The sequence below is a fragment of the Sphingomonas radiodurans genome (assembly GCF_020866845.1).
In the GTDB taxonomy this organism is placed as follows: domain Bacteria; phylum Pseudomonadota; class Alphaproteobacteria; order Sphingomonadales; family Sphingomonadaceae; genus Sphingomonas; species Sphingomonas radiodurans.
Window position 1 is genome coordinate 57,672 of the sequence record NZ_CP086594.1, and the last position, 230,686, is coordinate 288,357.

The 230,686-nt window shown below is 66.1% G+C and carries 193 protein-coding genes, 5 tRNA genes, 1 other RNA gene, 5 pseudogenes and 2 riboswitches (1 of these 206 running past the window's edge); of the genes and pseudogenes, 98 read left to right on the forward strand and 106 right to left on the reverse strand.

The genetic code is table 11. The annotated features are described in order from the left end of the window. Window positions 1-21 precede the first annotated feature (21 nt). Both LLW23_RS00290 and LLW23_RS00295 read right to left on the reverse strand, forming a co-directional pair. Entirely contained in the window at window positions 22-396 is a 375-nt protein-coding gene (locus tag LLW23_RS00290; RefSeq protein ID WP_333473783.1) for a type II toxin-antitoxin system VapC family toxin, read from the reverse strand. Further along, entirely contained in the window at window positions 380-658 is a 279-nt protein-coding gene (locus LLW23_RS00295; protein WP_228946820.1) for a hypothetical protein, read from the reverse strand. The genes LLW23_RS00290 and LLW23_RS00295 overlap by 17 nt, the downstream gene beginning before the upstream one ends. Window positions 659-752: 94 nt before the next feature. Between LLW23_RS00295 and argJ the strand changes: the two genes are divergently transcribed. Continuing rightward, window positions 753-1,979: a bifunctional glutamate N-acetyltransferase/amino-acid acetyltransferase ArgJ gene (argJ, locus tag LLW23_RS00300; protein ID WP_228946821.1), complete on the forward strand. Its 1,227-nt coding sequence runs from the start codon at window positions 753-755 to the stop codon at window positions 1,977-1,979. A gap of 131 nt (window positions 1,980-2,110) precedes the next feature. Here the strand turns inward: argJ and trxA are convergent, their stop codons facing one another. From trxA to LLW23_RS00365, 13 genes are all read right to left on the reverse strand, one after another. Then, window positions 2,111-2,434 carry a thioredoxin TrxA gene (gene trxA / locus LLW23_RS00305; protein ID WP_228946822.1) on the reverse strand — a complete coding sequence of 108 codons (324 nt, stop codon included), beginning with the start codon at window positions 2,432-2,434 and terminating at the stop codon, window positions 2,111-2,113. A 48-nt stretch (window positions 2,435-2,482) separates the two neighbouring features. Next, the gene (gene addA, locus LLW23_RS00310) at window positions 2,483-5,920 is read right to left on the reverse strand and encodes a double-strand break repair helicase AddA (protein ID WP_228946823.1); all 3,438 of its coding nucleotides are present in this window, start codon (window positions 5,918-5,920) and stop codon (window positions 2,483-2,485) included. Window positions 5,921-6,144: 224 nt separating this feature from the next. Further along, a complete protein-coding gene (gene addB / locus LLW23_RS00315) occupies window positions 6,145-9,090 on the reverse strand; it encodes a double-strand break repair protein AddB (RefSeq protein WP_228946824.1) in 2,946 nt (981 codons plus the stop codon). Next, the gene (locus LLW23_RS00320; protein WP_228946825.1) at window positions 9,083-9,835 is read right to left on the reverse strand and encodes a nucleotidyltransferase family protein; all 753 of its coding nucleotides are present in this window, start codon (window positions 9,833-9,835) and stop codon (window positions 9,083-9,085) included. Before LLW23_RS00320 ends, addB begins: the two co-directional genes overlap by 8 nt. Continuing rightward, entirely contained in the window at window positions 9,832-10,803 is a 972-nt protein-coding gene (locus tag LLW23_RS00325; protein WP_228948639.1) for an aminoglycoside phosphotransferase family protein, read from the reverse strand. The genes LLW23_RS00320 and LLW23_RS00325 overlap by 4 nt, the downstream gene beginning before the upstream one ends. Beyond that, window positions 10,800-11,243, reverse strand: a complete 444-nt coding sequence (tsaE, locus tag LLW23_RS00330) for a tRNA (adenosine(37)-N6)-threonylcarbamoyltransferase complex ATPase subunit type 1 TsaE (RefSeq protein ID WP_408642054.1) — start codon at window positions 11,241-11,243, stop codon at window positions 10,800-10,802. The genes LLW23_RS00325 and tsaE overlap by 4 nt, the downstream gene beginning before the upstream one ends. 8 nt (window positions 11,244-11,251) lie before the next feature. Beyond that, entirely contained in the window at window positions 11,252-13,594 is a 2,343-nt protein-coding gene (locus tag LLW23_RS00335; RefSeq protein ID WP_408642000.1) for a sensor histidine kinase, read from the reverse strand. A 63-nt stretch (window positions 13,595-13,657) separates the two neighbouring features. After that, window positions 13,658-14,626, reverse strand: coding sequence for an endolytic transglycosylase MltG (gene mltG, locus LLW23_RS00340; protein WP_228946827.1), 969 nt, complete (start codon window positions 14,624-14,626; stop codon window positions 13,658-13,660). Between the two features lie 17 nt (window positions 14,627-14,643). Then, complete coding sequence (fabF, locus tag LLW23_RS00345) at window positions 14,644-15,900, reverse strand: beta-ketoacyl-ACP synthase II (protein ID WP_228946828.1); 1,257 nt, start codon at window positions 15,898-15,900, stop codon at window positions 14,644-14,646. Window positions 15,901-16,073: 173 nt separating this feature from the next. After that, a complete protein-coding gene (locus LLW23_RS00350) occupies window positions 16,074-16,310 on the reverse strand; it encodes an acyl carrier protein (protein WP_228946829.1) in 237 nt (78 codons plus the stop codon). A gap of 85 nt (window positions 16,311-16,395) precedes the next feature. Beyond that, complete coding sequence (gene fabG / locus LLW23_RS00355; protein WP_228946830.1) at window positions 16,396-17,136, reverse strand: 3-oxoacyl-[acyl-carrier-protein] reductase; 741 nt, start codon at window positions 17,134-17,136, stop codon at window positions 16,396-16,398. A 43-nt stretch (window positions 17,137-17,179) separates the two neighbouring features. Then, window positions 17,180-18,115: an ACP S-malonyltransferase gene (fabD, locus tag LLW23_RS00360; protein ID WP_228946831.1), complete on the reverse strand. Its 936-nt coding sequence runs from the start codon at window positions 18,113-18,115 to the stop codon at window positions 17,180-17,182. 81 nt (window positions 18,116-18,196) lie between these two features. Beyond that, window positions 18,197-19,690: a glycosyltransferase family 39 protein gene (locus LLW23_RS00365; RefSeq protein ID WP_228946832.1), complete on the reverse strand. Its 1,494-nt coding sequence runs from the start codon at window positions 19,688-19,690 to the stop codon at window positions 18,197-18,199. A 195-nt stretch (window positions 19,691-19,885) separates the two neighbouring features. Between LLW23_RS00365 and LLW23_RS00370 the strand changes: the two genes are divergently transcribed. The 4 genes from LLW23_RS00370 (at window position 19,886) to rplI (ending at window position 21,601) form a co-directional block, all read left to right on the forward strand. Continuing rightward, entirely contained in the window at window positions 19,886-20,266 is a 381-nt protein-coding gene (locus LLW23_RS00370) for an RcnB family protein (protein WP_228946833.1), read from the forward strand. Between the two features lie 142 nt (window positions 20,267-20,408). Continuing rightward, a complete protein-coding gene (gene rpsF, locus LLW23_RS00375) occupies window positions 20,409-20,777 on the forward strand; it encodes a 30S ribosomal protein S6 (RefSeq protein ID WP_228946834.1) in 369 nt (122 codons plus the stop codon). Continuing rightward, a complete protein-coding gene (gene rpsR / locus LLW23_RS00380; protein WP_007403456.1) occupies window positions 20,777-21,001 on the forward strand; it encodes a 30S ribosomal protein S18 in 225 nt (74 codons plus the stop codon). The genes rpsF and rpsR overlap by 1 nt, the downstream gene beginning before the upstream one ends. Window positions 21,002-21,013: 12 nt before the next feature. Further along, on the forward strand, window positions 21,014-21,601 hold the full coding sequence (gene rplI, locus LLW23_RS00385) for a 50S ribosomal protein L9 (protein WP_228946835.1): 588 nt from the start codon (window positions 21,014-21,016) through the stop codon (window positions 21,599-21,601). 280 nt (window positions 21,602-21,881) lie between these two features. Here rplI and LLW23_RS00390 read toward each other — a convergent pair whose 3' ends face one another. Both LLW23_RS00390 and mutL read right to left on the reverse strand, forming a co-directional pair. After that, the gene (locus LLW23_RS00390; protein WP_228946836.1) at window positions 21,882-22,367 is read right to left on the reverse strand and encodes a hypothetical protein; all 486 of its coding nucleotides are present in this window, start codon (window positions 22,365-22,367) and stop codon (window positions 21,882-21,884) included. A gap of 109 nt (window positions 22,368-22,476) precedes the next feature. After that, window positions 22,477-24,300 (reverse strand): DNA mismatch repair endonuclease MutL, encoded by a 1,824-nt coding sequence (gene mutL / locus LLW23_RS00395; RefSeq protein WP_228948641.1) that lies wholly within the window; start codon window positions 24,298-24,300, stop codon window positions 22,477-22,479. 142 nt (window positions 24,301-24,442) lie between these two features. Here mutL and LLW23_RS00400 point away from each other — a divergent pair, with 142 nt between their 5' ends. The 7 genes from LLW23_RS00400 to LLW23_RS00430 all read left to right on the forward strand — a co-directional run bounded on the left by LLW23_RS00400 (window position 24,443) and on the right by LLW23_RS00430 (window position 31,468). Next, entirely contained in the window at window positions 24,443-25,483 is a 1,041-nt protein-coding gene (locus tag LLW23_RS00400) for a rod shape-determining protein (protein WP_228946837.1), read from the forward strand. A 74-nt stretch (window positions 25,484-25,557) separates the two neighbouring features. Next, window positions 25,558-26,400, forward strand: a complete 843-nt coding sequence (mreC, locus tag LLW23_RS00405; protein ID WP_333473784.1) for a rod shape-determining protein MreC — start codon at window positions 25,558-25,560, stop codon at window positions 26,398-26,400. Further along, the gene (gene mreD, locus LLW23_RS00410) at window positions 26,397-26,906 is read left to right on the forward strand and encodes a rod shape-determining protein MreD (RefSeq protein WP_228946839.1); all 510 of its coding nucleotides are present in this window, start codon (window positions 26,397-26,399) and stop codon (window positions 26,904-26,906) included. The genes mreC and mreD overlap by 4 nt, the downstream gene beginning before the upstream one ends. Next, on the forward strand, window positions 26,903-28,996 hold the full coding sequence (gene mrdA, locus LLW23_RS00415; protein WP_228946840.1) for a penicillin-binding protein 2: 2,094 nt from the start codon (window positions 26,903-26,905) through the stop codon (window positions 28,994-28,996). The genes mreD and mrdA overlap by 4 nt, the downstream gene beginning before the upstream one ends. Then, window positions 28,993-30,105 (forward strand): rod shape-determining protein RodA, encoded by a 1,113-nt coding sequence (gene rodA / locus LLW23_RS00420; protein WP_228946841.1) that lies wholly within the window; start codon window positions 28,993-28,995, stop codon window positions 30,103-30,105. The genes mrdA and rodA overlap by 4 nt, the downstream gene beginning before the upstream one ends. 84 nt (window positions 30,106-30,189) lie before the next feature. Further along, window positions 30,190-30,265 (forward strand) — tRNA-Lys (locus LLW23_RS00425). A gap of 138 nt (window positions 30,266-30,403) precedes the next feature. After that, window positions 30,404-31,468 (forward strand): hypothetical protein, encoded by a 1,065-nt coding sequence (locus tag LLW23_RS00430; RefSeq protein WP_228946842.1) that lies wholly within the window; start codon window positions 30,404-30,406, stop codon window positions 31,466-31,468. A gap of 142 nt (window positions 31,469-31,610) precedes the next feature. Here the strand turns inward: LLW23_RS00430 and LLW23_RS00435 are convergent, their stop codons facing one another. From LLW23_RS00435 to LLW23_RS00445, 3 genes are all read right to left on the reverse strand, one after another. Continuing rightward, a complete protein-coding gene (locus tag LLW23_RS00435) occupies window positions 31,611-32,078 on the reverse strand; it encodes a hypothetical protein (protein ID WP_228946843.1) in 468 nt (155 codons plus the stop codon). A gap of 200 nt (window positions 32,079-32,278) precedes the next feature. Then, complete coding sequence (locus tag LLW23_RS00440) at window positions 32,279-33,598, reverse strand: Eco57I restriction-modification methylase domain-containing protein (protein ID WP_228946844.1); 1,320 nt, start codon at window positions 33,596-33,598, stop codon at window positions 32,279-32,281. Between the two features lie 8 nt (window positions 33,599-33,606). Continuing rightward, on the reverse strand, window positions 33,607-34,509 hold the full coding sequence (locus LLW23_RS00445; protein WP_228946845.1) for a hypothetical protein: 903 nt from the start codon (window positions 34,507-34,509) through the stop codon (window positions 33,607-33,609). 159 nt (window positions 34,510-34,668) lie between these two features. On the opposite strand from LLW23_RS00445, the gene LLW23_RS00450 reads away from it, so the two are divergent. Then, on the forward strand, window positions 34,669-34,962 hold the full coding sequence (locus LLW23_RS00450; RefSeq protein ID WP_228946846.1) for a hypothetical protein: 294 nt from the start codon (window positions 34,669-34,671) through the stop codon (window positions 34,960-34,962). 159 nt (window positions 34,963-35,121) lie between these two features. On the opposite strand, the gene lepA is transcribed toward LLW23_RS00450, so the two are convergent. After that, complete coding sequence (gene lepA, locus LLW23_RS00455; RefSeq protein WP_228946847.1) at window positions 35,122-36,918, reverse strand: translation elongation factor 4; 1,797 nt, start codon at window positions 36,916-36,918, stop codon at window positions 35,122-35,124. Window positions 36,919-37,077: 159 nt separating this feature from the next. Between lepA and LLW23_RS00460 the strand changes: the two genes are divergently transcribed. After that, complete coding sequence (locus LLW23_RS00460) at window positions 37,078-37,857, forward strand: CsgG/HfaB family protein (RefSeq protein WP_228946848.1); 780 nt, start codon at window positions 37,078-37,080, stop codon at window positions 37,855-37,857. A 19-nt stretch (window positions 37,858-37,876) separates the two neighbouring features. Here the strand turns inward: LLW23_RS00460 and LLW23_RS00465 are convergent, their stop codons facing one another. Next, window positions 37,877-38,410: an AAA family ATPase gene (locus tag LLW23_RS00465; protein WP_228946849.1), complete on the reverse strand. Its 534-nt coding sequence runs from the start codon at window positions 38,408-38,410 to the stop codon at window positions 37,877-37,879. Beyond that, window positions 38,407-38,982, reverse strand: a complete 576-nt coding sequence (gene pnuC, locus LLW23_RS00470; protein WP_228946850.1) for a nicotinamide riboside transporter PnuC — start codon at window positions 38,980-38,982, stop codon at window positions 38,407-38,409. Before pnuC ends, LLW23_RS00465 begins: the two co-directional genes overlap by 4 nt. A 194-nt stretch (window positions 38,983-39,176) precedes the next feature. Between pnuC and LLW23_RS00475 the strand changes: the two genes are divergently transcribed. Then, window positions 39,177-39,253, forward strand: a tRNA-Pro gene (locus LLW23_RS00475). A 174-nt stretch (window positions 39,254-39,427) separates the two neighbouring features. Here the strand turns inward: LLW23_RS00475 and LLW23_RS00480 are convergent. The 3 genes and pseudogenes from LLW23_RS00480 to LLW23_RS00490 all read right to left on the reverse strand — a co-directional run. Continuing rightward, a pseudogene (locus tag LLW23_RS00480) lies at window positions 39,428-39,748 on the reverse strand (integrase core domain-containing protein); the annotation flags it as partial. 38 nt (window positions 39,749-39,786) lie between these two features. Then, a protein-coding gene (locus tag LLW23_RS00485; RefSeq protein WP_408641937.1) for an IS3 family transposase occupies window positions 39,787-40,904 on the reverse strand; the annotation gives its coding sequence in 2 pieces (ribosomal slippage) (window positions 39,787-40,649 and window positions 40,649-40,904; 1,119 coding nt in all). A 225-nt stretch (window positions 40,905-41,129) separates the two neighbouring features. Then, a pseudogene (locus tag LLW23_RS00490) lies at window positions 41,130-41,696 on the reverse strand (IS3 family transposase); the annotation flags it as partial. Between the two features lie 186 nt (window positions 41,697-41,882). On the opposite strand from LLW23_RS00490, the gene LLW23_RS00495 reads away from it, so the two are divergent. Together LLW23_RS00495 and LLW23_RS00500 are read left to right on the forward strand one after the other, a co-directional pair. After that, the gene (locus LLW23_RS00495) at window positions 41,883-42,608 is read left to right on the forward strand and encodes a class I SAM-dependent methyltransferase (protein ID WP_228946851.1); all 726 of its coding nucleotides are present in this window, start codon (window positions 41,883-41,885) and stop codon (window positions 42,606-42,608) included. A gap of 539 nt (window positions 42,609-43,147) precedes the next feature. Then, entirely contained in the window at window positions 43,148-44,584 is a 1,437-nt protein-coding gene (locus tag LLW23_RS00500) for a sugar transferase (protein WP_228946852.1), read from the forward strand. A 268-nt stretch (window positions 44,585-44,852) separates the two neighbouring features. Here LLW23_RS00500 and LLW23_RS00505 read toward each other — a convergent pair. Together LLW23_RS00505 and LLW23_RS00510 are read right to left on the reverse strand one after the other, a co-directional pair. Further along, a protein-coding gene (locus tag LLW23_RS00505) for an IS3 family transposase (protein ID WP_408641937.1) occupies window positions 44,853-45,970 on the reverse strand; the annotation gives its coding sequence in 2 pieces (ribosomal slippage) (window positions 44,853-45,715 and window positions 45,715-45,970; 1,119 coding nt in all). A gap of 78 nt (window positions 45,971-46,048) precedes the next feature. Continuing rightward, a pseudogene (locus LLW23_RS00510) lies at window positions 46,049-46,914 on the reverse strand (IS3 family transposase); the annotation flags it as partial. Window positions 46,915-47,070: 156 nt separating this feature from the next. Between LLW23_RS00510 and LLW23_RS00515 the strand changes: the two are divergent. The 4 genes and pseudogenes from LLW23_RS00515 to mtgA form a co-directional block, all read left to right on the forward strand. Further along, window positions 47,071-47,637 (forward strand): annotated as a pseudogene (locus tag LLW23_RS00515) (IS3 family transposase); the annotation flags it as partial. Between the two features lie 348 nt (window positions 47,638-47,985). Continuing rightward, a pseudogene (locus LLW23_RS00520) lies at window positions 47,986-48,599 on the forward strand (IS5 family transposase); the annotation flags it as partial. Window positions 48,600-49,067: 468 nt separating this feature from the next. Then, window positions 49,068-49,280 carry a hypothetical protein gene (locus tag LLW23_RS00525; RefSeq protein ID WP_228946853.1) on the forward strand — a complete coding sequence of 71 codons (213 nt, stop codon included), beginning with the start codon at window positions 49,068-49,070 and terminating at the stop codon, window positions 49,278-49,280. Between the two features lie 140 nt (window positions 49,281-49,420). Then, window positions 49,421-50,092, forward strand: coding sequence for a monofunctional biosynthetic peptidoglycan transglycosylase (mtgA, locus tag LLW23_RS00530; protein ID WP_228948642.1), 672 nt, complete (start codon window positions 49,421-49,423; stop codon window positions 50,090-50,092). Window positions 50,093-50,116: 24 nt separating this feature from the next. Here the strand turns inward: mtgA and LLW23_RS00535 are convergent, their stop codons facing one another. From LLW23_RS00535 to LLW23_RS00560, 6 genes are all read right to left on the reverse strand, one after another. After that, a complete protein-coding gene (locus LLW23_RS00535) occupies window positions 50,117-50,389 on the reverse strand; it encodes a YbaB/EbfC family nucleoid-associated protein (RefSeq protein ID WP_408642055.1) in 273 nt (90 codons plus the stop codon). A gap of 59 nt (window positions 50,390-50,448) precedes the next feature. Beyond that, window positions 50,449-52,092 carry a DNA polymerase III subunit gamma/tau gene (locus LLW23_RS00540; RefSeq protein ID WP_228946855.1) on the reverse strand — a complete coding sequence of 548 codons (1,644 nt, stop codon included), beginning with the start codon at window positions 52,090-52,092 and terminating at the stop codon, window positions 50,449-50,451. Between the two features lie 224 nt (window positions 52,093-52,316). Continuing rightward, an RNA gene (gene ffs / locus LLW23_RS00545) (signal recognition particle sRNA small type) lies at window positions 52,317-52,410 on the reverse strand. Between the two features lie 50 nt (window positions 52,411-52,460). Continuing rightward, window positions 52,461-52,763, reverse strand: a complete 303-nt coding sequence (locus tag LLW23_RS00550; RefSeq protein ID WP_228946856.1) for a 2Fe-2S iron-sulfur cluster-binding protein — start codon at window positions 52,761-52,763, stop codon at window positions 52,461-52,463. After that, window positions 52,760-53,845, reverse strand: coding sequence for a cysteine desulfurase family protein (locus LLW23_RS00555; protein ID WP_228946857.1), 1,086 nt, complete (start codon window positions 53,843-53,845; stop codon window positions 52,760-52,762). Before LLW23_RS00555 ends, LLW23_RS00550 begins: the two co-directional genes overlap by 4 nt. Beyond that, window positions 53,842-55,026 carry a cysteine desulfurase family protein gene (locus tag LLW23_RS00560; RefSeq protein WP_228946858.1) on the reverse strand — a complete coding sequence of 395 codons (1,185 nt, stop codon included), beginning with the start codon at window positions 55,024-55,026 and terminating at the stop codon, window positions 53,842-53,844. Before LLW23_RS00560 ends, LLW23_RS00555 begins: the two co-directional genes overlap by 4 nt. 74 nt (window positions 55,027-55,100) lie before the next feature. Here LLW23_RS00560 and LLW23_RS00565 point away from each other — a divergent pair, with 74 nt between their 5' ends. Together LLW23_RS00565 and LLW23_RS00570 are read left to right on the forward strand one after the other, a co-directional pair. Further along, complete coding sequence (locus LLW23_RS00565) at window positions 55,101-55,757, forward strand: alpha/beta hydrolase (protein ID WP_228946859.1); 657 nt, start codon at window positions 55,101-55,103, stop codon at window positions 55,755-55,757. Then, complete coding sequence (locus LLW23_RS00570; protein ID WP_228946860.1) at window positions 55,754-56,236, forward strand: hypothetical protein; 483 nt, start codon at window positions 55,754-55,756, stop codon at window positions 56,234-56,236. The genes LLW23_RS00565 and LLW23_RS00570 overlap by 4 nt, the downstream gene beginning before the upstream one ends. A 3-nt stretch (window positions 56,237-56,239) precedes the next feature. Here LLW23_RS00570 and LLW23_RS00575 read toward each other — a convergent pair whose 3' ends face one another. Both LLW23_RS00575 and LLW23_RS00580 read right to left on the reverse strand, forming a co-directional pair. After that, window positions 56,240-56,419, reverse strand: a complete 180-nt coding sequence (locus LLW23_RS00575) for a hypothetical protein (protein ID WP_228946861.1) — start codon at window positions 56,417-56,419, stop codon at window positions 56,240-56,242. Between the two features lie 12 nt (window positions 56,420-56,431). After that, window positions 56,432-57,397: a threonine ammonia-lyase gene (locus LLW23_RS00580; protein ID WP_228946862.1), complete on the reverse strand. Its 966-nt coding sequence runs from the start codon at window positions 57,395-57,397 to the stop codon at window positions 56,432-56,434. 164 nt (window positions 57,398-57,561) lie between these two features. On the opposite strand from LLW23_RS00580, the gene LLW23_RS00585 reads away from it, so the two are divergent. The 3 genes from LLW23_RS00585 (at window position 57,562) to LLW23_RS00595 (ending at window position 60,491) form a co-directional block, all read left to right on the forward strand. Further along, window positions 57,562-58,794 (forward strand): type III PLP-dependent enzyme, encoded by a 1,233-nt coding sequence (locus LLW23_RS00585; RefSeq protein ID WP_228946863.1) that lies wholly within the window; start codon window positions 57,562-57,564, stop codon window positions 58,792-58,794. Between the two features lie 106 nt (window positions 58,795-58,900). Continuing rightward, on the forward strand, window positions 58,901-59,980 hold the full coding sequence (locus tag LLW23_RS00590; RefSeq protein ID WP_228946864.1) for a 1,9-bis(guanidino)-5-aza-nonane synthase: 1,080 nt from the start codon (window positions 58,901-58,903) through the stop codon (window positions 59,978-59,980). 82 nt (window positions 59,981-60,062) lie between these two features. Continuing rightward, window positions 60,063-60,491, forward strand: a complete 429-nt coding sequence (locus tag LLW23_RS00595; protein WP_228946865.1) for an MAPEG family protein — start codon at window positions 60,063-60,065, stop codon at window positions 60,489-60,491. 29 nt (window positions 60,492-60,520) lie between these two features. Here LLW23_RS00595 and LLW23_RS00600 read toward each other — a convergent pair whose 3' ends face one another. The 8 genes from LLW23_RS00600 to LLW23_RS00635 form a co-directional block, all read right to left on the reverse strand. Further along, window positions 60,521-61,657 (reverse strand): calcium:proton antiporter, encoded by a 1,137-nt coding sequence (locus LLW23_RS00600; protein ID WP_228946866.1) that lies wholly within the window; start codon window positions 61,655-61,657, stop codon window positions 60,521-60,523. Window positions 61,658-61,772: 115 nt separating this feature from the next. After that, the gene (gene clpX, locus LLW23_RS00605; RefSeq protein WP_228946867.1) at window positions 61,773-63,041 is read right to left on the reverse strand and encodes an ATP-dependent Clp protease ATP-binding subunit ClpX; all 1,269 of its coding nucleotides are present in this window, start codon (window positions 63,039-63,041) and stop codon (window positions 61,773-61,775) included. A 79-nt stretch (window positions 63,042-63,120) separates the two neighbouring features. After that, the gene (locus LLW23_RS00610; protein ID WP_270049246.1) at window positions 63,121-63,810 is read right to left on the reverse strand and encodes an ATP-dependent Clp protease proteolytic subunit; all 690 of its coding nucleotides are present in this window, start codon (window positions 63,808-63,810) and stop codon (window positions 63,121-63,123) included. Between the two features lie 91 nt (window positions 63,811-63,901). Next, window positions 63,902-64,696, reverse strand: a complete 795-nt coding sequence (locus LLW23_RS00615; protein WP_228946868.1) for a MipA/OmpV family protein — start codon at window positions 64,694-64,696, stop codon at window positions 63,902-63,904. 41 nt (window positions 64,697-64,737) lie between these two features. Further along, a complete protein-coding gene (locus LLW23_RS00620) occupies window positions 64,738-65,709 on the reverse strand; it encodes a glycosyltransferase (protein WP_228946869.1) in 972 nt (323 codons plus the stop codon). 74 nt (window positions 65,710-65,783) lie between these two features. Then, on the reverse strand, window positions 65,784-67,469 hold the full coding sequence (gene tig / locus LLW23_RS00625) for a trigger factor (protein ID WP_228946870.1): 1,686 nt from the start codon (window positions 67,467-67,469) through the stop codon (window positions 65,784-65,786). 60 nt (window positions 67,470-67,529) lie between these two features. Further along, window positions 67,530-67,614, reverse strand: a tRNA-Leu gene (locus LLW23_RS00630). Between the two features lie 511 nt (window positions 67,615-68,125). Then, the gene (locus LLW23_RS00635; protein ID WP_228946871.1) at window positions 68,126-68,584 is read right to left on the reverse strand and encodes a response regulator; all 459 of its coding nucleotides are present in this window, start codon (window positions 68,582-68,584) and stop codon (window positions 68,126-68,128) included. A 108-nt stretch (window positions 68,585-68,692) separates the two neighbouring features. Between LLW23_RS00635 and LLW23_RS17640 the strand changes: the two genes are divergently transcribed. Next, window positions 68,693-70,021: a pseudouridine synthase gene (locus tag LLW23_RS17640; protein WP_408642001.1), complete on the forward strand. Its 1,329-nt coding sequence runs from the start codon at window positions 68,693-68,695 to the stop codon at window positions 70,019-70,021. Next, window positions 70,021-70,566: a 16S rRNA (guanine(966)-N(2))-methyltransferase RsmD gene (gene rsmD / locus LLW23_RS00645; RefSeq protein ID WP_228946872.1), complete on the forward strand. Its 546-nt coding sequence runs from the start codon at window positions 70,021-70,023 to the stop codon at window positions 70,564-70,566. Before LLW23_RS17640 ends, rsmD begins: the two co-directional genes overlap by 1 nt. 2 nt (window positions 70,567-70,568) lie before the next feature. Here rsmD and LLW23_RS00650 read toward each other — a convergent pair whose 3' ends face one another. After that, on the reverse strand, window positions 70,569-71,885 hold the full coding sequence (locus LLW23_RS00650) for an MFS transporter (protein ID WP_228946873.1): 1,317 nt from the start codon (window positions 71,883-71,885) through the stop codon (window positions 70,569-70,571). A gap of 442 nt (window positions 71,886-72,327) precedes the next feature. Here LLW23_RS00650 and LLW23_RS00655 point away from each other — a divergent pair, with 442 nt between their 5' ends. Further along, a complete protein-coding gene (locus LLW23_RS00655) occupies window positions 72,328-73,209 on the forward strand; it encodes a DUF6454 family protein (protein ID WP_228946874.1) in 882 nt (293 codons plus the stop codon). 39 nt (window positions 73,210-73,248) lie between these two features. Here LLW23_RS00655 and LLW23_RS00660 read toward each other — a convergent pair whose 3' ends face one another. Next, window positions 73,249-73,515 (reverse strand): hypothetical protein, encoded by a 267-nt coding sequence (locus LLW23_RS00660; protein WP_228946875.1) that lies wholly within the window; start codon window positions 73,513-73,515, stop codon window positions 73,249-73,251. A 49-nt stretch (window positions 73,516-73,564) separates the two neighbouring features. Beyond that, window positions 73,565-73,966, reverse strand: coding sequence for a GFA family protein (locus LLW23_RS00665; RefSeq protein ID WP_228946876.1), 402 nt, complete (start codon window positions 73,964-73,966; stop codon window positions 73,565-73,567). Between the two features lie 73 nt (window positions 73,967-74,039). On the opposite strand from LLW23_RS00665, the gene LLW23_RS00670 reads away from it, so the two are divergent. Next, window positions 74,040-76,343 (forward strand): ATP-dependent helicase, encoded by a 2,304-nt coding sequence (locus LLW23_RS00670; RefSeq protein ID WP_228946877.1) that lies wholly within the window; start codon window positions 74,040-74,042, stop codon window positions 76,341-76,343. Between the two features lie 43 nt (window positions 76,344-76,386). Further along, the gene (locus LLW23_RS00675; protein ID WP_228946878.1) at window positions 76,387-77,544 is read left to right on the forward strand and encodes an aspartyl/asparaginyl beta-hydroxylase domain-containing protein; all 1,158 of its coding nucleotides are present in this window, start codon (window positions 76,387-76,389) and stop codon (window positions 77,542-77,544) included. Here LLW23_RS00675 and LLW23_RS00680 read toward each other — a convergent pair. Next, complete coding sequence (locus LLW23_RS00680; RefSeq protein ID WP_228946879.1) at window positions 77,535-77,954, reverse strand: DoxX family protein; 420 nt, start codon at window positions 77,952-77,954, stop codon at window positions 77,535-77,537. The two genes, LLW23_RS00675 and LLW23_RS00680, sit on opposite strands and share 10 nt — an antisense overlap. An 88-nt stretch (window positions 77,955-78,042) precedes the next feature. On the opposite strand from LLW23_RS00680, the gene LLW23_RS00685 reads away from it, so the two are divergent. After that, window positions 78,043-78,609: a glycine zipper 2TM domain-containing protein gene (locus tag LLW23_RS00685; RefSeq protein ID WP_228946880.1), complete on the forward strand. Its 567-nt coding sequence runs from the start codon at window positions 78,043-78,045 to the stop codon at window positions 78,607-78,609. Continuing rightward, window positions 78,606-79,010, forward strand: a complete 405-nt coding sequence (locus LLW23_RS00690; RefSeq protein WP_228946881.1) for a cupin domain-containing protein — start codon at window positions 78,606-78,608, stop codon at window positions 79,008-79,010. The genes LLW23_RS00685 and LLW23_RS00690 overlap by 4 nt, the downstream gene beginning before the upstream one ends. Here the strand turns inward: LLW23_RS00690 and LLW23_RS00695 are convergent. Further along, entirely contained in the window at window positions 79,007-79,360 is a 354-nt protein-coding gene (locus tag LLW23_RS00695) for a hypothetical protein (protein WP_228948419.1), read from the reverse strand. The two genes, LLW23_RS00690 and LLW23_RS00695, sit on opposite strands and share 4 nt — an antisense overlap. Before the next feature lie 133 nt (window positions 79,361-79,493). On the opposite strand from LLW23_RS00695, the gene LLW23_RS00700 reads away from it, so the two are divergent. Further along, a complete protein-coding gene (locus tag LLW23_RS00700; protein WP_228946882.1) occupies window positions 79,494-80,624 on the forward strand; it encodes a 2OG-Fe(II) oxygenase in 1,131 nt (376 codons plus the stop codon). Window positions 80,625-80,627: 3 nt separating this feature from the next. Here the strand turns inward: LLW23_RS00700 and LLW23_RS00705 are convergent, their stop codons facing one another. Continuing rightward, complete coding sequence (locus LLW23_RS00705; RefSeq protein ID WP_228946883.1) at window positions 80,628-82,730, reverse strand: prolyl oligopeptidase family serine peptidase; 2,103 nt, start codon at window positions 82,728-82,730, stop codon at window positions 80,628-80,630. Window positions 82,731-82,931: 201 nt separating this feature from the next. Here LLW23_RS00705 and LLW23_RS00710 point away from each other — a divergent pair, with 201 nt between their 5' ends. Both LLW23_RS00710 and LLW23_RS00715 read left to right on the forward strand, forming a co-directional pair. Continuing rightward, the gene (locus LLW23_RS00710) at window positions 82,932-84,326 is read left to right on the forward strand and encodes an MFS transporter (RefSeq protein WP_228946884.1); all 1,395 of its coding nucleotides are present in this window, start codon (window positions 82,932-82,934) and stop codon (window positions 84,324-84,326) included. Between the two features lie 59 nt (window positions 84,327-84,385). Then, window positions 84,386-85,210, forward strand: coding sequence for an alpha/beta fold hydrolase (locus LLW23_RS00715; RefSeq protein ID WP_228946885.1), 825 nt, complete (start codon window positions 84,386-84,388; stop codon window positions 85,208-85,210). A gap of 39 nt (window positions 85,211-85,249) precedes the next feature. Here the strand turns inward: LLW23_RS00715 and LLW23_RS00720 are convergent, their stop codons facing one another. After that, window positions 85,250-86,575, reverse strand: coding sequence for a M23 family metallopeptidase (locus LLW23_RS00720; protein ID WP_228946886.1), 1,326 nt, complete (start codon window positions 86,573-86,575; stop codon window positions 85,250-85,252). A 125-nt stretch (window positions 86,576-86,700) separates the two neighbouring features. Here LLW23_RS00720 and LLW23_RS00725 point away from each other — a divergent pair, with 125 nt between their 5' ends. Together LLW23_RS00725 and LLW23_RS00730 are read left to right on the forward strand one after the other, a co-directional pair. After that, on the forward strand, window positions 86,701-87,459 hold the full coding sequence (locus tag LLW23_RS00725) for a PP2C family protein-serine/threonine phosphatase (protein WP_228946887.1): 759 nt from the start codon (window positions 86,701-86,703) through the stop codon (window positions 87,457-87,459). Continuing rightward, complete coding sequence (locus LLW23_RS00730; protein ID WP_228946888.1) at window positions 87,456-89,438, forward strand: serine/threonine-protein kinase; 1,983 nt, start codon at window positions 87,456-87,458, stop codon at window positions 89,436-89,438. The genes LLW23_RS00725 and LLW23_RS00730 overlap by 4 nt, the downstream gene beginning before the upstream one ends. Window positions 89,439-89,473: 35 nt before the next feature. On the opposite strand, the gene LLW23_RS00735 is transcribed toward LLW23_RS00730, so the two are convergent. Continuing rightward, window positions 89,474-90,298 (reverse strand): FHA domain-containing protein, encoded by an 825-nt coding sequence (locus tag LLW23_RS00735; protein WP_228946889.1) that lies wholly within the window; start codon window positions 90,296-90,298, stop codon window positions 89,474-89,476. Window positions 90,299-90,399: 101 nt separating this feature from the next. Between LLW23_RS00735 and LLW23_RS00740 the strand changes: the two genes are divergently transcribed. After that, window positions 90,400-91,812 (forward strand): class I SAM-dependent methyltransferase, encoded by a 1,413-nt coding sequence (locus LLW23_RS00740; RefSeq protein WP_228946890.1) that lies wholly within the window; start codon window positions 90,400-90,402, stop codon window positions 91,810-91,812. A gap of 46 nt (window positions 91,813-91,858) precedes the next feature. Next, on the forward strand, window positions 91,859-92,479 hold the full coding sequence (locus LLW23_RS00745; protein WP_228946891.1) for a hypothetical protein: 621 nt from the start codon (window positions 91,859-91,861) through the stop codon (window positions 92,477-92,479). A gap of 50 nt (window positions 92,480-92,529) precedes the next feature. Here the strand turns inward: LLW23_RS00745 and LLW23_RS00750 are convergent, their stop codons facing one another. The 17 genes from LLW23_RS00750 to LLW23_RS00830 form a co-directional block, all read right to left on the reverse strand. Then, window positions 92,530-95,202: a TonB-dependent receptor plug domain-containing protein gene (locus tag LLW23_RS00750; protein WP_228946892.1), complete on the reverse strand. Its 2,673-nt coding sequence runs from the start codon at window positions 95,200-95,202 to the stop codon at window positions 92,530-92,532. A gap of 18 nt (window positions 95,203-95,220) precedes the next feature. Beyond that, window positions 95,221-95,742, reverse strand: a complete 522-nt coding sequence (locus tag LLW23_RS00755) for a GNAT family N-acetyltransferase (protein ID WP_228946893.1) — start codon at window positions 95,740-95,742, stop codon at window positions 95,221-95,223. A gap of 275 nt (window positions 95,743-96,017) precedes the next feature. Continuing rightward, entirely contained in the window at window positions 96,018-99,443 is a 3,426-nt protein-coding gene (gene tssM / locus LLW23_RS00760; protein ID WP_228946894.1) for a type VI secretion system membrane subunit TssM, read from the reverse strand. 13 nt (window positions 99,444-99,456) lie between these two features. Next, window positions 99,457-100,872, reverse strand: coding sequence for a type IVB secretion system protein IcmH/DotU (icmH, locus tag LLW23_RS00765; RefSeq protein ID WP_228946895.1), 1,416 nt, complete (start codon window positions 100,870-100,872; stop codon window positions 99,457-99,459). Then, complete coding sequence (gene tssK / locus LLW23_RS00770) at window positions 100,869-102,212, reverse strand: type VI secretion system baseplate subunit TssK (protein ID WP_228946896.1); 1,344 nt, start codon at window positions 102,210-102,212, stop codon at window positions 100,869-100,871. The genes icmH and tssK overlap by 4 nt, the downstream gene beginning before the upstream one ends. 31 nt (window positions 102,213-102,243) lie before the next feature. After that, window positions 102,244-103,839, reverse strand: coding sequence for a type VI secretion system-associated FHA domain protein TagH (gene tagH, locus LLW23_RS00775; protein ID WP_228946897.1), 1,596 nt, complete (start codon window positions 103,837-103,839; stop codon window positions 102,244-102,246). Between the two features lie 16 nt (window positions 103,840-103,855). Continuing rightward, window positions 103,856-104,464, reverse strand: a complete 609-nt coding sequence (locus LLW23_RS00780; RefSeq protein WP_228946898.1) for a DUF6931 family protein — start codon at window positions 104,462-104,464, stop codon at window positions 103,856-103,858. 10 nt (window positions 104,465-104,474) lie between these two features. Continuing rightward, the gene (locus LLW23_RS00785) at window positions 104,475-106,361 is read right to left on the reverse strand and encodes a type VI secretion system Vgr family protein (RefSeq protein WP_228946899.1); all 1,887 of its coding nucleotides are present in this window, start codon (window positions 106,359-106,361) and stop codon (window positions 104,475-104,477) included. A 55-nt stretch (window positions 106,362-106,416) separates the two neighbouring features. After that, window positions 106,417-106,887, reverse strand: a complete 471-nt coding sequence (locus LLW23_RS00790) for an Hcp family type VI secretion system effector (protein ID WP_228946900.1) — start codon at window positions 106,885-106,887, stop codon at window positions 106,417-106,419. Window positions 106,888-106,973: 86 nt separating this feature from the next. Next, complete coding sequence (gene tssH, locus LLW23_RS00795) at window positions 106,974-109,703, reverse strand: type VI secretion system ATPase TssH (protein WP_228946901.1); 2,730 nt, start codon at window positions 109,701-109,703, stop codon at window positions 106,974-106,976. 151 nt (window positions 109,704-109,854) lie between these two features. Then, window positions 109,855-110,943 (reverse strand): type VI secretion system baseplate subunit TssG, encoded by a 1,089-nt coding sequence (gene tssG, locus LLW23_RS00800; protein WP_228946902.1) that lies wholly within the window; start codon window positions 110,941-110,943, stop codon window positions 109,855-109,857. Next, entirely contained in the window at window positions 110,940-112,754 is a 1,815-nt protein-coding gene (gene tssF, locus LLW23_RS00805) for a type VI secretion system baseplate subunit TssF (protein ID WP_228946903.1), read from the reverse strand. Before tssF ends, tssG begins: the two co-directional genes overlap by 4 nt. After that, on the reverse strand, window positions 112,751-113,224 hold the full coding sequence (gene tssE, locus LLW23_RS00810) for a type VI secretion system baseplate subunit TssE (protein ID WP_228946904.1): 474 nt from the start codon (window positions 113,222-113,224) through the stop codon (window positions 112,751-112,753). Before tssE ends, tssF begins: the two co-directional genes overlap by 4 nt. Further along, a complete protein-coding gene (gene tssC, locus LLW23_RS00815; protein WP_228946905.1) occupies window positions 113,224-114,678 on the reverse strand; it encodes a type VI secretion system contractile sheath large subunit in 1,455 nt (484 codons plus the stop codon). The genes tssE and tssC (LLW23_RS00815) overlap by 1 nt, the downstream gene beginning before the upstream one ends. A gap of 28 nt (window positions 114,679-114,706) precedes the next feature. Beyond that, window positions 114,707-116,203 carry a type VI secretion system contractile sheath large subunit gene (gene tssC / locus LLW23_RS00820; protein WP_228946906.1) on the reverse strand — a complete coding sequence of 499 codons (1,497 nt, stop codon included), beginning with the start codon at window positions 116,201-116,203 and terminating at the stop codon, window positions 114,707-114,709. A gap of 4 nt (window positions 116,204-116,207) precedes the next feature. Further along, window positions 116,208-116,720, reverse strand: coding sequence for a type VI secretion system contractile sheath small subunit (tssB, locus tag LLW23_RS00825; protein WP_228946907.1), 513 nt, complete (start codon window positions 116,718-116,720; stop codon window positions 116,208-116,210). A gap of 64 nt (window positions 116,721-116,784) precedes the next feature. Beyond that, window positions 116,785-117,960: a type VI secretion system protein TssA gene (locus tag LLW23_RS00830; protein ID WP_228946908.1), complete on the reverse strand. Its 1,176-nt coding sequence runs from the start codon at window positions 117,958-117,960 to the stop codon at window positions 116,785-116,787. A gap of 127 nt (window positions 117,961-118,087) precedes the next feature. Between LLW23_RS00830 and LLW23_RS00835 the strand changes: the two genes are divergently transcribed. Further along, a complete protein-coding gene (locus LLW23_RS00835) occupies window positions 118,088-118,381 on the forward strand; it encodes a PAAR domain-containing protein (RefSeq protein WP_228946909.1) in 294 nt (97 codons plus the stop codon). Between the two features lie 7 nt (window positions 118,382-118,388). On the opposite strand, the gene LLW23_RS00840 is transcribed toward LLW23_RS00835, so the two are convergent. The 5 genes from LLW23_RS00840 to LLW23_RS00860 form a co-directional block, all read right to left on the reverse strand. Continuing rightward, on the reverse strand, window positions 118,389-119,021 hold the full coding sequence (locus tag LLW23_RS00840; protein WP_228946910.1) for a hypothetical protein: 633 nt from the start codon (window positions 119,019-119,021) through the stop codon (window positions 118,389-118,391). A gap of 31 nt (window positions 119,022-119,052) precedes the next feature. Further along, window positions 119,053-122,184 carry a CHAT domain-containing protein gene (locus tag LLW23_RS00845; RefSeq protein WP_228946911.1) on the reverse strand — a complete coding sequence of 1,044 codons (3,132 nt, stop codon included), beginning with the start codon at window positions 122,182-122,184 and terminating at the stop codon, window positions 119,053-119,055. Beyond that, window positions 122,181-136,142 (reverse strand): filamentous hemagglutinin N-terminal domain-containing protein, encoded by a 13,962-nt coding sequence (locus LLW23_RS00850; protein WP_228946912.1) that lies wholly within the window; start codon window positions 136,140-136,142, stop codon window positions 122,181-122,183. The genes LLW23_RS00845 and LLW23_RS00850 overlap by 4 nt, the downstream gene beginning before the upstream one ends. Further along, window positions 136,142-137,932 carry a ShlB/FhaC/HecB family hemolysin secretion/activation protein gene (locus LLW23_RS00855; RefSeq protein ID WP_228946913.1) on the reverse strand — a complete coding sequence of 597 codons (1,791 nt, stop codon included), beginning with the start codon at window positions 137,930-137,932 and terminating at the stop codon, window positions 136,142-136,144. The genes LLW23_RS00850 and LLW23_RS00855 overlap by 1 nt, the downstream gene beginning before the upstream one ends. Window positions 137,933-138,318: 386 nt before the next feature. Then, the gene (locus LLW23_RS00860; RefSeq protein WP_228946914.1) at window positions 138,319-138,543 is read right to left on the reverse strand and encodes a hypothetical protein; all 225 of its coding nucleotides are present in this window, start codon (window positions 138,541-138,543) and stop codon (window positions 138,319-138,321) included. A 26-nt stretch (window positions 138,544-138,569) separates the two neighbouring features. Here LLW23_RS00860 and LLW23_RS00865 point away from each other — a divergent pair, with 26 nt between their 5' ends. The 3 genes from LLW23_RS00865 (at window position 138,570) to rpsI (ending at window position 142,166) form a co-directional block, all read left to right on the forward strand. Then, window positions 138,570-140,999, forward strand: a complete 2,430-nt coding sequence (locus tag LLW23_RS00865) for a TonB-dependent receptor (protein WP_228946915.1) — start codon at window positions 138,570-138,572, stop codon at window positions 140,997-140,999. A 133-nt stretch (window positions 141,000-141,132) separates the two neighbouring features. Then, window positions 141,133-141,612 carry a 50S ribosomal protein L13 gene (gene rplM, locus LLW23_RS00870; RefSeq protein WP_228946916.1) on the forward strand — a complete coding sequence of 160 codons (480 nt, stop codon included), beginning with the start codon at window positions 141,133-141,135 and terminating at the stop codon, window positions 141,610-141,612. Further along, on the forward strand, window positions 141,612-142,166 hold the full coding sequence (gene rpsI / locus LLW23_RS00875; RefSeq protein ID WP_228946917.1) for a 30S ribosomal protein S9: 555 nt from the start codon (window positions 141,612-141,614) through the stop codon (window positions 142,164-142,166). The genes rplM and rpsI overlap by 1 nt, the downstream gene beginning before the upstream one ends. A 158-nt stretch (window positions 142,167-142,324) precedes the next feature. Here rpsI and LLW23_RS00880 read toward each other — a convergent pair whose 3' ends face one another. Then, the gene (locus LLW23_RS00880) at window positions 142,325-143,305 is read right to left on the reverse strand and encodes a calcium-binding protein (protein WP_228946918.1); all 981 of its coding nucleotides are present in this window, start codon (window positions 143,303-143,305) and stop codon (window positions 142,325-142,327) included. A gap of 208 nt (window positions 143,306-143,513) precedes the next feature. Here LLW23_RS00880 and LLW23_RS00885 point away from each other — a divergent pair, with 208 nt between their 5' ends. Then, entirely contained in the window at window positions 143,514-144,152 is a 639-nt protein-coding gene (locus LLW23_RS00885) for a retropepsin-like aspartic protease family protein (protein WP_333473785.1), read from the forward strand. On the opposite strand, the gene LLW23_RS00890 is transcribed toward LLW23_RS00885, so the two are convergent. Genes LLW23_RS00890 through modA form a run of 3 tightly spaced genes read right to left on the reverse strand, consistent with a single transcriptional unit; the run spans window position 144,139 to window position 146,169 of the window. Then, window positions 144,139-144,741, reverse strand: a complete 603-nt coding sequence (locus tag LLW23_RS00890; protein ID WP_228946919.1) for an ATP-binding cassette domain-containing protein — start codon at window positions 144,739-144,741, stop codon at window positions 144,139-144,141. The two genes, LLW23_RS00885 and LLW23_RS00890, sit on opposite strands and share 14 nt — an antisense overlap. Further along, complete coding sequence (gene modB, locus LLW23_RS00895; RefSeq protein WP_228946920.1) at window positions 144,731-145,417, reverse strand: molybdate ABC transporter permease subunit; 687 nt, start codon at window positions 145,415-145,417, stop codon at window positions 144,731-144,733. The genes LLW23_RS00890 and modB overlap by 11 nt, the downstream gene beginning before the upstream one ends. Continuing rightward, the gene (modA, locus tag LLW23_RS00900) at window positions 145,414-146,169 is read right to left on the reverse strand and encodes a molybdate ABC transporter substrate-binding protein (protein WP_228946921.1); all 756 of its coding nucleotides are present in this window, start codon (window positions 146,167-146,169) and stop codon (window positions 145,414-145,416) included. Before modA ends, modB begins: the two co-directional genes overlap by 4 nt. A gap of 160 nt (window positions 146,170-146,329) precedes the next feature. Between modA and LLW23_RS00905 the strand changes: the two genes are divergently transcribed. From LLW23_RS00905 to LLW23_RS00915, 3 genes are all read left to right on the forward strand, one after another. Continuing rightward, window positions 146,330-147,295, forward strand: a complete 966-nt coding sequence (locus LLW23_RS00905) for an acyl-CoA dehydrogenase family protein (RefSeq protein ID WP_228946922.1) — start codon at window positions 146,330-146,332, stop codon at window positions 147,293-147,295. Next, window positions 147,292-148,443 carry an acyl-CoA dehydrogenase family protein gene (locus LLW23_RS00910; RefSeq protein ID WP_228946923.1) on the forward strand — a complete coding sequence of 384 codons (1,152 nt, stop codon included), beginning with the start codon at window positions 147,292-147,294 and terminating at the stop codon, window positions 148,441-148,443. Before LLW23_RS00905 ends, LLW23_RS00910 begins: the two co-directional genes overlap by 4 nt. Window positions 148,444-148,530: 87 nt before the next feature. Next, entirely contained in the window at window positions 148,531-149,328 is a 798-nt protein-coding gene (locus tag LLW23_RS00915) for a crotonase/enoyl-CoA hydratase family protein (RefSeq protein WP_228946924.1), read from the forward strand. 21 nt (window positions 149,329-149,349) lie between these two features. Here LLW23_RS00915 and LLW23_RS00920 read toward each other — a convergent pair whose 3' ends face one another. Then, window positions 149,350-149,967, reverse strand: coding sequence for a DUF924 family protein (locus tag LLW23_RS00920; RefSeq protein ID WP_228946925.1), 618 nt, complete (start codon window positions 149,965-149,967; stop codon window positions 149,350-149,352). Here LLW23_RS00920 and LLW23_RS00925 point away from each other — a divergent pair. The 3 genes from LLW23_RS00925 (at window position 149,939) to LLW23_RS00935 (ending at window position 152,714) form a co-directional block, all read left to right on the forward strand. Beyond that, window positions 149,939-151,114 carry a MiaB/RimO family radical SAM methylthiotransferase gene (locus LLW23_RS00925; protein ID WP_228946926.1) on the forward strand — a complete coding sequence of 392 codons (1,176 nt, stop codon included), beginning with the start codon at window positions 149,939-149,941 and terminating at the stop codon, window positions 151,112-151,114. The two genes, LLW23_RS00920 and LLW23_RS00925, sit on opposite strands and share 29 nt — an antisense overlap. Next, entirely contained in the window at window positions 151,111-152,043 is a 933-nt protein-coding gene (gene ftsY / locus LLW23_RS00930) for a signal recognition particle-docking protein FtsY (RefSeq protein WP_228946927.1), read from the forward strand. The genes LLW23_RS00925 and ftsY overlap by 4 nt, the downstream gene beginning before the upstream one ends. Window positions 152,044-152,111: 68 nt before the next feature. Then, window positions 152,112-152,714, forward strand: coding sequence for a septation protein A (locus tag LLW23_RS00935; RefSeq protein WP_228946928.1), 603 nt, complete (start codon window positions 152,112-152,114; stop codon window positions 152,712-152,714). Between the two features lie 162 nt (window positions 152,715-152,876). Here the strand turns inward: LLW23_RS00935 and LLW23_RS00940 are convergent, their stop codons facing one another. Continuing rightward, window positions 152,877-153,491, reverse strand: coding sequence for a PadR family transcriptional regulator (locus tag LLW23_RS00940; RefSeq protein ID WP_228946929.1), 615 nt, complete (start codon window positions 153,489-153,491; stop codon window positions 152,877-152,879). Window positions 153,492-153,587: 96 nt separating this feature from the next. Here LLW23_RS00940 and LLW23_RS00945 point away from each other — a divergent pair, with 96 nt between their 5' ends. From LLW23_RS00945 to LLW23_RS00965, 5 genes are all read left to right on the forward strand, one after another. Further along, window positions 153,588-154,907 carry a replication-associated recombination protein A gene (locus LLW23_RS00945; protein WP_228946930.1) on the forward strand — a complete coding sequence of 440 codons (1,320 nt, stop codon included), beginning with the start codon at window positions 153,588-153,590 and terminating at the stop codon, window positions 154,905-154,907. Beyond that, a complete protein-coding gene (locus tag LLW23_RS00950; RefSeq protein ID WP_228946931.1) occupies window positions 154,837-156,243 on the forward strand; it encodes a serine hydrolase domain-containing protein in 1,407 nt (468 codons plus the stop codon). The genes LLW23_RS00945 and LLW23_RS00950 overlap by 71 nt, the downstream gene beginning before the upstream one ends. After that, window positions 156,240-156,587 (forward strand): MmcQ/YjbR family DNA-binding protein, encoded by a 348-nt coding sequence (locus LLW23_RS00955; RefSeq protein ID WP_228946932.1) that lies wholly within the window; start codon window positions 156,240-156,242, stop codon window positions 156,585-156,587. The genes LLW23_RS00950 and LLW23_RS00955 overlap by 4 nt, the downstream gene beginning before the upstream one ends. After that, window positions 156,577-157,431 (forward strand): hypothetical protein, encoded by an 855-nt coding sequence (locus LLW23_RS00960; protein WP_228948421.1) that lies wholly within the window; start codon window positions 156,577-156,579, stop codon window positions 157,429-157,431. The genes LLW23_RS00955 and LLW23_RS00960 overlap by 11 nt, the downstream gene beginning before the upstream one ends. Window positions 157,432-157,448: 17 nt before the next feature. Beyond that, window positions 157,449-157,524: transfer RNA gene (locus LLW23_RS00965), tRNA-Thr, on the forward strand. A 13-nt stretch (window positions 157,525-157,537) separates the two neighbouring features. Here LLW23_RS00965 and LLW23_RS00970 read toward each other — a convergent pair. Further along, window positions 157,538-157,774: a hypothetical protein gene (locus LLW23_RS00970; protein ID WP_228946933.1), complete on the reverse strand. Its 237-nt coding sequence runs from the start codon at window positions 157,772-157,774 to the stop codon at window positions 157,538-157,540. 36 nt (window positions 157,775-157,810) lie between these two features. Then, window positions 157,811-158,005, reverse strand: coding sequence for a hypothetical protein (locus tag LLW23_RS00975; RefSeq protein WP_228946934.1), 195 nt, complete (start codon window positions 158,003-158,005; stop codon window positions 157,811-157,813). A gap of 130 nt (window positions 158,006-158,135) precedes the next feature. On the opposite strand from LLW23_RS00975, the gene LLW23_RS00980 reads away from it, so the two are divergent. The 11 genes from LLW23_RS00980 (at window position 158,136) to LLW23_RS01030 (ending at window position 168,309) form a co-directional block, all read left to right on the forward strand. Further along, complete coding sequence (locus LLW23_RS00980; protein ID WP_228946935.1) at window positions 158,136-158,831, forward strand: endonuclease/exonuclease/phosphatase family protein; 696 nt, start codon at window positions 158,136-158,138, stop codon at window positions 158,829-158,831. Next, window positions 158,831-161,095, forward strand: coding sequence for a patatin-like protein (locus tag LLW23_RS00985; protein WP_228948422.1), 2,265 nt, complete (start codon window positions 158,831-158,833; stop codon window positions 161,093-161,095). Before LLW23_RS00980 ends, LLW23_RS00985 begins: the two co-directional genes overlap by 1 nt. A 56-nt stretch (window positions 161,096-161,151) precedes the next feature. Continuing rightward, window positions 161,152-161,487, forward strand: coding sequence for a hypothetical protein (locus tag LLW23_RS00990; RefSeq protein WP_228946936.1), 336 nt, complete (start codon window positions 161,152-161,154; stop codon window positions 161,485-161,487). After that, window positions 161,487-162,161, forward strand: a complete 675-nt coding sequence (gene pyrF / locus LLW23_RS00995; RefSeq protein ID WP_228946937.1) for an orotidine-5'-phosphate decarboxylase — start codon at window positions 161,487-161,489, stop codon at window positions 162,159-162,161. The genes LLW23_RS00990 and pyrF overlap by 1 nt, the downstream gene beginning before the upstream one ends. A 194-nt stretch (window positions 162,162-162,355) precedes the next feature. Beyond that, window positions 162,356-162,991 carry a phosphoribosylanthranilate isomerase gene (locus LLW23_RS01000; RefSeq protein ID WP_228946938.1) on the forward strand — a complete coding sequence of 212 codons (636 nt, stop codon included), beginning with the start codon at window positions 162,356-162,358 and terminating at the stop codon, window positions 162,989-162,991. Then, entirely contained in the window at window positions 162,988-164,217 is a 1,230-nt protein-coding gene (gene trpB / locus LLW23_RS01005) for a tryptophan synthase subunit beta (RefSeq protein ID WP_228946939.1), read from the forward strand. The genes LLW23_RS01000 and trpB overlap by 4 nt, the downstream gene beginning before the upstream one ends. Window positions 164,218-164,304: 87 nt before the next feature. Beyond that, entirely contained in the window at window positions 164,305-164,658 is a 354-nt protein-coding gene (locus tag LLW23_RS01010; protein ID WP_228946940.1) for an endonuclease domain-containing protein, read from the forward strand. After that, the gene (gene trpA, locus LLW23_RS01015; protein ID WP_228946941.1) at window positions 164,655-165,446 is read left to right on the forward strand and encodes a tryptophan synthase subunit alpha; all 792 of its coding nucleotides are present in this window, start codon (window positions 164,655-164,657) and stop codon (window positions 165,444-165,446) included. Before LLW23_RS01010 ends, trpA begins: the two co-directional genes overlap by 4 nt. Next, window positions 165,443-166,303: an acetyl-CoA carboxylase, carboxyltransferase subunit beta gene (gene accD / locus LLW23_RS01020; protein ID WP_228946942.1), complete on the forward strand. Its 861-nt coding sequence runs from the start codon at window positions 165,443-165,445 to the stop codon at window positions 166,301-166,303. Before trpA ends, accD begins: the two co-directional genes overlap by 4 nt. Before the next feature lie 164 nt (window positions 166,304-166,467). Next, window positions 166,468-167,808: a bifunctional folylpolyglutamate synthase/dihydrofolate synthase gene (locus LLW23_RS01025; RefSeq protein WP_228946943.1), complete on the forward strand. Its 1,341-nt coding sequence runs from the start codon at window positions 166,468-166,470 to the stop codon at window positions 167,806-167,808. Between the two features lie 69 nt (window positions 167,809-167,877). Further along, window positions 167,878-168,309, forward strand: a complete 432-nt coding sequence (locus LLW23_RS01030; protein ID WP_228946944.1) for a DUF6628 family protein — start codon at window positions 167,878-167,880, stop codon at window positions 168,307-168,309. Here the strand turns inward: LLW23_RS01030 and LLW23_RS01035 are convergent. The 5 genes from LLW23_RS01035 to LLW23_RS01055 form a co-directional block, all read right to left on the reverse strand. After that, window positions 168,299-169,648, reverse strand: a complete 1,350-nt coding sequence (locus LLW23_RS01035) for an AmpG family muropeptide MFS transporter (protein ID WP_228946945.1) — start codon at window positions 169,646-169,648, stop codon at window positions 168,299-168,301. The genes LLW23_RS01030 and LLW23_RS01035 overlap by 11 nt on opposite strands. A gap of 99 nt (window positions 169,649-169,747) precedes the next feature. Beyond that, window positions 169,748-169,824, reverse strand: a tRNA-Asp gene (locus tag LLW23_RS01040). 24 nt (window positions 169,825-169,848) lie between these two features. After that, window positions 169,849-171,096, reverse strand: coding sequence for an AI-2E family transporter (locus LLW23_RS01045; protein WP_228946946.1), 1,248 nt, complete (start codon window positions 171,094-171,096; stop codon window positions 169,849-169,851). Between the two features lie 48 nt (window positions 171,097-171,144). Next, the gene (locus LLW23_RS01050) at window positions 171,145-171,837 is read right to left on the reverse strand and encodes a Crp/Fnr family transcriptional regulator (protein WP_333473786.1); all 693 of its coding nucleotides are present in this window, start codon (window positions 171,835-171,837) and stop codon (window positions 171,145-171,147) included. Between the two features lie 73 nt (window positions 171,838-171,910). Beyond that, the gene (locus LLW23_RS01055; protein ID WP_228946948.1) at window positions 171,911-173,674 is read right to left on the reverse strand and encodes a class I adenylate-forming enzyme family protein; all 1,764 of its coding nucleotides are present in this window, start codon (window positions 173,672-173,674) and stop codon (window positions 171,911-171,913) included. 98 nt (window positions 173,675-173,772) lie between these two features. On the opposite strand from LLW23_RS01055, the gene LLW23_RS01060 reads away from it, so the two are divergent. From LLW23_RS01060 to LLW23_RS01085, 6 genes are all read left to right on the forward strand, one after another. Next, window positions 173,773-174,996 carry a serine hydrolase domain-containing protein gene (locus LLW23_RS01060; RefSeq protein WP_228946949.1) on the forward strand — a complete coding sequence of 408 codons (1,224 nt, stop codon included), beginning with the start codon at window positions 173,773-173,775 and terminating at the stop codon, window positions 174,994-174,996. A gap of 125 nt (window positions 174,997-175,121) precedes the next feature. Then, window positions 175,122-177,152 (forward strand): 3-hydroxyacyl-CoA dehydrogenase NAD-binding domain-containing protein, encoded by a 2,031-nt coding sequence (locus tag LLW23_RS01065; RefSeq protein WP_228946950.1) that lies wholly within the window; start codon window positions 175,122-175,124, stop codon window positions 177,150-177,152. A 49-nt stretch (window positions 177,153-177,201) separates the two neighbouring features. Then, window positions 177,202-178,386 (forward strand): acyl-CoA dehydrogenase family protein, encoded by a 1,185-nt coding sequence (locus LLW23_RS01070; RefSeq protein ID WP_228946951.1) that lies wholly within the window; start codon window positions 177,202-177,204, stop codon window positions 178,384-178,386. Between the two features lie 51 nt (window positions 178,387-178,437). Next, on the forward strand, window positions 178,438-179,565 hold the full coding sequence (locus tag LLW23_RS01075; RefSeq protein WP_228946952.1) for an acyl-CoA dehydrogenase family protein: 1,128 nt from the start codon (window positions 178,438-178,440) through the stop codon (window positions 179,563-179,565). A gap of 174 nt (window positions 179,566-179,739) precedes the next feature. After that, window positions 179,740-180,642 carry an acyl-CoA thioesterase gene (locus LLW23_RS01080; RefSeq protein ID WP_228946953.1) on the forward strand — a complete coding sequence of 301 codons (903 nt, stop codon included), beginning with the start codon at window positions 179,740-179,742 and terminating at the stop codon, window positions 180,640-180,642. A 115-nt stretch (window positions 180,643-180,757) separates the two neighbouring features. Continuing rightward, complete coding sequence (locus LLW23_RS01085; protein WP_228946954.1) at window positions 180,758-182,587, forward strand: DUF885 domain-containing protein; 1,830 nt, start codon at window positions 180,758-180,760, stop codon at window positions 182,585-182,587. 11 nt (window positions 182,588-182,598) lie between these two features. On the opposite strand, the gene queE is transcribed toward LLW23_RS01085, so the two are convergent. The 6 genes from queE to LLW23_RS01115 all read right to left on the reverse strand — a co-directional run bounded on the left by queE (window position 182,599) and on the right by LLW23_RS01115 (window position 187,908). Then, the gene (queE, locus tag LLW23_RS01090; protein WP_228948423.1) at window positions 182,599-183,231 is read right to left on the reverse strand and encodes a 7-carboxy-7-deazaguanine synthase; all 633 of its coding nucleotides are present in this window, start codon (window positions 183,229-183,231) and stop codon (window positions 182,599-182,601) included. A 1-nt stretch (window position 183,232) separates the two neighbouring features. Then, window positions 183,233-183,931, reverse strand: coding sequence for a 7-cyano-7-deazaguanine synthase QueC (gene queC, locus LLW23_RS01095; protein ID WP_228946955.1), 699 nt, complete (start codon window positions 183,929-183,931; stop codon window positions 183,233-183,235). A gap of 671 nt (window positions 183,932-184,602) precedes the next feature. Beyond that, window positions 184,603-185,511, reverse strand: coding sequence for an Hsp33 family molecular chaperone HslO (gene hslO, locus LLW23_RS01100; RefSeq protein WP_228946956.1), 909 nt, complete (start codon window positions 185,509-185,511; stop codon window positions 184,603-184,605). 46 nt (window positions 185,512-185,557) lie between these two features. After that, entirely contained in the window at window positions 185,558-186,475 is a 918-nt protein-coding gene (gene argF, locus LLW23_RS01105; RefSeq protein ID WP_228948424.1) for an ornithine carbamoyltransferase, read from the reverse strand. Further along, the gene (locus LLW23_RS01110; RefSeq protein ID WP_228946957.1) at window positions 186,475-186,696 is read right to left on the reverse strand and encodes a hypothetical protein; all 222 of its coding nucleotides are present in this window, start codon (window positions 186,694-186,696) and stop codon (window positions 186,475-186,477) included. The genes argF and LLW23_RS01110 overlap by 1 nt, the downstream gene beginning before the upstream one ends. A gap of 21 nt (window positions 186,697-186,717) precedes the next feature. After that, window positions 186,718-187,908, reverse strand: a complete 1,191-nt coding sequence (locus tag LLW23_RS01115) for an aspartate aminotransferase family protein (RefSeq protein ID WP_228946958.1) — start codon at window positions 187,906-187,908, stop codon at window positions 186,718-186,720. 187 nt (window positions 187,909-188,095) lie between these two features. On the opposite strand from LLW23_RS01115, the gene LLW23_RS01120 reads away from it, so the two are divergent. Then, window positions 188,096-188,926 carry a TIGR00266 family protein gene (locus LLW23_RS01120; RefSeq protein ID WP_228946959.1) on the forward strand — a complete coding sequence of 277 codons (831 nt, stop codon included), beginning with the start codon at window positions 188,096-188,098 and terminating at the stop codon, window positions 188,924-188,926. Between the two features lie 34 nt (window positions 188,927-188,960). On the opposite strand, the gene LLW23_RS01125 is transcribed toward LLW23_RS01120, so the two are convergent. Together LLW23_RS01125 and LLW23_RS01130 are read right to left on the reverse strand one after the other, a co-directional pair. After that, entirely contained in the window at window positions 188,961-189,392 is a 432-nt protein-coding gene (locus LLW23_RS01125) for a hotdog fold thioesterase (protein WP_228946960.1), read from the reverse strand. Beyond that, a complete protein-coding gene (locus LLW23_RS01130; protein WP_228946961.1) occupies window positions 189,392-190,927 on the reverse strand; it encodes an aminoacyl--tRNA ligase-related protein in 1,536 nt (511 codons plus the stop codon). The genes LLW23_RS01125 and LLW23_RS01130 overlap by 1 nt, the downstream gene beginning before the upstream one ends. Window positions 190,928-190,975: 48 nt before the next feature. Between LLW23_RS01130 and LLW23_RS01135 the strand changes: the two genes are divergently transcribed. Then, window positions 190,976-191,875: a DMT family transporter gene (locus LLW23_RS01135; RefSeq protein WP_228946962.1), complete on the forward strand. Its 900-nt coding sequence runs from the start codon at window positions 190,976-190,978 to the stop codon at window positions 191,873-191,875. Further along, complete coding sequence (locus LLW23_RS01140; protein ID WP_228946963.1) at window positions 191,875-193,635, forward strand: DUF885 domain-containing protein; 1,761 nt, start codon at window positions 191,875-191,877, stop codon at window positions 193,633-193,635. Before LLW23_RS01135 ends, LLW23_RS01140 begins: the two co-directional genes overlap by 1 nt. A 21-nt stretch (window positions 193,636-193,656) precedes the next feature. On the opposite strand, the gene gcvPB is transcribed toward LLW23_RS01140, so the two are convergent. The 5 genes from gcvPB to LLW23_RS01165 form a co-directional block, all read right to left on the reverse strand. Beyond that, window positions 193,657-195,231 carry an aminomethyl-transferring glycine dehydrogenase subunit GcvPB gene (gene gcvPB, locus LLW23_RS01145; RefSeq protein ID WP_228946964.1) on the reverse strand — a complete coding sequence of 525 codons (1,575 nt, stop codon included), beginning with the start codon at window positions 195,229-195,231 and terminating at the stop codon, window positions 193,657-193,659. A 324-nt stretch (window positions 195,232-195,555) separates the two neighbouring features. Then, entirely contained in the window at window positions 195,556-196,914 is a 1,359-nt protein-coding gene (gcvPA, locus tag LLW23_RS01150; protein WP_228946965.1) for an aminomethyl-transferring glycine dehydrogenase subunit GcvPA, read from the reverse strand. 119 nt (window positions 196,915-197,033) lie between these two features. Then, window positions 197,034-197,405, reverse strand: coding sequence for a glycine cleavage system protein GcvH (gene gcvH / locus LLW23_RS01155; protein ID WP_228946966.1), 372 nt, complete (start codon window positions 197,403-197,405; stop codon window positions 197,034-197,036). Window position 197,406: 1 nt separating this feature from the next. Further along, window positions 197,407-198,549: a glycine cleavage system aminomethyltransferase GcvT gene (gene gcvT, locus LLW23_RS01160; protein WP_228946967.1), complete on the reverse strand. Its 1,143-nt coding sequence runs from the start codon at window positions 198,547-198,549 to the stop codon at window positions 197,407-197,409. Window positions 198,550-198,604: 55 nt separating this feature from the next. Further along, a riboswitch (glycine riboswitch) is annotated at window positions 198,605-198,710 on the reverse strand. 1 nt (window position 198,711) lies between these two features. After that, window positions 198,712-198,814, reverse strand: a riboswitch (glycine riboswitch). Window positions 198,815-198,877: 63 nt separating this feature from the next. Next, window positions 198,878-199,567, reverse strand: a complete 690-nt coding sequence (locus LLW23_RS01165) for a hypothetical protein (protein ID WP_228946968.1) — start codon at window positions 199,565-199,567, stop codon at window positions 198,878-198,880. A 43-nt stretch (window positions 199,568-199,610) separates the two neighbouring features. Between LLW23_RS01165 and ispH the strand changes: the two genes are divergently transcribed. The 4 genes from ispH (at window position 199,611) to LLW23_RS01185 (ending at window position 203,048) form a co-directional block, all read left to right on the forward strand. Then, entirely contained in the window at window positions 199,611-200,561 is a 951-nt protein-coding gene (gene ispH / locus LLW23_RS01170) for a 4-hydroxy-3-methylbut-2-enyl diphosphate reductase (RefSeq protein ID WP_228946969.1), read from the forward strand. Between the two features lie 28 nt (window positions 200,562-200,589). Next, complete coding sequence (gene thrB / locus LLW23_RS01175; RefSeq protein ID WP_228946970.1) at window positions 200,590-201,543, forward strand: homoserine kinase; 954 nt, start codon at window positions 200,590-200,592, stop codon at window positions 201,541-201,543. Next, the gene (gene rnhA / locus LLW23_RS01180; RefSeq protein ID WP_228946971.1) at window positions 201,540-202,004 is read left to right on the forward strand and encodes a ribonuclease HI; all 465 of its coding nucleotides are present in this window, start codon (window positions 201,540-201,542) and stop codon (window positions 202,002-202,004) included. The genes thrB and rnhA overlap by 4 nt, the downstream gene beginning before the upstream one ends. Window positions 202,005-202,208: 204 nt before the next feature. Beyond that, window positions 202,209-203,048, forward strand: a complete 840-nt coding sequence (locus LLW23_RS01185; protein WP_228946972.1) for a hypothetical protein — start codon at window positions 202,209-202,211, stop codon at window positions 203,046-203,048. A 130-nt stretch (window positions 203,049-203,178) separates the two neighbouring features. On the opposite strand, the gene LLW23_RS01190 is transcribed toward LLW23_RS01185, so the two are convergent. Beyond that, a complete protein-coding gene (locus LLW23_RS01190; protein ID WP_228946973.1) occupies window positions 203,179-204,249 on the reverse strand; it encodes an NAD(P)/FAD-dependent oxidoreductase in 1,071 nt (356 codons plus the stop codon). Next, entirely contained in the window at window positions 204,246-205,181 is a 936-nt protein-coding gene (locus tag LLW23_RS01195; protein WP_228946974.1) for an alpha/beta fold hydrolase, read from the reverse strand. Before LLW23_RS01195 ends, LLW23_RS01190 begins: the two co-directional genes overlap by 4 nt. 53 nt (window positions 205,182-205,234) lie before the next feature. Between LLW23_RS01195 and LLW23_RS01200 the strand changes: the two genes are divergently transcribed. The 8 genes from LLW23_RS01200 to LLW23_RS01235 all read left to right on the forward strand — a co-directional run bounded on the left by LLW23_RS01200 (window position 205,235) and on the right by LLW23_RS01235 (window position 212,891). After that, window positions 205,235-205,708 carry an A24 family peptidase gene (locus LLW23_RS01200; protein WP_228946975.1) on the forward strand — a complete coding sequence of 158 codons (474 nt, stop codon included), beginning with the start codon at window positions 205,235-205,237 and terminating at the stop codon, window positions 205,706-205,708. A gap of 55 nt (window positions 205,709-205,763) precedes the next feature. After that, entirely contained in the window at window positions 205,764-206,807 is a 1,044-nt protein-coding gene (gene cpaB, locus LLW23_RS01205) for a Flp pilus assembly protein CpaB (RefSeq protein WP_228946976.1), read from the forward strand. 1 nt (window position 206,808) lies between these two features. Then, a complete protein-coding gene (locus LLW23_RS01210; RefSeq protein ID WP_228946977.1) occupies window positions 206,809-208,464 on the forward strand; it encodes a type II and III secretion system protein family protein in 1,656 nt (551 codons plus the stop codon). A 17-nt stretch (window positions 208,465-208,481) separates the two neighbouring features. After that, entirely contained in the window at window positions 208,482-209,117 is a 636-nt protein-coding gene (locus LLW23_RS01215; RefSeq protein ID WP_228946978.1) for a CpaD family pilus assembly lipoprotein, read from the forward strand. A 1-nt stretch (window position 209,118) separates the two neighbouring features. Then, window positions 209,119-210,405, forward strand: a complete 1,287-nt coding sequence (locus LLW23_RS01220) for an AAA family ATPase (RefSeq protein ID WP_228946979.1) — start codon at window positions 209,119-209,121, stop codon at window positions 210,403-210,405. Window positions 210,406-210,456: 51 nt separating this feature from the next. Beyond that, a complete protein-coding gene (locus LLW23_RS01225; RefSeq protein WP_228946980.1) occupies window positions 210,457-211,431 on the forward strand; it encodes a type II secretion system F family protein in 975 nt (324 codons plus the stop codon). 4 nt (window positions 211,432-211,435) lie between these two features. Beyond that, complete coding sequence (locus LLW23_RS01230; RefSeq protein WP_228946981.1) at window positions 211,436-212,437, forward strand: type II secretion system F family protein; 1,002 nt, start codon at window positions 211,436-211,438, stop codon at window positions 212,435-212,437. A gap of 82 nt (window positions 212,438-212,519) precedes the next feature. After that, window positions 212,520-212,891: a hypothetical protein gene (locus tag LLW23_RS01235; protein WP_228946982.1), complete on the forward strand. Its 372-nt coding sequence runs from the start codon at window positions 212,520-212,522 to the stop codon at window positions 212,889-212,891. A 140-nt stretch (window positions 212,892-213,031) separates the two neighbouring features. Here LLW23_RS01235 and ppdK read toward each other — a convergent pair whose 3' ends face one another. The 3 genes from ppdK to LLW23_RS01250 all read right to left on the reverse strand — a co-directional run bounded on the left by ppdK (window position 213,032) and on the right by LLW23_RS01250 (window position 219,073). Continuing rightward, the gene (gene ppdK, locus LLW23_RS01240; protein ID WP_228946983.1) at window positions 213,032-215,725 is read right to left on the reverse strand and encodes a pyruvate, phosphate dikinase; all 2,694 of its coding nucleotides are present in this window, start codon (window positions 215,723-215,725) and stop codon (window positions 213,032-213,034) included. A 103-nt stretch (window positions 215,726-215,828) separates the two neighbouring features. Beyond that, window positions 215,829-218,207 (reverse strand): glycine--tRNA ligase subunit beta, encoded by a 2,379-nt coding sequence (gene glyS / locus LLW23_RS01245; RefSeq protein ID WP_228946984.1) that lies wholly within the window; start codon window positions 218,205-218,207, stop codon window positions 215,829-215,831. Further along, entirely contained in the window at window positions 218,204-219,073 is an 870-nt protein-coding gene (locus LLW23_RS01250) for a glycine--tRNA ligase subunit alpha (RefSeq protein ID WP_333473787.1), read from the reverse strand. Before LLW23_RS01250 ends, glyS begins: the two co-directional genes overlap by 4 nt. A gap of 164 nt (window positions 219,074-219,237) precedes the next feature. Here LLW23_RS01250 and LLW23_RS01255 point away from each other — a divergent pair, with 164 nt between their 5' ends. The 10 genes from LLW23_RS01255 to lptG all read left to right on the forward strand — a co-directional run bounded on the left by LLW23_RS01255 (window position 219,238) and on the right by lptG (window position 229,963). Then, complete coding sequence (locus LLW23_RS01255) at window positions 219,238-220,113, forward strand: TraB/GumN family protein (RefSeq protein ID WP_228946986.1); 876 nt, start codon at window positions 219,238-219,240, stop codon at window positions 220,111-220,113. Between the two features lie 266 nt (window positions 220,114-220,379). After that, the gene (locus LLW23_RS01260; RefSeq protein WP_228946987.1) at window positions 220,380-221,081 is read left to right on the forward strand and encodes a 50S ribosomal protein L25/general stress protein Ctc; all 702 of its coding nucleotides are present in this window, start codon (window positions 220,380-220,382) and stop codon (window positions 221,079-221,081) included. Window positions 221,082-221,313: 232 nt separating this feature from the next. Beyond that, complete coding sequence (pth, locus tag LLW23_RS01265; RefSeq protein ID WP_228946988.1) at window positions 221,314-221,883, forward strand: aminoacyl-tRNA hydrolase; 570 nt, start codon at window positions 221,314-221,316, stop codon at window positions 221,881-221,883. Between the two features lie 61 nt (window positions 221,884-221,944). Continuing rightward, entirely contained in the window at window positions 221,945-223,045 is a 1,101-nt protein-coding gene (gene proB / locus LLW23_RS01270) for a glutamate 5-kinase (RefSeq protein WP_228946989.1), read from the forward strand. Next, window positions 223,042-223,923, forward strand: a complete 882-nt coding sequence (locus LLW23_RS01275) for an NAD-dependent epimerase/dehydratase family protein (RefSeq protein ID WP_228946990.1) — start codon at window positions 223,042-223,044, stop codon at window positions 223,921-223,923. Before proB ends, LLW23_RS01275 begins: the two co-directional genes overlap by 4 nt. A 56-nt stretch (window positions 223,924-223,979) precedes the next feature. Beyond that, window positions 223,980-224,222, forward strand: coding sequence for an acyl carrier protein (locus LLW23_RS01280; protein ID WP_228946991.1), 243 nt, complete (start codon window positions 223,980-223,982; stop codon window positions 224,220-224,222). A 96-nt stretch (window positions 224,223-224,318) separates the two neighbouring features. Beyond that, window positions 224,319-225,581, forward strand: coding sequence for a serine palmitoyltransferase (spt, locus tag LLW23_RS01285; RefSeq protein WP_228946992.1), 1,263 nt, complete (start codon window positions 224,319-224,321; stop codon window positions 225,579-225,581). Window positions 225,582-225,713: 132 nt separating this feature from the next. Then, window positions 225,714-227,576, forward strand: coding sequence for an ATP-binding protein (locus LLW23_RS01290; protein WP_228948425.1), 1,863 nt, complete (start codon window positions 225,714-225,716; stop codon window positions 227,574-227,576). A gap of 102 nt (window positions 227,577-227,678) precedes the next feature. Next, window positions 227,679-228,875, forward strand: coding sequence for an LPS export ABC transporter permease LptF (gene lptF / locus LLW23_RS01295; protein ID WP_228946993.1), 1,197 nt, complete (start codon window positions 227,679-227,681; stop codon window positions 228,873-228,875). After that, window positions 228,872-229,963, forward strand: a complete 1,092-nt coding sequence (gene lptG, locus LLW23_RS01300) for an LPS export ABC transporter permease LptG (protein ID WP_228946994.1) — start codon at window positions 228,872-228,874, stop codon at window positions 229,961-229,963. Before lptF ends, lptG begins: the two co-directional genes overlap by 4 nt. A 13-nt stretch (window positions 229,964-229,976) precedes the next feature. On the opposite strand, the gene LLW23_RS01305 is transcribed toward lptG, so the two are convergent. After that, a protein-coding gene (locus tag LLW23_RS01305; RefSeq protein WP_228948426.1) for an SDR family NAD(P)-dependent oxidoreductase crosses the window boundary here: on the reverse strand, window positions 229,977-230,686 show its 3' portion. 88 nt of this gene lie beyond the right edge of the window; only the last 710 of its 798 coding nucleotides appear in the window; its start codon lies beyond the right edge, outside the window — the gene reads right to left on this strand; its stop codon occupies window positions 229,977-229,979.

The window sequence follows — 230,686 nt, forward strand, 5'->3', positions numbered from 1 at the left end:
GGCGCGGCCAACCCAAAAGCGTCACCAGATGATGCGGACGGGGTAGTGACTCATTGCGGCATCGGCCGTGACGATCGGCAGATCGGCATGAACGGCATGCGCGATCAGCATGCGGTCGACGGGATCACGGTGGATCGGCGGCAACGCATCGATCGTCGTCCATAGCTCGGCCGGCGTTGCGAGCACCGTTGCTTCCAGTTGCGACAGCACGGCCTCAAACGGCAAATCGACGCCGAAGCGACCGCGCCTGTTGAGATCGACGAATTCAAATGCGGTGACGGCGCTGATGAAAACGTCCTCATCAACGTCAACCAAAACGGACCGCGCAGCGCTGCTTAGGCGCGGGCTATCCGTGATCGCCCAAACTAGGGCCTGCGTATCAACCAATATCGCCAAACTTCCGCCTGTCGCGTTCTTCCCAAAAATCGTACATTTTCAGCGAACCGACGTCGATGTCGCGATCACCGACCAGATGCTTGAACATCCCGATCGCGGCGCGTCGCTTGGCCGCGCGCCGCTCGCGTTCGGCGTCATTGGCGGGAGTTGTACCGACAAGGCGTACCCTCGTTCCCGTCGAAGAATCGAGCATGACTTCCTCACCACGGACCGCTGCTGCCATCGCCGCCAACAGGTGCGTGTCGGATTCGTCGATCTTCACATGGATCGCCATGGACGAAAGATGATGCAACCGCGGCTCAGCGTCAACCACGCCCCTACGTGACATTCCGCCCGGCCCGCGGCATGCCGCCGCCATGTCGCACGCCGTCTCCCCCCTCGCCCTCCCGTTCCCACACCTTCCGCAGATCGACGGCGTCACGCCGCGCGTCGCGCGCGCGCAGTACAAGCTGTGGGACCGCTGCGACCTCACCTTCATCACGCTCGATCCCGGCACCACCGTCGCCGGCGTGCTGACGCAATCGAAATGCCCCTCCCCTGAAGTCGAATGGTGTCGCAAGGCGCTTGTCCTGGGCGAGGCACGCGCGCTCGTCGTGAACGCCGGCAATTCCAACGCCTTCACCGGCAATCGTGGCCGTGCCGCCGTCGAGGCGATTGCCGCCCGCGCGGCGCAGCATCTCGGCTGCCAGCCGTCCGACGTGTTCGTTGCATCGACCGGCGTGATCGGCGTGCCGCTGCCGATCGACAAGGCCGAGGGCGGGCTTGACGCTGCCTTCACCGCGGCGCCCTGCGATTGGCACTCGGTCGCCGAAGCGATCGGCACGACAGACACCTATTCCAAGGGCGCAATCACCACCGCGATCATCGACGGCCGCACCGTCACGCTCGCTGGCGTCATCAAGGGCTCAGGCATGATCGCGCCCGACATGGCGACGATGCTCGGCTTCATCTTCACCGACGCCGCGGTTGCCGCGCCCTTCCTTCAGGCAGCGCTAACCGCCGCCAATGCGCCCAGCTTCTCGTGCATCACCGTCGATGGCGACACCTCGACCAGCGACACCGTGCTCGCCTTCGCGACGGGCAAGGCCGGCAACGCCCCGCTCACCGACGAAGACAGCCCCGGCGCCGACGCGTTCCAGGCCGCCCTTGCCGACCTTTGCCGCCAGCTCGCGCTGCTCGTCGTGCGCGACGGCGAAGGCGCCTCCAAGCTGATCGAAATCACCGTCGAGGGCGCCGACAGCGATCGCTCCGCGCATCGCATCGCAATGTCGATCGCCAACTCGCCGCTCGTAAAGACCGCCATCGCCGGCGAGGACGCAAACTGGGGCCGCGTCGTCATGGCAGTCGGCAAGGCCGGCGAGCCCGCCGACCGCGACAAACTCGCCATCCGCTTCGGCACGACCCAGGTCGCGCGCGAGGGGCTAGCGGTTGAGGGCTATGACGAAGCGCCGGTGACCGCGCACCTGAAGGGCAACGAGATCGAAATCGGCGTCGATCTAGCGCTCGGCGACGGCCATGCGACCGTCTGGACGTGCGACCTGACGCACGGTTACATCTCGATCAACGCTGACTATCGGAGTTAGACGCCGCCTCGGCAGCTCAACCAATATCCGTCATGCCGGGCTCGTCCCGGCATCCACCGTGCCGAAAGCTCGCCGACCGGAGGACGTGCCGAGGCGTGGATGCGGGGACTAGCCCGGCATGACAAGCAATCTTACGCCAGCTCGCCTTCGAGCCAAGCCTTGATCCGCCCCTTGGGCTCAGCGCCAACTTTGGTCGCCGCGGGGTTGCCGCCCTTGAACAGGATCATCGTCGGGATCCCGCGCACGCCATAGCGGCCCGGTGCGTCGGGGTTTTCGTCGATGTTGATCTTGGCGATCGTCACTTGCTCGCCCAGCTCGTCCGAAATCTCTTCGAGGCTCGGCCCGATCATCTTGCACGGGCCGCACCACTCAGCCCAGAAATCGACCAGCACCGGCTTGTCGGACTGGATGACGTCAGCGTGAAAGCTGTCGTCGGTGATCTTCTTGGTGGCCATCGTGATATTCTCCTTCGTCAGCCAATCTAGGTCGGCAGCCTGTTCCGCTCAACGGCTCGGTGCCAAGCTTTGCTCCCGAGCGGCGAAGCCCGGCTTGTGCGCCGCCAGTAAGGCCGGCGGCAACGCGATCAGCACAGGCCCCGCGGTATAGAGCAACGCCGCCTCGATCGGCCGATCGGGAAAGATCACCGCCAGCGCCGCCGCATAGGCCGCCATTTGCCGCACGTGATACTCGGGCACGTCGTCGATCCCCGCCGACGCCTGCCGCCCAGTCTTGAAGTCGACCAGCTGAACGCGCTCGGCCGTCACCAGCAACCGATCGACCGTACCCGCGATCACCAGCCCGCCCTCGATCACCGCACTGATCGGCGCCTCACCGAGCGATCCAGCGCCGAACAGCTCGGCAAAGCGCGGATCGGCCAGGATGTCGCAAACCGTCTGCGTCAGCACCCGCCGCTCGCCCCCATCGCTAACCTGCCCAACCTTCGCCAGCCAGCGATCCGCCGCCGCAGCCCGCTCGGCCGGCGCAATCCCAGGCAAGCGCTCGAAAAGCCCATGGATCAACCGGCCACGCTCGGCCGCGGCGCGCATCGCCGGCGTCGGTGGCGGATCAGCCACCGCATCGTCGCCGATCGACGAGGGCGCCAGCGGCCGTGGCGGCCGCGCCTCGGGCGGCGCCGGCCGCCGCACCCACTCGGGCACCGCCACCGCCGGGACGGCAGGCGCGACTTTCGCGCGCGTCCGCTCCACCGCCGCGGGCAGCGGATCGCCGCGGAACACCCGCGCCCCCTCCCCCGCTACGCCCAGCGAATCCAGCGCGCGCGCCGCCGCCGCGTGCCAACTCGCCTCGGGCGCACCATTGCGATAGCGCGGCCCAAGCGACCCCGCGATCACCAGCCGCTCCTCCGCCCGCGTCGCCGCGACGTAGAACAGCCGCCAATGCTCCTGCTTCTCGCGCTTGGCCGCGGCAGTCACGACGTCCTCGATCGGCCCGGCCCGCTCCGCCGCGCGCGGTGCGAACACCGGGATCGGCGCGGCATGGCCATCGGGCGTCCACATCAGCGTGGCGCTGCGCGTCGCATCGGGGTCGGCCGTGGCGTCAGCCAGGATCACGACCGGCGCCTGTAACCCCTTCGCGCCATGCGCCGTCATCACGCGCACCGCATTGTGCGCACCCTCCGCCTCGCGCTTCACCTCCACTTCGCCGCGATCGAACCAGTCGAGGAAGCGCTGCAGCGATGGCGTCGCGGTCGTCTCGAAATCGAGCGCCGCGCTCAGCAGCTCCTCGATCGGATCGCGCGCCTCTTCGCCTAGCCGCGACAGCAGCTTGCGCCGCCCATCCAGCGCCCCCGACAGCAACTCCTCCAGGAACCGATAAGGCGTCGTGAAATCCGCCCGCGCCAGCATCGCATCGAGCGGCCCGAGCAGGTCGCGATGCGCCTCCGACAGATGCCGCCACAAGCTCACCCGCCGCGGCACCGCGCGCGCCAGCAGCTCGTCCTGCGTCCAGCCGATCAGCGGCGAGACGAGCAGACTGGCGAGGCTCAGATCATCGTCCGGCTGCAACACGAAGCGGATCGCCGCGAGCAGGTCCTGCACGGCCAGCGGCGCATTCAGCCGCAGCCGGTCGACTCCCGCCACCGGCACGCCCTCGGCATACAGCCGCGCAACGAGCAATTGCGCGATCTCGCCACGCCGCTTGACGAGGATCATGATGTCCTCGGGGCGGATCGGACGCCCCTTGCTCTCCAGCATCGTGCCCGCGTCGAGCCACTGCCGCACTTGCCGCGCGATCCGCGTCGCATTCGCGCGCACCGCATCGTCGATCCACTCTTCCGCGCCGCCATCGTCCTCGGCCGCCCCCGCCGCGATCGGCGGCCACAACTCGACGAACCCAGCACCCGCCACTTCGCTCGCATGCGCCGGCGTCTCGCCATCGAGCCCCAGCGCGTCCGGGCCGAGCCCCAAGATTGCCGCATCGACGAACTGCAGCACCGGCCGCGTCGAGCGGAACGACGAAACGAGCGACAATTGCTCGAACGGCAGTCCGCGCTCGTGATCGGGCATCCGGTCGTCGCCCTGCACGTCGGCCGCCTTGCGCGCGAAGTGCATCTCGGCAGCGCGGAAGTTGATCGGATCGGTGCCCTGGAAGCCGAAGATCGCCTGCTTGTGGTCGCCGACGGTGAACAGCGTGCGCACCGACGGCGCGTAGACCCCGCGCCCGACGAAATACTCGTCGACCAGCGCGCGCACGATCCGCCACTGCGCCACATTGGTGTCCTGCGCCTCGTCGATCAGCACATGCTCGGTCGTCTGGTCGAGCTTGAAGCGCACCCACTCGCCGATCCCCGGAATCTCCAGCAAATCGACCGTCGCTGCGATCAGATCGTCGAAATCGACCAGCCCGCCCCGTCGCTTCGCCGCGGCATAGGCGCGCGCATAATCACGCCCCACCGTCAGCGCATCGGCTAGCAGATCGGCATAGGCCGCGCGATCGCGCAACGAGAGCAGCTCGGCACAATGATCGCCGATCGCCCCCGCGAGCAGCTCGTAATCCGGCTCGGCCGCAATCAGCTTGGCTGAAGCCTTCCGCGGCTCGCCCCTGCCCGTGTGGAACACACTTCGCAGCACATGAAGCGCCGCCGCCCGCGCCGCGCGCTCGAGCGCCACCCACCCGCTGACCGCCTCGGCATGCTTGATTCCGGTGGCCGTGCCCCACCCCCGGTTCGCCGCCACGACCCGCTCGACGGCATCGAGATCGACCGCATCGCACCCCTCAGCGATGATCGCCTCGATATCGCCCGATGGCAGCCCAAGCTCGCCGCGCAGCCACGGCTGGATCCCGCTCGGCAGCGCCTCCAGCGCCCGGCCCGCCCGCGCGCACTGATGCAGGAACCCCTCCGCCGCGGTTTCGCCCAGCCGCACGCTCAGCCGACCGATCGCCTCGACCGGCCCCGCCCGCCCCTCGCGCTCGGCCGTCACCAGCAGCTCGGCCAGCGTCGCGCGCGCCAGCACCGCCTCCTCGCGCGGCTCGATCGGCCGGAACCCCGGCACGAGGTTCGCCTCCGCCGGAAACGCCGCGAGCAGCCCCTGGCAAAATCCATGGATCGTCTGGATCCGCAGCCCCCCGCCCGGCGCGTCGAGCACCTTGGCAAACAGCGTCCGCGCGCGATCCTGCTGCACCGGATCACCCGGCTCGCCCAGCGCCCGCAGATCTTCGAACAGCGCGCCGGGCTTCATCCGCACCCACGCCGCCAACCGCTGGCTCACCCGCGCCGCCATCTCCGCCGCACCCGCCTTGGTGAAGGTCAGGCACAAGATCGCCGACGGCTCGACCCCGCGCAGCAACAGCCGAAACACCCGCGCGGACAGCACTTGCGTCTTCCCCGTCCCCGCCGAGGCCGATAGCCAAACATGCGCATCGGGCGCACTCGCCCGCCGCTGCTCGCCGCGCAAAGGCGGGAGAGGGCGTAAAGCATCACTCATCCGAGCATATCCCCCTCCCGCTCGCGGGAGGGGTTAGGGGAGGGCATGTCCAAAAGCACCGCACCCAAGAAGGCAGCCCCTCCCCCAGCCCCTCCCGCAAGCGGGACGGGAGCAAGAAGCCGAAATCCCCTCCTCCGTTCGTCCCGAGCAACGTCGAGGGACATTGCCCCGAGACCACCGCCCGCGGCCATGCCTCGACTTCGCTCGGCACGAACGGACACAGCCTACTCACGCCCATACCATTCATCCCGCCGCATCAGCTGGTCATACTCGGCATACGGCGCATATTCGGGATTGAGCTTCGCAGTGAACGCATCGTCCCCGGTCAGCCACCGCGCCGCCGCCTCCGCGAACACCGCACGCGCCTGCCCGACGAACTCGCTGGTCAGGATCCGATCGTTCTTCCCCAGCGGATCGACCGGCGACGTGACATTCCCAAACGCATCGCGGTTCTTGGCCAGCGACCAATATTCAAAGCCCCCCGCCGTCCCCGAAATCCCAATGAACCCGCCCGCCTCGGCAATCGCGCCCAACAGCCCCAGCTGCATCGCAAACCCCGCCCGCACCGCCGAGGCCGACGGCGCCTTGCCGGTCTTGTAGTCGACGATCCCAAGCGTCCCATCCGCGAGTCGATCGATCCGGTCATACCGTCCCGAAAGGTTTACTCCGGCGATCTCCGCCCCACCCTTGCCCTCGGCATTAAGCACCACGCGGCCGTCGGCGATCTCTGCCGCCATCGTCTCGGCGATCCACTCGACCCCGGCCAGCAACCGCGGCTGCCATAGTGCGCGCAGCAGCGGGTGAGTCCCCGGATCCGCCAACATGGCCAGCGCGCGCGGCCGGAGCGCATCGACTCGGCAGTCATCATGCCGCGACCATTCTTCGAGGATGCGATGCACCTCGGTCCCGCGCCAGGCCGCGCTCGGATCGGCATCCACCGGATCGAGCGCCGCCAGCCGCAGGATGCGCTGTGCGTAGAACGCGAACGGATCCGCCTTCAGCCGATCGACTTGCGTCACCGATATCTCACGTGGTCGCAGCGCTGCCGACGGGCGCGGCGCAGGCCGCGCAGCCGGCTGCGGCGTGCCACCATTGTCGATCAGCCGCGCCCAACCCTGCAACTCGTCATCGCGCGCGCGATCGAACTCGTCCCCCGCCATCGCCGCCAGCCGCAGCCAAAGCCGCGACGGGATCGCCGGCGAGCGCGCATCGCGCCTTGCTCGCGTGATCAGCACCGCGGGCGCGCCAAGCCCTTGCCCGAAATCATGCGCCGCCACCCCGATGGCACGCTCCAGCCCCGGCAGCCCGAGCGCGGCTCGGATACGCGGCGCCAGCCACGGGTCGGGCGCCGGGCTCGCCGGCCACACGCCTTCGTTCAGCCCGCCCAGAATCATCAGATCGGCGGATTGCAGCCGCGCCTCGATCAATCCGTAGATCGCCAGCCGCGGATGCCCGCCCTGCAGCGGCCGGATCGCCACTTCGTCCATCAGCAGCCGCAACAGCGGCCCCAAATCGCGCGGCACGACGTCGCGTGGTCCCGCCGGCGCCTCCGCCTCCAGCTCGCCCAGCAAATCCGCCGCCGCGCGCCCCGCCGGCCCGCGCCACGCATCGTCCCCCGCGAGCGCACTGGCCGCATCGCGCAGCCCAGCGACCAGCACCGATAACGGTCGCACTCCGTCAACAAACACCGCCCGCAACGGATCGAGCAGATCGCGCATCTCACGCCACCACTCGCCCGCCTTCTCGCCGAGACTTGCCTCGATCCCATCGAGCCCCAGCCCCGGCCGCGGCCCGCGCAGCAGGCGGTCGAGCCGCCGCACCGCCTCCAGCCACCGGCCGCGCGCCTCCCCGGCGCGTACCAGCGGATGCTTCAGCAGCGTCAGCAGCGCGAGTGGCGCGAAATCCTCCGCCGCCGCCTCGACGATGGCGATCAGCAGCGTCCCCGGCGGCGTGATCGACAGCGGCCGCCCAGCCGTATCGTCGACCTCGATCCCCCAGCGCGCGCAATGCGCAGACACGCGCCGTGCCAGCGCGCGATCGGGCGTCACCAGCGCCGCCGTGCGATCCGGCACCTCGATCGCCTGCCGCAGCGCGATTGCGATCGCCTGCGCTTCCTCCGCCGGTGTCGCGAGCTCGGCGACGCGCACCCCGACCAGCTGGCGCTGCTGTGGCCGAAGCTCGGTCCAGCGCGCGGTGAAATCCGCCGGCGCCAGCGCCGTCGCGATCGCCCGCCCGCGCGCCGCCGACGCATCGTGATCGCTGCCGTCGGGCCAGATCGCCGCATCCTCGCGCGCCAGCCCCATCCGCGCCAGCAATTGCTTGAGGTGGAATTGCGGATGCACCTCGATCGATCGCGGCGTCCGCCCCGTCACTGGATCGGCGCTGTGCGGCCCCAGCGCATCCCATTCCGCGTCCGGCATCGCCCGATCGAGCCCCGCAAGCACGACCAGACCATTGGGCAACTCGGCCACCCGCGCCAGCATCGCCGCCACGGATGGGGCCGCATCGGTGATGCCCGCCGCACAGACGAACCCACCCGGCGGCGCGTCCCACCAGCGGTCGGCAAGCCGCCGCAACAACATGCTCCGCCGTGTCGCGACATCGATCCGCCCCAGCCGCGCCAGCTCGCCCGGCCAGCGATCGATCACCACCTGGAACAGCGCCACGGCCGACCGCCAATGCTCGGTCAGTTCGCCCAAATCCAGGTCCGCCAGCGCCCTCGATTCGACCTCCTCGACGATCAACTGGTCCAGCGTTCGCGCCAGCTCCCCCGCCAGCCGCACCGCCTCCGCCGCATCGAGCGTTGGCCGCGCCTCCTGCACCAGCCGCGCCAGGATCATCCGTCGTGCAAGCGGCGTTACGGCCGGCGGCGGCGGATCGGGTGCATCGGCCGGGTCGAGCGCCACGCCGATCGCCTCGCCCAGATCGTCAGCCCCGATCGCCACCAGCCGCGGCAGCACCAGCGCGCCGCCGCTTGCACGCACGAACGCGCTCGTCACCGCCAGCTTCGCGCGATTGTTCGGCAGCAGCACCAGCCCGCGCGCAAGCCCCAACGGTTCCCCGCCAAAGCGACGGATCAGCCCAGCGACGAGCGCATCGGCGAATGCTCGATGCGCCGGGATGGTGAAGAGCCCCAGACTCCTCGATCCAGCCCCGCGCCGCTCAGCCATCGATGCTCAGGGCCTCCGCGCGCGCCACAGCCGCCGGCGTGCCCACGTCGACCCACAATCCCTGATGCGCCAGGCCATAAGCGCGGCCTGCGGCAATCGCGCGCTCCCAGAATACCATCGTCGAGAACGGCCCCTCCGGCGCGTCGATGAGGATCGCCGGGTTCAGGATCTGCACCCCGATGTACACGAACGGCGCCAGCCGCCCGCGCTGCCGCCGCCCGGTGATCCGGCCATCCGCCGCGATATGGAAATCGCCCTGCCCGCCGTGGCAATGCGCGCGCGCCAGCGGCACCACCAGCAGCAACACGTCCATCAGCGCCGGATCCCACCGCGCCGCCAGCAGCGACAAGGCATCCACCGGCCCGTCGAGCCAGTAATTGTCGCTGTTGACCACGTAGATCGGGTCGTCGCCAAGCAACGCCTTCGCCTTGATCAGCCCCCCGCCCGTTTCGAGCAGCGCCCCGCGCTCGTCCGACACGACGATCTCAATCCCCTCGACCGAGGCGAGATGCGCCTCCAGCGTGTCGGCCAGATAATGGACGTTGACCACCGCACGCTTCACCCCCGCCGCGCGCAGATGATCGAACGTATGGTCGAGCAGCGTCTTGCCGCCGACCGGGATCAGCGGCTTGGGCCGCGTCGCCGTCAGCGGCCGCATTCGCTTGCCGAGCCCGGCGGCCATCACCATCGCCGTCGTCGGCACCGCAGCGGTCGGCACCGGCCGGATCGCACGCACCCGAGTCATCGCGCGCTCAGAACCAGCGGATCGCCGCGCAGTTCGGCGGGCACGTTGGCGTCGAACCATGCCGCGACCGGTGCCAGCACCGGCGCGGCCAGATCACGCTCCAGATAGCGCCACACCCGCGGGCACAGCGAGGGATAGCGCGGCTTGCCGTCACGCTGCCAAAGCCGCGTGAAGATCCCCAGGACCTTGGCGTTCCGCTGCGCGCCGAGCACATGATAAGCCCGCATGAATGCCGCGCCTTCGCCGGTAGCGCCGCGATATCGATCGAGCATCGCCTGCTCCAGCGCCGGATCGACATCGCGCCGCGCATCCTGCAGCAGCGAGACGAGATCATACGCCGGATGCCCCGCCAGCGCGTCTTGGAAGTCGAGCAGCCCAAGCGAACGATCGGCACCCACCAGCATCAGATTTTCAGCGTGGTAGTCGCGCAGCACCGTCACCGCCCGCTCCGCCTTGGCCTGCCCGAACACCGCGTCCCACGCCACGACATAGCCAGCCGCATCCACCGACAGCCCCAGCGCAGGGCAATACCATTCGACGAACAGCCCCGCCTCGCGCTGCAACTCAGCACGATCATAGGCCCGCCAGTCACCCGCCGGATGCGCGCGCAAAGCGATCAGCACGTCGACCGCATCGGCATACAGCGCCGGCGCCACGCTCGGATCGTCGTCGATCGCCTCGCGCATCCGGGCGTCGCCGAAATCCTCGATCAGCACGAGGCCCTGCGCGGCGTCGAGCGCATGGATCGCCGGCGCCGCAAAGCCTCGCTCCGCCAGCCACCGCGCGACCGAAACGAACGGCCCCGTGTCCTCGTGCGGCGGCGGTGCATCCATCAGGATTGCATGCCTTTCCCCGGCTATCACACGGAAATAGCGACGAAACGAGGCATCCCCCGCAAGCGGCAGCACCGCCGCCTCGCCCCATCCGTGCGCGACCAGGAAGGCGCGCGCGCCGGCGGGCGGAGTCATGTCAACGGCCATCGCCGCTCCCATGCCGCCGGCACCTGCCAAGTCAAGCGCCGCGCGCCGTCCGGTTCGGTCGCCAGCGTCAGTCGCAGCGCCTCGGGCCACGCCTGCGCCCCCGCCCGATCGGGCCATTCCACCACCAGAGCCGAATCATAAAGCGCCTCGTCGAGGCCCAGCTCACCAAGCTCCGCCACATCTTCGACGCGATACAGGTCGACATGCACCACCGGCAGCCGCACTTCGGGCGGCGCATAAGGCTGAACGATCGCAAAGCTCGGGCTCGGCGCCTCACCCACCAGTCCCAGTGCCGCCAGCAGCCCACGCGCGATGCTCGTCTTGCCAGCGCCGAGCGGCCCCTCCAGCGTGATCACGTCACCCACCCGCAGCACGGCGGCGAGCGCAGCCCCAACCGCCTCGGTCGCCGCCGGATCGGCCAGCCGCATGCCCTCAGTCATCGCCGTGGCACCTCCGCGGTCACCAGCGAACCCATGCCCAGCTCGCTCACCAGCGACACCGTGCCACCATGCGCCTCGACAAATTGCCGCGCGAGCGGCAGGCCCAGATCGAGCGCGCGTTCGCCGCGCCCTGTCGCCGATGGCTGCGCAAAGCGATCGAACGCCCGCGCCGCCGCCGCCGCGTCCATCCCCTCGCCATCGTCCGACACGACGATCCGCGCCCGCTGCGCATTGCCGTCGGTGTGGAGCAGCACGCGCCCGCCGCGCTGCGTCGCGCCGATCGCATGGCGCAGCAGATGCTCGATCACCTCGCGCAATCGCTGCGGATCCCCCGCCACCCGTCCCGTCGTCCGCGCGATCTCCACCGCCAGATCGATCCCGCGTTCGCCCGCCACTGGCCGCAGCGCATCGGCCGCCGCGCGCGCGGTCTGCGCCAGATCGACATCGGCGCGCGTCAGCGGCGCATCGGTCTCGCCCTGCGTCAGGTCGAGCACGTCATCGATCAGCAGCCCGAGTCGCCCGACCGAATCGAGGATCGCCTCGACATAAGTGTCTGCCTGCTTGGGCAGTTTGCCGGCATAGCCACCGTGCAGCATCTCCGCGAACCCGCTGATCGAGGTCAGCGGCGTGCGCAATTCGTAGCTCATGTTCGCGACGAATGCGGTCTTCATCTTGTCCGCCGCCTCCAGCGCCTCGGCGCGATCGCGCAGGGCCTGTTCGGCGCGGCGGCTGTCGGTGATGTCGAGCATCGTGAACAGCGCATTCCCGTCCGGCAGCGGCACCGCGGCGAATTCGAAATGCCGCCCGTCCGCCAGCGCCACCCGCCCGCCGCGCTGCTGCCGATCGGTGGTGGCCGATCGCACGAGGTCGGTCACCAGCTTGCCGCGATTCGGATTGCGCAGCTTGGGCGCGATCTTCTCCGCCACCGCATCGACGCGCGGATGCCCGCTGAGGAATTCCTCCTCCAGCTCCCACAATGCGCGAAAGCGGTTGTTCCACAATTGCAGCCGTCCGTCCGCGGCGAACACGCCCAGCGCCTCGAACAGATTGTCGAACGTCGCGGTGCGCACCCGCAGCAACGTGTCGCGCGCCGAGGCGAGCTGCACTTGCTCGGTGCGATCCTCGAAGATCAGTAGCAGGCTGCCGTCGGGCAGCAATTGCGGAACGACGCGGATGTAGACGCCGCCCGGCAGATGCCACGTCTCCTCGGTCGCTGCATCGGTGCGCACGAACCAGTCGCGCCGCTCCATCTTCCAACCGGGGAAATCGCGCACCTCGGGCAGCCGATTGGCCTCGCGCATCCGTTCGAGCACGCGATCGAATTCGGGCCGGTCGGACAGCCATTCACTGCGCATCGCAAACATCCGCCGGAACGGCTGGTTGCAGAACACGAGCGCGCGATCGCGACCGAATTGCGCGACGCCCGCTGACAGCCGGTCGAGCATCGCGCGCTGCGCCTCGGCGAACCGCTGCTCGCGCGCCTGCGCTTCCTCCAGTTCCTCGACGTCGATCGCGAACCCGGCGACGCCGCCGCCGGTAAGCGGCACGTCGTGCAATTGCATCGACCGTCGCGCGCCGCCGATCGTCGCCGGCAACACGCGGATCTCGGGCCGCCCCGAATCGCGCGCCGCCGCGGCGCCAGCGAGCGGGCCACCCTGCCCCGATCCCTCGATCAGCTCGAGCCCGCGTGCGACCACGTCCGCCGCATCCGCGCCTTCGACCGCGCGAACATAGGCCGTGTTCGCCATCGCCAGCCGCAGGTCCGGCCCGCGATACCACATCGGCAGCGGCGCTGCCTCGATCAGCCCGGTCAGCGCGTCGAAGGCGGCGCGCACCCGCCCTTCCTCCGTCGCCAGCCGCTCGACCTCGGCCTGCGCCTCGCTCGCGTCATGCACCCACAGCACCACGTCGCCGCTGCTCAGCCCCAACGCGGCGCGCTCGCCGCGCAGCGTCAGCATCCGCTTCGCATCGCGCGGGCGCACTTGCCGCACGAAGGGCCGGCCCGATCGCTGCACCGCGAGAATGTCGGCGATCACCGCGCGCGCGTCGGCCGGGTCGAGCCCGCCGCCAGCGCCGCTCAGCCCGTCGAGATCGGTGATCGGCTGCGCGAGCCCCAGCAGGTCGGCGACCCGCGGCGGCATCGCGACCCGCCGGTCGGCGCGGATCAGCACCGCCTGCATCGGCGCCCCCGCCAGCAGCGCCTCCGCCACCCGTCGTCCTTCGCGCTCGCGCGCCGCCTCGCCCATCGCGCGCAAGCCCCGGTGCAGCGCGACGCTCGCCGCCGCGATCAGCAGCAGCAGAATAGCGCCGGCGGCAATCAACAGGGGCGTGCTCAGCAAGGCGCGAAATATCCGGTGGACGTGCTCGCCGGTTCTACCCGCCCGGCCTGCGAATGAAACAGTTTACATCTCGCCGCGCTGGCGCCGGATCGCATACCATTTGCTCACATTGGCATTATGCTGGTCGAGCGTGTCGGCAAACACATGCCCGCCCGTCCCGTCCGCGACGAAATACAGGGCCGAGCTTTGTGCCGGATCGAGCACCGCATCGATCGAGGCCCGCCCGGGATTGGCGATCGGCCCGATCGGAAGCCCGGGGCTGGCATAGGTATTATAGCCATTCTTCGCCTGCAGTTCGGATCGCAGAATGCGCCGCCCCAGCGGTTTGCCCTTGGTAATCGGGTAGATCACCGTCGGGTCGGCCTGCAGCGGCATCCCGCGCTTCAGCCGATTGGTGTACACCGCCGCCACGGTCCGTCGTTCCGAAGGCTTGCCGGTTTCCTTCTCGACGATCGAGGCAAGCACGATCGCTTGCGCCGGCGTCGTCACCGCGATGCCCGGCTTGCGCTTCTTCCACGCCGCGGCGAGATAATCCGTCATCGCCTTTTGCATCCGCGCCACCACCGCCGCGCGCGTATCGCCCAACTGGTAGGCATAGCTGTCGGGCAGTACCGATCCCTCGCGCGGCACCTCGATCGTGCCAGTCAGCCCCTCGGCCCGCATCAGCGCCGCATGTACCAGCACCGACGGATATCCCTCGGGCACTGGCACCAGCCGCTGGCGCACCTTGCCGTCCTCAAGCAGCGTCAGGATGTCGGCCGCGCTTGCGCCCGCCGGAATCGCATATTCCCCGGCCTTGATCGGCCGGCCGCTGCCGAACACCCGCGCATAGCCGCGGAACCGCGTCGCCGAGCGGATCGCGCCTTGCGCCTCCAGCACGCTTGCCGCCCGCCCGAGGCTCGCGCCGTCGGGCACCACCACCGTCAGCGGCTTGGCCGCCGGCCCGGCACCCGACCAGTCACGCGATACCCAGAACAGCCCGGCGATGATCGCCAGGCCGATCAGCAGTCCCAGGCACCCAAGCTTGCGCATTCAGGATCCCCGGCGCGTCAAACCGGCCGCATCACCAGCGAGGCATTCGTCCCGCCGAAGCCGAAGCTGTTGTTCAGCACCGCGCGCACCGTCCGCTTCTTCGCCACGTGCGGCACCAGGTCGACACCTTCGGTTCCCTCGTCGGGATTGTCGAGGTTCAGCGTTGGCGGCACGATCTGATCGCGCAGCGCGAGAATGCAAAAGATCGCTTCCACCGCGCCCGCGCCACCCAGCAGATGGCCGATCGCCGATTTGGTCGAGCTCATCGATACGTTGCCGATCGCGTCGCCGAACAGCCGCTTGACTGCGGCCAGTTCGATCGTGTCGGCCATCGTCGAGGTGCCGTGCGCATTGATATAATCGATGTCCGCCGGCGTCATGCCCGCCTTCCGCAGCGCCATTTCCATCGAGCGATATGCCCCGGACCCGTCCGGATGCGGCGCCGTGACGTGATAGGCGTCGCCGGACAGGCCGTAGCCGACGACTTCCGCGTAAATCTTCGCGCCGCGCGCCTTCGCATGCTCATATTCCTCGAGCACGACAACACCGGCGCCCTCACCCATCACGAAGCCGTCGCGGTCCTTGTCGTATGGCCGGCTGGCCTGTTCGGGTCGGTCGTTGAAGCTGGTGTTCAGCGCCCGCGCCTGCGCGAACCCGGCGATGCCGATCGGGCACACGGTCGCTTCCGCGCCACCCGCCAGCATGATGTCGGCGTCGTCGTCGCGGATCATCCGCGCCGCGTCACCGATCGAATGTGCACCGGTCGAGCACGCCGTCACTACGGCATGGTTCGGCCCCATCAGCCCGAACTTGATGCTGACTTGACCCGAAATCAGGTTGATCAGCCGTCCGTGTACGAAGTGCGGCGACACCCGCCCGGGGCCCTTCGCCGCCAGCACAAGGCTCTCGCTCTCGATGCCCGGCAGGCCACCGATCCCCGAGCCGATCGAACACCCGGCGCGCAACCGTGTCGCCTCGTCCATTTCGGTCAGCCCGGCATCTTCCAGCGCCTGGCCGGCGGCGTCGATGCCATACACAATGAACGGATCGACCTGCCGTTGCACCTTGTGGTCGACCCGCTTGTTCGGATCGAAACCATAAGGGTGATCGGCAGGCTTCACTTCGCACGCGATGCGGCACTTCTGGTCCGATGCATCGAAGCGCGTGATCGGCCCGGCGCCCGATTTCGCGGCGATGATGTTGGCCCAGGCGGTCTCGACATCCGCGCCGAGCGGGGTGACGAGGCCGAGGCCGGTGACGACGACGCGGCGCATTGCGCTACTCCCTGAACAACCTCTTAGGGGGGAACAACCACTTAGGGGCAGATTGAAACAAATAATACGATCGCAAAAAGCGAAACGGCTTCCCGCCCTCTAGTCAGGGACGGGAAGCCGCTCAAATTCGGTCCCGGGCCGGCGCGCGGTGAAACCGCGCTGCCGCCCAGCGATCAGGCCTTGTGCTCGTCGATATAGGTGATCGCGTCGCGCACGGTCGTGATCTTTTCGGCGGCATCGTCTGGGATCTCGACGCCGAATTCCTCTTCGAATGCCATCACCAGCTCGACGATGTCGAGGCTGTCCGCACCCAGATCGTCGATGAAGCTGGCATCCTCGGTCACCTTGTCGGCTTCGACGCCGAGATGCTCGACGACGATCTTCTTCACGCGGTCAGCGGTCTCGCTCATAAACATGCCCTCTTTCGATCGGGGGGTTGGTAATCCTGAACGCAGGTAGAACGCGGTTCGTTTCGTGACAAGTCCGGTATGCGCCTCACACCATCGCCATGCCGCCGTTCACATGCAGCGTCTGCCCAGTGACATAGCCGGCCTCGCGCGATGCGAGATACACCACCGCCGCGCCGATATCCTCGCCGCTGCCCAGGTCACCCGCCGGAATGCGCGCCAGCAGCGCGGTCTTCTGCGCCACGGGCAACACGTCGGTCATTGCCGATCGGATGAAGCCCGGCGCGACGCAATTGACGGTGATGTTGCGGCTCGCGAGCTCCTGCGCCAGCGCCTTCGACATGCCGACCAGCCCGGCCTTCGACGCGGCATAGTTCGCCTGCCCCGGATTGCCCGTCTGCCCGACGACCGACGTGATCGAGATCACCCGGCCGAACCGCTGCTTCATCATCGGTCGCGCCGCCGCGCGCACCAGCCGGAACGCCGCCTCGAGATTGACGGTGATGACGTCCGACCATTCGTCGTCCTTCATCCGCATCGCCAGATTGTCGCGCGTGATCCCGGCATTGTTGACGAGGATGTCGAGCCGACCGCCCAGCGCGGCCACTGCTTCCGGAACGAGGCCGTCAACCGACTGCGGGTCCGACAAATCGGATGTCACTCCGATATGGTTTGCCCCCAAGGTCTCCCGAAACGCCTCCAGTTTCGCCGCGTTCGATCCCGACACCACCAGCCGTGCGCCGCGCGCCGCCAGCGCCTTCGCAATCGCCGATCCGATCCCACCGGAAGCCCCAGTCACCAACGCCGTCATGCCTGTGAGGTCGAACATTCTCGTCTCCGTTTAGGTCTTCGCGTCTCCACGCAACATCGAATTACAGGTGCTTCAGCAACTGCTCCACGTCATCCATCGACACGACGCTCACGGCATCGGCATCGGGGGAAATACGCTTCACCATCGGCCCCAGCACCTTGCACCCGAACTCGACATATCGATCCACACCAACCGCCGTCATTGCCAGCACCGACTCACGCCAGCGCACCATTTCAGTCACTTGCTCCACCAGCAGCCGCCGGATCGCATCCGGATCGCTCACCGGTTCGGCCGTGACATTGGCGTAGAGCGGCACCAGCGGCGCCGCGATCCGCGCCGTCGCCAGCGCCTCTTCCATCGCATCGGCGGCAGGCTGCATCAGCGGGCAATGGAACGGTGCCGACACCGGCAGCTTGATACCGCGTTTCGCGCCATGCTCCTTGGCCAACGCGATCGCCCGGTCGATGGCGCCGGTCGCGCCCGAGATCACCACCTGCGTCGGATCATTGTCGTTCGCGACGGTACAAACCTCGCCCTGCGCCGCCGCTGCGGCAATCGCCTGCGCCTTTTCGAGATCGGCACCCAGCAACGCCGCCATCGCGCCCCCCCCCACCGGCACCGCCGCCTGCATCGCCTGCCCGCGAAGTCTCAGCAGCCGCGCCGTCGTCGCGAGGTCAATGGCCCCCGCCGCACACAACGCAGTATATTCACCGAGGCTATGCCCGGCGACGAAGTCCGCCTTTTCTGCCAGCCGCACCCCACCCTCGCGCTCCAGCACGCGCAGCGTCGCGATGGCATTGGCCATGATCGCCGGCTGCGCATTCTCGGTCAGCAACAGCTCGTCGCGCGGGCCATCGGTCATCATGCGAAACAGATTCTGCCCGAGCGCCTCGTCGACCTCCTGGAACACTTCGCGCGCGACCGGGCTGGCGGCGGCGAGCATTTGCCCCATGCCGACACCCTGGCTGCCCTGCCCCGGAAAAATAAACGCTCGCACTTGCCACTCCTGAAACCGAAGAGGCGCGCGGTAGGCGCGTCGGGGCGGCAGGGTCAACCGGCGGCGTTTGCTTGATCGGTCTTACCCGGGCGGCGTGCGGACCAGCACCATGGCCGGGCTCGGCGCGAACATTCGCCGCGCGATCGGCGCCGGCACCAGCGGCTCCAGGCCCACTGCCCGCAAGATGCCACCCAGTCGAGTCGGCGGCGACAGATAGCGTGCCACTACCTCCCCTCGCGGCGCAGCATCAGCCGCGGCAACCACCAGCCCGCCCGGCGCTGCTGGCTCTGCGCGCAGATTACGCTGCCCGATAAACGCCATCGGCAGGTCCGCGCGACGCACGTCGCTCGCCTCGCCCGCCACCGTCTCGCCGGGATGCGCCTGCGCGGCGGCGACCAGCGCCTCCATCGCCCAGCGCGGGTGCGCGTTGCCGACGCTCATCAACAGCAGGTTGCTGCCCACCACCACCGTCAGAATCGCCGCGCGCAGCCGCCAGTTCAGGTGATCGAGCCACACCGCCAGCACCACCACCGCCGCGAGCGCCGCCGCCATGAAATAGCGCGGATTGAGCACCAGCTTCGAATACAGCCCCGACACCAGCACGAAGCTCGCCACCGCCATCCACGCCAGCAACGTCAGCGGGCCACGCCGTACCGCCCCCACCATCTGCCACGCCCCGCCAGCAACCGCCGCGCCTGCGAGCCAGAACAGCAAGCCGAAATCGTCGTTGATCAACAGCACCAGCACCGGATCGATCGGCGGCCACAGCAGGAAATTGCCCTCGCGGTTGGCGGCGCGATCGATATGCTCGTCGTGGTTGAACGCGATCGTGTAGCGGCGCAGCGGATCGCCGGTCAGCGCATATTGAAACAGCGCTTCGCCCAACAGCACCGCCGCCGCGCCGAAAGCGCAGGCCAGCAGCACCCGCCGCGAGAATGGCCGCCCCAGCAAGAACAACGGCCCCAGCGCGGCGAGCGCCAGCACGCTCGTCTCGCGGCACAGGATCGCCACCCCGAACAGCGCGCCGCCCAGCGCCGCTGACAGCAGCCCGCCGCGATCGTCGTCCGCCCGCCCGAGGAGCAACGCCCCCGCCAGCAGCGCCGCCGCCTCGGTCAGGTCCACGCTCACCGTGGTCGAATGGCTGACGACCACCGGCAGCGTCGCCGTCAGCAGCGCTGCGATCCACCCGGCCCGCGGGCTGGCGACGCTCGCCGCGAAGCGCCCCGTCACGACCACCAGCACGACGTAGAACAGCACCGCCGTCACGCCGAACGCGGTGTAGTTCTGCCCGACGGTCGCCAGCACGCCCGCAAAAGTCAGTGTCAGAGGGAAGCGCGTCGACCAGTGATCGCTGCCGGCGAACGGCGGATCGGTCAGCCACCGCAACGCCCCGGCATGATAAAGCGAGTCGTCCGACGCGATGAAGCCGACCCACCCCAGATACAGCGCCGCCACCATCGCCGCGGTGACGATCGCCAACCATCGCCCCTGCCGCACCGCCCGCTCGCCGGTGTCGGGCACTTGCTGGCGGATCGTCTTGCCCTGCCGCAGCCCGGGATGATGCATCGTCGTCATGCCGCGCGGAATACCAGCGCCGGATGTAGAAATGCTTGCTTCCTGAACGCTGGTTCATGCCCACCCGGGCTTTGCGACAATTCGCGACCAATTGAGCCTGTTGATGCCACCTGCGGGATACATCCGGGGCCCAGATAGGTTCTCGACGCCGCGGTTTACCGGCGCCGCAGATTAAGAGTTCAAAAGGAGCGCACCATGTTTAAGAAACTGATCCAGGCGACGATCGCAGCCTCGATGGCCGCCACGCCGATGATCGCCGCCAGCGCAGAAGCGCAGTCGCAGCGTCGCGAAGTCACCACCACGGTGCAGCAGCGCCCGAACGGCACCGTCGTCCGCAAGACCACCGTCAATCGCCAGGTCGTCAACCGCAACAACAACAACCGCGGATGGCGCAAGGGTCAGCGGTTCGATCGTCGCCAGGCCACCAACTATCGCGTCGTCGATTATCGCCAGTTCCGTCAGCGCCGCCTGTACGCCCCGGCACGCGGGCAGCAGTGGGTCCGTTCGGGCAATGATGCGATCCTGATCGGTGGAAACAACCAGATCCTGAACATCATCGCCAACGCACTGCGCTAAGACTTGCATTTCCGGGGCTGGCGCGTATGGCAGCCCCCAGCACGGGCGGGGAGCATCGTCTCCCCGCCTTTTGCTGTTTGCACGACAGCCGGAGGGGCATGGCATGGGGCCATGTCAGCGATCGGCCAAGGAAGGAAAGTACATGGCTCTTTACGAGCACGTGTTCCTTGCGCGCCAGGATTTGGCACAGGCGCAAGTGGATGCGATGGCAGAAGCCGTCACCAAGATCGTGACCGATCACCAGGGCAAGGTCATTAAGACCGAGAGTTGGGGCCTGCGTAGCATGGCCTATCGCGTCTCGAAGAACCGCAAGGCACATTACGTCATGCTCGAATTCGACGCTCCCGGTAACACCGTTGCCGAGATCGAGCGCCAGCATTCGATCAGCGAAGACGTGATCCGCTACATGACCGTCAAGGTCGACGAGCATGAAGCCGGCCCGTCGGTGATGATGCGCAAGCAAGAGCGGGATCGCGAGCGCGGTCGTCGTCGCGAAGAGGAGAACGCATAATGGCCCGTCCCTTCTTCCGCCGCCGCAAGAGCTGCCCCTTCTCGGCTAAGGACGCTCCCCGGATCGATTACAAGGACGTACGTCTGCTGCAGGGCTTCGTGTCCGAGCGTGGCAAGATCGTCCCTTCGCGCATCACCTCGGTAAGCGCAAAGAAGCAGCGCGAGCTCGCCCAGGCGATCAAGCGCGCGCGTCACCTGGGGCTGCTGCCCTACGTCGTTAAGTAAGGAGAAAAGCAGATGGACGTCATCCTGCTTGAGCGCGTCGATAAACTCGGCGGCATTGGCGACGTAGTTAAGGTGAAGGACGGGTTCGCCCGCAACTTCCTGCTGCCGAACAAGAAGGCGATGCGCGCCAACGAGGCGAACCGTCGCGTGTTCGAATCGAACCGCGCGCGGATCGAGGCCGACAACGCAAACCGTCGCGCCGAAGCCGAGACGGAGGCCAAGACCTTCAAGGACGCTTCGGTCACGATCATCCGCCAGGCCTCGAACGCTGGTCAGCTGTACGGCTCGGTCGCGGTTCGCGATCTGGTCGATGCGCTGAACGAGGCGGGCCACAAGGTGCCCAAATCGGCGATCGTGCTCGATCGTCCGCTGAAGGCGATCGGCCTGTACGAGGTGAAGGTCTCGCTGCATCCGGAAGTGCCGGTGATGGTCCGCGTGAACATCGCCCGCTCGCCGGAAGAGGCCGAGATGCAGGCGCAGGGCGTCGATGTCATGGCGCAGGTCTTCGAAGAAGGCCGTGACCAGGGCGGCTTCCTCGAGGCTTTCGACCCTAACGCAGAGCCCGGCGCCACCGCCGAGGTTCAGGACGAGCCAGCGTAGGGCTGACCGCCTTTCCGCTTAACGCCAAACGAAAGGCCCGCCCCGAGCTTGCTTGGGGCGGGCCTTTTGCTGTCCTGATAAGCGACCGGCATACACCGGTCGGAAGCGCGACGTCAGGGGACGGCGACGCATGCCCCCACGACCGCCGCCAAGGGGATCAAAGCAAATACGAGCGGGAGGATCTGTTTCATTTCCGAGGTACCTAGATGAAGCTGCCCGGCCTAAATGCGCGCACTCGATAAAGGTTGCTCAAAGGTGAACGAAGTTCTGGGCGACCCTTTTAAACCCGGCATTTCCGCGCAACTTGGAGACCGCGGAGAAACCCGCGTCGTGCGATTCCGGCATCGATCGCCAGGTTCATCCGCCGCTCAGCCGCACTCGCGCCGCTCACCTCGCGAATGATGCCGCGGAACGGCATGAGCGAATTGATCACTGCGGCACCGCCCAGCTTGGCGATATTACGCTTGTTCGTCGTCGGAGAGGTCGAGAAATCCGGGCCAATCTCTGCCGTCAGTGCAGCAATCGACGATGCGATCTGCGCGCAGTTGGCAGCACCCACCGGCGTGTAGGGGGCTTCGCTTGTCTTGACGAGCAGTGGCGGAATTTCCTTTTTCGTGATCCCGACGTCACGGGCTGGTTGCGTGACGATCTCCTCGGTCGATTGCGCCATAGCGCCAGCCGGTAAAATGAGCGCAAAGGCACCTAACATCGCAATAGGTGCAGCCCCGAAGCCGCGAGTGACATTGTCTAAAGATTTAACGGTCATGCTGTTTCACCTTGCTTACGGGCCGTAGCCTCTAAATTCCTGATGTCGGCGAACGTCTCTGCCGCATCGGCGTTGCGAGCTCAAAGTAGAAGCTTCAACCCCACTACGCTCACCTTCTGCCGAACAGCTTCTCCACATCGCTCAGCGCCAGCTTCACCCACGTCGGCCGCCCATGATTGCACTGGCCCGAGCGCGGCGTCGCTTCCATTTCGCGTAGCAGCGCGTTCATCTCGGCAACCGACAGCACCCGTCCAGCCCGCACCGATCCGTGGCACGCCATCGTCCCTGCCACTGCGTCCAGCCGTTCGCGCAAGCTCAGCGCCTCGTCGAACGCCGCCAGCTCGTCCGCGAGATCGCGCACCAACCCCGACGGATCACCGTCCCCCAGCAGTGCCGGCGTCGCGCGCACCAGCATTGCGCGCGGGCCGAAGCGCTCCAGTTCCAGCCCAAGCTCCGCCAATTCCTCGTGCCGCGCGTCGAGCCGGTCGCACGCCGGCTCCTCCATCTCAACGACTTCGGGGATCAGCAGCGCCTGTGCCGCCACCCGCCCGCCCGCCAGCGCCGCGCGCATCCGTTCGAGCACGAGCCGCTCGTGCGCCGCATGCTGATCGACGATGACGAGGCCGTCCTCCGCCTCGGCGACGATATAAGTCTTAGCTACCTGCCCCCGCGCCACCCCGAGCGGATGGGCGCCGGTCTCAGGCGGCGGCGCCCAGGCTGGCTCGCCGCGTGCCTGTGGCGGCGGAGCGAAAAAGGTCGGGCGGCGGTCGTGGAAGGCGTGGTGAACACCCCCTACACCCCCGTCCGTCACCCCAGCGAAAGCTGGGGTCTCGTTCAACGACCGATTCGCCGGCGGGAAACCGCGCCAACTATCGCCATGCAGACGGTCAACAGCCGGTTCGGCGGTGAACATCGCCAACGCCTCCGCCGGCGCTCGATGCGCCACGCGGTGCCCCGCCGCATCGAGCGCGCGCCGCAACCCCGAGACGATCAGCCCCCGGACCAGCGCCGGGTCGCGGAAGCGCACCTCGGTTTTCGCCGGATGCACGTTCACGTCCACCTGATCGCTCGGCACGTCGAGGAACAGCGCCACCACCGCGTGGCGATCGCGCGGCATCATCTCGGCATAGGCGCCGCGGATCGCGCCGATCAGCAGCCGGTCCTTCACCGGCCGCCCGTTCACGAACAGATATTGATGGTCCGCGACCCCGCGGTGGAACGTCGGCAGCCCTGCCACGCCGCCAAGCACGAACCCCTCCCGTTCGAGGTCGATCGCGACCGAATTATCCTTCAGCGCACGATCGGTCAGCGCGGCCACCCGCGCCGGCCGGTCCTCCGCCTGCAACGCCGCCAGCACGCGCCGCCCGTCATGCTCCATCGTGAACACAATCTCGGGCCGCGCCATCGCCAGCCGCCGCACCACGTCGAGGCAGGCAGCATATTCACTCCGCCCCGATCGCAGGAACTTGCGCCGCGCCGGCACCCGCTCGAACAGCGCCTCGACCAGCACGCGCGTTCCCGGCGGCAGCGCGGCCGGCCCGTCGCCGACGATGGCGCCATTGTCGATCACGCGCGACCAGCCGTCCGCCCCGCGCACCCGGCTTTCCAGCGTCAGCCGTGCGACGCTCGCGATCGACGGCAGCGCCTCGCCGCGAAAGCCCATCGTCGCCACGTGATCTATATCATCAGTCGGCAGCTTCGAGGTCGCGTGCCGCTCCAGCGCCAGTGCCATGTCGGTCGGCGCCATTCCGCAGCCATCATCGATTACTTCTATCCGGCCGATCCCGCCGTCGTTCAGCCGGATCGTGATCCGTTCGGCACCCGCGTCGATCGCATTCTCGACCAGTTCCTTCAACGCGCTGGCTGGTCTTTCGACCACTTCACCGGCAGCGATCCGGTTGACGAGATGTTCGGGCAGGCGGCGTATTGACACGATCACGGCCCTAGCCCACTCGACGCCATCCCGCGACCCCGAGATAGCAGCAACTAGCGCCAAAGAAGCGACTTGCGGCCGTGGCCGCGGGATGGTTTGGCGCAGCCAGCGCAGTCGACTCGGGTACGGAATCTTGGTGAACATGGCCTTTTCGCGTTTCTTCAAGTTCATGTCGCACGACATGGCGATCGACCTCGGGACGGCGAACACGCTGGTCTATCTGCGCGGTCGCGGCATCGTCCTCAACGAGCCGTCGGTCGTCGCGGTCGAGACGATCAACGGCGTCCGCCGCGTGAAGGCGGTCGGTGAAGACGCCAAGCTCATGATGGGCAAGACGCCCGGCTCGATCGAGGCGATCCGACCGTTGCGCGATGGCGTCATCGCCGACATCGACGTCGCCGAGGAGATGATCAAGCACTTCATCCGTAAGGTCCACGGACAGCGCAAGTTCATGCGCTGGCCCGAGATCGTGATCTGCGTGCCGTCGGGCTCGACCAAGGTGGAGCGCCGCGCGATTCGCGACGCCGCCTCGAACGCCGGCGCCAGCCAGGTCTGGCTGATCGAGGAGCCGATGGCGGCCGCGATCGGCGCCGACATGCCAGTCACCGAGCCGATCGGCAGCATGGTCGTCGACATCGGTGGCGGCACCACCGAGGTCGCGGTTCTGTCGCTGCGCGGCCTCGCCTACACCACCAGCGTGCGCACCGGCGGCGACAAGATGGACGAGGCGATCGTCAGCTACGTTCGCCGCAACCACAATTTGCTGATCGGTGAAGCGACGGCCGAGCGGATCAAGCAGGAAGTCGGCATCGCCAAGCCACCGGCCGACGGCATCGGCCTCACGATTTTCATCAAGGGCCGCGATCTCGTCAACGGCGTGCCCAAGGAGATCCAGATCAACCAGGGCCAGATCGCCGAGGCGCTCTCCGAGCCGGTCGCGACGATCGTCGAAGGCGTGCGCGTCGCGCTCGAGAATACCGCGCCCGAGCTTGCCGCCGACATCGTCGATCAGGGCATCGTGCTCACTGGCGGCGGCGCGCTGCTCAAGGGCCTCGACGAAGTGCTGCGCGACGAGACCGGGCTGCCGGTGACCGTCGCCGATGATCCGCTGACCTGCGTCGCGCTAGGCACCGGACGCGCGCTTGAGGATCCACTGTACCGCGGCGTGCTGCAGAGCGGCTGATCGAGGAATAGAATATGGCGCCGCCGCGGGATCGGCGCCCGGGGTTTTCGCGACGGGCGCAATATTCGCTCTTTTTGAGCTATATCCTGGCCATCGCGGGCGCGGTGATCGGTGTGGTGCTACTTGTCCTGTCGCAATTCAATCCGCCCGCCTTCGCCGCATTCCGCTCTGCCACCACCGAGCTCACATCCCCATTTTCGTCCGGCGCATCGGCGGTGCTGCGTGGTCTTGCGGCAGTCCCGCAAACCGTCTCGACCTATTTTCGCGTCCACGGCGAGAATGCGGAGCTTCGCGACGAACGCGCACGGACGCGCGCAGCGCTGCTCCAGGCGCAGGTCATCGTGCGGGACAATCGCCGGCTCCGCGGGCTGTTGAAGTTGCGCGATGTGACGCCTGATGTGGTGACGACCGCGCGCATCGTCAGCTCGAGCGGATCGAGCACGCGCCGCTTTGGCGTCCTCAACGCGGGCCGTTGGCAGGGCGTGCGACCCGGCATGCCGGTGCGCGGCCCGGACGGCCTCATCGGGCGCGTGATCGAGACCGGCCCTAACAGTGCCCGCGTCCTGCTCGCGATCGATCCGCAAAGCGTGATCCCGGTCAGGCGCATCCATGATGGCCTCCCCGCGCTTGCCGCCGGACGCGGTGACGGCTTGCTCGACATTCGCTCCGTCGGCACGGCGAACGCACGGCTGCGTCCCGGCGACCGCTTCGTCACCTCGGGCACGGGCGGCATCTTCACCCCCGGCGTGCTCGTCGCGCGGGTCACCGGGTCGGGCAGCGACAGTGCCCCCGCGGAACCGTTCGGCCACCCCGACACGTTCGATTTCGCGATCGTCAGCGCCCCCTTCCTGCCCCCGCCGCCGCCTGCGCCTCCCCCGGCCGCCCCCGCCACGCCCCCGCCGGCTCCCCAGCCATGATCCCTCCGCGTAAGCCATTCCAGACGCCGCTGCCCCCGGCCCGAGCACGCGCACTGCCCTGGCTGACGGTGATGGCCGGGTCGCTCATCACGATCGTGCCCGTCGCCGCGACACTGCCGCTGATGCCGCCATTCGGGCTGTTGATGCTGCTCGCGTGGCGGCTGCTCGCCCCGCTCGCGCTGCGCCCCTGGGCGCCTGCGCTGCTGGGCCTGTTCGACGATTGCCTCAGCGGGCAACCGCTCGGCAGCGCGATGCTGCTGTGGACGCTCGCCGCCTTCCTCGTCGACCTGTTCGATCAGCGCACGCTCTTCCGCTCGTTCACGGAGGATTGGCTGATCGCCGCCGGCGCGATTGCGTTCTGCCTGATTGCCGGCCGCTTGCTCGCCAGTCCGCTGGGCGCGCATGTCGATCTCGTGCTAGTGCCTCAGATTATCGTGACTATCCTCCTGTTTCCGTTCGCCGCGTGGGTCATTGCGTGGGTCGATCGTCGGCGCGCCGTCGAATGATCCGCCCGACACGCATCGCGACCGAGGCGCAGCAGGGATACACTTTCTCGCGCCGTGCGTGGCTGCTAGGCGCCGCGCAGCTTGGTGTCGGCGGCGTGCTCGTCGGGCGCATGGCGTGGCTCTCGATCGCCGAGAACGAGCGCTACAACCTCCTGAGCGAGAGCAACCGCGTCAACATGACGCTGATCCCGCCGCGCCGCGGCTGGCTCGTCGACCGTCACGGCCACCCGATCGCCGACAATCGCACCGACTTTCGCGTCGACCTGATCCCCGATCGCATCGTCGACGAGGAAAGGACGCTCGCTGCGCTGCGTCAGCTGCTCGCGCTGACCGACGAGGATCTCCTGCGCATCCGCGCCGATCTGAAGCGCGCTGCCGGGTTTCAGCCGGTGAAGGTCGCCGAGAACGTCGGCTGGGAACGCTTCGCCGCCGTCCAGGTACGCCAGCCCGAGCTCCCAGGCGTCGCTCCGACCCGCGGCTTCGCGCGCAACTATCCCGCCGGCGCTGCAGTCGCCCATCTGACCGGCTATGTCGGTGGCGCCACAGCCGAACAATTTGACGTGAAGCGCGATCCGCTGCTCCTCACGCCCGGCTTCAAACTCGGCAAGGATGGGCTTGAAAAGACGCTGGAAACCGAGCTGCGCGGCAGCCCCGGCGCGAAACGCGTCGAGGTCACTGCGCGCGGCAAGCTCGTCGCCGAGCTCGCCACCCGCCCCGATCAGCCCGGCGCCACCCAGCGGCTGACGATCGACGCTGGGCTCCAGGAGTATGCCGCGCGCCGGCTCGGCACCAACTCGGGCTCGGCTGTCGTCTTCGACTGCGATACCGGCGAGATGCTCTGCATGGTCTCGATGCCGGCCTATGATCCCAACAGCTTTTCGGATGGGATCAGCCATCTCGAATGGAAGATGCTGTCGGCCGACGATCACGTGCCGCTGATGAACAAGGTCACGCAGGGCCTTTATCCCCCCGGCTCCACCGTGAAGCCAATGAATGGCCTTGCGCTGCTGGAGGCTGGGGTCGATCCGGACGCGCGCGTCTTCTGCGGCGGCGCGATGCGCGTGGGCAGCGGCACGTTCCACTGCCACAAGCGTCGCGGTCACGGGTCGCTCGATCTGCGCAGCGCCATCGCGCTCAGTTGCGACATCTATTTCTACGAAATGGTCCGTCGCCTCGGCTACGATCGCGTCGCCCCGGTCGCACGCGCCGTCGGCCTCGGCGAGAAATATGATTTGCCCTTCTCCACCCAGCGCTACGGCACCGTGCCCGACAGCGCGTGGAAGCAGCGCAAGTACAACACCAAGTGGACCGTCGCGGATTCGCTCAACGCCTCGATCGGTCAGGGCTATGTCCTCGCCAACCCGCTCCAGCTCGCGGTGATGGCGATGCGGATCGGCTCGGGTAGAATGCTCAAGCCGAGCCTGCTGGCCGATCGGATCGATCGCAACGCACCCCCACTGCCGTTCAGTGCCGAGAACCTCCAGATCGTGCGCGAGGGCATGTGGAAAGTCGTTAACGGCGGCGGCACCGGCGGCGCCTCGCGCCTCGCTATTCCCGGCGTCGAGCTCGCCGCCAAGACGGGCACCGCTCAGGTCCGCCGCATCACCATGGCGGAACGCCGCTCGGGCGTGCTCGGCAATGCGCAATTGCCGTTCAAGCTACGCGATCACGCGCTGTTCGTCTGCTTCGCTCCGGCGGACAAGCCACGCTATGCTGCCGCGATCGTGCTCGAACATAACGGCCACACCGTCCGCAACCTCGATACCCCGCTGATCGGCCGCGACATCATGACGTACCTGTTCGACAAGCCCCGCGCGATGAAGTCGCTCGAGGAGGTCGAGCCCAGTTGGGGCGGCGACATCCGCACGCGCATGGCCGCGCAGGAAGCCGCCTTCCGCGCTGCCGCCACCGCCCCGCCCCCTGCGCAAGCCGCCGCCACCGAAACCGACGCCCCCGCGCCGACCAGCGCTCCCGCCGTCGAACGGGCCACCGACGCCTCGAACGCGACGCAGGAGGCGACCGTCAGCGACATCGCCAACGGTGCTGGCCCGGCGAGCGTCGGCACCACCGAGCCGCCTTTCCCGCAATGAGCCGCCCCTCGATCGTCCCCGCCCCACTCGCGCAGCTGCCCTGGCGGATGCTGCTGCTGGTGATCGCCATCGCCGGGTTCGGCGTCGTCGTCCTGTACTCCGCCGCGGGCGGCAACCTGCGCCCCTGGGCCTTGTCGCAGGGCATTCGCTTCTGCGTCCTCTTGGTGGGCGCGTTGGCACTATCGCGCGTGCCCCAGGAGGTGTGGCGACAGTTCGCGCTGCCCGCCTATGTCGTCATCCTCGTGCTGTTGATCGCGGTCGAGCTGCTCGGCGCGGTGCGCGGCGGCGCGCAACGGTGGCTCGATCTCGGCTTCATCCGGCTTCAGCCGTCCGAGCTGATGAAGCCGATGATCGTCCTCGCCTGCGCCCGCTTCTACGACATGCTGCCGCCCAACGAGACGCGGCGCTTCGGCGCGATCTGGCCGGCCGCGCTCCTGATCGGCTTGCCGGCGGGGCTGGTGATGCTCCAGCCCGATCTCGGCACCGCGCTGATGATCACCGCGGGCGGCATCACCGTGATGTTCCTGGCGGGGATTCCGCTGCGGCTCTTCGTCGGCGGCGCGCTGGCCCTTGCGATCGCGACGCCGCTCGCGGTCAATTTCCTGCTCCACGATTATCAGCGCAACCGCGTGCTGATCTTCATGGATCCCGAAAGCGATCCGCTCGGCACCGGCTACCATATCAGCCAGTCGAAGATCGCGATCGGCTCCGGCGGCATGACCGGCAAGGGGTTCCTCAACGGCACCCAGAGCCACCTCGATTATTTGCCCGAGGGCCACACCGATTTCGTCTTCGCCACCATGGCGGAGGAATGGGGCTTGCTCGGCGGCATCTTCATCATCGGCGCCTATCTCATGGTGATCCGTTGGGGGATCGACGTCGGCATGCGCGCGCGCACCCGCTTCGCCAAGCTCAGCGCCGCCGGGCTCGCGACGACGATCTTCTTCTACCTCGCGATCAACCTGATGATGGTGATGGGCCTCGCCCCCGTGGTTGGCATTCCACTCCCGCTCGTCAGCTTCGGCGGCTCGGCGCAGATGACCGTGTTCCTGTGCCTGGGCATCCTGATGTCGATCGACCGCAACAATCGCGGCGAGCAAAGATGGTGACCTGACGAAAAAGTGTTTGCATCCCGCGCCCACGATGCTAACCGCCCGCTTCCCGATCGCGGGCAGCCGCCCGATCCGATCAATGGACGCATAGCTCAGTTGGTAGAGCAGCTGACTCTTAATCAGCGGGTCCTTGGTTCGAGCCCAAGTGCGTCCACCATTTTCCAATGGCTTAGTATAAATCGCTACCCCGGCCCGACGCCGGGGGAAGCAACCCCGCGTGTCGCGCGACGCCGACTGACGCCCCCCGCCTCCAAAGGCTGTCCTACAACCCCCGTTCCGCGATATCCCCGCGGCCATGCAACAGTGGATCTCAGCCGAGCATCCGTCCCCCGCCCTCCCCGCTCCCGCGGGCGACCCCGCCCCCGCGGACCCGCTCGCCTTCGCCCCGCTGACCTTCAAACCAGTCCCCCGCAAATATCGCTTCGACGGCTGGACGGCGGAGCGCCAGCGCGCCTTCATCGCCGCGCTTGCCGAGCTCGGCTCGGTCAAGGCCGCCTGCCAGCGCATCAACCTCGCCACGACCGGCGCCTATCACTTGCGGAGGCAGCCCGGCGCAGACGGCTTCCGCGCCGCCTGGGAAGCCGCGCTCGCCAGCGGCGTGCAGCGCCTCGCCGACATCGCCATCGACCGCGCGATCGAGGGCACCCCCGTCCCCGTCTTCTACCACGGCGAGCAGGTCGGCGAGCGCCGCCGCTACAATGATCGCCTGCTCATGTTCATCATGAAGCACCACATGCCCGGCCGCTACGGCACCGCGGCGCTCCCCGGCGGCACCAAGCATCCCGAAACGATCGCGCGCGAAGCCGCCGCCGGCTGCCCCGCCTGCAAGGAGCGCGCCGCGGCCGATGCGCGCAAGGCCGCGGCGCACGCCGAAGCCGCCAAGCAGTCCAGGCTCGAATTCGCCGCCGAGATCCTGCGCACCTACACGTTGAAGGTCGCCGCCGAGCGCCGCGACCGCATCGCCGGCAACATCGTCGGCGCCGATTTCTACCTGCGCCAGCTGAGCTTCTGGGAATTGATTCTCGAAGGCTGCGGCAACCGCGCCGACCTCATCAAGCTCTACACCACCCGCGAAGGCCTGCAGCCCGGCGACGAGGTGTGGGTGCGCGCCGGCCCGCTCAGCCAGACGCTCGACGACATCCGCCGCGAGGCCTGGGCCGCCGCCGGCGAACCACCCCGCCCCCCGCTCGACCTGCGCGAGCGATACCAGTGGAGCGGCATTACCGGCGGCTCCACGGTCCGCGAGCGCGAACGCGCGCGCGTGGAAGCGCAGCGCCAGATCGCGGCGGCGCAGGCCGTGTGGGAGGCGTGTCGGAGCGATGAGACTTGGGCGCGGTTCAAGGCCGATTCAGAGAGCTAGGCGAAGCTTGGCGACTGGCGCGGAAGCGACGCCCGGCCGACGACCGCCCGGCGGCGCCGGGCGTGTCGCTCGACACCAGCTGCGTCTGTTCACTGGCTTAACACCTGCGCGAACAACTCACTGTCAGGAAGCTCAAGCTGCGTCACAGCGGAAGCAATGCGTCGACGAGACGCTCGATCGTTTCCGCCACGCCGTCTGCTTCCAGCATTTGCCGGATCAAGCGTCGCTTCGTGGTGAAGTGCGCGTCTTCGGGCAGTTCGACACGCCTTGCTACTTCAGCGGCGTGCAGCGCCGCTGTTGCGAGGTCTGCATGCACCGCATCGCTCGCGTCAAACTCGGGAATCGGCAGCGTCCACACGAGATTATCGAAATCGCGCGGATCACGCTGTCCCACCGGCTGAAGATCACGGACGCGATCGAGCACAATCCGTGTATTGATGACAGCAGCGAGATAAGCGGCTTCTTCAACCGAACGGGCAGCACACCAGTACAGCTTCGTGTCGACGATAACGTCGTCGTCCTCGATCCAACAAGCACTCAACCGTGTCCCGGCCTTCGTGTAAAGAACACGAACTGGCGCTCGACTGCCTTGCGCGCGGAGCGTGCCCATTGCACCGACGCGCTCAGCAAGTGACATTCGAGCATTGCCCTCGATATCCTTGTTGCTGTGCTCATTCCACTTCGCTTCAGCATCAGTCAGCCAAGCGGCTAGCCCACGGTATCCCCGAGCATTGGCGCTGGCCGCGCTGAGAATCGCGCCATCCTCAAGAGGAATTACCCCGTTCGTCAGCCCGAGGACGCAGTAGGGCGCTATGGACTCGCCAACGCGATCCGGCGTACGAACGCACGTTCAACCGGGCCCTCGGGTGGTTCCACCGTGGTCCACGGCCGCTTGTCCAGGCTTCCGACACGACCACGCACGCGCGGCGCATCGCGGCGGCTTTGCAGGCGGCCCGAGACGACGTGCTCAACCAGGAAGAAGCGGCGTGGGCTGAGGCTTGCGCCCTGTCGAAACCGCCTCCGATACGGCGATGCGGAAATCAGCGTTCGCGGACGCGGCCATGCGGCCCGTACGTGATCAAGCGCCCCCGCCGCTTCGGCCTCAGTGGCGTCGCGTCGGGGAAGCACACCCACCCAACGATCGAAGTTCGTTGGCGGCGGTCCAGTGCGGTCACGCTCGCCGAACAGCACGCACGTGCTCGTGGTGCTGCTTCCCGACTGTGCACCGAAGATCGGCCAAACGCGTTCGAGCCCCCAGCCGCCAGTGATTGCCACGCGCACGCGCTGCATGCTTCCGTCGCGCAAAGCAGCGAAAACCGGCGCGTTGAGTGCAGCGTAGGGCACGACGAGCGCTAACGTACCGCCTTCTCGCAGATAGCGTTCAGCCCCGCGTGCCCAGAACAGCGCAAACATATCCTGGTGCGTCGCAAGGCTGCCGCCGACCCAAAGGTTATAGCTCTGCAGCGCCTCCCGCAGCCGGTCTTTCATCTCCGCGCTTAGATGGCGGTAGACGATCCATGGCGGGTTGCCGATCAGCACATCGGCGCGGTTATCGGGATGCGACAGCCAGACCGGACGCAGCAGATTGCGCAGGATGAAGGTCCAGATGTGGTTGCGGCCGTCGAGAAATAGCTGCTTCAATTGCGCGAAGGTCCGGCCAAGCATCGCGGCGTCTTCCGCAGTCGCGCCGGCGCGAGCGATTGCATCTCGGATCGCCTCTGGCTCAGCGAGCGTGTCGAGACCACGATTGAGTTCGTCGAGCGCCCGTTCGAACAAAAGCTGGTCGCTCGCCAGCCCGGCCGGGATGCGCAACGGCGGATCGTTCGGCGGTACGTCCACTAGCACTTCGGCCGATGCGCCCAGCGGGCGCAGACTCCATTGCATCGAATCGCCCATGTAGACGGGCACGCTCAGCGTCGGCGGCCGATCCTGCACCAGATCGCCAAGTGCCAGCAGCCAGGTGACGCGCGCGAGCGCGACGGCGACTGGGTGTACATCAATCCCAAACACGCGATCCGCGCAAGTTGCGACGATTTCGGCCGGTGGCAGCCCGGCCGCACGCCCGGCGGCGATCAGCCGACGTATCGCATGGAACAGGAAAGTGCCCGAACCGCACGACGGATCGAGCACGCGCTGCGCTAGCGGATGCGGGACCGCTGCCGAGACGACGCGCGCCGCCAGCCAATCGGGCGTGTATACTCGCCGAGATCATGACGCTCGTCGGGATCTATCAGGCTCTCGTAAAGACTCTTGAGCACGTCGACTTCAACGTCGCGAAGGCGAAAGCGCACGGTCTCATTTGCCAGCGAATGCACAAGCGCCGCGCCGCCCTCGGCCAGTAGCGGCCAGTCGAAGAAATCGGCTTCGACAGCCCCAACGATCCCTTCATTCGTCAGCAACCGACCGGACAGCATCTCCGACGGATCGTCGATCGCCAGATCGAGCACGCGCGCCGCGATCGCTTTCACAAGGATGGTTAGATAGGTGTGCTGCAGGAAGAGAGCGTCGCTACCGACATCGTCGCCATAAACTTGGCGCAGCAATCCCTCCCAAAGATCGCGCTTCAGTCGAACTTCGGGATGGTCGCTGACTTCGGCCCATAGGCGTCGAAGTTCCGCATGCGCGCGGCCGAAGGCAAGGCTGTGCCGTCCAAAGGTGAGCGCCACCGCGATTGGCGTCGGCATCACCTCGGGAACTGGCGCGAGCAGCGGTTCAAGCCAACTCAACAGCCGTTCGGGATGCTCGGCCTCGACGTCGTAGCGGCCGATCGGCGCGAGCGTGCCGCGATCGAGCGTATAGGCCAGCAAGGTCGCGCCATCGGTGGCAAGACCGACAGTGGTTCGGCCGGCCCCGCTTCGACGGGCGGCGTCGGCTAGATAATCTGGCATGCGCGCGATGACATCGCGTTCCTCGCGGCGCAGGTCGCTCTTTAGCTCAATTACGGTGGCGCCCCACGCCACATCAATGCGACCGCTGTTATCGACGAGATAGCGCTCGTGTTCCAACTCACTGAATGCCGCGCCAAAGCCTTCGCGCAGCAACTCTGTAATCAGACCGCGCAGCGCCTCATGCCGTGGTCGCGACACCATCGAGCGGACGATTTCGCGCAGGCGGTCCCCGCGCCATCCGTTTGTCACTTTTCCCCCTCGCTCGGTGGCTCAACCGTTGCTGCCACATGCTCAACGGCATAGGCTGCCAACATGCAGTACACGCAAGAAGACCTGTTCGCGCAAGACGATGCCGAACGCAACAAGCTGTCGGAATCGCGGCGTTTAGCGATACGGTCGCGCCTCATGGCGACATTGGCGATGCTCGAAGCGACCGCTACCTTTCCATGGGACGATCCACTTGATGCAGTGCATGAGGAGAACCGGTTCCAACGCGAAACCGAGATGTTAGGTGAAGAGGGAGAGGCTCTATGGGCGCTCTTCGATAAACAGATGGACCGACTATACGCCACGCAAAACGTTTCGGACGCAAGAGCTGCAGAGTAGACTTAAGTGACGGCATGAAGCCACCACGCCGCGGCAAAGCCGCGTCGTCGATCGACACGCCCGGTGAATCCGGGCGGTCGTCGGCCGGGCCCGGCGCTGATCCGCGTCTAGCTCGGCGATTGCTGGCGCAATCCCCTCCCTAATCGCGGGCGCTCGGCCTCAGCCTTCATCCCCCATCCGCAACGCCGCGATAAACGCCTCCTGCGGAATGCTCACCGAGCCATATTCGCGCATCCGCTTCTTGCCTTCCTTCTGCTTCTCCAGCAGCTTCTTCTTGCGGCTCGCGTCGCCGCCATAGCATTTCGCGGTCACGTCCTTGCGCATCGCCGCGATCGTCTCGCGCGCGATCACCTTGCCGCCGATCGCCGCCTGGATCGGGATCTTGAACAGGTGGCGCGGGATCAGGTCCTTCAGCCGTTCGCACATGCCGCGCCCGCGGCTCTCCGCGGTGCCGCGGTGGACGATCATGCTCAGCGCGTCGACCGGCTCGTTGTTCACCAGGATGCTCATCTTCACCAGGTCGCCGTCGCGATAGCCGATCTGGTGATAGTCGAAGCTGGCATAGCCGCGGCTGATGCTCTTCAGCCGGTCGTAGAAATCGAACACCACTTCGTTCAGCGGCAGCTCGTACGTCGCCTGCGCGCGCCCGCCGACATACGTCAGGTTCTTCTGGATGCCGCGGCGGTCCTGGCACAGCTTCAGGATGCTGCCGAGATATTCGTCGGGCACGTAGATCGTCGCCTCGATCCACGGCTCGGCGATCATCTCGATCTTGTTGGGATCGGGCATGTCGGCCGGGTTGTGCAGCTCCAGCTGCCCGGCGCCGTGCGCAAGCGCGATCTCATAGACGACGCTCGGCGCGGTGGTGATCAGGTCGAGGTCGTATTCGCGCGTCAGCCGCTCCTGGATGATCTCGAGGTGCAGCAGCCCCAGGAAGCCGCAGCGGAAGCCGAAGCCCAATGCGGCGCTCGTCTCCATCTCGAAGCTGAACGATGCGTCGTTCAGCCGCAGCCGGCTGATCGATTCGCGCAATTTCTCAAAGTCGTTGGCGTCGACCGGGAAGAGGCCGCAGAAAACCACCGGCTGCACTTCCTTGAACCCGGGCAGCGCCTGCAGCGCGGGGCGCTTGGTGTCGGTCAGCGTGTCACCGACGCGCGCCTGCGCCACGTCCTTGATCTGTGCGGTGATGAAGCCGATCTCGCCCGGGCCGAGGTCCGCCAGCTGCTCGATCTTGGGGCGGAAACAGCCCACGCGATCCACCAGGTGCCGCGTGCCGGCCTGCATGAAGGTCACTTCCTGGCCCTTCTTCAGCATCCCGTCGATCACGCGCACCAGGATTACGACGCCGAGGTACGGATCGTACCACGAATCGACCAGCATCGCCTTCAGCGGCGCGTCGCGGTCGCCCTCGGGCGGCGGGATTCGCTCGACGATCGCGTCGAGGATCTCCTCGATCCCGATCCCCGCCTTGGCGCTGGCGAGCACCGCGCCGCTCGCGTCGAGGCCGATCACGTCCTCGATTTCCTTGCGCACCTTCTCGGGTTCGGCCGCGGGCAGGTCGATCTTGTTGATGACGGGCACGATTTCATGGTCGTGCTCGATCGATTGGTAGACGTTGGCGAGCGTCTGCGCCTCCACCCCCTGCGCCGCGTCCACGACGAGCAGCGCGCCCTCGCATGCGGCGAGGCTGCGGCTGACTTCATAGGCGAAGTCGACGTGCCCTGGCGTGTCCATCAGGTTCAGGACATGGCCTTTCCAATCCAGGCGCACCGTCTGCGCCTTGATGGTGATCCCGCGCTCCTTCTCGATGTCCATGTTATCAAGCACTTGGGCGGACATCTCGCGGGCGGTGAGCCCGCCTGTCTGTTGGATCAGCCGGTCGGCAAGCGTCGACTTGCCATGGTCGATATGCGCGATGATCGAGAAGTTACGGATCTTGGAAAGCTCAGTCGCCACGAAGTTCTGCCGGATTGAAGGGATCGCCGCGGGCGTTAGCACCTCCACGGGCGGATGCCAAAGCCGCGTCTGGCGGCGGCATCGCAACGATGCTACGGGCAGCCGTCGCAACGACGCCTGACGGTCGCAAACGCCGCGGGCGAAATCACGGGGGATTTCATGCGTACACCATTCATCGCCGCCACCTTTGCCGTCTTGCTGGCGTCGACGCCCGCACTCGCGCAGAACAAGGGCTCGTCCGCGCATCAGGCGCAGCAAAAGGGCGAAGCGCAGATCCCGGTCTGCACGAAGCGCCTTGGCTCGCTCGCGATCGTCGAACCCGACAATCAGTGGTGGCGCGAATTCAACCTCGGCAGCCCGGAAAATATCATCAAGATCTTCGTCCAGAAGTCCGGCTGCTTCACCATGGTCAATCGCGGCCGCGCGATGATGAACCGCAACATGGAACGCGCGATGGCCGATGCGGGCGAGCTGCAGGGCGGCTCGAACCTCGGCAGGGGACAGGTGAAGGCAGCGGATTACTTCCTCCAGCCCGACATCGTCACCGCGAACCGCAATTCGGGCGGCGGCGGCATCGGCGGTGTGCTCGGTGGAGTGGGTGGGTTGTTCGGCGGCGCCGGCCGCGCACTCGGCGCGATCGCCGGCGGCATCAACGTCAAGAAGGGCGAGGCGAAGACCACGCTCAGCCTCGTCAACGCTCGGACCACCGAGGAAGAGGCGCTGACGGAAGGCTATGCCCGCAAGTCGGATGTCAGCTTTGGCGCGGGTGGCGGGTTATTCTCGGGCGGCACCTTCGGCGGTGCGGCCGGCGGCGGTTATCAGGATACCGCGATCGGCCAGATCATCGTGCTGAGTTACCTCGACGCTTACATCAAGCTCGTCGGGCAACTCGGCGGACTTCCTGCGAACGCCGCCGCGGCGGCACCGCGCGCGCAGTAACTCGCTGGCGGAGCGGGTATCAGGCCGCTCCGCCGCCCGCCATGTGGCGCTTAATAGCGTCGAGTGCGACGAGATCTCTCCTCACGCCCTGCCCGCTCACCAACTCCCACCGCAGCCCGCGGCGATCAAGCGCACGCCGCGACAGGTCGAAAAACTTCTGCCGAGTCGCGGGCGAACCGAACATCCGCGTTCCGTCTGCCTCCCAGGGTAGGTCGATATCGAACAACAGGTAGAGATCCGCGGTGTTGGTCCAGTGATCAAACCACGGATCGCGTCGCCCGAACATCATGTCGGCCCACACCGCGCTCATCAACGGGTCGGTATCGAGGATTACCGGGAGCCGCCCCGCCGCAACTGCTGCACGCGTCTTCAGATCGTGGGCATGGCCGATCATAACCAGACCCGCCATGGTGAGATCGGTACCATAGCGCTCGCAATACGTGCGGCCGAACTCCTCAACGCAATCAGAATTAAACTGCCGCGCTAGCCGTAGCGCCATTGTCGACTTACCCGTGGATTCCGGGCCATGAAGACAGATCGTGCGGAGCGTCATCTCGCATCACCGCGCTCGTTGCGAAAGGCTGCGCGCCAGCTCACCAGGCCGGCAATCGCAAGCGCCAGGTAAATCAAGTAAAGTCCCGCGAAAAGTTGTAGGCCTTTGGCCAGGTAAAGCGGGATGGACGCAAGGTCCACCGCGATCCACAACCACCAACTTTCCAGCGCACGACGCGCCATCAGCAGTTGTGCTGTTACGCTGACCGCGGCGATCGAGGCGTCCCACCGTGGGTAAGATGCGTCGGTGAGGCGGTTCATCGCCACCGCTAGGACTATGCCACCAAACAACGTCGAAACGGCCCAAGCCAAGCGACTCGCGTTCGTCATTGTCACGACCTTCGCAGCGTTTAACGCACCACGGACCTGTCGCCATTGCTGCCAGCCGTAGAGATTGGCAATTGCGAAGAACATCTGCAACGCTGCGTCGCTGTACAGCCCTGTTTCGAACACAACGATGCCGAGCAGTGAAACGGACGCGATCCCAACCGGAAACGTCCAGATACTGCGGAGCGCCGCGAGCGCGACGCAGGCGATCCCCATCAAGGTAGCAAGCCATTCGAGCAACGACATAGCCGGGGCTGCTAAGCACGCTTGTCTTGACTCGCCAAGCCGCTAACAAGCGTACATCGCGTCACCTTGAAAACGATGCAGCGAGAGCGATCCAAGCTACGAAAGCCGAGCGATAAATCGCCTCTTGCTGCCACAACTTTCGCTGATATAAGCCGCGCCCTGCCGACTGCCCTTGGGCCGGACGGCATCTTGGTCGGGGGATAGCTCAGCCTGGTAGAGCGCTGCGTTCGGGACGCAGAGGCCGGAGGTTCGAATCCTCTTTCCCCGACCAACATCATATCTTCTAGGGCTAGTGGCTGAGTAGGGTCTCTTCACCTTTAGACGAAACGCCAAGTGACCTGCTCCCCGTTTTCAGGCCGCTGATAAGTTAGCTTCGGTGTCCTCATGCCCCTGGCGGGGGCGGTTGGTTGAGCTGCTACCTGTTCTTGGACCACTTCGCTGGCTGTCATCCAGCTTCTGCCGGCAGCGGCGGGCCATGTGCCGCTGACCGGTTCACTAGCGATATCGGCGGTTTGTTGCCGATGGCGCTATGCGGTCGCACCTCATTGTAGTCTCTGCGCCAAGTCTCGCATTTTCGGACGGCATCGTCGAGGCTCATGAACCAGTGCTGGTTCAGGCATTCCGCCCGGAATTTGCCGTTGAAGGACTCGATGAACGCATTGTCGGTCGGCTTGCCGGGCCGACTGAAGTCGAGCGTGACGCCGCGCGTATACGCCCACAGGTCGAGGTCACGCGAGATGAACTCGCTGCCTTGATCGACACGGATCTGAGCTGCTACCCGTTCTTGGACCACTTCGCTGGCTGTCATCCAGCTTCTGCCGGCAGCGGCGGGCCATGTGCCGCTGACCGGTTCACTAGCGATATCGGCGGTTTGTTGCCGATGGCGCTATGCGGTCGCACCTCATTGTAGTCTCTGCGCCAAGTCTCGCATTTTCGGACGGCATCGTCGAGGCTCATGAACCAGTGCTGGTTCAGGCATTCCGCCCGGAATTTGCCGTTGAAGGACTCGATGAACGCATTGTCGGTCGGCTTGCCGGGCCGACTGAAGTCGAGCGTGACGCCGCGCGTATACGCCCACAGGTCGAGGTCACGCGAGATGAACTCGCTGCCTTGATCGACACGGATCGACGCTGGGAAGCCCACCTCGCTGCATACCCGTTCGAGCACTTCCACCACGTCGGGAGCCCGGAAGCCGAACCGCGGAACAACCGCCGGCGAGAACCGGCTGAAGGTGTCGACCACGGTCAAGATGCGCAGCTTCGATCCCGTGGCGAGTTGGTCATGGACGAAGTCCATGGCCCACACTTCATTCGAACAAGACGCCGCGCAGCGGCCTTCTCTCAGCTTCGCCTTCACCCGGCGCTTCGGTGGCTTATGCCGCAGCTGTAGCCCCATCTCTTTGTAAAGCCGATAGATCCGCTTCGCGTTCACGTCCCAGCCCTCCCGCCGGAGCAGCACATGGATGCGGCGATAACCATAACGCACCCGCGTCTCGGCGATCTCCCTCATCCGCTTCTTCAGATCGGCCTGATCGGCGCGGCGCCCACGATAGTGGTAGCTCGATCGTTCCGCCCGAAGCACGCCGCACGCCCGCCTGATGCTGACTTGCCAGGTGCTTCGAACATCGTCGACGAGCTGCCGACGCCGGTCAGGCCTCAGAGCTTTCGCGAGACGACATCCTGCAACATCGCCTTGTCGAGGCTGAGATCAGCGACCAGCCGCTTCAGCTTGGCATTTTCCTCTTCAAGCTGGCGCAACCGCCGCATCTCGGACGGCATCAACCCCGCATACTTCTTGCGCCAGGCATAGAACGTCGCCTCGCTGATCCCGGTCTTCCGACACACCTCGCCGACGGTCGTGCCGTCTTCGGCCTGCTTCAACACGAAGGCGATCTGCGCCTCCGAAAACTTCGACCTTTTCATCACTCGCTCCGCTTCTCTGGCCCTCCGATCATAACTGGAATTTTCCAGCTCAAAACGGTCCAGGAAACGAGCAGCAGGTCACTCATGCCCCTGGCGGGGGCGGTTGGTGAACTCGGCGGGTGCCATGCCGCCAAGGCTGCTGTGCGGGCGCACGGTGTTGTAGAGAGGTTGCTCGGTTTGTCTGGACAGGTTCACGGCTTGGATAAGTGGACTGCCGCTGGTTGATCATGCCGCTGCGAGAAGCGGCTGGTTGAAGTATATCTGGTCGGGCGTGCGGCCGCCAAGCGCGGAGTGCGGCCTAACGGCATTGTAGAACCCGATGTAGCGGCTGATGCCGGCGCGGGCCTCGGGAACCGAGGCATAGGCGTTGAGGTACACCTCCTCATATTTCACCGAGCGCCAGAGGCGCTCCACGAACACGTTGTCGCGCCAGCACCCCTTACCGTCCATGCTGATCGCGATCTTCTCGCGGTGGAGGACGGCGGTGAAGGCGGCACTCGTGAACTGCGAGCCCTGATCGCTGTTGAAGATGGCGGGCTTGCCGTAGCGGGTCAGCGCCTCCTCCAGCGCCTCGATGCAGAACCCGACATCGAGCGAGATCGACACCCGCCACGCCAGCACGCGCCGGCTGAACCAGTCGACGATGGCGACGAGGTAGACGAAGCCACGCGCCATCGGCACATACGTAATGTCCGTCGCCCAGACCTGGTTCGGCCGGATCACCGCGAGCTTGCGCAGCAGGTACGGATAGATCTTGTGCCCCGGTGCCGGCGTCGAAGTGTTCGGCCGGCGCGCCTTTCACGGCAGCCAACGCCACCTTGGCCTTGAATGCCGGGCTGTGGTTCCAGCGGGGTCGTTTGCTCATCTTGCCTCCTTCTCGCGGCCAGCACGGCCGCTGTCAGATCGGCAATCCACTTATCCCCGATGTTCAGATCCCCCGAGCCACCTCTCAACAGCCATGCCGCGACTTTTGCCAAGATGATGATCGAAGGCACGGCGGGCAATTCCGCAACTCGAAAGCCAGTGATCGCCGTCTTTGGAGCCGGGGAAATCGGCTACGGCTCCGAAGAACTATATGAGTCTTCAGAGATCGAAGTCATGTCCTTCGATATATACGCTTCACCAAACATCTCGTTCGTTGCTGACGCGCATGCGATCCCCTTGCAGGACGCGTCAGTCGATGCGGTCTGGATTCAAGGCATCCTCGAACTGGTAGTAGATCCGCGCAGGGTCGTGGGGGAGGCTGTCCGGATCCTGAAGCCGGGCGGATTGATGTTCACTGACACAGCTTTCATGTGGCCGGTGTGTGAGCAGGCATATGACTTCAATCGCTGGTCGCCGAGCGGTCTCCGCTGGCTGTTCCGCGATTTCGACGTGCTTTCGGCTGGACAATCGACTGGGCCCGGGACGATGGCCGTGCTTTCGATCCGTTACTTGATGCAGTCTCTGCTTCGCAGCACCAAATTGGGACAGATCGCAGCCTTCCCCTTCGTGTGGCTTAGGCTACTCGACTCAGTATGTGACGATCGTCGCGCGCTGGACGCGTCTGTCGGCATGTTCATTTTCGGGCGAAAGCGATCGCAGCCAATCGGCATTGATGAATTGCTCGCCTATTATGAACAGCAGCCTAACCTGAAACGGGACGTCAAAAAACTTTCGCGCGACCGCAATAAACGCGAAGCGCTACTCGCCTTACCGCGGTGACAATTCAAATAACCATCGTAGTAAGTGCAATCACCGCCCACAGAATTGCTGCGAGGCCAAACCAAAGCCCAATACGACTAGTCTCGATTGCCCGTTCTGGCGCCAGTTCGGCCTTAACCCCGTCAGACGAAACATCATTATTGTGCAGCGCAAAACGCACAACTCGTTGGCGACGATCCATGACCACTTTACAGCCTCTCCAGGATTTTTGCGATGATCTTCGTTTTACATGTGTCAAATTGACGAATTAATAACAGTGCGATTACCGAGCAAAATTGCATCGAGATTAAGTGACGCTTGAGGAGGAATGCGTGGCACCCTTACGCTGTAGCAACCACTCCAAGCCGTCGTCCGCACAGTGAAAATCTTCTTTGATAGACGCAGCGAAACAGTCATTGTTCCGCGGCATGAGAAAGAATGCCGCAATTGCAACGCTTCGTCGCGCCTGGCCATTTAGGCAATTGCACCTTGACCCCTAATCTGTGCTAAGCAATGCACACTATCAGGGCTAATCGCGGTGGGAGTTAAGCCTCAATGGCATGACCCAACTCGCCCGCAGAGATGAAACAGGGGGGCATGCGTCAACCATGTCCGAAATTCTATTGTCGCAAGAATGGTTAAGGCCCGTTGAGGCGGGTACTACCGCCATAGAAGATAAGCGTACCTTGCGGCTGCGCTTCTATTTTGTCTTGTTCATATGTGACGTCTTGTCGCTAACGACGGGGTTCGCTGTCGGGCGTGGGATCGTTGAAGCACGTGGATATCCTGTCGAGAGCTTCTCTTTACTCGCGGCGATCGTGCCAATTTATCTGCTGCTCGCGACAAGAACCTTCAATGCCAACACATTGGAGCGATGGCGCAGCGCGACATGGATCGCTTGCGCCAATTTGCTCACTGCTTTTTTTGTTACAATATTTGTAGCTTTCCTGCTCAAGGAGATCAGTCCGATCTCGCGCTTGAGTGCCGTGATCACGTTCCTGTGCTCGGCCGCCTTGCTGCTTTTGTGCCGCAGCATGATTGGTGTGTGGAGTGACCGTGTTTTTTGTGGCTCGGCACTTAGCCGCATGCTCATTCTCGACGGGGTGAACATCCCTCTACCCGAAGGCCTGAAAATTGTCTCGAGTGAGCCAGTCGAAACATCGCAGAGCTCGATCCATCCGTTGGCGCTGGACCGGCTCGCACGACAGCTCAAGGGTATCGACGAGGTGTTCATCGCGTGCCCGCCAGACCGACGGAGTGATTGGTCCTCGGTGCTGAAGGGAAGTAGCGTCAAAGCTGAGATCTTGATCCCCGAGCTCGATATGATTGGGGTAATTGGCAACAAGCATTTCGCCGGGATCGCGACTGTACTTGTGTCGGCGGGTGGCCTGCAACTTCGCGACCGAATCGTGAAGCGGATCTTGGATCTTACTCTCGTCGTGCCCGCGGTGCTGTTTCTCGTCCCACTGTTTGTTCTGGTCGCCGTTCTGATCAAGCTAGATAGCAACGGACCGGTTTTCTTCGTTCAAAACCGCGTCGGCGAGGGCAATCATATGTTCTCGATGTTCAAATTCCGCAGCATGCGGGCCTCGTTATCCGATAGCGACGGCAATGTCTCGACGGCGCGAGACGACGCACGGGTCACGAGGATCGGCAAGTTCATTCGATCGACGAGCATCGATGAGTTGCCGCAGCTTTTCAACATTCTGCGTGGCGACATGAGCTTCGTCGGACCGCGCCCCCATGCCATCGGCTCGCTCGCGGGCGATCAGTTATTCTGGGAAGTCGACCGGCGCTATCACCACCGCCATGTCTGCAAGCCGGGCCTTACGGGGTTGGCGCAGGTCCGCGGATTTCGAGGGGCAACGCACCGCCGGGAAGATCTGGTCAACCGACTCGATGCGGATCTCGAATACGTCAACGGCTGGAGCCTGATGCGGGACATGATGATCCTGCTTGCGACGTTGAAAGTCGTGGTCCACCGCAACGCTTTTTGATCGCGTTAAACTTCGTAATCGGCATATCTAGCTAGGGGCGCGGGATCAATCACCATGCTCACGAACATCGTGGCGGGTATAACGAGCAGTACCCATGCCCCCGAGGGTGGCGCAAGTGGCTCACGGCCCTCGCTCTTCGCCAGCAGCATGAAGGTGCTGACCTGCTCCCCGTTTTCAGGCCGCTGATAAGTTAGCTTCGGTGTCCTCATGCCCCTGGCGGGGGCGGTTGGTTGAGCTGCTACCCGTTCTTGGACCACTTCGCTGGCTGTCATCCAGCTTCTGCCGGCAGCGGCGGGCCATGTGCCGCTGACCGGTTCACTAGCGATATCGGCGGTTTGTTGCCGATGGCGCTATGCGGTCGCACCTCATTGTAGTCTCTGCGCCAAGTCTCGCATTTTCGGACGGCATCGTCGAGGCTCATGAACCAGTGCTGGTTCAGGCATTCCGCCCGGAATTTGCCGTTGAAGGACTCGATGAACGCATTGTCGGTCGGCTTGCCGGGCCGACTGAAGTCGAGCGTGACGCCGCGCGTATACGCCCACAGGTCGAGGTCACGCGAGATGAACTCGCTGCCTTGATCGACACGGATCGACGCTGGGAAGCCCACCTCGCTGCATACCCGTTCGAGCACTTCCACCACGTCGGGAGCCCGGAAGCCGAACCGCGGAACAACCGCCGGCGAGAACCGGCTGAAGGTGTCGACCACGGTCAAGATGCGCAGCTTCGATCCCGTGGCGAGTTGGTCATGGACGAAGTCCATGGCCCACACTTCATTCGAACAAGACGCCGCGCAGCGGCCTTCTCTCAGCTTCGCCTTCACCCGGCGCTTCGGTGGCTTATGCCGCAGCTGTAGCCCCATCTCTTTGTAAAGCCGATAGATCCGCTTCGCGTTCACGTCCCAGCCCTCCCGCCGGAGCAGCACATGGATGCGGCGATAACCATAACGCACCCGCGTCTCGGCGATCTCCCTCATCCGCTTCTTCAGATCGGCCTGATCGGCGCGGCGCCCACGATAGTGGTAGCTCGATCGTTCCGCCCGAAGCACGCCGCACGCCCGCCTGATGCTGACTTGCCAGGTGCTTCGAACATCGTCGACGAGCTGCCGACGCCGGTCAGGCCTCAGAGCTTTCGCGAGACGACATCCTGCAACATCGCCTTGTCGAGGCTGAGATCAGCGACCAGCCGCTTCAGCTTGGCATTTTCCTCTTCAAGCTGGCGCAACCGCCGCATCTCGGACGGCATCAACCCCGCATACTTCTTGCGCCAGGCATAGAACGTCGCCTCGCTGATCCCGGTCTTCCGACACACCTCGCCGACGGTCGTGCCGTCTTCGGCCTGCTTCAACACGAAGGCGATCTGCGCCTCCGAAAACTTCGACCTTTTCATCACTCGCTCCGCTTCTCTGGCCCTCCGATCATAACTGGAATTTTCCAGCTCAAAACGGTCCAGGAAACGAGCAGCAGGTCACTCATGCCCCTGGCGGGGGCGGTTGGTGAACTCGGCGGGTGCCATGCCGCCAAGGCTGCTGTGCGGGCGCACGGTGTTGTAGTCCGTCCGCCATGCCTCGATGATCCGCCTCGCCGCAGCCAGCAAGGGGAACAGGTGCTCGTTCAAACACTCGTCGCGCAAGCGACCATTGAACGATTCCACAAAGCCGTTCTGCTGCGGCTTACCGGGCGCGATGTAGTGCCACTCGACGCCAGTGTCCTGGCACCAGGCGAGTACAGCGTGACTGGTCAGTTCGGTGCCGTTATCGCTGACCACCATGCACGGCAGCCCGCGACGCTCGGCGATAGCGCTAAGCTCACGGATGACGCGCCGGCCCGACAGCGAGGTGTCGACGATACATGCCAGGCATTCCCGGCTGTAATCGTCGATGACGTTCAACATGCGAAAGCGCCGGCCGCAGGCCAATGCATCCGACACGAAGTCGAGCGGGTTCGGTTCCTGCGGGATCGCCATTGGTGCCCGCGTGCCGAGCGCCCGCTTGCGGCCGCCACGTTTGCGCACCGCCAGCCGCTCCTCGCGGTACAGCCGGTAGATCTTCTTCAGATTCATGCCCTTGCCTTCAAGCATGAGCAGGATCGCCAGCCGACGATAGCCGAACCGCCGACGCTCGTTCGCGATCTCGCGCAACCGCTCGCGGACAGCATCATCCTTTCCGCGAAGCGGCTCATATTGCCACGCCGACCGATTGACCCCGACCAGCCTGCAGGCGCGACGCTCGGAGAAGCCGTGGTCGGCCATCAGCTTCTCCACCGCAGCGTAGCGCTCCGCAGACCGGATCAGCTTTTTCCCAGCAGATCCTTCAGTGCCGACACGTCCAGCAGAGGTGGCTCGGGGGATCTGAACATCGGGGATAAGTGGATTGCCGATCTGACAGCGGCCGTGCTGGCCGCGAGAAGGAGGCAAGATGAGCAAACGACCCCGCTGGAACCACAGCCCGGCATTCAAGGCCAAGGTGGCGTTGGCTGCCGTGAAAGGCGCGCCGGCCGAACACCTCGACGCCGGCACCGGGGCACAAGATCTATCCGTACCTGCTGCGCAAGCTCGCGGTGATCCGGCCGAACCAGGTCTGGGCGACGGACATTACGTATGTGCCGATGGCGCGTGGCTTCGTCTACCTCGTCGCCATCGTCGACTGGTTCAGCCGGCGCGTGCTGGCGTGGCGGGTGTCGATCTCGCTCGATGTCGGGTTCTGCATCGAGGCGCTGGAGGAGGCGCTGACCCGCTACGGCAAGCCCGCCATCTTCAACAGCGATCAGGGCTCGCAGTTCACGAGTGCCGCCTTCACCGCCGTCCTCCACCGCGAGAAGATCGCGATCAGCATGGACGGTAAGGGGTGCTGGCGCGACAACGTGTTCGTGGAGCGCCTCTGGCGCTCGGTGAAATATGAGGAGGTGTACCTCAACGCCTATGCCTCGGTTCCCGAGGCCCGCGCCGGCATCAGCCGCTACATCGGGTTCTACAATGCCGTTAGGCCGCACTCCGCGCTTGGCGGCCGCACGCCCGACCAGATATACTTCAACCAGCCGCTTCTCGCAGCGGCATGATCAACCAGCGGCAGTCCACTTATCCAAGCCGTGAACCTGTCCAGACAAACCGAGCAACCTCTGAAAGACTTCTGGCGCTGCGGGGTAGTTTCGGCGAACATTGTGTCGATCATTCGGCTTGGATCGCTTGACGATCTCCCGATCACTTGGCTACCGGGGACCTCGGGCATACGCTATCTGGCCGATCCGTTCGGGCTTTGGCGCAACGACAAGTTGCATGTCTTCGCCGAACAGTTCGATTATAAGTACGGCGTCGGGCGAATTAACGTCATGGTTCTTAACCGCAGCATGAAAATCGTCAAACAACGTACCGTAGTGCGAGATGTTCAGATCCCCCGAGCCACCTCTGCTCCCAGTGCCTACGGCCCTCATAAGACGCTGTACAACCGATGGAAGCGGTGGGGTGAGCGAGGTGTGTTCGTCCGCATGATGGAGGGGCTGGCGGCGGCCGACGCCGAGCCGAAGACGGTCATGATCGACGCGACGTACCTCAAGGCGCACCGCACGGCATCGAGCCTGCGGGTAAAAGGGGGGACCTCGGCCGACTGATCGGCCGCACCAAAGGCGGTATGAACACGAAGCTCCACGCCATTGCCGATGCGGACGGCCGCCCGTTGAGCTTCTTCATGACCGCAGGCCAAGTCAGCGACTACACCGGCGCGGCAGCGCTGCTCGACGATTTGCCAAGAAGAGCCCAGTGGCTACTCGGCGACCGTGGCTACGACGCTGACTGGTTCAGGGACGCCCTGCAAGCGAAGGGCAACCAGCCCTGCATCCCAGGCCGGAGCTCTCGCAACGAGCCGGTCAGATACGACAAACGCCGCTACCGGCGTCGCAGCCGCATCGAGATCATGTTCGGGCGGCTCAAGGACTGGAGGCGAGTCGCCACTCGCTATGACCGCTGCCCCACCGCGTTCTTCTCTGCCGTCGCCCTCGCAGCCACCGTTATATTCTGGCTGTGATCAACAAGTCCTGACCCTAAGCACAATTCCGTCATAGCGGCGTTTTATCTCCGCCGCCCGGGCGCCAACCATATCGTTGCCCGTCGGAACCGACCGTGCGTTTTGGCTGTAGCTCAGCAGCTTCAGCGACGCTTCCAGATGAACGAGATTGTCGACGTTGCGTGACGTGGCACTTTCCCTCACACAACTGATCAGGTGTTTCCGCGACGCCAAAGGTACCGCTCAAACGATTGCCGACAGGCTGGAACAGCAGCCGCATCGGCCGCGCAGGGCCGTAGCGCCGCGCGTGCGCGACGACGCTCCTGCTTCGACCCTTGGCCCGCGACGCCGACCGACTCATTCAATTCCTTGTCCCCCACGTGTGCCGATCATGTTGCTATCGCGCCGGTATAGTCGTGCACGGCCTCGGCGACTTGAATAGGCAAAAGTGCGAAGATAGGTTGCCGTAATCTGTAGACAGGAAAATTGATGGCCGAAGAGAACGTCAAACCGAAGGCAGCACCGTCTGCGCTAACGCTGGAAGTGCGGCAGAAGGCCAAAGAAGCCGCCGCGGCCGACGGTAAAGATTGGGCGAAGCTCTCGAAGGAAGATCGGCTAGAGATCAAGAAGGTCATTCGCGCAGGCATCGAGAAAGAAGACAAGCGCAAGGCGCGCAAGGCTGAAAAGTCCGACGCGGACTAAGAATGATAATGTGCGACGTCATGACGTCGCACATGCCTGCCACACGCCGATAAACACTTCCGGGTCGATCATGACGAGTGGCAGTGACGAGAACAGTTCAACCTTTAAGAAACAAGCAGCGGGGCTCGCGTTTGGTGATAATGCGCGTGCTGCGATTTCTGATCAAGCTGGCGATCTGGTTCGTCGTTCTGTCGTTGATGTGGGTGGTCGTGCTTCGCTTTTTCCCCCCGCCGTTCACCTTCACCATGGCTGGTGATTTGTTGTCCGGCCACTCCGTAACCAAGGACTGGAAGTCGCTGGACAGCATCGATCCCGACATGCCACGCGCTACGATCGCAGGCGAGGACGCCGGATTCTGCGCGCACAATGGCTTTGACTTTAAGGCGATGGCCGGGGCGGCCATGCGAAATGCTCAGGGCGGCCGCATCCGCGGCGGCTCTACGATCAGCCAGCAGACAGCCAAAAACGTCTTCCTGTTCCAAGGTGGCGGCTATGTCCGCAAGGCGTTCGAGGCATGGTTCACGGTGCTGATCGAAGCTGTGTGGGGCAAGCGCCGGATCATGGAAGTTTATCTCAACGTGGCCGAGACCGGCATCGGCACCTATGGCGCCGAAGCTGCAGCGATCCGATACTTCAATCATTCCGCCGATCGGCTGACGCCGAACGAGGCCGGCCGGATTGCTGCCGTCCTGCCGCTGCCGAAGAAGCGAGAAGCGGTAACGCCGCGCGGTTTCGTGCGGCGCCACGGTAATGCGATTGCACGCCAGGTCGGCGTGGTACGGCGCGACGGGCTGGACGCCTGCATTCGCTGACCGCACCGCGCCACGGTGCCGAGATCAGAACGGCAGCTTGAAGCCCGGTGGCAGCGGAAGGCTGCTCGTCATCTTCGACATTTCCTGCGCCGAGGCGGCATCAGCCTTCGTCCGCGCATCGTTGAACGCCGCCGCGATCAGATCCTCGAGCATCTGCTTTTCCGCCGGCACGATCAGCGAATCGTCAAGCTCGACCGACAGGATGCGGCCCTTCGCGGTGGCCTTGATCTTCACCAGGCCGCCGCCGGACACGCCTTCGATCTCGATCTTGTCGAGCGTCGCCTGCGCCTCGTCCATCTGCTTCTGGACATTCTCCGCCGCGCTTTGCGCCGCGGCGAGAAGTTCGTTGATGTCTTTCACGCGTTGTTCCTCTTGTTGGGCCAGTCGATGAGCTCGGCTTCTGGAAAGGCCTCGAGCGCTGCCCTAACCAATGGCGACGCGAGCACCTTTTGTCGCTCGTTCTCCGCCACAATGTCGGCGGTTTCCTTCAATGTCGGTTCGCCGGGCGCGTCGAGCAATGACAGCTTCCACGCTGTGTCAGTGATAGAACGCAACGCAGCCGCGGTTTCCGCGAGCGTATCGGCCGCGATCGGCCGCGAGCCGCTGAACACGATCTCGGGCGGCGCATACCGGACGATGCGCGCACCATGGCCGAGCCGCACCGCGAGCAAATGATGTCCCTGCTGCTCCATCTTTGCGACCAGATCGGCGAACGTTGCGGGCAGCGCCGCCTGCTCACGTTCGACCGGTGCCGGCTCTTGGACCGGGCTAGCAATCGCGCGCGGCGTAGCGGGCTCCGCTCCGGCCGTTTGGCGCATGAGCTGGCCCGGATCGGGCATGCTGCGGGCGTGGACGATGCGCAGCAGCGCCATTTCCGCAGTCTCGATCGGCAACGCGGCGCGCGCGACCTCCTCGTGGCCCTTCAGCAATAGTTGCCACAAGCGATGCAGCAGCGGGAACGACAGCGATTCCGCCCAGCGACGGTAAGCGTCACGCTCCTCGGCGGGTTGCGCGGGATCGTCGGCGGTGCCGACCTTCACCAGCGTGACGCCATGCACCGCCTCCAGCAGCGCGCGCAGCACGCCTTGCGGATCAACCCCGAAATCATATTGCCGGCGCAGCGCGGCCAGTGCGCCAGGCGCATCGCCGGCCATCAGCAACCCAAGCAAATCCCGGATCGCGCCGCGATCGGACAGACCGAGCATATCCCGCACCGCCGCCGCCGCCACACCGCCGCCCTCGAGATCGGCATGCGCGATCGCTTGGTCGAGGATCGACAGCCCGTCGCGTGCAGAACCTTCGGCCGCGCGCGCGATCAGCGCCAGCGCTTCAGGCTCTGCGACCACGCCCTCCTGCGTGCTGACCGAAGCGAAATGCGCCGCGAGCTTGTCCGCAGGAATGCGCCGCAGGTCAAACCGCTGGCAGCGCGACAGCACCGTCACCGGCACCTTGTTCACCTCGGTAGTGGCGAACAGGAATTTCACGTGCCCCGGCGGCTCCTCCAGCGTCTTCAGCAAACCGTTGAAGGCCGCCTTCGACAGCATGTGGACCTCGTCGATGATGTACACTTTGTAGCGCGCGGACACCGCGGCGTAGCGCGATGCCTCGATGATCTCGCGGATGTCGTCGATGCCGGTGTGGCTCGCGGCATCCATCTCGATCACGTCGATGTGGCGGCCCTCGGCGATCGCGCGGCACGGCTCGCACACGCTGCACGGATCGATCGTCGGGTCACCGCTGCCGTCAGGACCGATGCAGTTGAGCGCCTTGGCGATCAGCCGCGCCGTCGATGTTTTTCCGACCCCGCGCACCCCGGTGAGCAGAAACGCATGCGCGATGCGATCGCGCTTGATCGCATTCTCCAGCGTGCGGACCATCGCCTCCTGCCCGATCAGCGCCTGGAACGTCTGCGGGCGATATTTGCGCGCGAGTACGCGATACGCCTCGCCGGTGCGCTTCGGCTGGACCGGCTCGTCGAGGCCGAGGAAGCTGTCGGTCACCTAGCGCCCGCGAATGTTGAGGAAGTTGAGGGTCTCGCGCACTTCCTCACCATACGGGGTTGATGGCCGCGAGTCAGTGGGAAGTTTCGCGGGGCGGGGCATGCGAAGAGCGTGACAGGATTTGGGCATGTAGGACAGCGGGGCGGTGGAGCGCGCCGCGGCGAAGCCGCCTCGTCAGACGGCGCGCTGCGCCGCTGGCCGCGCTCACCTGCTTGGCAGGCTCGCGGTGGGAGCCGGGACGACCCGTGGCGAAATCGTTGTGGCTGCTTCCTTCCGGACCTGACCAAGTTGGCGACGACCACGTCCGCCCGACTCCCGCGTGCCCTATGGCGGAGCGATCGGCTGCGATCAAGATGGTGTCGCTGCGCTCAACCGGGGATGCGCACGGTGATGCTGTCCGACCCGTCGTCGAGGACGATCTGGCACGACAGCCGGCTCGTTCGTGTTGCGCCATAAGCGAGATCGAGCATTTCTTCCTCCTCCCCTGATGCGGGCACGAGGCGCGCGAAATCCTCGGCTGCGACGATCACGTGGCACGTCGCGCAGGCCATAGCGCCTTCGCAGGTTCCTTCGAGCGGCATGCCGATGCGCTGCCCAACATCAAGCAACCGCTCGCCCGGCGATGCCTCGGTCTCGACGAAGCCGTAAGAAGTTTCGAAGCGGACCCTCATGCGGCGATCCGCTGCGAATCGGCCGCCGCGATCAACGTGGTGAGCGCCTCACCCAGCTCGGCTTCCGTGGTGTAGCGGCCAAAACCCAGCCGGATGGAGGCCCGCGCCTCCGCATCGGACAGCCCGATCGCCTTCAGCACGTGGCTCGGCCGGCCCGAGCCGCTGGCGCACGCCGATCCCGCCGAAAAGGCGATGTCGCGACAGTCGCTCATCAGTCGGTTTACATCGAGCCGCTCCCGCCGGACATTAACGTTGCCGTGATACCGATGCTCGGACGACCCGTTGATCGTCCAGCCCACCAGCCGCTCGCTCGCCATCTGCCACAGCCTCTCGACATGCGCCGCATCGGCGTCGTGCCGCTCTGCCATCAATCGCGCCGCGATGCCGAAGCCGACGCACAGCGCAGGGCTGAGCGTGCCCGACCGGCCGCCTTCCTGGTCGCCGCCATGCAGCAGCGGATCGAGCGCGACACCGTCGCGGATCCAGAGCGCGCCAATCCCCTTCGGCCCATGGATCTTGTGCGCTGAGATCGCGATCAGATCGCATTCAGGCGGAATGGCGATGCGACCATAGCCCTGCACCGCATCGCACAGGACGAGGATGCCGCGCTGGCGCGCCATGCGGGTCAACTCGGCGAGCGGTTGCAGGACTCCGATTTCGTTGTTGACCGCCATCGCCGCGAACAACCCCGCACCTTGCCGCAGCACGCGGCGAGCGACCCACAGGTCAATCCGGCCATCGGGCCGCACCGGAAGGACGGTCACTTCGCGACCCGCCGAACCTTCTGACTTCACGGTATCGAGGACGGCGGCGTGCTCGCTGGCGATCGTCACCACCGCGCCAGCCGAGCCCTTCACGGCCCAGTTGAGCGCTTCGGTCGCGCCGCTGGTGAACACCACCCGGCCGCCCGACGGCAGCAGCGCCGCAACCTGCGCGCGCGCCACCTCGACCGCGGCCTTGGCGGCACGACCGATGCGGCTGGGCGAGTGCGGGTTCGCATAATGGTCGCGCAGCCACGGCACCATTGCCTCGAATGCCTCCGGCGCGAGCGGCGTGGTGGCCTGATAATCGAGGTAGATCATGCCGCCAGCATTCGTGCAGACCGGGCGATCGCGCGCCATGCCGCGATGAAGCGATCGACATCGGCCGCGCTTGTCGTCCGCCCGAAGCTGACGCGAATCACCTCGCGCGTCGCCGCCTCGCTCCAGCCCATCGCGCGCAACACGTGGCTTGGCTTCAGGCTGCCGCTCGCGCAGGCGCTGCCGGCCGATACGGCGATCCCGGCGAGATCGAGGCGAATCAGCTGCGCGTTCGCGGCGAGGCCAGGGAGCCGGTAACTGCCGATTGCCGGGTGGCGAGGCGCGCCCTTGCCCACGATGATGCCGCCCGACCGCTCGATCGCATCGTCAAGCCGCGCGCGCAGCGCAGTATGATCCGGCTCCGGCTCGGCCAATGCGGCGGCGTAGCCGAGCGCGGCGGGCAGGTTCTCGGTCCCGGCCCGGTAACCGCGCTCCTGCCCGCCGGTGGGCGTCAGGGTCGCGAGATCGCGGACGAGCAGCGCGCCGATACCTGGCGGGCCGCCGCGCTTGTGCGCCGACAAGGCGACGAAATCGGCATGATCGGCGAGGTCAGTCGAGGGTGGCATTTGCGCGGCGTCGACCAGCAGCAGCGCGCCGGCGGCGTGGATTACGTCGGCGATTGCTTCGATCGGCTGACGCACGCCGGTCTCGCTGTTGCACCATTGGACACAGACGACCGGACGCCCGCCATTCGATTGCCCCCGTCCGACGTTCGTGCCGAGCGAAGTCGAGGCGTCCGCAACCAGCGATGTGCCTGAGGCTTGTCCCTCGACTTCGCTTGTGACGAACGGAGGGGAGGTGAGGGTTTCACGCAGACGCTCTAGGCTAATCGCCCCATCTCCATGGACCGGCACCATATCCGCCGCTTCCCCCGCAGCGCGCATCACCGCATCGTGCTCGACCGCCGAGATGACCCGCCGCCCGGCCACGGCGCGGCCGAGCGCGATCCCAAGCGACTCGCTCGCGCCGCTCGTGAACAGCACTTCGTGTCGCCAGCCATAGGCACCACCAGTCGCCGCCCGTGCGTTTTCCAGGGCGGCGCGCGCGGCGCGGCCCTCGGCGTGCGGCGAGGAGGGATTTGCCCAGTTTGCCATGCCACGCGCCACCGCATCGCGGGCCGCGGCGGTCATCGGTGTCGTCGCGGCGTGATCGAGATAGAGGCGGTCGGGCAAAACTCGTTCCATATTCGGCAAGCTTTCCTATATAGCGCCGCATTCCGCGCGCCACACCCGGCGTCGCCCAGCCGACAAGAGTATTGATGCCCGAAGTGATCTTTCCCGGCCCCGAGGGCCGTCTCGAAGGGCGTTTCGCCCCAGGTCCCAAGCCACGTGCACCGGTCGCGATGATCCTTCATCCGCATCCGACCGCTGGTGGCACGATGAACAATCACATCGTGCAGGCGCTCTACAAGACCTTCCAGCGCCGCGGTTTCGCGACCCTGCGCTTCAACTTCCGCGGCGTCGGCAAGAGCCAGGGCACGTTCGACAATGGCGTCGGCGAACTATCCGACGCGGCGAGCGCGCTCGACTGGGTGCAGAGCTTCCACCCCGAGGCACAGACGACGTGGATCGCCGGGTTCAGTTTCGGCGCGTGGATCGGTATGCAGCTGCTGATGCGTCGTCCTGAGATCCGCGGCTTCATCTCGGTGGCGCCACCGGCGAATCTCTACGATTTCACCTTCCTGGCGCCCTGCCCTTCGTCGGGCATCATCATCCAGGGTGCCGAGGATGAAGTCGCGACGCCGCCTGCGACGCAGAAGCTGGTCGACAAGCTGCGCACCCAAAAGCACATCACGATCCACCACGATACGATCCCGCGCGCAAACCACTTCTTCGAGCACGAGATGCCCGATCTGATGAAGTCGGTGGATAACTACCTCGATATGCGGCTGGATCCGAACTCGCCGATCCGGTGATCTCATCATCACCCGCCAGCGTCCTGACCTGTGCCAGCGTACTTTACGCTGATCGGTCAAACATCTGGCGGGCGATCACCAATCTCGAGTGCATCAACGACGAGTTGCGGCCGATCGCCACGATGCGCGGGCAGCCTGGGCTGGATCGACTCGATAGCGAGGCTTTCGTGCCGAGGCGTCCGCTTGGTCGCTTCACGCTAATGCTGGCGGCGATCGTTCCGGTCGGCCGCATCGACTTGACCCTGGCATCGCTCGATATCGGCGAGGGGTTCGTTGAATGTTCGCCGGTCACTGGCTTGCGCTCGTGGCGTCATGAACGGTCGATATCGATTCATCCGCGTGGCACGTCGCTGCTCGACCGGTTAACCTTCGAGCCGCGCGTTGCACCGGTCGCAACACGCCTATTGATCGCCCGGCTGTTTCGCCACCGCCACCGCCGGCTGCGCCGCCGCTGGGGCGGCACGGCGATCGATGGCTAAGCGCTAGATCGTCCAGATCAGCACGTTGCCGACCAAAACCACCGCCATCACGATCATCAGCCAGCCCTTCTTTGCGTTGCGGCGCGATTTGATCATCCAGCCGCCGCCCAGCGCACTGGCGAAAGCAGCGATCATGGCAATTGCGGGTGCGGCGGCAGCGAGGCCAGTGAAGACGGGGTTCATTGGCGCTGGCTCCTAGCGCGCGGCAAGCGCGCGCGCATAGCCGTCTATGTCCACGTTGCCCCCCGACAGCACCACCAGCATCCCCGCTACAGGCGTGATCTTCCCCGTCAGCACGGCGGCAAGCCCCACCGCCCCGCCCGGCTCGACCACCAACCGCAGCTTCTCCGCTGCCCAACGCTGCGCTGCGGCGATCTCCTGCTCGCCCACGGCGATGCCTGTGGCGTCGCGCCGCGAGAGGATGTCGAACGTCAGCGATGAAACCTGTTTGGTCATCAGCGCGTCGCACGCGGTCGGCGGCGGCGTGTCGCCAACTGGGAGGATCCAGCTCGCCTCAAGGCTTCGACGCATGTCATCCCACCCTTCGGGCTCGACAACGGTGATTGCGGCGTTGGGCAGCGCCAGCACGATCCCCGCCGCCAAGCCACCGCCGCCGCACGGCACCACCACCATCGTCGGCGCGCCGAGCCCCGCCGCCTCCATCTGCGCGCCCGCCTCAATCCCGGCCGACCCCTGCCCCTCGATGATCCACGCATCGTCGAAGCTCGGGACGAGCGTGGCGCCGCGTGCTTCGGCGAGCCGCGCGGCGATCTGTTCGCGCGATTCGGTCGCGCGATCATAGCTGACCACCTCAGCGCCCAGCGCCAGAGTTCCTTCCACCTTTGCGCGCGGCGCATCCGCCGGCATCACGATCGTCGCCGCCATGCCGAGCCGCTTCGCCGCCCAGGCGACCCCCTGCGCATGATTGCCGCTCGAAAAGGCGACCACGCCACGTGCTCGCGCCTCGACGTCCAGCGCGGTCAGCCGATGCCAAGCGCCACGAATCTTGAACGCGCCAACCGGTTGCAGCGACTCAGCCTTAAAGGCGACCGGCACCCCCCTGATTTCCTGAACAAAGATCGGTGTAGGCGGAAGGATCGCGGCGATCTTCGCCGCTGCATCACGCACGCCGGCGCGGGTAGGCTGTCGCACAATTGTCACAAATCGTCCTCGCTGCGAGTATGGATCCACGAAAGCGCTTTACATGCGCGGCTATCAACCCTAATTCGCGCCTCCGCTGCCCCATGGGACTTCCACCGCAAGGCAGTGTTTTTAAACAACAGAAGACCGGGGGGCTTGCCCTTTGGCACTGGAGGTCCCTTGATTTGTACCAGGATCATCGCGCGCTGGGGCTAGCGCCCCTATCGACCGTCGCTCCAACCTTTGTTTCGGGCGCCCTCGACATCGCACAAGCCAAGCCGGTTCAGCCGGTTACTCTTGTTCGTCCGCATGCCGCGGCACGTGCCGCCCGGTTCTTCGTCGAGAAGTTCCCGGGACGCTCAATGTATGCCGTGAAAGCCAATCCCTCGCCGGAGCTGATCCGGATCCTGTGGGATAACGGCATCACCCATTACGACGTCGCCTCGATCGCCGAGGTGCGGCTGGTCGCGCGTACGCTGCCCGACGCCACCTTGTGCTTCATGCACCCGGTGAAGGCCGAGGAAGCGATCGCCGAGGCGTATTTCACGCATGGCGTGCGTACGTTCAGCCTCGATTCGCTCGAAGAGCTCGAGAAGATCATGCTCGCCACGCGTAACGCCGCGGACTTGACGCTGTGCGTCCGGCTGCGCGTGTCGTCCGAGCACTCGAAGCTCAGCCTCGCGTCGAAGTTCGGCGTGGCGCCGCACGAGGCCAAGCCGTTGCTGTTCGCAGCGCGGCAGGCCGCGGACGCGCTTGGCATCTGCTTCCACGTCGGCAGCCAGGCAATGACGCCCGAAGCCTATGCGGATGCGATGGAGCGCGTGCGTGCGGCGATTGTCGACGCAGCAGTGACGGTCGACGTCATCGACGTCGGTGGTGGGTTCCCCTCCTCCTATCCGGGGATGGAGCCGCCGCCACTAGAGCGTTTCTTCGAGACGATCCATCGCGCGTTCGAAAGCCTGCCGATCAGCTACTCCGCTGAGCTGTGGGCCGAGCCGGGTCGTGCGCTGTGCGCCGAATATGCCTCGCTGATCGTGCGCGTGGAGAAGCGCCGCGGCAACGAGCTGTATATAAACGATGGCGCTTACGGTGCGCTGTTCGATGCGGCACACATCGGCTGGCGCTTTCCGGTTAACCTGCTGCGCGAGCCGCAGTCGACGGTGCGCGATCATCCGTTCTCGTTCTACGGCCCGACCTGCGACGATCTCGATCACATGGCAGGTCCGTTCCTGCTGCCGGCAGACGTCGTTGCTGGCGACTATTTCGAGATCGGCATGCTCGGTGCCTATGGCTCGGCGATGCGCACCGCGTTCAATGGCTTCGGGTCGGACGAGACGGTGATCGTCGAAGACGAACCGATGGCGTCGCTCTACGTCGACGTGGAAGACGAAGTCGCGTCGAACGTCGTCAAGCTGTAACGTCGTACCTACATCATTGACGCGGCGGCGCTCGGTCGGGCGCTGCCGCGCCACGGGTTAGCGCGTCCCCCACGAACGACGCGCGCATATTATGCGAGAGCAACCCATGACCGACACCCTCACCAAGACGGCGGCGGCAAACGCCCCGATCAACGATACGCGCAAGGCGGAGCTGCTCTCGAAGCAGGTCAAGCACATCGACATCACGTCGTTCGACGCTCGCCCGATCGTCGACGCGATGAGTGACATGAGCTTCACCAGCCGTGATCTCGGCCGCGCAACCAAGATCTACAATGACATGCTGGCCGACAAGGATTGCACGGTCGTGCTGGTGATCGCTGGCTCGACCTCGGCTGGTGGCTGCATGGACCTATATGCCGAACTCGTCCGCTCGAACATGGTCGATTGCATAGTCGCTACCGGCGCGACGATCGTGGACATGGATTTCTTCGAGGGGCTTGGGCACAAGCACTATCAAGCGCTTGAAATCCCTGATGATGACACGCTGCGTTCGCTCTACATCGATCGCATCTACGATACGTACATCGACGAAGAAGCGCTCCAGAATGTCGATCACACGATCTTCGAGATCGCCGAGTCGCTTGAGCCCAAGGCTTATTCTTCGCGTGCGTTCATTCGTGAGATGGGCAAGTATCTCGTCGAGCATGGCAAGAAGGACAACAGCCTCGTCAAGCTCGCCTATGAGCATGACGTGCCGATCTTCTGCCCGGCGTTCGTCGACAGCTCGGCCGGCTTCGGGCTTGTCAAGCATCAGGTCGATCGTGCCAAGGCGGGCAAGCCGTACCTGCTTCTGGACGCGATCGCAGACTTCCGCGAGCTCACGCAGATCAAGATCGAGGCAGTAACGACGGGCCTGTTGATGATTGGTGGCGGCGTGCCGAAGAACTTTATCCAGGACACGGTCGTCTGCGCCGAGATCCTTGGCCACGACGATGTCGCTGTGCACAAATATGCGGTGCAGATCACCGTGGCCGACGTGCGTGACGGCGCATGCTCGTCCTCGACGCTGCAGGAAGCCGCGAGCTGGGGCAAGGTGAACACCGGGATCGAACAGATGGTGTTCGCGGAAGCCGGCTCGGTGATGCCGCTGCTCGCGAGCGACGCTTACCACCGCGGCCACTGGAAGGACCGCGCCAAGCGCAGCTGGGCGAAGCTGTTCGATTGATCGTTTAACGACATCACCCCGGCGTCTGCCGGGGTGATGTTGTGTCTGGATCGTAGAACCAGGCTGGCTTAGATCTGCCGCGATGAACGACCTTGCCATTCTCCAGCCAGTCATCGTCCTGATCGGCTGGACGTTGGTCATGCTCGGCTGGATGTTCGCAACCCGCCTGCCGGCGCTGAGCAAGGCAGGCATCCGCATGAGTGGTCTTGTCGGCACGAAGGCGTCCGACGCCGATCGATCGCTCCCTGCGCAGGCGCAGTGGAAAGCGCATAACTACAATCATCTGCTCGAACAGCCGACGATCTTCTACGCTGTATGCGGCGTGCTGGCGCTGGCCGATGCCGGTCGTGGCGCTGCGGTGGTGCTGGCCTGGGGCTATGTCATCCTGCGGATCGCGCACAGCCTGGTGCAGGCCACGGTCAACCGGGTCCAGCCGCGCTTCGTGTTGTTCGTCTTGTCGAGCGCCTGCCTGCTCGCGCTGACGGCGATCGCGGCGATCACGGTCTTCTGACTGCCCTATTACCGTCGCAGAGGGTGAGATCACGGCACCACGGTGGTGAACAGATAAGCAGCGAAAATCACCAGATGCACGGCGCCGCCCAGGATCGTCGTGCGACCGGTGCCGAGCGACAATGTGATCGTGAACATCGTCAGCACCAACAGCGTGATGCTCTTAGGCCCAATGCCGAGCGCCAGTGGCAGGTCGAGGATGAGCGACACGATCGCCACCGAGGGAATCGTCAGCCCGATCGTCGCAAGTGCCGATCCCAGTGCGAGATTAAGGCTGGTCTGCAAGCGATTGCGCTTGGCAGCACGGTAGGCTGCAAGGCTCTCGGGTGCGAGCACTAGCGCGGCGATCACCACGCCCACGACGGCCAGCGGCAACCCGGCATCGAGAACCGCGCCCTCAACCGCGGCCGATAGTCCCTTCGCGAGCAGCACGACACCCACCAGCGCCAGGAGGAGGAAGCCAAGCGCCGCAGTCGTTGCCGTAAAGCTCGGCAGATCAGCGTGCGCGTCCTCAGGCAGATCCTCGGACGGCAGGAAGTAATCGCGGTGTCGCACGGTCTGCACGAGCACGAACATCAGGTACAAGAACAGCGAGATGACCGCGACGAACACCAGTTGCGACGGCGAATAGACCGGCCCCGCGGCGCTGGTGACGTAGTTCGGTAGCACCAGCGACAGCACGACGAGTGCGGTGAGCACCGCCAGCGCCGCGCTGACCCCGCTCAACGTGAAGCTCTGCTCGCCATGCCGCAACCCGCCAGCCATCAAGCACAAGCCGACGATGCCGTTGAGAATGATCATGATGGCCGCGAAGACGGTATCGCGCGCTAGCGCCGACGCGTCGCCTGCATCCGACAGCATCAAGCTGACGATGAGCGACACTTCGATCACCGTCACCGCAATGGCGAGCACCAACGTGCCGAACGGTTCGCCGACGCGGTGCGCGATCACCTCTGCGTGATGCACCGCCGCGAGGACGGCGCCGATCAGCACGAAGGCTGCGGCAGCGGTTCCGATCGTCGGTACGGCGTAGAGCGAAACTGCGACCGCTAGGATTGCAAGCAGCGGGAACAGCATCGTCCACCACGGAAGCCCGATGCGGTGTAGCAAAGCCCGCCGGGCCTCGGGCGGCACGGTTGCATCGGCTTTCACTAGCTTGTCCGTCATCGGATCTCCCGGGGTCGATTGACGAATGTCACAACGACGGGATCGATCCCAACGGAAACGAGCGCCGATCGCTCGGCGCCCGCTCATTATTCCGCGCATTCACGAAAAAGCCCGATCAGGCAGCTCCCGCGCCCGCCTTTTTCTTCTCTGCGTATACGCGGATCGGTTCCTTGCGGCCCTCGACCACGTCGCTGTCGATCATGATCTCATCAACGGAATCCATCCCAGGTAGCTCAAACATCGTGTCGAGCAGGATTGCCTCGAGGATCGACCGCAGCCCGCGCGCGCCGGTCTTGCGGTCGATCGCCTTGCGAGCAACCTTTACCAACGCGTCGTCGGTAAAGCCGAGCTTCACCTGCTCCATGTCGAACAGCTTCTGATACTGCTTCACCAGCGCGTTCTTCGGCTCGCTGAGGATCTTCACGAGCGCGGGGATGTCGAGATCCTCAAGTGTCGCGATTACCGGCAAGCGGCCGACGAACTCGGGGATCAGGCCGAACTTGAGCAGATCTTCAGGTTCGGTCTGGCGCAACATCTCACCAGTACGGCGCTCCTCCGGCGCGGCGACATACGCGCCGAAGCCGATCGACTTGCCCTGCAAGCGATCGCCAATGATCTTCTCGAGGCCAGAGAAGGCGCCGCCGCAGATGAACAGGATGTTCGTCGTGTCGACCTGCAGGAATTCCTGCTGCGGATGCTTGCGCCCACCCTGCGGCGGGACGGAGGCCGTGGTGCCCTCCATCAGCTTCAACAGTGCTTGCTGCACGCCCTCGCCCGACACGTCACGCGTAATAGACGGGTTCTCGGCCTTGCGGCTGATCTTATCGATTTCGTCGATGTAAACAATGCCACGCTGCGCGCGCTCGACGTTATAGTCAGACGCCTGGAGCAGCTTAAGGATGATGTTCTCGACGTCCTCGCCGACGTAACCCGCCTCGGTCAGCGTCGTCGCATCGGCCATCGTGAACGGCACATCGAGAATGCGGGCGAGCGTTTGCGCGAGCAGCGTCTTGCCGCAGCCGGTCGGCCCGACGAGCAGGATGTTCGACTTCGCCAGCTCAACATCGGCACCCTTCGCGCCGTGGTTCAAGCGCTTGTAGTGATTGTGCACCGCGACCGACAGGACGCGCTTCGCTTTCTTCTGGCCGATGACGTAATCATCCAGCACGTCGCAGATTTCCTGCGGCGTGGGCACGCCACCATCCTTCTTCGACACCAGCGCGGACTTGGTTTCCTCGCGAATGATGTCGTTGCACAGCTCGACGCACTCATCGCAGATGAACACGGTCGGCCCGGCGATGAGCTTGCGAACTTCGTGCTGCGACTTGCCGCAGAACGAGCAATAAAGTGTGCTCTTCGAGTCACCGCCGCTGAGCTTAGTCATTCAATTCCATCCTTTGCCGGCCGAGCATGGTAACCCGGCCGGTCACGATCCGGCAATGCCGGAAAAAGGCTAACGATTGTCAGGCCGCCGCCGACATATCGTCGGCGGGTGCCGGCCGCTTGTCGAACACCTCGTCGATCAGGCCGAACTCGCGCGCTTCGTCAGCGCTCATGAACTTGTCGCGGTCCATGGCGTTTTCAATCACCTCGATCGGTTTCCCGGTATATTTCGCGTACAGCTCGTTCATCCGGGCACGAATCCGCAAAATCTCGCGCGCCTGAATCTCGATGTCGCTGGCCATGCCTTGCGCACCGCCCGACGGCTGATGGATCATGATCCGCGAATTAGTGAGCGCGACGCGCATCCCGGGATCGCCCGCCGCGAGCAGGAAGCTGCCCATCGAGGCGGCCTGGCCGATGCAGACGGTGCCGACACGCGGCCGGATGTAATGCATCGTATCATGGATCGCCATGCCCGCCGTGACGACCCCGCCCGGCGAGTTGATGTACATGAAGATGTCCTTCTTCGGATTTTCCGATTCGAGGAACAGCAGCTGCGCCGTGATCAGGCTCGCCATGCCGTCCTCGACGCCGCCCGTCACGAAGACGATGCGCTCGCGCAGCAGGCGGCTGAAGATGTCGAACGAGCGCTCGCCGCGATTCGACTGCTCGATCACGATCGGGACAAGGCCAGCCTGCGTCTGCTGCATGCCGACGCCGGCGCGCGCGAGAGCGCCCGTGAAATCGCCGGTCTCGAACGGATTATGCATGGAAACTCTCTCTTATGCCCTGAAGAACGTCTATGTCGCGCGCGCTGGCGGGTAGTTCAAGCCCCGCCGCGGCTGGTCCCGCCAGCCCTGATCAGTCGGGTTGCCGCGAAAAGGTATAGGTGAGCGCGAGGCCGCCGGACCATTGATCACGCGACCCGGCGCGCCGCACGATCGGCGACTCGGCCGCGTCGTCGATCAGTCGATCGTACTTGCCATAGGCCAGGACGCCCCAGCGCGGCGTGATCTGCCTGAGATAGCTGGCATTTGCACCGACAGCATGAACGCCGCCCGATGGCTCGAAGGCAGGCAAGCCAGATGCTGCGACCGAGGCGACCGGCACGCCGAAGTACGCGCGCTGATAGCGTCCGCTCGACGCAGTGACGCGTGGGCCGATCGCAAACAGCCAGTCGTCACGATCGCGCGCGATGTAATCGACACTCGCAACGCCGACCAAGCCGCGGTGGCCTCCGATGCCTTGCCGCACTTCCAGCCGGGCACGCAGCGGCGCGGCGAGACTGTACTGAACGAACGCTCCGGCCTCGACGGTGAAGCCGACGCTGCGCACGCCGGGAACGTCTCGCGTGCGGCGCGCGCCCTCGAAGCCGATCGCCGGCCCGGCCGAAAATCCCTGCGCCCGCAGCAGCGAAAGGCCTGCGCTCTCGTCGGCCGCCTCAAACTCGAACGGGGTGTCGCCGCGTGCAAGCGCAAGGTCGAAGAACGGTCGCACGACATGACCGTCCGCACCCGGATAACGCGGGACGAGCTGCGGACCAACGCCGATGCGAATGCGACGGGGCTCGGGCTGCTCCTGCGCGGCGGCGCCGGTCGACCAGAGTGCGCCGAGCAGCGCAAAAGCCGCAGTCCAACGAATGTTTTGGATAGCCATTTCCGAACCGTAGGGCGGCACACGACCGCTGGCCAGCGATCTCACGCCGCGCCCGGTGCGCGATGGCCTAAATAGGCAAGCCGCCGCACCTCGCGTCGGCCGCGCACCACCGTATCGAGGATCAATCCAGCGAACCCGCACAACGCCGCCAAGATGGTGAGGCCCGTGACCAGAATAGCGGTCGGGAACCGGGGTACCAGTCCGGTTTGCGCGTACGTTATCGCCAGCGGGATCGCGAGGACCACCGCCAGGACGAGAAGCGCCGCGCCGAATGCGCCGAAAAACCAGAGCGGCCGCTCGATTCGGTAAAGCGTGGCGATCGTGCCGAGGATGCGCCAGCCGTCACGATAAGTGCTGAGCTTCGATTCCGAACCTTCCGGCCGGGCGAAGTATGGCGTTTCGATCTCGGCGACTGGCATCTTGAGTTCTAGCGCATGGACGGAAATCTCCGTCTCGATCTCGAATCCGACCGACAGCACAGGGAAGCTCTTCACAAACCGTCGTGAAAACGCGCGATAACCACTTAAGATGTCGCTGAAACTTCGGCCGAACAGCTTCGCAAGCATCCCCGTCAGGAGCGCGTTCCCGAACCGATGCCCACGCCGATACGCCGCCGCTGCCTCGCCAATGCGGCAGCCGACGACCATGTCGAGCTGCTCGTCGAGCATCCGCTGTACCAGTGCGGGCGCGGATGCGGCGTCATAGGTCGCATCGCCGTCCGCCATGACATAGACGTCCGCATCGACATCGGCGAACATCCGCCGCACGACCGCGCCCTTGCCCTGGATCCGTTCGGTGCGGACGATCGCCCCTGCCGCACGCGCCACCTCGACGGTGCGGTCGCCCGAATTGTTGTCGAAAACGTAGATCCGGGCATCCGGCAGCGCAGCGCGAAAGCCCGCGATGGTCTGCGCGATCGCCGCTTCCTCGTTGTAGCACGGCAGCAGGACGGCGATCGTTGGTGCAGGCAAGTCCAAATTCCCTCCGTCACCCCGGCTTGAGCCGGGGTCCATCCATCCGCAAGCTCTTAGCCGAAGGTTCTTGCGGAAGGGTGGATGCCGGGGCCGGCCCGTCGTGACGAAAGAGTTTACGCGTCCGGCTTAGTCGCAGCCTTCTTGGCGCGCGGCTTGGCCGGCGTCGTTTCAGTTGCGGCGTTGTCGTCCTGCGCGACCGGCTTTGCAGCCTTCTTCGCCGCGGGCTTCTTCGCGGGAGCCTCGTCGGTGCTCTCGGCTTCGTCCGCAGTTGCGGTATCGGCCGCAGCCGTCTCGACGATCTTCGGCTTGCGCGACGTTGCCTTCTTCGCGGGCTTTACCTCGGCCTCGTCGGCGCCTGCCTCGACGGCCGCGTCCTCGACGGGAGCATCCTCGGCACCCTGCTCGGCGGCCTTCTGCTTTGGCTTGTGGTTGTCGTGGTCGTGGTGATGCGTGCCGGTCGCGAAACCGTCCTCGCTCTCGATTGCAGCTTCCAGCTCCTCACGCGTCGTCTCGCGCTCGGTAACTTCAGCCTTCTCGAACAGGAAATCGACGACCTTGTCCTCGTACAGCGGCGCACGCAGCTGGGCAGCGGCCATCGGCTCTTGCTGGATATACTGGATAAAGCGCTGCTGCTCTTCGCCGCGGTACTGCTGCGCCGCCTGCGCGATCAGCCGGTTCATTTCCTGCTGCGACACTTCGACGCCATTCGCTTGGCCGATTTCGCTCAGCAGCAGGCCGAGACGGACGCGACGCTCGGCGATCTTGCGATAATCGTCGCGCTCCTTCTCCATTTCCTCCATTGCGGCGGCGGGATCGGGCTCGTGGCTCGCCTCATGCTCGAGCTGGTGCCAGATCTGCTGGAACTCAGCCTCGACCATCGATGGCGGCACTTCGAAATCGTGATCGGCGGCGAGCTGATCGAGTAGCTTGCGCTTCATGTACGTGCGCGTAAGGCCGCCAAGTTCCTGCTCGACCTGCCCGCGGACGAGACCGCGCAGCTGTTCGAGGCTCTCGAGCCCAAGGTTCTTGGCCAGTTCTTCGTCGATCGTCGCTTCGCCGGCGGTCTTCACCGACTTGACGACGAGATCGAAGGTCGCGTCCTTCCCAGCGAGTTCCTTCGCCTGGTAATCCTCCGGGAAGGTCACGGTGATCTGGCGCTCATCGCCAGTCTTCACGCCGACCGTCTGGTCCTCGAAGCCCGGGATCAGCCGACCCGCGCCGAGCTCGACCGCCATGTCGCTCCCAGTGCCGCCCTCGAACGCAACGCCATCCATCGTCTTGCCGACGAAATCGACGGTGACGAGATCGCCCATCTGCGCGGCATAGCCTTCCTCGGCGTCCTCCCAGCGCTTCGACTGGTCGGCGAACTTCTGCAGCTGTTCGTCGATCACCGCGTCGTCAGCGGGGACGGTTAGCTTCTCGAGCTTCAGACCGTCGATCGCGGGTGCGGGCACCTGCGGCAGGATCTCCAGCTCGACCGTGAGCTCGGCGTCCTTACCTGGCTCGTAGCCTTCAGCCAGCGCCACCGACGGCTGCACTGCGGGGCGCAGCTGCTGCTCGGCGATCAGCGACTGAATGCCTTCCTGAATAGACGTGTTGAGTGCGTCCTGCAGCAGCGATGCGCCGTGCATCTTGCGCACGAGGTTCGCCGGCACCTTCCCTGGGCGGAACCCGGGCATCTTCACCTGCGGCGCGACACGCTTCAATTCCGCATCGACGCGACCCTCGATATCCTTGGCGGGAATGGTCAGCGTGTAGGCGCGCTTCAGGCCCTCGTTCAACGTCTCGACAGTCTGCATCTTCGTGCCTTCAACAGAATTTCGTGGATGGTGCCTGTCCGCGAACACGCCGCGGATGACTGGTGCGGGCGAAGGGACTCGAACCCCCACATCTTGCGATACTTGGACCTAAACCAAGCGCGTCTACCAGTTCCGCCACGCCCGCATGAGGCACCGCCGGTCGCGGGCCTCTATACCGCGCGCGGGCACTCGGCAAGCGGCGCGAGCAACCGACCGGCGCGATAGGCGTTTATCCCCCGAGAGGAACATACAAATGGCTACGATTCCCCCGACCGAAGTGCCTGCACAGCCGACCCAGCCGGCGCAGCCAGAGACACCCCCGCCCGAGGTTACGCCCCCCACGCCCGACTTCGACCAGCCGGCACCCAGTATGCCGAGCGAAGACCCCGCGCCCATCCAGCCAAGCGCCTGAGATGTCCGATCCCCGCGGCGGTAACGCACCCCCCGACAATATCGACGCCGATCAGCCCGATACCTCGCCAGACAGTCCGCCGAAGGTGCAAGACGACGTGTCCAAGGCGTAAAATAATGACGTGTTTGATGACAGCGGCGTCAATGAAACCAGCGCAATGGACGGGCCCCATGATGGCACTGGGTTCGTCTCGCCAGACGGTATAGACGACGAATCGATTGAACCCCGCGTCAGCTGAGTTGCTTCATGCGGCGGTCGGCCTGACCCCTGGAGAGGCCACCGCCGCAAATAGCCGAAACCCATTCGGCAACCGTCGCGTTCGCCGACCATCCAACGCTGCTTCAATGGCGGTGATTGCAGCAAGCAGATCGCGCTGCGCATATGGTTTGGAAAGCCATCCTGCCGCATATTCTTCCGCCTGACCGACCAGATTGCCCGTCACGAACATCACTGGAATATCGCGACCGTTGGCGGCGCGTGCGACGTCGATCCCACTGCCGTCGGCAAGCTCCAGATCAACTAGAACGAGGTGGATCTCAACGTCAGTAGCAATCACGGCAAGCGCATCGGCGACCCGATCGACGGTCGCGACGATCTCGTAATTCTGCTCGATCAGCAGATGTTCGGTGTCGAACGCGACGAGCGGCTCATCCTCGACCACGAGGAGCCGAACGATCGTTCGCTTCTTCCGTCCGAATATCATCGCCCACCCCACCGCAATCGTTACGCGCTAGAAATCGATAACGCTGCTCAGGCCCGTCGGTCGCAAATATTTTCGCCGCCACCGCACAACGGATGTATCAGCCACGCCATGCCGAGTTCTTCCCGCGCCGGACCGCCGTCGCCCCCGCCCTTTCCTACCCCGTCGACCGACCCGACCCATCGGATCGCCAAGCTGCTCGCCCGCGCCGGGATCGCGTCGCGTCGCGAGATCGAGCGGATGATCGTTGAGGGGCGCGTGGCGCTCAACAGCGCACCGATCGATACGCCGGCGACGCTGCTTACCTCGCTCGACGGCGTGACCGTCGATGGCGCGCCCGTCGCCGCAGCGGAGGCGGCGCGGCTGTTCCTGTTCCACAAGCCGGCGGGACTGCTGACCACCGAGCGCGATCCGGCGGGGCGCCCGACGATCTACGACCGGTTGCCCAAAGGCCTGCCGCGGCTGATGCCTGTTGGGCGGCTTGATCTCGCCACCGAAGGCCTGTTGCTGATGACCACCGACGGTGGGCTCAAGCGCCAGCTCGAACTGCCCGCGACCGGCGTAGAGCGCGCCTATCGCGCCCGCGCCTATGGCCGGGTAAGCCAGCCGCAGCTCGAGGAGTTGATCGAGGGGGTCGAGATCGAGGGCGTCCGCTATGGATCGATCGACGCGAACATCGAACGTCGCACGGGCACCAATGTCTGGATCGAGATGATCCTGAAGGAAGGCAAGAACCGAGAGGTGCGGCGCGTGCTTGAACATCTCGGGTTGCAGGTAAGCCGATTGATCCGAACACGTTACGGTCCATTCCTGCTCGGCGACCTAAAGCCTGGACAGATCGGCGAAGTGCGGCGACATGACGTCGACAGCTTCCGCGCCGATCCCACGCGGCGCGAACTGCCGCAGCCGGCGAGGCGCCGTGCGATTGAGCCAGTGGCCCCACCGATCGACGCGATCCAGAAGCCGATCGCGGCTCCGAAGCGACCCGACCGCTCGGGACGTCCCGAGCGGATCGAGCCGGCCCAGCGGCCAAACCGTACGGAGCGAACAGAGCGGCCGTCTCGACCCGCTCGTGCGGCGGCGAAGAACGAGCCGCGACGCCGCGCCGATGGCTCGGTCGCGACCCGCGCCAGCACGGGCCGCACCGATCGGTCGCGCACGTTCCGCGAGACCCGCAGCGATGCGGAACCTGCCGCTCGATCCGACCGCACTGCCAAGCCGCGCGCGGCCGCGCCCCGCTCGGACACGCCACGCTCGGCGGCACCGCGCTCCTCGCCGGCCCCCCGTACGGCCGATGCGCGGCCGTCAGGCCCGCGTTCAGCCGGCCCGCGTTCAACCGCGCCGCGTGCCGGCGGGTCTGGCCCTGGAGCCCCGCGACCAACCGGGCCCCGGTCCGGGCCGGGCAAGCCACGGCCCAACCGGCCGAGGAGTGATCGCTGATGCGCGTCATCGCTGGCCAATGGCGCGGCCGCCCGCTCGTCGCCCCCAAGGGTGAGGCGACTCGGCCAACCGCCGACCGCACGCGCGAGGCGCTTTTCTCGATGCTTGCCAGCCGCGTCGGCAGCTTCGACGGACTGGCCGTCGCAGATCTGTTCGCCGGATCCGGCGCGCTCGGAATCGAGGCGCTGTCGCGCGGCGCGGCGACATGTTTGTTCGTCGAACACGATCGCCCCGCGCTCGACGCGTTGCGCGCGAATGTCGCGACGCTTGGCGCCACGGGGGCCGAGGTCCGCGCCGCCAGCGTCCTCGCGCTCGGCCCGGCCCGCGCGCCACTGGACGTGATCCTGATGGACCCGCCTTACGGCACCGGCGCGGGTGCGGTGGCGCTCGACAAGCTGGCGCGACTCGGCTGGGTGTCGCCAGCGACGTGGATCAGCATCGAAACGGCGAAAAACGAGGATATCGAGGTCGACGGTTTCGAGGTGGAAACTGTGCGCGTCCACGGAAAGGCGAAGCTGACGATCCTGCGGCAAGCCGCGCCTTAAGGCTACCGTACCAGCGCAGGCGCCGATGCCTGGGGCCGCACAGCAAGCAGCGCGACGAGGCTCAACGCCGCCGCAGCGCTGCCATAAAGCCCGACCGCGCCTAGCCCGAACTTGCCCGCGAGCGCCTGCGCCACCAGTGGCGTCAGTCCGCCGCCGAGCACACCAGCGACATTGAATGCCATCGATGCGCCCGTGTAGCGCACGCGCGGCGGGAACAGCCCCGGCAGCCACGCGCCAAGCGGGCCGTACACAAAGCCCATCAGCAGCAGCGCCAGCGACAGATAGGCGAACACGAGCGTGAGCGATCCCGACCCGAGCATCGGTGCGAGCAGGAACCCGACCAGCACGACCCCGACGCATCCGCCTGCCAGCACGCGCCGCTCGTCATACCGCCGATCGGCGAGCCACGCCGAGGCATAAATGCCAGCGGCCATGAATAGGATAGCGCCGAGCTGGACGAGCAGCATCGACTGCATCGGATAACCGAGCGTCTTTGTGCCGTAGCCTAGCGTGAAGGCGGTCGCGATATAGTAGAGTGCGAAGCAGGCGATCGCGCCGATCGTGCCGGCCAAAGTCGCGGCCGCATGATGACGCATCAGCTCCGCCAGCGGCACCGCCGGGGGTGGCGCTTCCTCGAGTGAGGCGGCGAATTCGGGGGTTTCGGTGAGCTTCAGCCGGATCCACAGGCCCAAGCCCACCAGCAGCGCGCTGACGAGGAACGGGATGCGCCAGCCCCAGTCACGAAACTGATCGGGCGTCAGCCAAAGCCCAAGCAGCAGGAACAGCCCGTTCGCGGCAATGAACCCCGCCGGCGCGCCCATCTGTGGCGCGCAACCGAACCGCGCGCGCCACCCCGGCGGCGCGTTCTCCACCGCCAGCAGCGCCGCCCCGCCCCACTCTCCGCCGAGCCCGAAGCCCTGGCCGAAGCGCAGCAGGCACAGGATCGCGGGCGCCCACCAGCCCGCGTCGGCATAGGTCGGCAGGAACGCGATCAGCGTCGTCGACACACCCATCGTCAGCAGGCTGGCGACCAACGTCGATTTGCGTCCGATTCGATCGCCGAAATGCCCGAAGAATGCCGCTCCCACCGGCCGCGCGAAGAAGGCGACGGCAAGCGTTGCGAAGCTTGCCATCTGCTGCATCCCAGGTTCAGCGACAGGGAAGAAGATCTGGCCGAACACGAGGCTTGCAGCGGTCGCATAAATATAGAAATCGTAGAATTCGACCGTGGTGCCGACGAAGCTCGCCAGCAGCACGCGACGGTGCGAAGCGGGGTGCGCGGCGGGACTTGAGGCGGCGTGAGAGGCGGTCGCGATCATCCGCTTCCCTTCTTCCCGCGTTGCCGCCGCGTCAACGTTGCCGGGCTGCAACAACATTACCCGTGACCGACATGATGCAGCAACACGGCCCGCCTAGAGCTTAGATGTCGGCGCCGTCCCCCCTGTCTGCGCCGACGATCGGGCGGCTTACCCTGCCCGATGCTCCCTGAACTGCGGGGCGGCTTGCACACGCGGGCCGCCCCGATTTTTCATGGTAGAGCCTAGTTGTCGTCCCACCGGGTGGCGATGATCCTGATGCTTCGACAATATGAAACATGTTCGGTGAATGTCTGCGGTGCAGCTCTACGTGATCATGCCCTGTTCTTAACTGTCACGGATCTGACCTTCTTCGCGCAAATACTAAACAAAACTACAGTCTTGCTGACACAAAACCTTGCCATGCGAGCGCCCGTACCAGCGTTCTTCAAGAAGGACACGGCAGATGATCCGAAAGATCGCGCGGCCACGGCTGACCGCCCTCCTACTGGGTATCGCGAGCCTGTCGGTTGCCGCTTCCCCAGTTCCATTCGCAGGCGCGATTGAGGACGCAGATCTTCGGGGGGTCCTGCCACTCGAGGGTGAACTGTTCCACGTCCAAGGGCTAGAACTCGATCGCGAGCGCATCTGGGTGACATCGGTCGATCGCGCTAATCGCAAGGGCTATCTGCATGAATTCGATCGTACCACCGGCAGGATCATGCGCCGCTTGGACCTTACCGACGGCGTGCGCTATCATCCGGGTGGCATCTCCATGTCCGATCGCTCGATCTGGGTTCCGGTCGCAGAGCTCAAACCGAACAGTTCTGCGATGCTCGTCGAGATCGATGCGGACACGCTCCAGATCCGCCGGAAGATTTCGGTGGCAGACCATCTCGGGTGTATCGCTGCGCTGGGTAGCCAACTCGTGGCGGGCAGTTGGGACAGCAAATTGCTCTACGTCTTCGATGTGAGCGACAAGGTCGCGGTGCGGGTCGTGCCGAATCCGTCCAGGACACGCTATCAGGATATGAAGTTCGTCGATGGTCACCTCGTCGCCGGGGGATCGTTGACGTGGTGGAGCGGCGCCGTCGACTGGATCGAATGGCCATCGATGAAGATCCGGCGAACGTCGCGGACCGGAGCGATCGGTCCGATCAGGCCCTTCGGCCGCGGTGGTCCCTACACCGGGGAGGGCATGGCGATGAAGGGACGCGACCTGTATGTTGTTCCCGAAGACGGTCCGAGCCGCCTCTTCCACTTTAGGCTAAACGACCAAGCTCATAAGCCCATCGACAGCTTCACCCTTGCGTCAGTACCGCCCCCATCAGCGGGACGACCGCATTGAGCGCCTTCATCGGTCGGATCATCACCTTGAAATCGACGATCAGCCCCGCCGCATCCCACCGATGATATCGACGCCGTTCACCGCGATCCCGCCGTCGAGCGTGCATTCGAACTCCAGCACTGCGGATTGCGCCGCACGCCACTCACCGACGTAACGAAAATCTCGCGTGCCAGGCACGTCGGCGGCCGCGATTAGATATTTGATCGTCAGCGCTTTGCCGACTTGCGGCGTGTGGACCGCGGGGGAGCGGAACACGCACTCCGCCGCGATCAATGCGTCGAGCGCCGCTACGCTAGGCGCCGCCATATAGGCATGCCAGCCGGCAATCGAGTCGCCGCTGTTGTAACGGGTTCCATCAATCCATCCCGGGATAGGTGTTGAACTCGGGCAGGTCGGCCATCCCGCCAGTCCACGACAGCCGATCCTTAACCATGATCTGCGCGCCAGGCGGCAGGCTCTCGGGATGATCGAGCGTGCCGGAATGAATGTCGACGATCCCCGGCAGGAACTGGGGACTGCGATAAAACAGCCCCGTGCCGCATTTGCCGCAGAACTCGCGCGTGCCCTGTTCCGACGACTGATAGGTGACCGGCGACCCGCTCACCGTCACCTGATCGTCCTTCCAAGCGATCCAGCCGACCACAGGCGCGCCCGACCACCGGCGGCAATCCTCGCAATGGCACAATGCGTGATGCTCCGGCGGCCCCTCCGCCGACCAACCGATCGCGCCGCAATGACAATGCCCCTTCGTGGTCATCGACTCTCTCCTCACCGTTTCGTATTTGTTCTCATGGATTGCGCCGCCGCGCAACCCTGACTACCTGACCCGAGTGACCGATAGCCAGCTTGCCGATCCGCCGTACTTGAGGGGCCTCAATCCGCCGCAGCGCGAGGCGGTGCTGACGACCGACGGTCCCGTGCTTGTCCTCGCCGGCGCCGGAACCGGCAAGACCGCCGCGCTCACCGCACGGCTCGCGCATCTGCTGTACACCCGCAAGGCGTATCCCAGCGAGATCCTGTCGGTCACCTTCACAAACAAGGCCGCGCGCGAGATGCGCGAACGCGTCGGGCGTTTGGTCGGCGATGCGGTGGAAGGAATGCCGTGGCTCGGCACGTTCCACGCAATCGGCGCCAAGATGCTCCGTCGCCATGCCGAGCTGGTCGGGCTGCAAAGCAACTTCACGATTCTCGATACCGACGATCAGTTGCGCCTGCTCAAGCAGCTGATCGCCGCCGCCGACATCGACGAGAAGCGCTTCCCTGCGCGCAGCCTCGCGGGGCTGATTGATGAGTGGAAGAACAAGGGGCTGATCCCGCGCGAGATCGATGCCGGCGAAAGCGAACGCTACGCCAATGGCCGCGGCGGCGAGTTGTACGAACAATACCAGGCTCGCCTGCGTGCAGTGAACGCATGTGATTTCGGTGACTTGCTGCTTCATGTTCTCACGATCCTGAAGACCGATCGCGACGTGCTGGCGCAGTATCAGCAGCGCTTCCGCTACGTGATGGTCGACGAATATCAGGACACCAATTCGGTCCAGTACCTTTGGCTGCGATTGATCGCGCAGGAGCGGCGCAACTTGTGCTGCGTCGGTGACGACGATCAGTCGATCTATTCGTGGCGCGGCGCGCAGGTCGAGAATATCCTTAAGTTCGAGAAGGATTTCCCCGGCGCCAAGGTGATCCGGCTCGAACAGAATTACCGCTCGACCCCGCACATCCTGGGCGCGGCCGGCGGCGTGATCGCGCAGAACACCGGCCGGCTCGGAAAGACGCTGTGGACCGAGCTCGACGCCGGCGAGAAGGTCCGTGTGATCGGCGTGTGGGATGGGCCCGAGGAGGCCCGCCGCGTCGGCGACGAGATCGAGGCCACCCAGCGCAACGGCAAGAGTCTCGACGACGTCGCAATCCTCGTGCGTGCGCAGCACCAGACGCGCGAGTTCGAGGACCGCTTCATCGCGATCGGCATGCCGTATCGCATCGTCGGCGGTTTCCGCTTCTACGAGCGCCAGGAAATCCGCGACGCGCTCGCGTATCTGCGCGTCGTCAACCAGCCCGCCGACGATCTCGCCTTCGAACGCATCGTCAACACGCCCAAGCGAGGGCTCGGCGACAAGGCGGTTGCCAAGGTTCACCAGCTTGCGCGCGCGGAAGGACTGCCGCTGATGGCCGCCGCCGTGCGCATCCTCGACACCGACGAGCTGACGCCGCAGGCGCGCCGCGCGCTCGGCAACCTCGTCGGTGACATCGCGCGCTGGCGGCAGATGGCGAGCGAGTTGCCACACCCCGAGCTTGCCCGGCAATTGCTCGACGAGAGCGGCTATACTGCCATGTGGCAGGCCGAGAAATCGGTCGAGGCGGCTGGCCGGCTCGAGAACCTCAGCGAACTTGTCCGCGCGATGGAGGAATATGAAAGCCTCGGCGCATTCCTCGAACACGTCAGCCTCGTGATGGACAATGAGGGGACACGCGAGGATCCCAAGGTCACGATCATGACGATCCACGCCGCCAAGGGGCTGGAGTACGACACGGTGTTCCTGGTCGGGTGGGAGGAAGGGTTGTTCCCCTCGCAGCGTGCGCTCGACGAAGGCGGCACGCGCAGCCTCGAGGAAGAACGCCGCCTCGCGTACGTCGCGATCACGCGCGCGCGGCGGCTTGCGGTGATCATCCATGCCGCCAATCGTCGCATCTACGGCCAGTGGACATCGTCGATCCCGTCGCGCTTCGTCGGCGAACTGCCCGCGGCGCATATCGACGCCGAGACGACCATGTCCGGCGGCGAGAGCCTGTGGCGTGCCAATTGGTCCGAGCGCGCCGATCCGTTCGCCGATGTCGCGCGTGGGACCGGGCGTGGGCCTGGCTGGCAACGCGCGGCCGGCACGCTCGATGCGAAGCCGGGCGGCGAATGGCAGTCGCGTACCTTCACGCGCGAGCCAACCCGCATCGTCGAAAGCCGCTCGCCCTCGGTCGGCCTCGGCGCCAAAGGGCGCGATGATCTGTCGGTTGGGATGCGCGTGTTCCACCAGAAGTTCGGCTATGGTGCGATCGAGGAGATCGAGGGCAACAAGCTCGACATCGAGTTCGAAAAGGCCGGCCGCAAGCGCGTGATGGACAGTTTCGTCACGCTGCCGTGACAGCTGGCTTTGCGCCTGATCTCGTCGCCCGTAAGGGTTTGGCATGACCCTTTCGCATGCCGAATCCGATCAGCTTGTCCGGAACGGGCTCGACTTGCTCCGTCGCGGTGATGGCGCCTCCGCCCGACTGGTCTTCGAGCGATTGCTGGCGGAAGCGCCAGATGCGCCGCGGCCGTGGTTTCCGCTCGCCCAAGCGTGCCGGCTGACGCGGGACTCCGAAGGTGAAGCTAACGCGCTGACTGCGCTGCTGCGCGAGGAACCGCGCCACCTCGCAGGGCTCCTGTTCATGGCGGAGCGCAAACGGCTCGACGGCGACGATCGCGCCGCGACCAGCTTCTATACCGCCGCGCTGAACCAGGCGGCGGCAGCGGGCGAGGTGCCGGCATCGCTGCATCCGCTGCTGCACCAGGCCGAGGCATTCAAACAGCAGGCGGCGACGCGCTTTGCCGACCATCTGGGCAGCGCGGTCGGACCATCGACCTCGCCGCGCGTCGCCGAGTCGCTCGATCTGCTCCTCGGCCGCACGCAACTGTACCTCCAGCAGCCATCGATGTTCTATTTCGCGGGCTTGCCGCAGCGCGCCTTCTTTGCGCGCGAAGAGTTCGACTGGGTGGCCGAGATCGAAGCCGCCACCCCGGCAATCCGGGCCGAGCTGGAAGCCGCCGACGCCCAGCAGAGCGGCTTTACCCCCTATGTCGCGGGCAGTTCCGATCGCCCGATGCCCAACAATCCGTTGCTCGACGATCCCGCATGGAGCGCGCTGTATCTCTGGCGCGGCGGCCAGATCGTCGCCGAGAACGCCACGCGGTTCCCAGCCACGCTCGCCGCATTGGCCGCGCTGCCGATCCCGCGCATCGCCGGCCGCTCGCCGATGGCGCTATTTTCGCGCCTCACGCCGGGTACGCACATCCAGCCCCACCACGGCCTGCTCAACACGCGGCTGATCTGTCATTTGCCGATCATCGCACCCGACGGCTGCGCACTGCGCGTCGGTGCCGAAACGCGGTCTTGGCGCGAAGGCGAGCTGATGATCTTCGACGACTCGTTCGAACACGAGGCGTGGAACCGCGGCACCGCCGTGCGCACCGTTCTGCTATTCGAAATCTGGCGGCCAGAGATCGGTTACCACGAACGCGCCGATCTCACCCGCTTGTTCGAGGCGATCGACGCCTATGGCCCGGCACTGGTCGATCAGGGCTGACGCGGCGGGGCTTGACGCCCCAGCCAGCGATCCGCCGCACCGCTCGCCCACAGCGCCCACCAGATGATCAGCGGCTGCAACAGCAAGCGCGGCGCGTGATACGCCAGCGGCAGGCCGGTCCCGCTCGATAGGTCCAGCACGGCATGGTACATGTTCGCCGGCCAGACGCACAGCGCGTAGGCGGCTAACGCCCAGCCCGCCGCGCGGCGCCAGCGCGACGTAGAAAGCGCGATCACGCCAGCGAGTTCGCACAGCCCGGTGACGATCACCACCGCGCGCGCGAACGGCACCATCGGCGGCACGATCCGCACCATCGCATCGGTTAACACCAAATGCCCGACGCCGGCGACGGCATAGCAAGCCATCAGCACCCACCGCGCAATCCGGCGGCCCCAGCTTTCGTTTGCCATGCTCACTCCTCACGCTCGTTCAGGAACGATACGGCTGCGAAACCGTATCTGCGCCATGCCCACTTACGGGCATCGAGAGGATAGTGACATGCTTACCCGTAGCATCGGCATGGCCCTTGTCGCGGCCGGCGCCGCGGCCGGCGTCGCGATCGCCAGCCCCGCCTCCGCCCAGTCCAGTGCAGACGACGCACGTTTCCGCGCCGCACAGGATCGCTTCGAACGCGAGATGCAGATCTTCCGAACCGAATTCGATCGTTACCAGTCGGTACGCCGCGTGCCCAACGCCGGCTATCGCGATCCGCGCTGGGACGACGGACGCACCGGCCCGCCACCCGTCTCGCGCTATAACGATAACGATGATCAGTGGCGTGACGAGGGTGATTACGATCCCACACGCTATTATCGCTCGGGCGGCCAATATCAGGAGCGTGCGCTCGCGCCGACCGATCGCGTCTATTCGGGCTCGGACGGCCGCTATTACTGCCGTCGGTCGGACGGTACGACTGGGCTGATCGTTGGCGGGGTCGCCGGCGGCCTGCTCGGTAACGTGATCGACGGTGGACGAAGCCGGATCGTCGGCACGCTGCTCGGCGGCGCGGCGGGCGCGCTGGCCGGGCGCTCGGTCGATCAGAACAGCCAGGTTCGCTGCCGTTGAGCGAAGCGGCCGCCCTCATTGCAAGATTGGGATTGGCCCCCCATCCCGAGGGCGGCCACTACCGCGAGACGGTGCGGCTTGCGCCGGCCGAGGCAGGAGGACGATCGCCCATGACGGCGATCCTCTTCCTGCTCGACGACGGTGAGCGCTCACACTGGCATCGCGTCGATGCAGCGGAACTATGGCTGTGGCACGATGGCAGCCCGTTGACGCTGTCGATCGCGGACGGCCCGGCCATCGCTAATCACCGGCTCGGTCCGGAGACACCGCAAGCGATGGTTCCGCCAGATGCATGGCAAGCGGCGATAGCAGAGAGCGGCTGGGCGCTTGTCACCTGCGTCGTCACGCCCGGGTTCGACTTTGCCGGCTTCGAGTTGGCTCCGCCCGGCTGGTCGCCTTAGGCGTCGACCGCCAGCAGTGTGACGCCAGCATAGCGCGCATCCGACGGCGCGAACAAATCGCTTGGGGTGAACCGCCGCGGTGTCACGCGCAGGCCGCCAAGCCCGGCAATTTTGAACGCGCCGATCTTGGGCTCCTTCGGCGGCTTGCCATCACGCTCCAGCGTCAAGGCGTCGACATAATATTCGCCGTGCTTGGTGTAGACGATATGCGGCGCCAACGTGACGGTGCCACGGTTGTACGTCGCGGCAAGCGCTTGGAGCTTAACGATCGCCTCGAACACGACCGGCATGCTGGCAGGCGGCGCCGCTGGCGGCGCGATGACACGGTCCTCGTCGGTGTTCAGCTTCATGTTCACCGGTCTAGTCCATTCTGCTGCAGTGCAGCAACAACCGTTTTTGGCAACGCAGCGTTCCATACTTGCACTTCAGTGCCGGAGGAACGATTCGAGTCGCGGACGGCAAGACGGCTTGTTAGCGTACGGCATGGCCAATCTGTTACTTCCCGGTGATCAGGCGCCGTGGTTTCATGCGCCGGCGCTGGCCGGTAACCCGCGCTACACGTTCGATACTGCCGCCGGCCGACCGATCTTGCTGCTGTTTGCGGGCCGCGCGGGCCATCCGGCGATCACCGGCGCGCTCGCGGTGCTGGCCGCGAACCGCGCGTTGTTCGATGACGCGCAAGCCTCCTTTTTCGGTGTCACGACCGATCCCGGCGACGTTGAGCAGAGTGTCATCGCACCCGAGCTGCCGGGAATACGCTGGTTCCTCGATTATGACGGCGCCGTCTCGCGAAAATACGGCGCGTTGGATAGCGACGGCAGCGACTTGCGATACCGCCCGCACTGGCTGGTGCTCGATACGACGCTGCGGGTCGCTGGACGCTTCTCAGTCGATGCAGGCAACGAAGCCATCATAGCGCTGAAAGCGCTAATCGACGCGCCGACCGAATATCCTGCCGCCCCGGTTCTGATCGTGCCGCGCATTCTGGAACCCGAAATGTGCCGCCGCCTGATCGATCTCTACGAGGCGAATGGCGGCGAAGATTCGGGCTTCATGCGCGAGGAGAACGGGATCACCGTCGCCCGCATCGATCATAATCACAAACGCCGGTCGGATTTCCACATCGAGGAGAATGAGCTGCGCGAGCAGCTTAGCGCGCGGCTGCGGCGCTTTCTGATCCCGCAGATCAAGCGCGCGCTGCAATGGGAAGCGACTCGCATCGAACGCTGGCTGGTCGCCTGCTACGATAGCGACCCAAAGGATGGCGGGGGCGGCGGCCATTTCCGCGCGCACCGCGACAATACCACCAAGGGCACCGCGCACCGCAAGTTCGCCTGCACGATCAACCTCAACGCGGGCGAGTATGACGGCGGAGACCTAGCGTTTCCGGAGTTCGGCCCGCAGACCTATCGCGCGCCGACTGGCGGCGCGGTGATTTTCTCCTGCTCGCTGCTCCACGAGGCTCGGCCCGTTACCCGCGGCAAGCGCTATGCGTTCCTGCCATTCCTGTATGACGAGGAGGGAGCCCGGCTGCGCGAGGCGAACATGCAATATGTCGCACCCGAGATCGCCGGCTACCGCGCCGATATCACGGTGAGCGAGGCCGCCGCGTAACGCCTACTTCTCCATCAGCTTCTGCGCGAAATACACAGTCTGCAGCGCCTGCAGCCGCGCGCCCTGCGCGATATCCGCATCGCCCGAATGGCCACCCGCCGTGTCCTCGTAGAACAAGTACGGCAGGCCATATTCCTTCATTCGCGCCGCAAACTTGCGCGCATGCTGCGGCCCGACGCGATCGTCCTTGGTCGTCGTCCAGATATACGGCTCAGGGTAGCGCCCGTCCTTTTTCAGCGCGTGGTATGGCGAAATCTTGGCCAGGAAAGCGCGCTCGGCTGGCACCGCGACCGAGCCATATTCGTCAACCCACGACGCGCCCGCCGCGATCCCCTCGTAGCGCAACATGTCGAGCAACGGCACCTGGATCGTCACCGCACCCCACAGCTCGGGATGCTGCGTCAGTTCGACGCCCATCAGCAGCCCGCCATTCGAGCCGCCGTAGATCCCGAGCTTCGCCGCATCGGTGATCCCGCGCACGGTAAGATCGCGCGCAACGCTCGCGAAATCGTCGAAGATCAACTGTCGCTTCGTCTTGCGCCCCGCCTCATGCCACGCCGGCCCGAACTCGCCGCCGCCACGGATATTGGCGAGCACGAACGCTCCGCCGCGTTCCAGCCAGAGCTTGCCGGTACCGCCCGAATAATACGGCGTGTTCGACACTTCGAAGCCGCCATAAGCCGTCATCAGCGTCGGCACTGGACCCGTCATCCCAGCGCGGTGAACCACGAAATACGGCACCTTGGTCCCGTCCGACGACACCGCCTCGAACTGCTCGACCTCCAGCCCCGCGGCATCGAAACGCGCCGGGAGCGACTTCACCACCGCGGGCGCAATCGCCGCGATCGCATCGAACGCCAACAGCCGCGTCGGCGTGGTGAAGCCCGACACCGTCAGATACCCCCGATCGCTGCCGACATCGCTCGCGACCAGATCAACCGACAGATTGTCGGGCAGCGCAAGCGTCCGCGATGTCCAGCCGTCGCCCTGCGGCACGAACACCATCGCGCGCCCACGGACATTGTCGTAGATCGACGCGACCACCGCGCCCTTCGTCACCCGAACGTTGTCACGATCGACCGACTGGCGCGCCGCCGGCGCGAAGATCAGCGTCGGTTCGCCAACGCCGGCGCGTGCCGCCGCCAGCGGCAGCGAGGCGAGTGAGCCTTCGGGGATATTGCCCCACGGCTCGCTGGTCTTCACGATCAGCCGGCCGTCGACCATGCCCTTGATCTCGGTCCGCTCCGGCATCGCGATCTGCTTGGCGGCCGTGCCATCCCACAGGAAGCTCTCCGACGTGAAGAAGGTCTTTGCGCGCGTGACGAGCACCGCGCGATTGCCCTTTGCGTCGACCACAACCGACGACCAGACACCGATATCGTCAGTCGTCCCACGATAGATTTCGCGTGCGGCATCGAGCGCCTGACCGCGCTTCACGATTTTCACAACATACGGATAGCCCGACTTGGTGACCGTCCCGCCGCCCCAGTCGCGCGAGACGATGAGCGTGTCGGCATCGATCCAGCCGACCTGCTGTTTCGACGTCGGCAGGGTGAAGCCGCCATCGACGAAGCGGCCGTCGACGATGTCGAATTCGCGTAGCGTCGTCGCGTCTTCGCCGCCCTCGCTCAGTTCGACCAGACAGCGACGTTCCTCGGGCTCCAGGCACGTCACGCCCTTCCACACCCACTTCTTGCCTTCCGCCTGCGACAGCGCGTCGAGATCGATCAGCGTCGTCCACTTCGGGCTGGCGGCTGCGTAATCGGCTTCGCTCGTCCAGCGCCAGATCCCCTGCGGATGCGTCGTATCGCGCCACAGATTGAAGATGCGGCCGCCGATCATCTGCGGCATCGGGATGCGATCCTCCGCGGACGCGATCGCCAGCGCTTCGTCGAAGAAGGTCTTGTACCGCAGATCGGCCTCGAGCCGGGCAAGCGTGCGCTTGTTCTCGGTCTCGACCCAGGCGAGCGACTTGGCGCCGTCCTTGTCCTCGAGCCAGATATAGGGATCGTTCGTTGCCATCACGTCTGTCATCGGCGCGGTCTGAGCGATGCCGCCCCCCGCCGCAAGCGCCACCAAAGCAACACCGATCGCCAAATGCTTCATAAGACACTCCGTTATTCCTGCGACCGTGGCGGGCGCGCTGTCTCGAAGCAAGCCAACCCCTCTCCGTTCATGCCGAGCAAAGTCGAGGCACCAACCCTGGAAGAAATCGCCGGTGGCATCTCCCTCAACTACGCTCGGGACGAACGGGCGGGGGTTCCAACACCGCTTGCCGCCAAGCCAGAGCCGCTTATGGCACGCCGCATGTCCGACGGCTTGCCCCTGCCCCGCCGCTATGCCGCGATCGCAGCGCTGGGGTGCGGTTCGGCGCTGGTGATCATCGACGGCGGTGTGGCAAACGTGGCGCTGCCGACGATTGCTCGCGATCTCGGCGTGGCGCCGAGCTCGGTCGTGTCGATCGTCACTGTCTATCAGGTGATGCTCGTCATGCTGCTGCTGCCCTTCTCGGGCGTCGGCGAGAGGTTCGGGCTGAAGCGCACGTATCAGGCGGGGCAGCTCGTTTTCACTGCCGCGACATTGCTGTGCTTCTTCGCCAAGAGCCTGCCGTTTCTGCTGATCGTCCGCGCGATGCAGGCGATCGGCGCGGCCGGTGTGCTCAGCGTCTCGTCAGCGCTGATCCGCCAGACCTATCCGTCGGCGCAGCTCGGCCGCGGGCTCGGGATCAATTCGGTGATCGTCACCAGCTCGGCCGCCGCCGCGCCGACGATCGGCGGGCTGGTGCTCGCGGTCGCGCCATGGCCGTGGGTGTTCGCGAGCGCGATCCCGTTCGCGATCATCAGCATCATCCTCGGCCGATCACTGCCCGATCCCGCTCCGCGCCTGTCACGAATTGATCTGGCAGGTTCCATCATGTGCGCCGCGATGTTCGGGCTGCTGATCGGCGGCGCGGAAAGCTTCGTCCATGGCGACAGCCCGGTGGTGAGTGCGGCGATCGTCGCGGCGGGTGCCGGCATTGGCTGGTTCTTCGTGCGGCGCGAACTCGGCACGCCCGCACCGATCCTGCCGGTCGACTTGCTCGCGCGGCCGATCATCGCGCTTTCGGCGTTCGGCAGCCTGACGGCGTTTACCGCCTCGATGACGTTGCTGGTGTCGACCCCCTTCCGCCTCTCCGCAGCCGGCTTCACCGCCACTCAGATCGGCGCCTGCATCGCGCCCTGGCCGCTCACTAATATGTTCGTCGCGCCACTGTCGGGCTTCCTGTCGGATCGCATTCCGGCAGGGATCCTGGGCGGGGCTGGGATGGCCGTCACACTGATCGCGCTCGGGCTGCTCGCGACGATGCCGGCCGATCCTACGCTGTTCGATGTCGCATGGCGCATGGCGCTGTGCGGCTCGGGCTTCGGGCTGTACCTGCCGCCGAACGCGCGGCTCGTCATCGGTTCGGCGCCGCGCGCGCGCGCCGCGGCAGCGGGCGGGCTCGTCTCGACCGTCCGCCTGACCGGCCAGACGTTCGGCGCGACGCTCGCCGCGGCGTTGCTCGCGGCAGGGGTCGGCGCAGGTGCAGTGCCGCCGCTGGTGGCCGCTGGCCTCGCGCTGATCGCCGGGATCTGCAGCATCGCGCGCCTGCGCCCGTCGATCCGCAGCCCTGACGCGCAGGAGATCCGCGACGAACTGCCCCCGCCGCAAGCTGCCGGCTGATCCAGGTTGGAACGGGCCTCGATGCGGCTCGTTTCTCGGTCTCATTACCGGAGACGACCATGCCTTACGTCAAGACGCGCGACGGGAACGACCTGTACGTCAAGGATTGGGGCAGCGGCCGCCCGGTCGTCCTGATCCACGGCTGGCCGTTATCCGCCGACAGCTGGGATCCGCAGGCAATGGCGCTCGCCGAGGCCGGCTATCGCGTAATTTCCTATGATCGCCGCGGCTTCGGGCGGTCGAGCCAGCCATGGGATGGCTATGACTATAACTCACTGACCGATGACCTCGCCGACGTGTTGAAGGGCGTCGAAGTTGGCCCCGACGCGACGCTGATCGGCTTCTCGATGGGCGGTGGCGAAGTCGCGCGTTACATGAGCCGCCACGACGGGCGCGGCGTCGTGTCGGCGGCGCTGATCAGCTCGGTCGTGCCGTATATGTTGAAGACCGAGGACAATCCCTACGGCGTGCCCGAGGGGCAGCTGCTGGAGATCGCTGCGGGCATCAAGAAGGACCGGCCGGACTTCTTCCGCACCTTCTTCAAGGACTTCTTCGGCGTCGGCTACGTCACCAGCCCGGTCAGCGAAGCGACGCTCGATTGGGCGTGGCGGCTCGCGATGCAGGCATCGCTTCACGCGACGCTCGAATGCGCGAAGAGCTTCGGCCACACCGATTTCCGCCCCGACCTGCCGGCGTTTCGCGTGCCGACGCTCGTGATCCATGGCACCGGCGACAAGACCGTGCCGATCGACCCTACTGGCCGCGCCGCCGCCGAAGCAATCGGCGCCAGCCAGTTGGTCGAATATGACGACGCCCCCCACGGCCTGTTCGTCACCGAAAGTGACAGGCTGACCGCCGACTTGCTGACGTTCCTGAGCCGTTGAATTCCTTCGTTACCCCGGCCGCGAGCCGGGGTAACGCTGTCACCCACCCTGCCCGGCGCGGCTTACGTCGATCTGGTCGCGGATTTTCTCGAACGCAATCAGCGCCGCGCCCTGCAGCGTCTTGCCTGAGGCATCGGTCGGCACCGAGAGCGGATCGACCTTCACCCCGTCGATATGCACCTCGTAATGCAGATGCGGCCCTGTCGAGCGCCCGGTAGTGCCGACTTCACCAATCTGCTGCCCCTGAGTTACACGTACCCCGCTCGCGATGCCGTCTCCGAACCGGTTCATGTGCAGGTATAGCGTGCGCCAGCCATTATCGTGGTGCAGCGCGACGAAATTGCCATTCGCTCCCTTCGGCCCAGCGAATTCGATCGTCCCCGTACCCGCGGCGTAGATCGGCGTACCGGTCGGCGCGGCAAAGTCGATCCCACCGTGTAGCTTGGCGAAGTGCAGCACCGGGTGAAAGCGCATCCCGAATTTCGACGAGACACGCGCGCCGTCTACCGGCGTGCGCATCAGCGACCGGACGATACTGCGCCCGCTCGAATCGAACCACTCGTCCTCCGCCCCGCCCTCGGCCGGCACGCGATAGACCGTCGCCGACTTCGCTGCGGTGGTCAGCGAGGCATAGAGCAATCGCGGCACGCCCGCATCCTCGCCCGAGGCATTCACCGGCTGCGCATAGGCCGCCTCGAACGCATCGCCCGCGCTAACTTCGGTCTGGAAGTTGAAGTCGAACGCCAGCGCTTTCGCGAACACCGGGATCAGGCTGTTGGGGATGCCGACCGCAACCGCCGACGAATAGAAGCTATCGCCGTCCATCGTGCCACGCCGAACCAGAATGCGCGTACTGATCTGCGCCTCCACCCGCGACACCTCGAGCTCACCGGACGCAAGGCGGCGGATGACGACGCCTGAGCTGTCACTGTTCGATGCTTCGAGGCGGTCGAGCACAAGCGCCTCGCCATCGGGGATCAACGTAAGCGCAGCTCGGATCTCACCATCGCTCCGCAGCGCCGGCATCGCCGCCGCGACCACTTTCGTTACGAGATCAGCGGGGAGCCCAGCAGTCGTGAGCGACTCGGCCAGATCGCTGGCGCGCGAAAGAACGAGAACACGGCGAACCTCGCGAGCACTCGGCGTCGGCGCTGCCTGCGGCGCGGTGCTCGCCTCCGCCACCACCGCCTCTTCCTCAGTGGACCGCGTCAGCCACGCAGTCCCCGCCCCCACCAACAGGACCGCGCCAGCCGCCGCGATCGCGATCAATCGCTGGCGAAGCGGCGCGGCGACGGGGGCGACGGCAGGTTGCCACCGCGCCGCCCAGACGCGCGGATCGTAGGAATCGACGAATGCGGTGGCCATGGCTTCCCCCCACGCTGCCCTCATCCGCCACCTTGAACCGCTCCGCAGCAGCGCGCAACGGCGGGGCGTTGCAGAAAGGCGGCTTTGGCGGCTAGGAACGGTCGAACGACAGGGGGGAATGGCTGGTGATCCCGCTCAAGACGGAGTGGTATGCCTCGACCGACGTAGGGGCGGTGCGCGAGGTCAACGAGGATCGCTTCCTCGCCTCCGACGATCTCGGCCTGTGGCTGGTCGCCGACGGCATGGGCGGCATGGCGCGCGGCGACTGGGCCGCGACGCAGGTGATCGACGCAGTTTCCACGCTCGAGCGGAAGGATGACCTGCCAGCGATGCTGACCGCAGCAGCCGACGCACTGCACCATGCCAACGAACAAATCCTCGCCGAATCCGCCGCGAAGTCCGCGCAGATGGGTACGACGGCGGTCCTGCTGGTGGTGCGCGGGCGATCGTTCGGGATCGTCTGGGTCGGCGACAGCCGTGGCTATCTCGTGCGCGACCGGCGACTGCATCGGCTGACGCGCGATCACAGCCAGGTGCAGGAACTGGTCGACCGCGGGCTGCTCGATGATGCCGGTGCCGCGGTCCATCCGCTGCGCAACGTTCTTACCCGCGCTGTCGGCGTCACGTCGCCGCTTGCGGTCGACTCGGTCGCGGACTCGCTTCAGCCGGACGATCTGCTGCTTCTGTGCAGCGACGGTCTCTATGGCGTGATTGGCGAGGCGGAGATGGAGGCCATCCTGGCGCGCGAACCGATCGCGAGCGCCGGTCCGGTGCTGATCCGTCGCTGCCATGAACTCGGCGCACCCGACAATATCACGATGATCGCAGTGGTGGTCGCCGAAGCGACGCTGATCCGCATCGGCGGCACGGGACCCGCGTCGTGAACGACGAAAGCGACCGGACGATCATCCAGCCGGGGATTGGCAGCTCGTCGCCACCGCCGGTCGCCCCCCCGCCTACTGACGCCACGATCATCGCACCCGCGGCTCAGCCCTCCGCGCCGCCCCCTCCTGCCGCCGACGCGACCATCATTGCCCCCGCCGGCACCACGCCGCCGCCCGTCAGCTCTCCCGGAACCACCCCAGCCGCCCCCACCCGAACCCAGTCCGGCATCGGCGTCGGCGATACGCTGAACCACATCTACGAAGTCACGCGCTTCATCGCGCGCGGCGGAATGGGAGAGGTATTCGAAGGCAAGAACATCAACAGCGACGAACGCGTCGCGATCAAGGTGATCCTTCCCGCGCTGGCGCAGGATCCGGCGATTCTCGACATGTTCCGCAAGGAAGCGCGCGTCCTGACGCGCCTCTCGCACCCCGCGCTCGTCCAGTATCGGGTGCAGACGCGTGAGCCGACGCTCGGCGTGTTCTACATCGTCACCGACTATATCGAGGGATCGAACGCCGCCGACGTGCTCGGCAAGATTGAGCCGAGCGCGGACGACCTCATCGGCCTTACCCGCCGGCTCGCCGAGGGCCTGCGTACCGCGCACGAGCTGGGCGCGATCCACCGCGACATCTCGCCCGACAACATCCTGTTCGAAGGTGGTCGACTCGATCGCGCCCGGATCATCGACTTCGGCATCGCCAAGGATGCCGATCCCGGATCGAAGACCATCATCGGCGACGGTTTCGCGGGCAAACTCAGCTACGTCGCCCCAGAGCAGCTCGGTGACTTCGGGCGCAACATCGGGCCGTGGACCGACATCTACAGCCTTGCGCTGGTGATCCTCGCGCTCGCGCAGGGCAAGGCGGCGGACATCGGAGGATCGTTCGTCGACGCGATCGACAAGCGCCGCAAGGGCGTCGACACCAGCGCCGCACCCGAGCGGCTGCGGCCGTTGCTCGATCACATGCTGCGCCCCGATCCGGCCGAACGCCCGCAAACGATGGACGCGGTACTCGCCGAACTTGCGCCGATCGCCGCTGGCGTGGTGGCGTCGCCAGCGAAGGTGGCCAAAGCGGCGAAGCCAGTCAAGCCGCCCAAGGCCGCGCCCGTGCCGGGTGCGCCCGCAAAGCCGCTACCGAAGGGTGCGATGATCGGTGGCGGCGCGGCGGCCGGTATCGCGTTGCTCGCCGGCATCGGCTGGCTGGCGTTCTCCGGCGGCGACGAGACGCCCACAACACCGGCCGGGAACACGACGGCGCCGGCCGTCTCGGCCGCCTCAGCCGATGAAGCGCAGCAAGCCGTCCTCGCGGCGATAAAAGCGGTGCCATGCAGCTGGCTCGATGTCGCGACCGCCGCCGCGACCGGCGGCGTCACGCTGACCGGCAGCGGGGTCGCTGGCCGCCCGGCGGACGCCGAAACCGCGATCTACAAGGCGGCCGGCGGCGCCGGAACCAGCGTAACGGCATCCGATTTCTCACGTGTCGCACCGATCGACGCGTCCTTCTGTCCGATGCTGGACAATCTGCGTCCGATCCGCGCAGCCGGGCCGGTTCACCTGACCGCCTCGCAGCCACGTTACGAACTCGCCTCGCTGCCCGACGGCGCCTATGCCGGGCAAAAGGGTGCGCGCGTGATCCTCGATCTGTCGCTGGGCAATGTCGGTGAGTTCGCGCTCTACAGCATCGAAAAGGCCGGCGAGGTGAACCAGATCTTTGACCGCGCGGCATTCAACCAGCTGATCGCGGCGAACCGCAAGGAAATCGAAAAGCTGCCCGGCACCGACCATTACCGCATCACCATCGACGGTACGCCGCAGCCCGGCTGGGCCGGGATGCTGCTGCTGACCGGCAAGGGCGGCTTCGTCCAGGAACTTCCGGTGACTGGCGATCCCGCCAAGTTTCGCGCCGCCGCCGAGGCGAATGGCTGGCAGGCGGAGATGTCGTGGTATCGATTCGTCGATGACACGCCGGACTGATTTCTCGTGCTTCCCTCGTACGTGCGGAACGAGGGTTACCGATCGGCCGCCTCACGATACGCCTTCGCAAGCTCCTGTGCGAACGTCTCCGTAAAGCCATCGGACGACGCAGCGAAGGCGCGCTCGTAGGCCTTCCACGCATCGGCGTCCGTTTTCGCGCGCTGCTTGATCGCTGCCGGCGCAAAATGATCCATCGCGCGACGAAACGTGCCCTGCATCGCCGCCAGCAACGCGCGCTCATGCGCCGCGAGCGCTTCACACGCCGCGGTCACTGCGCCGGTCGCGCTGGCCGGTGGCATGCGCTGTAGCCGGGCGAGCACATCACCGGGTGCGCCAAGCGGATCAGCATCCTCACTCGCGACCGGCACGCCTAGTTGCTCGCGCGCCTTGCGCCGCGCGCGGCTGAGCGAAGCGATCCCCTCGATCGCGGAGCGGGTGAGCGCGTCGCCGGCGCTCGCCATCGCTGGCGCCGCAGTCGGCTGCGGTCGCGCGGCGGGTGCCGCCGGCCCCCGGCCCCAGTCGTCGAGCCGCTTGGCTGCGTCAGGAGCGGCCGCGCCCATTGCGATCGAGACGTGCAACTCAATCTCGGCGATCCCGATCACGTCGCCTTCGCGCAATGTCCGTGCACCCACGATGCGCTCGCCGTTGAGCAGGGTGCCGTTGGTGCTGCTGTCGTGCAGCTGCCATTGCGCCCCGCTGCCCGAGACCGTGCAATGCCGCCCCGAGGCGAGCGGATGATCGAGCGGCAGGTCGCTCGCCGGATCGCGCCCGATCGAGATTGTCCCGCTATCGCGCCGCAGCGCCCCCGGCAGGCGGACTACGCCCCCTCGCGCAGCACGCGGCGTCAGCACCAGCGGCATCCGTCCCCCACCCCCGTGAAATTCGTCTTGCCGTATTCCTAGCGACGCGGCACCAGTTCGCAACATCGCATGCGGCTCCCCGGCGCCGATCGAAGGAGACGATGATGGTCGGAGAGACGCGTTACGATGCGGTGGAGTATCCGGCCGGCCTGTATCCGACGACGCATCCCGGCCATCTGGCGGCGATCGCACGGCTTCACGGCCTGACGGCGCCCGATCCGCACACTGCGCGCGTGCTCGAGATTGCCGGCGGAGACGGCGTAAATCTCATCGCGATGGCGGCGGGGCTGCCCGATGCGCGCTTCATGAGCTTCGACCTGTCGCCTCGCGCGGTGGCACGCGGTGCCAGCCTCGTGCGCGCCGCGGACTTGGCGAACGTCACGATCGAGACGACAGACTTGTTGGAGGCCGCCGAACAGCTGGAGGGTCCGTTCGATTACGTGATCGCGCACGGCTTATATGCATGGGTGCCTGAGCCAGTTCGCGCGGCGGCGTTGCGACTGATGGGCCGTGTCCTGTCGCCCGAAGGCGTCGGCCTCGTCAGCTACAACGCCATGCCTGGCGGTCATTTGCGCATGGCGATTCGCGACATGCTACTCCACGGCCTCGCCGGGGTCGAAGATCCCGCCGATCGGGTGACGCGCGCACGTGAACTGCTGCTGCGCTTCGCCGCGCCACAGGAGTACGATCGCCCGCTCCTCGCGGCGATGCGCGAGGTGGCTGGGCCGATGGCGCGCAAGACTGCCGGCTCGCTCTTTCACGATGAACTGGGCGATTGCTTCGCGCCGCAGTCGCTGGCGGAGGTCGTCGCGGCCGCCAATGAGCACGGCTTGGCCTTCCTCAACGATGCCGTATCGTCGATGGTGTTCGATGGCTTGCCCGGCAGCGACGTCGACGATGCCGAGACCGTCAGGCTCGCACAGACGAGCGACTATGAGGCGTTCGCTTTCTTTCATCAGACGCTGTTCGTCCGCGCCGGTCGTGCGCCGTCGCGACGCTTCGATCCCGCCGTGCTCGCGACGCTCTACGCCACGACCCATGCGAAGCGCACTGGCGAGACGAGCTTCAAGGTCGGCGACAGCAATTTCGAGATCGATGATGCGCCGCTAGCGGATTTCCTCGGCGCGCTTGCGGCAAACGCGCCCGAGCGGCTGCCACTCGCGCCGTTCGCGCAATCGCCAGAACGCGCAGCAGCGTTGCTCGAACTCTATCGGATCGACGCGATTCAATTCCATGCGATACCGTTTCCAGGCGCGGTCAGGCCCGGAGATCGTCCGCGGGCGAGCGCAGTCGCGCTCGCGCAGGTCAACCTCGGCCTTACCAACCTCTACACACTCGATCAGCGGATCGTCGCCTTTTCGGAGCCGGGCCCGCGCGCATTCCTGTCACTACTCGACGGCACACGCGATCACGCGGCGGTCGCCGCAGCTTGGGCGGGGACCGCGTTCGGGGATCAGATCACGGCCGAGGACGCGCTGGCGCAACTCGCCCGCGCAGGGTTGATGGTCGCATGATCGAGATACTGGCGTGGCATGATGGTGGCTTAGCAGGAGGCTCGGGATGCGACTGACGCTCGATCACACGACATCGAACGGCAAGCTGATGCTTGACCCGACGGTGAAAGCCGCGGTCACCCGCGGCATCGACAATCCGTCGGATGCGATCATCCCTGCCGAAACCAGCCTCTATCGCGCCGCGCACGCGTTTTTGACCGATCCGAAGACCGGTGCAGTCACCGAGACGCGGCCGGAGCAGGCGTTCCTGAGCCCGTGGTGGTCGACATACTATGATTTCAATCAGGTCGCCTGGGCGACCGAAGCGCCCGATCTGTCGGAAGGGGCGCGCTCGGCCTTCGCCATCCATCGCGGCTGGGGTGGTGACTGTGCGCTGTACGCGTCGATCACGACGACCACCGACCTCAGCGTCTGGTATGGCCTCGGCAAGAACGTGCCGGAAAAAGATCTCGGCTCACCCCAGATGTCGATCGCGTTCGCCTCGCACGACATCTTGCAGATCTACGTCCCCGGCCTCTGGGTCGAGGCAAATATGAAGCTCTGGACGATCCAGCGCCGGGTCATGGCGTTCGAGCGAACGCTGACCAACGGTCGCGGCTTCCAAGGCAATCTGCCCGCCCCACTTAGACCGACGAAGGGCGGATCGACGCAGATGACGCTTTTTTAAACGCCAGTAGAAAGGGGGCGGAATCGCACCGCCCCCTCGCCCTTCCGCGATCAATATTTGATGCGCAGCCGCGTGTAATAGAAGCCGCCGTTGAACCCGAACGGCCCGCCGTTGCGCGGATAGACCTGACCATCCGCGGTGCCGCCGGTGATCGGGTAGATCTGCACCGTGCTGGTCGGAGCGAGCTTGTCCGGGCGCTCGTCCGTGAAGTTTTGCGCGCCGACCGTAAGCGTGAAATGCTCGGCAAAGGTGTAGCTGATGTCGAGATCCAGCGTGCCCTTTGCGCCGAAGCGCTGGTGGGCGACGCCGTTCGTCTGGCCGTAATCCTGCGCACTAGTCCAGGAACTGTAATAGTTCACGCGCGCATTGGCACTGAGACCGCCGAGCGCCCAACTCGTCGTAAATACCGCACGATGCTTCGGCGCCAGGTTCTCACCGTCGACGATCTGCGCACTGCTGATGACGAGCGGGTTAAAGCTGCGGATTTCGGTATCGTTGTAATTGTAGGCGAGCGTGAAGTTCAGTGAAGCCTCGTCGAACACGGTGCGGTACGTCCCCACCACGTCGATGCCTTGGGTGCGCGTGTTGAAGCCGTTGGTGAAATACTGCACTTGTCCACCAACGCCGACCGGCAGCAACGCCGGTTGCGCGGCCAACGCCGCCGCCGTCACGATGAACGGCTGGGTCAGGCCGATCCGATCGCGCAGGTCGATCCGATAGCCGTCCACCGTAAGTGTCATCGCGCTGACCGGCTCGAGGATGAAGCCGATGCCATAGTTGGTGGACTTTTCCGGCCCCAGCGTCGTCGCGCCGTAGAATTGCGCGACCGGATCGTTGGTCGGATAAGTACCGCTCTGGAAGGCAACGCCGTTGTTGAACGAGGTCGTCACGATCGACACGTTCGACTGGCCCGGCGATGGCGCATGGAAGCCAGTGCCGAACGTGCCGCGGATGGAGAAGGCATCAGCGAACTTGTAAAGCGCGTTTACCTTGCCCACCCAAGCGTCGCCGAACGTGTTGTAGTGTTCGTAGCGCCCTGCCGCACCGACCGAGAGTGCTTCGGTAAGATCCGTCTCCAGCCCCACATAGATCGCAAAGTTTTCCTGACTGAAGCTGCCCGCGGTCTGCGGACTGGTTCCCGCATAACCGCTTGCGCCGACGCCCTGTGCTGCCGTTGTCCCCGCGAAGGTATACGAGCCCGGTGAGGTCTGGACGTACAGTCGCTGCGCGACCGCGTAGGGCCCCGCGCCATAGGATTGCGCATCGCCCGCGGTCTGCTCGTACGTCTCCTTGCGGAACTCGGCCCCGGCCGCGATGGTCAGCGGGCTCGCCAGCCCCACCTCGGCGGCATAAGTGAAGTCACCGTTGAAGTTCATCTCCTCTTGGATCAGGTCACCAAACTCGAAGCTGGTCTGCGTTAAGGGGCCGAACGAAAAATTCGCCGAATCGTACATCGATAGCGTCAGCTTGTTGCGGGCCAGCGTACCCGACACATCGTAGGTGAACTGGCCGGACGTGCCCTTGTACCCCAGCACGCCGTACATTTGCTCTTTCTTGCCAACGAACCGCGGCGTGAATCCGGCCGGATACAGCTGGTTGAAACGGAACGTGTTGGTGTCCTGCACGAACCCGCCCGCCGGGCAGGTCGCATTCCCCGCCGGGCATGGCGTCAGATAGAATGTGTTGTTGAACGCGCCGTTGGCGCCCTGCGTCCGCACGACACCATTAGAATCCACTGCAGTGCTGGTGACCGGATTGCGATAGTTGAAGCTCTGGTTGCCCTCACCCTCGGCATAGTTGACGAAGAAATAGAGCTTGCTGTCGTCGGTCACCTCCAGCGCGGCGTTCACCAAGAACTTGTAGGCGTTCGACGGCGAACTACCCCAAATCTGCACCGGGCCGGGGAAGTTGGGAAGTTGCGACGCCAGCCCCGGGAAGTTGCTGGCGAAATTGGCCGCCGCGGGCCGCGTGACGCCGCGGCTCGTCTGCCCGTCGTCGGTATATTCGCCGGTAACGTTGATGAAGCCACCGTCGAAGCGGACACCGGCATTGGCCGCGATCTGATAGCTTTCACCATCACCCTCGTAAAATTGCCCGGCGCGCCCGATGATCTCGACCCCGGCATCCTCGCGCATCCCGTAGTTGATCACGCCGGCGATCGCGTCCGAGCCATATTGCGCGGTCGCGCCCTCGCGGAGCACTTGCAGGTTCGACACCGCGAGCGTGGGAATGGCCGAAATGTCCGGCCCTTGCGCACCGCGACCAAGCCCAGTGTCGCTGCCGCCATACACCTGCACCAGCGCCGAACGGTTGTACCGCTTGCCGTTGATCATCACGAGCACTTGATCGCCCGAAAGCCCACGTAGCGACGGCGAGCGAACAAAGGTGGAAGCGTCCGAGATCGTATTCTGCCCGACGTAGAAGGACGGGACGAGGTTCTTGACGACGTCCATCATGTCGGAGGCGGGTTGCGCCACCAGCTCGGCAGAGCTGATGACATCGACTGGTGACGCCGAGTCTGTGGCTGTTCGATCGGTTCGGCGGGTACCGAGAACAATGATCTCGTCGGAGGGTGCGTCGGTCGTCGCTGAATCGACGCTTTCCTGTAGGGCCGGAGTAGCGGGCTCGACGGCGGCGGGATCGGCCGCTGTGGTGCCGGCATAGGCGGGCGCGGCCGCGAGCACTGCCGCGATTGCGGTAAGCGAGGTCGATAGATTGAACATGTAGCCCCCTTGAGATTGCTATGTCGTTCGAGTCTCCCGTTCCGCCTGCCCGGCTGCCGTCCATCTCTCGTTCGGGATGTCGTGCAGCTCTTTTGTCATGGAAAGAAAAGGGATCGTCACGCCGCCGGCATGATGGTCCAGTGCATCGCCCGGCTCGAAGCCATGAGCGCGGTAAAAAGGAACGCCGGGCAGCGTAGCCATCAGCGCAAGCCGCGAAAAACCCGCAGCGCGCGCTGCGCGCTCGCACGCTTGGAGCAGCAGCGTCGCGATCCCCCGCCGCGCATGCGCCGGATCGACGAAGAACGCGCGGATCCGCGCGGCGTCCGTCGCCGGATCGACCAGCGCTGCATCGCGCGCAGCGAACTGATCGCCACCGAACAGCGTCGCGCGCCGGCTCCATCCACCGCAGCCGACCGCCACGCCCGCTTCCTCGGCGACGAGATAGGTTCCGTCCGCGATCAGTTGCGTGTCGACCCCGAACACCTCGGCCGATGCAGCCGCCGCCTGCGCTTCGTCATAATAGCCTCGGCTCAGGTGCAATGCGGATCGAGCTATCAGGGCTGAGAGGTCGGCAACGTCAGCCGGCAGAGCGACTCGAACCAACACGCGCTCGGCCTCCGTGCTCCGAGCCGTGTCTGGCTTGGCGGAATGTACCGTCGCTCGCTGGGCTGGTGTCGTGTCGCTGATCGCCATGCTCCCTCAGGAACATGAAGACGCCATAACGCCTGCGTCATGACAATCGAAAATTGCACGGAGATTGCGCTAATTCAGCGAATGTTGCCTAGATGTTACAGGCTCGGGGCGACTGGAAACAATTATGCGGCCGCCGCTGCGACTTGCGACGACGGGCAAGCGATCTTCACGAACGGATCGACGACGAACGGATTGACGCTGGTGAACGTGCGCACCCGAAAGTCGAACCGCGCGCCCGCCTGCGTCAGGCTGCCCTCGCCGATCGCAGGCGAGGCACCGGCCTTTATCGCGCTTACCTTCATCAGGCGAAAAACTGCCCACGGCCCGGTCCAGGCGCGTGTGATCGGGACCGACCCACCGGCGCCTGCGAATTCGATGGAGGCGCCGCCCGCGCCCGGCCACTCGAACGTCGCGGGGATCGGGGATTTCCCATCGTACGACAGCTTTTGGCCATCGACCTGCAACGTCACCGAGGTTGCACCCGACAAAGCGATCGGCTCTATCTGATACGACAGCCGCGCCCCGTTAGGATCAGCGGCGAAGAAGGTGCGCGTCACCAGATTTGCGGCTTGCAGCGCCCGCACATTGGACTCGGTCAGCCCGATCTCGCCCGCATTCTCCTTCGCCTGCCATTGTGGCCCGACCGTATCGACATAGCCCGCGAGCTCCTTCGACACGAAGCTCGCGAACTGGCCCTGCGGTGAGAAAAAGCGCGTGAAGGTCTCGACCGGCAAGTCCGCGGTCGCGGCTGGCGCGATCGGGAAAGCGCGCGAAAGCGATTGCGCGCATTGATCGCCGAAGCTCGCGTTCAAAGCGCCCTCCATTTGCGCCAGCCGTGCGCCACCGAGTGCGACGCTGGCATCGCTCGCCACACCCTTAGCGACCGCTTGCGCAGGCGCCGGCATCGCGTTGGCGTTCTGGTCGAGCTGCATGATCAGCGCCTTGGCCTCGGTGCTCTGCATCGACCCGCTCTCGCCGCCGCCGCCCGGCAGCACTGCAATCGTGTTGAGCTTGTCGGCCAGCGCAGTCATCGACTGGAGCATCGCATCGACCGGCGCCGGCGACTTCCCATCGCCGACGAACATGCGCAGCGGCAGGAAGGCGTTGGCGACATTCGCGCGCGGCCCAGCGGCATCGGGGCCCATCCCCGCCGCGCCCATCATGCCGGCAAGCGCGCCCGACGGCTTGGGCAGCGCCTTGTTCGGCGTGAAGTCGGTCGCCTTGGCGATGGCGCGCATCAGCGGCGCGATCGGTGAGAGCGGCCCGCCGCCATCGCGCAGGCGCTGGACATTCTCGGCAAGGTTGCTCGCCGGGCGGAGCTGGACCGCGGCGAGATAATCGGTCCAGCGCTGCAGCACTTCGCCGAAATACAGCCGCTCAAGATCCTGCTTGAGCGCCCCCATCTCCGTCGGCGTCAGCTTTGCGCCGCCATTATCGCCGACGACCCAGTTTTCCTCGGCAAGCAGCTCCGGTCCGCGCGCGACGATCGGCAGGAAGATCTTGTCATAGCCGGTACGCGTGAACAGCGCCGGCACGCCAGCACCCGGCGCAAAGGCGCCGCCGCCCGCGAAGAACAGCTCCGGCCGCGGCCCGGCATTCTCACGCGCGCTCCACATCGGCTGTTCCGCCTTCAGCGCTTCGCTCTTGAGCCGGCCATAGACGCGCACCGCCGCTGGCTGCACGCGCAGCACCGCGCGCGCCGCCTCGACGCGCTGGTCATCGATCCCGACCGGCTTGAACGCATCGGGGAACAGCGCCGCAGTATGCTTGGCGAGATCGCCTGCCTCGGTTTCGGCATTGGCACCACCGCGCGCGATCCACGCGGGCTGCACCCAGGCAAGCAATTGCTCGCTCATGCTCGGCCCACGCCCGCCGAGGATCAGATAGGACTTGAGATCGTCATAGAGTGCGGACGGTGCGTTCGTATCCGCCGCCATCCGCTCCTCGGCTAGGCCGACGAGCACGGGCACGAGCCGACGTTGCAAATCGCGCCCATAGATGCCGCGCAACTCACCCTCGAGCCGCCCACCCTGGCCCAGCCCGAGCGCGAAATCGCCAGCCGCCGCCATCTCGTCGGTCGCGGTGCCTAGCACGCCCAGCGCCGCCAGGTCCTGCTCGACGCTCGCGCTGCCACCGCGCGATTCACCCGCAGCCTGCGCATAGGCCGAGGTCGTCGTGTAAACCCGGTCAATCAGCGCGCTGTTGCGGAAATAGCCCCAGGTCCAAACACCGACCGCGACCACCAGCGCCGCCGCCGCAGCCACGATCGACGCGACATAACGCTGCTGCGCGCGCTTCTCGCTCAAGGCGTTGCGCCCCGCCATGCCCTGCTCGGGGATGATGAGATCGGAGAAGAACCGCCGCAGGAAATAGCTGCGTCCCTGCCCCACGGCATGCGCCGAGGCGGTTGCCTGGCCGCCGACGCTCATCAGGATGCGATCGACCGGATTGCCGGTCTGCGTGCCCGACGCAAGATAGACGCCGCGCACCCGCGCAGGCTGATCGAAGCGACTCTTCTGCCCGAGCGCGGCAAGCAACGTCGCCAGCGGCGCGCGCAGCGAGGCGAGCTGCGCCGGGAAAGCAGCGATCTGCCCGCGCAGCGGCAATTGCCCCTCGGTCTGCATGCGATCGACGACGCGCGACGAGATGCTCGCGACGAGGTCGTCGAAACCCTTCAGGACGGCATCGTTATCCGACCCCGTACCGGGCGCAGTCGAGCCGAACACCTGATCCGATTCGGCATCGGTGCTGCGCCCGAAATATTCGCGGAAGCCCGCGAGCAGATCGGCCTTCGTCACCAGCACATAGACCGGCAGATCCTGTCCCAGCGTCCCTTGGAGTTCAGCAAGCCGCGCGCGGATGTTGTTCGCATGGCCGGACATCTTGGCCGCGTCGGCAAAGTCTGGCGCCGGGATCGCGACGATCACGCCGTTCAGCGGCTGGAGCGGACGATATTTTTTCAGCAGTTCGAGGAAGCTCTTCCAGCCCTCGCCGTCCTGCGGCGTCACGTCCTGCGTCACATAGCGGCCCGCAGTATCGATCAGCACCGCCTCGTCGGTAAACCACCAGTCGCAATTGGGCGTGTTCGGCTGGCCACGCAGCGAGCGATATTCGCCTGCAACCGCGGTCGGAAAATTGAGCCCCGAATTGAGCAGTGCGGTCGTCTTGCCCGCCCCCGACGGGCCGATGATCGCATACCATGGCAGCTGATAGGCATAGCTGCCGCGCGCGCCCAGCTTGGCCGATTTGAGCATGTCGAGCGCGTCGCCCAGCTTGCCTGAGATCTCGTCATGGTCCGCCGCCGACGCTTCGGGCTTCAGCGCGTCCATCATGGCGGCATTGGCGCGCTGGTCGCGGCGCCGTGCCCACCACCAGAAGATGCCGACGCCGATGATCGGCAGCAGCGCGACGAACAGCGTCACCGGCCACCAGCCGAGCGGCCGCCAGCCGGCAATCGCGATCAGCGGCCCGACGAACCACAAGACGAGCCCGGCCAGCAGCGCGCCGAGCACGCGCCAGAACCAACGGTTGCGAAACAAGGCTTTCATCGTCCCGCTCCCCTCAGCGCCAGGCGATATCGTTGGCGACGCGCAGCTCGACGCGGCGGTTCTCGCGCCGCCCGTCTTCGGTCTTATTGTCGCCGATCGGCCGATTTGCCCCGAACCCGGCAGTGCTCAGCCGCCCGGTGTCGCTAAGCCCCGCCGCATCCACCGCCTCGGCGACCGACTGAGCACGCGCCACCGAGAGTTCCTGGTTCGACGGGAAGGTCAGCGATCGGATCGCTTGATCGTCGGTATGGCCCTCGACGCGTATCGGCCCCTTGGTCAGATTGGCCGCTTCGGCGATCCGCCCGAACGTATCGCTCCACCCGCTCGATGCATCGGCCTGCGCCGATCCGAACAGGCCCTGGTTGTGGAGCCGCACGACGATCTCGTTTGCCTCGCGCACCACGTCCAGCCGCCCGGCGTCGATGTCCGGCTTCAGGATCTCGCGCATTCGGTCGAACGTCGGTGTCTGGCTCTGCGCCGCGGGCGGCGGTGCTGCGACGATCTCCGCGCCGCCCACTGCACGATTCAAACCCGCCAGCGCGGTGTCGGCCGAACTCGACAGGCGAAACAGCAGGGCTGCGAAGATTAAGAGGCCAACCGCCGCCAGCCCCGCCAGGATTGCCCACAGCGGCACGCGCGGCGAATAGCGCCCCGAAGCCACCGTCTGTCCGCGCCATTGCGGCGATAAGTCGCCGGGCTGCGCCCCGCGCTGGTTGGTGATCGCCTGCGCCAGCCGCGCACGGCGCTGATGCAGCAGCGATTCACCGCGCGGGTCGAGCGCCGCGCGGCCCTCGAAGCCGAGCGCCAGGCATTGATAGAGCAATTCCATCAACCGCGGCTCGCGCTTGGGATCCTGCTCCATCCGCTCGGCGAACTGGAACATCCGGTCGCCGCCCTGCGTGTCGTTGTGATAGGCCGCCAACAGGCTTTGGCGCGACCATTGGCTGTTGGCGCCCCACGGCGTCGACATCACCGCATCGTCGACGAACGCGCACAGGATGTAATGCGCCAGCTGCACCGATTTCTGCTCGAGCCCAAGCGTTCGGGCGCGACCTGAAAAAGCCTCTAGCTCCTGCGTCACGAGCCTGCGCAGCGCGCCCAGATCGGGGCCGATCGGCATCGTACGGATCTGGCTGGCGAGGTGGATCAGTCGGCCAGCTGCGGCGACCAGCGGTTCCGGGCCGTAGAGATCCGGCTCCGCCGCGGCGAAATCGATCCGAACCGGTGCGCCGACACCAGGCGGCGGCGGTGGCGCAGGTCGCGTGCCGATCGGCTGCGGCTGCGGCGGCACGTATCCACCGGGTGCGGCAGGCGGCGACGGCGGAGGCTGCTGCTGCTGGCCGAACCCCGGCACCGGCGGCAACGCCCCCGGTTGGCGGCCCGCCGGCATGAAGACCGTCTTGTCGGCGTCGTCGGAACCCCCGCTCATGCCTGCTGCCCCCTGATCGCCCACATCTCGAGTTCGAGATCGGGAATCTCACCCGCGACGTGCAACGCCACCGCGCCCGAGGTGCGCACCGTCTGCCACTGCTCGTGCCGGCTGTTGATCGCGAAATACACAGTGTTGGCGCGGAACGGGATCTGCCGCGGCTCGGCCGGCATCGGGTGCAGATCGGCCCCCGGCAGCTGCCGCATCACGAGATCACGAATATGCTCGACCGAACCGATCTTGGTCCGCCGCGGCATGTTCGCACGCAACTGCTCGGTATCCGCAGCCGCGCGCACTGCGAGCACGAACTGCGCGGTGGTGAAGAGTGTGTGGTCCTTGATCTGGCCGACCGAAATTCCGTACGCGCGCTTTTCCAGCGGGATCGCGACCGCGGCCTGCTCGAACACCTTGCTCAGCGAGCGGCGCAAATCGTCCATCACCGCGTCGAAGCACAGCCGCTGGTCGCGGTGCGAATAGAGCGGCATCTGCGTCGGCCGGTTCGTGCTGCTGGCGAACGTCGACAGCTCGGCCGCCAGCTCGCTCAGAACGCCGTACAGGTCAGCCGGGTGGATCGTCGGCATGGCGAGCAGATGCTGGATCGACGCTTCCGCACGATTGACCGACATCAGCATCAGAAAGTCGGTGATGTCCGCCACCGCCTTCGCCCCCGGCGTGCCGAGCCGCCCGGCGATCGCCTCGCCGCGCTGGTGAAGCATGCCGTGCAGCTCGGAGAGGAAGGCGCTGATCACCGGGCTCGACGCAGTGGTCAGCGAACAGGGGATGAAGCCGGCATCAAGCATGATCGAATCATCCGCCCGCCGCTCGATAACCCGCGCGATCGGCAGCGTGGTATAGCCCTCCAGCCCCTCGCTCGCCGCGCGCAGCGACAGTTGCAGCCGCCCGACGTTGATCGCGGTGCGTGACGGCGAACCATAGACCGCATCGGGCGCCTCGAACTCCTCGGCGATGTAACGCGTGTCGGCGCGCGCGCTGGCATCCAGCGCAACCTCCGCCGCCCCCGCCCGCGCCTCCGGAATGCACAGATGGATCACCGCATCGCGCATATCGCGCGTCACTTCGAGCGGCAGCGGCGCGACCACCTCCTCGGGCACGCGAAACGGCGTGCCGTCCTCGAACACGCCCGCGCATCGCGTGATTACGAGCTTGCCGGTCTGCAACTGCCCCTGCCCTAGCTGCACTTCGGAAAGGCCATAGCCATGGCTGACGAGCGGCTTGACGCGCCCTTCCAGCTTCGCACCGACGTAGCGATCGAATTGCTGGAAGTGCTGCGGTCGCAGGAACATGCCTTCCGACCAGACAGGCTTGTTCTCCCACGTCACCCCGTCATTCCCCCCTCATGCTGCCCCCGCGTCAGCGCGCGGATTTCAAGAAATCCTCATATCCTTCTCGGAACGCCACGCTCATCACCCCATTCGCGTTAGACGTCGCATCGCGCCGCAGCGCCTCAAATACGGTTAGATACACGCTCCACCGATCGACGCCACGCCTGAACGATAAGCCCTTCTTCTGGCTTGTCGCCTTCTCGATCATCTTCTCGATCTCGGGCGGTGACAAGCGGTCGAACACCGCGGTCAGTGCGCGTTGCACGCCCGCCAGCATAGCGAGCTGGTGCTTCTTGGCATCCTCGAACGCGGTGCGGATCGCATCCTCGCTGTTCATGAATCCGGGCAACGGATCGCCCATCAGCACTTTGGCGGCGTCCAGCGGCGGCAGATGCTTCAGCGGATTGTTGCGGCCGATGCTGATCTGCGTGCGCTCGACGCGGAACTCATCCTTGAACGCCGCGCGATCCTGCAGAATGTCGGAAAGACCCAGCACGACCTGGCGATACATGATGCCGAGCCGCCGCATCGCATCGGGCGCGAGTCGCAACTCCTCCGCGGTCAACCCGGCGCCTTCGTAGAACGCTGCCCACGCATCGCCGTTGATTTGCGCCGCAGGGGCCGCGGCGGGTGGTGCCGGAGGCGGCGGTGGTGGTGGCGGCGCATCGAACGTATCGAAACTCCCGCTCGGCGCTGCAGTGGATGCGGCCGGCGCGAAGTCGAACGGATCGGCAAGGCGCCCGCCCGAAGGCGCGGAAGGCGTGTCACCGAACGGATCCTCGAGTTGCTTTGGCGGCGCCGGCAGATTGCCAAAAGGGTCGTCAAATGGGACGCTCGACGGCGACATATCGGCAAACGGATCGACCAGTGGCGCGCGCCGTTGCGGCATGTCGCCAAATGGATCATCGAGCTCGGCGCGCGGCGGTGGCATGTCGCCGAACGGATCGCGCACGGGCGACGGCTGCGCAGCGAACGGATCAGGCCCGATCCCTCCTCCACCGGCCCAATCCTCGGGAATGCCGAAGTCGACCGGCGGCGGCAGCGGATCGGCGAGGATCGGCCGCGAGAACGCCTGTCCCAGCAGGTCTCCGACGCCGAAATCGCCCGTGCGCGGCGGTCCGATCGCCCCGCCCGCCGGCGCCAGCATGTCGTGGATCGCGCCGCCCAGGAAATCGTGCATCGCCGCACCCTGCGGCCCATCGTCCCACATCGCATCGACTGGCGCATCGAACCACGCATCCTGCCCGCGCGGTTGCGCCGCCATGCCGGGCAGCGGCGGCGGTGGCGGCGGCACGAGCGCGATCCCGGCGCCCATCGCTTCGGTTGCGATCGTGATGACGAAACTGCCGATGATCAGCCGGTCGTTCGATCGCACCGGCACCGGAGTGTGTGGCGCAATCCGCGAAACCGGATCGTTGAGCGCAACACCATTCGAGCTTTGATCGAGCACGAACAATTCCAATCCCGCCGCCAGGATCGTGCAGTGCGTCCGCGAGACGACACCCTCGTCGTCGGGCAGCACGATGTCGCACATCACTGCGCTGCGGCCGACCTTGATCTCACCGCTATCGAGATGGCGACGATCGAAAAAGGTGCCGGGGGGATCGCCCGTACGTGACAGCAACAACGTCCACATCGTCTCAGGCCGCCGCGAATCGCTCGCGGAGCTTGGTCTGCGCGTCGCGCCCGTTGCCACCGTTCATCAGCGCCAGCCCGATCTCGAGCCAGTCTGCGAACGACGCGCGGCCAGCGAACAGCGGATCATGCGTCAGCAGGATCATCGCCGTGCGCACCGCGACGCCGGGAAGATGCGCCGGCGGTGCAACCGCCTGCTGTCCACGCGGCGCGAGCGACGGTCCGGACCAGAACGCCGCCATCGCCGCCCAGCCGGGAGCTCGCGCCGAGTTGCTCCGCTCCGCCACGACGCCGGCCTGCTCGGCATCCTCGGGGGATCCGCTTTGCACCCAGCGCTCCGCTGCTTCGATCGCGACTCGATCGTCCGACGATTCGTCGCTGTCCGGCAACAGCCTAGTCGCGAGGCAAGCCCACCACACCGCCTGACGATGCGGCAGCATCAGCGCCAGCGCGTAAACCGCATCGCGCGCGTTATCGCCTTCTGCCAACGCCTCGATAAAACGCGTCGGGTGCGGCGCTAACGACAAGGCCGCATGACCCGCCGGCGACAGGTCAGCCTTTTCCTGGAGCACCGTGCGCTGAAAGCGAAGCGCGATGGCGGGGTTGGATACCATGGTCGTCGGCCTAATTGATCATGACGATGGCGCCCTTCAGGATCATCGGCCCGTCGGATGTCTCCTGAATCAATGCCGCCTTGAACGTCGCCATCGCACCTGCCTTCAGATCCATCGTCGCGTCGGACGTGATCTTGATCGTCGGCGCCTTGATCTCGATGCCCTGCATCGTCAGCTTGATGCTCGACGGGCCGACCTTGAGCTCGATTTCCTTCTTCGATTCGTGAAGGCTCTCCTGCAGCACCGTCATCGTCCGGGTCTTGGTGATGTCGGTCTTCTGCAGCCCCTCGATCTTGACGGTACGGTCCTTCGTCACATTGAGCTTCTGATCACGTTCCACGATCAGCGTCTGGTCGCGCTTGACCGTGCCCCAATCGTCATTGTCGATCACGCGGCGATAGTCGCGACCGGTGTAGAGATACACTTCCTCCTCGCCAGGCTTGTCCTCGAAGCGGAATTCCTGAACGATACTGCCGTTCTTATCGGTAATCGACCGCCATCCGCTCTGCGTCGGCGTCGATGTCGGATCGAACGGATACTTCTGCGACGGAGTGAATACCGATCCTGCGATGAACGGGAGATCCGGATTGCCGTAGAGGAAATCGATGATCACCCGCGACCCAATGCGCGGGAAGAATTGCGCGCCGTGTGTGCTGTGCGCCCATTGCTGCTGCACCGGCAACCAGACGATCTCCGGCAAGCCGTTGCCCGAATAATCGCGTGCATTGGCGATCGCGACCGGCACACGCCACTGATCATCGATCTTCGCTTCGCCCTCTGCCGCGCCCTTAAGCGCGATGGTGCCCAGGATCGGCCCGGGCGCGCGCCGGGCGGCGAGCTCGACCGAGGGGCGGAAGGTCTTGGTGGCGTCGATTGCCGTAAAACGATTCGCGTAATGCGGCGGAATCTCGCCTTCCAGCATCCACGGATCGTAAGCGCTGTGCACCACCGACGTGAGCACGACCCGCTTGGGTGAGACCTTGCCGCCACCGATCACTTCGACGCGGCCGCCAGCCTGGAAGCCCGGCTCGGTCGACGTGCCTTCGACGAAATCGGCGGATTGCGCGACATGTTCGTCGCTCGCTTCCTGCCGTGTCTTAACGTCTCCCTTGGCGACAGCTTCTGCGCTCGTCGTTTCGTAAGCGTGGCTGTACACCGCCCCCCAGCTGTCCGCCGCCGTTCCCGGCTGCGGAAACGGCGTGTCGAGCTTGTTGACGTTGAACCCGACATGCCCGTGCTTGCGTGGCGCAGCGCGATAGCGGCGTTCCAGCGTATCGATCGAGGCGCCGTCGCTGTTCGGCAGGAACTCCGCCGCCCCGCCGGGCAGGTCGATGTAATCCGCCGGCTTGTTTGTCACGATCATCTTGTGACGATAGCTACCTGCGCCGCGCTCATAGGCGAAGAAATACATGATGCCGTCTTGCGCCAGCATCCGAGCGAGAAAATCGAGCTCGGTCTCATCGTAACGCACCGCATAGCCGCGCTTGGGCGGCGGCGGACTGACGCTCACCGCCTTGACCAATCCGGTCACGTCGGCAGTCATCGCGTCGAATATTTCGAGCGTGTTCTTGTCCTGAACGAAGTGTGTCGCCCGCGCATAGGATAGCGCATGATATGACGGGCGGATCTGGATGTGAATCCGCCGCTCGTCGCCGCTCTCCGCCCAGCGCGCGCCATAGATCCGGCCGGCGAACACGCGCTGGCTGCCGTGATCCGGCGAGACATCGAACTCCGCGAGCTTTCCGATCCAGGCGGACAGGTCGGGCTCGGTCGTCGCAATCAGTTCGAGCCGGTACTCGAACGGCTCGGAAATAGCCTCGCGCCCCTCGAACCCGAGCAACGCATAACTCTCGACCGGCTCGCCGGCGAGTTCACGAAGGTTGAGAAGATGCGCCATGAACCCCTGTCGATCGCGATCCCGGGCGGCGCAATGCGCCGCCCGGGAAGTCGCATCAGCCGACCTTGTTCTCGGTCAGGCTGTAGATCAGGTGCGTCGGGCTGCCGGTCTGCTTGTCGTCGCGGCCAGTGAAGCTCCAGTCGAACTTCGCGATGTTCAGCGAGATCGACTCGGACGGAAAATCACCGCCCGACGACATGCTGAAGCCGGAGATGATCACCTCCTCGATCTCAAGCGTCGCATAGGCGACCGACTCACCCTTGCTTGCAGCGACGAACGAAATCGTGCCCTTGCCGATTGGATCACCCTTGAGCAGCGCCTTGAACAGCAACTCGCTCGACTTGTCGGTCGTCTTCGTGGCCGTGATTTCGGACACACTTGGCTCGCTGGTCGAACGATCGCCACCGCGCGCGCTGCCCACGCCGATTCCTGCGCCCCACTGGAAGCTGCTCAGTTCAATCTGCTCCTTGAACTTCGAATCGGTCGTGCTGCCCTTGATGCCATCAAGTTTCAGAAAAATTGCCATCGCTCGTCTCCTTTAGAATGCGGCGACGGCGATTGCCGTCGTCGTTGCCTTTCTTCACTTCAACCAATTCGATCCGCCCGCAACAATCAGGCGATCGTGAACCCATAGTCCTTTTCGTCACCCGATGTAACATGAACTGACGTCACGTCTTTGCCATCGGCTCGCAACCCGAGAAGTTCTTCCGCCAGATCAGCAAGCAACCCGCGTTTCAAGATGTTTTCGATATTGCGCGCGCCGCTTTCCACTTCGGTGCAGCGTGCCACCAACCGATCGAGCAACGCATCGTCCCACTCGAACGTCGCGCCGTAATTGCCGGTCACGCGCTGGCGGATACGATTGAGGCTGATCACCACGATCTCGCGCAGGATCTCGGGGCGCAGCGGGAAGAACGGTACCGTCACGACGCGCCCGAGAAATGCCGGCTTGAAATACTCTAGTAGCGCGGGCCGCAACTCGGACGCCAGCACTTCGGGCTCCGGCAGCACCTCGGCGGAGCGGCACAGATCCTCGATCGTCTCCGTCCCGGCGTTCGATGTCATAATGATCAGCGTATTCTTGAAGTCGATGTCGCGGCCCTGGCCGTCCTTCAGCATGCCCTTGTCGAACACCTGGTAGAACACGTCCTGCACGCCAGGATGCGCCTTCTCCATCTCGTCGAGCAGGATCACCGAATAGGGTTTGCGCCGCACCGCCTCGGTCAGCACCCCGCCTTCGCCATAGCCGACGTAGCCCGGCGCCGCGCCGACGAGCGTGGAGACCTTATGCTCCTCCTTGAACTCGCTCATGTTGATCGTCGTGACGTTCTGCTCGCCGCCGTACAGCAATTCCGCCAGCGCCAGCGCCGTCTCGGTCTTGCCGACGCCCGACGTGCCGCAGAACAGGAACACGCCCAGCGGCTTGCGCGGGTCGGCGAGCCCGGCGCGCGCGGTACGCACCGTCTGGCCGATCACGTCGAGCGCATATTGCTGGCCCTTGATGCGTGCCGACAGTTGGCTGCTGACGTTCAACACCGATCGAATCTCGTCGCCGCTCATCCGACCGGCGGGAATGCCTGTCCAGCCGGCGAGCACCGACGCGACGACATCGCGGTCGACCACGTCATAGACCATGATTTCTTCGCCGCGCTGGATCGTCAGCGCAGCCTGCGCCTCCTTCAGCTTCTGGCGTGCTTCGGCAACCGCAGCGGACTGGCCGAATCCGTCGGGCGCGGGCGTGTCTGAGACAGGTGCGCCTTCCGCCGGCACGGCTACGGCCTTTTCCCGGGCTTCGTTGTTCATCAGACCGTCGAGCGCCAATCGCGCGTTCGAAACCTCCTGAACGAGCCGCTTTTCCTCGTCCCACCGCTTGGTGAGCGCTTCCTGTTCCGCCTCCAACTCCGCCTTGCGCTCGACGCTCGCCTGCAGCGCAGCCGCATTGTCGATCCCGCTGCGCTGCTCGCGCTCGAGCATCCGAACTTCCGACGCGAGCAAGCCGAGTTGGCGCTGGACGTCCTCGAGCGCTGGCGGCGTCGCCGCCTGGCTGATCCCCACCCGCGCGCACGCCGTATCGAGCAGCGAGATCGCCTTGTCGGGCAATTGCCGCCCGGCGATGTAGCGATGCGACAGCCCAGCCGCCGCTTCGAGCGCTTCGCCCAGGATCGTCACGCCGTGATGCTTCTCCAGCACCGGCACCAGCCCACGCAGCATCGCAACCGCGAGCTTCTCGGCCGGCTCTTCGACCTTCACCACCTGGAAACGGCGAGTGAGCGCGGGATCCTTCTCGAAATACTTCTTGTATTCGGCCCAGGTCGTCGCGGCGATCGTCCGCATCTCGCCGCGCGCCAGCGCCGGCTTGAGCAGATTCGCCGCGTCGTTCTGGCCCTCGGCGCCACCCGCGCCGATCAGCGTATGCGCCTCGTCGATGAACATGATGATCGGCGTCGGCGAAGCCTTCACTTCCTCGATCACCGATTTCAGCCGGTTCTCGAATTCACCCTTGATCCCCGCGCCCGCCTGCAACAGCCCGAGGTCGAGCGACAGCAGCCGCACATTCTTCAGCGCCTCCGGCACGTCGCCCTGTACGATGCGCAGCGCGAAGCCTTCGACGACGGCAGTCTTGCCGACACCGGCCTCACCAGTGAGGATCGGATTGTTCTGCCGCCGCCGCGTCAGGATATCAACGATCTGGCGTATCTCGGGATCACGTCCGAAGATTGGATCGATCTTCCCGTCACGCGCCTGTTGCGTCAGATCGATGCAGAACTTCGCAAGGTTCTCGCCGCCCCGCGCCGCCGCCGGCGCGGCCCCGCCGCCGCCCGCATTCGCGGCTTCAGCCGGTGCAGACGCCTCCGCAGTCTTCGCCTCTTCCGAGCCCGACGCGATCTGCGTCATCGTCGTGCGCAGCGTCTCGGCCGGGATCTTCGCAAACTGCGTGCTCGCATCGCGCGCCACGCTCGTCATCTCGTCGCTGCCGACGAGTGCCAGCAGCAAATGCCCCGAGCGGATCTTGGTCGCGCCAAGTTCCAGCGAGCCGATCAGCCACGCCTCGCGGATCAGCTTGGCGACGTTCGGCGCAATCGCCGGCGCACGGCCGTTGCCCGTCTTGAAGCGATCGACCTGGCGATTGATGTCCTGCGCCAGCCGTCCAGCGTCCACCTCGAAGTGGCTCAGGATCACCGCCACGTCAGATGTCTGGCGATCGATCAGCTTAAGCAGCCAATGTTCGACCTCGATATCGTAGTTGGTCCGGGAAAGCGCCAGCCCAGCCGCCGATTCCAGCGTGGAACGACAGGTGTCGTCGAGCTTCGCGACGAGACTTTTCAGGTTGAGCTGTGCCACGCATCCCCTTCACGCAAGACCAGTCAAAGACCGCCAAGCGCCCTATTTAACCACCAGTTTTACGCGAACCCGGCTTTTATCGATCTTCCACTTCCCGAATTCCCCCCGGGCCAATGGAGTCGTTGTAATCGCGGGCCTAGCCCGGCGCTTGTCATGCAGCAACCGCTTTTTCGCCATCGAGCGCGGAGCGATCCAATGGGATCACGCAATCGCGTGCGATGCCATCAATTGTCTCCGGCGCGCCGAGCCAAGTTGTCCAGCCGAGCATCGCCGGTGCCGCATCGTCGTTAAGCCGCAGCGGCGGGATTGCTTCTTCTGCAACAAGCAGCCGGATCGAGGGTTGCTGTTCCAGCCCGATCGCCAGCACGCACAGCTGGCTAATCAGCCGTCGTGCATTGGAATCTCGGCAAAATCGCCGAAGCTCGGCGTAGCTGAGCGGCCCGATGTCGATCAGGAAATGATGCTGCACGTCAAGCACCGCCGATCCGATCATCGCCGCCTCGCCCGCGCCGTCGTCCGCGCCCGCCAGCGTGCCGAGCTGCGTGAACTTCGCGCCGATGCCGCCGATCCGCGTCTGCTCGCTCGCGGGTACCGGCATCCACACCGGCACCGCCTCGACAATCTCCAGCGGCAGCCCGGTCAGCGTGCGCAACACCGTCGCGACGCTAACCGCGCTGCGCCGCGCGTCGCTGAGATGCGCCGTCAGCGTGACGAGCGCGCCATCGGTAATGTCGAGCCGGTCCTTCAGCCCGTCAACGCCAATCCCCGCCACCGCGAGGAGCAAGTCACGGATCGGGTCTCGGCCGCCCTCCCCGGCCCGCTCCGCCAACAGCGGCCAGCTGTATTTTTGCGCAATGCGATAGAAGAACGACAGCGCGCGGTGGTCGAACAGGTTGAAGAAGCCCGCGAGCCCCGGGTCGCGCGCGCGCCGCCGTTGCAGCTGCAATTCGCTGTACGGCGGCGGAAGCGCCGGGCTGGCACCCGCAAGCCCCAGCAAATTCGCGACGATGCGGATCTGGCTGCCGTCCGCCGTCACGTCGGCAAGATCGTTGGCGACCAGCGCCATTCGGTCGGACGCGACGAAGCGGATCGCCTCCTCCCCCGGCGGCGTATCGCGACCGACCTCCCGATCGCGCCGCCCATCACGACCGCGTTTCGTCGCGCCCATCTCCGCGGCGCGCGCGGCCTGCGTAAAGGTCGCCTCCGCCAGCACGCGGGCAAGCGCGGCAAGATCGGTCATATCAGCGGTCGATCCCCGATCCGCGGCGGCCAGGTCTTCCACGTCCCGCTCTCGCGCTGCAGCCGTGCATTGACGCGCACGAAGCTGTTGAGCGCACAAGTGCCTGCCAGGAACCGCTCGATCACCGCGCACAGCATGTACGCGCCCGAGCCCGACAGCCGCTCGTCATCCATTTCCAGCGTAACGTCGATTCCCGCGCACATCGCGCTGTGGCCCTTCAGCCGCAGCCGCGCGACGCCGGGCGCCGCATGCACCTCGATCAGCCGCTCGCGCAAATGCCCGCTCTCCGGCGTATCACCCACGTCGTACAGCGCCAGCACCTCACGCAACGTGCGCGCGCCCGCCGCACCGCCGACGAGACTGAGGTAATTGAGCGACAATTGCCCGATCAGCTTCCACCCAGCGGCCCGCCGGCGCGAGGGTCGCCGGGTCGGCGTCGGCTTGGTCAGCGCGGTCACTGCCTTCAGCCCGTTCACCGTGCCAGACACCGTCAGATACGGCCGCCCGCCACCGAACGGCAGCCGCGCGGGCAATTCGCGATTGGTGGCGAGAATTCGGGTGTTCACCACCACATTCTCCTCGCGCAGCAATTCGCCTTCGAGATCGGCGATGGTGATAAACACGTCATCGCCGCCACCCGGCGAAAAGCTCGATCGGCGCGCCGGCGCATGGAACTGCCGCCCGAGTCGCGGCGATCCGCGGTCGATCGAATACAGCGACGGTGCCTCGATCCGCTCGCCACTCGCCTTCTGCAGCACAACTTGCTCGATCGACTGAACCTCGATCGCATCCTCGCGCTGCGCGTTCGGGATCACGCGATATTCGATCGCCGAATGATCGAGCTGGATCGGTTCGGCATCGAGCTCGAACAGGTTGATCGCCGGGCTTGCGAACAGCTCGAAATCCTCCGGCCGCACGACGCGCTCGAGCTCCGGCGACAAGCGATCGAAATACAGGAACAGTTCGAGCGTGTTCCCCGCCAAGTCGAGCGTCCGCGCGTCGAGCCCCGATACCTCGAAGCACAGATGCTTCTGCGGATAGGCAAAATGTTCCTGCAGCAAGGCGTAGCTGCGCCGCGCCGTCTCGGTTTGCGGCAACAGCAGGTCGCGATCATCGATCCCCACCAGGCGCAGCGAGTCGCGCGGCAGCAGCACCGCGCGCGGATCGTTCGGGGCAGCCGCGATGCCGATGCCGAGCAGGTTCGCGCCGAGCTGTTCGAGCAGGATCTCGGCACGCCGCGCATCGGCGCGGATGAACAGCCGCAGCCGATCGAGACCAAGCACGTTCATCGCGATGTCGGGCTTGGTTGTCGTCAGCGTCAGCCGCAGCAGACCGCGCGCATTCGCCATGCCGAACGGCGGCGCATCGAACGGCGGCCCACCCATCGTCGCGCCCGTCAGCGCGATCGGCAGCAGCGTCACGTCACGCGACAGGCGGTAGCGGCAGCTTTCGCCGTCGATCTCCTCGGTCCCGATCATCGTCCCCGCCGGCACGACGCTCGGTTTGTCGAGATCGGGCGACGGCTCCAGCCGCACCATCATCATCGACGGCAGCGGCTGGACGAGGTGCGGATACAGCGTCAGCAGCAACGCATCGGAAAGTTCGGGATATTCGTCGTCGAGCTTGTGCCGCAGCCGCGCGTTTAGGAACGCGACCGCCTCGATCAGGCGCCCGACATGCGGATCTTCCATCGACTCGCGCGTCAGCCGCAGCCGCGAGGCGATTTTGGGATGCGCCTCCGCAAAGGCGCCTGCGTTGTTGCCGAGGAACGCCAGCTCGCGCTGATAATATTCGATCAGATCGTCGATCATGATCCGGTCAGCTCGACCGCGATCGCCCGGTCGGTCGGCCGAACGTTCGCATCGTACACCACGACATCTCGGTTGCGCGAAAGCTTCAACGTGGCGGTGATGCGGAAGCGGATCCCGCGCGAGGTCGGCGCACTGTCCGCTTCGACATCGACATCGCTCAGCCGCGTCTCATGCTCGCGAATACATTGCGCGACCATCCGCCGTGCGCGCTCGCGCGTCGCGGACGTGGAAAAGTCGTCGGTGCTCATATCCCGTATGCCATAGCCGATCACCGTGCGGCCGAGTGCTTCGCTTGCATCGATCATCGCCAGCAACGGCCGCTTGGAATTGAGCAGCGCCTCCAGGTCGCGGCGCAGGCTGTACTTGTAGCGCGCGAGCGCCGCTTCCTCGCTCTCAGCCGGCTCGACCGCGCGGTCCGGCTCGTCGTCGATCAGGCGATCGATCAGCGAATGGGTGAAGGTGCGCGCCATCAGCGTGCGCTCTCGCTGCCCACGACGGTCGTCAGGCGGAATTCCGACGCGATCTGATCGAGCTGATAATGCGGCCGGATCGCGATCTCGCAGCCATAGGAGCCGGGCTTGCCGACGATATCGCTCACCGCCACGCGCGCCTCGCGCAGCGGATAGCGCAGCCGCTGCTCGGGCGAGGCATCGTCGTTCCCGGTGACATATTTGTTGAGCCAGTCCTGCAACAGCCGCTCGCATTCGTAGGCGTCGGTATATTTGCCCACCCAGTCGCGCGCGATCACCTTCACGTAATGCGCGAAGCGACCGACGCAAAAGATATAGTTGAGCATCGCGCTCATCTTGGCGTTCATCCGCGCCGCCTCGCCATCGTAATCGGGCGGACGGTGCAGGCTCGGCAGATTGAGGAATGCGGACATGCCCGTCAGGTGCATTTGCCGCAGCACGATGAACCCGGCCTCGTTGAGCGTTACTTCCTGTTCCTCGGCGATCGCATTCTCCACCCCGAAGCGCGAGACGACGCCTTCGCGATCGCTCGGCAGCAGCTGCCGCACCGGCCCATCGACGGTGCCCCCCTCGCCCGGCGGCAGCAGGCCACGGATCGCCGCCGGCCAGCGGTAGCGCGCCATCGCCCGCGACGCGACATGCGCCAGCGCGAACCCGCCCGACATCCACAGCAGGTCGCTCGACGACGCGACCCGCTCGTCATAAACGAAGCCGAGCCGCGGATGATCACGCCCGCGATGCAGTCGGCGCCCGAGCAGGCGCGGCATCACCACCCCCAGGAACCGGCTGTCTGGCTTCGCGCGCAGCCGGTTCCAGCGCTGAAACGTCGGATCGGCGAAGCTGCCGACGAGATCCTGCCGCAAGTCGATTTCGTCGAACCCGTCGAGCGACAGCACCGTCGGATCGACCCCGACGATGATCGGGCAAAAGGCCGATGCGGCAACTTCCGCCAGCCCTTCCAGCACCGCCACGTCATCCGTCTTGCGCCCGCCGCCCAGCCGATGCGACACCGCTTGGTCGATCAGCACCATGCCGAACGGCTCGCCACCGGGCATGCCGAATTCCTGCGTGTAAATCAGGTCGAACATCTGGCTCTGGTCGAAATCGAGCGCACGCTCCAGATCACGCGCGATCTCCCCCCAGCGCACGTCGAGCATGCGGATCTTGACCTGCGGGTCCTCGATCCCCTGCACCAGCCACGCGAGGCCACGCCACAGCGCTTCCATGCGCTGGAATTCAGGATGGTGGAGGATCGCGTCGAGCTGCTCGCGCAAGCGGCGGTCGATCGACGCGACGATCATCTGCGCGCGAGCGCGGAGTTCCTCCGGGTCGGCGCCCGGCCGTTGCGCGGATAGAGTTTCAAGCGGCGGCGCCGCCGACAAAATGGCGAGCGGAGGCGGCAACTCTCCGGCGAGCGGCGCCACGTCCGCCGCATCGCCGTCTTCGAGAGCCACCGCCTCCACCAATGCCGCCCGCGGGGCCTCAGCCCTGCTTCGGGATCCGGGCCACCAGCCGCATCGAGGTCGTCAGTTCCTCGAACTGGAGCCACGGCCGCAGATGCGCGACCGCGGTGTACGAGCCCGGCGCGCCTTCAACTTCACGCACTTCGACACGCGCCTCACGCAGCGGATATTTCGCGCGCGCTTCCTGCCCGGCACCCTCGGTCGCATCGACGTAATTGCCGATCCAACGGTTGAGCCAGGTCTCGCAGTCCTTGGCTTCCATGAACGAGCCGATCTTGTCGCGCGCCATCACCTTCAGATAATGCGCGAACCGGCTGGTCGCCATCATGTACGGCAGGCGCGCCGAGATCGCCGCATTCGCCGTCGCTTCAGGACGGTCATACTTCTTGGGCTTCTGCGTCGACTGCGCCCCGAAGAACACCGAGTAATCGGTATTCTTGTAATGGCACAACGGCAGGAAGCCGAGGTCGGACAGTTCCTTCTCGCGCCGGTCGGTGATGCCGATCTCGGTGGGGCACTTGGCGTCGAGATCGCCGTCATCCGACTGGAAGACATGCGTCGGAAGGTTGGAAACCTTGCCCCCGCCCTCGGCGCCGCGGATCGCGGTGCACCAGCCGTACTGGGCGAACGCATCGGTCATCCGCGCGGCCAGCGCATAGGATGCATTCATCCAGCAATAATCGTCGTGGTTCATCGACTTTGGCGCGCCCGTCTCGTCGAACGGCGCCTCTTCATAAGCGAATGCTTCGACCGGCTTGGTATCCGCGCCATACGGCAGGCGCGCGAGCACCTTTGGCATGGTCAGCGTCACGAAGCGCGAATCCTCGGTCTGCCGGTACGAGTTCCACTTCATATAGTCGGCGGTCTCGAACAGCTGCTTCATGTCCATGGGATTGGACAGTTCGTTGAAGCTGTCCATCCCGAACAGCTTCGAATCCGCCGCTGCCACGAATGGCGTGAAGCCCGCCGCCGCGACGCTCGAGATGTTGGTCAGCAGCTCGACGTCGTCGGGATGCTTCGAGAAATAATAATCGCCGATCAGCGCGCCGAACGGCATGCCGCCCGCGGTGCCGAACTGCTCTTCGTAGACCTTCTTGTAGAACGTGCTCTGGTCGAAGTCGGTCGCCTTCGAAAGGTCGCTGGCGAGCTCCTTCTTGCTGACGTTCAACACCTGGACCTTCAGGCTCTGGCCGATCTCGCTGTTCTTGACGAGATAGTTCAGCCCGCGCCACGAACCTTCCATCTGCTTGAACTTGTCGGCATGCATGATCGCCGCGAGCTGCTCGGAAATCTGCGCGTCGATCTTCGCGATCGCCGCGCGCAGCGTCACAGTCATGTTCTTGTTGAACTGGACGGTGCCGGTCATCGCTTCCTGCGCCAACGTGCGCATCAGCTCCTCGACCCGCGCTGGCTCGGTTTGCTTGGTAACGCTGATCGCTTCGTCGAGCAGGCTTACCGGTGCATCGACGGTGGTCGTCTGGGCGCCACCTGCGCCCTGGGTTTCGACGTCGGCCATGGTGCTACTCCGCCTTGCTGCTGTCGGTGCCGAGCTGCTTGCGCAGCTCGCCGAGCTTGGTCTCGTCGCCGAGGATCTGTTCGAGCAAGCTCTCGAGCTTCTCGGAGCCGTCCGCCTTCGCCATCAGGTCGCGCAGCTGGTTGCGCGTTTCCATCAGCTTGCGCAGCGGCTCGACCTGCTCGACGATCTTCTCGGGTTCGAAATCGTCCATCGAGCGGAACTTGAGGTTGACCTCAAACTCCTTGCCGTTCTTCTCGAGCGTATTCTCGACCTTCAGCTTCACCGCGGGTTCGATCCGGCCCATCACCTGGTCGAACTTGTCCTTCTTCAGGTCGATGAACTTGCGCTCCTTCAGGCTCTTCTTCGGGATCGCCGAGTCACCCGAGAAGTCGCCCATAACGCCAACGACGAAGGGCAGCTCCTTGATTTCCTGCGCGCCTTCGGTTTCGACATCATAGGTGATGTGGACGCGCGGCTTGCGCACGCGCTTGAGTTTGTCATGTACCGAGTCTGCCATTTCTATCTCCCCTCGCGCTCCTGCGCATCGTCACGCCACGTTGCTTCTCCGGATCGCGCCCCCGCTATTCCCACGATGCCGCCGGCGCTTCCGGTGGCTTGATGCCCGAGCGCCAGTAGAAATCGTTGCGTGCCGACTCATCCGGAATGAGTTCAGCCATGTAGTCATGAAGGCTCATTCGCGCGCGTCGGTCAACCTCGCGCAGCGTCATGCCAAGCGGGGACAGTGGCTCGAATGCCGTGAAGTAATCCGCTGCGAGCGACACGGCCTTCAGCGCATCCTCGCGGCGTGTGATCCGTCCGCCGACGAAGCCCCCTGCAGCCGCCGTCGCGCCGCCCGCAGCGACCATCTCGCCGCCACCGCCCGCAGGTTCGACGCTGGTCTCGTCGACTGCTTGCGCGGCCGCCGGCAACAGCGCGATAAGCCCTTGCAACCATGCGCGGATCGCCGCGAGTTCGTCGGTAAGGCGTGAGGCCGCCGGCATCGCTGGCTTGGTCCGCTCGGTGATATAATTGATTGCACGGCGCCAGTCGGCATGTGCCGCGGCGATTGCCGCTTCGGCCTTTTCGAGCGCCGCGCGCGATGTTCGCCGCACGATCTGCTCGATTTCCTTGTAGGTGGTTTCGGCTTCCTCGATTTTTGCCGCTTTCGAATCCGTCGCGGTCTGCGCCGCCGTCATCGCCGAATCAGCGCGGACCTTGTCGAGATGGCGCAACGCGTCGCCACCCACTTTCACCAGCGCTAGACGGCGTAGCGGCAGGATCAGCGCACCTTCGCGATCGTTGCCGCCGCCACTAAGTCCCGAAAGCGGCTGAAACCGCGTCTCGACGCCGTCCTCGTCCTCCGCCGGATACAGGCCCTGATCCCAATACGTCTCGATCACATCGGCGAGCAGCGCCATCGCCGCGGCGAGATCCTCCGGCCCGTCCTGCCGCACCGCCGCCTCGATCAGCACCGCCATCGGTTCGAGATCTTTCCCGAACCGCGTCAGGTAATCGCGCGCGTTCTCGCCAATATCGTCCCAGTCCCACCCGCCTTCGGGAATGGCAGGTTCGTCGCCCATCGACAGCGACTGTTCCATCTTGACCAAAGATTTGCGCTGCGACCGGATCTCGCGAAGCAGATCGGCGGCCGCACCTTCGTCTTCGCGTCCGTCGACCCCGACGGACCCGTCGATCGGCGCCAGAACGGCCTCACGATCTTCTTCCTCGATCAGCACCCCACCCCCCAGTGAACGCAATTCGTCTGTCGTGCGCGGACGCAACCCCGCTTTCGAAGCGTTGCTTAGCGCTTTGTGCTTCGCGCCGCACTTGTTTTATTATATTGTTTGTTGGTGCGTGAATGGTGCGCACGAAAAGGAAGCTTCCATGGGCGCTCCCGCATCGCGGCTTACCGACATGCACGTGTGCCCGATGGTGACTGGCGTCGTGCCGCACGTCGGCGGCCCGGTGTCGGGGCCGTGCGCACCCACTGTACTGATCGGCGGTCTCCCTGCGGCCCGCATCGGAGACATGTGCGTGTGTGTCGGTCCGCCCGACGTCATCTTGGTGGCTAGCATGACGGTGATCACGCTGGGGAGCGCGCAAGCCCGCATCGGAGACACGACGGCGCATGGCGGCAAACTGATCCTCGGAATGCCCACCGTTCTAGTGGGGGGCTGAGGCCACTTCAGCTGTTCGGGAAGATCACCGCACGATATTGCCCCGTCATCGGCAGAAGCAGATACTCCACTTCGTCCGGAACGTCGCCGTCATTGCCGCTTGCGTAGATCAGCCGCACGAACGCGCTTTCACCAGGATTGGCACTGAAGTGGCGCTCAATCGCCCGCCACAACTTGCCGTTGGCTGATCGCGATTGGTTCAGCCGGCGCGCTTGCGGAAAATAGTTCGGTCCGCCCTCGAAGCCGCCCTGCGCATGGCTGATCGCATGGCCCTTGTCTCGGTTGGTGCCAGCGCTGGGATAGCCGGCATGATAATTGTTGTCGCGCGAGTTCGCCGGCACCAGTCGAGACGTCGCCCAGATCAGCACCGCGCGCTGTCTAACCATGTCGAACAGGAAGCTCACGCCGCGATCGGAAAAGGTATAGAGTTGAGCGCCCGATTGCCCGGCAGCGCGATAGGTGCTCCCGGCCTGATCGAGCAGCCGCTCAAGAAACAGCGCGGAGTCCTTGCTCGCGGCGAATTCAGCGATGATGCTCACATAGGCCGAGGCGCCGTTCTTCAGCTCTGGATTACAGCCGATCTCGCGATCGATGAGCGATTGGATTGACAACGATCCGCCAAAACTGGGCTTCGACGCCATGAACCCTCTCCTTTGACCGCCGCTTCCTTGGTTACTTCGCCGCCGAGCGCACCGGCGACAGCATCATCTTCTCCCCGTCGCCGACCAGGAAATATGCGCCCCAGAAATACGGGTGCGAATAGCGCGGCTGTTCGATCAGCAGCGCCTGCGCCGTCTTGAGCGCACCCGCCATCGCGGTAACCCGCCCGGTGCCGTAGAATTTCGCCATCAGATCATCGCTCTGCTTGATCGCCGGGACGCGCCAGAAGGTCGCGAGCACGGCCCGCGCATTGGCAACGATGAACGAACGCACGAGCCCGTCGAGCGCCGGGGTCGAATCCTCCACGCCGCGCCGGCGCGCCACTTCGCTGCTGGCGCCAGCCGAGGTATCACACGCCGAAAGCACGACGAGATTTGCGTTCAGCCGCAACCGCGCCACCTCGTCGAACGACAGCAGGCCGTCCGATCCGATCCGCCCGTCGGGATGCGGCGCCACCAGCGTCGTGATCAGCGACGGCGGCAAGTTCATCATGCACTTGTCGACCTGGATGCGCGTCTCGGGAATGCCGTGCGTTGCGAAATGTAGCACCTGATATTGCGCGAGCTCTTCGCTCATCGGCCCAGCGACGAGATTCTCGTCGGTAAAGGCCGCCCCCGTCACTTCAGGCGCGCCCGTTGCGCCCAACGCCTCAGCGGCGATCGCGATCTCGCGCGCGCTTACTGGCGTGCGCCCACTCACCGCGCCGGCCCAGGCGTTGTACGTCAGCGCGCAATCGAACGGCATCCGCTCCTGCCCGAGTGCGGCGGTCGAGGCGGCCTGCGGCGGCGCATTCTCACCGAATCCGATGAACTTGCGCGGCGCGGTCGATGGCGCCACGTCGTTGCGGCTACGCAGGAAAGCGCGCGGCGACAGCGCGACCGCGCTCTGCGCACGCCGCCCCAGAAACGCGACCTTGCTGTAATCACCCTTGCTCGACTGCGCCGCATACGCCTTGGCGGACTCGGGGTCGGACACCATGATCGCCAGCGGCACCTGGCGCAGTGCGCCGGCCGGATTGTAGATCACGTTCGTTGCACCACTGATCGTCGCGGCAGCCGGCCCGGCGACGAGCGCGAACAGCTGCGAAGCCCCTCCGACGGCGAACGGCTTGATGAAGCCTTCCTCGTCGCTGCGCGCGCTCGCCAGCACGGTGCGCGCGAGTTCTTCGACCCGCGTCAGGCTGCCCTTGATCTGGTAAATGTCGGTGCGATCCTTCGCGATCGCGATCCCGAACATCGCCGTGTTGAGCGCGGCGACCTTGAGATACACCTCGCCCGGTGCCAGCGCGGCGCGAACGCTGGCGACCGTTGCTGGCTGATCCTCCAGCGCGCCGATGCCGTTCGACTCCAGCAGCTTGCCGTTGATCTCGGACAGTTTCGCATCGGCCGTCGCGCGCTCGCGCTCCAGCGCCTCGAGGTCCGCCGTCGCCGCGCCGCTCGACGCCGAAATCTCGTAGCGCAGCCGGATCAGCTGCCGCTCGAGATCGCTGCGTTGGCGCAACAGGTCCGCGACCTTGCCGTCCGCCGACACCACCTTCTGCAGCTGCGCATATTCGCGCGCAATTCCGGGCTCGCCGATTGTCTGCATCGCGCGGAAATATTCCTCGTCGCGCGCTTCCGCCGGCGGCGCCTGCGTCAACAGCGTGAAATAGCGTTCGAGCGCCGACAGCGACACCGTGCCCGTGCCCGCGAGATCGGGCAGCGACTGCACCGCCGCGGTATAGGATTGCAGCACTTCCGCCGGGCTCAGCGCAGGGTTGCGCGAGGCGGTGCTGGCGCGTTCAAGCTGCGCCTCCACCAGCAGTGGCGCGTTCGCCGCGGCATCGGGCAGTGCGCGGCCCGGCGCGAACATGCATGCGGCCGGCGTGCGCGGCGCGGTCCCCTGCAGCGCACTGATCGCACAGTCGAAGCTCGCCAGCGACGGTTCGATCGCGCCCTTACGAGCCTCGATCCTCCCCTTCTGCCGCTCGATCGACGCGCGCATCCACACGATCCGCTCGGGATCGATGTCGCGCACCGGGTCGCGCGCCGCATTCGCCGCCCGCGTCAGCGCGCTCTCCGCCCCCGGAATGTCGCCCTGCGCGAGACTGGCCACGCTCAGCGCCCAGTTGCGTTGCGCTTCCAGCAGGTTGCGCTGGATCGATCCGGTATCGGCAAGCGTCGATTGCAGCGAGTCGCGAGTGCGCGAGGCTTCCTGGTTCAGCCGGCTGAGCACCACTGGGTCGGACAGGTCGCCGCTTGTGTTGCCCAGCGCCAGCGCCGCGATGGCGTCGGGCCAGCGCCGCTGGTTGATCAGGTGCAGCCCGCGATAGACCTGCAATTGCTGCGTTTTGATCGCGGCATCGGCGAGGCTGCGATTATCGAGCAGCAATTGCTCGGCGACCGCGAAATGCTGATCCGCCGCACCGAACTGGCTGAGGTTCGAATCCGCCAGCCCGGCCGCCAACCGCAAATCGACGCGCGTCACCACATCGGTGCCCGCGAACTGCCGCAGCGCATCGTTGAGGATCCGCGAGGCGTCAAGCATGCGCCCGGCCTGCAATGACGAAATCCCGTCGGTCAGCGCGGCTTCCGCCGTCAGGCCACCGCCTTGCCCGGTCGCCGCGACCAGCGGTCCGGCCGGCAGGCTAGCGAGCTCGACCGTCGGCTTGGCAACACTGCGCGGGGCCGGGGCCGGCGCACCGGTCACGACAACACGCAACGCATTTTCCAGCACGCCGAGCGACGTTTCGAGCGCCGCGCCCTGATACTGCCGCCCCCCGCGCATGAAGCGAACGTCGACAGCGGAGCGCGAAAGCTGCGCGTCGAAGCACCGCCGCACTTCCGCCGGGCCGATCCCCGCCAGGGTTACGGTTACTGACGCGCCGCACTGGTCCAGCGCCGGCGCCTTGCCGCTCGCGCTCACATAACCCTCAGCCTGTGCCGCCGATACGCCGCGGCACGATATCGCATAGGGCTGGTCCACCGCCATCCGGATCGGCCCGGCGTCGGAGGTCCAGACGCGCGCGGCCGAGCAGGTGTCACCAACGCTGTTCACGCCGACCGCAAAGCGCTCGGGCGCGGGCGCCGCCGCCGCGGGGGAGAGCGGCACGACGGCGATTGCCGCCGCCGCGAGGTAGAGGGCGTTACGGCCGGTCATCGTCATCGCGGGCTCCCTGGCGTGCGGCAATTGGGCTCGTCTTCCGGGCATTCGATCGTGTCGATCCCGACCGGTACGTCGGCGATGTCGACGATCAATCCCTCGTTGCCGCGCCCGACCAGCGGGTTGGCATAGATCGAGGCGTCGTCCGCCGTGGTGAACAGCTGCGTCTGTCGCTCGTCGTACAGGCGGAATTCGGTGCGCGGCACGTCGGTGATCAGGCAGCCGCGATCCGGCGATCCGATGACGCAGCCGTTCACGCGCGAATTGGACTGGGTGATGCGCAGCGTCCGCGGGTTCGGGTCCGCGATGTTGAGCACTTCGTTCGGCAACACGCCCGCGGCGCGCCCGACGAAGCCATTGACCGTGCCGAACACCGCGAAGCTGTTGTCCTTGAAATCGCCCGTGCTGTAGAGTTGCAGCGCCGTTTGATCGACCGAATTGCCTCCGCCCGCATTCAGCACCACACCACCCGACACCCCCGGCTTGGTGTTCTGGAACAATGCGAAGTCGGCGTAACTGATGGTCAGCTTCTTTGTAACGAGATAATCCGCTCGGCTTGTATTGCCATTGTACAGCGCCGACCCGGCATTGGCGACGATCCGCGCCACCTCGGCATTGGTCAGCCCGACATAGGTGTTGAACTCGAACCCCGAGCCGAACGTGACCCGCTGCGCGCGCAGATCGACGGTGCCGTTGGCGAAGGCGATCGATGCCCCCGAAACGTCCGCCGTGATCCGCCGCGCCAGCGTCGCCGCATCGACCAGCCCAATCGGCTCGGCCCCGTTTCGCCCGCCGATCTGCAACGTTCCCGTCCCGCCGCCGCTAACCGCTCCCGTCACCGCGGCCGAACCGACGGTGAAGAAGCGCAGCGCCGATGAACCCGTGCCGCCGTCGATCGCGAGCTTGCCGATCGACACATCGCGCGTCAGCGAGTCGACCACCACATTGGCCGCCCGCAACCGGTTCACCTCGACCTCGGCGAGTGCGAAGCCCGGCGTGCCCGCGGCACCCCCGATCGCCGTCGCGCCCGTGCCGTTGTTGATCGCGGTGATCGTCGCGCTCGCGCCGCTTGCGGTAACCGGGCCGGAAACCTCGATCGCCCCAGCGCTGTCGAGCGTCACGTAGCCCGCCGCTGTCAGGCTGGTGCCGATCGTCAATCCGCCCGTGCCGCCGCGCTTGGTCAGCGTGGCGGTCGTGCCGGCGCTGCCGGTGCCGAGCGTCAGGTCGCCGGTCGTGGCCGTGATCGCGAGCGTGCCCGCGCGCGCGGTCGCCGCGGTGATCTGCGCGCTCTGTCCGGCCTGAACCGCGATATTGCGCCCCGCAGTCATGCTGCGATCCGACGTCGCGTTGCGCGCCGCCGTCACCGTCAGGTCGGTGCCCGCGCTGCCCGTCCGCACGATCGCGTCGGTGCCCGCATCGACGCGCAGTGGGCCGCCGGTCGCGGTCGCCTGGTTCACCGTCGCAGCGGTGGCGCTGCGCACGGTCACGTCGCCGCCGGCCGTAAGAGCATTCGTCACGAACAGTCCGCCCGCCGTACCAGCCTTGGTGAGCGTCGCGTTGGTCCCCGCAACACCAGTGCCCAGCGATATCCCGCCATTGCGCGTCGTGATCGCCAACGCACCGCGCGTCGCCGTGGCATTCGCGATCGTCGCGCTACCCACGGCATCCACGGTCAAATTGCTGCCGGCGGTAAGCGACGTGTCCGACGCCGCGTTTCCGCCCGCCGTCACAACTAAGTTGCTCCCCGCGACACCGTTCCGCACCGAAGCATCACCCACGGTTTCGACGAGCAGGGTCCCGCCTGTCGCGGTCGCCTGGTTGACGGTGGCGGCGGTGGCGCTGCGTATCGTCACGTCCGTGCCACCCGTCACCGATCCGGTCACGCCCAGCGCCTCGCCCGCACTCGCGATGCCGTCTTCGTTGCGCGTGGTGAGCACGACCCCCGCCCCTGCGCGACCGCTGCCGAGCGCCAAGCCACCGCGCCGCGCGGTGATCGCCAACGCGCCGCTGGTCGCGGCAGCAATGGCGATGGAGGCAGTGCCGCCCGCATCGATCGTCACAGTGCGGCCCGCCGCCAAAGCGTCACTCGACGTCACGTCGCGCCCGGCGGTGAGCGTCAGGTCGGTCCCCGCGCGCCCGGTGGTGACGATCGCATCGCTACCCGTCGTCACCGCAAGCGCACCCGTCCTCGCCTCGACGCGGTTGACGGTGGCTGCGGTCGCACTTCGAATCGTCGCATCGGTGCCGACCGTGAGCGAACCCGTCACGGACAGTGCGTCCGTCGCACCAAGCTTGGTCAGCGCAGCGCTCGTCCCCGCGACTCCGGTCCCCAGCGTCAGCGCACCAGCCTGCGTCGTGATCGCCAGCGCGCCGCCAGTCGCGGCAGCCGAAGCGATCCGCGCCTCGGTCGCGGCAGTCACCGCAACGTTCCGCCCGGCCGACAGGCTCAGGTCGGACACGACACTGCGGCCAGCGTTTATCGTCAGGTCGGTCCCCGCCGCCCCCGTCGCAAGGATCGTGTCGCCACCCGTCTCGACGAGCAGATTGCCCGCCGTGGCAGTGGCCTGCCGCACCGTCGCAGACGTTGCGCTACGGATCGTCGCATCGGTGCCCGCCGTGAGCGAACCCGTGACGGACAGCGCATCCACCGCACCAAGCTTGGTCAGCGTGGCGCTCGTGCCAGCGACACCCGTGCCCAAGGTGAGCCCCCCACTGCGCGTCGTGATCGCCAGCACACCACGTGTTGCGACAGCACGCTCGATCGCCGCGCTGTCAGCCGCATCGATCGTGAGGTTCCGCCCGCCAACAAGGCTGGTATCGGAGATCAGGTCGCCGCCACTGGTCACCGTCAGGTCGTTTCCAGCGGCCACGGTCACAAGGGTCGCATCGCCGCCCGTTGCGACCAGCAGATTGCCGGCAGTCGCCGTCGCCTCGCGCACCGTGGCGAACGTCGCACTCCGGATCGTCGCATCGGTGCCAGCCGTGAGCGAGTCCGTGACGACTAGGCCGTCATCGACCCCGAGTTTGGTCAGCGTCGCGCTGCTCCCGGCAACTCCTGTGCCCAGCGTCAGCGCACCGCGCTGCGTCGTGATCGCCAACGCACCGCCCGTTGCCGTGGCGGCGAGTACATCGGCGCTCCCGCCGGCATCCACAGAGAGGTCCCGCCCTGCCGTAAGGCTGATGTCGGAAACAACGTCGCCGCCGGCGTTCACCGTCAGGTTCGTTCCTGCCGCTGCCGTCGAGAGGGTTGCGTCGCCACCCGTCACGACCAGCAGATCACCCGCGCTCGCCGTCGTCTCGCGCACCGTCGCCGACGTGGCGCTGCGGATCGTCGCATCGGTACCGGCCGTGATCGATCCGGTGACGGAAAGTGCGTCGACGGTACCAAGCTTGGTCAGCGTCGCGCTCGTGCCGGCAAGTCCGGTGCCGAGCGTAAACTCACCGTTCCGCGTCGTAATCGCCAGCGCACCTCCGGTGGCCGTGGCGGTCGTGATCGCCGCACTGTCAGCCGCGTCGATCGTAACGTTCCGTCCGCCAGTCAGGCTGATGTCGGAGACAACGTCGCCGCCAGCCGTCACCGTCAGGTCAGTCCCGGCACCAATCGTCGATAGGATGGCATCGCCAGCCGTCTCGACCAGCAGGTTGCCCGCGGTCGCCGTCGCCTCGCGCACCGTCGCAAACGTATCGCTGCGGATCGCCGCGTCGGTGCCCGCCGTCAGCGAACCCGTCACCAACAACCCACCATCGACACCAAGCTTCGTCAGCGTCGCGCTGGTCCCGGCAGTCCCGGTACCCAGCGTGAGCGCACCGCTGCGCGTCGTGATCGCCAGCGCCCCGTCGGTCGCGGTGGCTGCAAGCACATCGGCGCTGCCACCGGCATCGATCGAGAGATGCTGACCTGCGGTCAGAGCGATATCCGAGCGCACGTCCCCGCCGGCATTCACCGTCAGGTTCGTGCCCGCCCCGCCGCTGCGGACGAGCGCGTCCCCCGCGGCGCTGACCAGCAGATTGCCCGCCGTCGCCATCGCTAGCTCGATCGTTGCGTCGGTCGTGCTGCTGATCGTCACGTCCCCGCCGCCGGTAACGGACTGAGTGACGTCGAGGCCGCCTATCGTACCCCGTTTGGCCAGCGTGACGCCCGCACCGGCGGTCCCCGTGTCGAGCGTTAGGGGCCCGGTCACCGTGGCAATCGCCAGTGCGCCCGTCGTCGCGGTAGCGGAAACGACCCGTGCGCTGCCGACCGCATCGACGGTGATGTCCCGCCCCGCCGTCAACTCGGTGTCCGAAACCACATCCGCGCCCGCGGCGATGCCGATGTCGGTGCCCGCACGGCCGATCCGCACGATCGCATTGCCGTCCGTGCCGACGGTCAGATTACCCGCGGTCGCCGTCGCCAGCTCGATGGTCGCATCGGTCGCGCTGGTGATCGTCACGTTCGCGCCGCCGGTGACGGAGTTGGTAACGAACAAAGCGTCGGCCCCGTCACCGCTGCCAACCGCGGCCTTGCTCAGTGTCACGTTCGCCCCGGCGTCGCCTGTGCCAAGCGTCAGCGCGCCTTGCTGCGTCGAGATCGCCAGATTGCCCGCAACTGCCGTGGCATTGGCAATCTGCGCATCCCCGATCGCATCGACCGAGACGTTCCCAACCGCGGTAAGGTCAGTATCCGACAACGCATCGCGGCCCGCGCTGATGCCGATGTCGGTGCCCGCCGCGCCAACCCGCACGACCGCGTCACGGTCGGCGGTCACCAGCAGCGTACCCGTCGTAGCGGTCGCCCGCTCGATCGTCGCGTCGGTCGCGCTGCCGATCGTCACGTCGGTGCCGCCAAGGACCGAATCTGAGACGATCAAACCGCCGACCGCACCGAGCTTTGTAAGCGTGACGCCTGTTCCCGCGACTCCCGTACCGAGCGTCAGCGCGCCGCTTTCCGACGTGATTGCCAGCGCACCGCGCGTCGCCGTGGCGCTGGCGATCGTCGCATCGCCGACCGCATCGATGGTAACGTCCTCGCCCGCCACCAGCGCCACATCCGACGAAGCATTACGCCCCGCGTCGATGACGAGATTGCCGCCGGCATCACCGCTCCGGACGCTAGCGTCGCCCCCGGTCGCGACCGACAGATTTCCGCCGGTCGCGGTCGCCTGATTGATTGTCGCGCTCGTCGCGCTGACGATCGTCACATTAGCGCCGCCGGTGACCGAACCGGTCACGAACAGCGCATCATCAGGCGTGCCGCCCCCGTCGATATCCTGCTTGGTGAGCGACACGTCCGTGCCCGCCGTGCCGAGGCCAAGCGTCAGCGCGCCGCGCTGTGTCGTGACCGCCAGCGCACCACCCGCAGCAGCAGCCCGCGCGATCAAGGCCGAAACGCCCGCATCGATCGTGATGTTTTGACCAGCGCTCAGCGTGTCGCTCGATGAGGCGTCACGACCTGCGCTGATCGCCAGATCGCTACCGGCGACCCCGGTCACCACGACGGCATCCCGTCCCGCATCGACCAGCAGGTTGCCCGTCGTCGCAGTCGCGAGGCTCACCGTCGCATCGGTCGCGCTGACGATCGACACGTCCATGCCGCCGGTGACGGAGCCCGTCACGAACAGCGCGTCGTCGGCCGCGATGCCGCCATCGACATTGTTCTTGGTCAGCGAGACGCTTGTCCCCGCCACCCCGGTGCCGAGCGTCAGCGGGCCAGTCTGCGTCGTGATCGTCAGCGCGCCACTCTGCGCCGTCGCGTTCGCGATCGCTGACAGCCCGCCGGCATTGATCGTGAGATTGTTGCCTGCGGTGAGATCGATCGTCGACCTCGCATCTCGCCCGGCATTGATCGTCAGGTCGCTGCCCGCGCCACCGCGGTCGATCACCGCGTCGCGCCCGGTCACGACCAGCAGATCACCCGCCGTCGCACTCGCCAGCGCGGCGATCGCGTCGGTCGCGCTGCGGATCGTCACGTCGGTGCCGCCGGTGATCGACCCCGTCACGAACAGTGCATCGGCCGCCGTCCCACCACCGTCGGCATCGAGCTTCGTGAGCGACGCGCTTGTCCCAGCGGTCCCGGTGCCGAGCGTCAGCGGACCGTTGCCGGTAGAAATCGCCAGCGCCCCGACTGTTGCCGTCGCATTCGCGATCGTTGCAGCGCCCACCGCGGTTACCGTGAGATCCCGATCAGCGGTGAGCGCAAGCGCGGACGTCGCGTTGCCACCCGCGTCGATCGTCAGATCCGTCCCGGCGATGCCCGTCCCGACCGAAGCGTCGCCACCCGTCGTCACCGAGACATTGCCGATCGTCGCAACCGCACGACTGATCGTCGCCGCACTATCGCTGAAAATCGCGACATCGCTGCCGCCAGTGACCGAGCCGGTAACGAACAGCGCGTCGCCAGCCGCCACCACGCCATCCGTGTCGAGCTTGGTCAACGTCGCGACCGTGCCCGCAACCCCCGTGCCCAGCGACAGCGCGCCATTACGCGCCGTGATCGTCAGCGCCTCGCTCGTGGCGGTAGCATTCGCGACCGTCGCGGCGCCCAACGCGTCGATCGTGAGATTCCGCCCCGCGGTCAGATCGACCGCCGACGTCGCGTCACGGCCTGCCGTCACCGACAGATCTGTCCCCGCCAGCCCGGTCCGGATCACCGCATCGCGGCCCGTCTCGACCACCAGATTGCCAGTCGTCGCGGTCGCCGCGTTGATTGTCGCATCGGTCGAGCTGAAGACCGCAACATCGCTGCCGCCAGTAACCGAGCCGGTGACGATTAGCGCATCGCCACCCGCGACCACGCCATCAGTGTCGAGCTTGGTCAACGTAGCAACCGTGCCCGCGCCGCCGGTGCCGAGCGACAACGCACCATTACGCGCCGTTACTGCAAGCGCCTCGTTCGTGGCGGTGGCAGTCGCGATCGTCGCACTGCCCAAGGCATCGATCGTCAGGTTCCGCCCCGCGGTCAGATCGACCGCCGACGTCGCGTCACGGCCTGCCGTTACCGACAGATCCGTCCCCCCCAGCCCGCTCCGGATCACCGCATCGCGGCCCGTCTCGACCGCCAGATTACCCGACGTCGCGTTCGCCGCGTTGATCGTTGCGTCCGTCGCGCTGAAGATCACGACATCGCTGCCGCCAGTGACCGCAGTCGTAACGGCCAACGCGTCGCCAGCCGCCACGACGCCATCCGTGTCGAGCTTGGTCAACGTCGCGACAGTGCCCGCAACTCCCGTGCCCAGCGAAAGCGCGCCGTTACGCGCCGTGATCGCAAGCGCCTCGCTCGTGGCGGTGGCAGTCGCGATCGTCGCACTGCCCAAGGCATCGATCGTAAGATTCCGCGCCGCGGTCAGATCGACCGCCGACGTCACGTCGCGCCCCGCCGTCACTGACAGATCCGTCCCCGCCAGCCCGGTCAGGATCACTGCATCGTGACCCGTCTGGACCACCAGATTATCCGCCGTCGCGGTCGCCGCGTTTATCGTCGCGTCGGTCGCGCTGATGATCGTTGCATCGGTGCCGCCAGTGATCGCGGCGGTGACGAACAGCGCATCCTCGCTCGCCGCCACAACACCAGCCACGGCATCGTCATCGCGTTTGACCAGCGTCGCACTTGTCCCCGCAACACCGGTCCCGAGTGTCAGGCGCCCGGCTTCCGCCAGCAGCGACAGCGTCGTCGTGCTCGCAGCATCGACGACATCCAGCGCATCCGCGGCAACGACGATGCTCGCGCCGTCGATCTCGCCGAGCTGCGCGACCCCAAGCAGCGCGCCGACTGACAAATCGGTCGCCGCAGCCAGCCGCGCCGAGCCATAACCGTCGACGAGCGGCATTGCGATCGGATCGACTGCCGCCGCACTGCCGCCGGTCGTGCGCAAGGTGGCCACGCCACTCACTTGCGCCGAACCGATCTGCAGCCCACCCGTCGCGGACAGGTCGAGCGACGCCGCGACGATCCGGCCGAACCGCGCCGTGCCGATCGTGCCGCTGCTGGTCACTGCCCCGCCCGCGTTGATCGTGCCGAACGTCGCCGCATTGGTGGCGTCAATGACCACTCGCCCGGGCGTGCTCAACGTCGCGCCACCACCGGTCGCCATCCAGCCGTCGCGTAAGCCGCTGATCGACCCCTCGCCAGCGCTGACGCCCAGCGCCCCACCGCTAGTCACAGCGCTACCGATCCGGATATCGCCAAGATCGGCCGTAATCGTCGCCGAAGCACTGCTCAGGCTCTCAACAACGAGCCCGTCGTCGGTCGAGCCGGTCAGCGCCGGCCCCGCAACCGTGCTCGCACGGATACGGATTGTACTGCCAATGAGCGCCGCGTTTTCGGGCGCGCCGATCGCGATCCCACCCGTCCCCGCCACCAGCGGATCGCCGAGCCCGGCCTGCGCCGGCGTGAACGTCACCGCGCGGTTGTCCGGCCCCGTGCCGAGTGTCGTCGCTTCGGTCAGGAACGACGTCCCGGTCGCCCGCAGATCGACATCGTCGCCGGCCCGCAGCACCGCCAACGTCGCATTGCCGCCAGAATCGACGCTCACGTCCTCGAACGCAGCGAGCCGTGTCGCGGAACCGGCGTTTCGCCCGGCCAGCAGTGCGACCGTTCCTGCGATCGCAGCGCCCGTGCCGATCGATGCGTCCCGCGCCGCCTGAACCCTGAGATCGCCCGTCGTTGCCGTGGCGCCCAAGAGCGTCGCATCGGTCGCGCTACGCACGTCCACGCCGGTCCCGCCGGTCAGTGAGGTCGTGACGAACAGCCCGTCCGCCACAGCCGCTGGCGTTCCCGCGACTGCATCGTCGTCACGCTTCGCCAGCGTCGCCGTAGTCGCCGCTAGCCCGGTGCCGAGCGTCAGCCGCCCGTTCTCCGCCAGCACGAAAAGCGAGCTGTCGCGCGCCGTGGCGCTGGTGATGCCGACCGCATCGCCGCGAATCGCAACACTGCTGCCCAGCGTAACGCCCAGCTGCGCCGCGCCAAGCAGCGCATCGATTGTCAACGCGCCGCGCGCATCCAGATTCGCGCCGCCATAACCCACCACGATCGGCGTGCCGATCAATTCGATCGCCGCCGCCGCGCCGCCGAGGACGCGCAGGTTCGCCGCGCCGGCCACATCGGCGATCCCAATCTGCAGTCCGTTCGTCGCGACCAGGTCGAGGGTCGTCGTCGTAATCCGGCCAAAGCGGCCAGTGGTGAACACACCGTCGCTCGCCAGGCCGCCCGCGTCGATCGCCCCGATCGAAATCGTGCCAGGCACTGAAAGTAGCACCGTACCGGGCGTGTTCAGGGTCGAGCCGCCCATCGTCGGAGCCCAGCCGTCACGCAATCCGCTGGCCGATCCGAGGTTCGAGGTGACGGCGAGCGCGCCCGTGTCCGTCGCCGCGCTGCCGATCCGGATGTCGCCCAGATCCGCCAGAAGCGTCGCGCTGGCGCTGCTCAGCCCCTCCACGACCAGGCCGGCATCGGTCGAGCCGCTCAGCGCCGGCCCACCGATCGACGCCGCACGAATACGGATGTTGCTGCCGACCAGCGCAGCATCTTCGGGCGCGCCGATCGCGATCCCGCCCGTGCCCGCTATTCGTGGATCGCCGAGCCCGGCCTGCGCCGTCGTGAAACTCACCGCCCGCGTATCGGCGCCCGTCCCGAGCGTCGTCGCTTCGCTCAGGAACACCGCCCCGCTTGCCAGCAGATCGATATCGTCGCCGGCCTCCAGCGCGCGCAAGGTCGCGGCGCCCCCAGCCGTCACGCTCACGTCCTCGATCGCAGCGAGCCGCGTCGCCGAACCGGCATCCCGTCCGGCCAGCAGCGCGAGCGTACCCGCGAGCGCATTGCCCGTGCCGATCGAGGCATCCCGCGCGGCCTGCACCCGCAGGTCGCCCGTCGTCGCCATCGCACTCGCCACGCTGGCGTCGGTCTCGCTGCGCACGTCGACGCCCGTGCCGCCGGTCAGCGATGTCGTGACGAACAACGCATCGGCCACCGCCGCCGGCGTACCCGCGATCGCGTCCAGATCGCGCTTCCAAACCGTCGCGCTCGTCGCCGCGCTTCCCGTGCCGAGCGTCAGCCGACCCTGTTCGGCAAGCAGGAACAGGCTGCCCGTCCGCGCGGTCGCGCTCGCAATGTCGATCGCATCGGCCTGCACGTCGATGCTGCTGCCGAACGTCGCGCCAAGCTGCGCCGCCCCCGTCAGCGCCGCCACCGTCAGCGCGCCACCGGCGTTCAGATCGCCCGCGCCATATTCCGCCACCAGCGGCGTCGCGACCGCGCCAAAGGCTGCAGCGCTGCCGCCCGTCACGCTCAGGTCCGCCGTGCCGGTCACGCTGGCCGTGCCAAGTTGCAATCCGTCGACGGCAGACAAGGAAAGGCTGTCCGCCGCGATCCGGCCGAACCGAGCGGTGCTGAAGGCGCCATCGCTGAACACCGCGCCGCCCGCCTCGATCGTCCCGATCGCAACGCCGTTCGGCGCCGCAATGCTCACCGTCCCCGGTGTGCGCAGCTGCGACCCGCCCGCGCTAGCCACCCAGCCATTGCGCAAGCCGCTGATCGAGCCAGCCCCGGCAGTTACCGTCAACGCGCCGCCCGTCGTCGCTGAACCGACCCGGATGTCGCTGAGGTCGGCCGTCACAATCGCAGCGGCGCTGTTCAGGCTTTCGATCACGAGCCCGACGTCTGTCGATCCAGTCAGCGCCGGCCCGGCAACGGAATCAGCGCGAAGCCGAATGTTGCTCCCGACGAGCGCGGCGTCCTCGGGTGCGCCGATCGCGATCCCCCCGGTCCCCGCGACCAGCGGATCGCCGAGCCCGGCCTGCGCCGGCGTGAACGTCACCGCGCGCGTATCCGCGCCCGTCCCGAGCGTCGTCGCCTCGGCCAGGAACAGCGTGCCGGCTGCCCCCAGAACAATGTCGTCGCCGGCCTGAAGCGCGGTCAGCGTCGCGTTTCCACCCGCCTCGACGCTCACATCTTCGCCTGCCGCCAGCCGCGTCGCCGATGCCGCATCGCGACCAGCAAGAAGCGCCAGCGTCCCGGCAGTCGCCGTGCCGGTGCCAAGCGCCGCGTCACGCGCCGCCTGCACCGCAAGATTGCCAGTGGTGGCGGTGGCCGCCAACACGGTAGCATCGCTCGCGCTCCGCACGTCGACCCCAGTCCCGCCGGTCACCGATGCCGTCACGAACAACGCGTCCGCCGCCGCCCCGACGATCGCATCGTCATCGCGCTTCGCCAGCGTTGCCGTCGTCGCCGCAAGCCCGGTCCCGAGCGCCAGGCGACCACTTTCGGCGAGCAGGAACAGACTGCCCGTCCCCGCCGTCGCACTCGTCACGTCGAGCGCATCGCTGCGGATATCGACCGTATCGCCCGCCGTCGCGCCAAGCTGCGCCGCACCGGCCAGCGCCCGCACCGTCAGCGCGTCACCGGCATTCAGGTCCGCACGGCCATGGTCACTCACCAGCGTCGCGCCGCTCTGGCTGAACGCATCCGGCGCGCCACCGAGGTTGGTCAGCGCAACCGTATCGACCACGTCGACGCTGCCGATCTGCAATCCGCCAATCGCCGCCAGATCAAGCGTGTCGGCCTCGACCCGCCGAATGCGCACCTGGCCCAGCGTGCCCGTGCCCGAAACCGATCCGCCGGCGTCGATCAATCCGATCGTCACCGCGCCCGGCGTGGTGATCGAGACGTTCCCGGCCGTGACGAGCTCGGAGCCGCCGGCCGAATTGACCCAGCCCGCCGCCAGCCCGCTGACCGAGCCATCGGTCGCCCGCACGTTGAGGTCGCCCGCATTCGTCTGCGCCTGCCCGACGCGGATATCGTCCGACGTACCGAGCGGGATTTCACGATCCGCCAGCAGCGCCGCGCTCGCGCTCGCCAATTGCTCGACCACGAGGCCGCTGTCGGTCGATCCGGTCAGCGCGACGCCGCCCGAGGCGATGGATGCGGCGGTTAGGCGGATATTGCTGCCGGCTAGTGCAGCATCTTCCGGCCCCGCCGCCGCGATCCCTCCTGTTCCGGCCAGCGCCGGATCGAACGTCACCGCGCGGGTATCCGCGCCGTTGCCGGCCGTATTGACGCGGCTGAGCGTCAATGCGCCAACCGCGGTTAAGTCTGCATCGTCGCCAGCGAACACCGCCGCCAGCCCCGCCGTGCCGCCTGCCCGAATGCCCACGTCCTCGCCGGCGCGCACCGCACCGATCGTTAGCACGTTCCCGCCAGCAAGCAGCCCGATCGACCCTAGCGTCGGGTCGTCGGTCGACAGCGTCGTCGCCGCGCCGGCGAGCGAAAGATCGTTGGTCGCCGAGACGAGAATGTCAGCGCCATTGCTGCGCATGACGCCGCCGACCGCGACACTCGTCCCGCGCAGGTCGATCCCCGATCCTGCACCGCGCGCGGTAACATCGCCTACGATCGCGATGCTGCTGTCGCTGCGGATGCCGAGCGGCTGCACCACGTCGATCGACCCGGCCGCGAATGCGCCGGTGGTGACGAGCAGATCGTCCGCATTACCGAGCGTCCGCAGCGACTCCCCAACGACGCCACCGAGCGTCACGGCGCCATTGCTGGTGACCAGCACGTCGGATCGCGCGCCGGTCCGCCCGCCGACCACTTGCGTGGTCTCGGCAAATGCAATCGCGCCGGTCGGAGCCAACAACGTCAGGGCCTCGGCGCCCGGAGCGGCGCTGTTCGACTGGAGCGAGAGCGCGCCCAGCCCCGTGATTCCCCCGGTCGCCGCGCTGACCGTGACCAGCCCGCCGGCCGTCTGGCTAAGTACCGCACCGGCGCGCCCCAGCGCCGCCGTGCTCCCCGCGACCGAATAGTTGCGTCCCGCCGTCACCCCACCGCCAGCCGTGATCGCTTCGACCGCGCCGAACGACACGTCACGCGTCGCCTGCGCGCTACCCCCCGTGATCGACAGCGCCCCCGCGGCGTTGAGGATCACGTCGCTGGTCGCGCCGCTGGCGTTGAGGCCACCGCTCACGTTGATCCCCGGCTGAACCGGCGGTTCGCCTTCCACACCGTTGACGATGTCGAGCACGGACCCGCCGACCGTCGTCGGCGCAGTCGCGATCACCACAGCACCGTTCGCCGCGGTCGCGGTCAACTGCGACGCTGTCACGCCTAGCAACGCGCCGGTCACCGCCGCCTGCGCACCGCCGGCGATCACCACTGATCCGCCGCTGATCACGCCGCCCGCGGCGATTGCTGCCGTGCCCAGCACCGAGCCGGCGTTGATCCTGATGCTTAGCGGATTGTCGACCCCGCTGTTGAAGGTCACGTCGCTTGCCGCGACGAGCGCGACCGAACCGCTGGTGGCAGTCAGCGTCTTTTCGTTCTCGATCTGCTGCGCCACCGCGACGATCGAGCCGGTAGCGGTGATCGCGCCGGGAGTAGCGCCGCCGACGAAGCGGATCGGCGCGATCGAAGCGCCACCTTCGCCCGCGCTGAACAGCAGCGTTCCGGGCAAGCTCCCGCCGACCGCCTGGAAAGCGGCCTCCTGCGCCGGTGTCAGCGCCAGCGGAATGGTGCTCACGACGAGCCCGGCGCCAGAAAACGAACCCGTCCGGCCAAAGGTGATGCCGTCGGGGTTCACGATCCACACGTTGATGTTGTTGGCGGTGATCGATCCGTTGATTTGCGACGGATTGGTCAGAATAGGCGCTATCGCCGGCAGCACGCGATTGATCACCGTCAGCGGATTCGCCGCGGTCGCGGTCGCCGTTGAGTCGCGGAAGGTTACGGTCGCTCCCTCTGCGACGTTGAACGTCGCCCAGGTGATAATCCGGTTCCGCGCGTTCAGGTTGACGTCGAGCGCGGTGCTGGCCGGCAGCGCGACCGCCGGCGTCACGATCGCGCCGCCAGCGTCTGCAACCTGCGGAATTGGCGGCACCTGCGCCGCCGCGATCATCGGCGCCAGGCCGCCCCCGATCAGCGCCGTCGAGAGAAGCAACCGGCGCAACACGACGCGGCGCTGGCCATACGCGGAAACGGGCGCAGGAACGGGCATCAGCGGCCTCCCCAGGGGAAAAGTTGCGTCGTCAACGAAATCATGAACCGGCCGTTGGGCTTACGCGTGTCGGTCAGCAGCGCCCGGTCGAGCGGTTTGGCGTAGAACGCATCGAGCAGTAGGCGCCCCGGCATGATCACGCGCACGCCGCCGCCCACCGAGCGCAGCAGCCGGTTGCGCTCGGTCGTGCCGGCATCGAGATTGTACAGCCGCACCCAATCGTAGAAGCCCGTCGCCTCGATCGAGACCGGCAGCTTCAGCGGCACGCGCACGCGCGGCTCGATGCGGAACGCGACCGCCCGGTCGCCACCGTTCGAGCCCGGATCATAGCCGCGGCCATAGGTATAGTTGCCTAGCGAAAATTCCTCGAGATTGAGTAGCGGATCGCGCGTCCATTGCCCGAACGCTGAGATGCCCAGCGACACCAACATCTGCGTGCGGAAATCGGCGAGCATCTCGCCGCGGATCACGGTAGCGCGCGGATTGCCGTCGAACCGGCTCGGCGAATAGCCGTTCTTCACCTCGCCCTGGTCGGACGCACCGAACAGGCCTGTCCCCCGGCGAACTTCGGCATAGCCGGTGATCGACGCGCTCGATCCGTCATCGCCGTTCAGGTTGAGCTGCCCGTTCAGCCGGCCATAGGCTACGCGGAGGCTGTCGCGCGTGAAGGGCACGCCCGTGCCGCCCTGGAAGATCTGGGTCCGCTGATTGAGCAGTTCCAGCCCGGCGCCGATGCGCAACTGCGCGGGCACGGTGCGCACCAGCATCTGGTTCAGCTCGACGCTCAGGATCGCCGAGCGCGAGCGCAGGTCGAGTTCGAGGATGTCGGGCCGCGAGAAAGCGACGCTGCCCGCGATCTGCGCGCGCAACCCCGATCCATTCAGCGCGAAATCATGCCCCGCCTGCGCGACGCGGATCTCGTCCCAATCGATCGAATTGGAGTAGCCGAAATACGTCCGATCGGCGAGCCCGGTCAGGCCATAGGCCTCGCCGCGGATCGACGCGACCCACGGGCCCAGCTGCGGCGAACCGAAGTTCTGGATGTTGGCCAGCACCTGCAGTCGCTTGGTCTCGACCGTCAGCGTGCCGATCACTTCGCCCGGCTTGGTCTGCGCCGGGCTCAGCGACAGTGTCACGTCCACCCCGGGAACGTCGCCGGTCAGCAGCAGGATGCGTTCTGCATCGCGGCGGTTGAGCGGGGTCAGCGCGCGCAGCGCATCAATGCGACGCTCTACCTCGCCGCGGAACGGCCCCAGGTCGCCGAGCACGCGAAGTTCCACGATCCGCGCGGACACGATCTGCAGCTTGAACTGGCCCGAGCGGATCTCCTGCGCCGGAATCTGCGCCAGCGCGATATAGCCGGCCCCGCTCAGCCGCTCGTTCACCTGATCGCGGATGCGACAGACCAGCGAGATCGGCTGCTCACCCGCGGGCACCGTCGCGAGGTCCGCGAGCAATGCCTGCAACTCGGGCGCGATCGGCGTGCCCTCGGGCGTCTCGAAAACGATCGCAGTCAACGTGACGCGAACTTGCGAATCTTCGAGCGCGCACGGCGCTTGCTGGAACGCCCCACCGGACTCGACCCGCGCGGTCGACGGCGCAGCAGCAGGTGGCTTCTGCAGCTCGACTTCGGCGCGGGTCGGCACTGCCGGCGTGCCCAGGTCCTGCGGCGGCAGCTTCCCGCCGACCGGCGTCGGGATCTGCTGCGCCCATGCCGCACCGCTCATCGCGATCAGCGACGTCGCCAGCGTTAGCCGCCCTAAGATACCCCGCCTAAAACTACCTCGCATCCACGCCCCCCGGCACGCCGCCCTGCTCTGCGATCGAGTCGCAGATTTCGGTCGGACGCTATGCTCTGCCCCATAGACCCGTCAAGTCGAACTAATCTTCGATCAATCTAAAATACAGTGCGATTTCAAACGGATACTAAAGCAGCACTAGTTCGGACTGCGACTTCTACGCAACACGACGACCGGTACATCCCCCAAAAGGGTGAGACGACTCATCATTTGCTGCCAGCCACCATCAACGAGACGCTTGGAATACAATGCCAACACTTCCCGGACTTAGCTGACAACAAGCTTCACTAGGCTATTCAATCCTGAATGCCTCATTGCAGCTCGGCTCGGATCGTCACCCAACGGCGCCGCTCGCACCGCCGCCGCGAACAAACTCTTCAAATGTTGGAAAAGTCATGTTTCTCTCGGACCATGACTGCCGTCTGCCGCCTCACCGCGCCGTTGGAGAAAAAGCGCGCGACAGCCTCAACTTCCTCAACATTCGTTTTTTGCAATCGTCGCCCTGTGGCCGAAATGCCGCGCTCGCCGAGCGTTACATCTTGCGACCAAACACCGCTGGCCCTGCGACAAAGCATCGACAAGGAGGCGCCAGAACGGGTCATCCCCGACACCATCCCGGAGCGCCGATTTGTCCAAGTGGTTTCTGCCCGCCGTATCGCTCCTCGCCGCCGCCGCACCCGCCACGGCGCAGGTTGCCCCCGAGCCGCAAGCCCCCGCCGAGCCGCAAGAGCCAGCAGGCGATCCCGATGCGGAGTTGGACGGCGAGGAAGACATCATCGTCACCGGCAGCCGCCGCCTGCCCGGCTCGGTCGTCGGCGATATTACGCCCGAGGTGACGCTCAGCGGCCGCGACATCCGCGCGTACGGCGCCAGCAACATCGGCGAATTGCTCGAGGAATTGAGCCCGCTCACCGGCAGCATCCAGGGCCGCGGCGAAGGTGCTCCGGTCGTCCTGCTCGGCGGGCGCCGGATCAGCGGCTTCCGCGAGATCCGCGATCTGCCGCCCGAAGCGATCCAGCGCGTCGAGATCCTGCCCGAGGAAGTAGCACTGAAATACGGCTACCGCCCCGATCAGAAGGTAGTGAACATCGTCCTGCGCCGTCGCTTCCAGGCCGTCACCGCCGAGGCGGAAACCGCGCTCGCCACCGACGGCGGGCAGCAAACGCACGAGGCGGATCTGAACTTCCTGCGACTGGGCAACGGATCGCGCTTCAGCCTCGACGGCGAATACAAACGCGTCAATCCGCTGTTCGAAACCGAACGAAACGTCATCGATGCCGATCCCGATCGCACGTTGCTCGCGGCCAGCGACTCGGCAAAGCTCAACGCCACGTACAACCGCACGATCCTCGGCAACATCTCGGCCACGCTCAGCGGCGAACTCGAAGGGCAGGACAGCCGCGCCGGCCTCGGCGGCGCCGAAGACGGCTCGCAGGCGCTGATCCGCAACAGCCGCACGCGCACCGGCACGCTCAACTATGCGCTGAACGGCGATCTGTCGCAGTGGCGCTGGTCGCTCGACGGCGGCTACACCCGCGATTGGTCGACCACGCTTACCGACCGCGACATCCTGGGCGGCGGCGTATCGCGCGACCGTGCCGAATCGGTCGCCGAAACGGTGGAGAGTAAGGCGACGCTCAACGGCACCTTGTTCGATCTCCCCGCGGGTGCGGTGACGACGACGCTGGGTGCCGGCTTCCAGCTGCGTGACATCGCCAGCGAAACGCGCCGCGTCGGGCTCGTCACCACCACCGATCTATCGCGCGACCAGGCCGTCGGCGAGGCCAACATCGATGTGCCGCTGCTTCGCGACAGTCCGATCGGTGCACTGTCGGCCAATGTGAATTCCGCCATCAACCAGCTGTCGGACGCCGGCACGCTGGCGACGCTTGGCTATGGCTTCAACTGGCGCCCGATCACGGCGGTGCGGCTGATCGGATCGGTCAACCACGAGGAAGGCGCGCCGACCATCCAGCAGCTCGGCAACCCGACGATCGTCACGCCGAACGTCCGCGTCCTCGATCTCACCACCGGGCAGACGGTCGAGGCGACGCTGGTCGACGGCGGCAATGCGGCCTTGCGCCCCGATCGCCGCCGCGTCCTCAAGCTCGGCCTGACCGTAAAGCCGATCGACAAGACCGATCTGACGTTGCTCGCCAATTTCACCGACAGCCGCATCGACAATCCGATCGCGAGCTTCCCAACCGCCTCGCCCGAGATCGAAGCCGCCTTCCCCGATCGTTTCGAACGTGACGGTGCCGGCACGCTGCTCCGCATCGACAATCGACCGGTCAATTTCGCGCGCAGCAACCAGCGCCAGTTGCGCTGGGGCTTCAACTGGTCCGAAACGCTCGAAGCCCCGCCGCCGACCGGCCCAGACGGCCAGCCGCTCACCCCCGAACAGATCGAAGAGCGCCGCGCCGCTTTCCGCGATGCGCGCCGCAGCGGTGGCGACGGGGCAAGTAGCTCGGGCGTGCGACCGGGCGGCCGTGGTGAGGGCGGATTCGGCGGACGCCGCGGCGGTGGTGGTGGCGGCGGCGGCGGGTTCGGCGGCGGCCGGCAGGGGCGCGTCCAGCTCAGCGTGTTCCACACCTGGCGGCTCGAAGACACGATCCTGATCCGTCCCGGCGTGCCCGAGCTCGATCTCCTCGACGGCTCGGCGACCGGATCGCGCGGCGGGCGTTCGCGCCACGAGATCGAATTCAACGCCGGCTACAACCGCAATGGCCTCGGCGTGCGGCTGAACGGCACGTGGCAAAGCCGCACGAGCATCGCCGCAGATCCGTCATCGGATACGCCATCACTGGAAGACCTCGCCTTCGGCTCCTTCTTCACCACCAATCTGCGCATCTTCGCCGATCTGGGTCAGCAGCGTGCGCTGGTGCAGAAAGCCCCGTTCTTCCGCGGCGCGCGCGTGACGCTAGCGGTGAACAACCTTCTAAATCAGCGGCTCGACGTGCGCGATGGTACCGGCGTTACCCCGATCGGCTATCAGCCCGCACTGCTCGATCCGCTCGGCCGCTCGGTCCGCCTGAGCTTCCGAAAGCTGTTCTTCTAACCCACGGTATCCCAATACCCGTCACCGAAGCGGCGGAAACGTTGACTTTTCGCCGCATCACCGTCACAGCGCCTCCATCGCGCCGCACCTTCACTGGGGCGGCGTCTTTGTTTTTCGAAAAGGTCCAAGGCCCATGAAGGCGCTGATGAAGACCACGAAGGCGGCCAAGCCCGCCGAAGTGGAAAAGAAGTGGCATATCGTCGACGCCACCGATCTGGTGGTCGGTCGCGCTGCCGTCGTGATCGCCAACGTCCTGCGCGGCAAGCACAAGACGTCGTTCACCCCGCACGTCGACTGCGGTGACAATGTCATCGTGATCAACGCCGACAAGGTGAAGTTCACCGGCAACAAGCTGGCGAACAAGGTCTATTACAAGCACACCGGGTACGCCGGCGGCATCAAGGCGATCACCGCCGAGAAGGTTCTCGACGGTCGCTTCCCCGAGCGTGTGCTCGAGAAGGCCGTGGAGCGCATGATCCCGCGCAATCCGCTGGGCCGTCAGCAGATGCGCAACCTGCGTATCTTCGCCGGTGCCGAGCATCCGCACACGGCGCAGAACCCCGAGACTCTCGACATCGCCGGCATGAGCCGCAAGAACAAGGTGGGTGCATAATGTCCGACAACCGCCAGTCGCTTTCCGACCTCGCCTCGCTCACCCAGACGCCAGCACCGCAGCCCACGACCGATGGCGCCCCGGCCGGTGGTGGTGAAAGCACTACGTTCGATGCACCTGCGCCGGTCGTGTCGACCATGCCGCTGCGTCAGCAGGAGCTCGACAAGTACGGCCGCGCCTATGCCACCGGTCGCCGCAAGGACGCCGTCGCACGCGTCTGGCTGAAGCCGGGCTCGGGCAAGATCACGATCAACGGTCGCGATCAGATCACCTATTTCGCGCGTCCGACGCTGCGTCTCGTCATCAACCAGGTGTTCGGCATCACCGAGCGCGAAGGCCAGTATGACGTGATCTGCACCGTCAAGGGCGGCGGCCTTTCGGGCCAGGCTGGCGCGGTCAAGCACGGCATCAGCCAGGCGATCACCAAGTACGAGCCGATCCTGCGCGCACCAGTGAAGGCCGCCGGCTTCCTGACGCGCGACAGCCGTACCGTCGAGCGCAAGAAGTACGGCCGCGCCAAGGCACGCCGCAGCTTCCAGTTCTCGAAGCGCTAAGGTGCGGGCTGCCTTGGATTGCGCAAGCAATTCAAGGACTGCCACGGCGGACCGCGACGGCGGCATAGCTGCCGACGGCGGACGACGTGGCGCAACAGGCCGAACGAAAGAAGGGGCGGCCCGGCAACGGACCGCCCCTTCTTCGTGTCGGCCAACGATCAGAGTTTGAGGTCGCCTGCGACTAGATCGATCGTGCCGTTCAGCGAGATCTGGAAATCCGCCAGCATGTCGCCGTCCACATCGCCCGCCACGAACGTCTGCCCGCCGACATGCGCAAAGCGAAGCTCGCCCGCCACGCCGGTGAACTTGCTGTCGCCGATGAACGTGAACTCATCGTCCACGTCGACCGTGCCGGCTATTGCGTCGATCCGCGACAGGTCGATCCGATCGCGGTCGGCGTGCGAAAAATCGGTGATCACGTCTGCCTTAATGCGCGCGGCATGCGAATCCCCCTCGTTGAAGACGAAGATGTCCCGCCCGGCGCCGCCAACCAATGTATCCTGACCCCGGCCGCCGGTAAGCCGGTCATCGCCCTCACCCCCCTCGAGACGGTCCGCACCCTTGCCGGCAGTCAGCGTATCGTCTCCGCTTTCGCCGAACAGGCGGTTGTCACCGGTAATGCTGCGCACGACGTCGTCGCCACCGCCGGCATTCACTTGGCTGCCGATCTTGTTCGCGTTCGCCAGTCGCAGAACGTCTGAAAAGTCGGTGCCGATCAGTCGATCGACCACTTCGATGTTGGCGAGGCGGCCTTTACCGAGCGACAAGTCAATCCGCGTCCTGCCGCCCAGCCCCAGGTCGATGCCGATGGTCGTCGGGCGAAAGTCGAGGTCTAGGCCCTCCGTCGCGTTCGCAAGATCCAAGTACAGGCGATCGAACCCGGTGCCGCCATCGAGGATATCGCCAAACGAACCATAGATCGTGTCGTCGCCCGCGCCGCCAAGCACGGTGTCGAGATCGCCGTCGCGCCAAAGCCCGGCGGTAGCTGCGTAAAGGATATCATTGCCGACGCTGCCTTCGATGATGTCAGCGCCGCCGAGCCCGTAGACCACGTCGTCGCCCAGCAAGGCGAGCACCTGATCTGCGTTGTTCGTGCCGTCGATTTCGTCGTTGCCGAGTGTACCGGTGAGAAGTGCCATGAATTGTCCTTTCCTGCTCCTGAAGCGAGCAAGACAGCGACGATTCCACCTTCCGCCTGGTCCCGGCGGGCCCTCAACGACGCAGCCCTCTGCTGCCTCGGCTGCCCAACCTGATGGTAATGCGTTGGGATCGCCTCAACATACACGGTTAACATCCCGCTGGCGTGATCTAGGGTCGCGCATCGCGCAGACCGCACGCCGTGCCTATATGCTTGTGATGCCAGCGCTCGCCAACCTCGCCCCGTACATGCCCATGATCCTGCTGTTGTTCGGCGTCGTGCTGATCGCCAGCCTCTTGCGCCGCATGCCCGTGATCGGCCGGCTGGTCAGTATCGCGATGTGGGTCGTGCTGCTCGGCGCGCTGGCAGTGGTGCTCGGGCAACGCGAACGCTTCGATCCGTACCTTGGCCGAGTTGCCGAAATGCTCGATCTTTCGAGCCAGCAAGTTGCCGGCGCGGAGACTCGCATTCGCATGAGCAGCGACGGCCATTTCTGGGCATCAGCGGAATTTGGCGGGATCAAGCGCCGGATGCTGATCGACAGCGGCGCGACCGTGACTGCGCTGTCGCTCGCTACGGCCAACGCCGCCGGGCTGGATGTGCGCGACGCGCTCTTTCCGATGCTGCTGCGCACCGCCAACGGCACGATCCGCGCGCAGACCGCCGACGTCGACGAACTGCGCCTCGGTAACGTCGTCGCACGCGGCGTGCCGGTCGTCGTCTCGCCCGCCTTCGGCAACACCGACGTGCTCGGCATGAACTTCCTGTCGCGGCTGAAATCGTGGCGCGTCGAGGGGCGCACGCTGATCCTCGTGCCGCATCATCCGCAGGACGTCACATCGGGATGATGCGATCGCCCAGTCGCTCCGCCTCGTGCGGATCATGCGTGACGATCAGCATCGGCAAGCGAAGCTCGTCGCGCACCCGTTCGATCGCCAGCATCGCCTCCTCGCGCCGCCCGCGGTCGAGCGACGCGAGCGGCTCGTCGAGCAGCAGGAACGCCGGATCGCTCAGCAACGCCCGCCCGATCGCCACCCGCCGCGCCTCGCCGCCCGACAAGGTCCGCGGCCAGCGATCGAGCAGCCCGGCAATGTCGAGCGTGGTCGCGATCTCGTCGAGCCGGGCAGCATCGCGCGCGCCGTAAAGCAGGTTTCGCCGCACCGAGAGATGCGGGAACAACCGCGGCTCCTGAAACACGACCCCAGCGCGCCGACGCTCCGGGCGAACGTCAATCCGCGCGTCACCATCATAGAGCGCGTGTCCTGCAACCCGCACATGCCCGCGATCGGGTCGCAATAACCCAGCGATCATCATCAGCACGCTCGTCTTGCCGACCCCCGACGGCCCGAACAGCACGCTCGCGCCCGCCCCCGCCACAAACGCTGCGCCGACGATCGCCTGGCCACGCCGCACGGTGATATCGATGTCAAAGGACATGCAGCCGCCGTCCCTGTCGCCGCACCAGCATCTCGGACAGCACGAGCGCCGCGAGGCTGATCGCTACCGAAATCGCCGCCAGCTGCCACACCGCCGCCTCCCCGCCCGGCCGCTGGAGCGCGGCGTAGATCGCCAGCGGCAGCGTCTGCGTCTCGCCCGGCACGTTCGAGACGAAGGTGATCGTCGCGCCGAACTCGCCGAGCGACCGCGCGAAGCCCAGCACCACCGCCGCCAGCACGCCCGGCAGCGCGAGCGGCAGCGTGATCGTCGCGAACGCGCGCCAGCGCCCGGCGCCCAGCGTCCGCGCCGCCTGTTCGAGCCTTTGATCGACCGCTTCGATCGACAGCCGGATCGCGCGCACCATCAACGGCAAGGCCATCACCCCCGCCGCGATCGCCGCACCTGTCCAGCGGAACAGCACGGTCACGCCCAACCACCGCTCGAGCAGTCCGCCCAACGCACCGTTCGGTGCAAAGGCCAGCAGCAGCAACCAGCCGGTCACCACCGGCGGCACGACCAGCGGGAGATGGATAATGCCGTCGAGAAGGATCTTGCCCGGAAAACGCCCGCGCGCGAGCAACCATGCCAGTGCGAAGGCGATCGGCAGCGTCCCCGCCGTCGCCACCCCGCCGACCAGCAGCGACAGCCGGACGATCGTCGCGATCTCGTCGCTCAACGTTTGATGAACCCGTGGCGGCGGATGATCGCTTGGCCCGGCGCAGAAAGCAGGAAGCGGCGAAACCCCTCCGCCTCGGGGTGGCGCGACGCGGTCAGCCGCGCGATCGGGTAATGGATCGGCGGGTGGCTGCCCGGCGGGAACACGCCCGCCACGCGCAACGACGGCGTCACCCGCGCATCGGTCGCATAGACGATCCCGTATGGCGCTGCCCCGCGTTCGACGATCGCCAGCGCCGCGCGCACGCTTTCCGCCCGTACGACGCGCGGCGCCAGCAGTGTCCAGGCGCCCAGCCGCTCGAGCGCCGCGCGCCCGTACTTCCCCGCCGGCACCGCCTCCGGGTCCGCCATCGCCAGCGGACCGCCACCCAGCAATCGCCCGAGCGCCGCACCCCTGGCGCCCCGCACTAGCGGCTGCCCCGGCCGCGCGACTACGACCAGCCGATTGCCCGCAAGCACCGCGCGCGTGCCCGGCACCAGCAGCTTGCGCCCCGCTAGATCGTCCATCCACTCCTGATCCGCCGACACGAACAGGTCCGCCGGCGCCCCCGCCGCGATCTGCCGCGCCAACGCAGACGAGGCCGCGAACGACAGCACCGGCCGAGCATGCCCGCGCCGCGCCCACGCCGTCGCCGCATCGCCCAACGCCTCCTGCAGGCTCGCCGCTGCAAGCACCAGCGGCCCGCGCGGTTGCGCCGCTGCCGGCGCCGCCAGCAACGAAACCATGAGCAACAAGGTGGCGAGGAAACGCATCGCGCTATCCCTATCGCGGAGTCGTATCGGGAACCACTCCCCGCCCCTCGTCAGCGCCGATCCGCGCGCAGCTGGTGGACAAGTCCCGCACCCTTGCTTTAGCGGCACGTGCAAGAACAGAGAGGATCGGAACCATGCGGTTGCCACGGGAACCACGGCAGTGAGCGACATCGGCACGATGCTCGCCGACACCGCCGAACGGCTGTTCGCCGCGCATGCCGAAACGCTGGCGGACGCAAACGGCGCATGGCCCGCAGCCACATGGGCTGCGATCGAGGAAAGCGGCCTCCCGCTCGCGCTCGTGCCGGAAGACAGCGGCGGCTTCGGCGTGCCCGTCCCCGAAGCACTCGCGCTGATCCGCCAGACCGGTCGCCACGCTTTGCCCCTCCCCCTCGCCGAAACGATCATGGCCAACGCCGCGCTCGCCGCGGCCGGCCTGCCGCTCGCGGAAGGCCCCGCCGCGCTCGTCCCCGCCGGCGATCAGCGCATCGCCTGGGGCCGCTTCGCCACGACGCTGGTCCACGACGCCGATGGCGCGCGGCATCGCACCGGCCAACTGGCCTGCACCGCCACGAACACGAACCTCGCCGGCATGCCACGCGACACACTGGCGCTCGAAGGCTCAGCCGAAGGATCGATGTCCTCCAATGGCCCGACCCTGCTCGAACTCGGTGCCTTGGCGCGCGCGTTGCAGATGGCCGGCGCACTCGATCGCGTGCTCGAGCTCACGATCGACCACGTCTCCACCCGCGTCCAGTTCGGCCGCCCGCTCGCCAAGTTCCAGGCGATCCAGCAGGAGATCGCCAAGCTCGCCGGCGAAGTCGCATCAGCGTCGGCCGCAGCCGATCACGCCGCCGACACCTATGCCGACGGCGGAGACCTGAGCTTCGCCATCGCCGTCGCCCGCACCCGGATCGGCGAGGCAGCCAGCAAGGCCACCGCCATCGCCCATCAACTCCACGGCGCGATCGGCTTCACCCGCGAACACGCGCTGCACCGCCTCACCACCGCCTTGTGGTCGTGGCGCGACGAATTCGGCACGCAGCGTCACTGGACGCTCCTGCTCGGCAAACGCGCGCTCGACGCCGGCCCAACCAACTATTGGCCAATGGTGGTCGCAGCATGACGACACTCTGCTTCCCCACCCCGCCACGCCACGAGGCCGCCGAGGCGCTCCGCGGCGAGGTCCGCGCCTTCCTCGCCGAAACGCTGGCCGATCGCGCGCCGCTCGCCCGCGCCGATAGCTGGAACGGCTTCGATCGCGCGTTCAGCCGCAAGCTCGGCGCACGCGGCTGGCTCGGCATGACGTGGCCAAAGCAATATGGCGGGCACGAGCGCAGCGCCTTCGAACGCTATGTCGTCGTCGAGGAAACGCTCGCCGCCGGCGCACCCGTCTCGGCGCACTGGATCGCCGACCGGCAAAGCGGCCCCAGCCTGCTCAAATACGGCACCGAGGAACAGCGCGCCGCGATCCTGCCCGGCGTCGCTGCCGGCGAAACCGTCTTCTGCATCGGCATGAGCGAACCCGATTCGGGCTCCGATCTCGCCGCCACCCGCACCCGCGCGGTCCCGGTCGACGGCGGCTGGCGCGTCACCGGCACGAAGCTGTGGACCACCGGCGCGCACGAAGCGGATTACATGATCCTCTTCTGCCGCACGAGCGGCACCGCGGCCGAGCGCCAGGCCGGCACCAGCCAGCTGCTCGTCGATCTGAAGACGACCGAGGGAATCACGATCCGCCCGATCATCGATCTCGCCGGCAAGCACCATTTCAACGAAGTCCATTTCGAGGACGCATTCCTCCCCTCAACCGCGCTCATCGGCACCGAAGGCGCCGGCTGGGAACAGGTGATGAGCGAACTCGCCTTCGAGCGCAGCGGGCCGGAACGCTTCCTCTCGTCGATCCAGCTGCTGATCGAGCTGATCGGCGCGCTCCAGGCATCCCCCGGTGAAGCCGCGCAGCTCGCGATCGGCCGCCTCACCGCGCACCTCGTCACGCTGCGGCGATTGTCGCGCGGCGTCGCGGCGATGCTCGAAGCAGGCGAGAATCCCAACACCCACGCCGCCATCGTCAAGGATCTCGGCGCGACCTTCGAACAGGATCTGCCCGACATCGCCCGCGCGCTGGTCGACGCCGAACCCGACACCGCGTCGACGTCGGACTTCGTCGCCGTTCTCGCCAGCATCACGCTCAATTCGCCGAGCTTTTCGCTGCGCGGCGGCACCCGCGAAATCCTGCGCGGCATCATCGCAAGAGGCCTCGGGCTACGCTGAAAAAAAGCCCTCTCCCCTTCAGGGGAGAGGGTTGGGAGAGGGGCAGTCCAGCGGAGCGGCCCAATTTCCGATTAGAGAGGACAATCAATGTCAGTCATCACAACCGAGATCCGCGGCCCGATCGCCATCCTGCGCCTCAATCGCCCCGACGCGATGAACGCGCTCGGCGCCGATGGAGACGGTGAGGCCGTGCGCACCGCCTGCGACGCGCTCAACGCCGACCTCTCGATCCGCTGCGTCATCCTCACCGGCGAGGGCCGCGCCTTCTCCGCCGGCGGTGACATCAAGAAGATGGCCGATCCCGAAGGGCCGTTCTCGGGTGGCGGCCTGCCGATCCGCAGCCATTACCAGCGCAACATTCACCGCATCGCCCGCGCGCTGTTCTCGCTCGACATGCCCGTCATCGCCGCGGTCAACGGCGCCGCGATCGGCCTGGGCTGCGACGTCGCGTGCATGGCCGACATCCGCATCGCCAGCGACAAGGCGAAGTTCGGCGTAACGTTCCTGAAGCTCGGACTGGTGCCCGGCGACGGCGGGTCGTGGCTGCTCCCACGCACGATCGGCATGAGCCGCGCGGCGGAATTGTTCTTCACCGGCGATGTGATCGACGCCGCCACCGCCGCCGACTGGGGCCTCGTCAGCCGCGTCGTGCCGCACGATACGCTGATGGACGAAACGCTCGCACTCGCCACCAAGATCGCCGCGCTCCCGCCGCACTCGCTCCGCCTCACCAAATCGCTGCTGCGCCAGGGACAGACGAGTACCTACGATCAGGCGCTCGATTCAGCCTCGACGGCGCAGGCCGTCAGCCACGCGACCCAGGATCACCGCGAGGGCGTGGCCGCGCTGCTCGAGAAGCGCGACGCGGTGTTTATCGGGAAGTAGCTTCCCCGATCGATCAGGGTTCTAAGCAGCCAACCCGTCGAGAAACGCCCGCTCCGCGTCCGTCGTTGCGCGGCCGAGCGCCGCGTTGCGCGCCGGAAACCGCCCGAACCGGGTAATCTCCTCGGCATGGCCCTGCGCAAACGGCACGTTCGGGCCACCCATCGCGGTGAACTTCTCGACCGACAGTCGCTGCAGCGCCGCATCCTCCGCATGCATGAACGGAATGTAGAGAAACGCCCGCTCCTCCTCGGCATACCGCGCCTCCCAGCCCTGCTCGATCGCCTGCAACGCCAGTTCCACCGCCAGCCCGTCCGCCTCGAATGCCCGCGGCGAATCGCGATAAATGTTGCGCGAGAATTGGTCGAGCAGCACGATCGCCGCGAGCAGATCGTCCGGCGTATCGCGCCACGCCGCCGCGCGCGTCGCGAACACCGCGTCACGCAACGTCCCGAACCGCGCCGTAATCTCAGCATCCAGCGCTTCATCGCGCGCGAATTGCGTCTCCAGCGTCAGCGCGAACCAGAAGTCGAGCACCGCGCGCGCCGCATCCTCAACCGTCTCTGGCGCCGCATCGTGGACTATCGCCTGCTCTGTCCCTAGATCGCCCGCCATGCTCGCGTCCTCATTACCCAATGTCATCACCCTCGGCTGCCGATTGAACCTCGCCGAAAGCGAAACGATCCGCTCGCTCGTCGGGGATCGAGATATGGTGGTGATCAATGGCTGCGGCGTGACAAACGAGGCGATGCGCCATACGCGCGCCGCGATCCGGCGCGCCCGGCGCGATCGGCCAGCGGCGGAAATCGCCGTCACCGGCTGCGCGCCCGAAATGGATCGCCGCGCCTTCGCGGCCATGCCCGAAGTCGATCGCATCGTCCCCAACGCTGCCAAGCTGCTGCCCGCCACCTGGGGCGGCTTCCCCAATCGCCGTCCGCCGCGGGCGCACGCACGCGCCTTCCTCGGTGTCCAGAACGGTTGCGACCATGCCTGCACCTTCTGCGCGATCCCGCAGGGCCGCGGTCCCAGCCGCTCCGAGCCGGTCGGCGCCGTCGTCGCGCACATCGCAGCACTCGTCGAGCAAGGCGCGAACGAAGTGGTGCTAACCGGCGTCGATCTCACGAGCTACGCGGACGGGCTAGGCGCGCTTGTTGAAGCAATTCTGGTCGGCGTACCTACACTCCCGCGCCTGCGCCTCTCCTCGCTCGACACGATCGAAATCGACGATCGACTGTTCGATCTCGTCACCGGCGAGCCGCGCGTCATGCCGCACCTCCACCTTTCGCTTCAGGCCGGCGACGATCTGATCCTCAAGCGCATGAAGCGCCGCCACGCCCGCCGTGACGCGGTGGCGATGGTGGAGCGGCTGAAGGCGAAGCGCGACATCGCGATCGGCGCCGACCTGATCGCCGGCTTCCCGACCGAGGACGAGGCCGCCTTCGCCAACACGCTGTCGCTGCTCGACGATTGCGACATCGTCCAGGCACACGTCTTCCCCTTCTCCCCGCGCGACGGCACCCCCGCCGCGCGCATGCCGCAAGTGCCCGTCGTTCAGGCGCGCGAGCGAGCCGCCAGGCTGCGCGAAGCCGCCGCGCGACGGCGCGCAACGTGGCTTGCGGGGCAAATCCGGACGACGCAGCCGATCGTGATCGAAAAGCCCGGCGACCGCGGCCACGCTCCGAACTTCGCGGAGGTTCGTCTCGACACCCCGGTCCCGGCCATCGGCACGATCGCGACCGCGCGCATCACCGCCGCCACCGCCGATCATCTCATTGGACATCTCGTATGACCGACCAGCGCTCCTGGCACGACAAGCTCATCGGCGGCTTCCGTCGCACGTCCGATCGCCTCGTCGGCAACCTTGCCGGCTTGGGTACGGCGCGGCTCGACGAGGCGCAGCTCGAAGAGATCGAAGAAGCGCTGATCGCTTCCGATCTCGGCCCCGAAACCGCTGGCCGCATCCGCACCCGGCTCGCCGAGGGCAGCTTCGAGCGCAACATGGAAGAGCTCGGCATCCGGCTCGTCGTGGCGGAAGAAGTCGAGAAGGTGCTCGCGCAAGTCGCCCGTCCGCTCGAGATCGACGCCTTCCCGCGGCCGCAGGTGATCCTCGTCATCGGCGTCAACGGCTCGGGCAAGACGACCACCATCGCAAAGCTCGCGCATTTGCTGATGGAGCAGGATTACGGCGTGATGCTCGCCGCCGGCGACACATTCCGCGCCGCCGCGATCGGCCAGCTCGCCACCTGGGCGCAACGCGTCGGCGTGCCGATCGTCAGCGGCCCGGAGGGCGGAGATGCCGCTGGCGTCGTCTGGGATGCAGTCAAGAAGGCGACCGAGACGGGCATCGACGTGCTGATCGTCGACACGGCGGGTCGCCTGCAGAACAAGCGCGAGCTGATGGACGAACTCGCCAAGATCCGCCGCGTGCTCGGCCGCATCAATCCCGCCGCGCCGCACGATGTGGTGCTCGTGCTGGATGCGACCACCGGGCAGAATGCGCTCAATCAGATCGAGGTGTTCAAAGAAGTCGCCGGCGTCACCGGCCTCGTGATGACCAAGCTCGACGGCACCGCGCGCGGCGGCGTGCTGGTCGCGGCGGCCGAACGCTACGGGCTCCCGATCCACGCCATCGGCGTCGGCGAGGGGATGACCGATCTGCGACCGTTCGATGCGAACGAGGTCAGCCGGATCATCGCCGGCGTGGATCAGCGCGGATAGTCGGACGTTCCGGGTTCAGCCTGCTGCAACCCTGATCCTGGTAGGGCCGTCGGCGAACGGAGCATGAAGTGAGCGTTAGTACCAAATCTACCCCCGGCTTGCGGCTGGCGCTCGATTACGGGCCGCTGCTCGTCTTCTTCGCCTTCAATTTCCTCACGCCCGGCCCGGCGATCGCGCGCATCATCGCGGCGACGTTGGCCTTCATGGTGGCGATGGTCATCGCGCTCGGCATATCGTGGTGGAAGACGCGCCACATACCGCCGATGCTGCTCATCTCGGGCGCACTGGTGATCGTGTTCGGCGGGCTGACTGTGTGGTTCCAGGACGAACGCTTCATTAAGATGAAGCCGACCTTCGTCTACACGATCTTCGCCGCAACGCTCGGCTTCGGCCTCGCTACCGGCCGCCCGCTGCTCCAGTCGCTGCTCGAAAGCGCCTATCCGGGCCTCACCGCGGAAGGTTGGCGCAAGCTGACGCGCAACTGGGCGATCTTCTTCGTCTTGATGGCGTTGCTCAACGAAGCTGTGTGGCGGACGACGACCACCGATTTCTGGGTCGGCTTCAAACTATGGGGCGCGATCCCGCTGACACTGATCTTCGCGATGGCAAACGTCCCGATGCTGATGCGCCACGGCCTGCAAACTGGCGAACCCATCCCGCCACCAGAGTGATGCCCCGTCCTCCCCATCGCAGATGGGGAGGGGGACCGTCTGCGCAGCGGATGGTGGAGGGGAAAAGCCCCAAGCGACATGCTCAGCCAATACCTCTCCACCACTGGCCTGCGGCCAGCGGTCCCCCTCCCCAAGCGAGCTTGGGGAGGATAAAGAACAAACCTACAGTCGCTCGATCTTCTGCGCGGCCTCATCAATCAACGCCGCAACTTCGAGCAGCATCGCGTCCGAGGCATCCCCCCGGCTCAGCCGCCCCTGCAGCGCGGCCTTCAGGTTGCCCATCGCCCGCCGCACCGGCGCACCATCGGTATGCTTTTGCTGCTCGCCCAGCGCCGACAGTCGCGCGATGATCTTCGCGACCAGTTCCGCCTGGCTCGCCAGATGCGCCTCGCCCTCCGGCGTGATCGTGAACTTGCGGCGCCCGCCCCCGACGTCCTCGCTCGACACGTGCCCCATTTCGTTGAGCAACGTCAGCGTCGGATAAATCGTGCCTGGCGACGGCGCATAGCCGCCACCCGTCATCTCCTCGATCGCCTTGATCAGCTCATAGCCATGCCGCGGCTCGTCGCCGATCAGCTTCAGCAGCAGCAGCCGCAATTCGCCGCCGTCGAACATCCGCTGCCGGCGCATGCCGTGCGCGTGCCGGCCGCCCATCTTGCTCGCGATCTTCGCGCCCAGCGCGCTGAGCACCGCCTCGCGCTGCCATCCGCCGTGGCGCCCCTCCGAACGCGCGCCGCCACGCTTTCCACCACAGCCATGATCATGATCCATTCGCATCGTTCTGACTCCTCAAGATAGTTCTAAGATATATCTTGAGCGGAACAGATCAACCCGCCTCGTGCATTTTTTCGCGCGCCGCCCTATCTGCCTCGAATGGCCGATCTTTTCGCCGGGCTGGAGCCGCCCGCCCTCCCCGATCGCCCCGCGGCGGACGCTCCGCTTGCTGATCGTTTGCGCCCGGCACGGCTCGAGGACGTCGTCGGGCAGGAGCATCTCACTGGCCCCGAGGGCGCGATCGGCCGCATGGTCGCGGCCGGACGATTGTCGTCGATGGTCCTGTGGGGCCCGCCCGGCACCGGCAAGACGACCATCGCACGGCTGCTCGCCGATGCGGTGAACCTGCGCTTCGTCGCGATATCGGCGGTGTTCTCCGGCGTCGCCGATCTCAAGAAGGCCTTCGCCGAGGCGCGCGACGCGGCGAAGATGGGCAAGCGCACCTTGCTGTTCGTGGACGAGATCCACCGCTTCAATCGCGCGCAGCAGGATGGCTTCCTGCCCTATGTCGAGAACGGCACCGTCACGCTCGTCGGCGCCACCACCGAGAACCCTTCGTTCGAAATCAACGCCGCATTGCTCAGCCGCGCGCAGGTGCTGATCCTCCAGCGGCTCGACGCCCGCGCGCTCGCCGAACTCATCACCCGCGCCGAGGTCGTGATAGAGCGCCCGCTCCCGCTCGATCCCGCCGCGCGCGAGGCGCTCGTCGCCAGTGCCGATGGCGACGGCCGCTTCCTGCTCAACCAGGTCGAGACGCTCTTCTCGGTCGATATCCAGAAGCCGCTCGATCCCGCTGGTTTATCGGCATTTCTCCAGCGCCGCGTTGCTGTGTACGACAAGGATCGCGAGGGCCACTACAACATCATCAGCGCGCTGCATAAGTCGCTGCGCGGCTCCGATCCGCAAGCCGCGCTCTACTATCTCGCGCGGATGCTAACCGCCGGCGAGGAGCCGCTCTACGTCCTGCGCCGCATCACGCGCTTCGCTAGCGAAGACATCGGCCTCGCCGATCCGCAGGCGCTGGTGCAGTGCCTCGCCGCCAAGGACGCATACGACTTCCTCGGCTCGCCCGAGGGCGAACTCGCGATCGTCCAGGCCTGCCTCTATTGCGCCACCGCCCCCAAATCGAACGCCGCCTATGCCGCGATGAAAGCGGCCTGGCGCAGCGCCCGCGAGACCGGCTCGCTGATGCCCCCCGCGTCGATCCTGAATGCCCCGACCAAGCTGATGAAAGACATCGGCTATGGCAAAGGCTATGCCTATGATCATGACAAAGAAGATGGCTTTTCGGGCGCCGATTACTGGCCCGACGACATGGCCCCACAGCGCTTCTACACCCCCACCGGCCGTGGCTTCGAAGCGCGGATCGCCGAGCGGCTGGCGCATTGGGACAAGCTTCGCAGCGCTCGCGACACTTAGCCTCGCGACGCCCGCCACCGCACAGCAGATCGCGCCCCAAACCTCCACCGCCTACCAATACGCCGTCGCCGCCGGATACAAGGCGCTGACCTTGTGCGAAGGCATCTTCACCGCCGGCCGCACCGAAGCGCAGATCGCCGCGGTCGAGCTGCGCGGTATCTACCCCGAATATGACGCGATCGTGCCAAAGCTGCGCGCCGCGATCGATCGCCCGCGTGGCACCGTCAGCGTGCCGTTCAGCACCGATCTGCCGCCTCGTCACGCGGGCTGGGGCCCGCGCACCGGCTGCACGCTCGCCCCGATCGGCAGCATCGCGCCGCGCGCCACCGCAAGTCTGCCGCTGCCTTCCCCCGCCCCCGCCGACCCCCGGCAATGGCCGCTGGGCGACTCCGGCATCGCGCCGCGCCCCTCCTCCGCTCTAGCCGCGACGATGGAGCGCGCCTTCGAGCGCAACAGTTACGGCAAGGGCGAAACCCTTGGCGTGATCGTCATGCGCGACGGGCAAATCGTCGGCGAGCGCTACGCCGACGGCTTCGGCCCCTTCGTCCCCAACCGCACTTGGTCAGTCGCCAAGAGCATCGCCGGCACGCTCGTCGGGCTCGCCGCGCGCGACCTTGCGATCGATCCCAAGGCGCGCGCTGCCATCCCCGAATGGCGCGCACCCGGCGATCCGCGCCAATCGATCACGCTCGATAACCTCATGCGCATGGCCTCGGGGCTGCACAGCGATCATTACGGCAACCGCACCGACGCGCTCTACTTTGGCGGCACGACGGTGACGGAACAGGCCCCCGGCTGGCCGCTCGAAGCGCGCCCCGGCACGCGCTTCCGCTACGCCAACAACGACATCCTGCTCGCCGTCCGCGCGATCCGCGCGCGGATGAACGACGACGCGCGCTACGCCAATTGGCCGAGCCAGCAGCTGTTCGCCCCACTCGGCATGCGGCACACCACCGCGGGCACCGACTGGCGCGGCAACTTTCTCCTCTCGAGCCAGATCTGGACCACCGCGCGCGATCTCGCGCGGCTCGGGCAATTCTGGCTGCAGGACGGCGTCTGGCAGGGCAAGCGCCTGCTGCCCGCCGGCTGGATGCGCTACATGATCACCCCCGCCGGCCCGCAACCCGAGGACGGCCCTGGCTATGGCGCGACGATGTGGCTGTTCGGCCCCAAGCAGGGCCTGCCCGTCGGCAGCTATTCGGCGCAGGGCAACCGTGGCCAATATGTCATGGTCGTGCCCAGCGAACGGCTCGTGATCGTCCGCCGCGGCGAGGATCCCGGCTCGGCGCGCTTCGACATCGCCAAGTTCACCGCCGACGTGATCCGCGACCGGTGAAGGACTGGGCCAATGTGGTAGCGTACGCCTGCGCCCTCCCCGATGTCGAAGAGGGTACGACCTACGGCAAGCCGGCGGTCAAGCTGCGCGGCAAGATGCTCGCCGCAACGACAGCGCCCGATCCCGGCAGCTTCGTGCTTCACGTCCCCCTAGACCAGAAGGAGGTGCTGCTCGAAACCGATCCCGAGACCTTCTGGGAAACCGACCATTACCGTGGCTGGCCCGCGGTGCTGGTTCGCTATGGCACCCCGGCGCGCGATCGCATCGGCGTGTTGATCCAGCGCGCGTGGTGGGATCGCGCGTCGCTCAAGCAGCGGGCGGCGCGTGGCGGCGATCGTCCCTGATCATCTGACGCGCTTCGCCGCAATCGACTGGTCGGGCGCGAAGGGCCGGCGCCACAAGGGCATCGCCGTCGCGATCTGCGACAGCGGCAGCGACGCGCCCGTGCTCGTCACCCCGCCCGACCGGATCTGGTCGCGCACCGACGTCCTGCATTGGCTCGTCGATCAGGCCGAAACGCCGCTGCTGGTCGGCATCGACTGCAGCTTCTCCGCGCCGCACGTGACGCGCGGCGCCCATCTGCCTGGCGAAACCACCTCGACAACCGCGCGCGACCTGTGGCGCTATGTCGATGCCAATAGCGCTGACGAGGATCTCGGCGCGGCGAGCTTCCTCGAGGCACGACGCGGCCGACACTTCTACCTTGGCGCAGCCGATGGGCCGAAGCGCGATTTCCTCCACTGGCGCGTGTGCGAGATGGCCGGCGATCGCTCGACCAAGCCGACCACCGTCTATGATGCGATCGGCGCGGCGCAGGTGGCCAAGGCGAGCTTCGCCGGCATGCGGCTGCTTCACCACCTCGCCGACCGCATCCCGGTCTGGCCGTTCGATCCGCCACCGGCACACGGCGCGCTGCTCGTCGAAATCTACACTTCGATCGCCGCTCGCGCTGCCGGCTTACCCCGTGGCCGCAGCAAGATGCGCACCCCCGAATCGCTCGACGCCGCGCTCGCCAATATTGGCAGCGCGCCGCACGACCCGCTCGCGCGCTACGACGATCACGCGACCGACGCGATTCTCACTGCCGCATGGCTCCGCGCCAGCGTCGCCCGCGCCGATCTATGGCAGCCGTACGGCCTCACCGACGCCGTACGGCAAAGCGAAGGCTGGACCTTCGGCGTCACCTGACGCATGAGCGCCGCGGCGCCGGTTTAGCTCAGCTGGTAGAGCAGCGGTTTTGTAAACCGAAGGTCGCGGGTTCGATTCCTGCAACCGGCACCATTCGCCGCCTGGGTCAGGCCTGACCGAGCGGCTCGATCGGCAGCGCCTGTTCCTGCACCGCCTTCACCAGCACTTTGCGGATAAACACCCACCGGCGCCGCTCGAACGTGCCGAATCGGCTACGATCGATGCGTTTTTGCGCATATCCGATCGGATCGTCGGCATGTTCGCCAAGCACCCGTCGCGCTCGCACACGCGCGTCAGTTTGCCAGCGCTCGGAGGCGCCGGTGAAATAGTCTAGCCTAGGCATGTTTCCGCCCTTTGTTCCCGAAGCGGTAAACATACATCAGTTTTGAGGTTCGATAACCTCCAAATCGGATTTAATTTCGGGTTGGAAACGATCGAGCAGTCCCGCGGTCAGGATCATCTCGCGCCATGCTGCTTCCTGGCGCGCGCGTCGGGCAGGATCGCGCCGAGACGCGACCGAAAGCATCGCGGCTAGCCCGATCAGCGGGGCGACGATCGCCAGTTGTACTTCCATTCTCCGCCTCCTGCCACGTTCGGGAGGCGCCGCCGTTGCGCCAGCGTATCGAGTCGACCAATCGTGTTGCGACGACGCTTCGACGAATCAACCGCAACCACATCGAGCAAGCGAGCGTTCCACAGCCGCAATGATCCGAGTCGCCAGTTACAACATGCGCAAGGCGATCGGGACTGACCGTCGCCGCAGCCCCGAACGTATCCTCGAAGTGCTGCGCGAGATCGACGCTGATGTCATCGCGCTGCAGGAGGCGGATCGCCGCTTCGGCGCGCGATCGTCGGTCATTACGCCGCATCTGCTCGACGAGCATAGCGACTGGAAGCCGGTCGGCTTCGGCATCCGCGCGGGATCGATGGGGTGGCATGGCAATGCGCTGCTCGTCCGCAAGGAATGCACGATCCTCGATTGCGAAGTGATCCATCTGCCCGCGCTCGAACCGCGCGGCGCCGTGATGGCAGACGTGCGACTGGGCGGCGCCGAACTGCGGGTCATCGGCATGCACCTCGATCTGTCGGGCCTTTGGCGACGCCGCCAGGCGGCGGCGATCATGGCGCATGTGGCGTCAAGCACACGCCGCCGCCCGACGGTGATGATGGGTGACCTCAACGAATGGACGCGCGCCGCCGGCTGCCTGCGAGATTTCGCGCGCGACTATGCGCTGGCCGAGACCGGCCCTAGCTTCCACGCGCGCCGCCCGATCGGGCGGCTCGATCGGATCATGGTATCGCGGGAGCTACGCATTACTGACTGCGGCGTCCACACCAGCGCAGCCGCACGCAAGGCCAGCGATCACCTGCCGATCTGGGCCACTTTGTCAGCCGCATGATGCGCGAGGCTGAACTGCGCCTGGCTTTGATCTGCTACGGCGGGATCAGCCTCGCGGTCTACATGCACGGCATCACCAAGGAAATCTGGCACGTCGCCCGCGCCAGCCGCGCCAGCCAGGAAGGTGAGATGCTTACCGGCAGCGCCGCGGTCTACGCCGCGCTGATCGGTGAAATTGCCACCACCACTGGCACGCGACTGCGCGTGTTGCCCGACATCATTGCCGGGGCGAGCGCTGGCGGGATCAACGGCGTCTTTCTGGCGCAGGCGATCAGCGCCGGCCAGTCGCTCGATCCGTTGACCGATCTCTGGCTCGATCGCGCCGACGTCGAGGCGCTGATCGCGCCGGCTGCGGCACCGTCCTCGCGTTTCTCCAAGGCCTGGGCGCTGCCGCTCGCCTGGATGGCGGCGGGCCGAAGTGCCGAAAAGCTCGACGAAGACACGCGCGAGGAAGTCCGCGCAAAGCTATCGCATTTCGTCCGCTCGCGCTGGTTCGAGCCGCCGTTCGATGGCCCGGGATTCACCGGCATGCTGCTCGATGCGTTTGACGCGATGCAGGCCGCACCGCGCGGTCCGCGCCTGCTGCCCGACGGCCAACCGCTCGACCTGTTTGTCACCGTCACCGATTTTACGGGCCACCCCGAACGCCTGCGGCTTCACTCGCCGGCGGAAGTCGTCGAGACCGAGCATCGCTTGGTGCTTGCCTTCACCGATCGCGGCGCCCCGTGCGAAACGCTCGCGCCGATCCCGGAGCTCGCCTTCGCGGCGCGCGCCACCTCGAGCTTTCCCGGCGCCTTTCCGGCCTTCACCGTCGCCGAGCTGGACGGCGTCCTGGCTCAGCGAAGCGCGCGTTGGCCGGGCCGAAATGCCTTCCTGCGCCGCGTCCTCCCGCGCCACGCCGCTGCCAATGCCGCGGAGAAGGCGGCGCTGATCGACGGCTCGGTGCTGGCGAATGCGCCGTTCCGTCCCGCGATCGACGCGCTTGGCGAACGCCCGGCGCGACGTCAGGTTGATCGCCGCTTCGTCTATATCGACCCCTCGCCGGGCATGAAGTTTCGCCTCGCGGGCGCCAGCGACGGGCCGCCGAGCTTCTTCCAGACGATCCTCGGCGCGGTCAGCGAGCTCCCGCGCAAACAGCCGATCCGCGACAATCTCGAAGCGATCGCCCGACGGTCACGGCAGATCGAGCGGATGCGCGGGATCATCGCCGCGATCCGCCGCGACGTGGAGGGCGAGGTCGAGGCACTGTTCGGCCGCACCTTCTTCCTCAATCGCCCGACCGCGTCGCGCCTCGCCACATGGCGCCGCCGCGCGCAGGTCGCCGCCGCGGACCGCGCCGGCTTCGGCTATGCGGCCTACACCAATCTCAAGGTCGGCGGCGTCGTCGATTTCATCACAGACTTGCTCAACGCCGTCGGCGGCGCCTCGGGATCGCAGCGCTCGGAACGGATACAAAGCCGGGTCGAAGCCGAGCTTAGTGCCCGCGGCTTTGACGAAGCAGGGCCGGCCGACGCCGCCTCGATCGCGTTCCTGCGCACCTTCGATCTCGGCTTCCGGATCCGCCGCCTCCGCCTGCTCGCGCGTCATCTCGGCGAGCTCGAGGCGGAGAATGAGGAGGAAGTGCTGCGGCCGATCCGCGAGGCGATCTACGAATCGCTCGCCGCCTATATCGCGCGCAAGTCGCCCAAGGCGCATCGCGCGCTGCGCGGCGCGGTGCGCACGATGGACCGCGACACGCCGGCGCTGCTCGATCGCTTCGCCCAGTCGCTCGACCTGACGAACCTCGACGCGCAAACCGATCATCGGCTGGCCGAGGCGCTCGCTGCCCTGCCACGCGGCCCGCGCCGCGCCTTGCTGCTGCGCTATCTCGGCTTCCCCTATTTCGATGTCGCCACACTCCCGATGCTGCAGGGCGAGGGGCTGGACGAATATGATCCGATCAAGGTCGATCGCATCTCCCCCGACGACGCGACCTCGATCCGCAGCGGTGGCGCTGACGCAACGCTCAAGGGCATCCAGTTCAGCAATTTCGGCGCTTTCTTCAGCCGCGCCTATCGCGAGAACGATTACCTCTGGGGCCGGCTGCACGGTGCCGAGCGGATGATCGACATCATGGTCTCCGCGCTCCCTGCCGATGCGCGCTTGGCCCCCGGCCGCCTCGCCCTTGCCAAGCGCGCGGCGTTCCACGCGATCCTCGACGAGGAGGAGCCCCGGCTCGAAACCGCCGCCGCGCTGATCGCGCAACTGCGCGGCGAGATCGGCTGAGGCTGGTCAAACGGCGGCAGTAGTAATAGCGTCCCGGCCATGCCGGAGCCTCGTTGATGCAGTTTCTGAAGATCCTGTTCTGGGCGCTGATCGCGTTCGTTGCCGCCGTGTTCACCTTCGGCAACTGGAAATGGGTGCCGATCCGCCTGTTTGGCAACCTCATGGCGGAGGTGAACCTGCCGGTCCTGCTGCTCGTCACCTTCCTCGCCGGCGTGGTGCCGACATATTTGTATCAGCGCACGATCCGCTGGCGGCTGGCGCAACGCCTCGCCGCTGCCGAGCGCACCACCGCTGCGCTGCGTGATGCCGCGATCCAGCCGGTCGTCGAGCCCGAACCCGTCGCCCCTCCACCGGTCGCCGCCCTGATCGCCGTTCCGCCCGGAGTATCCTGATGAGCAGCCGCATCTTCGTCGCGCTCGACACGCCCGATATCGAGCGTGCCAAGGCGATCGCCACCCGCGTCAAGCACCATGTCGGCGGGATCAAGCTCGGGCTCGAATTTTTCGCCGCGAACGGCCGCCACGGCGTGCGCGAGATGGGCGAGCTCGGCCTGCCGATCTTCCTCGACCTGAAGCTGCACGACATCCCCAATACCGTCGCCAAGGCGATCCAGGCACTGCGCGGCCTTGAGCCCGCAATCCTCACCGTTCACGCCGCGGGCGGCCGGGCGATGCTCGAGGATGCCAAGGCCGCCGCCTCGTCCGGCACGAAAGTCGTCGCCGTCACGATGCTCACCAGCCTCGACGACAGCGATCTTACCGCGACCGGCGTGAACGGCTGCGCGCACGATCAGGTACTCCGCCTGACTGAGCTCGCCATGAAAGCCGGCGTCGACGGCATCGTCTGCTCGGGCGAAGAGGTGAAGGCCGCGCACGCCATGTGGCCCAAGGGCTTCTTCGTCGTCCCCGGCGTGCGCCCCGCGAACGGCGTCGTCGCTGACCAGAAGCGCGTCGTCACCCCGCGCCAGGCGCTCGACCACGGCGCCTCGATCCTGGTCGTCGGCCGCCCGATCACCCAGGCCGAAGACCCCGACGCCGCCGCCCGCTCGATCGGCGCGACGCTGTGACGCGCCGGGCGACGGTTTAGCGCAGCAAACCGAGCCGCACCCCGGCGCGGCACGGCCGGCGGCGCCACAGCGCCGTCCGACGACTCGGGCTTTGTCCGCGGCGTTGCTGAGTGCGCGCACCGCTTGCGGGCCGGGTCGCGGAAGGCCATGTCGCCCCGGATGCTCAACACCCCCTACCCCAAGCGCGCGCGGCGATGACCCTCGCCAAGATCTGCGGCCTTTCCACGCCCGAAACGCTTGACGCCGCGATCCAGCACGGCGCCAGCCACGTCGGCTTCATCTTTTTCCCCGCCTCGCCCCGCCACCTCGATTTCGACCGCGCCGCCGGCCTCGCCGAGCGCATCCCCCCGCGCGTCACCACCGTCGGCGTCTTCGTCGACCCCGACGACGCGCTGATCACTCAAGCCGTCCGGGCCGGCCGGCTCACCGCGATCCAGCTCCACAAGACCGCGCCATCCCGCGTCGCCGAGCTGCGCCGCTCCACCGGCGTCGAGACCTGGGCAGCGGTCGCGGTGAAAACCCGCGCCGATCTCGCAACCTCGGCGCAATACACCGGCGCGGCCGATCGCATCCTGTTCGACGCCAAGACCCCCGACACCGCCGCGCTCCCTGGCGGCATGGGCGTCCGCTTCGACTGGTCGCTGCTCGACGGCCACCGTCACGTGCTGCCCTGGGCGCTGTCCGGCGGGCTCGACGCCACCAACGTCGCCGAGGCGATCGCCCGCACCCGCGCGCCGCTGGTCGACGCCTCGTCCGGCATCGAGGACCGGCCCGGCGCCAAGAACGTGGACAAGATCACCGCCTTCCTCCAAGCGATTGTCGTATCATGAACGCTCCAAATTCCTTCCGCCAGCAACCGGATTCGCGCGGCCATTTCGGCGATTATGGCGGCCGCTACGTCGCAGAGACGCTGATGCCGCTCGTCCTCGCGCTCGAGGACGAATATCGCGCCGCCAAGCAGGATCCGGCGTTCCAGGCGCAGTTCGACGACCTGCTCGAACATTATGTCGGCCGCCCCTCGCCGCTCTATTACGCTGAGCGGCTGACCGAGGCGCTGCGCGAGAGTGCGCCCGAGGGAATGGGCGCGGAAGTATGGTTCAAGCGTGATGAGCTCAATCACACCGGCGCGCACAAGATCAACAATTGCATCGGCCAGATCCTGCTGGCGATCCGCATGGGCAAGACGCGGATCATCGCCGAAACGGGCGCCGGCCAGCACGGCGTCGCCACCGCAACCGTCTGCGCGCGCTTCGGCCTGCCTTGCGTCATTTTCATGGGCGCAAAGGATGTCGAGCGGCAGGCACCCAACGTGTTCCGGATGAAGCTGTTGGGCGCCGAAGTTCGCGCGGTCACCTCGGGCGCGAACACGCTCAAGGACGCGATGAACGAGGCGCTGCGCGATTGGGTCGCGAACGTCCACGACACCTTCTACATCATCGGCACCGCCGCCGGCCCGCATCCGTATCCTGAGCTGGTGCGTGATTTTCAGAGCGTGATCGGCCGCGAGGCGCGCGAACAGATGCTGCGTCGCACCGGCCGCCTGCCCGACATGCTCGTCGCCGCGATCGGCGGCGGATCGAACGCGATCGGGCTGTTCCACCCGTTCCTCGACGATCCCGAGGTGAAGATGCTCGGCGTCGAGGCCGCGGGCGAAGGGCTCGAACAAAAGCACGCCGCGAGCCTCGCGGGCGGCTTCCCCGGCGTCCTCCACGGCAACAAGACGTATCTGCTGCAGGACGACGACGGCCAGATCGCCGAAGCGCACTCGATCTCCGCCGGCCTCGACTATCCCGGCATCGGCCCCGAGCACGCCTGGCTCAAGGACATCGGCCGCGTCGAATATACCTCGGTCACCGACACCGAGGCGCTCGACGCCTTCCAGTTCCTGTGCCGCACCGAAGGCATCATCCCTGCGCTCGAACCATCACACGCCATCGCAGCGGTCATGAAGCGCGCCCGCGACATGCGCCGCGACGAAGTGATCCTCGCCAACCTGTGCGGCCGCGGCGACAAGGACATCTTCACCGTCGCCGAAGCGTTGGGAGTGGCAATCTAGCGCAACAAAAAAGCCCTCTCCCCTGCAGGGGAGAGGGTTGGGAGAGGGGCAGTGCGAGACGCGGAGTTAATCAGCCGAGCCAAGCAAATGCGCACCCAAGCAACCGAACCCGAAACCCGCCTCTGGCTAGCCCTACGAGCCGGCCGCCTAGCCAGCATAAAATTCCGCCGCCAGAAAGTAATCGGCTCCTACATCGTCGACTTCGCCGCCCGCGAACCAATGCTCGTTATCGAAGTCGACGGCGATACGCATGGCACTCGCGCGAGATATGATGCAGAGCGAACCCGTTTTCTCGAACAATCAGGTTATCGTGTAATGCGGTTCAGCAACTCGGACGTGATGACGAACATGGAAGGTGTACTCCTGACAATCATCGCGGCGACCGCTCCTGCAACTGCCCCTCTCCCAACCCTCTCCCCTGAAGGGGAGAGGGCTATATGACCCGCCTCTCCACCGCCTTCGCGCAAGTCCACCCCGCGCTCGTCACCTTCGTCACCGCCGGTGACGGCGACACCCCCGCGATCCTCGACGCGCTCGTCGCCGGCGGCGCGACCGTGATCGAGCTCGGCATGCCCTTCACCGATCCGATGGCGGACGGCCCCGCGATCCAGGCCGCCAACATCCGCAGCCTCGCCGCCGGCACGACGACTGCCGATATCCTGTCGATCGCGCGCAACTTCCGCACGCGCCACCCGGACGTGCCGCTCGTCCTGATGGGCTATGCCAATCCGATGCTGCGCCGCGGGCCCGATTGGTTCGCCGCCGCCGCGCGCGATGCCGGGGTCGATGGTGTGATCTGCGTCGACGTGCCGCCCGAGGAGGATGACGCGCTCGGCCCCGCGCTCCGCGCCGCCGGGATCGATCTGATCCGCCTCGCGACGCCAACCACCGATGTCGCGCGCCTCCCGCGCGTGCTCGATGGCGCGTCGGGCTTCATTTATTACGTCTCGGTCGCCGGCATCACTGGGCTGCAGCAGGCCGTGCAATCGTCGATCGAGGAAGCCGTCGCGCGGCTGAAAGCGTCGACCGACCTGCCGATCGCGGTCGGCTTCGGCGTCCGCACGCCCGATCAGGCGCAGGCCATCGCGCAGGTCGCTGATGGCGTTGTCGTCGGCTCGGCGATCGTCGAGCTGGTCGCCAAGCACGGGCTGGACGCGCCCGCCGCGGTGCGCGACTATGTCGCTACACTCAGCGCCGCGATCGGCACTGCGCGAAAGGTTATGGCATGAGCTGGCTCTCGAGCGTCCGCACCGCACTCGCCTATGTCGTCCCGGCAAAGAAGGACACGCCCGATACCCTGTGGCACAAGTGCAAGGGGTGCGGGACGATGGTGTTCACCAAGGAGTGGGAGGAGAATCTCTCCGTCTGCCCGTCGTGCGACCATCACGGCCGGATCGGCCCGGCCGAGCGGTTCGCGCATCTGCTCGACGAAGGCTTCATCGATATCCTGCCCGCCCCGCGCGCGACGGAAGACCCGCTCAAGTTCCGCGATTCGAAGCGCTATGCCGACCGCCTGAAGGCCGCGCGTACCGAAACGGGCGAACAGGATGCGTTTCTCAACGCGCGCGGCACGATCCTCGGCCACAAGGCGGTGATCGGCGTGCAGGATTTCGCCTTCATGGGTGGCTCGATGGGCCAAGCCGTCGGCGAAGCCTTCGTGCAGGGCGTCGAGACGGCAATCGCCGATCAGGCGCCCTATATCGTCTTCACCGCCAGCGGCGGCGCGCGGATGCAGGAAGGCATTCTCAGCCTGATGCAGATGCCGCGCAGCACCGTGGCGATCCAGATGCTCCACGATGCCGGCCTGCCGTATATCGTCGTGCTGACCGATCCCACCTCGGGCGGCGTGATGGCGGCCTATGCGATGCTCGGCGACATCCACATTGCCGAGCCCCGCGCCACGCTCGCCTTCACCGGCCGGCGCGTCATCGAGAACACGATCCGCGAAAAGCTGCCCGACGATTTCCAGACGAGCGAATATTATCTCGAACACGGCCTGATCGACATGATCGTCCACCGTAAGGATCTGCGCGAGCGCCTGGCAACGGTAATCGGCTATCTCTGCGCCAGCCAGAAAGCGGCGTGATCTAAAAAAGAAAGCCCTCTCCCCTTCATCGGGATCCCATCAAAGTATTACTTTGATGGGGCCCTCTGGGGAGAGGGTTGGGAGAGGGGCAGTAAAAGGCCGGTACTTCCACACGACTCCCCCTCTCCCCAACCCTCTCCCCTAAAGGGCAGAGGGAGTAACTCATGCCCGATCACGCACACTCCACGAACCCCGCCGTCCAGGCGCAGCTCGACCGCCTCTGGTCGCTCTCCCCCGGTGCCGACGTGCTCGGCCTCGGCCGCATCACCGCGCTCCTCGCACGCGTCGGCGATCCGCACCTGCGCTTGCCCCCCGTCTTCCACGTCGCCGGCACCAACGGCAAAGGCTCCACCTGCGCCTTCCTCCGCGCGATGCTCGAGGCCACCGGCGCGCGCGTTCACGTCTATTCCAGCCCGCACCTCGTCCGCTTCAACGAACGCATCCGCCTCGCCGGCCGGCTGATCGAAGACGATGCGCTCGCCCCGCTCCTCGCCGAGGTGCTCGACGCTGGCGGAGATATCGGCGCGAGCTTCTTCGAGGTCACCACCGCCGCCACCTTCCTCGCGTTCGAGCGCACCCCCGCCGACGCCTGCGTGATCGAGGTCGGGCTCGGCGGGCGGCTCGACGCGACCAACGTCGTCCATCCCGTGATGACCGGCATCGCCGGCCTCGGCATCGATCACGAGGCATTCCTGCTCGCCGAGGAAGCGGGCACCCCGACGCTCCCGATCGCGCGTATCGCCTTCGAAAAGGCCGGGATCGCCAAGCGCGGCATCCCGCTGGTCACCCAGGCTTACGATGCGCCAGCCGCCGAAGCCGTCGCCGTGGTGGCGCGCGACCGCGGCGCTGAACTGCTGTCCCGCGGCACCGCGTGGGAAGCGACAGCTGACAGCACCAGCCTGATTTACCGTGACCAGCACGGCGAGCTTCGCCTGCCACTCCCCACGATGGCCGGCGCGCATCAGGCCGACAATGCCGCGCTCGCCGTCGCGATGCTGCGCCATCAGCACGCGATCGACGTCGCATCCACCGCGCTCGCAACCGGCATCGCCGCAGCGCAATGGCCCGCACGGATGCAACGGTTGAACGACGGGCCGCTCGTCCGCCTGCTCGGCGCGCAACCCCCAGGCGGCGTATGGCTCGACGGTGCCCATAACGTGTCCGCCGCCGAAACGATCGCAGCCAGCTGGCCGCAGAACGGCACCACGGCGATCATCGTCGGCATGCTCGCGAACAAGGACGCAGGCGGCGTAATCGAGCGCCTCGTCCGCATGTCGGCCGACACGCGGCTGATCGCCGTCCCGGTCCCCGACCACGCGCACCACGATCCGGCCGCGCTGGCCGAAATCGCGCTCACTGCCGGCGCGACCGCCGCAACCCCCGCGCCGTCAATCGAGGAAGCGTTCCGAAGCCTTGCGCCGCACCCCGGCGAGCGCGTCCTCGTCGCCGGCTCGCTTTACCTCGCCGGCGAGGTGCTCTCGCTGAACGACGAACTCCCCGACTGACCCTAATAGTTGCGATTGACTTGCAATAGCGAACTGGCGATCATGGCGGCGCGAGAGGAGTCGCCCACCATGACCATGTCTGCCCCTGCCTCCCTGGCCGCCCTGCCCCACGCCCTGCCGGCCTGCCACAACGCCCGCATCGCGCTGTTCGCAATGCGCCGCATGGGCGGCCACGGCCTCGCCGATGCGCATGTCACACGTGTGATGATCGAGAACTTCGGCGAACGCTTCCGCCGTCCCCTCCTCCTCGTCCGCGCGCTGATGGCGGACATGGCCGCCGCTGCCGCCGGGCCGATCGCAATCGCCCCCTGCTGCTGCCCGCGCATGACTCACGCCGAAGCCACGCTGCTGACGATCCTCTCAAGAGCGGAAACCGCGCCCGATGTCGCGCGCCTGCTGCTCGCCGACCTGCTTGGCATCCGCAGTGTCGATGGCGTCCTCGCCAGCGCGGCGGCGGTAGCAGCGGCCTTCGCCGACGAAGGCCGCCCGATTACGGCGTGAGCTTTTGGGGCGTCCCCGGCACGTCCACGTCGTCTAAAGTGGTCTGTCGGGATCGCTCGACCACGAAGCCCTGCTTCCACAAGATCCACAGCAGGATCAACCCCGGCAGCGCGACGACCATGGTCAGCAGCCAGAACCCGACCCAGCCGAACGCCTCCGCGGCATAGCCCGACGGCGTCGACAGCCACGTCCGCCCAACCACCGCGAACGACGACAGCAGCGCGAACTGCGTGGCGGTGTAGGCCAGGTTCGCCAGCCCCGAGAGATACGTCGCGAACACCGTCAGCCCGATGCCGCTCGTTACTTGCTCGGTCGCCACAGCGATGAACAGCCAAGTGTTCGAATGCCCCTTCGCCGCCAGGATCGCGAACGTCGCGTTCGACAGCATCATCAGCACGCCCGACACGAACAGCGCGCGCCCCATGCCCAGCCACGCGAGGAACGGCGCACCGATCGCCGTGCCGACGAGCAGTCCCCACAGCCCCACCACCTTGTTGATCGCGATGAACTCGGTGTCGGAGAAACCGAGCTCGACGATCATCGGGTTGAGCATCCCCTGCCCCATCGCGTCGCCCAATTTGTAGACCAGCACGAACAGCAGGATCAGCACCGCGCCACGCCGGCGGAAGAACTCGCGGAACGGGCTCACCACCGTATCGGTGAACCAACCCGCGCCGCCGCGCGCCGTCACCTGCTCGTGCAGCCCCGGTCCCGCCCAGAATGCGGCAATGATCGCCGGGATCAGGCACAGCGAGGTCAGCCCATAGCCAAGCGCCCAGCCAAGCCCCAGCCCCTCGGAAGATGCCACCGCGATCGTCCCGACCCCAGCGATGAAATTGCCGGTCCGGTACCCGAACTGGTTCATCGCCGTGCCATGCGCGAGTTCCTCGTCGGGCAGGATCTCGATGCGATAGGCGTCGATCACGATGTCCTGCGTCGCCGACAGGAACGCCGTCATGATCGCCCAGAAGGCGAACACGCCAAGGTGAAGCTCGGGCTGGCTCGCGCCGAGCATCCAGATCGATACGAGCAGGAACGCCTGGGTGAAGAACAGCCACGCCCGCCGCTGCCCGAACATCCGGGCCAGAACCGGCAGGCGCACGCGGTCGATCAGCGGTGCCCACAGGAATTTCAGCGTATACGGTGTGGTCAGGCCGATCGCGAAGCCGATCGTCTTCTTGTCGATGCCGACCTTCGCCAGCCAGAACGTCATCGTGCCCAGCAGCAGCGTCAGCGGAAACCCGCTCGAGATGCCGAGCAGAAACGCGGCCACCGGCCGCGGCCGAAGATACGGACCCATCGCCGCGCCGAACCCGCGCCGCGCTACCGCTTCAGACATTTACGCAAGCTCCCCACGCACTCGATCAATCAAACTACCGAGAAATCGCCGGGAGGTAAGCCCTTCCCGGCCGTCTGCGATCATTGCCACCATAAAGGGTGGCGCGAGTGACGGGGCTCGAACCCGCGACCTCCGGCGTGACAGGCCGGCGCTCTAACCAACTGAGCTACACCCGCTTGGACCAGCGTGGAGGCGCGCCACTATGCGACCGGCGCTGGGCTGTCAACGCTCGGGTCGCCGCTTTTTTCGCCGCGCCGGAATCGTCCGCGCGGTTGGCGCACCAGCGTGCCGTGCTCGAACAGGAAGCCCGCGATGTCGGGTTTGCCCGCGGCGCCGATGATTGTCTGGATGATGATCAGCAGCGGCACTGCGAGCAGCGCGCCCGTCGTTCCCCACACCCAGCCCCAGAAGCTCAGCGACACGAGGATCAGCACTGGGTTGATCGTCAGCTTGTGCCCAATGATCAGCGGCGTCACCACGTTCGCTTCGACCAGATGCAGCCCGTACATGATCGCCGGCGCCGCCAGCGCGGTCCAGATGTCGGAAAAGGTCATCAACCCGCCGATCGCCACCAGCAGTGCCGCGATCACCGGACCGAAATAGGGGATATAATTGAACAGCGCGACGATGCCGCCCCACATCAGCGGGAACGGCATGCCCAGCAGGTACAGCCCACCCGCTGTGGTCAGTCCGAGCACGATGTTAATCGCGGTGATCGTTCCGAGATAGCTCGACACATCATCGATGACGTCCTGGATCACGCGCGCGGTCGCCATCGCGCCGCCGAAGCTTTCCCGATTGGTGATCATCTTCGCGCGGATGCTCGTCCAGCCCGACAGGAAGAAGAACGTCACCAGTACGGCGTAGAGCACCTGGATGATCACACCGGGAGCCGACGTCGCGGCAAGCTCGAGGATCGAACTCGGCGGCGCGACCGCAGTGGTCGGGGATTGCGGAACCGGCGCCGAGGCGAGCTGGCGCAGCGTCCGGTTCGCATACCGCTCAAGGTTCGAATACAGATCGAGCAGCGGCGCGAGATTCTCCTGGATCCGCCCGATCCGGGTCGGCAGCAAGCGGAAGAAGTCGATCGCCGGCACCACGATCGCCGCCAGCGCGACGTTCGCCGCGACCAGAAAGAGCAGAACACAGAACAGCGCCGCGATCGCGGAGGGCACCCGCCGCGCTTCCAGCCATTCGAGCAGCGGGATCAGCGCAATCGCCACCACCAGCGCGGTCGCGGTCGGGATGAAGAATTCCGCTCCCGACTTCAGCGCGAACGGCAACCCCATCGTCAGCCCGATACCGGCAAGCAACGTTAGCGCGGCAAGCAATCGGTCTCGTCTCAGCGCGACGCGCGGATCCTCGCCCGGAAACGTAGACGACGACACCGGCGGCGGCGCCTCCGGAGATTGCTGCGGCAACGCGTCGTGGGGCAAAACATCGGCCATAATCAGTGACCGTAGCGAGGCTTGCCGCGCCCGACTAGCCGGCCACTGTCAGCTGAGCGACGCCGTCCACGGACCCTGCTCGAGATAGAGATAATCCGCCTCGAACTCCCCCAACCGCGCGAGGCGCTTGAAGTCGGCGATCTGGACCCTGCCCTTGGCGACCGTCGCCAGCCCGTCCTCGCGCAGCCGCCTGATCACGCGATTGACGTGGACGCTCGTCAGGCCGACCGCCTCGCCCAAGTCCTGTTGCGTCATCGGCAGCTCATACGCGCCGTCCTCCGCTCGCTCGACCGCGGACATGCGGCAATAAGTTTCACACAGGAAATGCGCGAGCCGGCCGATCGCGTCGAGCCGCCCGATCCGGAAGATCCACTCGCGGTGCAGCGCAGCGTCCGTCATCGTGCTGAACCATAGCAGGCGAGCGAGATGCGGCCGTTCCGCCATGATCTCGTCCAGCCGTTCGTGCTGCACGAACGCCACCGTTGCCTCGGAGATCGTCGCCACGTCGTGATCGATGTAGCGCGTCGGATAGCTGTGCAGATCAACGAAATCGCCCGGGATCTGATAGGATAATAGCTGCCGATAACCGTCGCGTGCGTCCATGTAGCGACACATGAAGCCGTCGATCAACAACGTGCTTTTATACAGCCGGTCGCCGCGTCGCGACATGATCGTGCGGGCCGGGAATGTTTCTACCCGCTCGAATGCAGCTTCCAACGCGGCAATCTCGTCTTCCGCCATCTGCGACCGGCGTCGACCCCTTAGAAAATCCTTCGAGTGCATCTCACGTCTCTCGTTTCGAACCTGTACCGTCTTACGCGGCAGCGCGATCCTCGAAATAGGCCTTCAAGTCACGCTTGAGAATTTTCCCGTTGGCATTGCGCGGCAGCATCTCATCGCAGAAGCGGATCGCCACCGGCACCTTGAACGCCGCGAGCCGCGCGCGCACCCAGGCCTGAAGCTCCGCCTCGCTCGCCGTCGCGCCCGGGGCGAGATGCACCACGGCAGCTGGCTCCTCGCCCAGCGTGCGATGCGGGATGCCGATCAGCGCGCAGTCGGTGACCGCGGGATGATCGTAGAGGACGTTCTCGATCTCGCTCGAATAGATGTTCTCACCGCCGCGGATTACCATGTCCTTCGCGCGATCGATGATGAAGCAGAACCCTTCCTCGTCGATCCGCGCGAGATCGCCCGTGCGCACCCAGCCGTCCACGAAAGTAGCGGCGGTCGCCTCGGGCTTGTTCCAATAGCCCTTCACGATCATCGGCCCGCGCGCCCACAATTCGCCCACTTCTCCGGTAGGAAGTTCGCGCACGCCGTCGGCGTCCATGATCTTGAGATCGGCAACCGCCACAGCCGGGCCGCAGCTTTCGGGGCGATGAATATAATCCTCCCCCGAATGCGTCGTCACCGTCGCGGTCGTTTCGGTCATACCCCAGCCGTTGCCTGGCGCGCTCTTCAGATCGCTGGCAATCTTGCGCACCAGCTCGGGAGCAGACGGCGCGCCGCCATAACCGATCGTCTCCAGGCTGGAGAGATCGTAGCGATGGCGTTCCGGGTGCTCGAGCAACTGCCAGGCGATCGTCGGCACCCCGCCCGTCGAATTGACCTTCTCGCGCTCGATGATCTCCATCGCGCGGACCGGCTCGAACTTGCGCATGTAGATGATGGTATGGCCACCCGCCATCGCACCCATCAGCCCGGCCGACAGCGCCGTCGCGTGGAACAGCGGGATAACGGTCAACGCCACCTTCGGCACCGGCTCGGGCAGCGGATCGCCGCGCCGCAGGATGGTACGCGCGGCGGCAAAGCCGGTCGACAGGATATTGGTCATGAAGTTGCGATGCGTGCCCAGCGCGCCCTTCGGCTTGCCGGTGGTGCCGCTGGTGTAGAGGATCGTTGCCTCGTCCTCGGGCAGCAACTCGACCGGCGGCAACTCGCCCGCTGGCAACGACGGCCAATCGTGCGGCGTACCGATCACATCCTCAAGTCGCTCCGCGCCGCCCTCTTCCTCGATAACAAGCGGGCGCGCGGCGCGGCCGACCAGCACGCGCTCCAGCATCGGCAGCGCGGCCCGCAGCGGCGCGATGCGTTCCCACCGCTCGTCGTCCGCGATCAGCACCTTGGCGCCTGAATCGGTCAATCCATAGGCGAGTTCCTCTCCGGTCCACCACGCGTTGAGCGGCACCGCGATCGCCCCGAGTGTCGTGATCGCGAAGAACCCGACGATCCATTCCGGCAAGTTGCGCATCGCGATCGCCACGCGATCACCCTTGGTCACGCCGCCGCGCACAAGATCGGCTGCCAGCGCCGCGACGGCGCGAAATTGCGCGTCGTAGCTGACCCGCTCATCTTCGTAGATCGTCGCCAGCCGGTCGCCGTGGTTTCGCGACAACACGAGCAGCGCGGCCATATGCGGCGGCGCGTTCTTCCACACGCGGGTCGGCACCCCGCGGATGTCGAGCGTCTCCATCTCGAACTTGGCGCCCGGTGCGGTAAGCGCGGCCCCGGCCTGTGCGACGGACATCGCCGGCCATGACACGGCCGTTGGTTGCGTAGCCAAGACGATTTCCTCCATCGCTAAATTCAGAAGCTTCGATCCCATGTTAGGATTGATTCAAGGCCCGCTCAAGCGATAGGGAGAAACCGAATTAGAAACGGGGGTACGGAGAGGCCATGAAGATCGCAACGCCCGAGAAGCATGGATTTGACGGCAAGCGGCTGGCGGCCATCGATACGTTCCTGAAAGAACGGTACCTTGATGCGGGCGAGTTCCCCCACGCTCAATTGCTCGTCGCGCGCGACGGCAAGATCGTCCATTTCTCGTCGCAGGGCGCAGCGCGCGAAGGCAGCAGCAAGCAGATCGACGAAACCAGCCTGTTCCGCATCGCCTCGATGACGAAGCCGATCACGTCGGTGGCGTTCATGATGCTGCTCGAGGAAGCAAAGGTCGCGCTCGACACCCCGGTCCATCACGTACTGCCGGAATTCAAGAAGGTCGGCGTCTATGCCGGCGGCGGCGCAGGCGTGCCGTTCATGACCAAGACCACTGACGAGCCGATGCGGATGGTCGATCTCCTGCGCCACACCGCCGGCCTTACATATGGCTTTCAGAACCGCTCGAACGTCGACGCCGCGCATCGCGAGCTGAAGCTCGAAAATTGGCACGGCAACCACGATCTCGACAGCTTCGTCGCCGAGCTCGGCAAGCTGCCGCTCGAATTCTCGCCCGGCACCAGCTGGAATTATTCCGTTGCCACTGACGTGCTCGGCGCGGTCGTGCAGCGCGTGTCCGGAATGTCGCTGCCCGACTTTTTCGAGAAGCGCATCTTCAAGCCGCTCGGCATGAACGACACCGGCTTCACCGTGCCCAAGGACAAGCTCGATCGCCTCGTCGATTGCTACACGCTGATCCCCGGCAAGGGTAAGGTGATGTTCGATCGCGCCACCGAGAGCATGTGGTCGAAGCCGTTCAAGCTCGTCTCGGGCGGCGGCGGGCTGGTCTCGACCGCGCTCGATTATCAGCGCTTCTGCCAGATGTGCCTCAACGGCGGCGAGCTCGATGGCACGCGCATCCTCGGTCGCAAGACGATCGAGTTAATGACTCAAAACCACCTGCCCGGCGGCGCGGACCTGTCGGCCATGTCGAAATCGCTGTTCAGCGAAACGCAGAACGCCGGCACTGGCTTCGGCCTCGGCTTCGCGGTCACGATCGACACGGCGCGCTCGATGATGCCGGGCAGCGTCGGCGAATATTACTGGGGCGGCATGTTCTCGACTGCGTTCTTCATCGATCCCGTCGAGCGCATCTCGATGGTGTTCATGACGCAGCTGTCGCCCAGCATGATCTACCCCATCCGCCGCGAGCTCAAGACACTGATCTATTCGGCGATGACTTAACGAAGCCCCGTTCCCCGGCGAAGGCCGGGGCCAAGTTGGAGGCCGCTGGTTGATGAACCCGCACCGCTTCCCGACGACCCTGATGCAACTGGACCCCGGCCTCGCCGGGGAACTAGGAGACCAAAATGACTTCCCCCGTCCGCTTCGAACGCCACGACGACATCCTCGTCATCATTTCAGATTCCCCCCCGGTGAACGCACTCGGCGCAGGCGTCCGTGATGGTCTCCACGCCGGCGTCAGCCAGGGCATCGCCGATCCCGCGGTGAAGGCGATGGTGATCCGCTGCGATGGCAAGACCTTCTTCGCCGGCGCCGACATCACCGAATTCGGCAAGCCACCTGCAGGCGCGTCGCTCCACGAAGTGATCGCGATGATGGATTCGAGCGAGAAGCCGATCGTCGCCGCGATCCACGGCACGGCGCTTGGCGGCGGCTGCGAAGTTGCGCTGTCGTGCCACTATCGCGTCGCAGTGCCCTCGGCGGTGATGGGGCTGCCGGAAGTAAAGCTCGGCCTGCTCCCAGGTGCCGGCGGCACGCAGCGCCTGCCGCGCATCGTCGGCGTGAAAGCCGCGCTCGAGATGGTCGCGATCGGCGATCCGATCCCCGCCAAGAAGGCCGCCGAAGTCGGCCTGGTCGACCGTGTCGTCGGCGAGGATAGCCTGGAGGCCGACGCAATCGCCTTTGCCCGCGAAATCGCCGACACGCGCCCGATCCCACGCGTCCGCGACAAGACCGTCGCCCCTGATCCCGAGGCAGTGGAAGCCTTCAAGAAGGCCAACGGCCGCAAGATGCGCGGCTTCGATGCGCCGGCCGCCAACATCGCCTGCGTCGTCGCGGCGAGCGAGCTGCCGTTCGACGAAGGCATGAAGTTCGAGCGCGATGAGTTCATGAAGCTGATGACGGGCACGCAGTCCGCCGCGCAGCGCCACCTGTTCTTCGCCGAGCGCCAAGCCGCCAAGATCGACGACATCGATCCCAAGACGACGCCGCTTCGCCCGATCAACAAGGTCGGCGTGATCGGCGCCGGCACGATGGGCGGCGGCATCTCGATGAACTTCCTGTCGGCGGGCATCCCCGTCACGATCGTCGAGATGCAGCAGGACGCGCTCGACCGCGGCACCGGCGTGATGCGCAAGAACTACGAGGCGTCGGCCGCCAAGGGCCGCATCAAGCCCGACGCACCCGAAAAGGCGATGGGCCTCCTCACCCCCACGCTCAGCCTCGACGATCTCGCCGACTGCGATCTCATCATCGAAGCCGTCTACGAGAACATGGACGTCAAGAAGGAGCTGTTCGGCAAGCTCGACGCCATCGCGAAGCCCGGCGCGATCCTCGCGTCGAACACCAGCTACCTCAACGTCGACGAGATCGCCGCCTCCACGAAGCGCCCCGAAGACGTGCTCGGCATGCACTTCTTCTCCCCCGCCAACGTCATGCGCCTGCTCGAAGTCGTGCGCGGCGAGAAGACCGCCAAGGACGTGCTCGCCACCGTCATGGCGCTCGCCAAGAAGATCCGAAAGGTCGCGGTGGTCGCCGGCGTCTGCCACGGCTTCATCGGCAACCGCATGCTGAGCCCGCGTCAGATCGAGGCCAACAAGCTCCTCATGGAAGGCGCCACCCCAGCGCAGATCGACAAGGTCCATGTCGATTTCGGCATGCCGATGGGCCCGTTCCAGATGGCCGACCTCGCCGGCGTCGACATCGGCTGGCACCGCGACCCCAGCCGCATCGAGAGCATCCGCGACGCGCTCGCCGCCGAAGGCCGCTGGGGTCAGAAGAAGAGCGCCGGCTATTACGATTACGACGAGAAGCGCAACGCCACCCTCAGCCCCCGCGCGCTCGAGATCATCGAGGAGTTCCGCTCGAAATCGAACCTCCCGAAACGCGAGATCACGGATCAGGAGATCATCGAACGCACGCTCTATTCGATGGTCAACGAAGGCGCGCTGATCCTCGAAGAAGGCAAGGCGCAGCGCGCCAGCGACATCGATGTGGTATGGATCATGGGGTACGGCTGGCCGGTATACCGCGGCGGCCCGATGTTCTGGGCGCAGACCGAGGGCTTGCCGAAGGTCGTGGCCGGGCTCGAAAAGCACGGCTTCAAGGTCGCCGAAAGCCTGAAGACCGCGGCCGAGAATGGTAGCCCGCTGAAGTGACATTCGCGCACTCCCCCGCGGGGGAGTGCAAGGCATATTGGAGAAACCAATGACCGATATTGACCAGTTTCGCACCGAGACGCGCGCATGGCTCGAGGCCAATTGCCCGCCCGAAATGCGCGAGCCGATGCGCTCGGACAAGGACACCGTCTGGGGCGGCCGCGACCAGAGCGCGATGACCCCGGCGCAGAAGCAATGGATGGACGCGATGGGCGCCAAGGGCTGGACCGTGCCCGACTGGCCCAAGGAATATGGCGGCGGCGGCCTCAGCCCCGCCGAGACGAAGGCACTGCGCGAGGAAATGGCCGCGATCCGTGCGCGCAACCCGCTGTCCTCGTTCGGCATCTCGATGCTCGGGCCGGCACTGCTGAAGTACGGCACCGAGGAGCAGAAGAAGGAGCATCTGCCCAAGATCGCGCGCGGCGAAATCCGCTGGTGCCAGGGCTATTCCGAGCCCAACGCCGGCTCCGACCTCGCCAGCCTCGCCACCAGCGCCGAGGACATGGGCGATCACTTCCTCGTCAACGGCCAGAAGGTATGGACCAGCTACGCCGATCAGGCCGACTGGATCTTCTGCCTCGTCCGCACCGACAAGACGAACAAGCACAACGGCATCAGCTTCGTCCTGTTCGACATGGCGACGCCGGGCGTCTCGACCAAGCCGATCCTGCTGATCAGCGGCTATTCGCCGTTCTGCGAAACCTTCTTCGACAATGTGAAGGTGCCCAAGGGCAATCTCGTCGGCACGCTCAACAAGGGCTGGGACGTCGCCAAGTACCTGCTCGGCCATGAGCGCGAGATGATCTCGAACATGGGCCTGGGCGGTGGCGGCAAGAACCCGCTGATCGACGGCGCGATCGCAACGGTCGGTCTCGATCACGACGGCCGCCTCGCAGATCCGCTGCTGCGCGCCAAGATCGCCGAGTTCGAAGTCCGCTCGAAGGCGTTCGCCGCCCAGTCCGAGCGCTTCATCGACGAGCTGAAGGCCGGTCGCGCGCACCCCGCACAGCCCTCGATGATGAAATATTACGGCACCGAACTGAATAAGTCGCGCTACGAACTCGTCATGGCGACGGGCGGTTCGGACGCGCTCGAATGGGAAAGCGAGCGCTCCGACGGCGGCCATTCCGCCCGCTCGTGGCTGCGCACCAAGGCGAATTCGATCGAGGGCGGCACCAGCGAAGTGCAGCTCAACATCATCGCCAAGCGCATCCTGGAACTGCCGGGGGCGTGAGCCAAACAAGCCCTCTCCCCTTCAGGGGAGAGGGAGCAAAAGGATGAATCGATGCCGCTCTACCTCAACGAAGACCAGACGATGCTGCGCGACAGCGCACGCGATTTCATCGCCGACACCGCCCCCGTCAGCCACATGCGCAAGCTGCGCGACGACAAGGATTCGACCGGCTTCAGCCGTGACCTGTGGAAGCAGTTCGCCGAAATGGGCTTCACCGGCATCCTGATCGACGAAGCGCAGGGTGGCCTCGGCCTCGGCCATGTCGAGGCCGGCGTCGTGCTGGAGGAAATCGGCCGCAACCTGTCGCCGTCGCCCTTCCTGCAGACCGCCGTTGCCGCCGTCGAGGCGCTCAAGGGCACGCCGCACGCCGATCGCTGGTTCCCCGGCATCATCGCCGGCGAGACCGTCGCGGCACTCGCGATCGATGAAGGCGCCAAGTTCCGCGCCTCGGTCGCGATGAAGGCCGAGCGTTCGGGCAACGGCTTCAAGCTCACCGGCACAAAGCAGTTCGTCCACCACGGCCATGTCGCCGACATGCTGATCGTCGCTGCCCGCACCTCGGGCTCGGCCGACGATCAGGACGGCGTCACGCTCTTTGCCGTGCCCAAGGACGCAGCCGGGATGATCGCCACCGCCGAGCGGCTCACCGACGCGAGCCTTGCCGCGCGCATCACGTTCGAAGGCGTCGAGGTCGATGCCGATGCGGTGATCGGTGAAGTCGATGCCGGCCGCAATCCGCTCGATCGCCTGCTGCGCGCTGGTCGTGCAGGCGCCGCCGCGGAGATGCTCGGCGTCGGCTCGGGCGCGATGGACATGACGGTCAGCTACCTCAAGGAGCGCAAGCAGTTCGGCTCGCTGATCGGCAGCTTCCAGGCGCTCCAGCACCGCGCCGGGCATCTCTACAGCGAGATGGAAGTCGCGCGCGCCGCAGTGCTCAAGGCACAGCAATTGCTCGATGCAGGCGACGAGCGCGCCGACGCGGCCGTCTCGGTCGCTAAGGCCATGACCGGGCTCGCCACCATGCTCAGCGTGCAGGAGGGCATCCAGATGCACGGCGGCATCGGCATGACCGACGAATATGACATCGGCTTCTACATGAAGCGCCAGCGCGTGCTCGCCGAGCTGTTCGGCGACGCCAACTACCACGCCGATCGCCTGGCCCAAGCCGCCGGCTATTGACGCAAGGAAGGGGGAGGCTCGCGTTCCCCCCCGAGGTATTGACGCCAATGCCCTCTCCCCTTCAGGGGAGAGGGTGGCCGAGCCGCAGGCAAGGTCGGGAGAGGGGCAGACGCGGCGTGGATTGTCCATGCCCCTCTCCCCGGCCCTCTCCCCTGAAGGGGAGAGGGAGTTAGAATGACCGAAGCCGCCACCCCAAACGCCCCCACACCTGAAGCCCTTGCCGCCGACCTCGTCGATCTCCTCGACGTCGAGGAGCTCGACACCGATCTCTATCGCGGCGGCCGGTCACGCGGCGGCGTCGGGCGCGTATTCGGTGGCCAGGTGATTGCACAGGCGCTGCAGGCTGCGCAGCGCTCGACTGAAGCGCCCAAGGTCGCGCACTCGCTCCATGCCTATTTCATGCGCCCGGGCGACGAGAACTTCCCGATCATCTACCGCGTCGTGCGGGATTTCGAAGGCCGCAGCTTCGCCACGCGCCGCGTCGTGGCAATGCAGCGCGGCGCGCCGATCCTGAACTTAGCCTGCTCGCTGCAGACGCCCGAGGAAGGCTTTCATCACCAAGACGCGATGCCGGACGTGCCACCGCCCGAGGAACTGCCGACCGAGGCCGAGCTGCGCGCGCGCGACGCGGTACATCTGCCCGAAAAGCAGCGGCTGATGGTCACGCGTCCACGCCCGATCGAGATCCGTCCGGTTTACCCGCGCAAATGGTTCAACCCGACGCCGACCGATCCGGTCCAGCACAGCTGGTTCCGCATCGTCGCGCCGATCGGTGACGATCCCGCGATGCACCGCGCGATCCTGTCCTATGCCTCGGACATGGCGTTGCTGGGCACGTGCATGCTGCCGCACGGCGTCAACTGGACGACGCCGGGCTTCCAGAGCGCCAGCCTCGATCATTCGATCTGGCTGCACGAGGATTTCCGCGCCGACGAATGGCTGCTGTACGCCACCGACAGCCCCTGGGCCGGCCACGCCCGCGGCATGAACCGCGGCCAGGTATTCACCCGCGACGGCCGCCTCGTTGCCTCGGTCGCGCAAGAGGGCCTGATCCGCCAGCGCACCCCCAAGGCCTGATCCAAAACCCCGTCATCCCGGCCTTGAGCCGGGATCCCGCTTCTCCCGCACCGATTCCGAAGAAGCGGGACCCCGGGTCGGGCCCGGGTGACATAGAGATGTAGAGGATGAAGCCATGACCATCGCCCGCCGCGACTTTCTGGTCGGCACCGCTGCGACCGCCGCGACGATCGCACTGCCCGCCCGCGCTGCCACCACCGCCGACACGGCCGCGCTCACAATACTAAACCGTCACGCCGAAGCGCTGCTCGCTGCCTATCCCGAAAGCGCCGCCTATCTCGGCCTCGACAACGGCGCGCGCATTGGCCTGAAGGCAAAGCTCACCGATCGCAGCGCCTCCGCCGAAGCTGCTCGCCGCGCAGGCGCCGCTACCCGCTTGGCGGAACTCGCGCGGATCGATCGCGCGGCACTGTCGCCGACCGTGGCGACTCACGTCGATACCGCGAGCGCTTCGCACGAGATCGCGCTCGACGGCTGGCGCCGCATGCCCGTCGGCGACATGGCGTTCCTGTCGAACAACAATTATCGCTCGACGCCCTACATTGTGACGCAGGGCAATGGCGCGTTCGTCGACACGCCCGATCTGCTCGAGAACAAGCATCTTGTCGCTACCAGCGCTGATGCCGAGGCGTATCTCGCGCGGCTCGAGGATTACGCCGTCCAGCTCGGCAACGAAACCGAGCGGCTGCGCGCCGATGCGGCCAAGGGCGTGCTGCTCCCCGCTGCGTTCAACGACATCACTGCCGCTCAGCTACGCGCCGGTGCCAGCCAGCCTGCGCGCGATCAGGGCATGATCCGCAGCTTTGCCGAAAAGACCCGCAAGGCCGGCCTCAGCGGCGATTGGGAGGCGCGCGCCACCGCGATCGTCGACCGCCGCATCGCGCCCGCGCTCGGGCAGCAGGCCGACACGTTCACCAGCCTGCGTGCCAAGGCGCCGCAGGATGCCGGCATGTGGCAGCTGCCCGACGCTGCCGACCGCTACGCCTGGCTAGTCGAAGCGAGCACCACCACGAAGCGCACGCCCGACGAGATCCATCAGTCCGGCATCGAGCAGTGCCGCGCCTATGCCGCCGAACTCGATCCGCTGCTCCGCGCACAGGGCCTGACGCAAGGCACCGCCGGCGAGCGGCTCGCCGCGCTCGGCAAGCGCCCCGATCTGTTGTTCGCCGACAGCGATGCCGGTCGTGCCGAGCTGCTCGCCTATCTCAACACGATCGTCGCCAAGCTGCGCCCGCGTTTGCCCCAGGCGTTCGGTAAGCTCGTCCGCGGCAACCTCGAGATCAAGCGCGTCCCGCCCGCAATCCAGAACGGCGCCCCCAATGGCTATGCCGGCCCCGGCGCGCTCGATGGCTCGACGCCGGGAATCTACTTCATCAACCTGCGTGACATGGCGACGTGGCCACGCTTCGGCTTGCCGACGCTGACCTTTCACGAAGGCATCCCCGGGCACATCTGGCAGGGTGAATATACCTTCGATCTGCCGCTGATCCGCACCCTGCTCGGTTTCAACGCTTATTCCGAAGGCTGGGCATTGTACGCCGAGCAGATCGGTGCCGAGCTCGGCTATTATGACGACGATCCGCTCGGCCGCATCGGCTATCTCCAGTCGATGAACTTCCGCGCCGCGCGGCTCGTCGTCGACACCGGGCTGCACCACAAGCGCTGGACGGTCGACCAGGCGATCCGCTGGATGATGGCCGCGACCGGCTACACTGAAAGCCACGCCCGGTCCGAGATCAATCGTTACTGCGTCTGGCCCGGACAGGCGCTCGGCTACAAGACCGGCCATAACGAGATCAACCGGCTACGCGACACGGCCAAGGCGACGCTGGGCCCGCGCTTCGACGTGCGAGGCTTCAACGATGCGGTGGTGCAGGCCGGCGGCATGCCGCTGGGCGTGTTGGCAACGGTGGTCGATCGCTGGGTGGCAACGCGGAAAGCTTGAGCGGCTCCGCGTCAGCGCAGGCCGAGCAGCTTGTGCGTTTGGAGCGACAGCCGCCACTGCGGCCGCTCCATTACCAGAGCCATCGCAGCCGCCTGATTGGCCTCGGCGTTGAGGTCATCGAGCGGTTGGAGAAGAAAGTGGCGGAAGTCCCAATCTTCCATCGCTGCCACGTCGCTGCCCGGCTGCGGCCAGACGAGCTTCAATTCGTCCCCGGTCCGTTGCACCGTCTCGCTGCCCGCCTTCGGGCTGATGCAGACCCAGTCGATCCCGGGATGCACCGGCAGCGTGCCGTTGCTTTCGATGGCGATGAAGAAACCCGCGGCGTGCAGCGCGTCGACAAGTGCGTCGTCGACCTGAAGCATCGGCTCGCCCCCGGTTAACACCACGAAGCGATCTTTTTCTGATCGACCCCACATCGAAACGACATTCGCGACGATCGAGGCGACCTCCGAGAATCGTCCGCCACCCAGCCCGTTTACCCTGACGAAGTCGGTGTCACAGAACCGGCAAATCGCGGTCGCGCGGTCCTGCTCGCGGCCCGACCACAGGTTGCACCCGGCAAACCGCACGAACACCGCGCGCCGCCCCGCCTGCACGCCCTCACCCTGGAGCGTCAGGAACATTTCCTTGACCGCGTAGCTCATTTCAAGGCGCCGGCGGCGCGACTGCATAGGCGGTAGGATCGGCCACACCCGCGTCGTCGAACCCCTTGTGGCGCAACCGACAGCTGTCGCACAGCCCACAATGCAGCCCCCCCGGCGCCGGATCGTAACACGACCAGCTAAGCCCCAGATCAAGCCCCAGCCGCATCCCCTCCCGCACGATGTCGGCTTTGGTCATGTGCTGCAACGGTGCGTAAATGCGGAAGGGTCTCCCCTCCACCCCCGCCCTTGTCGCGACCTCTGCAAGTGCTTCGAAACCGGCGATAAACTCTGGCCTGCAATCGGGATAGCCGGAATAATCCAGCGCATTGACGCCAATATAAAGCGCGCGCGCGCCGGCCGCTTCCGCCCACGAAAGCGCAAGACTGAGAAACACCGTGTTGCGCGCCGGCACATACGTAACCGGAATAGTGTCACCCACCCCCCCCTTCGGCACGTCGATATTGTCCGTCAACGCCGAGCCACCGAACGCCGATAGATCGATCGGCAGGACGATATGCCGCGCCGCGCCGAGTACCCGTGCAATCCGCCGCGCGGCTGCGAGTTCGATCTGATGCCGCTGGTTGTAGTCAATCGACAGTGCGAGCAACGGATGGCCGGCCTCACGCGCAAGCGCCGCCGACACCATCGAGTCGAGGCCGCCTGAAACCAAGGCGACCGCAGGGTAAGTTTCAAGCGTCATGATCGCGCGGCGGCTAGGCCTATCGATGGCCAGACGCAAGAAAAAGGCCGCACCGGCAATGCGGGCGGCCCAGGTAGCCCCCAAGGAGCAAAACTAGGGAGAGTGTGTGCTCGGCTAAAAGCACCGGCGAGCTTTAACCTTCGAAAGGTTACCACGACGCTAATTGCGACCTGACCTTACGCATGCCCCCCCCCGACGCGCCTCATAGTCCATGTCGAAGGGTGATCCGCCAGCCAGCCCCTGCGTCTGTATTCGAACAAGGATTGGTGATTGGGCATTCAGGGTCGTCCGGCCGTGACCGGCACCGGGACATGTATAGTCGATCGTTGCACTTCGCGGCCCAGCCGAGGCCACAAAGCGCGTGCACACCGTGGAAGCGTCATGATGAATTTGCAGAAGGAGGCTAGTATCGCTGATGCACATCGATCGCCCAGGTGCAGCGGAGCCAATCTCGTGCAAGGTCCAGTTTCCCGGCAACAACCGGTCGAGCACCTCTAGGCGCGGCTCTTGTGCGGCTACGATGGAAGAAGCTGCAATTAGCCCAGCCGCGACCAAGCGCGTAAATCGAAGCATGTCTTTTCCTCAGCCGCCGCGGCCTGGCGATCCTCAAGTCTCGCGAACACGAATCGCTTATAGCAGATTCGTTACGCCAGCGAACCAGCCGGCGACAATCATTCCATGAGTTCCTCGACGCGGATTGGGAAGATGGTGGAGCAAAATGCGCAGTCTACCCCAATGACCCCATTCTCATCGGCCATCGCGCGCTGTTCCTCGACCGGGAACTTGGCCAGCACAGATCGGATATGGTCAGGCGTGCAGCGGCACCCGCGCGCGACCGACATCGCCGGAAGCACTCTGACTTCATCTTCCTCGTTGAATAAGCGCCAAACCAACGCCTCGAGCGGCAACGCAGGATCGGCAAGCTCGTCGCTGCTCATCGTCGAACCAAACGCCTCGACGCGCTCCCATTCTGGGTGATCGAGTTTGGTGTGCAGCCGCTCGCGGCCATCCTCACCTTCGGGCAGATGCTGCAATAAAAGCCCCCCGGCGACGCACACGCCATCGTTCTTGGCAAAGCCGACTCGAACCAGCGTCGGGATCTGTTCGGATTGCGCGAAATAGCTTTGAACCGCGTCAGCAAGTCGACCGCCATCAAGCGGCACTATACCCTGATAGCGCTCGTCCGATGTCGCCATGTCGAACGTGATCGCCAAATAGCCCTGGCCAAAGAGCGCGAAGAGCGTTGGATCCGCCGGGCCATCGGCAAGCCGGTCAACGTCGAACTGAACATAGCCGCGCAGTTCGCCGGCGCGATAGTCGCATACCAGCAGCCGAACGACGCCCTGCGCACTCTGCGTCTGCAGCGTAAGTTGCCCGCCCGCGTCCTTCAGAGTTGAACCGACCAGCGCCGTCAGCGTCAGCGCCTCCGCCAGCAACGCTTCGATCGCCGGGGGGTAGGCATGGGCTGCAAGGATTGCATCGAGGACAGGGCCGAGCCGCACCATGCGGCCGCGCGCATGCTGAGCGGGAATGGTGAAGCCGATCGCTCGATCGAGATCTTGATTGTTACTGTGCTGCATATCCACCGGCTTCCTTACCGCCAGATGGATACGCCGCAGCGCGCGATCAACCGATCTGCCCAAAGCACCAGCGCAGGATGGCCTTTTGCCCATGCAGCCGGTTCTCCGCTTCCGGCCAAATCAGCGATTTTGGCCCGTCGATCACATCCGCGGTCACTTCCTCACCGCGATGCGCGGGCAAGCAATGAAGAAACTTGGCGTCGGGCTTTGCATTTGCCATCAGCGCGGCATCGACTTGGAACGGCATCATCGCGGCAAGCTTCGTCTCGGCATGCGCTTGGCCCATCGAGATCCAGGTGTCGGTAGCAACGATGTCTGCACCCTCGACAGCCTCACGCGCAGTGCCGACAACCCTAACCCGGCCTTTCCCTAGCGCGACCTCACTCTCGCTCGGCTGGAACCCCTGCGGGCACGCGGCAACGACGTCGAAATGCATCAGCCCCGCCGCCTCGATGATCGAGGCGAGCACGTTGTTGCCATCGCCCAGCCACGCGACCTTTAGGCCGGGCAGTGCTTTGCCCGCGTCGAGGATCGTCAGAAGATCGGCAATAATCTGGCATGGATGCGAAGCGTCGGTGAGCCCATTGATTACGGGCACAGAGGCGTGTGCCGCCATCTCCTCGACCTTCGCATGGTCGCCGGTGCGGATCATGATCGCGTCGACATAGCCCGAAACGACACGCGCCGTGTCGGCGATCGTCTCGCCGCGTCCGAGCTGCATCTGCCCAGCATCCATGACGATCGATTGGCCGCCCAACTGGCGCACCGCCATGTCGAACGACACGCGGGTGCGGGTCGAATTCTTTTCGAAGATCATCGCCAGCACGTGACCGGCCAGCGGCGCGTCGGCATCGACGCGCCCCTTCGTCCAGCCAGACCGCGCCGCCTTGCGATCCAGCGCATCTGCGAGGATCGCGGCGACGCCGTCCGCTCCCGCGTCCGACAGATTCAGAAAATGCCGGATCACCACTGGTCTTCGGGCGGCATCACCGACAGCATCTTCACGCTTGTTTCGGGCACGTAATGGTCGTTCGGCAGATTGTGGTGGCGATACCGCAACAAGCCATTACCCATGTGTTCAATCTCGCTGATCGGCGATTCCTTCAACGTCTCGGTCACCAAATGTACGCGGCGGCGCTGCGCGAAGCCTTCGTTGGCCGCCTCGACTATCTTGTCTGCCAGCACGGTTCGTCCCCCCTCCAAGGTTCAGTCGTCGCTAGCCGGCACAAAAACGCGCGCCGCCTCGCTAAGCTTCTCCACGCATTCCGCGACATGGCTCTCGTTGATCACCAAAGGCGGAAGAATGCGCACCACGTTTTCGCCCGCAGACACAAGTAGCAAGCCATGATGGTCCCGCGCGAATTCGACGAACCGGCGACTGTCGCTTTTTAGCTTGAGGCCGAGCATCAGCCCATGGCCACGCACACTGTCAAAAAGGTGATCATGGTTCGGGATCATCTGTTCAAGCGACTGGCGCAGCCGCTCGCCCATGCGCGCGACGTTATCGAGAAATCCATCCTCCAGGATCACATCGAGCACCGCCTCGCCGGCCGCCATGGCGAGCGGGTTGCCGCCATAGGTTGAGCCATGGGTGCCGATGACCATCCCTTTGGCCGCCTCCTCCGTTGCAAGGCACGCACCAAGCGGGAACCCGCCGCCAATACCCTTCGCCGCCGCCATGATGTCAGGCGTAATACCGTAGAGTTCGTGCGCGAATAGCTTGCCGGTGCGTCCGTAACCCGCCTGTACTTCGTCGAGCACCAGTAGCAGCCCATGCTCATCGCAAGCCCGGCGAAGCCCCTGGAGAAACTCCGGTGTCGCGGCGCGAATGCCGCCCTCGCCCTGAATCGGTTCGACAAGGAAGCCTGCGGTGTGCTCGTCGATCAGTGCAAGCGCGCCGTCAAGATCATTGAACTCGGCGTATTTGAAGCCCGGCAGCAGCGGCTCGAAGCCGTCGCGCATCTTGGCCTGGTTGGTTGCCGAAATCGTACCGATCGTACGGCCGTGGAACGCCATCGAAAACGTGATGAGGTCATGCCGCTGCGGGTTGCCATCGGCAAAATGGTAGCGCCGCGCGGTCTTGATGGCGCATTCTACCGCTTCGGCACCCGAGTTGGTGAAGAACACCGTGTCGGCAAAGGTATTGTCGACCAGCCGCTGTGCGAAATGCTCGCCTTGCGGGCTGCCGTACAGGTTACTGACGTGCATCAGCGTCGCGGCTTGGTCGGCAATGGCTTTGACGAGCTTAGAATGGCCATGGCCAAGCGCGTTCACCGCAATGCCGCTGGCGAAATCGAGATACCGCGAGCCATCCTCGCTAATCACGTGGCACCCCTCGCCTCGCACCGGCCGCACCCCGCAGCGGGGATAGACGGGCATGAGTGCGGTGATCGACACGAGGCGTCTCCTTGAAACAGCACGGGCGGCCCGAAGGGGACCGCCCATGTAACCTAGTAATGACCCTACACCAGAAGCGTCAATCGGGCTGATGGCAGCGAATATTGCTTCACGCCTCTTTCGCAGCACCGGCTCCATCGGCTATCTGTGTGTTAGTTCATCAACACAGACTCGATTGGAGCATCACATGGCTGTTGGTCCCTGGTCCCACGTCGCGCGCCCCGGCTCGTCGGACGGCATCGATTTCGAGATCAAGGGGCAAGAACTGCAATTCGTCGAGATCGAACTCGACCCCGGTGAGAGCGCGATCGCGGAAGCGGGTTCGTTCGTGTGGAAAGATGCGTCGATCGACATGACGACCGTATTTGGTGACGGCTCGGGCGGCGGCGATGGTGGGTTCATGGGCAAGCTGCTTGGCGCGGGCAAGCGCCTGGTCACTGGCGAGAGCCTCTTCACCACTGTCTTCACGCATCACGGCTCGGGCAAAGCCCGCGTTGCTTTCGCCAGCCCTACGCCCGGCTCCATCCTTCCGATCCGACTTGGCGAGATCGGCGGGACACTTATCTGTCAGAAGGATAGCTTCCTGGCCGCAGCAAAAGGGGTGTCGATCGGCATTGCCTTCCAGCGCCGCGTCATGACCGGCCTCTTCGGTGGCGAGGGCTTCATCATGCAGAAGCTCGACGGCGACGGTTGGGTGTTCGTGCAGATGGGCGGAACGCTGGTCGAGCGCGAATTGCGAGCGGGCGAGCAGATCCACGTCGATACCGGCTGCCTAGCTGCCTACACGCCGTCGGTCGATTTCGATCTCGAAGCGGTACGGGGCGTGAAGAGCATGATCTTCGGCGGCGAAGGCGTATTCTACGCCCGCCTTACCGGGCCGGGAAAGGTCTGGATCCAGTCACTACCGTTTGCACGACTTGCCGGTCGGATGGTGGCTGCGGCGGGCGGCACTGGCGGCAATCGCGGTGAAGGATCGGTGCTCGGTGAGCTGGGCGATCTGATCGGAGGAAATCGTTAGGGTTCGACTTCACCGCAGACGAACAGAGGCAATCCTACCCCGCGGCGGCATCAATCACCGCCGCGGTCATCCGCGACAGGCACACGAGCTTTCCGGCATCGTCTTCGATGCGGATCGTCCACACCTGAGTCGTGCGGCCCAGCTGCTCAGCCTTTGCCGTCGCGTAGACATACCCATCGCGCGCTGCACGTACGTGATTGGCATTGATGTCCAGCCCGACCGTCACCTTGCCGTCGGGCACCGCCATCGCACCGGCAACCGACGCGACCGTCTCCGCAAGCACCACGGAGGCACCGCCGTGCAGCCGACCGAACGGCTGGTGTACCTTCGGCCCCACGGGCATTCGGGCGCGTATCCAATCGTCTCCGAAATCAGTGAATTCGATCCCGAGAAGCCCCGGCAATACGCCGTCGCCGAGCGCCGTTAGTTGCGCCAAGTCGATCGGTCGCGTCCAGACGGCCACCATCAGTAGGAGCGCCCGACGAGCACTCGCTCGACCGCCGGTTCACCCGTAAAGATGCACGGCGCGCCAGGATGACCCGTCTGGCCCATCGGTGCATTCCGGATCGTGAGCTTCAGTGCCTTCAGGCGCTCGGTGATCTGAACGAGCGCAGAGCCGGTCGGACGCGACCACGCAACGTCGGCCCAGCCCGGCTTTGTAGCACTGTCAGCGAACATCGTCTCGATCGCGGCCCAATCATCAACCGGCGCAATACTCGCCCGAAGCCGCTCAGTCGCCTCGGTGTGAAGCCTCGCCTGTACGTCCCCAAGCATCGCCGCCGCCTCGTCGATAAACGAACCACGAGCGGTGATCGCGCTGTCGAGCTTGCCGTCCTCGCGATACAGCCGATCGCGGCGGACCACCGCGACATTGCCGCCGGCCATGTCGCGCGGGCCGACCTCGACGATCAGCGGCGCACCCTTCTTCACCCACCCCCAACGCTTGGTCGCTGCCTTGGCGGGCTTCAGGTCGAGCAGTGCGCGGATCGGCTCGCCAAGCGCTGACCGGGCCGCGAGCTCGGCCTGGATCGCCTTACAATATTCGATCAGCGCCGCATCCTCCGGCTGATCACGCAGCATCGGCACGATCACGACCTGCCAAGGTGCGACGCGGGGCGGTACACGCAGTCCGTCATCGTCGCCATGAACCATGATCACGCCGCCGATCATGCGCGTCGAAACACCCCAGCTGGTGGTGTTGGCATATTCCAGCTCACCACTCGCATTTTGAAAACGGATGTTCTGCGCGTGTGCGAAGTTGGTGCCGAGGAAGTGGCTGGTACCCGCTTGGAGCGCCTTGCCGTCCTGCATCATCGCCTCAATCGAATAGGTCGCGACGGCGCCGGGGAAGCGTTCGTTCTCGGGCTTCTCGCCAGCAATAACATGCAACGCGAGGCATTCCTCGGCGAAGCCGCGGTACACCTCCAACATCTTGAGCGTTTCCTCGCGCGCCTCTTCGGCGCTGGCATGCGCGGTATGCCCCTCCTGCCATAGGAACTCGGCAGTGCGCAGGAACATGCGCGTGCGCATCTCCCAGCGCACGACATTCGCCCATTGATTGATGAGCACCGGCAAGTCCCGCCACGACTGCACCCAGCGCGAAAACGCGGTCCCGATCACTGTCTCGCTGGTGGGCCGTACGACGAGCGGCTCCTCCAGCTTCGCGGCCGGATCTGGAGTAAGCCCACCCTTGCCGTCAGAGATCAGGCGATGGTGAGTGACGACCGCCATTTCCTTCGCGAAGCCCTCGACGTGCTCGGCCTCCTTCTCGAAGTAGGATAGCGGAATGAACAGCGGGAAGTAGCAATTTTCGTGTCCCGTCGCCTTGATGCGATCGTCGAGCAGCCGCTGGATCCGCTCCCAAATGCCATAGCCCCACGGCCGGATGACCATGCAGCCGCGAACACCAGACTCCTCTGCAAGGTCGGCTTCCGAAATGACAGCCTGATACCAGGCGGCAAAATCCGCCTCGCGCGTGACGGGGAGTGCATGTTTGATCATGGCGTGCGGATAGCTTCTGAACTCGCTGCTCGCTAGGGGCCGCGGCTTATGGCTCAGGATCAGCTTTCACGCGCCATCGGCCTACGCCTGACGTCCGTCGCGTTGTTCGCCACGATGAACGTCGTGATCAAGCTCGTTGAGGTACGCGGTGCTACGCTCGGTGAGATCCTGTTCTGGCGACAGTTCGGGGCGGCGTTGCTGGTGGCGTCGATCGTAGGGATGGGGCCGGGGTTCGGCTCGTTGCGGACGCAAAAGTTCAGCGCGCATGTGTTGCGGTGCGTGATCGGGCTGACCGCGATGTCGCTGACGTTCTGGACGCTGCTCCTGCTGCCGCTCGCCGAAGCCACGACGATTGGTTTTTCGATGCCGATCTTTGCAACCGTGCTTGGCGCGCTTGTGCTGCATGAGCCGACCGGCTGGCGACGCTGGGGTGCGGTGCTTGCGGGCTTTGTCGGGGTGATGATCGTGACCCAGCCGGGCAACGGCCATATCCCCCTGCTCGGGATAGCGACCGGGCTAGGCGCTGCGTTCTGCACCGCGTGCATATCAATCCTGCTGCGGACGATCGGAAAGACCGAGGCCGGGCTGACGACGGTATTCTGGTTCTCCACGTTGTCCTTGATGCCGCTGAGCGTCGTGTACTTCTCCGCGTTCAAGCTGCACCCGCCGCTCGTCTGGGGCTTGCTGCTGGCGATTGGGCTGCTCGGCGGGGTGGCTCAAATCGCGATGACTCGATCGTTACAGCTCGGCGCGGTCAGCTTGGTCGTGCCGATGGATTACACCGCGCTGCTCTGGGCGACGGTGTTCGGCTTCCTGATATTTGGCACGCTGCCAGTAGCGAGCACATGGCTGGGCGCGCCGGTGATCGTTACGTCGGGACTCTACATCGTGTGGCGCGAGCACCAGCGCCGGCGTGCCGAGACGCAGGCGGCAATCACGCAGGCTTGATGGGGCTGCGCGGATCGGCCACCACGCTCGCCATGCGCTTCCTTGCTCCGTTCGCTCTGGTCGCAAGTGCGGCTGCTCCTGCCCCCGCCGACACGGCGTTCGACGCGATCTGGCAGGCGGAATGGGCATGGCGGCAGAGCGAAGGGATTGCCGATTCGCCGCCCGGCGCGATCGACGAGCATCTGCCCGATGTATCGGCCGAGGCGCATGCACGGCGGCTGGAGTATTGGAAGGGCACGCTGGCAAAGCTCGACGCGATCGATACCAAGCGGCTGTCGCCCGACACGCTGACCGACTGGCAGGTGTACCGCGCGCAGATCGCAGCGCAGGTTGATGAGGAGTCATATCGCGAGTGGGAGAAGCCGCTCAATGGCGATAGCGCCTTCTGGTCCGATCTTCATTACGCAGCGCGCAGCGACTTCACCGGAGGCGAGGCGGATTATCCGCGCTACCTGACGTGGCTCGGAGAGGTGCCACGCTATCTTGGGCAGCAGACCGACAATCTGCGGCTCGGATTGAAGCGCGGGTTCACCCCGCCGGCAGTGATCATGCAGGGCCGCGAAAAGTCGGTGGAGACGATCGCGACGGCCACCGATCCGACCGAGGTGGTGTACTACGAGCCGTTCGCGAAACTGCCTGCGTCGATCCCGGCGGACCGTCGTGCAACACTGCAAGCGCAGGCGCGCAAGGTCATCGCCGAGCAGATCATCCCGGCGCATAAGACTCTGCTCGCGTTCCTGCGCACGCAATATCTGCCGGGCCTCACCAAGGAACTTGGCGCAACCCATTATCCCGATGGTGCGGCCTATTACCGCAGCCGGATCCGCGCGTTCACGACTCTCGACATGACGCCCGATGCGATTCACGCGCTTGGCCTGGCGGAGATTGCCAAGATCCGCGGCGAGATGGAGCAGGCGAAGGCGGCCGCAAAGTTCGACGGGGATCTGCCGGCGTTTCTCAAGTTCCTGCGCAACGACCCGCAGTTTTATCCGAAGACACCCGACGAGCTGATGAAGGAGGCGGCGTGGCATGCCAAACGCTTCGACGCGATGGCGGGCAAGTGGTTCGGTCGGCTGCCGCGGCAGCGGTTTGCGATCATCGAGGTGCCGCCGGACATCGCGCCCTTCTATACGGCCGGGCGCGGCGGGCCGGGGACGTATCTGGTCAACACCTACAATCTGCCGTCACGGCCGCTGTTCCAGCTGCCGGCGCTGACGCTCCATGAGAGTGCGCCGGGGCATGCGTTCCAAATGCCGCTGTCGGCGGAGAACACCAGCCTTAAACCGTTCCGGCGCAACAGCTATATCTCGGCGTTCGGCGAAGGCTGGGCCCTTTATACCGAGCGGCTCGGTGACGAGATGGGCTTTTATCGTACGCCGTATGAACGGTTCGGGATGCTTTCGTATCAAGCGTGGCGGGCGGCGCGGCTGGTGATCGATACCGGGATCCACGCCAAGGGATGGAGCCGGGAACAGGCGCAGAATTATTTCCGCGAGAATACTGCGCTCAGTGAGCATGAGATCACGACGGAAGTGGATCGCTACATCGGATGGCCGGGTCAGGCTTTGAGTTATTACCTCGGCGAATTGGCGATCCAGCGGGTGCGGGCGAAGGCGGAGAAAGAACTCGGGACGAAGTTCGATATTCGGCACTTCCACGATACGGTGCTGAGCCTCGGGAGCGTGCCGTTGCCGGTACTCGAGGCTCGGATCGACCGCTTCATCGCTGAAGGCGGGCCTTCACCCTATCCCACCGATTAGCCTGTCCCACTCACCAACCGTTTACTCGGCCGCTTCGCTGGCGACGATAGGCTCCTTCCAGACCAGCTTGGGCTTCCGTGCCGCCAGGGTCTCGTCGAGCCGGCTGCGGGGGGCGAAGTGCGGGGCGGTCTTCAGAGACTGATCACCAGCTTTCGCGCGTTCGGCGACCGATCGCAGCGCGCCGATGAACTGATCGAGCGCGGCTTTCGATTCCGTCTCGGTCGGCTCGATCAGCATCGCGCCGTGGACGACGAGCGGGAAGTACATCGTCATCGGGTGGAAGCCCTCGTCGATCAGCGCCTTGGCGACGTCGATCGTCGAGAAGCCCTCGGGGAAGCCTTCGTCGGAGAAGATCGCCTCGTGCATGCACGGGCCGGAGAAAGCGAACGGAGCGTCGAGCACATCCTCCAGTGAACGCAGGACGTAATTGGCGTTGAGAACGGCATCCTCGGCGACCTGGCGCAGGCCGTCGGCACCGTGGCTGAGAATGTAAGTCAATGCTCGCGTAAACATGCCCATCTGACCATGGAAGGCGGTCATGCGGCCGAACGTGTCGGGGTGACGATCGTCGGCGGTCTCTTCCTCGACCAGCGTGATCGTGCCGTCGCCGTGGCGCTCGGTGAACGGCAGCGGACCGAACGGGGTGAGCGCCTCCGACAACACCACCGGACCCGAGCCGGGGCCGCCGCCGCCGTGCGGGGTCGAGAAGGTCTTGTGCAGATTGATGTGCATCGCATCGATGCCGAGATCGCCGGGGCGGACGCGGCCGACGATAGCGTTGAAGTTCGCGCCGTCGCAATAGACGTAGCCCCCGGCCGCGTGGACCGCGTCCGAGATCACCTTCATGTCGCGCTCGAACAGGCCGCAGGTGTTCGGGTTGGTGATCATCACGCCAGCGACATCAGGGCCGAGCCGGGCAATTAGCGCATCGGTGTCGACGCGGCCCTCCGGGGTCGCGGGGATGTCCTCGACGCTGAAGCCAGCGAAAGCGGCAGTGGCGGGGTTGGTGCCGTGCGCGCTCTCGGGCACCAGGATCACCTTGCGGTGCCCCTCGCCGCGCTTTTCGAGCGCGGCCTTGATGCACAGGATGCCGCACAATTCACCATGCGCGCCGGCCTTGGGGCTCATCGCGACGCCGTGCATGCCGGTGAGATCCAGCAGCCAGAACGCCAGTTCGTTGATCACGCCGAGCGCGCCCTGCACCGTATCGACCGGCTGCAGCGGATGGACATCAGCAAAGCCCGGGAGTCGCGCGATCTTCTCGTTCAACCGTGGATTGTGCTTCATCGTGCACGAGCCAAGCGGGAACAGGCCGAGATCGATCGCGTAATTCTGGCGGCTGAGGCGGGTGTAGTGGCGGACCGTCTCGGGCTCGCTGAGACCCGGAAGACCGATCGGTGCGGTGCGGGCGAGATTGCCGAGCTTGCTCGTCGTGGTGACGGGCTCGGCGACTTCGACGCCGGTCGTGCCGGTCGAGCCGATCTCGAAGATCAGCGCTTCCTCGAGCATCAGCGCCTTGTTGCCGGTGAAGGTCGCCGCGGTGCGTGCGCCCTGTTCGGGGGCGCTTGGGCGCCAGCCGCTCTGGTTCAGTGCCATGGGGTCAGAGACCTTTCCGCGTCGCCTCGAGCGACGATTGCAAAAAACGAATGTTGAGGAAGTTGAGGCTGTGGCGCGTTTTTCTCCAACACCGAGGGTAGGCGGTTGGTGCGCTGTTTTCGCGGGTTGGATTCTGCGCCGTCATGGGGAGACGGAAACATGTTTTTTCCAACATTTGAAGGGTGTTGGACGAGTTGGCCCCTGCCCCGTTCGTGCCGAGCGACGTCGAGGCACAGACAAGGAGCGATGCGCCTTGGACAGGTCCCTCGACTTCGCTCGGGACGAACGGGTGGGGGTCGCTTGGGACGAACGGAAGGTGGAGCATCACGCGAGAGCCTCTTCGAGTGCGGTCGCAAGTGCTTCGACGTCTTCTGGCGTGGTCGTCTCAGTCACCGCTACAACCAATCCGTTCTCCAGCGCTGCCTGGCCCGGATACAATCGCCCGAGCGAGACACCCGCCAGGATGCCGTTCTCGGCCAGCTTGCGGACGATCGGGCGGGCTTCGCGCCCCAGATCGATCGTGAACTCGTTGAAGAAGGTCTCGTTGATCACGCGCACGCCGGGAACCTGCGCCAGCCGTTCGGCCGCCGCGACGGCGCCGGCGTGGTTGGTCGCGGCGAGCGCCCGCAGGCCGGCTTCGCCAAGCAGCGTCATGTGGACCGAGAAGGCCAGCGCGCAGAGGCCCGAGTTGGTGCAGATGTTGCTCGTCGCCTTTTCGCGGCGAATGTGCTGCTCGCGCGTCGAGAGCGTCAGAACGAAGCCGCGGCGCCCGTCAGCGTCAACGGTTTCGCCACAGAGCCGTCCCGGCATCTGGCGGACGTATTTGTCCTTGCAGCCGAACAGCCCGACGTACGGCCCGCCGAACTGTAGCCCGACGCCGATCGACTGGCCCTCGCCGACGACGATGTCGGCGTCCATTTCGCCGGGCGACTTGATCGCGCCGAGCGCGACCGGCTCAGTGACGACCGCGATTAGCAGCGCTTTGTTCGCGTGGCAGGCGTCGGCGAGCGGGGTGAGATCGGCGATGCGGCCGAGGATGTCGGGATATTGGACGACGACGCATGAGGTGTCGGAGTCGATCCTGGCGATCAGCGCGTCGAGATCGGTCTCGGCGGTCAGCGTCGGCAGCGAAACGTCGAGCGCGTCGCCGGTGTATTTGGCCATCGTCTTGGCGACCGAGACGTAATGTGGGTGAAGCCCGCCCGACAGGATCGCACGCCCACGCTTCGTGATGCGGCGCGCCATGCCGATCGCTTCCCAGCAGGCGGTGGAGCCATCGTACATGCTGGCATTTGCCACGTCGGTGCCGAGCAGACGCGCGACCTGCGTTTGGAACTCGAACAGCATCTGCAGCGTGCCCTGGGCGATCTCGGGCTGGTACGGCGTGTACGCGGTGAGGAATTCACCGCGCTGGATCAGGTGATCGACGCTCGCGGGGACGTGGTGCCGATACGCGCCGCAGCCGAGGAAGAACGGGGCTTCGCCAGCCGACAGGTTCTTGCGCGCCAAGGCAGTCATGTGACGTTCGACGGCGAGTTCGCTGGCGTGACCGGGCAGGTTCGCGATCGGACCGGTGAGGCGCGCGGCCTCGGGGACGTCGACGAAGAGGTCGTCGATCGACTTGGCGCCGATGACGGCGAGCATGTCGCGGCGGTCGTGGTCGGTGAGCGGTAGGTAGCGCATGACGGTCTTTCAGAAGACCGTCACCCCAGCGAAAGCTGGGGTCTCAGGCAACAGGGGCGACCGGTGATGGCCCGCTTGCGGCACGAGATGCCAGCTTTCGCTGGCATGACGGTAGAGGATCAAAGGTTCGCGACGAAGGCTTCATAGGCGGCTTCGTCCATCAGCGTGTCGAGTTCCGACACGTCCGACAGCGTCAGCTTGAAGAACCAGCCTTCGGTCTCGGCATCGGTATTCACCAACCCCGGCTCCTCGGTGAGTGCGGGGTTGCCCTCGACCACCGTGCCTGAGACGGGCGAATAGACGTCGCTGGCGGCCTTGACGCTTTCGACCACGGCGGCCTCGTCACCCTTGGCGAGCGACTTGCCGGATTCGGGGACGTCGACGAACACGATGTCGCCGAGCTGGCCCTGCGCGTAATCGGAAATGCCGACCGTGCCGACGTCACCATCGACGTCGATCCATTCGTGATCCTCGGTGAAATAGCGGCTCATCTTATTTCGCTCCTCGGAAATAGCGGTGGGGGACGAAAGGCATCGTCGTAACGGTAGCGGCGTGGACCTTGCCGCGCTGTGCGAGTTGGATGCTCGTGCCGGGGGTAGCCAGCGCAAGCGGGACATAGGCCATCGCAATCGGTGCGCCGACGCTCGGCGCGAAGCCACCCGACGTGACGTGGCCGACTTCGCTGCCGTCGGCGTCGACGACCGCGGCGCCTTCGCGGACCGGCTGGCGCCCCTCGACGAGCAGGCCGACGCGCTTGACGATCGGGCCGCTCTCACGCTCGGCGAGGATACGCTCGGCGCCGGGGAAGTCGGCAGCCTCGCGGCGACGCTTGAACAGCGCGAAGCCGAGGTCCGCCATGACCGGCGTGGCCTCCGTGGAGAGATCGTGGCCGTAGAGCGGGAGGCCCGCCTCGAGACGAAGCGAGTCGCGCGCGCCGAGGCCGATCGGCTTGACCTCCGGCTGCGCGGTTAGTGCCTCTGCAAGGGCTTCGGCTCCCTCGGCGGCGATCGAAATCTCGAAACCGTCCTCGCCGGTATACCCCGAGCGGCTGATCCACAGATCATGGCCCTGCCACTCGAATGCGCCGGCCTGCATGAACACCATCGCCTCGACGCCCGGGATCAGGCGGGCGAGCGCGTCGACCGCTTTTGGCCCCTGCAACGCCAGCAGCGCGTGGCCTTCCATCAGATTGAGCGTGATCTCGTCGGGGAGATGCTCGATCATATGGCCGATGTCATCATATTTGGTCGCGCCGTTGACGACCATGTACACACGGTCCTTGGCCTGACGCGTGAGCATCAGATCGTCGAGGATGCCGCCGCTCTCGTTCAGCAGGAGCGAATAGCGCGCGCGGTTGAGCGCGAGGCCGGCGATGTCCGCCGGCATCAGCGCCTCAAGCGCCGCCACGACATCGCCGCCATCGTCGCTGGTGAAGGTGAGCTGGCCCATGTGGCTGACATCGAACAGGCCGGCGTTCTCGCGCGTCCAGAGATGCTCGGCCATGATGCCTTCGTACTGGACGGGCATCCAATAACCGGCGAACTCGACCATCCGGCCGCCCCGCGCGCGGTGCCAGCCGTCGAGCGGCAGCAGCAGCGTTTCGATGATTACATCGTCGTCGTCGTGATCGCTCACCGGGGGCGGTTCCGTCTAGCAAAGGGCGATCGCATCGCCTGGCGGCGGCACGAACCGAACCCCCTCTGTCACGGAACCTGAGAGCTTTCGCTGGCGCCGAGACGCGAGCTTACACCTTCGGTGGGACACGCCATAAGCGCGGCCGCTTTCCAGAGCGTCAAATCGAGCAGCGCGGTCCTTGGTGCCTGAGAGATTCCGGGGTGGTTGCTCCTTCGGCGGCGGATGATGGCCTGCAAGGCCGCCCGCACTCTCCCGCGCGCCCACGCCGGTTACCCGGCATCGACACACACGCTCTGGCGGCGTGCGCTGGGCGAGTCAATCGGTCGCGTCAGCGCTGCGCGTTGTAGCGCAGCTGATCCTCGGTGAGCTGGAAGCCGACGAGCGCCTCGAAGCTGGCGGTGAGCACGGCCTGGCGAACTTCCGGCGTGGCGAGCGGGTCGATCGCGGCGTCCTGGTCGCCGGCCTTCCGCTTGCGCGTCAGGCTCTTGCGCACTTCCTCGGGCAGGGTCGCGGCGGCGCGGCTGATGTTGGCGGTGGCGGTAGCAGAGGTGCTGGCGATCGCCTGTCCAGCGTCGAAATGGACCGCAACGCGGCCGATGCGCTTGGCGCTAACCTGAGTGCCGCCGCGCACGATCGTGATGAAATACGGCAGCGTCACGTCGCGCGCCGCCGCGGTGTTGGAGCGGCGGGCGCGAACGTCGAAGGTGACGGTGCTGGTGACCTCGGCTGCGGCGCCGGCGCCATCGCAGGTGCCGCGGACGTTCGTGATCGTCGCGGTAACGTCGATCGCGCTCGCGTCGCGGCTGGCCGGGGGATCGAAGACCGTGATGTCGCCGGTGCCGGCTGGCACGCCGACCACCGGGCAGACCGACCGCACCGCGCTGACGCCGATCCCGCCATCGGCCGTGATGTCGCCGCTCTGGGCGCAACCGCCGGCGAGCAAAGCGAGGGCAAGCGGGGCGGCGATGATACGGAAGGACACGTGCGCAAACACCTTATACGACAGGAGCCGGCTCATAACCGCCTTCCGTGCGGGCAGGCAATCGCGTAAGCGCTGGGGTATGACCGAGAAGCCCGTGCTGGAACTGCTGATCGCCGCGCCGCGCGGCTTTTGCGCCGGAGTCGATCGTGCGATCCGCATCGTCGAACTGGCGATCGAGAAGCACGGCGCGCCCGTGTATGTCCGGCACGAGATCGTCCACAACAAGTTCGTCGTCGATACGCTGAAGGCGCAGGGCGCGGTGTTCGTCGAGGAGCTGGACGAAGTGCCGGACGGCGCGCCAGTGGTGTTCTCGGCGCATGGCGTGCCCAAGTCGGTGCCACTGAACGCCGAGGCGCGTGGGCTGGAGTATCTCGACGCGACCTGCCCGCTGGTGTCGAAAGTGCATCGCCAGGCCGAGCGGTTGGTGGCGGCCGGGCGGCATATCGTCTTTATTGGCCATGCCGGACATCCTGAGGTGATCGGCACGTTCGGGCAGGTGCCCGCCGGCTCGATGTCACTGGTGGAGGATGTCGCCGACGCGGAGGCGTTCACCCCGCCCGACCCGTCGAACCTCGCCTTCCTGACGCAGACGACGCTGTCGGTGGACGACACGGCGGAGGTGGTCCGTGTGCTGCAGCGCCGCTTCCCGTTGATGCAGCCGCCGCGTGGCGAGGACATCTGCTACGCGACGTCGAACCGCCAGACCGCGGTGAAAGCGATTGCCGCGGCATGCGACGCGGTGCTGGTGATCGGCGCGCCCAATTCGTCGAACTCGGTGCGGCTGGTCGAGGTGGCGCAGCGCGAGGGGGTGCGTGCGGCGCTGATCCAGCGTGCGAGCGATCTCGACTGGGCGTTCCTCGATGGCGTGGGCACGCTGGGGCTGACCGCCGGCGCGTCCGCCCCCGAGCTGCTGGTGCGCGAACTGGTCGACCTGCTGTCGACGCGCTATGCGGTGACCGAGCGCGAGGAAGAGACGACGCGCGAGACGATCGCCTTCAAACTGCCGCGCGCGCTGGACGCAGCGGCGTAAACAAGCGGGCGATGACGGGCGGGGCGGAATGGCAGTTTATACGCATGTTTCGGCGGAAGCCCTGTCGGCGTTCCTGACGCGCTACGACGTCGGCGAACTCGTCTCGGCGAAGGGGATCGCCGAGGGGGTCGAAAATTCCAACTATCTCGTCGATACGACGAAGGCGCGCTTCATCCTGACGCTGTACGAGAAGCGCGTCGCGGCGGCGGACCTGCCGTTCTTCATGGCGCTGCTCGACCATCTCGATACCAAAGGGCTCGCGGTGCCGCCGGCGATCAAGGATCGCCAGGGCTACGAGATCCAGGAGTTGGAGGGTCGGCCGGCGTGCCTGATCAAGTTCCTTCGCGGCGTCTCGCTGTCGCATCCGACACGGGCGCAGGCGCTGGCGGCGGGTGCGGCGATGGGGGCGATGCATGTCGCCGTGGCGGATTTTGCGGGCCAGCGGCCGAACACGATGGGGATCGGCGAATGGCGCCCGCTGCTGTCGCGGTGCGGGCGTGACCTCGATACGATTACGGCGGGGCTGTTTGATCGCGTTTCGCATGCGCTCGATGTGGTCGAGGCGCAATGGCCGGTGGCGCTGCCGACCAGCGCGATCCATGCCGATCTGTTCCCGGACAATGTCCTGATGCTTGGCGATACGGTGACGGGGCTGATCGACTTCTACTTCGCCTGCACCGACATCCGCGCCTACGATCTGGCGGTGATGCACACGTCCTGGATCTTCGATGCACACGGCGCGAACCCCGATCCCGCGATCGGCCGCGCATTACTCGACGGCTATGCCGGCGCGCATCCGCTGACGGCCGACGAGCGCGCGGCGCTGCCGGTGCTCGCGCGCGGGGCATGCATTCGCTTCCTGCTGAGCCGCGCGTGGGATTGGATCCACACACCCGCCGATGCGCTCGTGACGCGCAAAGACCCCCTCGCCTATCTTCGCCGGCTCGACTGGTACGAAGCCAATCCGGACGCTTTTGCATGACCGATACGACAGCCGAGATGCCACAAGTCCAGGCGTTCACCGACGGCGCCTGCAAGGGCAATCCCGGCCCCGGCGGCTGGGGTGCGGTGCTGCGAATGGGGACGAACGAAAAGGAACTGTCGGGCGGCGAGAAGCTGACGACGAACAACCGCATGGAACTGACCGCGGCGATCGAAGCGCTGAAGGCGTTCACCCGGCCGTGCCATGTGACGCTGCATACCGACAGCCGCTACGTGATGGACGGGCTGACCAAGTGGATTCACGGCTGGCGCAAGAATGGCTGGAAGACAGCGGACAAGAAGCCGGTGAAGAACGCCGAGCTTTGGCAGGCGCTGCTGGACGCGAGCGCGCGGCATCGCGTGGAGTGGCAATGGGTTAAGGGGCATGCCGGGCACCCAGAGAACGAGCGGGCGGATCGACTGGCTAGCGATGCGGCGGTGGCGGCGGGGAAGCGTGGGTAACGACGTACTCGGCCGCGACATTGAAATTCGTGGTTCAGGCATTGAGTTACGATAGCGAGTCGCGCATCCTCGACCAATAAACGGGCAAGGGCAGCGGGCATGAGACAATTCCGTCTTTTAGCGGCTCATTCGATCGGCGCCCTGCTCTGCTCTTTTTCGCTCTCGCCAGGTGTCATCGCACAAAATAACGAGAGCGGAGCCGCGTTGAAGGACGCGGACAATATCATCGTTGTCGGCGCCAAACCGAAGGAGCGCCGCGAGCGCGCGGTCGCCTTCGTCCGCGCCTCAGGGATCGCGCGCGGTCAGCAGCCAGCTGCACGCTGGGTGGTCCCGGTCTGTCCTAAGGTGAGCGGCGTTGCGCCCGAGACGGCGGCGATCGTGGTCGATCGGATCCGCGCGCTGGCAGCAGAAGTCGGTGCGCCGCTCGCGCCGGCTGGCTGCAAGGCCAATGCGATCGTCACCTTCACGGATGACTCGCAAGGCGTGGTAACTCGCGTCCACGCGCGTTCGCCACATCAATTTAAGGACGTGCCGAGGGACTGGCGTGCGGGGCTGCTACACGGCGATGCGCCGATCCGTTGGTGGCACATCATCAAGATGGGCGATGCCGATGGCGTCCCCCCCGTCCCAATGCAGCCGTCGTTCGTACAGATCGAAGGCGGGGTCGGGGGATATGGCCTGCCGATGGGCGAAGGTGGCGTGCAGCAGCGCTACAAGGAAGGCGCGATCTCCACGCAGTCGACACGCGCGATCACTGGGGCTTCCGTGGTGATCGACGTGAAGCGGGTGGGCGCGCGCGACTTGCGCGCGTTGGGCGATTACGCCGCGATCGTGGCGCTGGCCGAGTTCCGTCCGTCGACGCCACCGCCACCCGATTCGATCCTCGGCATGTTCGCTGACAACAACCCGCCCGGGCTGGCGACGGCGAGTGACGTGGCGCTGCTCAAGGAGCTCTACGCTTTTCGGCTTGATCGTGAGGCCAAGGCGCATCGCCGGATGCTGGCGAAGGCGTTGGTTGACGCGCCGCTGGGGCGGCAGCGCTAGGCTTCGGTTTGCAGCGCTGATGCTGGGTCTCGGGGGGCGATCTGCTTGCGAGGCGTCCTCCCCCTCATCCTTCCCACTCGCTTTGCGAGTGGGCCCCTTCCTTCTCCCACGAGGGGAGAAGGAGATCAGGTTAGAATCTTGTTGGGGCGTAGCGTTCGATGTCGATGTCCAGGCCTGGGTCTTCGCCCAGGAGGAGCGCGGCGCCGATGGCGGCGGCGGCGGGCGCGGTCTGGATGCCGAAGCCGCCCTGGCCGGCGAACCAGAAGAAGCCGGGCACCTGCGCGTCGAAGCCGTAGATCGGCAGGCGATCGGGGGCGAAGCTGCGCAGGCCGGCCCATTTGCGGTCGACGTGGGTGACTCGCCAGTCGACGACGTGTTCGAGTCGATCGATCGCGATCGCGACGTCGAGTTCCTCGGGCTGGACATCGCCGGGGTCACACGCCGTCTCGTCGTGCGGGCTCAGCCATAGCCGCCCGCCGGCCTCCGGCTTGAAATAGAATTCGCCGCCGAGATGCGAGACGTGCGGGATGTCCGGCGTCGAAGGGGGATCGGTCTGGAGCTGGACGAGCGTGCGGCGGTACGGCTGGATGCCGAGCGGCGCGGCGCCCGCAAGGATCGCGACGGGATCAGCCCAGGCGCCGGCGGCGTCGACCAGAATCGTAGCGGCGTAGCTTCCCGCGGTCGTTTCGATCCGCCAGTTGCCATCGGTGCGATTGGCGGCGATCAGCGCTGCGCCCAGCACGAGCGTCGCGCCATGCTTACGGGCCTTCGCCAGCGCATCGGCATGGAGCGCGGCGACATCGATATAAGCGCAGCTGCGCTCCATCACGCCGACCGTCCAGCCATCGCGCAGGCCCGGCACATGATCGCGCGGATCGACGCGGGTTAGATCGACGCCAGTACCGGCGAATTCGGCGAGGAACGCCTCGGCGCGCTTCTCGTCCTGCACCTGGCCGACGTGGAGCGACCCGAGCGGCTCGAGAAAGCCGCCCGCGCGCAACGGGTCACCCGACAGCGAGGTCAGTGGCTGGACTCCTGAGCCGCCATAGGTTTCGGACCAGAAGGCGGCTGAGCGCCCAGTGGCGTGATAGCCGGCGACATCCTCCGCTTCGAGCAGCAGTATGCGCGCGCGGTCACCTAGCGCGGCGGCGAGCGTAGCGCCGGCGATCCCGGCGCCGACGATGGCGATATCGTAGGTCATCGAGCGTGCGCTGTAAGGAATGCGTCGATCGCGGCAAGCGCGCGGTCACGGACGGGGTCGGCTTCGCGCAGAATCTCGTGCGCCGATTCGGGGCCGAAACGGAGCAGTTCTGCGGCCGGCAGTCGCTCGGCGAGCTGCACTGCGGCGCACGAATCAACCAACCCATCTTCGTCGGCGACCAGCATCAGGATTGGGGTCACCAGACTAGCGAGCCGGGGATCAGCGCGCTGTTCGCGGGTCGAGGCGAAGGCCTCGGCGAGCCACGACCAGCTCGGCGGGCCGAGCTTGATGTCGGGCGCCTGCTCGTACCACCATTGCTCGTCGTCGTAGCGACTGGTGTCGCTGGTGAGCAGTTTCTGCCGGTCGATCCGCGCGCCGGGACGCTCGTGGCCCTTCCACGCCGGCCGCGCCGGATCACCGCGATCACGCATGAATCGCGCAAGCCGCTCGGCGATGGCAGGGCCGACCGGCGCCTTCAATCCGAGCATCGGCGCGATCAAGATCGCCGCGGCGGGGTCAATCGCCCCCTCGATCATCGCGCGTAGGACGAGGTGCCCGCCCATCGAATGGCCCATCGCAACGCGTGGTCCATCGACGTCCCAGCTGCTCCAGACTGCCGCCAGATCGGCGATCCAAGGCGCAAAGTCGATCGCATGGCCGACGTGCGGATCGGGGGCGAGCCGGCCCGAACCGCCCTGCCCGCGCCAGTCGAACGCGGTGATCGACCAACCGGCGGCGTGCCAATGACCGAACGTTTCCAGATACTTCTCGAAGACATCGCCGCGCCCGCCCTGGAACAGGATCGCGCCGCGCGGGCGGGCCAAACTGGCCGGCCAGTCGAACCGGCGCAGCGCCCAGCCATCCGGCGCGATCCAATGGGAAATCGCCGCATCGGACGGGATAGCACGGCGGATCGGAGCCTGAATGGTCATGCGAGGGCTATGGTTACGGTTTGGCAAGCCATTACGTCTAGTGCCGACGGCTCATGGGGTGGGACATTCTTTCCTGGGGCTTGCCGGCGATACTGGCACTGCTGCTCGTTTCGGCGGGGATTGAGGATGCGCGCATCCGCGAGATCGCCAATTGGAAAAACGCCGCGATCGCGCTGATGGCCCCGCTGTGGTGGGTCGCGAGCGGATTGTCGCTGTGGCCCGACATGGTGATCCAGCTGGGCATCGCGACGTTCGTCCTCGCGCTGTTCCTGGTCGCGTTCCAGCTCGGCCAAATGGGCGGCGGCGACGTGAAGCTGATCGCGGCGCTCGCGCTGTGGCTGCCGCTGACGCCGCTGCTGCAGATGCTGCTGGTGATGTCGCTGGTCGGCGGCGCGCTGACGTTGGTGATGCTTTTGGAGCACAAGTTGCGCCGAAACGACCGCGTTCTCGAGATCCCATACGGCGTGGCGATCGCCATTGCAGGGCTTCTTGGCCTTCGCGAACCGCTTCTTAACCAATTCACGTAATCATAGCCGGTAATGGAAATACCGACCTGCGCTGATGCGAAAGGCACGATAAGTCATGGATAGTCGGAAGATCATTTTGCTGGTGGGCGCGTTGATCGTCGCCGCGATCACCGCGTTCATGGCACGCACACTGATCATGGGCAGCAGCGCGCCGGCGGCGAGCGCGATGACGGGCGAGCCGGCGCCGATCAACGGCCCCAAGGTGCTCGTCGCGACGCGCGCGCTGCCGGTCGGCACGATCATCGATCCTACCGCGGTGAAGTTTCAGCCGTGGCCCGCGGAGCTCGTCGAGGGCGCCTATTTCCAGGAAGCTCCCGAGTTTGACATGAAGACCGTGCTGGGCACCGTGGTGCGCAACCCGATGACCGCCGGCCAGCCGATCACGCAGGGCGCGCTGGTGAAGCCGGGCGACCGCGGGTTCCTCGCTGCAGCGCTCGGGCCAGGCATGCGCGCCGTGACGGTGCCGGTGTCGACCCAGTCGTCGGTCGCAGGCTTCGTGTTTCCGGGTGACCGCATCGACCTTCTGTTGACGCAGGCTGTCGCCGGCGGCGGCGATGGCCCGCCGCTGAAGGCCGCAGAGACGATCATGCGCAACCTGCGCGTGCTGGCGACCGACCAGCGCACCAGCCAGGAGAAGGACGAGGCCGGCAACACCGTCGTGCGCGCCTTCTCCACCGTGACGATCGAGGCGACGCCCAAGATCGCCGAGCAGATCGCAGTGGCGCAGACGCTAGGCTCGATCTCGCTGTCGCTGCGCTCGATCGCGGACAATACCGCCGAGCTCGAGCAGGCGATCGCGTCGGGGGACGTGAAGGTGCCCGAGGGCACCGATCCGAAGGCCGAGAAGGCGATGCTGCTGCAGCTCGCGAGTGCGCCGCAAACCGGCAACACGACCTATGCCGTGGGCGCCGACGTGTCGCGCTTCCAGCGCCGCACGGTGCCCGGCAAGACCGATCAGCCCGCGATGATGACGCCGAACGGCGGCACGATGGCACCGGCCGTACCGTATCCCGGCGCCGTGGTGCGCGCGCCTGGCCCGGTGGTGCGGATCGCACGTGGAAATACTGTGACCGAGGTTCCGGTCGGGGGGAAGAACTGAGATGGGTATTCGTTCGAAGCCGATCGGCTGGCCGCTCGCCGTGGCGCTGGCCGCTGCCGGAACCCTGGGGGTCTCCGCCGCGGCACCAGCGCAGAACGCCGGCGCCCGCAACAGCGCCGCGCAGGGGCCGATGCTCCAGATCGCGACCAGCCGTGGCCGCCTGATCACGCTGGCCAAGCCGATGAGCGACCTCTTCGTCGCCAACCCGGACATCGCCGATGTTCAGGTCCGCTCGCCGACGCAGCTCTATGTGTTCGGCAAGAAGGCGGGCGAGACGACGATCTCCGCCACCGCGAAGAATGGCGCAGTGGTCTATTCCGCCACGGTTCGTGTCGGCAACAATTTCGACTCGCTCGGCCAGATGCTGGCGATGGCGATGCCCGATGCGAGCGTCACCGCGACGACGATGAATGGCGTGGTGCTGCTCACCGGCACCGTCGCCAGCCCGGACGATGGCGCGGAGGCCGAACGGCTGGTGCAGGCGTTCGTCGGGCAGGAGACGAAGGTCGTCAGCCGGATGCGCACCGCGACGCCGCTGCAGGTGAACCTGCAGGTGCGCTTCGCCGAGGTGAGCCGGACCTTCGTCAAGAACATCAGCTCGAACATCCTGACGCGCGACACGACCGGCGGCTTCCAGTTCGGCGTCGCATCGGGTCGCGCGCCGGGGACGATCGGCAATTTTCCGACGACGGGACTGCCCGTACTCGACGCATCGTCGCGCTTCGGCTTGCCGGCTGGCTCGATCTCGCTGCCGTTCGACGTGAAGACGGGCAATTTCGTCTATCCGAACTCGGGCAGTTCGTATGAATTCACCAAGGGCGCCGAGCGCACGTCGCTGGGTCTCGCAGGCAAGATCCTCGGGCTGGACGTGCTCCAGGCGCTCGATCTTGGCGAACGCATCGGCCAAGTGACGAGCCTTGCCAACCCGAACCTCACCGCGCTGTCGGGCGAGACGGGCACGTTCCTCGCGGGCGGCGAGATCCCGATCCCGATCGCGCAGGGGCTTGGCGGCATCGGCGTCGAGTATAAGCAGTTCGGCGTCAGCATCGCGTATACGCCGACCGTGCTGTCGGACGGGCGCATCTCACTCCGTGTCCGCCCCGAAGTGTCGCAGCTCGATTATTCGAACGCCGTGACGATCGGCGGCGCGCAGGTGCCGGGGCTGACGACGCGGCGTACTGAAACGACGGTCGAGCTCGGCTCGGGTCAGAGCTTCATGATCGCCGGGTTGCTGCAGAACAATCACAACAATTCGATCGAGAAGACGCCGGGCATCGGCGACGTGCCGATCCTGGGTGCGCTGTTCCGCTCGAACGGGTTCACGCGGAACGAGACCGAGCTGGTGATCGTGATCACGCCGTATCTGGTGAAGCCGGTGAACGCGAACGAGATCGTGCTGCCCACCGACGGCTACGAATCGCCGAGCGATGTCGAGCGCGTGCTGCTCGGCAAGCTCGGAGGCGGCAAGAGCGGGGAATCGCGGCCCAAGCCGCGGATGGAAGCCGGTCCGCCGGCAGCGCCGGCGATGGGTGCCGTCGCGCCGATCGCTCCGGTGCCGCTGCCAGACAGCGTCGCGCCGGTGGCCGATGCCAAGGCGTCGCGCGGCAAGGGGAAGAAGGGCGGCGACGTCCCTGCCCCAGGTTTCTCGGTCAACTGATTGGGACGGAACGGGACATGATCATGCTGAAGCGCACTCTCCTCCTCGCCGTCGCCCCGGCCATGCTCGTCGCGGGCTGCAGCGGCACCAAGAACCGCGGGCTCGAATCGGTTCACCAGCCCGTCGTGTCGCGCGCCGATTATGCGTTCGATGTCGGTGCCGGCCCCGGCGGCCTGGCCCCGGGCGAGAACCAGCGGCTCGCCGGCTGGATGGGATCGCTGCGGGTCGGCTACGGCGATCGCATCGCGGTCGATGATCCGTCACGCGATCCCGGCACGCGCGCGGATGTGGCCGCGACCGCCGCACGCTATGGCCTGCTGGTGTCGGACGACGCCCCGGTCACCGCCGCGCCGATTGCACCCGGCACCGTCCGCGTGGTCGTCAGCCGCGCAAAGGCCTCGGTACCAGGTTGCCCCGATTACAGCCGGATGCAGCCAAGCTACGACGCACAGACGTCGTCGAACCACGGGTGCTCGATCAACAGCAATCTCGCGACCATGGTCGCGAGCCCGACCGACCTGGTGCGCGGCGAGGGCAATGTCGGCGTCTACGACCCGGCAGTTGGAACCCGCGCGATCAACAGCTTCCGCAAGGCCGAGCCGACGGGTGCCGGTGGCACCGCGGTGAAGGCCGAAAGCGCAGGGGGCAAGTAAGATGAACGCACCATGGAAATCCGCCAGCGCGGCCAACCGCGAGCCATTCGTCGCCTATGTCTGCGACGAGGCGACTGCCGAAGCGCTCCGTCCGGTGGTCAGCGAGATGGGCTGGGCCGCGGAAAAAGTACATAAGGGCGGCCTGCGCAATGCGGTGCAATCGCTGTCCGTATCGGCCAGCCCGCTGATCTTGTTCGTCGATCTCGCCGAATCGGGTGATCCGCTCAACGACATCAATTCGCTTGCCGAGGTGTGCGAGCCGGGCACCGTCGTCATCGCGTCGGGCCAGGTGAACGACGTGCGGCTCTATCGCGATCTCGTCGCGAGCGGCATCCAGGACTATCTGTTGAAGCCGCTGAACGCCGAAGCCGTGCGCGACGCTTTCACGCACGCCCAGATGCTGCTCAACGCACCGAAGCACGCCGAACCGGTCAACGAACATCCACATTGCTCGGTGGCGGTGATCGGCACGCGCGGCGGCGCCGGCGCCTCGACCATCGCGACCTCGATCGCGTGGTTGGTAAGCGACAAGGAGCGTCGCACGACTGCGCTGCTCGACCTAGACGTGCATTTCGGGACCGGTGCGCTTGCGCTCGATCTGGAGCCGGGCCGCGGGCTGACCGACGCGATTGAGAACCCGAGCCGCATCGACGGGCTGTTCATCGAGCGCGCGATGGTACGCGCATCAGAGAACCTCGCCGTCCTCTCGGCCGAAGCGCCGATCAGTTCGCCGATCGTGACTGACGGTGCCGCCTTCTACCAGCTGCAGGGCGAGATGCGGGCTGCGTTCGAGACCACGGTCATCGACATGCCGCGCGCGATGCTGGTCAACCACCCGCACCTCATCAGCGACGTCCAAGCGGTGGTGATCGTCACCGAGCTGACACTGGCTGCGGCGCGCGACACAATTCGCCTTCTTTCGTGGCTAAAAACCAACGCACCACAGGCACAGGTAATGGTGGTCGCCAATCGCGTGCATCCCGGCGCACAGCTGGAGATAACGCGGAAGGATTTCGAAACCTCGATCGAGCGCAAGATCGATTACACGGTGCCGTTCGACCAGAAGCTCGCGGCGCAAGCGGCGAAACTGGGCAAGCCACTCGCCGAGGCTGGCAAGTCTTCCAAGACGGTCGCGCCGATCGTCGACCTTGCGGCGCACATCTGTGCGATCAGCGTCGATGGTGAACTCGTGAAGGGCAAAAGCGGCAAGCCGGGCAAGGGCATGTCGCTGATCGGCAAGTTCACCGATCTTAAGGGGTTGATCCCCAGAAAAGCCGTCAAGAACTAATAGCGACGGGCGCCATCACGGCGCCCGAACGGACGAGGCACGGAGCGCGACATGCCGTTGGTACCAGTGATCACCTTGGCGATCGGCTCGCTCGTTGTGTTGGGCATGCTATACTTTGCTTTCTCCGGCCCCTCCCCGCAGCGCGCTGGCGTTCGCCGGCTGAGCGCCGTGCGCGACCGCCACTCCGCGCTGCCAGGCGCGGCGATGGAGGCACAGCTTCGCCGCATTACCGGGCGCAGCGCGACGAAGGCCGATGCGGCGGCGATGCGCTTCCTGCCGCGCCCCGAGGAGCTGCAGAAGCGGCTGAACATGACGGGCAAGACCTGGACGGTCGGCCAATACGGCACGGCGACGCTGAGCATCACCGCCGGTGTCGGACTTGTGCTGTGGACGATCGGGCTGCCACTGCTGCTCGCGATTTTCCTTGGGCTGGCGCTTGGCGCCGGCATCCCGCACTTTGTCGTCAGCTCGTTCATCAAGCGCCGGATCAAGCGCTTCAACGCCAAGTTTCCGGACGCGATCGAGTTGCTCGTCCGCGGGCTGCGCTCGGGCTTGCCGATCACCGAGACGATGTCGGTGGTCGGCAGCGAAGTGCCGGGGCCGGTGGGCGAGGAATTCCGCTCGGTATCGGACAAGATGAAGATCGGCCGATCGATGGATGTGGCGCTGCAGGAAACGGCGGATCGACTGGGCACGGCTGAGTTTCAATTTTTCGTCATCACGATCGCGATCCAGCGCGAAACGGGCGGCAATTTGGCCGAAACGCTGCAGAACCTTGCAACGGTACTTCGCCAGCGCGGCCAGATGAAGCTGAAGATCAAGGCGATGGCGTCTGAGTCGAAGGCGTCGGCCTATATCATCGGCTCGCTCCCCTTCATTGTCTTCGTGCTGATCTGGTTCGTGAACGGCACGTACATGCAAGGCTTCTTCACCGATCAGCGGCTGATGGTGGCAGGCGGAGGTGGCATGATCTGGATGGCCATCGGCGCGTACATCATGGCCCAGATGATCAACTTCGAGATCTGACGCGATGGAACCGACTCAAGGCCCGACGCTGCTTGGCGTCGACGTATTGTGGGTAGCGACGTTGCTGTCCGCGGTGGCCGCGTTCGCGGTGATGATCGCGGTCTACGCCGCGATCAGCGTGCGCGATCCAATGGCCAAGCGCGTGAAGGCGCTGAACGATCGGCGCGAACAGCTGAAGGCGGGCATCACCGCCTCCACCAGCAAGCGCCGCGCAAAGCTCGTCCAGAAGAGCGAGAGCGCCGATCGCATCCGCGGCTTCCTCGAATCGTTCAAGATCCTGCAGGACAGCCAGCTCAAGGTCGCGCAGACCAAGTTGCTGCAAGCCGGCATCCGCAAGAAGGATTGGGCCGTCGGCGTGATCTTCGGCCGGCTGGTGCTGCCGGTGGTGCTCGGCGGGTTCATGGTGTGGCTGGTGTACGGCACGGACACGTTCGCCGAGTGGACCGCACTCAAGCGTTACGGCCTCGTCGCGGCTACCTTCATCCTGAGCTACAAGGCGCCCGACCTGTATCTCAACAACAAGATCACCAAGCGCAGCCAGGCGATCCGCAAGGGCTTGCCCGACGCGCTCGACCTGCTGGTGATCTGCGCCGAGGCAGGGTTGACGGTGGACGCGGCGTTTCACCGCGTGGCGAAGGAATTGGGCAAGGCCTATCCGGAACTGGGCGACGAATATGCGCTGACCGCGATCGAGCTCGGCTTCCTCACCGATCGGCGCCAGGCGTTCGAGAATTTCGCGAGCCGCGTCGCGCTGGAAGAGATCAAGGGCATCGTCACGACGATGGTGCAAACCGAGAAATACGGCACCCCGCTCGCGAGCGCGTTGCGTGTCCTGTCGGCCGAATTCCGCAACGAGCGGATGATGCGTGCCGAGGAGAAGGCTGCGCGGCTGCCAGCGATCATGACGGTGCCGCTGATCCTGTTCATTCTCCCGGTGCTGTTTGTCGTCATCCTGGGGCCTGCGGCCTGTTCGATCAGCGACGCGTTCATCGGCGGCGCGATGTAATTGCCGGCGGACGCGGAGCGATCCGGATAGACGGAACGCACGCGGTACAACATCGTTGAGCCTCCGTAACAGGAGGTTCGCGATGCTTTTCACCACCCCGACGCAGTGGCTGGCGCTGGCCGTCGCGCTGATCGCCGGCTGGCTCTTCGGACTGGCGAGCCACCCCGGCGGCCGCAAATGGAAGCAGCGCTACGTCGACGAGCGCGATGTCCATGGCCGCAACCGCAAGGATTTCGACGGACGAATCGCCGAGCGCGATGCGCGGATCAAGGAGCTGGAGCGCGACAATGCGCGGCTGGCGGCGGCGACACCGGTGGCTGCTCCGACCCCAGTGGTAGCGGCAACGCCGGTGGCGACTACGCGGGTTGCCCATGCCGACCATACGGCACGCCCGGTCTCGACGACGCGCGGGCGCTGGTTCGATTGGAACAATCGCGCCGGAACGGTGCGCTAACGCCTTCGGCCGACGGTAATTACCCCCGTCATCCCGGCCTCGTGCCGGGATCCACTGTGCGGCACGTCCTGAGCTCGAAGCTCGAACGTTGCGCTCGCGGAAGAGTGGATCCCGGCACAAGGCCGGGATGACGTATCGCCTTAGCCGCGAGCCTTGAGGGCCGCCTGCGCGGCCGCTAGGCGCGCGATTGGCACGCGGTATGGCGAGGCCGAGACGTAATCGAGGCCGACCGCTTCGCAGAAGTCGATCGACGCCGGATCGCCGCCATGTTCGCCGCAGATGCCGAGCTTGATATCGGGGCGGGTCGCACGGCCGCGATCAGTGGCGAGCTGGACGAGTTCGCCGACGCCCTCAACATCGATGCTGACGAACGGGTCCTTCGCGTAGATCCCCTGCTCGACATAGGCGCCGAGGAAGCGCGCGGCGTCGTCTCGGCTGACGCCGAGCGTCGTCTGCGTCAGATCGTTGGTGCCGAACGAGAAGAATTCCGCCGCCTCGGCGATCTCGCCCGCGCGCAGTGCGGCGCGGGGTAGCTCGATCATCGTGCCGACGAGATATTCGATGGTCGCGCCGCGCTCGGTGAACACCGCCTGCGCAGTGCGATCGACGACTGCCTTCATCAGCTCCAGCTCGCGCTTGGTCGCGACGAGCGGGATCATCACTTCCGGGATCGGCGCCTCGCCCGACTTCTCCGCGACATCGAGCGCGGCCTCGAAAATCGCGCGCGCCTGCATTTCGTAGATTTCGGGGTACGTGACGCCAAGGCGGCAGCCGCGATGGCCAAGCATCGGGTTGAACTCGTGCAGCTCGGCGGCGCGGCGCTTGAGCACGTCGATGTCGATACCGGCGGCACTCGCAACTTCGGCGAACTCAGCTTCCTCGTGCGGCAGGAATTCGTGCAGCGGCGGATCGAGCAGTCGCACGGTGACCGGTAGCCCGGCCATCACCTCGAAGATCTCGGCGAAGTCGCTGCGCTGCTCGGGCAGGAGCTTGTCGAGCGCCGTGCGCCGCCCGGCCTCGTCCTCCGCCAGGATCATCTGGCGTACCAGGCTGATCCGCGCGGCGTCGAAGAACATATGCTCGGTACGGCACAACCCGACGCCCTCGGCGCCGAAATCACGTGCGGTGCGGCAATCGAGCGGGGTCTCGGCATTGGCACGCACCTTGAGGCGGCGGACTTCGTCGGCCCAGACCATCAGCACGCCGAAATCGCCTGCCAGCTCGGGCTGGATCGTCGCGACTTCGCCCGCCATCACTTCGCCGGTGGTGCCGTCGAGCGTGAGCAGATCGCCCTCGCGTACGTCACGCCCACCAACCCGCGCGATCTTCGCCTTGGCGTCGATCGACAGCGCACCGGCGCCCGACACGCAGGGCCGGCCCATGCCGCGAGCGACGACCGCGGCGTGGCTCGTCATGCCGCCGCGTGCGGTGAGGATGCCCTTGGCGGCGTGCATGCCGTGGATGTCCTCAGGCGAGGTTTCGGTGCGCACGAGGATCACCGCCTTGCCGTCCGCCGCCCACTTCTCCGCCGTGTTGGCGTCGAACACCGCCGCGCCGCTCGCCGCGCCGGGTGACGCGGGCAAGCCCTTGGTGAGCACGTCGCGCGCAGCGTTCGGATCGAGCGTCGGGTGGAGCAGCTGATCGAGCGCTTGCGGATCGACGCGCGCGATCGCTTCCTCGCGCGTGATCAGGCCATCGTCGGCCATGTCCACTGCGATCTTGAGCGCGGCCTTCGCGGTGCGCTTGCCCGAGCGCGTCTGGAGCATCCAGAGCTTGCCCTGCTGCACCGTGAATTCGATGTCCTGCATGTCGCGGTAATGCCGCTCGAGCCGGTCGAACACCGCGGCGAGCTCGGCATAAGCGGCGGGCATCGCCTCTTCCATGCTGAGCGCCTTGGCGCCGGCCGCCTCGCGCGCCGCCAGCGTCAGATATTGCGGGGTGCGGATGCCGGCGACAACGTCCTCACCCTGCGCGTTGATCAGGAACTCGCCGTAATAGGCGTTGTGCCCGGTCGAAGGATCGCGCGTGAAAGCAACGCCGGTCGCGGACGTATCGCCCATATTGCCGAACACCATCGCCTGCACGTTGACCGCGGTGCCCCAGCTGGCGGGAATGTCGTTCAGCCGGCGATAAACTTTCGCGCGGTCCGACTGCCACGAGCCGAACACCGCGCCGACCGCGCCCCACAGTTGATCATGCACGTCCTGCGGGAACGGCTTGCCCCATTGCTCCTCGACCAAGCCCTTGAACTCGGCGACTAGCGCCTTGAGGTCATCTGCCGACAATTCGGTATCGAGGTGGAAGCCGCGATCCTCCTTGGCGATCTCGAGCGCTTCTTCGAACGCGTCGTGATCGAGGCCGAGGACGACATCCGCATACATCTGTACGAAGCGGCGATAGCTGTCCCACGCGAAGCGCTCGTCGCCCGAGGTGTTCGCGAGGCCTTCGACCGTTTCGTCGTTGAGGCCGAGGTTGAGGACGGTGTCCATCATCCCGGGCATCGACACGCGCGCGCCCGAGCGAACCGAGACGAGCAACGGATCGGACGTGTCGCCGAAGTTCTTGCCGGTGACGCCCTCGATATGCGCGAGCCCCTCGGCGACTTCGGCGCGCAGCGATGCGGGGAACGCCTCGCCTTCCTCGTAATAGCGCGTGCACATCGCGGTGCTGATCGTGAAGCCGGGGGGTACGGGCAGGCCGATCGAGGCCATTTCGGCAAGGTTCGCGCCCTTGCCGCCGAGCAGGTTGCGATCGCCGCCCCCGCCCTCGGAGGTGCCGCCGCCGAAGCGATAGACGTAGCGATCGTCAGCCTGGGTGTTCGCCGCGGTCGCCATCGTCTCGTCTCCTGAACGTTCTTGTGCGATGCAACACACCGAGGTCGAACGGATTGCAAGACCAATCCGATCCATCTGCGCGATGGTATCGCTAACGCGAGCGCTAGCCGTCGATCCGCGAGAAATCCGCGACGGTATGAACCGCATCACGAGCGCGCGCGAGCAATTGCAGGCGCACTGTGCGCTTGGCGGGATCGGGATCGTTGACGATCACGCTCTCGAAGAAGGCGTCGATCGGCCCGCGCAGCGAGGCTAGCGCGGCCATCGCGGCAGCGAAGTCCTCGCGCGCGACGGCGTCCGCCGCGGCAGGGGCGGCGACATCGAGCGCTTCGATGAGCGCGGTTTCGGCGGGCGCAAATCCCTCTCCCCCTGTCGGAGAGGGAGGGAGGCGCGAGGGTCCCATGAAAGTATTACTTTCATGGGCACCCGAAGCGTCGGAAGGGTGAGGGGGAGTGAGGTTCGACACACCAGCCGCGTCCCCCTCACCCTTCCCACTCGCTGGCGCGAGCGGGCCCCTTCCCTCTCCCACAAGGGGAGAGGGAGAGTCGGTCCAGCCTTCCTTTTTCAGGATGTTCGACGCGCGCTTGTAGCCCGCGAGCAGGTTCGTGCCGTCCGGCGTGCCGACGAACGCCTGCAACGCTTTCACGCGCGCGAGCAGGCGGACGAAATCGTCTTCATCCGCAAGCACGGCGTCGATCAAATCATGTCGCACGCCGACCTCGCGCTGCTGAACCTTCAGGCGATCACCGAAGAATTCAGGAACGGTGTCGAAAACCTTTCGAACCCCTGCGTTGAAGCGATCAAGGTCGGCCTCTGACATTCCTGGCGAGCATTTTTGATAGGTCAGGCCGTCCATGGTGCGGCCGATTACCTTGGGACTTCGAAAGCGCAGACCATTACGGGTTACCAGGTCGAGCACACCCAACGCCGCGCGACGAAGCGCAAAGGGATCCTTCGAGCCCGTCGGCGGCAGGCCAGCAAAGAAAAACGCGACAATCGTATCCAGCTTGTCCGCCAGCGACACTGCCACCGTCACCGGATCAGCGGGCACATCATCGCCCTGCCCGACCGGCTTGTAATGATCGCGGATCGCGGCGGCGACCGCTGGGTGCTCGCCCTGTGCGGCGGCGTAATAGCCGCCCATCAGGCCTTGCAGCTCGGGGAACTCGCCGACCATGCCGGTGACGAGATCGGCCTTGGCGAGCCGCGCGGCGCGTTCGGCGAGGTCGGCCAGATCCTCCCCTGCAAGGGGAGGGGGACCGCTCGCCGCAGGCGAGTGGTGGAGGGGGATCGCCGCGGGCGGGGTCGCTTGTGGAAGCCCCCCACCACCAGCTTCGCTGGTCCCCCTCCCCGTGCCGGGGAGGATCACACCCTCTTCGACCAGCCAGCGGGCTAGCTTCGCGACGCGATCGACCTTGTCGGCGACGGTGCCGAGCTTCTCGTGGAAGACGATCTTCTCGAGCTTCTTCGCCTGCTCCTCGAGCGTCACCTTGAGATCGGTTTCGTAGAAGAAGCGCGCGTCGGACAGGCGGGCGGCGAGGACCTTGCGATTGCCCTCGACGATCATCGCGCCGTCGTCCGACGCTGCGATATTCGCGGTGCAGATGAAGGCGTTGGCGAGCTTGCCGTCCGCGTCGCGGCAGACGAAATACTTCTGGTTCACGCGCGCGGTGAGCTGGATTACCTCGGGCGGCACGTCGAGGAACGCGGCGTCGAAGCGGCCGAGCAGCGGCACGGGCCATTCGGTGAGGCCGGCGTTCTCGGTGACGAGGCCTTCGTCCTCGACCAGCACGAGCCCGGCCTTGTTCGCGGCCATCTTCGCGCCGATCGCAATGATCGCGCGGCGCTCGGCCTGATCGACGATGACGTGGCAGGCGCGCAGCTTCTCGACGTAATCGGCGGCCGAGCCGATCGTGATGATGCCGGGGTGGTGGAAACGGTGGCCGACAGTCGCCGCGCCGCTTTCGACGCCGGCGATCGCGCACGGCACCAGCTGGTCGCCGAACAGCGCGATGATCCCTTGCAGCGGGCGGACCCAGCGCAGGCTCTCGGTCGAGATCGACGCATCGCCCCAGCGCATCGACTTGGGCCACGGAAAAGCGCGGATGATCGCGGGGATCGCCTCCGCGAGCACGTCGGCGGTGGCGCGGCCGGGCTTATCGATCACGGCGTACCAAATGCCGTCACGATCGACGAGCTGGTCCTGGGTGAGCCCAGTCTTACGCAAGAAGCCGTCGAGCGCCTGCGGCGGAGCCGACGTGCGCGGCCCTTTGGTTTCCTCGCTGACGGCTTGGGTGGCGTCGGGCAGGTCGCGCGCAATCAGCGCAAGGCGACGCGGCGTGGCGTACGTGACGATCTCGCCCGCAGTGAGGCCCGCCTTGGCGAGTTCGGCCGTGAACAGCCGCGCGAGATCATCGCGTGCCTTGTCCTGCATGCGAGCCGGAATTTCCTCCGAGCGCAGTTCGAGGAGGAAGTCGGTCACGCCGCGGTCCAGTTCGGGAAGCGGGCCTTCCAGCCCTCGGCGTTCGTCTCCATCCATGCCGCGCACGAGCCCTTCGCCAGATCACGCACACGGCCGATGTACGCCTGGCGCTCGGCGACCGAGATCACGCCGCGCGAATTCAGCAGGTTGAAGATGTGGCTCGCCTCGATCGCCTGCTCGTACGCGGGGATCGGCAGCTTGGCGGCGAGGCAATTCTCGCTCTCCGCCGCGGCCTTGCGGAACAGGTCGAACAACGTGTCGGTATCGGCGACCTCGAAGTTCCACTTCGACATCTGGCGCTCGTTCTCGAGGAACACGTCGCCATAGGTCACGCCGGCATCGTTGAACGACAGATCGTACACGCTGTCCTTGTTCTGGATGTACGTCGCCAGCCGCTCGAGCCCATAGGTCAGCTCGCCCGCGACGGGCTTGCAGTCAAAGCCGCCCATCTGCTGGAAATAGGTGAACTGAGTCACTTCCATGCCGTCGCACCAGACTTCCCAGCCCAGCCCCCAGGCGCCGAGCGTCGGGCTTTCCCAATCGTCCTCGACGAAGCGGATATCGTGGCGGGTAAAGTCGATGCCGATCGCCGCGAGGCTGCCGAGGTACAGTTCCTGCAGGTCGGGCGGGCTCGGCTTCAGGATCACCTGATACTGGTAATAATGCTGCAGCCGGTTGGGGTTCTCGCCATAGCGGCCGTCGGTCGGGCGGCGACAGGGCTGGACGAACGCAGCGTTCCACGGATCGGGGCCGAGCGCACGCAGCGTGGTCGCCGTGTGGAACGTGCCCGCCCCCATGCGCATGTCGTAGGGCTGAAGGATCAGGCAACCGCGCGCGCTCCAATAGGAATGGAGGCGCAGGATCATGTCCTGGAAGCTCAAGGGCGCATCTGTTGAGGTGGCGTTCATCGCGGGCGCGGCAATGGCGGATGGCTCGCCATGAGGCAAGGGCCGGGCTAGGACGGCACCGCCCCGTTGGCGCGCCCCGTTCAGGAAGGTCCGTTTCGCCCGTGTTCCGTTCATTTGCTTCGATGTTCGCAGGCCTCGGCCTCGCTTTCGCTTTGCCTGCCTGTGCCCAGCCCGCGCCGATGGTGCAGGAAGATGCCGATCCCGCGCTGTGGGTGGTGCGCGACAAGGACACGACGATCTATCTGTTCGGCACGATCCATGTGCTGAAGCCCGGCCTCACCTGGTTCGACGAGGCGGTGAAGAAGGCGTTCGATCGATCGGGCACGCTGGTGCTGGAGATGGTCGAGCCCGATCAGGAAACGCAGCAGCGCGTCGTGATGGCCAAGGCATTCGATGCCGCCGGCCCGTTGCTCGTCGAGAAATTGCCCGCGGACAAGCGCGCGGCGTTCCTGGCCGCGCTGGAAGAGAACAAGCTGCCGATGGCCTCGTTCGAGCGGATGCAGCCGTGGTTCGCGGCGATCAGCCTGTCTGTGATGCCGGTGCAGAAGCTGGGCTATGACGCCAAGAACGGGCCCGAGGGCGTCCTGACGCGCGCGGCGAAGGCGCAGAAGAAGCAGGTGATGGGGCTGGAGACGTTCGAAGGGCAGATGTCGATCTTCGATTCGCTGTCACAGAAAGCGCAGATCGATCTGCTGACCTCGACGGTCGACGAACTGCCCGAGGCCGGCGCGACCATGAACCGGATGGTCGAGAATTGGTCGAAGGGCGATCCCGATGGCCTGGCCGAGACGATGAACAAGGACATGAAGGGTTCGCCGGAGGTGAAGCAGGCGCTGCTGGTGGATCGCAACACGAAATGGGCGGCGTGGATCGCGGAGCGGATGCGGACGCCCGGGCGCGTGTTCATCGCGGTTGGCGCGGGGCACCTCGCGGGGGCGGACAGCGTTCAGACGAAGCTGGGCAAGTATCGGCTGCGGGCGGTGCGGATCGCGTACTGATCCTCTCCGAGCTCACTCCTCCCGGGAACGGGGAGGGGGACCGCTCGCCGCAGGCGAGTGGTGGAGGGGCCGGCCTTGTTGAAGCGTTTCGCCAAGCCAGCCCCTCCACCACGCTTCGCGTGGTCCCCCTCCCCGTTCCGGGGAGGATTAGGGAGGACTGGAAGGATTGCTAATTACCCCCCTCCCCGCTATGCGCCCGCGCTTCCGGCCATGGTCATCCCTGGAGGCGTGGGGCGGAAGAACACACTTACGTTTCGGAGAATGCAATGAGCGACCAATTGACGCTCGCAGCCGAGACGCGTGACCGGGTTGGCAAGGGAGCCTCCCGGGCGCTGCGTCGTGATGGCCGCGTGCCTGCCGTGATTTACGGCCAAAACAAGAACCCCGCCTCGATCCACCTCGAGGAAAAGGCGCTCGTGAAGGCGCTGAGCACGGGCCACTTCATGAACACCGTGGTGATGGTCAACGGCGAGCGCACGCTGCCGAAGGACGTTCACTTTCACCCAGTCTCGGATCGCCCGGTCCATGTCGATTTCCTGCGCATTTCCGCGCACGCGACCGTCACCGTTGCGGTGCCGGTGGTGTTCGTCGACGAGGAAGAGGCGCCTGGCCTGACCAAGGGCGGCGTTCTGAACGTCGTGCGCCACGAGCTCGAGCTGATCTGCGATGCGTCGGAAATCCCTTCGGAGATCAAGATCTCGCTCGCCGGCCGTGACATCGGCGATTCGATCCACATCTCGGATGTGACGTTGCCACAGGGTACCGAATCGGCGATCGAGGACCGCGACTTCACGATCGCGACGCTCATCGCGCCGTCGGCAATGAAGGCCGAAGCGCAGGAGCAGTTCGAGGAAGAGGCCGCGCTGGCGGAAGCTGCATCGGCCGAAGCTGCTGCGGAAGCCGAGGCCGAAGCGGCCGAGGACGAAGCCGCTGCCGAGGGCGACGACGAGGAAAAGACCGGCGAGTAATCGCATCGGCCACCGCTTCTTGCGGTGTTACGACGCGGGCGGGTGGCGGCAACGCCCCCGCCCGTTTTCGTTTTCGGTGTATTTCGCCCCTCCCCGTTCGTGCTGAGGAGGCATTGAGCTTGTCGAAATGCCGTCTCGAAGCACATGCCACGGGGCGAACCCTTCGAGACGGCACTTCGCCGTTGGCTCAGCACCTCCTCAGGGCGAACGGGCGACTATCAGGAGACATAACGTGCAGCTGTGGGTCGGCCTGGGCAATCCGGGGCCTGAATATGCAATGCACCGGCACAATGTCGGCTTCATGGCGGTCGATGCGATCGCCGAGGTGCATGATTTCGGCGCCACCGCGAAGAAGTTCCAGGGCTGGGTGCGCGAGGGGCGGCTCGGTTCGGACAAGGTGCTGCTGTTGAAGCCGGCGACCTTCATGAACGAAAGCGGCCGGAGCGTCGCCGAGGCGTTGCGTTTCTACAAGCTTGGCGTCGAGGCGCTGACGGTGTTCCACGACGAGCTCGATCTGGCCCCGATGAAGGTGAAGGTCCGTGTCGGCGGCGGGCTGGCGGGGCATAACGGGTTGCGGTCGATCGACCAGCATCTCGGGCCGGAGTTTCGCCGCGTGCGGATCGGGATCGGGCATCCGGGGCACAAGGACCGCGTGACCGGGCACGTGCTCGGCAATTACCACAAGACCGAGATCGAGGCATTGAGCGACCTGCTGGGCGCGCTGGCAGCGGAAGCGGCGACGCTCGCGGCGGCGGACGACGTGCGGTTCATGAACGATGTGGCGTTGCGGTTGCAGGATTGACCGTACGGGGTGAGGCCACTCCCCTTCCCCATCCGCTCACCTCACACTATCGCCCACTCAAATGCTCTTCCCCCCCGCCTCTTGCGCGCGTCTCATCGTGAAGATCGGGTCGGCGCTGCTCGTCGATCCCGATGGGGCGGTGCGGCGGGATTGGCTTGCCGGGATTGCCGCCGATGTCGCCGAGCGCACCAAGGCGGGGCAGCAGGTGGCGATCGTTTCCAGCGGCGCGATTGCGCTGGGCGCGCGGCGGCTGGGCTTGCCGCGTGGTGGCCGGGCGAGCCTTGAGGATGCGCAGGCCGCCGCTGCGACGGGGCAGATCGCACTCAGCCAGACATGGGCCGAGGTGCTCGCGGCAGAGGGACTGACGGCGGCGCAGATGCTCGTCACGCTCGACGATCTCGAAGATCGGCGGCGCTATCTCAATGCCGCCGCGACGCTCGGGCGGCTGCTCCAGCTCGGCACGGTGCCGATCATCAACGAGAATGACAGCGTCGCGACCGCGGAGATCCGCTTCGGCGACAACGACCGGCTTGCCGCACGCGTGGCGCAGGCGGCGGGGGCGCAGGGCGTGGTGCTGCTGTCGGACATCGACGGCCTCTACGATCGCAATCCAGCGCAACCCGGCGCGGTGCACATCCCCGAGGTCGCGCGGATCGACGCGCGGATTGCCGGGATGGCGGACGATGGCTCGGCATCGGGCATGGGATCGGGCGGCATGGTGTCGAAACTTGCCGCAGCCCGCATCGCGTGCGGTGCGGGCGTGGCGCTGGCGATCGCGTCGGGGCGGATCGAACGCCCACTCTCCACGCCGGCGCGGCATACGATCTTCCTGCCCGAGAAGCGGACAGGCGCGCGCAAGGCGTGGCTCGCCGGGCGACTGACGGTGCGCGGGACAATCCACGTCGATGCCGGCGCGACGCGTGCGCTGGCGGGCGGGCGGAGCCTGCTCGCGGCGGGGGCGATACAGATAGCCGGGCGGTTCGTGCGCGGCGACGTAGTGGCCATCGAAGGCCCCGACGGGATAATCGCGCGCGGGCTTGCGGAATATGATGCGGCCGAGATGCTGCTGCTGCTCGGGCGGCGCAGCGAGGAGCAGGAGGCGCTGCTCGGCTATGCGCCGCGTTCGGCGCTCGTGCACCGCAACCATATGGCGCTGCTGTGATCCTGGCCCTCACTGGCGGCACCGGCTTCGTCGGGCGTGCGACGATCGACCGCGCGCTTGCCGCTGGACATCAGATCCGCGCGCTTACCCGCCGGCCGCAGCCGCCGCGCGACGGCGTGACGTGGGTGGCGGGCGCGCTCGACGATCCGGCGGGCCTGGCATCGCTCGTGGCGGGCAGCGACGTGGTGATCCACATCGCCGGCGTCGTGAACGCGGCCGACCGCACAGGGTTCGTCGCCGGCAATGTCGAAGGCACGCGTGCGATCCTGGCGGCGAGCGGTGAGCGGCGTTTCGTTCATGTGTCGTCGCTATCGGCGCGCGAACCGCAGCTTTCGAACTACGGCTGGTCGAAGCATGCCGCCGAAGCGCTGGTGGCAGCGGACGGCGCAGACTGGACGATCGTGCGGCCGACGGGGGTTTACGGACCGGGCGATACCGAGCTGCGCGACATGTTCCGGATGGCTGCCAATGGGATCGCGTTGCTGCCGCCACCGGGGCTGGTGTCGCTGATCCATGTCGATGATCTCGCTCGCTTGCTGGTCACGCTCGCCGAGCGACCCGGCGCGCACACGATCTACGAGGTCGATGACGGCAGCCGTCTGACGCATGCCGAGCTCGCGGCAGCGATCGGGCGCGCGGTGGGGCAGCGCGTGCTGCCGCTGCACCTGCCGGCCGCGCTGCTGCGGCTGGGTGCGAAAGTCGACGGTCTTGTCCGCGGCGCCGGAGCGAAGTTGACGGCGGATCGCGTCGGCTACCTCAGCCATCCCGACTGGACAGCGCGCACGCAGTACCGGCCGCCGCTTGCCGTCTGGGCACCGACCGTAACGCTCGCCGACGGCCTGGCGGCAACCGCGCGCTCCTATGGCATCGCACGCTGACCATGCTTCCGCCGCATTCGATTGGCACCCCTCCCCCGAATAGCTAAGGAGCCGCCATGAGCGACCGAAACAGCATCATCGACACGATCCAGGCCCAGATCGAACCGTTCAACAAAAAGAGCGTGACGATCACCGAAGCGACGACGTTCCAGGGCGACCTGGAATGGGATTCGCTGACGGTGATGGATTTCGTCGCGGCGATCGAGGATGAATTCGACATCATCATCACGATGAACATGCAGGCCGAGATCGAGACCGTCGGCCAGCTCGCCGATGCGGTGGCGAAGCTGAAGAACTGAACCCCGTTCGTCCCGAGCATCGTCGAGGGACATGCCGCGCGCGATCCGCCCGGTGTCTCGACTGCGCTCGACACGAACGGTTTGGGACATGAACCTATGACCGAGACCGGCCTCCAGGCGGAAGCTTTGCCCTTAGATCCAATCGCCGTCGCGCCTGAACGCGACCTGTTCGACAAGTTCGGTCCCTTGGTCGCCGAGCGCCAGGCGCTGCTCGATTCGGGCGTGCGCGATCCGTTCGGCATCGTGATGGAGGAGGTGAAGTCTCCGACCATCGCCGTGATCAAGGGCCGCGATACGATCCTGCTCGGCACCTACAATTACATGGGCATGACGTTCGATCCCGACGTCATCGCCGCGGGCAAGCAGGCGTTCGACAAATTCGGCACGGGCACCAACGGCAGCCGCGCGCTGAACGGCACCTTCCACGATCATATGGAAGTCGAAGCCGCGCTGCGCGACTTCTACGGCATGTCCGGCGCGATCGTCTTTTCCACTGGCTATCAGGCGAACCTCGGCATCATCTCGGCGATGGCGGGTAAGGGCGAATACATCATCCTCGACGCCGACAGCCACGCCTCGATCTACGACGGCTGCGCAATGGGCAATGCCGAAATCGTGCGCTTCCGGCACAATTCGGTCGAGGATCTCGACAAGCGGCTCGGCCGCTTGCCGCCAGAGCCGGGTAAATTGGTCGTGCTGGAGGGCGTCTATTCGATGCTGGGCGACACCGCGCCGCTGAAAGAAATGGTCGCGGTCGCCAAGAAGCATGGCGCGATGGTGCTGGTCGACGAGGCGCATTCGATGGGCTTCTTCGGCCCGAACGGCCGCGGCGTATACGAGGAACAAGGGCTTGAGGATCAGGTCGACTTCGTGATCGGCACCTTCTCCAAGTCGGTCGGCACGGTCGGCGGCTTCTGCGTATCGAACCATCCCAAGTTCGAGATCCTGCGCTTCGTGTGCCGGCCGTACATCTTCACCGCCAGCCTGCCGCCATCGGTGATGGCGGCCGCGGCGGTGTCGATCCGCAAGCTGATGGGGGCGACGGACAAGCGCGAGCGGCTATGGGCGAACACGCGCCAGTTGCATGCTGGGCTAAAGGCGCTCGGCTTCCGCCTGTCGACCGAGACTGCAGAATCGGCGATCGTTGCGGTCGTGCTCGATGATCAGGCGCAGGCGATCAGCATGTGGCAGCGGCTGCTCGAGGCGGGGCTCTACGTCAACGTCGCGCGGCCGCCGGCAACCCCGTCGGGCATGTACCTCCTGCGCTGCTCGGTCTGTGCCGAGCATACGACCGACCAGATGGCACGCGTGATCGCGATGTTCGAAGCAGCAGGCCGCGCCGACGGCGTGATCGACTAGCGCCAGACCGCTTCCGCCAGCGGAACGACTCTGATAATCCTTGCACCCGTGAACGCGGACGACGCTGTGGAACAGGGCGCGGGCGAACGCGCGAGCGGCCTGAAATGGCTGGCGCCCGGATGGCGCACCGTGATGCTGGTGGTGATGGGCGTGCTCGGCATCGGCGTGCTCGTCGCGCTGATCATCACGCTCGGAGAGGCGAACAAGCAGCGCAATCGCGCGATTACGCTGCAGTCGCACAGCTACGACGTGATGATCCTCGCGCGCACGCTGTCAGGCACCATCGCGCGGTCCGAGGCATCGCTCGGTCGCTACGTCATCTCCGGCGATAAGCAGCTCGGGCAGCTATATGTCGAGGACTGGCGGCGCGCCGGCGAACAGATCGAACGCCTGGAGACCCTGACGCGCGACAATGACGATCAGAAGGCGAGGATCGACCGGCTGCGCGCGGCCTATCTTGCGCGCGGCGAGCAATTGTCGCTGACTGCCCTCTCGACGAATTACGGCAAGAACGATCAGGCGCTGTCGCGTTACTATCAGGCACGCAAGGCGGCAGCGCTCGATGAGATCAACCTGTTGCTCGACGCGATCATCGATGGTGAGCGGACGCTGCTCAATCGGCGGACGACCGCGGCGCTGGCGCTGGTCGAACGGTCGACGCGCGCGGCGTTCGTGCTGTCGGCGTTTGGCGTGCTGCTGCTGCTCGGCGTGATCGCGCTGGGATGGCTGACCGTGCGGGCACTGACCGAGCGCACCATTGCGCGCGCCGAGGCGAACATCGAGCGCGCGCGGGCCGAGGAACTCGCGATCGTGGTTGCCGATGCCACGGCCGAATTGCGCGTGCAGGAAGCGCGACTGCGGCAGGTGCAGAAAATGGACGCGGTGGGCCAATTGACTGGCGGCATCGCGCACGACTTCAACAACATGCTGGCCGTCGTGATCGGCGGGCTTGAGCTGGCGCGACGCAGCCACGCGGCCGGAAGCGGCGATGTCGCGCGGCATCTGGCGAGCGCCACCGAGGGCGCGACACGCGCCGCCGACCTGACCCGCCGTTTGCTCGCATTCGCGCGCGAGGAGGCGATCAACCCCGAGCCGATCGCGGTGGGTGCGCTGATCGCCGGCATGCGCGATCTCCTAGACCGCACGCTCGGCGACGGAATCAGTGTCGAGATCGACGATCAATCCGCTGGTGCCTGTGTACGCGCGGATCGCGTGCAGATGGAGAACACGCTCCTCAATCTGGCCGTCAACGCACGCGACGCGATGGAGGGGCGCGGCACGCTGACAATCACCGCCGCGACCGCAAGCGGCGCAGACGGCGAGCTGGTGACGATCGCGGTGCGCGACACTGGCTGCGGCATGACGCCCGAAGTCGCCGAGCGGGTATTCGAGCCATTCTTCACCACCAAGCCGGTCGGCAAGGGTACCGGGCTAGGCCTCAGCCAGATCTTCGCCTTCACGCGTCAGCAGGGCGGTGACGTGACCATCGACACCGCGCCGGGCGCGGGCACCGTGGTGCGGCTGAGCTTGCCGCGCGATGGCACCGCGACGACGCTGGCGATCGTTGCCGACGTCGCGCCAATTGGGCCGGCACCCCTTGATTCAATCGTCGTGCTGGTGGTGGAGGACGATCCGCGCGTGCTGGCCGCGACGACCGGTGCGCTGGAGGAACTTGGCCACCAGGCGATCGCGTGCGACGATCCGCTGGCGGTGCCCGCCCTGCTCGATCAGCATCCAACGATAGACCTGATCCTGAGCGACGTGCTGATGCCGGTCCGCACTGGCCCCGAGATGATCGCCGCGCTCGATCCACGCTACGCGCATCTGGCGGTGCTGTTCGTCACCGGCTTTGCTGGCGAGACGAGTGATGGGAATACGTTTGGCGAGCATCCCGTGCTGCGCAAGCCGTTCACGCTGGTCGGGCTGGAGACGGCGATTGCGGAGGCGATGGCGCGCAAGCGGCCGGTGGCGGCGGATCGCATTGCGGCGGAGTGACGGGCGCTGCGCCAGCACCGCTGAGCGATCGGGGCTGGCGCTTGGCAACCCTTCGCTCTACCGCGCGATGATTCTTAGTACCCGAGCACCAGCGCGCCATCCATGAAATCGATCGACCGCTACATGGCCCGGCTGATCGCGCTGCCGTTGTTCTCGACGCTCGTGATTTCCGCGATGCTGCTGGTGCTCGATCGCATGCTGCGGCTGTTCGACTTCGTCGCCACGGAAGGCGGCCCGGTCAACGTCGTGTGGAAGCTCCTTGCTAACCTGCTGCCGGAATATCTCGGGCTGGGCATTCCGATCGGGCTGATGCTCGGCATCCTGCTGGCGTTCCGCCGGCTTGCGACCTCGTCCGAGCTCGACGTGATGCGCGGCGTGGGGATGAGTTATGGCCGGCTGCTGCGCGTGCCGTACATGTATGCGATCGGGCTGGCGCTCGTGAACCTGGCGATCGTCGGGTTCATCCAGCCCCGCGCGCGTTATGCCTATGAAGGTCTGAGGTTCGAGCTGCGCACCGGCGCGTTGGGCGCCTCGATCAAGGTTGGCGAATTCACGCATCTCGGCGATCGAATGACGCTGCGGATCGAACGCAGCCGGGAGAACGGTCGCGCACTCTCGGGCATCTTCGTCCATGCGCAGACACCCAAGGGCGACTGGATCGGCGTGACGGCGCAGAGCGGGCAGTTCCTCGCGACCGACGATCCCAACACGATCATCTTCCGCCTGACCAACGGCACGCTCATCCACAACCGCCCCGACTTCGCGACGCCGCGCGTGTTGACGTTCAGTGCGCACGATCTGCCAATCGACTTGCCGCGGTTCGGGCAGTTCCGCCCGCGCGGGGGGCGCAACCTGGAATATACGCTGCCCGAACTCGCACGGCTCGGCGTGAAGGGGCAAACCGAGCAGGCGCGCGACAGCAGCCAGGCGGAGCTGTATTTCCGCTTGGTCGAGGTGTTCACGATGCTGCTCTTGCCATTGCTGGCGGTCGCGCTCGGCGTGCCGCCGAAGCGATCGACCTCAGCGCTTGGTGTGTTCCTGTCGATCGTGATGGTGGTCGCGTATCACAAGGTGAACCAATATGCCGCGTCGGTCGGCGAACTTGGCCGGGTCGATCCGCTGCTCGCGCTCGGGCTGCCGTTCCTCGTTTTCGCTGGGCTGATCGTGTGGATGTTCTACACGCTCGCTTATGTGCCCGGCGGCCAGCCGATCGGCGCGCTTGAGCGCGTGGCGGGCAAGGCGCTGTCGGCGATCACCCGACGGATGCCTGGCCGCCGCTGGCGGGAGGCCCGCGCATGACTTCGTTTTTCCCCTCGCGCACCGTCGCGCTATACATGGGGCGGATGTTCCTGATCCGCACCTTCGGCATCCTCGCCGGGCTGGTGCTGGTGCTCCAGGCGCTCGACCTGCTGGGTGAATCGGGCAAGATCCTGGCGGTGCCCGGTAATGGCGATGCGCAGGTTTGGCAGTATATGTCGCTGCGCGTGCCGCAGATCATTGCGCGCTTCCTGCCCTTTTCGGTGCTGCTCGGCACGATCCTGACGCTGATCACGATGAACCAGAACAGCGAGATCGTGGCGCTGAAATCGTCCGGCCTGTCGGCGCACCAAGTGCTGGCGCCGCTGATCATCACAAGCTTCGGCGTGGCGGCACTAAGCTTCGCGTTCAACGACCGGATCGTATCGCGCGCCACGGCGACGCTTAGCCAGTGGCAGAAGGTCGATTACGGACCCTTGCCGATCGACCGCGGTGATCGCTCCAACGTTTGGGTGCGGACCGACGACGATCTGATCGAGGTCGACCAGATCAAGGGCCGCGGCGAGGCCGCGCAGCTCGGCGACGTGACGCTGTACGAACGCGACAGCGGGAACCTGCGGGCGATCGTGACCGCACCGCGCGGGCAGCGCAGCGGTGACGGCTGGGCAATTGGGCCTGCGCGGCGCTTCGACGTGGCCACGGGGCGCGTGACCGCCGTTGGCAGCCTGATCATCGCGCGCGGCGTGACGCCAGATCAGTTCACGCTCTCGACCGTCAATGCTGACGGGCTGTCATTCTCCGCGCTGAACGCCGCAATCGACGATCTCGCCGCGGCAGGCCGCCCGACCAAGGCGCTCGAGGGCGCCTTGTGGCACAAATTGTCCGGGCCGCTGTCGTCGGTGCTGATGCCATTGCTCGGCGCAGTGGCGGCGTTCGGCATCGCGCGCTCGGGCAAGCTCTTCATCCGCGCGGTGATCGGGATGGCGCTCGGCTTCGCCTATTTCGTGGCCGACAATTTCGCGCTCGCGATGGGCAATCTGGGCGCCTACCCGCCGTTCCTGGCGGCGTGGGCGCCCTTCCTGCTGTTCCTTTTGATCGGCGAGGCTGTGCTGGTCCGCACCGAGGAATAGCCTCGCTGCCGCGTCAAGCGGTGGTGCGGCCGTATTCCTGCTTGGTGACGGGATGGCTCGACGACAGGCCGCCATCGACCGCAACTGCCTGACCATTGACGTAGCTGGCGTCATCCGAAGCGAGGAACAGCGCGACCTTGGCGAGTTCCTCGGGCTGCGCGCCGCGCCGAAGCGGGTTGAGGCGGCCGACGCGGTCGATCTTGCCGGCATCGCGGGCATAGTCGAACACTGGCTTCGTCATCCCCGTTTCCGTGAGGCCAGGGCAAATTGCGTTGACGCGCACGTTCGAGCCCGAAAGCTGCTGCGCCGAAACCTTCGCCAGATTGATCACGCCGGCCTTCGACGCCGAATAGGCTGGCGAGCCGGCACCTGAACGGATGCCCGCGACGCTCGCCGTGAGGATGATCGCGCCCTGCCCCCGCTCGGCAATACGCGGCGCGGCGTGCTTGATCGCCAGGACCGGGCCGATCAAATTGACGCGCAGCACTTCGGTGATCAGCGCCACGTCGGTATCGAAGATGTTGGCCATCCCGCCCGATATGCCAGCGTTGGCGAACATCACGTCGAGCCCACCGAACGTGTCGCACGCCAGCGCGACGGTGCGGATGACATCCTCCTCGTTGCCGGCATCCATCTCGATCGCCTGTGCGGTGCCGCCGGCGGCACGGATCGCCTCCGCCGTCGCTTCGGCGCCTACCTTGTCGGCGACGATGACTTGCGCGC

Excerpts from the sequence above, each read along its gene's own strand:
- argJ (WP_228946821.1), top strand. The coding sequence starts at position 753 with ATGTCGCACGCCGTCTCCCCCCTCGCCCTCCCGTTCCCACACCTTCCG.
- trxA (WP_228946822.1), bottom strand. The coding sequence starts at position 2,434 with ATGGCCACCAAGAAGATCACCGACGACAGCTTTCACGCTGACGTCATC.
- addA (WP_228946823.1), bottom strand. The coding sequence starts at position 5,920 with ATGAGTGATGCTTTACGCCCTCTCCCGCCTTTGCGCGGCGAGCAGCGG.
- addB (WP_228946824.1), bottom strand. The coding sequence starts at position 9,090 with ATGGCTGAGCGGCGCGGGGCTGGATCGAGGAGTCTGGGGCTCTTCACC.
- LLW23_RS00320 (WP_228946825.1), bottom strand. The coding sequence starts at position 9,835 with ATGACTCGGGTGCGTGCGATCCGGCCGGTGCCGACCGCTGCGGTGCCG.
- LLW23_RS00325 (WP_228948639.1), bottom strand. The coding sequence starts at position 10,803 with ATGACTCCGCCCGCCGGCGCGCGCGCCTTCCTGGTCGCGCACGGATGG.
- tsaE (WP_408642054.1), bottom strand. The coding sequence starts at position 11,243 with ATGCGGCTGGCCGATCCGGCGGCGACCGAGGCGGTTGGGGCTGCGCTC.
- mltG (WP_228946827.1), bottom strand. The coding sequence starts at position 14,626 with ATGCGCAAGCTTGGGTGCCTGGGACTGCTGATCGGCCTGGCGATCATC.
- fabF (WP_228946828.1), bottom strand. The coding sequence starts at position 15,900 with ATGCGCCGCGTCGTCGTCACCGGCCTCGGCCTCGTCACCCCGCTCGGC.
- LLW23_RS00350 (WP_228946829.1), bottom strand. The coding sequence starts at position 16,310 with ATGAGCGAGACCGCTGACCGCGTGAAGAAGATCGTCGTCGAGCATCTC.
- fabG (WP_228946830.1), bottom strand. The coding sequence starts at position 17,136 with ATGTTCGACCTCACAGGCATGACGGCGTTGGTGACTGGGGCTTCCGGT.
- LLW23_RS00365 (WP_228946832.1), bottom strand. The coding sequence starts at position 19,690 with ATGACGACGATGCATCATCCCGGGCTGCGGCAGGGCAAGACGATCCGC.
- LLW23_RS00370 (WP_228946833.1), top strand. The coding sequence starts at position 19,886 with ATGTTTAAGAAACTGATCCAGGCGACGATCGCAGCCTCGATGGCCGCC.
- rpsF (WP_228946834.1), top strand. The coding sequence starts at position 20,409 with ATGGCTCTTTACGAGCACGTGTTCCTTGCGCGCCAGGATTTGGCACAG.
- rpsR (WP_007403456.1), top strand. The coding sequence starts at position 20,777 with ATGGCCCGTCCCTTCTTCCGCCGCCGCAAGAGCTGCCCCTTCTCGGCT.
- rplI (WP_228946835.1), top strand. The coding sequence starts at position 21,014 with ATGGACGTCATCCTGCTTGAGCGCGTCGATAAACTCGGCGGCATTGGC.
- LLW23_RS00390 (WP_228946836.1), bottom strand. The coding sequence starts at position 22,367 with ATGACCGTTAAATCTTTAGACAATGTCACTCGCGGCTTCGGGGCTGCA.
- LLW23_RS00400 (WP_228946837.1), top strand. The coding sequence starts at position 24,443 with ATGGCCTTTTCGCGTTTCTTCAAGTTCATGTCGCACGACATGGCGATC.
- mreD (WP_228946839.1), top strand. The coding sequence starts at position 26,397 with ATGATCCCTCCGCGTAAGCCATTCCAGACGCCGCTGCCCCCGGCCCGA.
- mrdA (WP_228946840.1), top strand. The coding sequence starts at position 26,903 with ATGATCCGCCCGACACGCATCGCGACCGAGGCGCAGCAGGGATACACT.
- rodA (WP_228946841.1), top strand. The coding sequence starts at position 28,993 with ATGAGCCGCCCCTCGATCGTCCCCGCCCCACTCGCGCAGCTGCCCTGG.
- LLW23_RS00430 (WP_228946842.1), top strand. The coding sequence starts at position 30,404 with ATGCAACAGTGGATCTCAGCCGAGCATCCGTCCCCCGCCCTCCCCGCT.
- LLW23_RS00435 (WP_228946843.1), bottom strand. The coding sequence starts at position 32,078 with ATGGGCACGCTCCGCGCGCAAGGCAGTCGAGCGCCAGTTCGTGTTCTT.
- LLW23_RS00450 (WP_228946846.1), top strand. The coding sequence starts at position 34,669 with ATGCAGTACACGCAAGAAGACCTGTTCGCGCAAGACGATGCCGAACGC.
- LLW23_RS00460 (WP_228946848.1), top strand. The coding sequence starts at position 37,078 with ATGCGTACACCATTCATCGCCGCCACCTTTGCCGTCTTGCTGGCGTCG.
- LLW23_RS00465 (WP_228946849.1), bottom strand. The coding sequence starts at position 38,410 with ATGACGCTCCGCACGATCTGTCTTCATGGCCCGGAATCCACGGGTAAG.
- pnuC (WP_228946850.1), bottom strand. The coding sequence starts at position 38,982 with ATGTCGTTGCTCGAATGGCTTGCTACCTTGATGGGGATCGCCTGCGTC.
- LLW23_RS00495 (WP_228946851.1), top strand. The coding sequence starts at position 41,883 with ATGATGATCGAAGGCACGGCGGGCAATTCCGCAACTCGAAAGCCAGTG.
- LLW23_RS00500 (WP_228946852.1), top strand. The coding sequence starts at position 43,148 with ATGACCCAACTCGCCCGCAGAGATGAAACAGGGGGGCATGCGTCAACC.
- LLW23_RS00525 (WP_228946853.1), top strand. The coding sequence starts at position 49,068 with ATGGCCGAAGAGAACGTCAAACCGAAGGCAGCACCGTCTGCGCTAACG.
- mtgA (WP_228948642.1), top strand. The coding sequence starts at position 49,421 with ATGCGCGTGCTGCGATTTCTGATCAAGCTGGCGATCTGGTTCGTCGTT.
- LLW23_RS00535 (WP_408642055.1), bottom strand. The coding sequence starts at position 50,389 with ATGGACGAGGCGCAGGCGACGCTCGACAAGATCGAGATCGAAGGCGTG.
- LLW23_RS00550 (WP_228946856.1), bottom strand. The coding sequence starts at position 52,763 with ATGAGGGTCCGCTTCGAAACTTCTTACGGCTTCGTCGAGACCGAGGCA.
- LLW23_RS00555 (WP_228946857.1), bottom strand. The coding sequence starts at position 53,845 with ATGATCTACCTCGATTATCAGGCCACCACGCCGCTCGCGCCGGAGGCA.
- LLW23_RS00560 (WP_228946858.1), bottom strand. The coding sequence starts at position 55,026 with ATGGAACGAGTTTTGCCCGACCGCCTCTATCTCGATCACGCCGCGACG.
- LLW23_RS00565 (WP_228946859.1), top strand. The coding sequence starts at position 55,101 with ATGCCCGAAGTGATCTTTCCCGGCCCCGAGGGCCGTCTCGAAGGGCGT.
- LLW23_RS00575 (WP_228946861.1), bottom strand. The coding sequence starts at position 56,419 with ATGAACCCCGTCTTCACTGGCCTCGCTGCCGCCGCACCCGCAATTGCC.
- LLW23_RS00590 (WP_228946864.1), top strand. The coding sequence starts at position 58,901 with ATGACCGACACCCTCACCAAGACGGCGGCGGCAAACGCCCCGATCAAC.
- LLW23_RS00595 (WP_228946865.1), top strand. The coding sequence starts at position 60,063 with ATGAACGACCTTGCCATTCTCCAGCCAGTCATCGTCCTGATCGGCTGG.
- LLW23_RS00600 (WP_228946866.1), bottom strand. The coding sequence starts at position 61,657 with ATGACGGACAAGCTAGTGAAAGCCGATGCAACCGTGCCGCCCGAGGCC.
- clpX (WP_228946867.1), bottom strand. The coding sequence starts at position 63,041 with ATGACTAAGCTCAGCGGCGGTGACTCGAAGAGCACACTTTATTGCTCG.
- LLW23_RS00610 (WP_270049246.1), bottom strand. The coding sequence starts at position 63,810 with ATGCATAATCCGTTCGAGACCGGCGATTTCACGGGCGCTCTCGCGCGC.
- LLW23_RS00615 (WP_228946868.1), bottom strand. The coding sequence starts at position 64,696 with ATGGCTATCCAAAACATTCGTTGGACTGCGGCTTTTGCGCTGCTCGGC.
- LLW23_RS00620 (WP_228946869.1), bottom strand. The coding sequence starts at position 65,709 with ATGGACCCCGGCTCAAGCCGGGGTGACGGAGGGAATTTGGACTTGCCT.
- tig (WP_228946870.1), bottom strand. The coding sequence starts at position 67,469 with ATGCAGACTGTCGAGACGTTGAACGAGGGCCTGAAGCGCGCCTACACG.
- LLW23_RS00635 (WP_228946871.1), bottom strand. The coding sequence starts at position 68,584 with ATGATATTCGGACGGAAGAAGCGAACGATCGTTCGGCTCCTCGTGGTC.
- LLW23_RS17640 (WP_408642001.1), top strand. The coding sequence starts at position 68,693 with ATGCCGAGTTCTTCCCGCGCCGGACCGCCGTCGCCCCCGCCCTTTCCT.
- rsmD (WP_228946872.1), top strand. The coding sequence starts at position 70,021 with ATGCGCGTCATCGCTGGCCAATGGCGCGGCCGCCCGCTCGTCGCCCCC.
- LLW23_RS00650 (WP_228946873.1), bottom strand. The coding sequence starts at position 71,885 with ATGATCGCGACCGCCTCTCACGCCGCCTCAAGTCCCGCCGCGCACCCC.
- LLW23_RS00655 (WP_228946874.1), top strand. The coding sequence starts at position 72,328 with ATGATCCGAAAGATCGCGCGGCCACGGCTGACCGCCCTCCTACTGGGT.
- LLW23_RS00660 (WP_228946875.1), bottom strand. The coding sequence starts at position 73,515 with ATGGCGGCGCCTAGCGTAGCGGCGCTCGACGCATTGATCGCGGCGGAG.
- LLW23_RS00665 (WP_228946876.1), bottom strand. The coding sequence starts at position 73,966 with ATGACCACGAAGGGGCATTGTCATTGCGGCGCGATCGGTTGGTCGGCG.
- LLW23_RS00675 (WP_228946878.1), top strand. The coding sequence starts at position 76,387 with ATGACCCTTTCGCATGCCGAATCCGATCAGCTTGTCCGGAACGGGCTC.
- LLW23_RS00680 (WP_228946879.1), bottom strand. The coding sequence starts at position 77,954 with ATGGCAAACGAAAGCTGGGGCCGCCGGATTGCGCGGTGGGTGCTGATG.
- LLW23_RS00685 (WP_228946880.1), top strand. The coding sequence starts at position 78,043 with ATGCTTACCCGTAGCATCGGCATGGCCCTTGTCGCGGCCGGCGCCGCG.
- LLW23_RS00695 (WP_228948419.1), bottom strand. The coding sequence starts at position 79,360 with ATGAAGCTGAACACCGACGAGGACCGTGTCATCGCGCCGCCAGCGGCG.
- LLW23_RS00700 (WP_228946882.1), top strand. The coding sequence starts at position 79,494 with ATGGCCAATCTGTTACTTCCCGGTGATCAGGCGCCGTGGTTTCATGCG.
- LLW23_RS00705 (WP_228946883.1), bottom strand. The coding sequence starts at position 82,730 with ATGAAGCATTTGGCGATCGGTGTTGCTTTGGTGGCGCTTGCGGCGGGG.
- LLW23_RS00710 (WP_228946884.1), top strand. The coding sequence starts at position 82,932 with ATGTCCGACGGCTTGCCCCTGCCCCGCCGCTATGCCGCGATCGCAGCG.
- LLW23_RS00715 (WP_228946885.1), top strand. The coding sequence starts at position 84,386 with ATGCCTTACGTCAAGACGCGCGACGGGAACGACCTGTACGTCAAGGAT.
- LLW23_RS00720 (WP_228946886.1), bottom strand. The coding sequence starts at position 86,575 with ATGGCCACCGCATTCGTCGATTCCTACGATCCGCGCGTCTGGGCGGCG.
- LLW23_RS00735 (WP_228946889.1), bottom strand. The coding sequence starts at position 90,298 with ATGCCGCTGGTGCTGACGCCGCGTGCTGCGCGAGGGGGCGTAGTCCGC.
- LLW23_RS00740 (WP_228946890.1), top strand. The coding sequence starts at position 90,400 with ATGATGGTCGGAGAGACGCGTTACGATGCGGTGGAGTATCCGGCCGGC.
- LLW23_RS00745 (WP_228946891.1), top strand. The coding sequence starts at position 91,859 with ATGCGACTGACGCTCGATCACACGACATCGAACGGCAAGCTGATGCTT.
- LLW23_RS00750 (WP_228946892.1), bottom strand. The coding sequence starts at position 95,202 with ATGTTCAATCTATCGACCTCGCTTACCGCAATCGCGGCAGTGCTCGCG.
- tssM (WP_228946894.1), bottom strand. The coding sequence starts at position 99,443 with ATGAAAGCCTTGTTTCGCAACCGTTGGTTCTGGCGCGTGCTCGGCGCG.
- icmH (WP_228946895.1), bottom strand. The coding sequence starts at position 100,872 with ATGAGCGGGGGTTCCGACGACGCCGACAAGACGGTCTTCATGCCGGCG.
- LLW23_RS00780 (WP_228946898.1), bottom strand. The coding sequence starts at position 104,464 with ATGGTATCCAACCCCGCCATCGCGCTTCGCTTTCAGCGCACGGTGCTC.
- LLW23_RS00785 (WP_228946899.1), bottom strand. The coding sequence starts at position 106,361 with ATGGCGCATCTTCTCAACCTTCGTGAACTCGCCGGCGAGCCGGTCGAG.
- LLW23_RS00790 (WP_228946900.1), bottom strand. The coding sequence starts at position 106,887 with ATGGCAATTTTTCTGAAACTTGATGGCATCAAGGGCAGCACGACCGAT.
- tssG (WP_228946902.1), bottom strand. The coding sequence starts at position 110,943 with ATGACCGATCTTGCCGCGCTTGCCCGCGTGCTGGCGGAGGCGACCTTT.
- tssF (WP_228946903.1), bottom strand. The coding sequence starts at position 112,754 with ATGATCGACGATCTGATCGAATATTATCAGCGCGAGCTGGCGTTCCTC.
- tssE (WP_228946904.1), bottom strand. The coding sequence starts at position 113,224 with ATGGCGCGCACCTTCACCCATTCGCTGATCGATCGCCTGATCGACGAC.
- tssC (WP_228946906.1), bottom strand. The coding sequence starts at position 116,203 with ATGGCCGACGTCGAAACCCAGGGCGCAGGTGGCGCCCAGACGACCACC.
- tssB (WP_228946907.1), bottom strand. The coding sequence starts at position 116,720 with ATGGCAGACTCGGTACATGACAAACTCAAGCGCGTGCGCAAGCCGCGC.
- LLW23_RS00835 (WP_228946909.1), top strand. The coding sequence starts at position 118,088 with ATGGGCGCTCCCGCATCGCGGCTTACCGACATGCACGTGTGCCCGATG.
- LLW23_RS00840 (WP_228946910.1), bottom strand. The coding sequence starts at position 119,021 with ATGGCGTCGAAGCCCAGTTTTGGCGGATCGTTGTCAATCCAATCGCTC.
- LLW23_RS00845 (WP_228946911.1), bottom strand. The coding sequence starts at position 122,184 with ATGACGATGACCGGCCGTAACGCCCTCTACCTCGCGGCGGCGGCAATC.
- LLW23_RS00850 (WP_228946912.1), bottom strand. The coding sequence starts at position 136,142 with ATGCCCGTTCCTGCGCCCGTTTCCGCGTATGGCCAGCGCCGCGTCGTG.
- LLW23_RS00855 (WP_228946913.1), bottom strand. The coding sequence starts at position 137,932 with ATGCGAGGTAGTTTTAGGCGGGGTATCTTAGGGCGGCTAACGCTGGCG.
- LLW23_RS00860 (WP_228946914.1), bottom strand. The coding sequence starts at position 138,543 with ATGACCCGTTCTGGCGCCTCCTTGTCGATGCTTTGTCGCAGGGCCAGC.
- rplM (WP_228946916.1), top strand. The coding sequence starts at position 141,133 with ATGAAGGCGCTGATGAAGACCACGAAGGCGGCCAAGCCCGCCGAAGTG.
- rpsI (WP_228946917.1), top strand. The coding sequence starts at position 141,612 with ATGTCCGACAACCGCCAGTCGCTTTCCGACCTCGCCTCGCTCACCCAG.
- LLW23_RS00880 (WP_228946918.1), bottom strand. The coding sequence starts at position 143,305 with ATGGCACTTCTCACCGGTACACTCGGCAACGACGAAATCGACGGCACG.
- LLW23_RS00885 (WP_333473785.1), top strand. The coding sequence starts at position 143,514 with ATGCTTGTGATGCCAGCGCTCGCCAACCTCGCCCCGTACATGCCCATG.
- LLW23_RS00890 (WP_228946919.1), bottom strand. The coding sequence starts at position 144,741 with ATGTCCTTTGACATCGATATCACCGTGCGGCGTGGCCAGGCGATCGTC.
- modA (WP_228946921.1), bottom strand. The coding sequence starts at position 146,169 with ATGCGTTTCCTCGCCACCTTGTTGCTCATGGTTTCGTTGCTGGCGGCG.
- LLW23_RS00910 (WP_228946923.1), top strand. The coding sequence starts at position 147,292 with ATGACGACACTCTGCTTCCCCACCCCGCCACGCCACGAGGCCGCCGAG.
- LLW23_RS00915 (WP_228946924.1), top strand. The coding sequence starts at position 148,531 with ATGTCAGTCATCACAACCGAGATCCGCGGCCCGATCGCCATCCTGCGC.
- LLW23_RS00925 (WP_228946926.1), top strand. The coding sequence starts at position 149,939 with ATGCTCGCGTCCTCATTACCCAATGTCATCACCCTCGGCTGCCGATTG.
- LLW23_RS00920 (WP_228946925.1), bottom strand. The coding sequence starts at position 149,967 with ATGACATTGGGTAATGAGGACGCGAGCATGGCGGGCGATCTAGGGACA.
- ftsY (WP_228946927.1), top strand. The coding sequence starts at position 151,111 with ATGACCGACCAGCGCTCCTGGCACGACAAGCTCATCGGCGGCTTCCGT.
- LLW23_RS00940 (WP_228946929.1), bottom strand. The coding sequence starts at position 153,491 with ATGCGAATGGATCATGATCATGGCTGTGGTGGAAAGCGTGGCGGCGCG.
- LLW23_RS00945 (WP_228946930.1), top strand. The coding sequence starts at position 153,588 with ATGGCCGATCTTTTCGCCGGGCTGGAGCCGCCCGCCCTCCCCGATCGC.
- LLW23_RS00970 (WP_228946933.1), bottom strand. The coding sequence starts at position 157,774 with ATGCCTAGGCTAGACTATTTCACCGGCGCCTCCGAGCGCTGGCAAACT.
- LLW23_RS00975 (WP_228946934.1), bottom strand. The coding sequence starts at position 158,005 with ATGGAAGTACAACTGGCGATCGTCGCCCCGCTGATCGGGCTAGCCGCG.
- LLW23_RS00980 (WP_228946935.1), top strand. The coding sequence starts at position 158,136 with ATGATCCGAGTCGCCAGTTACAACATGCGCAAGGCGATCGGGACTGAC.
- LLW23_RS00985 (WP_228948422.1), top strand. The coding sequence starts at position 158,831 with ATGCGCGAGGCTGAACTGCGCCTGGCTTTGATCTGCTACGGCGGGATC.
- LLW23_RS00990 (WP_228946936.1), top strand. The coding sequence starts at position 161,152 with ATGCAGTTTCTGAAGATCCTGTTCTGGGCGCTGATCGCGTTCGTTGCC.
- pyrF (WP_228946937.1), top strand. The coding sequence starts at position 161,487 with ATGAGCAGCCGCATCTTCGTCGCGCTCGACACGCCCGATATCGAGCGT.
- LLW23_RS01000 (WP_228946938.1), top strand. The coding sequence starts at position 162,356 with ATGACCCTCGCCAAGATCTGCGGCCTTTCCACGCCCGAAACGCTTGAC.
- trpB (WP_228946939.1), top strand. The coding sequence starts at position 162,988 with ATGAACGCTCCAAATTCCTTCCGCCAGCAACCGGATTCGCGCGGCCAT.
- LLW23_RS01010 (WP_228946940.1), top strand. The coding sequence starts at position 164,305 with ATGCGCACCCAAGCAACCGAACCCGAAACCCGCCTCTGGCTAGCCCTA.
- trpA (WP_228946941.1), top strand. The coding sequence starts at position 164,655 with ATGACCCGCCTCTCCACCGCCTTCGCGCAAGTCCACCCCGCGCTCGTC.
- accD (WP_228946942.1), top strand. The coding sequence starts at position 165,443 with ATGAGCTGGCTCTCGAGCGTCCGCACCGCACTCGCCTATGTCGTCCCG.
- LLW23_RS01025 (WP_228946943.1), top strand. The coding sequence starts at position 166,468 with ATGCCCGATCACGCACACTCCACGAACCCCGCCGTCCAGGCGCAGCTC.
- LLW23_RS01030 (WP_228946944.1), top strand. The coding sequence starts at position 167,878 with ATGACCATGTCTGCCCCTGCCTCCCTGGCCGCCCTGCCCCACGCCCTG.
- LLW23_RS01035 (WP_228946945.1), bottom strand. The coding sequence starts at position 169,648 with ATGTCTGAAGCGGTAGCGCGGCGCGGGTTCGGCGCGGCGATGGGTCCG.
- LLW23_RS01045 (WP_228946946.1), bottom strand. The coding sequence starts at position 171,096 with ATGGCCGATGTTTTGCCCCACGACGCGTTGCCGCAGCAATCTCCGGAG.
- LLW23_RS01050 (WP_333473786.1), bottom strand. The coding sequence starts at position 171,837 with ATGGCGGAAGACGAGATTGCCGCGTTGGAAGCTGCATTCGAGCGGGTA.
- LLW23_RS01055 (WP_228946948.1), bottom strand. The coding sequence starts at position 173,674 with ATGGAGGAAATCGTCTTGGCTACGCAACCAACGGCCGTGTCATGGCCG.
- LLW23_RS01060 (WP_228946949.1), top strand. The coding sequence starts at position 173,773 with ATGAAGATCGCAACGCCCGAGAAGCATGGATTTGACGGCAAGCGGCTG.
- LLW23_RS01065 (WP_228946950.1), top strand. The coding sequence starts at position 175,122 with ATGACTTCCCCCGTCCGCTTCGAACGCCACGACGACATCCTCGTCATC.
- LLW23_RS01070 (WP_228946951.1), top strand. The coding sequence starts at position 177,202 with ATGACCGATATTGACCAGTTTCGCACCGAGACGCGCGCATGGCTCGAG.
- LLW23_RS01075 (WP_228946952.1), top strand. The coding sequence starts at position 178,438 with ATGCCGCTCTACCTCAACGAAGACCAGACGATGCTGCGCGACAGCGCA.
- LLW23_RS01080 (WP_228946953.1), top strand. The coding sequence starts at position 179,740 with ATGACCGAAGCCGCCACCCCAAACGCCCCCACACCTGAAGCCCTTGCC.
- LLW23_RS01085 (WP_228946954.1), top strand. The coding sequence starts at position 180,758 with ATGACCATCGCCCGCCGCGACTTTCTGGTCGGCACCGCTGCGACCGCC.
- queE (WP_228948423.1), bottom strand. The coding sequence starts at position 183,231 with ATGAGCTACGCGGTCAAGGAAATGTTCCTGACGCTCCAGGGTGAGGGC.
- queC (WP_228946955.1), bottom strand. The coding sequence starts at position 183,931 with ATGACGCTTGAAACTTACCCTGCGGTCGCCTTGGTTTCAGGCGGCCTC.
- hslO (WP_228946956.1), bottom strand. The coding sequence starts at position 185,511 with ATGCAGCACAGTAACAATCAAGATCTCGATCGAGCGATCGGCTTCACC.
- LLW23_RS01120 (WP_228946959.1), top strand. The coding sequence starts at position 188,096 with ATGGCTGTTGGTCCCTGGTCCCACGTCGCGCGCCCCGGCTCGTCGGAC.
- LLW23_RS01125 (WP_228946960.1), bottom strand. The coding sequence starts at position 189,392 with ATGGTGGCCGTCTGGACGCGACCGATCGACTTGGCGCAACTAACGGCG.
- LLW23_RS01130 (WP_228946961.1), bottom strand. The coding sequence starts at position 190,927 with ATGATCAAACATGCACTCCCCGTCACGCGCGAGGCGGATTTTGCCGCC.
- LLW23_RS01135 (WP_228946962.1), top strand. The coding sequence starts at position 190,976 with ATGGCTCAGGATCAGCTTTCACGCGCCATCGGCCTACGCCTGACGTCC.
- LLW23_RS01140 (WP_228946963.1), top strand. The coding sequence starts at position 191,875 with ATGGGGCTGCGCGGATCGGCCACCACGCTCGCCATGCGCTTCCTTGCT.
- gcvPB (WP_228946964.1), bottom strand. The coding sequence starts at position 195,231 with ATGGCACTGAACCAGAGCGGCTGGCGCCCAAGCGCCCCCGAACAGGGC.
- gcvPA (WP_228946965.1), bottom strand. The coding sequence starts at position 196,914 with ATGCGCTACCTACCGCTCACCGACCACGACCGCCGCGACATGCTCGCC.
- gcvH (WP_228946966.1), bottom strand. The coding sequence starts at position 197,405 with ATGAGCCGCTATTTCACCGAGGATCACGAATGGATCGACGTCGATGGT.
- LLW23_RS01165 (WP_228946968.1), bottom strand. The coding sequence starts at position 199,567 with ATGAGCCGGCTCCTGTCGTATAAGGTGTTTGCGCACGTGTCCTTCCGT.
- ispH (WP_228946969.1), top strand. The coding sequence starts at position 199,611 with ATGACCGAGAAGCCCGTGCTGGAACTGCTGATCGCCGCGCCGCGCGGC.
- thrB (WP_228946970.1), top strand. The coding sequence starts at position 200,590 with ATGGCAGTTTATACGCATGTTTCGGCGGAAGCCCTGTCGGCGTTCCTG.
- rnhA (WP_228946971.1), top strand. The coding sequence starts at position 201,540 with ATGACCGATACGACAGCCGAGATGCCACAAGTCCAGGCGTTCACCGAC.
- LLW23_RS01190 (WP_228946973.1), bottom strand. The coding sequence starts at position 204,249 with ATGACCTACGATATCGCCATCGTCGGCGCCGGGATCGCCGGCGCTACG.
- LLW23_RS01195 (WP_228946974.1), bottom strand. The coding sequence starts at position 205,181 with ATGACCATTCAGGCTCCGATCCGCCGTGCTATCCCGTCCGATGCGGCG.
- LLW23_RS01200 (WP_228946975.1), top strand. The coding sequence starts at position 205,235 with ATGGGGTGGGACATTCTTTCCTGGGGCTTGCCGGCGATACTGGCACTG.
- cpaB (WP_228946976.1), top strand. The coding sequence starts at position 205,764 with ATGGATAGTCGGAAGATCATTTTGCTGGTGGGCGCGTTGATCGTCGCC.
- LLW23_RS01210 (WP_228946977.1), top strand. The coding sequence starts at position 206,809 with ATGGGTATTCGTTCGAAGCCGATCGGCTGGCCGCTCGCCGTGGCGCTG.
- LLW23_RS01215 (WP_228946978.1), top strand. The coding sequence starts at position 208,482 with ATGATCATGCTGAAGCGCACTCTCCTCCTCGCCGTCGCCCCGGCCATG.
- LLW23_RS01220 (WP_228946979.1), top strand. The coding sequence starts at position 209,119 with ATGAACGCACCATGGAAATCCGCCAGCGCGGCCAACCGCGAGCCATTC.
- LLW23_RS01225 (WP_228946980.1), top strand. The coding sequence starts at position 210,457 with ATGCCGTTGGTACCAGTGATCACCTTGGCGATCGGCTCGCTCGTTGTG.
- LLW23_RS01230 (WP_228946981.1), top strand. The coding sequence starts at position 211,436 with ATGGAACCGACTCAAGGCCCGACGCTGCTTGGCGTCGACGTATTGTGG.
- LLW23_RS01235 (WP_228946982.1), top strand. The coding sequence starts at position 212,520 with ATGCTTTTCACCACCCCGACGCAGTGGCTGGCGCTGGCCGTCGCGCTG.
- ppdK (WP_228946983.1), bottom strand. The coding sequence starts at position 215,725 with ATGGCGACCGCGGCGAACACCCAGGCTGACGATCGCTACGTCTATCGC.
- LLW23_RS01250 (WP_333473787.1), bottom strand. The coding sequence starts at position 219,073 with ATGATCCTGCGCCTCCATTCCTATTGGAGCGCGCGCGGTTGCCTGATC.
- LLW23_RS01255 (WP_228946986.1), top strand. The coding sequence starts at position 219,238 with ATGTTCGCAGGCCTCGGCCTCGCTTTCGCTTTGCCTGCCTGTGCCCAG.
- LLW23_RS01260 (WP_228946987.1), top strand. The coding sequence starts at position 220,380 with ATGAGCGACCAATTGACGCTCGCAGCCGAGACGCGTGACCGGGTTGGC.
- proB (WP_228946989.1), top strand. The coding sequence starts at position 221,945 with ATGCTCTTCCCCCCCGCCTCTTGCGCGCGTCTCATCGTGAAGATCGGG.
- LLW23_RS01280 (WP_228946991.1), top strand. The coding sequence starts at position 223,980 with ATGAGCGACCGAAACAGCATCATCGACACGATCCAGGCCCAGATCGAA.
- spt (WP_228946992.1), top strand. The coding sequence starts at position 224,319 with ATGACCGAGACCGGCCTCCAGGCGGAAGCTTTGCCCTTAGATCCAATC.
- LLW23_RS01290 (WP_228948425.1), top strand. The coding sequence starts at position 225,714 with ATGCTGGTGGTGATGGGCGTGCTCGGCATCGGCGTGCTCGTCGCGCTG.
- lptF (WP_228946993.1), top strand. The coding sequence starts at position 227,679 with ATGAAATCGATCGACCGCTACATGGCCCGGCTGATCGCGCTGCCGTTG.
- lptG (WP_228946994.1), top strand. The coding sequence starts at position 228,872 with ATGACTTCGTTTTTCCCCTCGCGCACCGTCGCGCTATACATGGGGCGG.